Consider the following 230,686-nt stretch of genomic DNA (forward strand, 5'->3'; position numbering starts at 1 on the left):
CGTGCTCGACGTGGCCGAGAAGGGCCGTGTCGTCTTCGGCGGCCAGGCCGCGCTCGTCGACGGGGTGCGCCACGTGGCGGGGGAGCCGCGCTGCCTCCAGCTGCACTTCGAGCCCGACGCGAGCGACGCCCTTCGGGCCGCGACCGTCGCGGCCTGGCGCGAGGCGGAGTCGCACCGTTCCTGGGTCGTCACCCGCGCGGAGGCGGTGGCCGCCGGCTGGTTCGGCCCGGTCGACGAGGCGGTGCTGCCCCGCATCGGCGACCTCCTGGTCGCCGCCCGCAAGGGAGTCGTCTACTACGACGGTCGTTCCACCGGCGGTGCCGCGGGGAGCATGATCGGGCAGCACGGGTCGTGGTCGAGCGAGGAGACGCAGGTGCCCCTGCGCCGGTTCGGGGCCTTCGCCCGCTGACTCAGGCGGGGCCCTCGTCGTCCGTCCGGGCGCCGAACACGATCTCGTCCCAGCTCGGCATGGAGGCGCGCCCCCGACCCTTCTTCGGCGGGGTGGTCGTGGCCGAGGTCGGGATCGGGTCGCGGCCGCGGCCGCGGCGGGCTGATCCGATGGACCGGGGCTCGGCCGGAGCGGGGGCCGGAGGGCCGACCGGCTCGGCCTCCTCGCCCTGGGGCGCGGCGGGGGCGGGCGTGCCCTCGGGCAGCCCGAAGTCGGTCAAGGGGACGTCGATCACCCGCATCGACCCCGTGGAGGGGTGCGCCGAGCGCTCGTCGTCGGTGAAGCGGGCGGCCTCGCGCTCGCCCCGACGGCGCCGCAGCGCCTCCAGGAGGTCGGCCGTCTGGGCCTGGGACGACGGGGCGGCGGACGAGGGCTCGCGGTTGGTGGCGGCCAGGGAGGCGGCGGACCGGGGATCGAGGCGGGGGCGCTCGGCGGCCGGGGCCTCGACGACCGTGTCGTCGACGACGTCGGGGCGCTCGGGGGCGATCTCGAAGGCGCCGGTGTCGAAGCGACCGCCGGAGTCGGGCTCACCGTCGGAGGAGTGTCCGACCGCACGGAGGCGCGGGACGAGCGGGCCGGCGTCGGCCGAGTGCCGGGACAGCACGTGTGCGTCGCCCGAGTGGGGCGCCAGGGCGGTCCGCTTCGGGTCGAAGCGCCAGACCGCCTCGCGGGCGACCTCCTGGGTGACGTAGGAGACCCGCACGACCCAGCCGTGCTCCCCGTCCTTGTAGCTGGTCCACTCGCGGTCGGTGGCCTCGGCGGCGTCGAGCCGGGACTCGATGACCGCTCCGAAGGTGCCGGAGCCGGTGGAGGGGGCGACCTCGGTCGCGACCGAGACGGCCACGCGGAGGGCCGTCTCGAGGACGAAGGCGCGCTCGGCGAGCACGGGGCCCTCGAACCGGTGGACGAACTCGACGTCGGCGCCGGTGAGCGCGGCGACCTCGGCCGCCGTCAGGCCCGAACGCACGAGCGACTGGATCTCCCGCGGGGGGGCCTTGCGCGTCGTGGCGGGCGTCTCGCCGCTCGCCGTGCGCAGCTGCGCACGCAGCGAGTGCGTGACGGGGAGGCGGTACTCGACACCGGAGTCGGTGGTGAGGAGCAGTGCTCCGTCCTCGACTCCGTTGACCCTCAGATCCTGCATGTGGCACGCCTTTCGCCGTCGTGTTCCCGCGAGAAGAATCGCACGTCAGAGGCCGTCTGCCGGGAATGCGACGGGCGTGCCGCAGGTTCCACAGGGGCGGCCGAGAGGCCCCCCGCGGCGGGTTTGCTATTCGACAACGAGTGATGCAAACTGTGCCCGCCGAATCGGGCAACGATCAACACGAAGACTGGATGGGCATGGCCACCGACTACGACGCACCTCGCAAGAACGACGACGACTCGGAGTCGATCGAGGGCCTCAAGGAGCGCACCCCTGACAAGACGACCGGCGTCATCGACGACGACGCCGACAACCCCGGCTCGTTCGAGCTGGCCGGGCAGGACCTCTCCGACCTCGACCTCGACGTCGTCGTCCTCCCCCCTCAGGTCGACGAGTTCACCTGCGTGGAGTGCTTCCTCGTGAAGCACCGCTCGCAGCTCGACCACGAGACCAAGCTGGGCGCTATCTGCCGGGAGTGCGCCGCCTGAGCTCCTCCACCCGACGCACGACCTCGTCCGGTCGCCGCGTCGACACCAACCAGTAAGGAGCAGGGTCGGAGTCGTCGGTCAGCGTGATCTTCACGACCGGCCCCACCCATCCCCGGAAGAGGGTCCAGGCTCGCGCGTCGAGCCCGGGCCCTCTCTGCGTCGTGGCGGCGGAGCCGGTGAACCCCGTGACCTCGCCGATCTCGTCGGGGTGCAGCCGAGCCCGGCCGGCGTGGAAGCCGTCGTCGTCCACCCGGACGACCGGCGAGCTGACCACGAGCGCCACGACCGCGGCCGCGTAGAACAGGACGGCCACCACCACGCCCACGACGGGGTCGATGGGCAGGAAGACCAGCAGGGTCGCGGGCACCAGCAGCGCCGAGGCGAGGAAGACGGTGAGCGGCGGCAGCAGCCGTTCGCGGTAGGGGTTCATGGGTCCATTCGACCAGACTTCTGCACTACCCTCGACACGTGACCCAGAGCCTCGACGTCCCCCTCACGGCCCGGAGGTCGCCCGCCGACCCGTCCACGGGCACGGCCGCCGTCGACCACACGCCGCGGTACGCCCACCCGGGCGACGCCGGCGCCGACCTCCTCGCGAGCGAGTCCGTCGTGCTCCTGCCCGGTCGTCGGGCACTGGTCGGCACCGGGGTCTCGATCGCCCTGCCGGAGGGCCACGCGGCCTTCGTCATGCCCCGCAGCGGGCTGGCGGCGAAGCACGGGGTGACGGTCGTCAACAGCCCGGGCACCGTCGACGCGGGCTACCGTGGTGAGATCAAGGTCGCGTTGCTGAACACCGACCTCGAGGCCGAGCACCACGTCGCCGTCGGCGACAAGATCGCCCAGCTCGTCGTCATGCCCGTCGTCCGGGCCGCCTTCCTCCCCGTCGACTCCCTCCCCGAGAGCGTCCGCGGCGAGGGGGGCTTCGGCTCCACGGGCTACGCACACACCACCGGAGGCACCGCATCATGAGGAAGTCGAAGCGCGAAGCGCAGCAGCTGGCCACGACCGAGGTCGAGGTCGAGACCGCAGACGTCGACGACGTCGAGGTCAGCATCGAGTCCCTGGAGGACGCGGAGGTGGAGGTCTTCGACGACTCCAAGTCCGCCCCGGCCGACCGGGCCGACACCGGTCCGCTCGACGAGACCGAGGCCAGCCCGGTCCGCCCGTACGTCGACCTGGGCGGCGTGAAGATCCTGCCCCGCGACGGACTGCACCTCCGCCTCGAGGTCGAGGAGGGCAGCAAGCGCGTCGTCGCCGTCGGGCTCGACTTCGCGAAGTCGACCCTCCAGGTGCAGCCCTTCGCCGCCCCCCGCAGCACCGGGCTCTGGAACGAGATCCGCGAGCAGATCACCGAGCAGATCCAGCGACAGGGCGGCACCACCGCCGAGGTCGACGGCCCGTTCGGCCCCGAGGTGCGGGCGGAGATCCCCGTGATGGGCGGCGACGCCAGCACCACCCGCCGGGCTCGCTTCATCGGCGTCGACGGCCCTCGCTGGTTCCTCCGCGGCGTCATCGCCGGCGAGGCCGCGGTCGACGCGGAGGCCGCGGAGAAGATCGAGGAGCTGTTCCGGAGCGTCGTCGTCGTCCGCGGCACGACGCCGATGGCTCCCCGCGACCTCATCCCGCTCACCATGCCGAAGGCCGGCCCGACCGACGCACCCGGCACGACGCCCTCGCGCGTCTGACGCGACCGGCGCCGTGAGCAGCCCCCACGTCGGCGACGCCGACGAGCCCCGCGCGGCCGACGTCCACGCCGGTGCCGGCGCGGAGTCGTCGCTCGACGACCCTCGCGTCTCCCTCTCGGCGCAGCTCCGCTCCGCGGCCCAGCGCGCGGGCATCGGGCAGGTCGCCCCGGGGGAGGTGCCCACCGCCTCGGCGCTCCTCTCGGCGATCGGCGGCGTGCGCGGCCTCGTCGAGTCGATCGTGCCCGGTCTGGGCTTCGTCGTCGTCTACGCCGTGACGCGTGACGTGCTGCCGTCGGTGCTCATCCCCGTCGTCGTGGCCCTGGCCTTCGTCGTGGCCCGCGCCGTGCAGCGCGGCCCCGTGGCTCAGGCCCTCGCCGGCGTCCTCGGCATCGCGATCTCCGCCGCGATCGCCCTCCTCAGCGGTCGGGCCGAGGGCAACTTCGTGCCCGGTCTCGTCATCAACGCCGTGTCGTTGCTCGCGCTCCTCACGAGCGTCGTGGTCCGGTGGCCTCTCATCGGCGTCGTGGTCGGCCTCCTCACCAACGAGGGCGCCGCGTGGCGCGACGACCGCGCGAAGCGTCGGGTCCTGACCCTCGCGACCGTCCTGTGGGCGGGGCTCTTCGCGGCGCGGCTCGCGGTGCAGCTCCCGCTGTTCTTCGCTGGCGAGATCACGGCCCTCGCGACCCTCAAGCTGATCATGGGCGTGCCCCTCTACGCCGGGCTGCTGTGGGTCACGTGGCTGCTCGTGCGGACGGTCTACCGCGGCCGAGCCGAGGCCGAGGTCGGCGACGCGGCCGCCGAGGGCGATCCGCAGCGCTCCTGACCACTGGTCCGCGACTCCTGGTGGTACCGTTGTCTCGACATCGAGATACATCGACGGCCACGGCCGCTCGCGGTCGATCGACTTAGGCTGGCCTCGCTGGTGCGGCTCCGGGTCGGGCGACCATGATGAGGGCGTAGTCAGCAAGGGAGACGGCACGTGTCTGCAATCAACAGCTTCAGCTCGAAGGACAGCCTGACGGTCGGCGCGACCGAGTACGAGGTCTACCGCATCGACGCGGTCGACGGCTCGGCCAGGCTCCCGTTCAGCCTCAAGGTCCTCCTCGAGAACCTTCTCCGCACGGAGGACGGCGCCAACGTCACGCGCGACCAGATCACGGCGCTGGGGGAGTGGCAGCCCACGGCCGACCCCGACACCGAGATCCAGTTCACGCCCGCGCGCGTCGTCATGCAGGACTTCACGGGCGTGCCGTGCATCGTCGACCTCGCCACCATGCGCGAGGCCGTGTCGGCCCTCGGCGGCGACCCGACGAAGATCAACCCGCTCGCCCCCGCCGAGCTGGTCATCGACCACTCGGTCATCGCCGACCTCTTCGGCAGCGAGAACGCGCTCGAGCGCAACGTCGAGATCGAGTACGAGCGCAACGGCGAGCGGTACCAGTTCCTCCGCTGGGGGCAGACGGCCTTCCAGGACTTCAAGGTGGTGCCGCCCGGGACGGGCATCGTGCACCAGGTCAACATCGAGTACCTGGCCCGGGTCACCTACAGCCGCGACGTCGCGGTCGAGGGCGGCGGCACGGTGCTCCAGGCCTACCCCGACACCCTCGTCGGCACCGACTCGCACACCACGATGGTCAACGGCCTGGGCGTGCTCGGCTGGGGCGTCGGCGGCATCGAGGCCGAGGCGGCCATGCTCGGACAGCCCGTGTCGATGCTCATCCCCAAGGTGGTCGGCTTCAAGCTGCGCGGCTCCATCCCGACCGGTGTGACCGCCACCGACGTCGTCCTGACCATCACGCAGCAGCTGCGGGCCCACGGCGTCGTCGGCAAGTTCGTCGAGTTCTACGGCGAGGGCGTGGCGGAGGTCCCCCTCGCGAACCGGGCCACGATCGGCAACATGAGCCCGGAGTTCGGCTCGACCGCCGCGATCTTCCCCATCGACGACGTGACGCTCGACTACCTCCGCCTCACCGGCCGTTCCGACGAGCAGATCGAGCTCGTCGAGGCGTACTCGAAGCTCCAGGGCCTCTGGCACGACTCCTCGGTCGAGCCGGTCTTCAGCGAGTACCTCGAGCTCGACCTGGCCACGGTCGTGCCCTCGATCGCCGGCCCGAAGCGCCCGCAGGACCGCATCGAGCTCACCGCGGCCAAGACCCAGTTCGAGGTCGACCTGGAGAACTACGCGACGACCGACCACTCGCACGTCGACGCCGCGGTCGAGGGCACCTTCCCGGCCTCCGACCCCATCGGCTTCACCGCGCAGGACGACGACGAGGCGCAGCCCCACCGCATCTCGCACACCTCCCACGCCCCGGCCAAGGTCTCGAAGCCGACGTCGGTCGAGCTGGGCGACGGCTCGACCTTCACGCTCGACCACGGCGCCGTCGCCATCGCGGCGATCACCTCGTGCACGAACACCTCGAACCCGTCGGTGATGCTCGCGGCGGGCCTGCTGGCCCGCAACGCCAGCCAGAAGGGCCTGAAGGCCAAGCCGTGGGTGAAGACCACGCTCGCGCCCGGCTCGAAGGTCGTCACCGACTACTACGAGAAGGCCGGTCTCACGACCTACCTCGAAGACCTCGGCTTCTACACCGTGGGCTACGGCTGCACGACGTGCATCGGCAACTCGGGCCCGCTGCTCGACGAGATCTCGTCGGCCGTGCAGGAGAACGACCTGGCCGTCACGGCCGTCCTGTCGGGCAACCGCAACTTCGAGGGGCGCATCAACCCCGACGTGAAGATGAACTACCTGGCGAGCCCCCCGCTGGTCATCGCCTACGCGCTGGCCGGCTCGATGAACTTCGACTTCGAGTCCGACCCCCTGGGCACGACGCCGGAGGGCGACGACGTGTACCTCCGCGACATCTGGCCCGACGCGGCAGAGGTCCAGTCGACCATCGACTCGTCGATCGACACGGGCATGTTCACCCACGAGTACGCGGGCGTCTTCGACGGCGACGAGCGCTGGAGGTCGCTGCCGACGCCCACCGGGGCCACCTTCGAGTGGGACGCCGAGTCGACGTACGTGCGGAAGCCCCCGTACTTCGAGGGCATGACCCTCGAGACGACGCCGGTCCGCGACATCAGCGGGGCGCGCGTGCTCGCGAAGCTCGGCGACTCGGTCACCACCGACCACATCAGCCCGGCGGGCTCGATCAAGGTGGACAGCCCCGCGGGGCGCTACCTCGACGAGCACGGCGTCGACCGCAAGGACTTCAACTCCTACGGGTCGCGACGCGGCAACCACGAGGTGATGATCCGGGGCACCTTCGCCAACATCCGCCTGCGCAACCAGCTGCTCGACGGCGTCGAGGGCGGCTACACCCGCGACTTCACCCAGCCCGACGCGCCCCAGTCGTTCATCTACGACGCCAGCGCCCGGTACCAGGAGCAGGGCACGCCCCTGGTCATCCTCGGCGGCAAGGAGTACGGCTCCGGGTCCTCCCGCGACTGGGCCGCGAAGGGCACGAGCCTGCTCGGGGTCGCAGCGGTCATCACCGAGAGCTTCGAGCGGATCCACCGCTCGAACCTCATCGGCATGGGCGTCGTCCCGCTGCAGTTCCCCGCGGGCGAGAGCTGGGAGTCGCTCGGGCTCGACGGCACGGAGTCGATCAGCATCTCCGGCCTCGAGCAGCTCAACGAGGGCGTGACGCCGAAGACGGTCCGCGTGGTGGCCGAGCCGACCGAGCACTCGGCGCCGGGCGCGCAGCCCGTCGAGTTCGACGCCGTCGTCCGCATCGACACCCCCGGCGAGGCCGACTACTACCGCAACGGCGGCATCCTGCAGTACGTGCTGCGCAGCCTGGTCTAGCCGCACGAGGAGCCCCCACCCGCGTCCCCGACGCCCGGTGGGGGCTTCCGGCGTTCTCGCCGGGTCGATGCATAAACTGAGCCCGGCTGCCTCCGGGTAGGCGGAAAGGAAGCCGGCATGAGCATTCTCGAGACGATCAGCGGTCCTCGCGACCTCCTCGCGTTGACCGACCAGCAGATGGTCGACCTCGCGGCGGAGATCAGGGCGTTCCTCGTGGCCGAGGTCAGCAAGACCGGGGGCCACCTCGGGCCGAACCTCGGGGTCGTCGAGCTGACGCTCGCCATGCACCGCGTGTTCCGGTCGCCCCACGACGCGTTCGTCTTCGACACGGGCCACCAGTCGTACGTGCACAAGCTCGTGACGGGTCGACAGGACTTCAGCGGCCTTCGCCTCCGGGGCGGCCTCGCCGGCTACCCGCAGCGCAGCGAGTCGGAGCACGACATCGTCGAGAGCTCGCACGCCTCGAGCAGCCTCTCGTGGGCCGACGGCATCTCGCGCGGCTTCGGTCTCACCGGCCAGTCCGACCGTCACGTCGTGGCCGTCGTCGGCGACGGCGCGCTGACCGGCGGCATGACGTGGGAGGCGCTGAACAACATCAGCGACGACAACGACCGGCGCCTCATCATCGTCGTGAACGACAACGGCCGGTCGTACGCCCCCACCATCGGCGGCATGGCGCGCTTCCTCAACACGGTGCGCACGCGCAGCACCTACCGCGAGATGCACATGGGCAGCGAGGCCGTGTTCGACCGGCTCGGCCACCCGGGTCGCGCGTTCTACCGCGGCGTGCGCGGCGGGCTGCACGGGTTCCTCAGCCGCTTCACGAACAACGAGGCGCTCTACTCCAACCTCGACATCAAGTACATCGGGCCCGTCGACGGCCACGACCAGCTCGCGATGGAGGAGGCCCTCCACCAGGCCAAGAACTACGGGGCGCCGGTCATCGTCCACGCCATCACGGAGAAGGGCCGCGGCTACGACCCCGCCCGCGCCGACGTCGCCGACCAGTTCCACGCGGTCGGCCAGATCGACCCCGAGACCGGTGAGCCGCTCGAGACGACGGCCGCGCCCTCGTACACGAGCGTCTTCGCGGACGAGATCGTCGACATCGCCGCGGAGGACGACACCGTCGTCGGCATCACCGCCGCGATGCTGCGGCCGGTCGGGCTGCACAAGATGGCCGAGCGCTTCCCCGAGCGGGTGCTCGACGTCGGCATCGCCGAGCAGCACGCGGTCACCTCGGCCGCGGGGCTGGCCTACGCCGGGCTCCACCCGGTCGTCGCCCTGTACGCCACATTCGTCAACCGCGCCTTCGACCAGGTCCTGATGGACGTCGGCCTCCACCGCGCGGGCGTGACGTTCGTGCTCGACCGGGCGGGCGTGACCGGGCCGGACGGCCCGAGCCACCACGGCATCTGGGACTTGGCGCTGCTCCAGATCGTCCCGCACATCCGGCTCGCCGCGCCCCGTGACGCGACGCGCCTCCGGGAGGAGCTCCGCGAGGCCGTCGCCGTCACCGACGCCCCGACGGTCGTGCGCTTCTCGAAGGGGACGGTCGGCACCGAGCACGAGGCCGAACGGCGCCTCGACGACGGCGTCGACGTCCTCTCGAGCGACGACCGCCGTGATGTGCTGCTCGTCTGCGTCGGGCCGATGGCCTCCGTGGGGCTCGAGGTGGCCGAGCGCCTCGCCGCCCAGGGCATCGGAGCGACCGTGGTCGACCCGCGCTGGGTCGTGCCCGTGGCCCGGTCGATCGTCGACCTCGCTGCCGACCACCGTCTCGTCGTCACGATCGAGGACGGCGTCCGGGTCGGCGGCATCGGCACCCGGGTCCGACAGGACCTCCGTGAGGCGGGCGTCGACACGGCCGTGACCGAGCTGGGGCTCCCCGACGAGTTCCTGGAGCACGGCTCGCGGGCCCAGATCCTCGAGGAGGCGGGCCTCACCCCCCAGCACATCGCGCGGGACGTCGTGGCGCAGGTCCTCGGGAGCAAGATCCCCGTGGCCCGCCCGCTCGACGACGCCGACGAGCGCCGGGTGGACGCCCAGCACGACTGACCACCGCCGGTCCCCGTCCGGCGCCGGGCCGAGGCGCTCGGGGCGGGTCGACGACCGGCGGAGGGCCCGCCACGACCTCCGTCGTGGCGGGCCCTCCCTCGGTCGTGCCCTGCGGCGTCAGGCGTCGACGTGCTCCGGCCCGACGATCATCGGGTCGTGGAAGGTCGCGCCACGCACGCGGCGGGTCGCCCCCACACGGTCGAGGTACGGCGTCACCCCGCCCATCTGGAACGGGTACCCGGCCCCCAGGATCAGGCAGAGGTCGATGTCCTCCGCTGCCGACACGACGCCGTCGTCGAGCATCCGGCCCACCTCGTCGGCGAGGCCGTCCTCGATCCGGCGACGCAGCTCGTCGTCCGTCAGGGCGGTGCCGGGCCCGGCCGCGAGGGCGACCGCCTCCTTGTCGAACCCCTTGCGGCGGCCCTTCGCGTCACGCTCGAAGATCTTCCCGTGCTCGGCGAGGCGGTGCAGGCCGTCGCTGGCGAAGAACCGTTCGGGGAAGGCCGCGTGGTGCGTGTCGAGCACGTGGGCACCGACCGTGAGCCCGACGAGCTCCAGGAGCTCGAACGGGGTCATCGGCAGGCCGAACGGGGCCGTGGCGCGGTCGACGACCTCGAACGGGGTGCCCGTCTCGACCGCGTGCATGGCCTCGCCGAGCAGCTTGGCCAGGATGCGGTTGACCACGAAGCCGGGGGTGTCGGCCGTGATGACCGCGTTCTTGCGGAGCGACGCAGCCGTCACCATCGCGGTGCTGAGGGTGGCGTCGTCGGTGGCGGGCGTCCGCACGACCTCGACCAGCGGCATCACCGCCACCGGGTTGAAGAAGTGGAAGCCGATCAGCCGCTCGGGGTGCCGGAGGCGGGCGCCGATCGCCTCCACGCTGAGCGACGATGTGTTCGTGGCGAGCACGGCGCCCTCCGCGACCACCGCCTCCACCCGCTCGAAGACGTCCTGCTTGACGCCGAGCTCCTCGAAGACGGCCTCGATCACCCAGTCGCAGTCGGCGAAGTCGGAGAGGTCGGTCGTGCCGGTCACGAGCGCGGAGAGCCGGTTCGACTCGTCGCCCGAGATGCGGCCCTTCGTCGCGAGCTCGACGATCTCGCCGCGGATCCGCTCGACGCCGGCGTCCACCCGGGCCTGGTCGAGGTCCGTGATGACGACGGGCACCTGGAGACGGCGGACGAAGAGCAGGGCGAACTGGCTGGCCATCAGGCCCGCGCCGACGACGCCGACCTTGGTCACGGGCTTCGCCAGGTCGCGCGGGGGAGCGCCGGCCGGCTTCTTGGCCCGCTTCTGCACGAGGTCGAACGAGTACATGCTCGCGGCGAACTGGTCACCCGCCACCAGGCCTGCCAGGGCCTCGTCCTCCGCGGCGAAGCCCGTGGCCCGGTCGGTCGACTTCGCGGCCTTCAGCAGGTCCAGGGCAGCGTAGGGGGAGCGGGCCACGGTGCCGATCTTGCCCTCGAGCGACTTCCGGGCGATCGACACGGCGGCGTCCCACTTCACCGCACGCTCGAGACGCCCGGGCACGTGGGGGCGCGCGACCTTCGTCGTGCCCGCCACCACGCCGTCCGCCCACCGGATCGAGTCCTCGAGGAAGGCCGCCGGGCCGAACGCCGCGTCGACGATGCCGAGCTCCAGGGCCTGCGCGGGCTTCAGCGTCCGGTTGTTCTTGAGCGGGTTCTCGATGACCACCCGGAGCGCGGCCTCGATGCCGATGAGGTTCGGCAGCAGCCACGCGCCTCCCCAGCCGGGGACGATGCCGAGGAAGACCTCGGGCAGCGCCAGGGCGGCGGCGGACGTGTCGACGGTGCGGTAGTCGGCGTGCAGGGCGATCTCGAGTCCGCCCCCGAGCGCGAGCCCGTTCACGAAGACGAAGGTCGGCACGCCAGCGTCGTGCAGCTTGCCGAGGGTGGAGTGACCGAGCCGAGCGAGCTCGCGCGCGACCTCGCGGCTGGGGATCTGGCTGACCTTGCTGAGGTCGGCCCCGGCCGCGAGGAAGTAGGGCTTGCCCGTGACCGCGATCGCCGCGACCTCGCCGCGCGACGCGCGCGACCGGAGCTCGTCGAGTCTCTCGCCGACCTCCAGCAGCGTCGCCGGCCCGAGGGTGCTCGGCCGCGTGTGGTCCCGGCCGTTGTCGAGGGTCACGAGCGCGAGGACCCCGCCGGAGGGGAGGGGCACGTCGCGGACGTGGCTGTGGGTCACGACCTCGTCGTGGCTGAGCTCGGTGAGGAGTTCGAGTGGAGTGCTCATGCTCGTGCGGCCTTCCGGTCGAAGTGCGGGTTCTCCCAGATGACGCTGCCGCCCTGGCCGAGGCCGACGCACATCGCGGTCAGGCCGTAGCGGACCTCCGGGTGCTGCTCGAACTGGCGCGCGAGCTGGATCATCAGGCGCACGCCGGACGAGGCGAGCGGGTGGCCGACGGCGATCGCGCCGCCCCACGGGTTGACCCGCGGGTCGTCGTCGTCGACGCCGAAGTGGTCGAGCAGCGACAGGACCTGTACGGCGAAGGCCTCGTTGAGCTCGAAGAGCCCGATGTCGTCGATCGTGAGCCCCGCCTTGCGGAGCGCCTTCTCGGTGGAGGGCACGGGGCCGATGCCCATGATCTCCGGCTCGACGCCGGCGTACGCGAAGCTCACGAGACGCATCTTCGGGGCGAGGCCGTACTCGCGCGCGGCGTCGGCCGAGGCGAGCAGGCTGACCGTCGCGCCGTCGTTCAGCCCCGACGAATTGCCCGCGGTGACCCGCCCGTGGGGGCGGAAGGGCGTCCGCAGGCCGGCCAGCGCCTCCATCGTGGTCTCCGGGCGGGGTGCCTCGTCACGGGTCACGAGCCCCCAGCCCTCGGCCGACGGCACGGCGACCGGGACGAGGTCGGGCTGGATGTGCCCGGCGTCGTAGGCGGCCGCGAGCTTCTGCTGCGACCGCATCGCGAAGCGGTCGGAGCGCTCCTTCGTCAGCTGCGGGAAGCGGTCGTGGATGCGCTCGGCCGTCGACCCCATGTTGAGGGCGTCGCCGCTGACCAGCTTCTCGGTGAGGAACCTCGGGTTGGGGTCGGCGGCGAAGCCCATCGGGTGCCGGCCCATGTGCTCGACCCCGCCGGCGACGGCGACGTCGTAGGCGCCGAAGGCGATGCCGCCCGCGAGGGTCGTGACGCTCGTCATCGCCCCGGCGCACATGCGGTCGATCGCGAAGCCGGGCACCGACCGGGGGAGGCCCGCGAGGAGCGCCGTCGTGCGCCCCAGGGTCAGCCCCTGGTCGCCCTGCTGGGTGGTCGCCGCGACCGCGACGTCGTCGACCCGGTCGAGGGGGAGGGAGGGGTTCCGCTCGAGCAGCCCCTTCATGGCCTTGACCACGAGGTCGTCCGCCCGGGTGCCCCAGTAGACGCCCTTCTCCCCTGCCCTGCCGAACGGGGTGCGGACCCCGTCGACGAAGACGACTTCTGTTCTCTCGGCCACGTTGCCTCCAGTGCTCGGAACTGGTCCGATCCTAGGGAGGCGGCGGGGACGGGCAGAATCCTTCGCGGATTGCTACGAAGGCTCGGCGGGCTGCGTCTCGGGCTCTTGGTGGGCGTCGACAAAGGCGTCGGCGAGGGGCCCAGCGACGGCCTCGACCTGCCAGGCGCGTGCTCCGAGCTCGGTCAGGGCCGCGGCGAGGGCCTCGGGCTCGAAGGGGATCGGCGGCTCCCAGCAGACCCGACGCAGGAGCTCCGGCGTGAGGAGGTTCTCGACCGGCAGGTCGAGGCGCTCCGCGATCGCCGCCACGACGGGGCGGGCGTGCCGGTACCGGGCGTCGGCCATCGGCGACTTGTCGGCCCAGCTGCGGGGCGGGGGGAGCGTGTCGCCGGCCGGGCCACGGTGCGAGGGCAGGTCGGCCGTCGCCTGGCCCCGCTCGACGGCGGCCCACCACCGGTCGAGCTCGCTCCGGCTCGCGCGGCCCACGAACTCGCGGAGGCCGGCCAGGGCGCGTTTGTCGGCCGGCAGCGCCTTCGCGGCGGCGACCAGGGAGGAGTCCGGCACGAGCCGGCCCGCGGCGGTGTCGACCTGCCGGGCGTAGTCGTCGCGCGCCGTCCAGAGTTCGCGGGCGACGGCGAGGCCGCGGGACCCGCGCACGGTGTGCAGCCCGGTGAGGCGACGCCAGGGCTCGGCCTTGGCGGGCTTGACCTCGCGGGCGACCGTGGCCGCGAACTCCTGCCGGGCGATGTCGAGCTTGCCGTCGCGCTCGAGCAGCTCGGCCATCGCGTCGCGGAGGTCGACGAGCAGCTCGACGTCGAGGGCCGCGTAGACCAGCCAGCTCTGGGGGAGGGGCCGGGTGGACCAGTCGGCCGCGGAGTGCTCCTTGGCGAGGTGGACGCCGAGGAGCTGCTCGACGACGGCCCCGAGGCCCACCTTCGGCAGCCCGGCGAGCCGCGCCCCGAGCTCGGTGTCGAAGACGAGGTCGGGGTCGAGGCCGACCTCGCGCAGGCACGCGAGGTCCTGGCTGGCCGCGTGCAGCACCCACTCCTCGTGGCCGATGACGGCCTGGAGCTCGTCGAAGCGGCCGATGGCCGGCGGGTCGAACAGGAAGACGCCCGAGCCGCGGCGGAACACCTGGATGAGGTAGGCGCGCTGCGAGTAGCGGTAGCCGGAGGCGCGCTCGGCGTCGATCGAGATCGGCCCCGTCCCCGCGGCGATCGCCGCGACCGCGGCCAGGTAGCCCTCACGGTCGTCGATGACGTCCACGTGCCCGTGGGCGGAGTCCGCCGTGGCGACGACGGGCGCCACGGTCACGCGGGGTGCGGCGGCGGCCTCGGGCGAGGGCGTCTCGCTCGGGTCGGGGGTGACGGTGTCCATGTCTCGGCGGTCCTGTTCTGGGCTCGGAGGTGTCGCGGTGGGCGACGGGTCAGTCGCGGCCGACGCGGCGCGACGCCAGGAGGGTGACGCCCTCGACGGTCGGCGGCAGGCCCGCGAGGGTGCAGATCAGTTCGCTCCAGGCCTCGAGGTGCGGAGCGAGGTCGGTGCTCGTCGGCGTCCACGAGGCGCGCAGCTCGAGCTGCGCGCCCTCGCCCTGGTCGGCGAGCTCGCCGTAGCCGGTCGAGAGCACCTTCGTGGCGGTGCCGGAGGCGGAGTGGTGGGAGGCCCCGCCGGCGGCGAGGGAGTCGACGAGCCACGACCAGGCGACGTCGGCGACGAAGGGGTCGAGCGCGAGGTCGGCCTCGAGGGGCGCCTGGGCGAAGCACACGACGCGGAAGACGCCGCCCCAGGCCTCCGGGGCCGACTCGTCGTGGAGCAGCACGAAGCGGCCCGTGCCCAGGTCGGGGTCGGCGCGGCCCGAGGCGCCGACGACGTCGCCGGCGAGGGCCAGTGCGTGCGGCGCGAGGCCGCCCGGTGCGGGGATCTCGCTCACGGCGAGGTCGTCACGGGCGACGGCTCGGCGCACGGACTCGACCGCAGCGGCGAACGCGGACGGGGTCGTCGGCGTCGAGGGGGTGTCGGACACCCCAGCAGACTAGGCTCCCAGCTGATCCCGAGGTGGGCGGCACGCCGCGTCCGCCCGCCGCCCCGTCGATCGGAGCTCCCGTGACCCGCCCCTCGACTCCGCCCCCCGACACCGGCGCCCGACGGGCCCGGGGCGTCGGCCTCGCGCTCTCGGCCTCCCTCGTCGCCACGGCCGTCCTGTCGGCGGCGGCGGTCGTCTCCGGGGCCCTGGTCATGGCCGACAAGGTCGTGACCCCGGCCCGACGTCGCGCCGACGGCGTCCGCGTGCTCGGGCACGACCCCGTCGTGCCCTCGGTGACCCTGACGTCCGACGCCGACACCCGTCTGCCCGGGCGCTACAGCTTCTGGTTCGACCACGGCCGGGGCCACGCCCGGGTCGGCGAGGTGCTGAGCGACGACGGCCACCGGGTCGTCCGGGCGGTCGAGGCCGTCGACGCGGGCGACCTCGCGTCGGCCAGGAGGGGCCGGCTCGGGGGCTGGCTCTGGCGCACGCCGGCCGACGCGGGCCTCCCCGTGGTCGACCTCGAGGTCACCACCCCGGTCGGCCCCGCCCCCGCGTGGCTCGTCCCCGCGCCCGGCGGCACCGACGGGCCGTGGGTGATCAGCGTGCACGGCCGCGGCGTCACGAGGGCCGAGACGATCCGGGCGGCCCCGGCTGCCCACCGCGCGGGCTGGACGTCGCTGCTCGTCTCGTACCGCAACGACGGGGAGGCGCCGCCGTCGGCCGACGGCCGCTACGCCCTCGGCGACCAGGAGTGGCGCGACGTCGAGGCCGCCATGGAGCACGCCGTGTCGTCGGGCGCGACCGCCCTCGTGCTGATGGGCTGGTCGATGGGCGGGGCCACCGTGCTGCAGGCCGTGACCCGGGCCGTGCACCGCGACCGCGTCGTGGGCGTGCTCCTCGAGTCGCCCGTCGTCGACTGGCGGACGACGCTGCGCTTCCAGGGGCGGGCCATGCACGTGCCGCGCCTCGTGCAGGAACTCGCGCTGCGCCTCCTGCAGTCGCCCGCGGCGGCGCGGCTCGGCCGCCGTGACGGGCCGATCGACCTCGACCGTCTCGACCTCGTGGCGCGGGCCGACCAGCTCGACGTCCCGGTGCTCCTGCTGCACAGCGACGACGACGGGTTCGTCCCGTCGACCGCGTCGCACGCGCTGGCCGAGGCGCGGCCCGACCTCGTGCAGCTGGAGGTCTTCGCCGTGGCGCGCCACACGAAGATCTGGAACTACGACCCGGAGCGCTTCGAGCGGGTCATCGGCGAGTGGCTGGGCCGTCTGCCACGAGCCAGCGCGCGTACAGCGCGTCGTGGTCGTCCTTCAGCAGCTGGCTGAGCGAGAGGCGCGCGGGGTCGAACCTCTCGCGGCCGAAGACGGGCAGGCCGCTGCCGATCGCGACGGGGGAGGTGCTGAGGCAGAGCTCGTCGACGAGGCCGTCGCGGAGGAACTGCCCGGCCAGCGACGGCCCGCCCTCGCAGACGAGCGAGAGGAGGCGGTGGTCACGCAGCCGTCGGAGCACCGTCGCGGGGTCGAGACGCCCGTCCACGTCGTCGACCACCAGGACGGTCGCCGCCTCGGCGACCGCCGGCCCCAGGCTCGCGGCCACGGCGTCGGTCGCGCCGGCGGGGCACACGACGACGACGCGCTCGGCCTCCGCGGGGTCCATCCGGTGGCCCGACAGGTCGCCGGACGACGTGACGACGACGAGCCGGGAGGTCTTGGGCACCCGGTAGCCCTCGGCGCGGACGCTGGCGGCGCCGACGACCACTCCGTCGGCCACGTCGCGGACGACCGCGAGCACGGCGCGGTCGACGGCGTTGCTGAGCGTGTCGGAGGTGCCGTCCTCACCGGCGGCGTCGCCGCTCACCGCCGCGATGAGGTTGAGGCGCAGCCAGGTCTCGGCCGGGGGAGCGTAGAGGCCCCGGAGGGTCTCGCGCCCCCCGTCGCCGTCGCCCTCCACCGGGACGAGGTCGCCCGCCGACGCGAGGGAGGCCGGGGCGGCGGTGTGCAGGACCCGGAGGCTCACGCTCCCGAGGCCCCCGGAGCGCCGGCGGTGTCGGCCTGCGCCGTCTTCTCGGCGATCTGGCGCTTGGCCCGCCCGAGGAGGGCGGTCATGCCCCGGACCCGCAGCGGGCTGACGGCCTCGACCAGGCCGATCGTCTGCGGGTAGTCGTCCGGCACGTCGCGGAGCACCTGCTGGGCGGTCAGGCCCGTGAGGCCCTGCGCCAGGATCGACGCGAAGCCGCGTGTCGTCGGCGCCTCACGGGGGGCCGTGGCGTGCATCGCGACGACGCCGTCGACGACCTCGACGAAGATGAAGACCGGCGACTGGCACTCCTCGACGCGCTCGAGCAGGTCGGGGTGGCCCTCGTACTCGGCGGGCAGCGCCGGCAGCTCGTTCGAGAACTCGAGCAGCAGCTGGAGCCGGTCACGCACCTCGAGGGCGAGGAACTCGTCGCGGATCTCGGCGAGCGAGGCGGGCAGGTCGCCCGCGCCGGCCGCGGTGTCGGCCACGGCCGTCATCGAGCCGGGACGGCGCCGGGCTCGGTGCCCTGCACGATCGGGACGCGCACGGCGCTGCCCCACTCGGTCCACGAGCCGTCGTAGTTCCGGACGTCCTCGAAGCCCATCAGGTGGTGCAGCACGAACCAGGTGTGGCTCGACCGCTCGCCGATGCGGCAGTAGGCGACGACGGAGTCGCCGTCGGCGAGGCCCGCGCCGTCGCGGTAGATCGCGTCGAGCTCCGCGCGCCCGCGGAAGCGGCCGTCGTCGGCCGCGGCCTTGCCCCACGGCACGTTCTGGGCGCTGGGGATGTGACCGGCGCGCAGGGCGCCCTCCTCCGGGTAGGCGGAGGCGGTGGTGCGCTGGCCCGAGTACTCCTCGGGGGAGCGCACGTCGATGAGGGGCCGGCCGAGGTGGGCGAGCACGTCGTCCTTGTAGGCACGGATCACGGTGTCGTCGCGCTCGACCACGGGGTAGTCGGTCGGCTCCGGGCTCGGGGCCTGGGTGGTGTACTCACGGCCCTCCGCCTCCCACGCGGCGCGGCCGCCGTCGAGCAGGCGCACGTCCTCGTGGCCGAAGAGCGAGAACACCCAGAGGGCGTAGGCCGCCCACCAGTTGTTCTTGTCGCCGTAGACGACGATCGTCGAGTCGCGGGTGACGCCGCTGCGCGACATGAGCGCCGCGAAGGCCTCGCCGTCGACGTAGTCGCGCTGCACGGGGTCGTTGAGGTCGAGGTGCCAGTCGATCTTGACGGCGCCGGCGATGTGCCCGGTCTCGTAGAGCAGCACGTCCTCGTCGGACTCGACGACGACGAGCCCCGGCGTGCCGAGGTGCTCCTGCAGCCAGTCGGTGCTGACGAGGCGCTCGGGGTGCGCGAACTCCTGGAACTTCGGTGCTGCGTCGTGCTCGACGACCATGGGTGCCTCCTGCTGTGTCTCTCCGTCGCGGGGACGGAGCGCCGCCGGCGACGGCGGACGATCTCGGGTGCAGCGCGGCGGGCGCTGCAGTCGGGCGCCGGTGCCCGGTGGCTAGACTCGGGCCCGGGTCACCGTCGAGGCTACGCACACGGCGTGAGCGTCGTCCGGGCGCCCCTCAGACTCTGACACAGATCGCCCCGACGCACACCGCGGCCAGGCCCCCGACGTGCGTCGCCCCCTGGTCCCCTGCCTGCGAGGTCGCCCGATGTCACCAGATCCCCTCACCGCCCGCGTCGCGCTGACCGAGCGCGCCCCCACGATCACGGGCGCCGAGATCGTCGCCGAGCTCGTCCCGCCCCGGCAGTTCGACGGGGCGTCGCTCGAGAACTACGTGCCCGACGCGGCCTTCCCGTCGCAGGCGGAGGCGGTGGAGGCGGTGGCCGGCTTCGGCGGCGCCGCCGAGCGTCCCGCACGACGCGGCCTGTTCCGCCGACGCGCGGACTCTCCCGACGTGCTCCCCGGCCTCTACCTCGACGGCGGCTTCGGCGTCGGCAAGACCCACCTGCTCGCCGCCCTCTTCAACCGGACGACCGGGCGCCGCTACTTCGGGACCTTCATCGAGTACACGGCCCTGGTCGGCGCCGTCGGGTACGCGGGCGCCGCGCGCCAGCTGGAGGGCGCCTCCCTGGTCTGCATCGACGAGTTCGAGCTCGACGACCCGGGCGACACGATGATGATGACGCGGCTGCTCGGCGACCTCGCCGAGGGCGGGACGCGGATCGCCGCGACCTCGAACACCCCGCCGGCGGCTCTCGGCGAGGGCCGGTTCGCGGCGGCGGACTTCCTCCGCGAGATCCAGGGGCTCTCCGACCGCTTCCGCACCCTCCGCATCGACGGTGACGACTACCGCCGTCGGGAGGTCGAGGCGCGGGCCCACACGGTCGACGACCTCGACGCCGCGGTCGCCTCCCTGCCGGGCACGGTCTCGGTGGACGACTTCTCGGCCGCCGTCGCGCACCTCTCGTCGGTGCACCCGAGCCGGTACGTCAAGCTGATCGACGGCCTGGACGGGGTCGCCCTGCGCGACGTGCGCCCGTTCACGAGCCAGACGGACGCGCTCCGCTTCGTGGCCTTCGTCGACCGGCTCTACGACGCACAGGTGCGCGTCGTGGCGTCCGGCGCACCGCTCGACACGGTGTTCAGCGAGGAGATGCTGGCGGGCGGCTACCGGAAGAAGTACCTACGGGCCACCTCGAGGCTCGTGGCGCTCACGTCCGCGCACTGACTGACGTCGGGGGCGCGCGGCGACGTCGCCCCCGGGGCCCCGACCTCGGAGGCCTTCCCGAGGCGGGCGAAACACGTTGTTCACAGTCGCGCGATACGTGTTACATCCCCGAAACACGACGGCACACGACCCGAAACACCTCGTCGAGACACTGAGGGCGGCACCACCCGCATCGTCCCGCACAGCCCGTGGCACCCCCACGGTCGGGGCGGCCGGTGCCTCCCTGGCTTGTCAGAACTCGAGAGGTGACACACACATGGATCAAGGCAACACCGCCTTCATGCTGATCTGCGCGGCACTCGTGCTGCTCATGACGCCCGGCCTGGCGTTCTTCTACGGCGGCCTCGTCAAGGCCAAGAGCGTGATCAGCATGATGATGCTGAGCTTCGGGGCCATGGGCCTGATCGGCGTCCTCTGGGTGCTCTTCGGCTACTCCATCGCGTTCTCGAACGGCCCCCAGGGCCCCGCGGGCACCGACACCTACATCGGGTGGGACGGCGTCTTCGGCTTCGACCCGTCGATGTTCAGCCTCGACTCGCTCTTCCAGGAGAGCGCGGCGCCGGTCGGCGACTACCCGACCATCGCCTTCGCCGCCTTCCAGGCGACGTTCGCGATCATCACCGTCGCCCTCATCTCGGGCGCCATCGCCGACCGCGCCAAGTTCGGCGCGTGGATGATCTTCGCCGGCGTCTGGGCCACGGTCGTCTACTTCCCCGTCGCGAGCTGGGTCTTCAACTTCACCCTCGGCGAGGACGGCTCGGTCGTCGACGGCGGCTGGATCGCCAGCATGGGCGTCATCGACTTCGCCGGCGGCACGGCCGTCCACATCAACGCGGGCGCCGCCGCCCTGGCCCTCGCCCTGGTGCTCGGCAAGCGCGTCGGCTTCGCCAAGGGCGCCGACAAGCCCCACAACCCGCCCTTCGTGCTGCTGGGCGCCGGCCTCCTCTGGTTCGGCTGGTTCGGGTTCAACGCCGGCTCGGAGCTCGCCGCCGACGGCGTCGCCGCCCTCGCCTTCCTCAACACGATCGCCGCCCCCGCGGCCGCCATCCTCGGCTGGCTCGTCGTCGAGAAGGTCAAGGACGGCAAGGCCACCTCGGTCGGAGCAGCCTCGGGTGCCGTCGCCGGCCTCGTCGCGATCACGCCGGCCTGTGCCGCCCTGTCGCCGTTCTGGGCCATCGTGCTCGGCGTCGTCGCCGGCGCCGTCTGCGCCCTGGCGATCGACCTCAAGTTCAAGCTCGGCTTCGACGACTCCCTCGACGTCGTGGGCATCCACCTCGTCGGCGGCCTCCTCGGCACCCTGTACCTCGGCTTCTTCGCCAACGGCTCGGGCCTGATCTTCTCCGGCTCGTTCCGCCAGCTGGGCATCCAGGCGCTCTCGGCCCTCGCCGTCATGGCCTACTCGTTCGTGCTCGCCTTCCTGATCGGCCTGGCCATCGAGAAGACGATCGGCTTCCGCGTCAAGAACGAGGACGAGGTCGCGGGCATCGACCTCGCGCTGCACGGCGAAGAGGGCTACGTGCTCGAGAACTCGCGCGCCTAGCTCGTCATCGCTGCTCCACCAGGACGGCCCCGGTCACCACGACCGGGGCCGTCCTTCTGTCTGTGCGGGGGGAGTCGTCGAGCAAGCGCAGGCGGGCTGCTGCGCCTCGCAGGAACGCTCGGGAGGCGCGCGAGGCCACCCGAGGACGTTCGGTACGACGAGACATGCGGCGGACACGGCTGAGGCGGCTGAGGCGGACGGTGCCCTCGGGGGAGGACGGAACGCTCCTCGGAGGCCGACAGCCCTTGAGAACGACGAGGGCCCCCGGGAACGACGAAAGCCCCCGGCGAACCGGGGGCTTCCTCTGTGTGAGCGATACTGGGATCGAACCAGCGACCTCTTCCGTGTCAGGGAAGCGCGCTACCGCTGCGCCAATCGCTCATGCATGTCGCCGAGGCGACGTATTCAGTTGATCACGACATCATAGACCGGAGTCTTGACGACATGGAGGTGGAGACGGGATTTGAACCCGCGTGAACGGCTTTGCAGGCCGGTGCCTCGCCTCTCGGCCACTCCACCATACGAGCAGCTCCCAGAGGGGGAGCCACCAGTCGGTGGACCACCCTCTGGTGAGCATTACACTCGAGCGGATGACGAGATTCGAACTCGCGACCCTCACCTTGGCAAGGTGATGCGCTACCACTGCGCCACATCCGCATTTCGCTTTGCATTTCTGCGTGCAAAAGAACAATACCCAGACCCGGGGCAGAAAACAAATTGAGGCATGTTCGTGTCTTAGGGGCCCTGATCAGCAGGGTCGGACCCGCCCGCGCCGGGGCCCCGAATGGCGCGGGGCCGCTCCGATGCACTAGCATCGACGAGTCCCACAGGGGCGATTGGCGCAGTTGGTAGCGCGCTTCCTTCACACGGAAGAGGTCATCGGTTCGAGCCCGGTATCGCCCACACAGAACACCCCCCGACAGAACGTCACTCGACAGAGCATGTCGACAGAACCCCGGTCCGCCGGGGTTTTTTTCATGCCCTGGCCCGTGATCACGGCCAAGCGCCCGTCACGGCGTGGACGACTGCGGTGCCAGGAACACGTCGGTCGACTGGTCGGCCCCGTACGTGACCGAGACCGGCACCGCCTCCGCCGCGCTCCGCACGAGCGGGACGGGCACGTACTGCCCCGCCCACCACCAGCGCTGGTGCGACGCCGTCTCGACGCCCATCGTGTAGCGACCGCTCGGCACGATGAACTGAGCCACCTTGCGGGGCGAGCTCGTGGCGTCGAGGGCCTGCGTCATGACGGCCCCGGTCGCCGTGTCGGTGATGGTCACGACGGCGCCGTCGAGGTCCGGCCCCGGGGCGTTCACCGGGTCGGGCTCGTCGACGACGACCTGGAGGTCGTACGTCGTGTGGACGTACCGGGGAGCCGCGGCGACGTGGCTCGCCGACGTCGTGGCGGTCTCGGCCTCGACGTCCTGTCGCCACACGGTGGGCACCGCACCCGGGGCGGCCACGACCGTGGCCGTGTAGAGGTCGGTGGGCATGCCGGAGAAGAAATAGCGCCCCTCGGCGTCGGTGACGGAGGTGAGGGAGGTGCCGGTCCGGTTGCCGTAGACCTCGACCGTGAGCCCGGCCGGCGGCGTGGGCCACGGGCCGACCAGCCGGCCCTCCAGGGTGCCCCCGACGGGGAGCGTCACGTCGACCGCCGTCGGTGCGTCGGCCCGGACTGTGAGGTCGGTCGTCATCACCGGTGTCCGGCGACCGTGACCGGCGGTCGGCGGCGGGGTCACGGAGACCCAGTAGCGCGAGCCCACGGGCACGTCGGCGAAGGTCAGGGCCCCGGTGGAGTCGGTGGTCGCGTCCCGCTCGAAGGGCCAGGCTCCCACGAGGCGGACCGTGGCCCCCGGGAGGCCGAGGGTCGTGCCCGACGACCGCAGCAGCCGGACGGAGACCGAGCCCGTCGCCGTCGCGGCCGGCACCGCGGCGGCCGACGACACGGCGGGCGGAGGCGCGGCCTGGGCCGAGGCCGGAGCGAGAACTCCGAGGCCGACCGCGGCCACGAGCGAGAGCGAGACGACGAACCTGTCCACGGGGACCCCCTGTGCGTGCACCGGCCCGGCACGGTGCCGAGCCCGCCGGGGTCCGGGCCTCCGGTGGCAGGAGCCTAGGCCCGCGACGCCCCCGCCGCACCCGACGTCGGCGGTCAGCGCTCCTTCGCGGCCCGCCGTCGCCGGATCGCCAGCACGGTCCGCACGCCGTAGACCACGGCGATGACCGACCCCACGAGGATGGTCACCCACGAGCCGTCGGGGGAGAGCAGCGCCTCCGCCGCGAAGACGAGGCCGAGGAAGGCGATGCCGGCGGTGATGGCCAACGACGCGGTGGTGGGGGCGGGAGGGGGCGTGTCGCTCATCCCGTGACCGTACCGTCACCCGCTCCGGGGGAGCAGCATCGGAGCATGCCCGCCGCCCCACCGCTGCCGCACCGTCCCGTCACCCAGCACGACTGGCGCGACGTCGTCGGCCTGCACTGGGCGGTCGACCCTGCCCTCGCGGTGCCGCTGGTGCCCCGGGGCACGAGGCCCGACCTGCACGACGGGGCGGCCTGGGCGAGCCTCGTCGCCTATCGGTTCGTCGACAGCACCGTGCCGCCGCTGCCGCGCCTGGGGCGGCTCGGGACCATGACCGAGATCGTCGTCCAGCTCGCGACCGTCGACGACGAGGGCCGTCGGGGCATCGCGTACCGCTCGATCGACACCCAGCACGCGCCCGCCGTGGTCGCGGCTCGGCTGATCGGCCTGCCCTACGTCTGGGCCCGGGCCGGCAGCCGGGTGCGCGACGACGACGTCGCCCACCGCACGCAGCGCCGGGCGGGAGGCGCGGGCTCGGTCGTCCGGGTCGCCCTCGTCCCCGAGACGATCGCCCCGCGCACGGCCGACGCCGACGAGACGACGAGGTTCCTCTCCGACCGCTGGGGGGTCCACACCGCACGCCGCGGAGTCACCGGCTGGTGGCGTCGCGCGCACGAGCCGTGGACCTTCCGCACGGGCACGGTCACGCACCTCGACGACGGGCTCCTGGCCGCGGCGGGCCTGCCCGGCCTCGCCGAGCGCGAGCCCGACCGCGTGACGGTGTCGCCGGGCGTCGTCGTCCGCTACTCACGGGGCTGAGGGCGGCCCGCTCGGACGGCCACCCGGCGTCCACCGTCCCGTCACCGGGGCGCCGCCTCCTCGTCGTCCTCGCTCCCTACGGTGCTCGCGGGCCGGTCAGCACGACCGGCCGCACGACCGGCGGCCGCCCGCGGCCCCGCACCTGGAGGACACCGTGACCCCGACCCGCCCCCTCGCCGCCGCCGCGGCGCTCACCGTCCTCGCCCTCGGCCTCGCCGGCTGCACCGCTGCCGACGCCGCGGGCGACGACGCCGCCTCCGGCACGGCCGCGACCGCCACCAGCGCGGAGGACCTCGGCGGCATGGACGCCCTCGTCGCGGCCGCCGAGGCCGAGGGCGAGCTCAACGTGATCGCCCTGCCCGACACCTGGGCCAACTACGGGAAGATCATCGACGCCTTCGAGGCCGAGTACGACATCACGGTCAACAGCGACAGCCCCGACGTCTCGAGCGCGGAGGAGATCACGGCGGCGAAGAACCTCGCCGGGCAGGACACCGCGCCCGACGTCTTCGACCTCGGCTCGGCCGTGACGCTCGCGAACCTCGACCAGTTCGCGAAGTACAAGGTCGCGACGTGGGACGACATCGCCGACGACCACAAGGACGCGGACGGCGCCTGGGTCTACGACTACACGGGCCTGATGTCCGTCGGCTACGACGCGGACGCCGTGCCCGAGCCGGGGACCCTCGACGACCTGCTGGGCTCCGAGTACAGGGGGAAGGTCGCGATCAACGGCGACCCGACCCAGGCCGGCGCGGCCGCGGCGGCCGTCCAGTGGGCGGCGCTCCAGGACGGCGGCAGCGCCGACGACGTCAGCGCCGGGGTCAGCTGGTTCGGCGAGCTCGCCGACGCGGGCAACTTCCTGCCCACCGACCCGACCCCCGCCACGATCGCCTCGGGCGAGACGCCCGTCGTCTTCGACTGGAGCTACAACAACCTCGCGGCCGCGGCCGACGCGGGAGGGCGCGACTGGAGGACGGCCGTGCTGCCCGGGACGGCGCTCGGCAGCTACTACAACCAGGCCGTCAACGTCGACGCGCCCCACCCCGCCGCCGCGCGCCTGTGGCAGGAGTTCATCATGAGCGACGAGGCCCAGAACCTGTACCTCGCCGCCGGGGCGTACCCCGTGCGCCTGGCTGCGATGACCGAGGCCGGCACCGTCGACCAGGACGCCCTCGACGCCGTCGGCGAGCAGCCGGCCGACACCGTGCAGCTGACGACCGAGCAGACCGAGGCCGCCTCCGCGCTGCTCGCCGGCACCTGGGCGCAGGCGATCGGCTGATCGTGGTCGCGCTCGTCGAGGGGAGGCCCCCCGCGGGCGACCGCGACCGCCTCGACGGCGCCCGGCCCCCTCGGGCCCGGCGCCGTCCGGCGGCGTGGTGGGCCCTGACCCCGTTCGCGGTCTACGTCCTGCTCTTCCTCGCCGTTCCCTGCGTCGTCGCGCTGGGCACCGGCTTCGTCACGGGCGACGGCCGCCCCAGCCTCTCGGCGCTCACCGCCCTCGGCGAGCCCCTCGTGCTCCGCGCCTTCGGGAGCTCCGCGCTCGTGTCGGGGATCACCGCCGTCGTCGGCGCGGTCGTCGGCGCCGTCGTCTGCTGGGGGCTCACCGCCCTCCGCCCGGACGGCCTCGTCCGCAGCCTCGTCGACTCCGCCGCGAGCGTCCTCGCGCAGTTCGGCGGCGTCATGCTGGCCTTCGCCTTCACGGCCACCATCGGCATCCAGGGCGTCGTCACGCAGCTGCTGCTCACCCGGCTGGGCGTCGACGTCTTCGCCGGCGGCGTCTGGTTCTACCAGGTGCCCGGGCTGCTGCTGCCCTACGTCTACTTCCAGGTGCCGCTCATGGTGATCACCTTCATGCCGGCCGTCACGGGGCTCAAGCCCCAGTGGCAGGAGGCGGTGGCCACCCTGGGCGGGACGCGGCGCGAGCACCTGCTCCGCGTCGTCGTGCCCGTGCTCGCACCGGCCTTCGTCGGCAGCGTGCTGCTGCTCTTCGCGAACGCCTTCTCCTCGTACGCGACGGCCGCGGCCCTGATCAGCCAGGGCGCCCAGATCGTGCCCCTGCAGATCCGCGCGGCACTGGTCAGCGAGACGGTGCTGGGCCGCGAGAACGTCGCCGGCGTGCTCGCGCTCGGCATGGTCGTCGTCATGGTCGTGCTCATGACCCTCTACTCGCTGCTCCAGCGCCGCACGGAGCGGTGGCAGCGGTGACCCGCCGACGCGACGGCCACGGCACGGCGCTCCGGAAGGCCGTCCTCGTCGTCGTCGGCGCCGTGTTCGCCGTCCCGATCGCGGCCATGGTCGCGTTCTCCCTCCGCTCGGCGGACGGGACGGGCCACGACCTGGGGCACTGGGCCGCCCTCGCCGCCCCCGAGAACGAGAGGGCGTACCGCTCCCTCGTCGAGGGCGTCACGAACAGCCTGGTCCTCGCCGCGGTGACGGCCGTGCTCGTCCTCGTGCTGCTCGTGCCGACGATGGTCGTCGTGCACCTGCGGTACCCGGCGCTGGTGCGGCCCCTCGAGTTCGTCTGCCTCGTGCCCGTCACGGTGCCGGCGATCGTGCTCGTCGTCGGGCTGGCCCCGGTGTACTCGGTCGTCTCGCGGGTCGCCGGCTCGGGGGCCTGGACCCTCGCGCTGGCCTACGGGGTCACCGTCCTGCCCTACGCGCACCGTGCCGTCCAGGCCGACCTGGCCGCCACCGACCTCCGCACCCTCACCGAGGCGGCCAGGACCCTCGGCTCCGGCGGCGTCGCGACCCTCCTCCGCGTGGTGGTGCCGTCGCTCCGCCGCGGGCTCCTGGCCGCGGCGTTCATCACGGTGGCCGTCGTCCTCGGCGAGTACACGATCGCCAGCCTGCTGAACCGGGTGACGCTGCAGACGTCGCTCGTCCAGGTCTCGCGCAGCGACCCCTTCGCGGCCGTCATCCTCGCCCTGCTCGCCCTCCTGCTCGCGTTCCTGCTGCTCGCCGTCGTCGGACGGGTCGGCTCCGCCGGCGCGGGCCGCCCCGTCCTCCCCGGCCGCGACGTCGCGGCCACCGCCCCTGCTCCCGCCTGGAAGGCCCTCTCGTGACCGCCACCGCCCCCGTCGACCCGACCACCGCCTCCTCGGCCCCGTCACCGACCGGTCGAGGCTCCGCCGCGGCGGGCGCCCGAACGACGTCGACCGCGGGCGCCGCGGTCGCCCTCCGCGGCGTGGTCAAGGAGTACGCGGGCCACGTCGCGCTCCGCGGTGTCGACCTCGACCTCGCGCCGGGGGAGCTCGTCGCGCTCCTCGGCCCCTCGGGCTGCGGCAAGACGACGGCACTGCGCGCCCTCGCGGGGCTCGAGACGGTCACCGAGGGCCGCATCACGGTGGACGGGCGCGACGTCGTCGACGTGCCGACGCACCGCCGGGACGTCGGCATGGTCTTCCAGGCGTACTCGCTCTTCCCGCACCTGACGGTGCAGCAGAACGTCGAGTTCGGGCTCCGCACCCGGCGCGTGGCGCGGGCCGAGCGGGCGACCCGCGCCGCCGAGATGCTCGACCTGGTGGGCCTCCGAGAGCTGGGCGGCCGGTTCTCGCACCAGCTCTCGGGCGGCCAGCAGCAGCGCGTCGCGCTCGCCCGGGCGCTCGTCACGCGGCCCCGCGTGCTGCTGCTCGACGAGCCGCTCAGCGCGCTCGACGCGCAGGTGCGGGTGCAGCTGCGGGAAGAGATCCGTCGCCTGCAGCGCGAGCTCGCCATCGCGACCCTCTTCGTGACGCACGACCAGGAGGAGGCCCTGGCCGTCGCCGACCGGGTCGCCGTGATGCGGGCCGGCGCGATCGAGCAGATCGGCACGCCCGAGCAGCTGTACTCGGCGCCGGCGACGCGGTTCGTCGCGGAGTTCGTCGGGTCGAGCAACCGGCTGCGGGCCGAGGTCGTCGACGGGCGGGTGCGGCTGCCCGGGCAGGAGGTCGCCGCCGTCGGCTCCCCGGACGACGGGGAGGCGTGGGCCTACGTGCGCCCGGAGGACGTGACGTTCGCCGACCGCGGGGTCGCAGGCGTCGTCGAGTCGGTGTCGTTCCTCGGCGCGGTCTGCCGCACGAGGGTCCGGACGTCGCCCGACGACGTCGTCGTGCTCGACCACCGCGCGCACGAGCGGCGCGAGGTCGGCGAGTCCGTCCACGTGGCGTTCACGCCGCGGGCCGTCGCCGTCGTGCCGTTCGGCTGACGGCGCCGGCGGCCCCCGGGGTCAGGAGGAGGACGAGGGCTCGGTCGAGCCCGTGCCCTTCTTCGCCGCGATGGCGTCGCGCTCGCCCCGCAGCGAGCGCACGGTCTCGGGGTCGAGGAAGTCGACGAACGGGTTCGGCTGACCGGTCTTGTCGGCCACGACCAGCGTGTACTCGGCGGCCGCCTGGCGCACGCGCTCGGTGGCGCGCCCCGCCTTCTTCGCCGAGAGCGGCCGGTCTCCCATCACCTCGCCGTGGTGCTCGAGGGCCTTGACCAGGGTCTTGAGGGCTGCATCGATCTTCTTGCTCACGGGGGCATGGTGGCACACCGAGGTGAACGGGCGAGCCCGGGGCGCAGGAGCGGTCGTCCGCGGGGAGGACCACGGTGGTCCTCCGGGCCGATCCGGGGCGGGCGTCGCCGCCCGTAGCGTCGCCGACATGTCCGCCACGCCCTCCTCCGGCCCCCTGCCCGCCGGCTCCCTGGCCCCCGGTCGGCGAGCGCCGTCCCTCGACCGGGCCGTCGAGGCCCTCCGCGACCTCGTCGCCTTCGCGGTGCAGCAGGCCCTCTCCTGCGCGTTCGCGGTCGCCGTGCTCGTCGGCCTCGCCGTCACCTCGGTCGTCGACGTGGGGATCCCGCGGTACGACGCGATGCTCGTCTGGTGCGTCGCCGTGCAGGCGGCCTTCGTCGTCGGGCGGCTCGAGAGCCGCCGCGAACTGCTCGTGATCTGCGCCTTCCACCTCCTGGGCCTCGGCCTCGAGGTGGTCAAGGTGGCCGTCGGCTCGTGGTCCTACCCCGACGAGGGAGTCCTCCGCGTGGCCGACGTGCCGCTCTACAGCGGCTTCATGTACGCAGCCGTCGGGAGCTACGTCTGCCAGGCCTGGCGGCGCCTCGACCTCCGGGTCGACCGCGTCCGGACGGGCCCGGCGCTGGCCCTCGCGGCCGCCTTCTACCTGAACTTCCTCACGAACCACTGGCTGCCCGACGTCCGGTGGCCGCTGATGGCGGTGGCCGTCCTCCTGCTAGGCCGGCACCGGGTCGCCTTCACCGTCCGGGGGAGGGTCCGTCGCATGCCGCTCCTCGTCTCGTTCGCGCTCATCGCCGTCTTCATCTGGCTCGCGGAGAACGCGGCGACCCTCGTCGGGGCCTGGGCCTACGCCTCCCAGGCCGACGGGTGGTCGATCGTGCACCCGTCGAAGATCGGCTCGTGGACGGTGCTCGTCGTCTTCAGCGTGGTGCTCGTCATCTGGCTGCACCAGCGTGCCGACGACGCCGCGGCACGGGCGGCCGCCTCAGGCGACGCCGCCACCGCCGAGGCCGAGGTCGAGGTGCCCCGTCGCGAGGACGGCGTCGAGCACGAGGTGCGCCACCTCGTCCTTCGTCCCGGCCAGGCGGCCGACCTCGTCGCCCCCGGCGCCCAGCACGACGACGTCGGAGTCGTCGGTGCCGAACCCGGTCGACCAGCCGACCGGGTTGAGCACCAGCAGGTCGCAGCCCTTGCGGGCCAGCTTCCGGCGCCCGAGGTCGAGCAGCTCCCCGGGCGACGTGGCCGTCTCGGCGGCGAAGCCGACGACGACCTGGTCGGCCGGCCGTGAGGCGCTGAGGGCCGCGAGCACGTCGGTCGTCCTGACCAGGCGGAGCGTCAGCTCGTCGCCCTGGTCGTCCTTGCGGATCTTCGACGCGGCCACCTCGACGGGGCGGTAGTCGGCGACCGCCGCCGCCATGACGACGACGTCGGCCCCGATCGAGGAGGCGGTGGTCGCGTCGAGCAGCTCGCTCGCGGTGCCCGCCGCCACGACCTCGACGCCGGGGAGGAGCGCCGCCGCCCGGGCGACGTCGTCGTCCAGGTGCGCGGCCACGAGGGTCACGGCCGCTCCGCGGGAGGCAGCGGCCCGGGCCAGGGCGAGCCCCTGTCGACCGCTCGACCGGTTGCCGAGGAACCTCACGGGGTCGAGGGGCTCGCGGGTGCCGCCGGCCGTCACGACGACGCGGCGACCGGCCAGGTCACGGGGGTGCGCCTCCTCGGCCCCGGCGACGGCCGCGAGCGCGGCCTCGACGATCACGTCCGGCTCGCTGAGCCGACCCGGCCCGCTGTCGCCGCCGGTGAGCGGCCCGTCGTCGGGGCCGACCACGACCACGCCCCGCGAGCGCAGCAGCTCGACGTTCGCGACGGTGGCGGCGTTCCGCCACATCTCGGTGTGCATGGCGGGGGCGACGACCAGGGGAGCCGTGCTCGCGAGGATCGTCGTGCCGAGGAGGTCGTCGGCGAGCCCGTGCGCGATCGCCGCGAGGGTGTGGGCCGTCGCCGGCGCGACGACGACGAGGTCCGCCGCCTGGCCGAGCGCGACGTGGCGCACCTGGGCGACGTCGTCGAAGACGGAGGTGTGCACCGGGTTGCGGCTGATGGCCTCGAAGGTGGGCAGGCCCACGAACCGCAGCGCCGCCTCCGTCGGGACGACGTGGACGTCGTGGCCCCGCACGACGAGGCCTCGGACGACGCTGACCGCCTTGTACGCGGCGATCCCGCCCGAGACGCCGACCACGACCGTGAGGCGCCGGGCGCCCTCGACCTCGTCGTCTCGTCGGTGCTGGCCACGGTCGGTCTGTCCGGTCACGGTTCCCCTGACGTCGGGGGCCGTCGGGGAAGCGCCGGCGGCCCGGTAGCGTTGCTGCCTCCACGATGCCCCATCCCGGGGTGGTCGCGCCCCCGACCCGGCCGAGGAGCCTCTCCGTGTGCACAGTCGTCGTCTCCGTCGCCCCGTCCGGCCCCTGGCCCGTGGTGTTCCTCGGCCTCCGCGACGAGGCGGCCGACCGCCCGTGGGATCCTCCGGCCGCCTGGTGGCCCGAGCTCGGCGAGCGGGTGCAGGGCGTCCACGACCGGGAGGCCGGCGGGGCCTGGCTGGCCACGGCGACGGGCCCGGCCCGCGCCTCCGTCGTCCTCAACCGGCACGAGCGGCCGCCGGAGCCGGAGGGCGGGTGGGAGACCCGCGGGGTCCTGCCGCTCCGCGCGGCGGCCGACGGCGACGTGCCCGCCGGCCGCCCGCGCCAGCGTCCCTTCACGCTCCTCACCGCGGACCGGGAGGGGGCGCTGGTGACCTCGTGGGACGGCTCCCTGCTCCGGGCCGAGCGCCTCGCCCCGGGGGTGCACGTCCTCACGCACGGAGCGGTCGACGACCCGTCGGTGCCGCGCGTGGCTCGCTGGGCCCCGCGGTTCCGCACGGCTGAGGCGCCCACGGGGCCGCCGCCCGAGAGCGGGGCGGACGGGCTCGGCGATCTCGACGCCGTCGCCGACGCGGGCTCCTCGTGGGAGCCGTGGCTCGACGTGCTCCGCGAGAGCACGGCGCTCGACGAGCGCGACCCGGAGGCCCTGGTGCGCTCCGACCTGCTCGACGGCCGCTGGCTCGGGTCGTTGTCGCTCTCCCTCGTCGCGGTCGCCGACGACGACGTCCGGCACGTGCACGTGAGGCTCGACGACGAGACGCGGCGTCATCGGGAATCAGCCGGGGCCCCGCGGCGTTAGTGTCGGGAGCCTCGCCCGACCCGGGCGCAGCAGCACCCCGACCAGGAAGTCCGACGTGAAGACCACCGCGCCCCGCACCCGCCTCGCCCGCACCGCCCGCACCGTCGCCCTCACCGGCGTCGTCGCCGCCTCCGTGCTCGGCCTCAGCGCCTGCGCCCCCGCGTCGACCGACGGCGTGGTCAGCGCGCCGACCGGCAGCAGCACCGCCGCGGCGGGGGAGGGCACGACCCTCGCCGACGTGCAGGACGCCGGGAAGCTCGTCGTCGGCACCGAGGGCACCTACAAGCCGTTCACCTTCCACGAGGACGGCTCCGGCGCTCTCACCGGCTACGACGTCGACGTCGTCACCGCGGTCGCGGAGAAGCTCGGCGTCACGCCCGAGTTCCAGGAGACCCAGTGGGACGCGATCTTCGCGGGCCTCGACGCGGGCCGCTTCGACCTCATCGCCAACCAGGTCTCGATCACCGACGAGCGCGAGGCCAAGTACGACTTCTCCGCCCCGTACACGGTGAGCCGCGGCGTCGTCATCGTGCCCGCCGACGACACCTCGATCACGTCGCTCGCCGACCTCGACGGCAAGACCACCGCCCAGTCGCAGTCGAGCAACTGGTACACGACCGCGAAGGACGCCGGCGCCGACGTCGAGGTCGTCGAGGGCTGGGCGCAGTCGATCGCGCTCCTCGAGCAGGGCCGCATCGACGCCACGGTCAACGACGAGCTGACCTTCCTCGACTACCAGCAGACCGACCCGACGGCCGCGGCCGCGGTCAAGGTCGGCGCCACCACCGACGACGTGTCCGAGAGCGCCTTCGTGGTCGCGAAGGGGTCCGACGACCTCGTCGCCGCCATCGACGACGCCCTCGACGAGCTGCGTGCCGACGGCACGCTCGCCTCGATCTCCGAGAAGTACTTCGGCAGCGACGTCAGCGAGTAGCCCGTGCCGTCGTCCGACCTCTTCTGGCGGTCGCTCTGGCCGATCGTGTCGGGCGCCCTCGTGGCCTCGATCCCGCTCGCCCTCGCCTCCATGGCGATCGGGCTCGTGATCGCCCTGGTGGTCGCCCTCATGCGGCTGTCGCCGACGCGCTGGCTGCGCTGGCCGGCCCGCGTCTTCGTCTCGGTGATCCGGGGCACGCCGCTCCTCGTGCAGCTGTTCGTGGTCTTCTACGGGCTGCCGTCGATCGGCGTGCGCCTCGACCCCTGGCCCAGCGCGATCATCGCGTTCTCGCTCAACGTGGGCGGCTACGGCGCCGAGGTGATCCGGGCGGCGATCCAGTCCGTGCCGCGCGGCCAGTGGGAGGCGGCGCACACGATCGGCATGTCGCGCTCGCTCGCGCTGCGCCGGGTCGTGCTGCCGCAGGCGGCGCGCGTCTCCGTGCCCCCGCTCTCGAACACGTTCATCTCGCTCGTGAAGGACACGTCGCTCGCCTCGCTGATCCTCGTCACCGAGCTGTTCCGGCAGGCGCAGCAGATCGCGACGGTCTCGAACGAGTTCATGCTGCTGTACCTCGAGGCCGCGCTGGTCTACTGGGTCATCTGCCTCGCCCTGTCGACCGGCCAGGGCGCCCTCGAGAAGAAGCTGGACCGCCATGTCGCCCGCTGACGCCTCCGCCGCCGGCCCCGCCCGCGCCTCCTCGGCAGGCCCTGCCGTGCTGACGGTGACCGGCCTCACGAAGTCCTTCGGGGGCACGGCCGTCCTGAAGGGCATCGACCTCGCCGTCCGCCGCGGCCGTGTGGTCGCGATCATCGGGCCCTCCGGCTCGGGCAAGACCACCGTGCTGCGGTCGCTCAACAGCCTCGAGGTGCCCGACGGCGGCACCGTCGCCCTCTCGACCGGACAGGTGCTCGACTTCGGGGCCGGGGCGTCGAAGCGAGAGCTGCTCGCCCTGCGCGACCGGTCGTCGATGGTGTTCCAGCACTTCAACCTCTTCCCGCACATGACCGTGCTGCAGAACGTCGTCGAGGGGCCGATCCGCGTCCAGGGGCGGGACCCCGAGGAGGCGCGGAGCGAGGCCCGCGGACTGCTCGCGCGGGTGGGCCTCGGCGGCCGGGAGGACGCCTACCCCGTCGAGCTCTCCGGCGGGCAGCAGCAGCGCGTCGGCATCGTGCGCGCGCTCGCTCTCCGGCCCGAGCTGCTGCTCTTCGACGAGCCGACCTCCGCCCTCGACCCCGAGCTCGTCGGCGACGTGCTCACCGTCGTGAAGGAGCTCGCCGAGGAGGGGTGGACGATGATCGTCGTCACCCACGAGCTCGAGTTCGCCCGGCGGGTGGCCGACGAGGTCGTCTTCATGGACGACGGCGTCGTGGTCGAGCGCGGCACGCCGGCCGACGTCCTCAACCGCCCCCGCGAGGCGCGCACGCAGCAGTTCCTCCGGCGGGTGCTGCGGCCGCTCGACGACTGACGCCGACCCGGCATCATCACGGCGGGCGGCCCCCGGGAACACGGGGCGCCCCCGTGTCGTTGCACGACGGTGCCGTGGTCGACCCTCGGTACGATCGGCGAGAAGGGACACCGTGACCACCACCTCTACGACCGCCGGCCCTCGGGCCGCCGCGACGACCGCCTCCCGCGGGCCGCTCTCCGACGACGAGGCCGCCCGTCTCCGCGCCGACTTCCCGCTCCTCGCGCAGGAGGTGTCGGGGGAGCCGCTGGCGTACCTCGACTCCGGGGCGACCGCGCAGCGGCCCCGTGCCGTGCTCGACGCGGAGCGGGCCTTCCTCGAGACGACCAACTCGGCCGTGCACCGCGGCGCGCACACGCTCGCGGCCCTGGCGACGGAGGCCTTCGAGGAGGCGCGGGAGACCGTGGCCGGCCTGCTCGGCGCCTCCGCGGACGAGGTCGTCTGGACGGCGAACGCCACGGACGCCCTGAACCTCGTGGCCTACGGCATGGCGAACGCGACCCACGGCCGCGGCGGCGAGCCCGCCCGACGGTTCGCCCTGCGGCCCGGCGACGAGATCGTCGTCACCGAGGCGGAGCACCACGCCAACCTCGTGCCGTGGCAGGAGCTAGCGGCCGTGACGGGCGCCGTGCTCCGCGCCGTCGCGGTCGACGACGACGGCGTGTGGACGGCCGCCGACGCCGCGGCCGTGATCGGGCCGCGGACGCGCGTCGTCGCCGTCGCCCACGTCTCGAACGTCACCGGGCTGGTCGCCCCCGTCGACGAGGTCGTCGCGCTCGCGCACGCCGTCGGGGCCCTCGTCGTGCTCGACGCCTGCCAGTCGGTGCCCCACCGCCCCGTCGACGTCCGCGCCCTCGACGTCGACTTCCTCGCCTTCTCGGGCCACAAGATGCTCGGGCCCACCGGCATCGGGGTGCTCTGGGGGAGGGCGGAGCTGCTGGGGGCGCTGCCGCCCTTCCGCACGGGCGGGTCGATGATCACCACCGTCACGCTCGACTCGGCCGAGTACCTGCCCGCCCCCCAGCGCTTTGAGGCCGGCACGCAGCCCGTCTCGCAGGCCGTCGCCCTCGCCGAGGCCGTCCGGTACCTCCAGGCCGTCGGGCTCGACCGCGTGCAGCAGCACGAGGAGGCGCTGGCCGAGTCGCTCGTCACGGGCCTCTCCGCGATCCCCGGCGTCCGGGTCGTGGGGCCGCCCGCGGGCGTCGCCCGCTCGGGCCTCGCCAGCTTCGTCGTGGACGGCGTCCACGCCCACGACGTCGGGCAGTACCTCGACGCCCAGGGCATCGCGGTGCGCGTCGGGCACCACTGCGCGCAGCCGCTGCACCGCCGGCTCGGCGTCACCGCCACCACGAGGGCGAGCACGTACCTGTACACGACCACGGAGGACGTGGCGCGGCTGCTGGTCGGGGTCGCCGGGGTCCGCGCGTACTTCGGCGCGGACGACGCCGTGACGGCCCCGGCCGGGGAGGGCGACCGATGAGCGGCGCCCTCGACTCCCTCTACCAGCAGGTGATCCTCGACCACGCCAAGGCGCGGCACGGCGACGGCGACCTGGCCGGGGCCGGTGCGGAGCACTACGAACGGAACCCCACCTGCGGCGACGAGATCACCGTGCGCGTCGCGCTCGTCCCCGGCACGGACCGCGTCGAGTCGCTGCGCTGGCAGGGCGCCGGCTGCAGCATCTCGATGGCCTCAGCGTCCGTCCTCGCCGACGTCGCGCCGGGCCTGACGCTCGACGAGCTGCGGGTCCGGGTGGGCGCCTTCCGCGACATGATGCGGTCACGGGGGGCCGGCGAACCCGACGACGAGCTGCTCGGCGACGCGGTCGCCTTCCACGGCGTCTCGAAGTTCGTCATGCGCGTCAAGTGCGGCATGCTCGCCTGGGTGGCGGCGGAGGCCTGCGCCGTCGAGCTCGCCGCGTAGCGGGGAGGGGCGTCGGCCGCCGCTAAACTGGCCGCCGTCCCCCGAACGCCAAGGAGCACACGACCGTGTCTGACCAGCCTGCCCCCGACGCCAGCGTCACCCCCGACAGCGTCGCCCCCGCCCGCCCGGAGACGGTCGAGGTCACGCAGACGACGACCGGCCTCGAGCTGTTCACCGACAAGGCCGTCGTGGCGCTCCGCGTGGCGGGAGAACTCCGCGACCTCGCGTCCGAGGTGCACGCCGGCGACGTCGTCGAGCCGGTGCTCGTCGGCTCGCCGGACGGTCTCTCGATCCTCCGGCACTCGGCGGCCCACGTGATGGCGCAGGCGGTGCAGACGATCAACCCGGAGGCCAAGCTCGGCATCGGCCCGCCCGTCACCGACGGCTTCTACTACGACTTCGACGTCGCGGAGCCGTTCACGCCCGACGACCTCAAGGCGATCGAGAAGGGCATGGAGCGGATCATCCGCCAGGGCCAGCGCTTCCGTCGCCGCGTCGTGACCGAGGCGGAGGCCCGGGAGCTCCTGGCCGACGAGCCCTACAAGCTCGAGCTGGTGGGGCTGAAGGGCGGCACCGACGGCGTCGGCGACGACGGCGAGTCCGTCGAGGTCGGGGGAGCCGAGCTCACCGTCTACGACAACGTCGACCCGAAGACCGGCGACGTGGTCTGGTACGACCTCTGCCGCGGTCCTCACCTGCCGAGCACGCGACTCCTCGGCAACGCCACGAAGCTGATGCGCGTGGCCGCCGCCTACTGGCGCGGCTCGGAGAAGAACCCCCAGCTGCAGCGCATCTACGGCACGGCCTGGCCCACGAAGGACGAGCTGCGGGCCTACCAGGCCCGCCTCGAGGAGGCCGCCAAGCGCGACCACCGCAAGCTCGGCGTCGAGCTCGACCTGTTCTCGTTCCCGGACGAGATCGGCTCCGGGCTCGCGATCTTCCACCCGAAGGGCGGCATCATCCGCCGGGAGATGGAGGACTACTCGCGACGGCGCCACGAGGCCGCCGGCTACGACTTCGTCTACACGCCGCACATCACGAAGGCCAGCCTGTTCGAGACCTCCGGCCACCTCGGCTGGTACAAGGACGGCATGTTCCCGGCGATGAAGCTCGACGAGGCGCGCAACGACGAGGGCGAGGTCACGCGTCAGGGCGCCGACTACTACCTCAAGCCCATGAACTGCCCGATGCACATCCTCGCGTACCGGTCGCAGCCGCGCTCCTACCGCGACCTGCCGCTCCGGCTCTTCGAGTTCGGCACGGTCTACCGCAACGAGAAGTCCGGCGTCATCCACGGCCTGACGCGCGTCCGCGGCATGACCCAGGACGACGCCCACATCTTCACGACCCGCGAGAAGATGAAGGAGGAGCTGACCGGCACGCTCGCGTTCGTGCTGTCGCTGCTCCGCGACTACGGCCTCACCGACTTCTACCTCGAGCTCAGCACGAAGGACCCGGAGAAGTACGTCGGCGACGACGACATCTGGGAGACCGCGACGTCGACCCTCCGCGAGGTCGCGGAGGAGTCCGGTCTCGAGCTGGTGCCCGACCCGGGCGGAGCCGCGTTCTACGGCCCGAAGATCTCCGTCCAGGCCCGCGACGCCATCGGCCGCACCTGGCAGATGTCGACGGTGCAGCTCGACTTCAACCTGCCCGAGCGGTTCGAGCTCGAGTACGCGGCCGCCGACGGCACGCGCCAGCGCCCGGTCATGATCCACCGCGCCCTCTTCGGCACCATCGAGCGGTTCTTCGGCGTGCTCACGGAGCACTACGCCGGGGCGTTCCCGGTCTGGCTCTCGCCCGTGCAGGTCGTCGCGATCCCGGTGGCCGACGAGTACGGCGACTACCTCGACGGCGTCGTCGCGCAGCTGAGGGAGAAGGGCGTCCGCGCCCAGGTCGACCACGGCGACGACAGGTTCCCGAAGAAGATCCGCACCCACACGAAGTCCAAGGTGCCGTTCCAGCTGATCGCCGGCGAGGAGGACCGCGCCGCGGGGGCCGTCAGCTTCCGCTACCGCGACGGCTCCCAGGAGAACGGCGTGCCCGTCGCCGACGCCGTCGCGAAGATCCTCGAGGCGATCGAGACGAAGGCCCAGGTCTGACGGTGACGGCGAGCACGCCCGCCGGCTCCGGGGGAGAGGGCCCGTTGCCCGCCCCCGGGGAGTCGGCGGGCGACTTCGCGGGCGTGCCCGACGCCTTCCAGCGGCTCTGGACGCCCCACCGGGCCGTCTACGTCGCCGGCGGGCAGGGCGCGCACGACGACGACTCGTGCCCGTTCTGCCGTGCGCCGTCACGGCCCGACGAGGAGGCGCTGGTCGTCGCCCGGGGCCGTCACGCCTACGTCCTCCTCAACCTGTTCCCCTACAACCCGGGTCACCTGCTGGTCTGCCCGTACCGGCACGTCTCCACGTACGACCTCGCGACGCCGGAGGAGGTCGCCGAGATCGGCGCGCTGACGCAGACGGCCATGCGCGTGCTCACGGAGGTCTCCCACGCCCAGGGCTTCAACCTCGGCATGAACCAGGGCGCCGTCGGCGGGGCGGGCATCGCGGCTCACCTCCACCAGCACGTCGTGCCGCGCTACGCGGGCGACTCGAACTTCTTCCCCATCGTCGCGGGGACGAAGGCGATCACGCAGCTGCTCGGCGACGTCCGCACCGCCGTCGCCGAGGCGTGGCCGCGCGACGAGGCCACTTCGGCACCGGCGGCGTCACCGGGGCCCGCAGCCTGACGAGTGCGCCTAAACTAGGCGCATCATGAGCGACAGCACCCCGACCTCCGTCCCCACCTCCGCCTCCTCGTCGACCGCCGCCGGCACGACCGGCTCCGACCGCGTCAAGCGCGGCCTCGCCGAGATGCTCAAGGGCGGCGTGATCATGGACGTCGTCGACGTCGAGCAGGCGAAGATCGCGGAGGAGGCCGGCGCCGTCGCCGTCATGGCCCTCGAGCGCGTGCCCGCCGACATCCGTTCGCAGGGCGGCGTCGCGCGGATGAGCGACCCCGACATGATCGACGAGATCATCGCCGCCGTCTCCATCCCCGTCATGGCCAAGGCCCGCATCGGCCACTTCGTCGAGGCGCAGGTCCTGCAGACGCTCGGCGTCGACTACATCGACGAGTCCGAGGTCCTGAGCCCGGCCGACTACGTCAACCACATCGACAAGTGGAACTTCACCGTCCCCTTCGTCTGCGGCGCGACGAACCTCGGCGAGGCCCTCCGCCGCATCACCGAGGGCGCGGCCATGATCCGCTCGAAGGGCGAGGCCGGTACCGGCGACGTCTCCGAGGCGACCAAGCACATCCGCACCATCTCGAAGGAGATCGCGCAGCTGAAGGGCCTCGCGAAGGACGAGCTGTACGTCGCCGCGAAGGAGCTCCAGGCTCCGTACGAGCTCGTCGCCGAGATCGCCGCGACGGGCAAGCTGCCCGTCGTCCTCTTCACCGCCGGCGGCGTCGCGACCCCGGCCGACGCCGCGCTCATGATGCAGCTCGGCGCCGACGGCGTCTTCGTCGGCTCCGGCATCTTCAAGTCGGGCAACCCGCGGGAGCGGGCGGCCGCGATCGTCAAGGCGACCACGTTCTTCGACGACCCGCAGGTCGTGGCCGACGCGTCCCGCGGCCTGGGCGAGGCCATGGTCGGCATCAACGTGCCCGACCTGCCGGCGCCCCACCGCCTCGCCGAGCGTGGCTGGTAGCCCCTCGACGGAGGCGCGGGGCCCGCGGGTGGGCGTCCTCGCCCTCCAGGGCGACTTCCGCGAGCACCTCGCGGTGCTCACGGCGCTCGGGGCCGAGGCCGTGCCCGTCCGCCGGCCCGACGAGCTCGCGTCGGTCTCTGGCCTGGTCATCCCGGGCGGCGAGTCCACCGTGATGGACAAGCTCTCCCGGACGTTCGGCATGGCGGAGCCCCTCCGGGCCGCCGTCGACGGCGGCCTGCCGGTCTACGGCACCTGCGCGGGGCTCATCATGCTGGCTGACCACGTCGTGGACGGCACGCCCGGCCAGCGCACCATCGGCGGTCTCGACATCTCCGTGCGTCGCAACGCGTTCGGCGGGCAGACCGACTCCTTCGAGACCGACCTCGACGTGCCCGTGATCGGCGGTCCTCCCGTGCACGCCGTCTTCATCCGCGCACCGGTGGTCGACCGGGTCGGGGCCCTGGCCACCGCGGTGGGCGTGCTCGACGACGGCCGTGTGGTCGCGGTCGAGCAGGGCTCCCTGCTCGGCACGGCGTTCCACCCCGAAGTCACGGCCGACTACCGGTTCCACGCGAGGTTCCTCGACAAGGCCCGGGCCTTCAGCTCGCGCTGACCGCCCTGGCCGACGTCGGCCGGTACACTGGTCCGGATCATCTGCCGTAGGTAAGGAGCACCGTGTCCGGGCATTCCAAGTGGGCCACGACCAAGCACAAGAAGGCCGTCATCGACAGCCGCCGCGCGAAGTCGTTCGCCAAGCTCATCAAGAACATCGAGGTCGCCGCCAAGCAGGGCGGTGCCGACATGTCGGGCAACCCGACCCTGGTCGACGCGGTGCAGAAGGCCAAGAAGACCTCGGTGCCGAACGACAACATCGACCGCGCGGTCAAGCGCGGCGCGGGCCTCAGCGGTGAGGTCGTCGACTACCAGACGATCATGTACGAGGGCTACGGCCCGAACGGCGTCGCCCTGCTGATCGAGTGCCTCACCGACAACAAGAACCGGGCCGCCGCCAACGTCCGGACGGTCATGTCGCGCAACGGCGGCACCATGGCCGACCCCGGCAGCGTCGCGTACAACTTCAGCCGCAAGGGCGTCATCGCGGTCATGAAGACCGACGAGCTGACGGAGGACGACGTCCTCGCCGCCGTCCTCGACGCCGGCGCCGAGGAGGTCACCGACCGCGGTGAGGGCTTCGAGATCGTGACGGAGCCGTCCGACCTCGTCCCCACCCGCACCGCGCTCCAGGACGCCGGGATCGACTACGACTCGGCCGACGTCGAGTTCGTGCCCGGCCTCAAGATCGAGGTCGACCTCGAGACGGCCCGCAAGGTGTTCAAGCTCGTCGACGCGCTCGACGACGACGACGACGTCCAGAACGTCTACGCCAACTTCGACGTGCCCGCCGACGTTCAGGCGGCGCTCGACGACGACGACGAAGACTGAGGAGGCCGTGCCGCTGCGGGTGCTCGGCATCGACCCCGGCCTGACGCGCTGCGGCGTCGGCGTGGTCGAGGTCGACGCCCAGCGGCGCGCCACCCTCGTCGCCGTCACGGTCGTCCGGTCGGGCGTCGACGAGCCCCTCGAGCAACGGCTCATGACGATCGGCCGGGGCATCGAGGCCCTCGTCGACGAGCACCGGCCCGACGCGATGGCGATCGAGCGCGTCTTCGCGCAGGACAACCTCCGCACCGTCATGGGCACCGCCCAGGTCAGCGGGCTCGCGCTGCGCGCCGCCGCCGAGCGGTCGATCCCCGTGGCGCTGCACACCCCCTCCGAGGTCAAGGCCGCCGTCACCGGCTACGGGTCCGCCGACAAGGCCCAGGTCGCCGCGATGGTGGCCCGGCTGCTCGGCCTCGCCGAGCCGCCGCGTCCGGCCGACGCCGCGGACGCGCTGGCCATCGCGATCTGCCACGCCTGGCGTCGTGACGGGCGGACGACCACGGTGCCGACGGCGTCGGTGGTGGCGGGCAGCGCCGGCACGAGCGCCGGGCTGACGCCCGCCCAGCGGGCGTGGCGCGACGCGGAGAAGCGTCAGCGGGCTCCTAGGCTGGGGGCATGATCTCGTCCGTCCGGGGAACCGTGCTGTCCGCCTCCGGGACGACCGTCGTCGTCGAGGTCGGGGGAGTGGGCCTCCGCGTCGGCGTCACGGCCCAGCTCGCCCTGACCCTGCGGCCCGGCGAGACGGCGATGCTCCACACCGCCCTCGTCGTCCGAGAAGACGACCTCTCCCTCTTCGGCTTCGCCGACCGCGAGGAGCTCGAGGTCTTCGACCTGCTCCGCAGCGTGACGGGCGTCGGCCCGAAGAGCGCCCAGGGAGTGCTCGGGCACCTCAGCCCGTCGCAGGTCGCCCACGCCGTCGCCGACGACGACGACGCGGCGTTCCGTCGCGTCTCGGGCATCGGCCCGAAGACGGCGAAGCTCATCGTCCTGTCGCTGGCCGGCAAGCTCGACGTCGCGGCCTCCCCCCCCAGCGTGACCGCCGCCTCCAGCACGGCCGCCGACGTCCTCGTCGCGCTCGTCGGCCTCGGCTGGTCGGAGCGCGAGGCCCAGTCGGCGATCGACTCGGTCGTGGCCGCCCGGGGCGACGACGTCACGGCGGCGGTGCCCCAGCTGCTCCGGGCGGCGCTCGGCCACCTCGGGCCGCAGAAGTCGCTCGGCGCCCGCTCGTGACCGACGCCGACCTGACCCGCCCCACCGTCGAGTCGGAGGCGGAGCTCGCCTTCGAGGGAGCCCTCCGGCCCACCTCCCTCGGCGAGTTCGTCGGCCAGGCGAAGGTGCGAGGGCAGCTGGAGCTGCTCCTCAAGGCCGCCGCGATGCAGGGTCGCTCGCCCGACCACATCCTCCTGGCCGGCCCGCCCGGGCTCGGCAAGACGACCCTGGCGATGATCGTGGCGCACGAGAGCGGCCGCCCCCTCCGCATGTCGTCCGGCCCGGCGATCCAGCACGCGGGCGACCTCGCCGCGGTGCTCTCGGCCCTGGTGCCCGGCGAGGTCCTCTTCATCGACGAGATCCACCGCATGGCGCGCTCCGCGGAGGAGATGCTCTACCTCGCCATGGAGGACTACCGCATCGACATCATGGTCGGCAAGGGCGCGGGCGCCACGAGCATCCCCCTCGAGCTCTCGCCCTTCACCCTGGTCGGAGCGACGACGCGCAGCGGGATGCTCCCGAACCCGCTCCGGGACCGCTTCGGGTTCACGGCCCACCTCGAGTTCTACGACGAGGCCGAGCTCGCGGAGGTGCTCCGACGTGCTGCCTCGCTCCTCGGCATCGCGGTCGACGGCGAGGCCCTGGCAGAGATCGCCGGCCGGTGCCGCGGCACCCCGCGCATCGCCAACCGCCTGCTGCGCCGGGTGCGCGACTACGCCCTCGTCCACGGCCGCGACGCCGACCTCGCGACGGTCAGGGCGGCGCTGGAGCTCTACGACGTCGACGACCTGGGGCTCGACCGCCTCGACCGCGAGGTCGTCAGGACCATCCTGACCCGGTTCGACGGCGGGCCCGTCGGTCTCGGCACCCTCGCGGTCTCCGTGGGCGAGGAGGCCGACACGATCGAGTCGGTCGTCGAGCCCTTCCTCGTCCGGGTGGGACTCCTCGTCCGGACCCCGCGCGGGCGGGTGGCCACCGCGACGGCCTGGCGGCACTTCGGCCTGTCGCGCGGCTCAGGAGCGCTGTTCGGCGATGAACTATGATCTCCGGAGGTCGGTGAGGCCAGGGGCCCCCGCAGCACCGCCGCCGACGACAACCTCCTAGCTCCGAAAGGCAGTTCCTCATGGACGCCACATCGCTCATCATGGTCCTCCTCCTGGTGGTCCTCGTCTTCTTCATGTTCCGCAACAAGAAGAAGCGCGACCGTCAGCAGGCCGAGCTGCAGACCGCGCTCGTGCCCGGGGTCGAGGTCATGCTGACCTTCGGCGTCTACGGCACCATCGTCTCCATCGACGACGAGACCACCACGGCCGAGGTCGAGGTCGCTCCCGGCACCGTCCTGAAGGTGCACCGCCAGACCCTCGGCCGGGTCGTCACGCCCCCGGTCGTCGCCGACGACGACACGGTCGTCGACGAGGCCGACGACGTCGACGGGCGTCCCGCCGGCAAGCCGGTCGACCTGACCAAGCCCGCCTTCGGCGAGCGAGCCGCGGGCGACCGCGTCGACGCCCCCGCCTCGGACGACGAGAACCCCCGCACCGTCTAGACCGCCGTCGCGGGGCCACGACCCGGCCCCGCCCGACCCCCCGGCGCGCGCTCCTCACCAGGGCGCGCGCTCCCATGAGAAAGCAGACTCCTCCGTGGCACGCTCGACGCCGGTCAAGAAGGCCCTTCGTTCCCTGACCTGGTTGTTGGTCATCATCGCGGGGCTGACCGCCCTCAACGGCACCGCCACCCTGCTGAACGGCAAGGCCGACTGGGCCGCCGGAGCCAGCTGGGTGCCCGAGCTCGCGCTCGACCTGCAGGGCGGCACGCAGATCACCCTCGCGGCGCAGCTCGCGAGCGGCGAGTCCGTCTCGAGCCAGCAGCTCGACCAGGCCGTGACGATCATCCGCCAGCGCATCGACTCGGCCGGAGTCTCCGAGTCGGAGATCACCCGCCAGGGCTCGCAGAACATCGTCGTCTCGATCCCCGGTCGGCCCGACAACGCGACGCTGGAGCGCATCGAGGCCTCGGCGCGCCTGACGTTCCGCCCCGTCCTCTACACGGAGGCCGTGAGCACGGCCGCCGTCGGGGGCGACGACGCCGACGGCGCGTCCGCGAGCCCCTCGGCCACGCCCTACACGCCGAACCCCGAGCTCAACTCGACCCCCACGGCCTCGCCGACCAACGCCTCCGACCTGGCCTGGATCACCGAGCAGCTGGCCGACGAGTACACGAACTACCAGTGCGCCGCCGACAACGACCTCGCGACCGCGCCGGACGACGAGCCGCTCGTCACCTGCTCGACCGACGGCACGTCGAAGTTCATCCTCGGCCCCGTCGAGGTCCAGGGCAGCGACATCAGCGACGCCACCAACGGCCTCGCCACCGACTCGCAGGGCAACTCGACGAACACCTGGGCCGTCAACCTCGAGTTCAACGGCCAGGGCTCGCGCGAGTTCAGCGACGTCACCTCCCGCCTCGTCACCCTGCAGGCGCCGCAGAACCAGTTCGCGGTCACGCTCGACAACCAGGTCATCACCGCCCCGTCCGCCAACGCCGCGATCACCGACGGCAAGGCGCAGATCACCGGCTCGTTCACGCAGGACACCTCGAAGACCCTGGCCGACCAGCTCAAGTTCGGCGCCCTGCCGATCAGCTTCACGGTGCAGAGCAACGAGAACATCACGGCGACCCTCGGCCAGACCCAGCTCGTCAGCGGCCTGATCGCCGGCCTGATCGGCCTCATCCTCGTCGTGATCTACTCGCTCGTGCAGTACCGGGCGCTGGCCTTCGTCACGATCCTGTCGCTGGTGATCGCGGCCACCCTGACCTACCTCGTCATCGCGATCCTCTCCTGGCGGGAGGGCTACCGGCTGTCGCTCGCCGGCGTGACGGGGTTGATCGTCGCCATCGGCATCACCGCCGACTCGTTCATCGTGTACTTCGAGCGCATCCGCGACGAGCTCCGTGACGGGCGCATCCTCGAGTCCGCGGTCGAGTCGGGCTGGCGCCGGGCCATCCGCACGATCATCGCGTCGGACACGGTCAACTTCCTCGCCGCCATCACCCTCTTCGTCCTCGCGGTGGGCAACGTGAAGGGCTTCGCGCTCACGCTCGGCATCACGACGGTGATCGACCTCATCGTCGTCGCGCTGTTCACGCACCCGATGCTCCAGCTGATCGCCCGCACGCGGTTCTTCGGCGAGGGCAACCCCCTCAGCGGGCTCGACCCCAAGGCCCTCGGCGCGGTCTACCGCGGCCGGGCACAGTTCCGCACCCCGGCACCCGTCGGGGCTCGCAAGGGCGCCGGCGGCCGCGAGGCCGCCAAGCGCCAGACCATCGCGGAGCGCAAGGCCGCCGAGAAGAACGGCGACCGTGTCGACGACACGACGCGCACTGACGGGAAGGACTCCTGATGGCCAGTTTCTCGAAGTTCGGGAACGACCTCTACACGGGGGCTCGCTCCTACGACATCGTCGGCCGACGCCGTACCTGGTACATCGTCGCCGTCGTCGTCCTCATCCTCTCGGCCACGGTGCCCTTCCTCCGCGGCGGGTTCCACTTCGGCATCGAGTTCACCGGCGGGTCCGAGTTCCAGGTGGCCCAGCCTGCCTCCCTCGACCAGGACGTCGCGACGGAGACGGTCGAGGCGGCGGCGCCCGGCTCGACACCGCGCGTGACCCAGGTCGGCTCCGACACCATCCGCGTCCAGACCTCGCAGCTCGAGCCCGCGCAGACGAACGACGTCGCCGACGCCCTGGCCGAGGCCTACGACGTGCCCGCCGACCGTGTCACGTCGTCGTTCATCGGCGCCTCGTGGGGCGCCGACATCACGGGCCAGGCCATCAAGGGCCTCGTGATCTTCCTCATCCTCGCCGCGATCGGCATGACGCTCTACTTCCGCACGTGGAAGATGTCGTTGGCCGCCATGGCCGCGCTGCTGCACGACCTCGTCCTGACCGCGGGCATCTACGGCATCGTGGGCTTCGAGGTCACGCCCGCGGCGGTCATCGGCTTCCTCACCATCCTGGGCTACTCGCTCTACGACACGGTGGTCGTCTTCGACAAGATCCGCGAGAACACGACGGAGGACGGCGAGAGCTCGAGGCGGACCTTCGCGCAGTCGGTCAACCTCGCCGTCAACCAGACGCTCGTCCGCTCGATCAACACCTCCGTGGTGGCCCTGCTGCCCGTCGCGGCCATCCTGTTCATCGGGGCGTTCGTCCTCGGGGCCGGGACGCTGCGCGACATCTCCCTCGCCCTCTTCATCGGCATCCTCGTGGGCACCTACTCGACGATCTTCATCGCGTCGCCGCTGTACGCGACGCTGCGGATGCGCGAGCCGGCCCTGGTCGACCGCGACGCGAAGAAGACGGGTGCCGCCGCCCCGGTGGCCACCGACGAGCGTGCCGAGGTCGGCTCGTGACCGCCGCGGCCGGCTCGTCCGACTTCCCCGACGTCACCGCCGCGGAGGCCGTGGCCCTGGTGGCCGACGGCGGCTACCTCCTCGACGTCCGCGAGCGCTCCGAGTGGGACGCCGGCCACGCGCCGCAGGCCGTGCTCGTGCCGCTCTCCGAGCTGGGGGAGCGCCTCGACGAGGTTCCGACCGACCGTGACGTGCTCGTCGTCTGCCACTCGGGCATGCGCTCCATGCGTGCCTCGGCGGCGCTGCGCCGAGCGGGGCGCCGTGCCGTCAACGTCGAGGGCGGCATGCTCGCCTGGCGCGACGCCGACGGCGAACTGACCCGTGACGACGGGGCCGCGGCGTCGGTCGACTGACGCCGAGAGGGTAGCGTTGTCGGAGCGGATCACCGCCACGGCCACCACCCACCCGACGGGGCCGAGCAGGCCCCTGGACGAGAGCGAGGCGCGGTCGTGACCGAGATCACCACGAGGAACGACGCCCCGCCCGAGCTGCCCCAGGGTACGGCGTCGCTCCGCACCCTCCTGCCCCGGCTGTTCTCGCGGAGCCAGCCGGCCGGTGCCGTCGACCGGCTGGTCAAGACCGTCCGCATGCACCACCCGAAGGCCGACCTCGTGGTCATCGAGAGGGCCTACAGCGTCGCCGAGCGCGCCCACCAGGGGCAGCTGCGCAAGAGCGGCGAGCCGTACATCACGCACCCCGTGGCCGTCGCCCAGATCCTGGCCGACCTCGGCATCGGCTCCAAGACCGTCGCCGCCGCCCTCCTGCACGACACTGTGGAGGACACCGACTACACGCTCGACATGCTGCAGCGCGACTTCGGCGACGAGATCGCGATGCTGGTCGACGGCGTCACCAAGCTCGACAAGCTGAAGTACGGCGACAGCGCCCAGGCGGAGACCGTCCGCAAGATGGTGGTCGCGATGTCGAAGGACATCCGCGTGCTCGTGATCAAGCTGGCGGACCGCCTCCACAACGCCCGCACCTGGGGCTTCGTCGAGTCCGAGTCGGCGACGCGGAAGGCGACCGAGACGCTCGAGATCTACGCGCCGCTCGCGCACCGGCTCGGCATCCAGGCCATCAAGTGGGAGCTCGAGGACCTCTCCTTCGCCGTCCTCCACCCGAAGCTCTACGTCGAGATCGACAACCTCGTCAAGCAGCGGACCCCGCAGCGCGAGCAGTTCGTGCAGAACGTCATCGACGCGGTGAAGTCCGACCTCAAGTCGACGAAGATCCGGGGCGACGTCGTCGGCAGGCCGAAGCAGTACTACTCGATCTACCAGAAGATGATCGTGCGCGGCCGCGAGTTCGACGAGATCTACGACCTCGTCGGCATCCGGGTCCTCGTCAACTCCCTGCGGGACTGCTACGCGGTGCTCGGTTCCATCCACGCGCGCTGGAACCCCCTGCCGGGTCGCTTCAAGGACTACATCGCCACGCCGAAGTTCAACCTCTACCAGTCGCTGCACACCACGGTGATCGGGCCGAAGGGCCGACCGGTCGAGATCCAGATCCGTACCCACGAGATGCACCAGCGTGCCGAGTTCGGCGTCGCCGCCCACTGGAAGTACAAGCAGCGGATGAACGGCGGCCGCGACGACTCCAGCACCGGCGCCCGCACCGAGACCGACATGGCGTGGCTCGCGCACATCTCCGACTGGCAGGCCGAGACGGCCGACCCGGGCGAGTTCCTCGACAGCCTTCGCTTCGAGATCGGCGCCAAGGAGGTCTACGTCTTCACGCCGCAGGGGAAGGTCATCGGCCTGCCCTCCGGCGCCACGCCCGTCGACTTCGCGTACGCGGTGCACACCGAGGTGGGCCACCGGACGATGGGCGCCAAGGTCAACGGCCGCCTCGTGCCGCTCGAGAGCGTGCTCAACAGCGGTGACGTCGTCGAGGTGTTCACCTCGAAGAACCCGGACTCGGGCCCCAGCCAGGACTGGCTCAGCTTCGTCAAGAGCCCCCGGGCCCGGAACAAGATCCGGCAGTGGTTCACCAAGGAGCGCCGCGACGAGGCGATCGAGCAGGGCAAGGACGCCATCGCGCGGGCGATGCGGAAGCAGAACCTGCCGCTGCAGAAGCTGATGAACCAGGACTCGATCGCCGAGGTCGCCTCGCAGCTGCGGCACGACGACGTCTCGAGCCTCTACGCCGCCGTGGGCGAGGGCCACATCTCGACGCAGTCGGTCATCGAGAAGGTGCTCGCCGCGGTCCAGCAGCAGAACGAGGTCGACGAGGGCGAGTTCGAGTTCCCGAGCAAGGGCGTCACGCGTCCGCTCCGCAACAGCGACTCGGGCGTGCTCGTGCGCGGGGCCCCCGACATCCTCGTGAAGCTCGCCAAGTGCTGCACGCCGGTGCCGGGCGACCAGATCGTCGGGTTCGTCACGCGGGGCCAGGGCGTCAGCGTGCACCAGGCCAACTGCCACAACGTGCAGGGCCTGATGAAGGAGCCCGAGCGGATGATCGACGTCGAGTGGGCGCCGTCGTCGAAGAGCGTGTTCCTCGTCCAGATCCAGATCGAGGCCCTCGACCGCAGCGGTCTGCTCTCCGACGTCACTCGGGTGCTCTCCGAGCACCACGTGAACATCCTCTCGGCGAGCGTGTCCACGTCGGACGAGCGTCTGGCCCTCAGCCGCTTCGTCTTCGAGATGGGCGACACCACGCACCTCGACCGCGTCCTCAACGCGGTGCGTCGCATCGACGCGGTCTACGACGTCTACCGGGTGAGCGCCGGCTGACGCGGGCGCCCTCGTCGACCCGGTGCCTCAGCCGAGCACCGGGTCGACGAGGGCACACAGGAGCGCCTGTGCCCGGGCCCGGCCCACCGCCGAGGAGTGCCGGCGCGAGAGGGCGAGCACGGAGCGCGGCTCCACGCCGTGGTCTCCGAGCACCCGGAGCGCGAGCTCCTCGGCCTCTCCGTGAGGGTCACTGAGCCGCAGGAGGTCGAGCACCGTCCGCGCCGGCGACGTCACGAGCACGCCGCCCAGGCGCACGACCTCGTCGTCGTCGATCCGCACCTCCGAGACGCGGCTGCCCGACGGGGCACCGCGGCTCCGGGCGGACGACGACACGAGGCACTGGAGGTCCGGGGGAGGCGCGGCGCAGGCCCCCCAGATCCAGGCAGCGGTGCGGCGGGCCGCGATCGTCCTCGACGACGACTCCGACAGCACCGACCGGGCCCGCGCCTCCGCGTCGTCGGGGTCGGCCACGGACGACCACCGGTCACCGACGGCGTAGAGCTCGCCGTCGAGCACGGCAGCCCGCAGCTCCGCCTCGGGGAGGTCCCGAGGGCTGAGGAGGCGGGGGAGCGGTCGGCGCACGGGGCCAGCCTGGCGCACCGGGGCCGGGACGACGGACCGCCCGCGCTCTCCTGTGGAGAGGGCGGGCGGTCGTGGTCGTGCGGGGGCGACGAGTCGCGGGCCGGTCAGGAACCGAGTGCGTCCAGCCAGACGCGACGGGCGTCGAGGGCCTCGCGGGCCTCCTTCACCCGGCGGGCGTCACCCGAGGCCTCGGCCGCCGTCAGCTCGTCCTGGAGCTTCGTGATGGCGTCCTGCAGCTGGCTGGCGAGGCCCTCCGAGCGGGCCTTGCGCTCGGGGTTGTTCTTCTCCCAGAACTGCTCGTCGAGCTCGCGCACGTGCGACTCGACCTTGCGCAGGCGGTCCTCCACCGAGCGGAGCTGCTCGCGGGGCACGCGGCCGATCTCGTCCCAGCGCAGCTGGACGGAGGTGAGCTGCTCCCGGGCGGGAACCCGGTCGGTGACCGTGAGGATCTTCTCGGCCTCGTCGAGCAGGGCGAGCTTGGCCGCGAGGTTGCCCTCGTACTCGACGTCGTCCTGAGCGGCGATCTCGCTCTTCGCGGCGTAGAGGACGTCGCCGGCGCGCTTGAAGCGTGCCCAGAGCGCGTCGTCGTACTTCTTGCCGGCGCGGCCCGCGCGCTTCCAGTCGTCGAGCAGGTGGCGGTACTCGGGGATGCCGTCCGCCCCGCGGGGCGCCAGGGCGTCCGCCGCCTCGACGAGGGCCTGCTTGCGCTGGCGGGCCTCACGGTGGGTGGAGTCGAGGTCGGCGTAGAACGCCTTGCGGTGCTGGTCGATGGTCGACCGGGCCGCGCGGAAGCGCTTCCAGAGGTCGTTGCCCTCGCCCTTCGGGATGCGGGGGCCGTCCTGCTGGTGCTTCTGCCAGCGGGCGAAGATGTCGTCGACGGCCGCGGTGACCTGCTTCCACTGCACCCGCGCGGGGTCCTGCGCGGCGAGCGTCTCGGCCTCGACGACCAGCGACGTGCGGTAGGCGACGGCCTCGGTCAGCGCCTCCTGCGCCTCGGCGCTCTGCTTCTCGGTCATCTCGCCGACGGTCGAGTCGAGGGCCGCCACGCGCGTGCGCAGCGCCTCGATGTCGCCGACGGCGCTCGGCTCGGCGAGCTGCTGGTGCAGGGCCTTCACCGTCTTCGCCACGTCGGAGGCGGAGGCGCCGCGCTTGACCCGCTGCTCGAGCAGGGTGACCTGCCCGTTCAGCTCGGTGTACTTGCGCTCGTAGTAGGCGAGGGCCTCGGCGGGCGTCGCGTCGGGGTACTGCCCCACGGCGCGCTCGCCCTCGCCCTCGCGCACGTACACGGTGCCGTCGTCGTCGACTCGGCCCCAGGGTGCCCGATCGTCAGTAGCCACTGTCATCCCTTGCTGGAGGTGCTCGTCGCGGCGCTCAGGACGAGCCCCCGCGATGGGTGCCCAGCCTATTGCACGAGGAGGCGCGGAGGACTACTCCAGGGACGCGGACGTGATGGTGGTCGGCACGACCGGCGCACCGTCCGTCTCGCTGGTGCCCGGCGTCAGCCCGGCGTCGGTGATGTTCGCGGTCAGCTGGTCGAGACCGCTCGTCACCCGGCCCACGACCGTGTACCCGCCGGTCGAGGCGTCGAGGTAGGTGTCGCCGTAGGTGACGAAGAACTGGGTCGACTGCGAGTCCGGGCTCTCGCCCCTGGCCATCGCGATCGTGCCCGCCGGGTACAGGCCGTCGGACGGGACGTTCTCGAGCGGCCCGAAGGTGAAGCCCGCGTCGCCCGTGCCGTCGCCGTTCGCCGAGCCGCACTGGAGGAACTCGGCGGAGTCGGCGTCGCTCATGCGGTGGCAGCTCGTGCCCGTGTAGAAGCCCTTCCGCACGAGGTCGACGAGCACGGAGGTCGCCTGCGGCGCCGCCGCGCCGTCGAGCTCGACGCCCAGCTGCACGTCGTCGTTGAGGTCGAACTGCCCCGTCCAGGTGCGGCCCTCGGCGATGTCGGCGCTCGGGACGTCGCCGGTGCCGGTCGCCTCGGCCGTCGACGAGGCGCTCGGCGACGGGGTGGACGCCGCCGTGCCGGGGTCGTCCTGGCTCCAGACCACCTGCGTGAGAACGGCGAGGCCGACGACGACCACCACGCCCACGACGGCGAGGACGTCGTCGCGGCGGCGCCGGGCGACCTGGGCGGCGTGCACCTGCTGCCGGGCGGTGTACCGCCGCAGCCTGTCGCGGGACTCCCGGTCGTTCTTCGTCGCAGCCACGCGTGTCCTCCGTGCTCGGTCGTCGCTCGCCCCCGTACGGACGCGCTCGTGTGGTCGGGATCGACTGTATCGGGGCGGACGGCGACGACGGCGACGACGACGGCTCCCGTGTCGGGGGCCCGGTCTAGCATGGGTGCCCATGAGCCCGCTCCCGCAGAGCTCGACCCCACTCGCGGTCCGCATGCGCCCCACCAGCCTCGACGAGGTCGCCGGTCAGCGGCACCTGCTGCGGCCCGGATCGCCCCTCGTCACCCTCGCCTCCGACACCACGGGGGAGCAGGGCGCCGTCTCGGTCATCCTGTGGGGCCCGCCGGGGACGGGCAAGACCACGCTCGCACAGGCCATCGCGCACAGCTCCGGGCGCCAGTTCATCGAGCTGTCCGCCGTCACCGCGGGCGTCAAGGACGTCCGTCAGGTGATGGAGAAGGCCCTGACGAACCGGGACCTCTACGGCACGACGACCGTCCTCTTCCTCGACGAGATCCACCGCTTCACGAAGGCCCAACAAGACGCCCTGCTGCCCGGGGTCGAGAACGGCTGGGTCATCCTCATCGCCGCGACCACCGAGAACCCCTCGTTCTCGGTCATCACGCCCCTGCTGTCGCGGTCGCTCCTGCTCACCCTCGAGCAGCTGAGCGACGACGACCTCGGCGACCTCGTCCGACGCGCCGTGCACGACCCCCGGGGCCTCGACGACCGGGTCGTCCTCGACGACGAGGCGCTGTCGACGATCGTCCGGCTCGCGTCGGGCGACGCCCGGAGGGCGCTGACCGCGCTCGAGGCGTCCGCCCACGCCGCGACCGCGACGACGGCCGAGCTCACCGCCGCGGGCGCCGCGACCGAGGAGGTCGACGCCGACGCCGACTACGACCCCGACGCCGAGTACGGCGACGAGGGCACAGGAGACGACGGCCGACCGGTCATCACCGCCGAGACCGTCGCCCAGTCCGTCGACCGCGCCCTGCTCCGCTACGACCGCAACGGCGACGAGCACTACGACGTCATCAGCGCGTTCATCAAGTCCGTCCGCGGCTCGGACGTCGACGCCGCGCTCCACTACCTCGCCCGGATGATCGAGGCGGGGGAGGACCCTCGCTTCATCTGCCGTCGCATCATCGTCTCCGCCTCGGAGGACATCGGGATGGCCGACCCGAACGCGCTGACGGTGGCCGTCTCCGCGGCGACGGCCGTCCAGATGATCGGCATGCCGGAGGGGCGCATCCCGATGGCCGAGGCCGTCGTGTACCTCGCCACGGCGCCGAAGTCGAACCGCTCCTACAGCGCCCTGGACGCCGCCATCGCCGACGTTCGGGCAGGAGGCGCGGGGCCCGTCCCGAAGCACCTCCGCGACGCGCACTACCCCGGGGCCCGCCGCCTCGGGCACGGCAAGGGCTACAAGTACGCCCACGACTCCGAGTTCGGCGTGGTCGAGCAGCAGTACCTGCCCGACGAGATCGTCGACCGCACGTACTACGACCCCACCTCGAACGGCAACGAGCGCGACGTGGCCGCCCGGCTCGAGAAGCTGCGGCGCATCACCCGAGGCCGCTGACGCCCGACGGCGACTCGCCGCCCCGGTCCTGTCGCGCAGCCGCAGCCGCTCCTGTATGCTCGTGGGGTTGCCTAGAACTCGGGCGTCGATGCGCGGCTGCTGACGACGTCCCCGAGAGAGGTGCGACGACCTGTAGCCGGTCGCCACCGCGGCACTCACCCCTCTTGTTACGCCTGCCGGCGCTCGCGCGCTGGGCCGGCCCTCCATGATCCACGACAAGAACAGGACGACCGTGTCGACCAAGTCACGTACCCGCAGCAAGACCCGTCTCTCGCGTGCCCTCGGCATCGCGCTGACCCCCAAGGCCGCCCGCTACCTCGAGAAGCGTCCCTACGCTCCCGGCGAGCACGGCCGCACCAAGCGCAAGACCGACAGCGACTACGCCGTCCGTCTCCGCGAGAAGCAGCGCCTGCGTGCCCAGTACGGCATCCGCGAGGCCCAGCTCCGCATCGTCTTCAACGAGGCCCGCAAGGCCTCGGGCCTGACCGGTGAGAACCTGGTCGAGCTGCTCGAGACGCGTCTCGACGCCCTGGTCGTCCGTGCCGGCATCGCCCGCACCACCGCCCAGGCCCGTCAGATGATCGTGCACCGCCACATCCTCGTCGACGGCAAGCTCGTCGACCGCCCGTCCTTCCGTCTGAAGGAGGGCCAGATGATCCACGTCAAGCCCAAGAGCGAGAAGATGGAGATCTTCCAGGTCTCCGCCGCCGGCGGCCACGTCGACCTCCTCCCCAAGGTGCCCGCGTACCTCGAGGTCGAGATCGACAAGCTGCAGGCCCGCCTCGTGCGTCGCCCGAAGCGCGCCGAGGTCCCCGTGACCTGCGAGGTCCAGCTGGTCGTCGAGTACTACGCCGCCCGCTAGCACCTGCTCCACAGCGACTCCGGAGGGAGCGCGCCGCTCACGTGGCGCGCTCCCTTCGTCGTCCCCGGCGGCCGGGGGCGCCCGGCGGGGGCCCGCCCGCGGCGGACCCCGTGCCCGAGCGTCCGACCGTACGAAGTAAGCTGACGTGTCGACCCGCGCCGTCCCGGCGCAGACCCGTGAGGAGCACCCGTGAAGAGCCTGATCCTGCTGTCCGTCGGCGTCGCCCTCGGGCTCGGCATCGCTCACCTCGCCGTCCGCACGTCCGGGGGGCAGCGCCTCCTCGACGAGATCGACGGCAGCGTCACGTCGTTCCGCGCCGCGGTCGTCGACGGCTACAAGACCCGTGAGGCCGAGCTGCGCTCGGCGACGGACCCCACGACCGAGGGCTGACCCGGCCGGGGCCCCGCGCCTCCTCGTCCGCCCCCGCACATCACCGCAGCACCCCTGGGAGAACCATGCAGACCGCAGAGATCCGCCGCCGTTGGCTCGAGTACTTCGGTGAGCGAGGCCACACCGTGGTCCCGTCCGCCTCCCTGGTCAGCGACGACCCGTCGCTGCTGTTCACGGTCGCCGGCATGGTGCCGTTCATCCCCTACCTGACCGGCCTCGTGCCGACGCCGTGGCCCCGGGCCACCAGCGTCCAGAAGTGCATCCGCACCAACGACATCGAGGAGGTCGGCAAGACGCCGCGGCACGGCACCTTCTTCCAGATGAACGGCAACTTCTCGTTCGGCGACTACTTCAAGGACCGCGCGATCGAGTACGCGTGGGGGCTGCTCACCTCGAGCGAGGCCGACGGCGGGCTGGCCTTCTCGCCGGACGACCTGTGGGTGACCGTCTACGAGGAGGACGACGAGGCGATCGAGCTCTGGAAGCGCATCGCAGGGCTGCCCGACGAGCGGATCCAGCGCCTCGGGAAGGACACGAACTACTGGCACACCGGCCAGCCCGGCCCCGCCGGCCCGTGCTCCGAGATCTTCTTCGACCGGGGCCCCGCCTACGGCGTCGACGGCGGCCCGGCCACCGACGACGACCGCTACGTCGAGATCTGGAACCTCGTGTTCATGCAGTACCAGATCGAGAACGTGCGCTCCAAGGTCGACTTCGACATCGTGCGCGAGCTGCCGGCGAAGAACATCGACACCGGCATGGGCCTCGAGCGCGTCGCGTTCCTCAAGCAGGGCGTCGACAACATGTACGAGATCGACCAGGTCCGCCCCGTGCTCGACGCCGCCGCGGAGCTGTCCGGCCGCCGCTACGGCGCCGTGCACGACGACGACGTCCGCATGCGGGTCATCGCCGACCACGTGCGGAGCGCGCTCATGCTGCTCTCCGACGGCGTCCGTCCGTCGAACGAGGGTCGCGGCTACATCCTGCGTCGCCTGCTCCGCCGCGCCGTGCGGTCCATGCGCCTGCTGGGCGTGGAGGGGGCCACCTTCCCGGTGCTCTTCGCCGCCTCGCGGGACGCCATGAAGGCGGCCTACCCGGAGGTCGAGACCGACTACGACCGCATCTCGCAGCTCGCCGTCGGCGAGGAGGAGACCTTCCTCCGCACGCTCTCGGCCGGCACCGACATCCTCGACATCGCCGTGGCCGACACGAAGCGCCGCGATGAGGGCTCCGGCTCTCCGCGACTCGCGGGCGACACGGCCTTCCTCCTCCACGACACCTTCGGCTTCCCGATCGACCTGACGCTCGAGATCGCGGAGGAGAACGGCCTCACGGTCGACCGCGAGGCCTTCGACCGCCTCATGAGCGAGCAGCGGGCCCGCGCCAAGGCCGACGCCAAATCGCGGAAGACCGCCCTCGCCGACCTCAGCGTCTACAGCGCGTTCCGTGCCCACGGCGAGACCGTGTTCACGGGCTACGACGTGCTCGACACCGAGTCGACCGTCCTCGGCATCATCGTCGGCGGCGCGTCCGTCGACCGTGCCGTCGCGGGCGACATCGCCGAGGTGATCCTCGCGGAGACCTCGCTCTACGCGGAGTCCGGCGGGCAGGAGGCCGACGCCGGCAGCATCGTGGGCACGGGCTTCGACCTCGAGGTGCTCGACGTCCAGAAGCCGGTCAAGGGCCTCATCAGCCACCGCGTCCAGGTGCGCTCCGGCGAGGTCGGCGTCGGGGACGCCGCGACGAGCGTCGTCGACCCCGTGTGGCGCCGCGGCGCGACGCAGGCGCACTCCGCGACCCACCTCGTGCACGCGGCGCTCCGCGAGGTGCTCGGGCCGGAGGCGCACCAGGCCGGCTCGTACAACAAGGCCGGCTACCTCCGCCTCGACTTCAACTGGAACCAGGCCCTCAGCCCCGCCACGCGGTCCGAGATCGAGGAGATCGCGAACCGGGCCATCCGCGACGACCTCCAGGTCGTCACCCGCGAGATGCCCCTCGACGAGGCCCGGGCGATGGGCGCCATGGCCCTCTTCGGCGAGAAGTACGGCGAGACCGTGCGGATGGTCGACATCGGGGGCCCGTGGTCGCGGGAGCTCTGCGCCGGCACCCACGTGTCGACGAGCTCGCAGGTCGGGCTCGTCAACCTGGTGAGCGAGACCTCCGTGGGCTCGACCAACCGCCGGGTGGAGTCGCTGGTCGGCCTGGACGCGTTCCGCGAGTTCGCGTCGGAGCGCGCGATCGTGGCCCAGCTCACGTCGTCGCTCAAGGCGCCGCGCGAGCAGCTGCCCGAGCGCGTGGGCGACCTGGTGGCGAGCCTCAAGGCCGCCGAGAAGCGGATCGCGGAGTTCGAGTCCGCCCAGCTCGCGACCCGGGTGCCCTCGCTCGCGGCGACGGCCGCCGTCGTCGGCGAGCTCACGGTCGTGGCCGAGGACGTCGGCGCGCTGCGCACCACCGACGAGCTGCGCTCGCTCGTGACCTCCGTGCGTGAGCGTCTCGGCTCCTCGTCCTCGTCCGTCGTCGCCCTGGCGGCCGACGTGCAGGGCAAGCCGGCCGTCATCGTCGCCACGACCGACGGTGCTCGTCGGGCCGGTGTGAAGGCGGGTGCCCTCGCCCGCGCGGCCGCCGGCGTGCTCGGCGGCGGGGGAGGCGGCAAGGACGACCTCGCGCAGGGCGGCGGCTCCGACGTGGCCGCCGTGCCGGCGGCGCTGGCCGGCATCGTCGCGGCCCTCCGGGGCTGAGGGTGCGTCGCGGGGTGCGGCTCGGCGTCGACGTGGGCCGTGCCCGCATCGGCGTCGCCCGCACCGACCCGGACGGCATGATCGCGACCCCGGTCGAGACCGTGCCGAGAGCGGCCGACGGCACCTCCGACGTCGACGCCATCCTCGCCCACGCCGCGGAGGCGTCGGCCTTCGAGATCATCGTGGGCCTGCCGTTGTCGCTGTCGGGCGGTGACACTCCCTCGACCACCGACGCGCGCGACTTCGCCGCCGTCCTCGCCGACCGCAGCGACGTGCCGGTCCGGCTGGTCGACGAGCGGCTCTCGACCGTCAGTGCACAGGGAGCACTGCGGGCCTCCGGGCGCAAGGGCCGTCGACAACGATCCGTCATCGATCAGGTCGCCGCTGTTATCATCGTGCAGCACGCGCTCGACCTCGAGCGGTCGAGCGGTCGCCCGCCCGGTCACCTCGTGGGCGCACCCGGCCCCGACGACGGCGCCGGGGCCCTCCCCGTACCCGACGAAGGACGATGACCGTGGCCGACGATCCCCAGTGGGACGACCTCTTCGCGTCGCCTCCGCAGTCCGACCCGCCCCGCGGCGCCGACGGCAGCCGTGCCTCCGCCCGTGACCGCCGAGCCGGGGTCGCCACCGCCGAGCCGGTCGAGGAGGTGCCGGCCGCCTCACGTCGCGAGCAGCGCGACCGGGAGCGATCGCCCCGGGCCCGTGAGAAGCGCCCTCGCGGCAGCAAGAAGGGCGGCGTCGTGCTGCTCGTGGTCCTGCTGGTCGTCGTCGGCGGCGGCGCTGCGGGCGTCGCCGCGGCCTGGGGCGCCGTGTCGCCCCTGATCGAGAAGCTCCAGGGCGAGCCCGCTCCCGAGGACTTCTCCGGCTCCGGCAACGGCACGGAGGTGCAGTTCGCCGTGACCAGCGGCGAGAACGGCTCCGACATCGCGACGAACCTCAACGACGCCGGCGTCACGAAGAGCTACCAGGCCGCCTACTCGCTCATGCTCGCCGACCCCACCATCACGTTCCAGCCCGGCAGCTACACGCTGCAGCAGGAGATGAGCGCCGCCTCGGCCCTCGCCGCCCTCCAGGACTCCTCGAACCGGGTCACCGACCGTGTCGTCATCCCCGAGGGGACGGCCGCCGTCGACGTGTACACGTTGCTCGCCGACGCCACGGGCATCCCGCTCGACCAGGTCCAGGCCGCGGCCGCCGACCCCGCGTCGTTCGGCCTGCCCGCCGAGGCGACGAGCCTCGAGGGCTGGCTCTTCCCGGCGACCTACGAGCTCGACCCCGGCCTCGACGCGCGGGGCTACCTGCAGCAGATGGTCGACACGATGAAGGAGCGCCTCGCGGCCGCGGGCGTCCAGCCCGCCGACCAGCAGCGCATCGTCGTCTTCGCCTCGCTCATCCAGCGGGAGGCGGGCCTCGCGGCCGACTACCCCAAGGTGGCGCGGGTCTTCCAGAACCGCCTCGACCAGGGCATGCTGCTGCAGTCCGACGCGACCGTGGCCTACGGCACCGGCAACACGCACCGCGTGACGACGACGGACGCGGAGCGCGGCGACGCCGACAACCCCTACAACACGTACCAGCACGAGGGCCTCCCCGTCGGCCCCATCTCCAACCCCGGCGACCTCGCGATCGACGCGGCCGTCGCCCCGGCCGACGGCACCTGGCTCTACTTCGTCACGACGAACCTCGACACCGGCGAGACGGCGTTCTCGACGACGTTCGCCGAGCACGAGGAGGCCGTCGCCGTCTGGCAGGCGTGGATGCGCGAGCACCCCGAGTACCAGTAGGCCCGCCGCCGCCCGTGCCCGCCGCTGTCGTCCCCGACCGGGGCGGCGGCGGCCGACGGACGGCCGCGACTCCGGCCTGTGCGAGGATTGCCGCATGCTTCGTTGGTTGACCGCAGGGGAATCTCACGGCCCCGAGCTCATCGCCGTCCTCGAGGGGCTGCCCGCGGGCGTGCCCGTCTCGATGGACGCCGTCCGCACCGACCTCGCCCGGCGGAAGCTCGGCTACGGCCGTGGTTCACGGATGAAGTTCGAGCAGGACGAGCTGGCGATCTCCGGCGGCGTCCGCCACGGCCTCACCATGGGCAGCCCGGTCGCCCTCCGGATCGGCAACACGGAGTGGCCGAAGTGGGAAGAGGTCATGAGCCCGGAGCCCGTCGAGGTCAGCGACGCCTCCCGCGGGCGCAGCGCCCCCCTCACGCGCCCCCGCCCCGGCCACGCCGACCTCGTGGGCATGCAGAAGTACGGCTTCGACGAGGCCCGCCCCGTCCTGGAGCGTGCGAGCGCCCGTGAGACGGCCGCGCGCGTAGCCCTCGGCGCCGTGGCGCGCTCCTTCCTCGCCGAGCTCGGCGTCGAGCTCGTCAGCCACACGCTCTCCATCGGCCCCGTCCGTGTGCCCGAGGGCGCCGACCTGCCGCGCCCGGGCGACGTCGACCGGCTCGACGACGATCCCCTCCGCTGCTTCGACCCGGCCACCTCGGCCCTGATGGTCGAGGAGGTCGAGTCCGCGAAGAAGGACGGCGACACCCTCGGCGGCGTGGTCGAGGTGCTCGCCTACGGGGTGCCGCCCGGCCTCGGCTCGCACGTGCACTGGGACCGCCGGCTCGACTCCCGCCTCGCAGCCGCCCTCATGGGCATCCAGGCGATCAAGGGCGTCGAGGTCGGCGACGGCTTCGAGACGACTCGTCGTCGCGGCAGCGTGGCGCACGACGAGCTGCACCGCGAGGGCGGCGTCATCTCCCGCGACACCGACCGTGCCGGGGGCACCGAGGGCGGCATGAGCACCGGCACCGTCCTCCGCGTCCGCGCCGGCATGAAGCCGATCGCCACCGTCCCCCACGCCCTCGCGACGATCGACGTCGTGACGGGGGAGGAGAGCAAGGCCCACCACCAGCGCTCCGACGTCTGCGCCGTGCCCGCCGCCGGCGTCGTCGCGGAGTCGATGGTCGCGCTCGTCCTCGCCGACGCGGTGCTCGAGAAGTTCGGCGGCGACTCCCTGGCCGAGACGTCACGCAACGTGCGGGCCTACCTCGAGTCGATCCCCGAGACCCTCCGCACGCAGGCGGCGGCCTCCGGGTCGTGACCGACGCCCCGGAGGGCACGGCGTCGCGGACGGCCGTGGCCGACCCCCGGCCCGTCGTCCTCATCGGCCCGATGGGCGCCGGCAAGAGCAGCATCGGCAAGAAGCTGTCCCGTCGGCTCCGCCTGCCGTTCGTCGACACCGACCGCGTCGTCGTGAGGCGACACGGGCCCGTCGCGGAGATCTTCGCCGAGCACGGAGAGCCCCGGTTCCGCGAGCTCGAGCACGACGTGGTCGCCGAGGCGCTGACGGGTCCCGGCGTGGTCTCGCTCGGCGGGGGAGCGGTGCTCCACCCCGACACGCGCGAGCGGCTCGCCGCGGCGACCGTGGTGCTGCTGACCGTCACGCCCGAGGCGGTGGAGGCGCGGATCGCCGGGTCCGCCCGCCCGCTCCTGCAGACCGGCGGCATGGCCGCCTGGCGCGCGATCGCCGACGAGCGGGCACCCCTGTACCGATCCCTGGCCGACGTCGAGCTCGACACGTCCGACCGGCCCGTCTCGACCGTGGTCGACGACATCGTCGTCTTCCTGGCCGGGCACCCCGACCCCCTGACCGAGAGGCCCGCATGAGCGACACCCGCCCCCACGACGACGACCCGCAGGGCGACACCGCCCGCGACGACGACGGTTCGACGACCATCCGCGTCGGGGGCGACGCCCCCTACGACGTCGTGCTGGGCCGGGGCGTCGCCTCGCGCATCCCGGCGCTGCTCCCGAGCGGCACCGCCAAGGTGCTCATCGTCCACGCGCCCACGCTCGGCCGGAAGGCCGGCGAGCTGCGCGAGAGCCTCGTCGCCGCGGGCTACGAGGCCCTCATCGCCGAGGTCCCCGACGCGGAGGACGCCAAGCGCGTCGAGGTCGCGGCCTTCTGCTGGCAGGTGCTCGGCCAGGCGGACTTCACCCGGACGGACGCCGTCATCGGCCTCGGCGGCGGGGCCGTCACCGACCTCGCGGGCTTCGTGGCCGCGACCTGGCTCCGCGGCGTCGCACTCGTCCAGGTGCCCACGACCGTCCTCGGCATGGTCGACGCGAGCCTGGGAGGCAAGACCGGCATCAACACCGCGGAGGGCAAGAACCTCGTCGGCTCCTTCCACGCGCCGGTCGCGGTCGTGGCCGACCTCGACATGCTCGACACCCTCGGCCGCAACGAGATCCTCGCCGGGTTCGCCGAGGTCGTGAAGGCGGGCTTCATCGCCGAGCCCGAGATCCTCGACGTGATCGAGGCCGACGTCGACCGTGCGGTCGACCCGACGACCCCGGAGTTCCGGCGGGTGCTCGAGCTCGCCATCGGCGTCAAGGCGCGCGTGGTCGCGGCGGACTTCACCGAGCAGGGCCTCCGCGAGATCCTCAACTACGGGCACACCCTCGGCCACGCCGTCGAGCACGCCGAGCGCTACCAGTGGCGGCACGGCGCCGCCGTCTCGGTCGGCATGGTCTTCGCCGCCGAGCTGGCCCGCCTGAGCGGACGGCTCAGCGACGAGGTCGTCGACCGTCACCGCCGCATCCTCGAGTCCCTGACCCTGCCGACGAGCTACCCGCTCGGCCGCTGGAACACCCTGCTCGCGACGATGCAGCGCGACAAGAAGTCCCGGGCGGGCATGCTCCGCTTCATCGTCCTCGACGACGTCGCGAAGCCGACGGTGCTGACCGGCCCCGACGCGAGCCTGCTCTTCATGGCGTACCAGGAGATCGGTTCCTGACGGTCGCTCACGGGTCACTATGATCCGGGGGTGGGTGAATCCCTGATCCGGTCGCTGCGGCTCGCCGTCGAGCAGTCCCCGGACGACGTCCCCCTGAGGGTCCACCTCGGATCGCTCCTGCTCGAGGAGGGCGACGTCGGCGGTGCCGTGGCCGCCCTGGCGGCGGCCCTGGCCCTCGATCCCGATGACGAGCACGCGCGGGCCGGCATGCGACGAGCCCTCGGACCGTCCGGCGACACGGCGGGGGGCGTGCGCGACGACGGGTCCGTCGACGAGGCGACACGGGTCGACGACGGGGCGACGTCGCCCGGCGACCTCGCCGACGTCGCCGACCCGCGGGGCCTCGCCGACCTCGGCGCCGGTGACGACCTCGGCGCCGGTGACGGCCTCGGAGGCCCGGTGCGCGCCGACGACTCGGGCTTCGACTGGGCCACCGCCGAGGACGACCTCCACGCTGCCTCCTTCCGCATCGACCGGCCCGCCGTCCGGCTCTCCGACGTCGGGGGGATGGCCGACGTGAAGGCCGCCGTCGACCAGGCGTTCCTGGTGCCGCTGCGCAACCCCGAGCTGCGCCAGGCGTACGGGGCGACGCTGCGGGGAGGGCTGCTGCTCTACGGCCCGCCCGGCTGCGGCAAGACCCACCTCGCGAGGGCCCTGGCCGGCGAGCTCGACGCCGCGTTCCTGAGCGTGTCCCGCGCCGACCTGCACGACCACGCGAGCGGTCGCGCCGACCTCGCCGTCGCCGACCTCTTCGCCGCCGCGCGACGCGCCGCCCCGTGCGTGCTCTTCCTCGACGAGGTCGACACCCTCCTGCCCCGCCGCTCGTCCGCGGACGGCTGGACGGCGGCGCTCACCACCCAGGTGCTGGTGGAGCTCGACGGCGTCGGCTCCCGGAACGACGGCCTCTTCGTGCTCGCCGCGACGAACCGACCCTGGGAGGTCGACACGGCCGCGCGACGGCCCGGACGCCTCGACCGCACGCTCCTCGTGCTCCCGCCGGACGGGCCCGCCCGGCGGGAGATCGCGCGTCGTCGCCTGGAGGGACGGCCGGTGGGCCACGTCGACCTGGACGGCCTGGCCCGTCGGACGGAGGGTCTCTCCGGCGCGGACGTCGCCTACGTCTGCGACCTGGCCCTCCGTCGTGCGCTCTCCGACAGCGTCGCGGCCGGGACGCCCCGTCCGGTCTCCGACCGGGACCTCCGCCGCGCGGTGTCGTCCGTGACGTCCTCCGTGGGCGAGTGGGCGGCGGCGGCCCGCAGCGTCGTGGCCTACGGCGTCGACGACGGGACGTTCGCCGAGCTGCGGGCCTTCCTCGGCGTGAGGCGCGGCCGGTGAGCACCGACGACCTCGCCGACGCGACGCGCCTCCGGGGGGAGGGCCGGCTGAAGGAGTCCGCGGCCGCGCTCGCCCGGCACCTCAGGTCCTGCCCCGACGACGCGCCCGCGCTCCGGCTCCTCGCGGCGGTGCAGCTCCAGGCGGGCCGCCGGCTCGCCGCGCGCGACACCGCCCGGCGTGCCACGTCCGTCGAGCCCGGGGCGGCGACGGCCTGGACCATCCTGGCCGAGGCGTCGCACCGCCTCGGCGAGGCGGACGACGCGAGGGCCGCGGCAGCCGAGGCCCTGCGTCTCGCGCCGCACGAGTGGCGGGTGCACGCGAGCGCCGCCTACCTGGGCATGGCCGAGCCGTTCCCCACCGACGCGACGAGGGCGCACGCCGCCGAGTGCGTCCGCCTCGCGCCGGAACAGCCCGCCGCCCACCTCGTCGTCGCCGACATGGCCGTCCGCGACCGGCGGTACGCCGCAGCGCGCTCCGCCTTCCGCACGGCGCTGGCCCTGGAGCCCGAGAACGTCGACGCCCGTCGCGGCCTCGACGCCCTCGACCTCGACACGGGGCGCGCCGAGGTCGCGAGCGTCGGGGCCCTGGCGCAGCTGGCGGACGCGCCGACCTCGAGGGACGCGCTCGTCCACCTCCGGTCCCTGGTGCACCAGGTCGTCACCCGCCTGGGAGCGCTGCCCGCCCTGGCCCCCTGGGCGACGGCGCTCCTCGTCGCCGGCGCGGCGGCCGGAGCGGCCGAGGCCGACGGGGGCGTCCTCGTCGGCCTCCTGCTCCTCGTGCCCGTCCTCGCCACGCTCGCCGCGGCCGGGTGGTGGCTCCTCCTCGTGGCCAGGTTCGCCGCCCGGGCGGGCCTGGAGCCCCGGGCGCTCCTCGACCGCCTCCGCTCGGTGAGCCCGGCGCACGTCGTCTGGCTCGGCGTCCAGGCCGGTGTCCTGCTGCTGCTCGTCCTCGGCTGCTCCGTCGTGCTCGTCCTGGGCACGGCGACGGGCGACGGTCCCGTCGGCGGGCCGGCGCTCGTCGTCGGGGGAGTCTGCGGCGCGTCGGCCTTCGCCCTCTCCGTGCTCTCCTGGCTCGGGGGCCCCGTGCTCGGCGCCCTGGTCTCGAGCCCGTCGCGCGGCGGACGCCGCCGACCGCGCTAAACTCCTCCTGGCCTGATCAGGGCCCTCGCGGTCCGCCGCCGTCACCGCCCCCGAGGTCGGCCCGGCGCCTCCGCTCACCTCACGCTCGCAGACACGAAGGACCCCGCACGCATGGCGACCACCAACGACATCAAGAACGGCGCCGTCCTCAACCTGGACGGCCAGCTCTGGAACGTGATCGAGTTCCAGCACGTCAAGCCGGGCAAGGGCGGGGCCTTCGTCCGCACCAAGATGAAGAACGTCATGTCGGGCAAGGTCGTCGACAAGACCTTCAACGCCGGCACCAAGATCGACTTCGCCAACGTCGACCGCCGCGAGTACACGTACCTCTACGCCGAGGCCGACGGCTACGTGTTCATGGACACCAGCGACTACGACCAGATCAACGTCCCCGCCACGATCGTCGGCGACGCGAAGAACTTCATGCTCGAGAACCAGAACGTGCAGATGGCGCTCCACGACGGCACGCCCCTCTATATCGAGCTGCCCGCCAGCGTCGTCCTCGAGGTCACGTACACCGAGCCCGGCCTCCAGGGCGACCGCTCGACCGGCGGCACCAAGGCCGCGACGGTCGAGACCGGCTACGAGATCCAGGTCCCGCTGTTCCTCGAGACCGGCACCAAGGTCAAGGTCGACACGCGCGACGGCAGCTACCTCGGCCGCGTCGCCGACTAGTCGGCGCCGACAGCCTCCGTGAGCGCACGCACCAAGGCGCGCAAGCGCGCCCTCGACGTCCTCTACGTCGCCGACGTCCGACAGATCAGCATCAGCGACGCCCTCGTCGCCGAGACCACCCGGGCCATGGCCCAGCCGGAGCGCAGCTCCAGCTGGGGCTACGCCCGCGACCTCGTCCAGGGCGTCGTCGAGAACGGCTCCGAGATCGACGAGCTGATCGAGACGTACTCGCAGGGCTGGCCCCTGAAGCGCATGCCCATCCTCGACCGGGGCATCCTCCGCATCGCGATCTTCGAGCTGCTGTACGCCGACGACGTGCCCGACCACGTCGCGATCAGCGAGGCGGTCGAGCTCGCCGAGTCGCTGAGCACCGACGACTCGGCCACCTTCGTCAACGGCCTGCTCAGCAGCGTCGCCGCCAGCCGCTAGGCTGGCGGCACCGCGTCGCGGCCCGCGGGCCGGGTCGTGACGCACCACCCCGACGTCCTTTAAATTCCGTCCCGAGAGGCGGGGAAGGAGGTCCGATTGAGCACCCGAACCGTGCTGAGTCAGGCTGACATCACGCGCGCCCTGACGCGCATCTCCCACGAGATCCTCGAGTCGAACCGGGGCCCTGACGGGCTCGTGGTCCTCGGGGTCCCGACGCGCGGCGTCGCCCTCGCCGAGCGCCTCGGCGCGACCCTGTCCTCGATCGCCGGCGTCGCCGTCCCGGTCGGCGCGGTGGACGTCACGATGTACCGCGACGACCTGCGACGGAACCCGACGCGCGCCAGCCACCCCACGAGCCTCCCGACCGGCGGCATCGACGGCGCGGTCGTCGTGCTCGTCGACGACGTGCTCTACTCGGGCCGCACCGTCCGGGCGGCCCTCGACGCGCTCAGCGCGCTCGGGCGACCCCGGGCCGTCCGCCTCGCCGTCCTCGTCGACCGGGGCCACCGCGAGCTGCCGATCCGGGCCGACTTCGTGGGCAAGAACCTGCCGACCTCCTCGTCGGAGCGCATCTACGTGCACCTGTCGGAGGTCGACGGCGACGACGGAGTCGCCATCGAGGGAGGCGCGGGCGACGAGCCCGGCACCGCCTCCGCCGAGCAGACGGGAGGGCCCACCTCGTGAGGCACCTCCTCAGCACGGCCGACCTGAGCCGTGACGACGCCCTCCGGGTGCTCGACGTCGCCGAGGACATGGCCGACGTCGCCACCCGGCAGGTAAAGAAGCTCCCCACGCTCCGCGGCACCACCGTGGTCAACCTCTTCTACGAGGACTCCACCCGCACCCGCATCTCGTTCGAGGCCGCGGCCAAGCGCCTGAGCGCCGACGTGATCAACTTCGCGGCGAAGGGCTCCAGCGTGTCGAAGGGCGAGTCCCTGAAGGACACCGCCCAGACCCTCGCCGCGATGGGAGCCGACGGCATCGTCCTCCGGCACCCCGCCTCCGGCGCCCCCCGCGTGCTGGCCGACAGCGGCTGGGTCGACGCCGGGATCGTCAACGCCGGCGACGGCACCCACGAGCACCCGACGCAGGCGCTGCTCGACGCCTTCACGATGCGCCGTCGGCTGCACGGCGCCGCGAGCCGGGGCCGCGACCTCGACGGGGTGGAGGTGCTCATCGTCGGCGACGTGCTGCACTCCCGCGTGGCCCGGTCGAACGCGTGGCTGCTGCGGACGCTCGGCGCCCACGTCACCGTGGTCGCGCCGCCGACGCTGCTGCCGGTCGACGTCAGCCGCTTCGGGGTCGACGTCCACTACGACCTCGACGAGGCCATCGCGGCCGTGCGGCCCGACGTCGTGATGATGCTGCGCATCCAGCAGGAGCGCATGCACGAGGCCTTCTTCCCCAACGCCCGCGAGTACGCCCGCTCCTGGGGCCTCGGCGCCGCGCGGTTCCGCACGCTGCCGGAGACGACGATCGTCATGCACCCCGGGCCGATGAACCGCGGCCTCGAGATCAGCGACGAGGCGGCCGACTCGCCCCGCTCCACCGTGCGCGACCAGGTGACGAACGGCGTCGCCGTCCGCATGGCCGTGCTCTACCTGACCCTCGCCGGCGACCGGGAAGGGACCCCGTGACCACCACCTCCTACCTGATCCGCTCCGTCGAGGCCCCCGACGGCGCCCGCACCGACGTCCTCGTCCGCGACGGCGTCGTGGCCGAGCTCGGCTCCGGGCTGAGCCACCTCGGCGCCCGGGTCGTCGACGGCGACGGGCTGCTCGTGCTGCCCGGTCTCGTCGACCTGCACACGCACCTCCGCGAGCCCGGCGGCGAGGGCAGCGAGACGGTGCTCACGGGCTCCCGCGCGGCGGCGGCCGGGGGCTACACGGCGGTCAACGCCATGGCCAACTCGTCGCCGGTGGCCGACACCGCCGGGGTCGTCGAGCAGGTCCAGGCCCTCGGCGACCGGGCGGGCTACGTGACCGTCCGGCCGATCGGCGCGGTGTCGCAGGGCCTCGCCGGCACGCACCTCTCCGAGATCGGCGCGATGGCCCGGTCGCGCGCCGCCGTCCGGGTCTTCTCCGACGACGGCCACTGCGTCTCCGACCCGCTGCTGATGCGCCGCGCCCTCGAGTACATCAAGGGCTTCGGGGGAGTGCTCGCGCAGCACGCGCAGGAGCCGCGCCTGACCCAGGGCGCGCAGATGAACGAGGGCGCCCTCTCCGCCGAGCTCGGCCTGGGCGGCTGGCCGGCCGTCGCCGAGGAGGCGATCATCGCGCGCGACGTCCTGCTCGCCGACCACGTCGGGGCCCGCCTGCACGTCTGTCACGTGTCGACGGCCGGCAGCGTCGAGGTGGTCCGCTGGGCGAAGTCCCGGGGCATCGCCGTGACCGCCGAGGTGACGCCGCACCACCTGCTGCTCACCGAGGACCTCGTCTCGACGTACGACTCGCGCTACAAGGTGAACCCGCCGCTGCGGCGGCAGGAGGACGTCGAGGCCCTCCGCGCGGCCCTCGCCGACGGCACCGTCGACATCGTCGCCACCGACCACGCCCCGCACACCTCGGAGGCGAAGTGCTGCGAGTGGGACGCCGCGGCCAACGGCATGGTCGGCCTCGAGTCGGCCCTCTCGGTCGTGCACCGCACCATGGTGGAGACGGGCCTGATCGGCTGGGCCGACGTCGCCCGCGTCATGTCCACGGCCCCGGCCGTGATCGGGCAGGTCGCCGGCCAGGGCCGCCCTCTCGCGGTGGGGGAGCCCGCCGAGCTCACGCTCTACGATCGAGGGGTGACCCGCACCTTCGGCCTCGAGCACCTCGCGGGCAAGAGCACGAACTCGCCGTACCTCGGCGAACGGCTCCCCGGCCGGGTCGAGGCGACCTTCCACCAGGGCTACGCGACCGTCCTCGACGGGGCCGTGGTCGACGCCGACACCGTCGCCCGCTCCGCCGCCGAGGTCTCGGCCCGTGCCGTGCTGGCCGCGGGGGAGGCGACCGCCCGGTGACCTACTGGCTCATCGGCGCCGCCGTCCTCGTGCTCCTCGGCCTCCTGATGGCCGCCATGGTCCGCGCCTGGCGCGCCCGCGGGCGACGACAGTCGGAGGTGCCCGCCCCCGAGCGCGCCCCCCACCACCTCGGGCCCGCGCTCGTCGAGCGCGACGGGTTCTACGTCGCCACCACCCGGGCCGGCGACCCCCTCGACCGCATCGTCGTCCACGGCCTCGGCTTCCGCGGCCGCGCGGTCGTCTCGGTGCACGCCGAGGGCGTCCGGCTGGCGATCGCGGGCGAGCCCGCGGTGCTGATCCGCGCCTCCTCGGTCCGCGCCGTCGAGCGCGCCACCTGGGCGATCGACCGCGTGGTCGAGACCGACGGCCTCGTGGCGGTCACCTGGAGCCTCGGCGACACGGTCGTCGACACCTACCTGCGCTTCGCCGACGACCCCCGACCGGTCGTCGACGCCCTGCGCCCCCTCGTCCCCCCGGCCCCCGCGGCCGGCACCCCCACAGGAGAGAAGACCATTGACTGACGCGTCGAACACCCCCCGGGCCGTCCTCGTGCTCGAAGACGGGTCGCGCCACGTCGGCCGCGCCTACGGCGCCGTCGGGCGCACCCTCGGCGAGACCGTCTTCGCGACCGGCATGACCGGCTACCAGGAGACCCTCACCGACCCGTCGTACGCGGGCCAGATCGTCGTGATGACGGCGCCCCACGTCGGCAACACCGGCGTCAACGACGAAGACCCCGAGTCCCGCCGCATCTGGGTCTCCGGCTACGCCGTCCGCGACGCCAGCCGCGTGGTGTCGAACCACCGCGCCCAGGGCAGCCTCGACGACCAGCTCGTCGCCGACGGCGTCGTGGGCATCCGGGGCATCGACACCCGGGCCGTCACCCGTCGCCTCCGCGACGTCGGCTCGATGCGCGGCGGGATCTTCAGCGGGGCCGACTTCGACCTCGCCGACGACGAGCAGCTCGCCCTGGTGCGCGACTCGGCCGACATGCGCGGCCTGAGCCTGTCGAGCGAGGTCTCGACGGCGGAGCGCTACGTGCTCCCGGCCGAGGGCGAGGCCGTCGGCACGGTCGCCGTGCTCGACCTCGGCGTGAAGACCTCGACCCTGCGTTACCTCGCCCAGCGTGGCTTCGAGGTGCACGTGCTCCCGCAGGACACATCGCCCGAGCAGCTCCGCGAGCTCGCTCCCGACGCCCTGTTCTTCTCGAACGGCCCCGGCGACCCCGCGGCCAGCGACGCCCAGGTCGAGCTGCTCCGCGGAGCGCTGCGCGACGGGGTGCCCTACTTCGGCATCTGCTTCGGCAACCAGCTCTTCGGCCGCGCCCTCGGGTTCGACACCTACAAGCTGCCCTTCGGCCACCGCGGCATCAACCAGCCCGTGCTCGACAAGACCACCGGTCGGGTCGAGATCACCAGCCAGAACCACGGCTTCGCGGTCGACGCCCCGATCGAGGGCGTGCTCGACTCGCCCGCCGGCTTCGGCCGCGTCGAGGTCAGCCACTTCAGCCTGAACGACGAGGTCGTCGAGGGGCTCCGTGCCCTCGACATCCCCGCCTTCTCGGTGCAGTACCACCCCGAGGCCGCCGCCGGCCCGCACGACAGCAACCACCTCTTCGACCGCTTCCGCGAGGCGGTCGTCGCCCGGAAGTCCGGCCAGCCCGTCGACTTCGGCTCCGACCTGGAAAGCAGCAACTGATGCCCAAGCGCGCAGACATCAACTCCGTCCTCGTGATCGGCTCCGGGCCGATCGTCATCGGCCAGGCGGCAGAGTTCGACTACTCGGGCACCCAGGCCTGCCGCGTGCTCCGCGAGGAGGGCGTCCGGGTCATCCTCGTCAACCCGAACCCGGCGACGATCATGACCGACCCCGACTTCGCCGACGCGACGTACATCGAGCCGATCACGTCCGAGGTGCTCGAGGCGATCATCGTCAAGGAGCGCCCCGACGCGATCCTGCCCACCCTCGGCGGGCAGACGGCCCTCAACGCCGCGATCGCCCTCGACGCCGAGGGGATCCTCGCGAAGCACGGCGTCGAGCTGATCGGCGCCAAGGTCGAGGCGATCCAGAAGGGCGAGGACCGCCAGCTCTTCAAGGAGCTCGTGCTCGAGTCCGGTGCCGACGTCGCGAAGTCGTACATCGCGCACACCGTCGACGAGGCGATCGAGTACGCCGAGGACCTCGGCTACCCGCTCGTGATCCGCCCGTCGTTCACGATGGGCGGCCTCGGCTCGGGCTTCGCCTACACGCGCGACGAGCTCGTGCGCATGGTCACCGACGGCCTGCACCAGAGCCCCACCACCGAGGTCCTCCTGGAGGAGAGCATCCTCGGCTGGAAGGAGTACGAGCTCGAGATGATGCGCGACACGGCCGACAACACCGTCGTCGTCTGCTCGATCGAGAACGTCGACCCGGTCGGCGTCCACACCGGCGACTCGATCACCGTCGCCCCGGCGCTGACCCTCACCGACCGCGAGTACCAGAACCTCCGCGACATCTCGATCGACATCATCCGGCGCGTCGGCGTCGACACGGGCGGCTGCAACATCCAGTTCGCGGTCGACCCGACGAACGGCCGCGTCATCGTCATCGAGATGAACCCCCGCGTCTCCCGCTCCAGCGCCCTCGCGTCGAAGGCGACCGGCTTCCCGATCGCCAAGATCGCCGCGAAGCTCGCCCTCGGGTACCGGCTCGACGAGATCCCGAACGACATCACCAAGGTGACCCCCGCCTCCTTCGAGCCCACCCTCGACTACGTCGTCGTCAAGGTGCCGCGCTTCGCCTTCGAGAAGTTCCCGGCCGCCGACACCACGCTGAGCACGACGATGAAGAGCGTCGGCGAGGCCATGGCCATCGGCCGCAACTACGCCCAGGCGCTGCAGAAGGCCCTGCGCTCGCTCGAGAAGCGCGGGTCGAGCTTCCACTGGGAGGGCGAGCCGGGCGACGCGGAGGCGCTCCTCGCGCTGGCGCACACCCCCACCGACGGGCGCATCGTGACCGTGCAGCAGGCCCTGCGTGCCGGCGCGACGGCCGAGCAGGTGTTCGAGTCCACCGCCATCGACCCCTGGTTCATCGACCAGGTGGTGCTGATCAACGAGGTCGCCGACGAGGTCGCCGCGGCCGCGGAGCTGGACGCCGACCTGTTCGCCCACGCGAAGGACCACGGCTTCAGCGACGCCCAGATCGCGCAGCTGCGCGGCCTCGGCGAGCAGGAGGTCCGCGAGCAGCGCTGGGCGCTCGGCGTGCGCCCGGTCTACAAGACCGTCGACACCTGCGCCGGTGAGTTCCCGGCCCTCACGCCGTACCACTACTCGAGCTACGACGTCGAGACCGAGGTCGCCGCGAGCGACCGCCGCAAGGTGGTCATCCTCGGATCGGGCCCGAACCGCATCGGCCAGGGCGTCGAGTTCGACTACTCGTGCGTGCACGCCAGCTTCGCGCTCAGCGACGCGGGCTACGAGACGATCATGGTCAACTGCAACCCCGAGACGGTCTCGACCGACTACGACACGAGCGACCGGCTCTACTTCGAGCCGCTGACCCTCGAGGACGTCCTCGAGGTCGTCCACGCCGAGTCGCAGAGCGGCGAGCTCGTCGGCGTCGTCGTGCAGCTCGGCGGCCAGACGGCGCTCGGCCTGTCGAAGGGCCTCGAGGCGGCCGGGGTGCCCATCCTCGGCACGACCCCCGACGCCATCGACTCCGCCGAGGAGCGCGGCCTGTTCTCGGCCATCCTCGACCGGGCGGGCCTCCTCGCGCCGAAGAACGGCACCGCGACCGACTACGAGAGCGCCGTCGCCGTCGCGGAGGAGATCGGCTACCCCGTGCTCGTCCGCCCCTCGTACGTGCTCGGCGGCCGCGGGATGGAGATCGTCTACGACAGCCCGTCGCTGGCCGACTACTTCGTGCGCGTGCAGGACGCCGCGATCATCGGGCCCGACGCACCGCTGCTCGTCGACCGGTTCCTCGACGACGCGGTGGAGATCGACGTCGACGCGCTCTACGACGGCACCGAGCTCTACGTCGGCGGCGTGATGGAGCACATCGAGGAGGCCGGCATCCACTCCGGCGACTCGAGCTGCACCCTACCCCCGGTCACGCTGGGCAAGGGCGAGATCGACCGCGTCCGCGAGGCGACCCTCGCCATCGCGCAGGGCATCGGGGTCTCCGGCCTGCTGAACGTCCAGTTCGCGATCGCCGCGGGCGTGCTCTACGTCATCGAGGCGAACCCCCGGGCCAGCCGCACGGTGCCCTTCGTCTCGAAGGCCCTCGGCATCCCCCTCGCGAAGGCGGCCTCGCTCGTGATGGTCGGCACGTCGATCCGCGAGCTCGTCGAGAGCGGCCTGCTGCCCGAGCAGGACGGCTCCGACGTGCCGCTCGACTCGCCGATCTCCGTCAAGGAGGCCGTCCTGCCCTTCAAGCGGTTCCGCACGAAGGAGGGGCAGATCGTCGACAGCGTGCTGAGCCCCGAGATGCGGTCCACCGGCGAGGTCATGGGCATCGACCGCGACTTCCCCCGCGCCTTCGCGAAGAGCCAGACCGCCGCCTACGGCGGGCTGCCCACGTCGGGCACGGTGTTCGTGTCGGTGGCCGACCGCGACAAGCGGGCCATCGTGCTGCCCGTGCTGCGCCTGCAGCAGCTCGGCTTCCGGATCCTCGCGACCGAGGGCACCGCGACCGTCCTCGTGCGCAACGGGATCGCGGCCGACACCGTGGCGAAGTTCAGCGCCGGCGGCGAGAGCGTCGTCGACCTGATCAACCGCGACGAGGTCGACATTGTGATCAACACGCCGAGCGGGTCGAGCGCGCGGGCGGACGGCTACGAGATCCGTGCCGCCACCGTCGCGGCCGACAAGGCGCTGTTCACGACGATCGCGCAGCTCGGCGCCGCCGTGGCGTCGATCGAGGCCGTGCACACCGACCTCGAGGTGACCAGCCTGCAGGACTACGGCATCGCCCGGGCCGCTCGCCGATGACCCCGACCGCGTCACCGGCGCCCGCGCCGTTCGGCGAGCGGCTCGCCGACGTCCTCGCGAGCGTCGGCCCGCTCTGCGTGGGCATCGACCCGCACCCGTGGCTGCTCGACGAGTGGTCGCTGCCCGTGAGCGCCGCCGGCGCGCGCGAGATGGGCCTCCGCGTGGTGGAGGCGGCCCGGGGAGGCGCGGGCGTCGTCAAGCCGCAGGTCGCGTTCTACGAGCGGTGGGGCTCCGCGGGCTTCGTCGCCCTCGAGGCGGTGCTCGCGGCGGCCCGCGACGCCGGCCTGCTCGTCGTCGGCGACGCGAAGCGCGGCGACATCGGCAGCACGATGGACGCCTACGCCGAGGCCTGGTTCTCACCCGACTCGCCCCTGCGCGTCGACGCCCTGACGGTGTCGCCCTACCTGGGCTTCGGGGCCGCGGCCGGCACGATCGCCCTGGCCCGCGCCTCCGGTGCCGGGGTCTTCGTGCTCGGCGCCACCTCGAACCCCGAGGCGCAGGCCGTGCAGCGTGCCGGGTCGGCCGGGGCGGACGGGCGCGTCGTCACCGTGGCGGGCGGTATCGTCGACCACGTGCTCGACGACAACCAGACCGCGGGGGAGACCCGCCTCGGCTCGGTCGGACTGGTGCTCGGCGCCACCGTCGACCTCGCCGCCACCGGCATCGACGTCGCCCGGCTGACCACGACCCCCGTGCTGGCCCCGGGCTTCGGCCACCAGGGCGCCCGGTACGACCAGCTGCGCAGCCTCTACGGCCCCGCGGCCGACGCCGTCGTCGTCTCGACGTCGCGGGGCGTGCTGTCGGCCGGCCCCTCGGGCGTGGCCGCCGCCGTGCGCCGCGACCAGGAGGAGGTCCGCTCGTGCCTCGCATGACCCCGCCCCCGGTCGACCGGGCCGCCGCCGCCCGGGCGGCCGTCGCCGCCCGACGTGCCCGCGCCTCCGTCAAGGCCTCGATCGCCGAGCGTCGTCGATCCGCCCTCGACGTGGCGGAGTCGGCCTGGGCCGGCGAGGCCACCGAGCCCGAGGCGACGCTCCGCGTCCGCGAGCTCCTCACGAGCATCCCCGGCATCGGGCCCACTCGCGTCGCGCGCATCATGGCCGATCTCGGCATCGCCGAGTCGAAGCGCGTCGGCGGCCTGGGCGTGCGACAGCGCCGCATCCTCGGCGACTGGCTCGCGCACCGTGAGGCGAAGGGCCGGCAGCGGTCGCGCCTCGTCGTCCTCGCGGGCCCGACCGCCGTGGGCAAGGGGACGGTGTCGTCGTACATCCGCGACAACTACCCCGACGTCCACCTCTCGATCTCCGCGACGACGCGCTCGCCCCGCCCCGGCGAGGTCGACGGGGTGCACTACTACTTCGTCGACGACGCCGAGTTCGACCGCATGATCCGTGAGCGCGAGCTGCTCGAGCACGCCGTCGTCCACAACTCGTACCGCTACGGCACGCCGCGGCCGCCGATCGACGCCGCTCTCCAGGAGGGGCGCAGCGTCCTGCTCGAGATCGACCTGCAGGGGGCGCGCCTCGTGCGGACGGCGATGCCGGAGGCGGTGCTCGTCTTCCTCCTGCCCCCCACGTGGGACGAACTGGTGCGCCGCCTCATCGGGCGGGGCACGGAGGACGCCGCCGAGCAGCAGCGCCGCCTCGAGACCGCCAAGGTCGAGCTGGCCGCCCAGGACGAGTTCGACGTCAAGGTCGTGAACCACGACGTGGCAGAAGCGGCTCGTGAGGTCGTAGACTTGATGACTGCGTCCTGACCAGGCCGCCCCGCGCCTGACCGGCGCCACGATCTCCCGCCCGGCCCCGGCCGCGACGGCACCCCCACATGCAGCACCGCCACACGACACTGAGGAGCACCACATGGCCGACAAGAACCAGGGCATCATCGATCCGCCCATCGACGAGCTGCTCTCGAAGGTCGAGTCGAAGTACGCGCTCGTCATCTTCGCGTCCAAGCGGGCCCGCCAGATCAACGACTACTACGCCGACCTCCACGAGGGCAGCCTGTTCGACAACGTCGGCCCGCTCGTCGACAGCACCATCGACGACAAGCCCCTCTCGGTCGCCATGCACGAGATCAACGAGGACAAGCTCGAGGTCAAGCCGCTCGCGGCGCCCGCCGAGTAGCGCCCCTCCCGCCGACCGCCGTCATCGACGGTGGTCGGTCGTACCATCAGACGAGGCCCCGCAGGAGTCGATCCCGCGGGGCCTCGCCCCGTCCCCGGGCACCCCCGGGGGCCCGTCCCGACACCCGGAGGACCCGTGACCCTGACCGACCAGACCACCAGCAGCCCGACCCCGGCCGCGACCAGCCTGCGGCTGTTCACGTCCGAGTCGGTCACCGAGGGCCACCCCGACAAGATCTGCGACCAGATCTCCGACGGCATCCTCGACGCCCTGCTGGCGGTCGACCCGGCGAGCCGGGTCGCGGTCGAGACGATGGTCACCACCGGCCTCGTGCACGTCGCGGGCGAGGTCACCACGAAGGGCTACGTCGACATCCCCACGATCGTCCGCGACCTCATCGTCGGCATCGGCTACGACTCGAGCGCCGTCAGCTTCGACGGCCGCACCTGCGGCGTGGAGGTCTCGATCGGTGCGCAGTCGCCCGACATCGCCCAGGGCGTCGACACCGCCCTCGAGGCCCGGGCCGGCAGCTCCGACGACGTCCTCGACCGCCAGGGCGCCGGCGACCAGGGCATCATGTTCGGCTACGCGACGAACGAGACGCCCCAGTACATGCCGTTGCCCGTCTGGCTCGCCCACCGCCTCGCCGAGCGCCTCGCGCACGTCCGCAAGTCGGGCGAGCTCGACTACCTGCGCCCCGACGGCAAGACGCAGGTGACGGTCGGCTACGACGGCGTCGTGCCGAAGACGGTCGACACCGTCGTGGTCTCCACGCAGCACTCCCCGCGCGTGTCGATGGAGCAGCTCGAGGCCGACGTCATCGCGCACGTCGTGCGCCCCGTCCTCGACGAGGCGGGCCTCGACTCCCGCGAGACGCGGTTCATCATCAACCCCACGGGCCGCTTCGAGATCGGCGGGCCCCAGGGCGACGCCGGCCTCACGGGCCGCAAGATCATCGTCGACACCTACGGTGGGGCCAGCCGACACGGCGGCGGCGCGTTCTCCGGCAAGGACCCGTCGAAGGTCGACCGCAGCGCGGCCTACGCGATGCGGTGGGTGGCGAAGAACGCCGTGGCCGCCGGCCTCGCCGACCGCATCGAGCTCCAGGTCGCCTACGCCATCGGCCGCGCCGCGCCGGTCGGGCTCTACGTCGAGACCTTCGGCACGGGCCACGTGCCCGACGAGACGATCATCGAGGCCGTGACGGCGGTCTTCGACCTCCGACCGGCGGCCATCATCCGCGACCTCGACCTGCTCCGCCCCATCTACGCCGCCACGTCGACCTACGGTCACTTCGGCCGCGAGCTGCCCGAGTTCACGTGGGAGGCCCTCGACCGGGTCGACGCCCTGCGGGCCGCCGCCGGGCTCTGAGCGGCCCGGCGGGCGTGGCGACGGCAGCGGTGTCCCCGCCGACGGAGGAGCCCGCGTCGGGCCGACCCGTCGACGGGGTCGCGCCCCGGGTGGTGGCGCGGGTCCTGGTCGAGTCGCCCCTGCCCCAGCTCGACCGGCTCTTCGACTACGCCGTCCCCGAGCACCTCCGGGCCGACGTCGCGCCCGGGGTGCGCGTCCGGGTGCCGCTCCGCTCGGCGGGGCGCATCGCCGACGCCTTCGTCGTCGAGCTCGACACCACGAGCGACCACCGGGGCGAGCTCAGCGACCTGGAGGACGTCGTGTCGACCGTCCCCGTGCTCGCCCCGGAGGTCTACCGCCTCGCCCGGGCCGTGGCCGACCGCGCCGGCGGCTCCGCGAGCGACGTGCTGAGGCTCGCCGTCCCGCCCCGGCAGGTGCGCGTCGAGAAGGCCCACCTCGCCGCCCTCGAGGAGGCCGCGGGCACCGAGCCGGTCGCCGACGAGGCCGTCGAGGCGCACGCCGTGACGGGGTACTCCGCCGACTCCCTGGCGGGCCTCGTGCCGGCCAGGGGCCGCGCCGCCGTCGACGCCGTGCCGCTGCTCGACGAGCTCCCCGACGGCACGTGGGTCGGCCGCTGGGCGGTCACGGCCGCCGAGCTGGCGACGGTGGCCCTCGCCGCCGGCGACGACGCCATCGTCGCCGTGCCCGACCACCGCGACGAAGACCAGGTGCTGCGCGCGCTGACGGCCGTGCTCCCGCCCGACCGGGTCGTCCGGCTCGACTCGCGGCAGTCGAACGCCGATCGCTACCGGGCCGTCCTGCGGGCGCGGGGCGCGACTCCGCTCGTCCTGGTCGGCAACCGGTCAGTGCTCCTGGCGCCGTCGGAGCGCCTCGGGCTCATCGTGGTGTTCGACGACGGCGACCCGCTCTTCTCCGAGCCCCTCAGCCCCTACGTGCACGCCCGCGACACGGCGCTGCTGCGGCAGGCCCAGCAGGGCACCGCCCTGGTCTTCCTCGGGCACACGCGCAGCACCGACGTGCAGCGCCTCGTCGAGATCGGCTTCCTCGCCGAGGTGCGCCCCGACCCGCGCTACCAGCCGCACGTCGTCCCGACGTCGCAGCAGGCCGCCCGCGACGGCTTCGCCGCCCAGGCCCGGATCCCCTCCACGGCCTGGACGGAGGCGCGGGCCGCGGTCGAGCACGGGCCCGTGCTGATCCAGGTCGCCCACCCCGGGTACTCGCCACGACTCGCCTGCACGGAGTGCGGCGACACCGCCCGGTGCCTGCGCTGCAACGGGCCCCTCGTGCAGCGGTCGCAGGGCGCCCAGCCCGCGTGCTCCTGGTGCGGGGCCCTGGCGGTCGGCTGGCGCTGCCAGACCTGCGAGGGCACCGTGATGAAGAGCGTGGGCACGGGCGCCTCCCGCACGGCCGACGAGCTGGGCAAGGCCTTCCCCGGTGTCCGCGTGATCGTCTCCGACGGCTCCCGCGAGATCGTCCGCGTCGACGACGAGCCGGCCATCGTCGTCGCGACCCGCGGGGCGGAGCCGATCGCCCCGGGGGGCTACCGCGCCGTCCTCCTCCTCGACGGCGAGCGGATGCTGGCGCGGGAGAGCCTGCGCGTCGCCGAGGACTGCCTCCGCTGGTGGGCCAACGCGACGGCCCTCGCCGCCCGCCGGGCGCCCGTGGTGCTCGTCGGCGTCGGGGGAGCGTTGGCCTCGGCCCTCGCCACGTGGCAGCTCGCCCGCTACGTGTCGGGCGAGCTCGCCGACCGGCGAGAGCTGCGGTTCCCTCCCGCCGTCCGCGTCGCCACGGTCACCGGCACCGTCGAGACCGTCGCCCAGGCGCTCGAGGCGCTGCCGCCCGAGGTCGGCCGGGAGGTGCTCGGCCCGGTCGAGGTGCCCGACGCCGGCGTCCGGGCGATCGTCCGCTTCGACTTCGCCCGGGGCGCCGAGGTGGCCCAGGTGCTGCGCTCCCAGGTGATCCGTGCCGCGACCGGTCGCCGCAAGGCGGTCGCGGGTCGACGCGGTCGTCCGCTCCCTACACTCAGGGTGCGCTTCGACGACGTCGAGCCGTTCACCGACTGACCGGGCCACCGACCGACCGGGCCGCCGTCCGGGCCGGCTCCCCGCCTCCCCGGTGCCCCGTCCGTCGGCAGCCCGTCACCCTCCGCCCACCGCCCACCACCCCCGACCCCCAGGACCCCTCGTGCGCCTCGTCTTCGCCGGCAGCCCCGCTCCCGCAGTCCCGTCCCTCATCGCCCTCGCGGCGGGCGAGCACGACGTCGTCGCCGTGCTCACGCGCGACGACACGCCCCAGGGGCGCCGCCGTGTGCTGACCCCCACCCCGGTCGCCGTCGAGGCCGAGCGGCTCGGCCTGCCGGTGCTCAAGGCGCGCCGCGTCACCGACGAGGTGACCGCGGCGATCACCGCCCTCGACGCCGACCTCGGCGTCATCGTCGCCTTCGGGGCCCTGCTCCGGGAGCCCCTGCTCTCCGCCCCGAGGCTCGGCTGGGTCAACCTGCACTTCTCGCTGCTGCCCCGGTGGCGCGGCGCCGCCCCGGTCCAGCGCGCCCTCATGGCGGGCGACCCCGTCACGGGAGCCGCCGTCTTCCAGCTCGTGCCCGAGCTCGACGCCGGCGAGGTCTTCGGCACGCTCGAGCGCCCCCTCGGCGGCGACGAGACCGCGGGCGAGCTCCTCGCCGAGCTGGCCGCGAGCGGCGCCGACCTGCTCACCGACGTCGTCGACGCCCTCGCCGTCGGGAGCGCGGTCGGCACACCGCAGGTCGGCGAGGTCACGACCGCCCCCAAGCTCACGCTCGACGACGGCGCGCTCGACCTCACGGTGCCCGCGACCGCGGTGCTCGACCGATGGCGCGGCACCACGCCCGAGCCCGGGGCCCACCTGCCGCTCGGCGAGGGCCGCCTCAAAGTGCTGGAGGCGCGGGTCGACGACACGGACGCACCCGCTCCCGCGCCGGGCCGGCTCGAGCTCCGTGGTCGCCGTCTCGTCGTCGGCACCGCGAGCTCGCCGGTGGAGCTCGTCCGCGTGCAGCCTCCCGGGAAGAAGCCGATGCCGGGCGCCGACTGGTGGCGCGGCCTGGCCTCCGACCCGGGGCCCCTGCTCCGCGCCGCGGCCCCCTCCGCCTCAGCCGACTCCCTCTCCGCGTCCGCCCCCGCCGACGCCTCGACCCCCACAGGAGGACCCGCGTGAGCCGCGTCCAGCCCGCCCGCCAGATCGCCCTCGACGTGCTGCGGGCGGTGGAGGAGGACGACGCCTACGCGAACCTCCTCCTGCCGCAGCGGATCGCGTGGGCCCGGCTGCAGCCCGCCGACGCCGGCCTCGCGACCGAGCTCACGTACGGCACGCTCCGGCTCCGGGGGTACTACGACCGCGTGATCGCGCTGGCCGCCCGGCGGCCGGCCGACGCCGTCGACCCGGCGCTCCTCGACGTGCTCCGCCTCGGCGTGCACCAGCTGCTCTCCACCCGGGTCGCCGTGCACGCGGCCGTCGACGAGTCCGTCGAGCTGGCGCGTCAGGTCGGCAGCAGGTCGGGCACCGGCTTCGTCAACGGGGTCCTCCGGGCGGTGTCGCGCAGCACTCCCGAGGAGTGGCGGCAGCGGGTGCTCGACGCCGCCACCAGCGACGACGACCGCCTGTCGGCGGAGTGGTCGCACCCGACCTGGGTGATCCGGGCCTTCCGCCGGGCCCTCGCCGCCGAGGGCCGCGTCGACGAGCTCGCCGCCCTGCTCGCGGCCGACAACGACGCGCCCCGGGTCAGCCTGGTCGCCCTGCCCGGCCTGGCCGAGGTCGACGAGCTCGGCCCGCCGAGCGGGAAGCTGTCGCCGCTGGCGGCCACGAGCGCCGGGGGAGACCCCTCGCAGCACCCGGCCGTCCGCGCCGGGCGCGCCCGCGTGCAGGACGAGGGCTCCCAGATGGCCGCTCTCCTCCTGAGCCGGCACCACCCGGCGGCGGCGGGCGAGCGCTGGCTCGACCTCTGCGCCGGCCCCGGGGGCAAGGCGGCCCTGCTGGGGGCCGAGGCCGCCCGTGCCGGGGCGACGCTCGTCGCCAACGAGCTGGTGCCCGCGCGCGTCGGCCTCGTCCGGCAGGCCCTCGAGGTCGTGCCGGGGGGCGTCGAGGTCCGCGAGGGCGACGCGAGGCGCTTCGGCACGGAGGAGCCCGGCTCGTACGACCGCATCCTGCTCGACGCGCCCTGCACCGGGCTCGGCGCCCTGCGGCGCCGCCCGGAGGCGCGCTGGCGCAAGCAGCCGAGCGACGTGGGCGACCTCACCTCCCTCCAGGCCGAGCTCTTCGCCAGCGCCCTCGACGCCCTGGCCCCCGGCGGGCTCCTGGCGTACGTGACGTGCTCGCCGCACCTCGCCGAGACCCGGGCGATCGTCGAGACGGGCACGGCCCGTCGTGACGACGTCGAGGTCCTCGACGCCACCGCGACCCTCGCCGAGGTGGCCGGTCGGCCCGTCGACCTCGCGAGCGCTCCGTACGTGCAGCTCTGGCCGCACCGCCACGGGACCGACGCGATGTTCACGGCCCTCGTCCGCAAGGCCGGCTGACCGCGGCGAGGTCGGGCCCGGCCGGCGGCGGGGCCCGGCCAGGGGCGGGCCGGTAGGCTCGTCCCGTGCCCGTTCGCATCAGCCCCAGCATCCTCTCGGCCGACTTCGCCAACCTCGAGCGCGACCTCGGCCGCATCGCGACCGCCGACCTCGTCCACGTCGACGTCATGGACGGCCACTTCGTGCCGAACCTCACGATCGGGCTCCCGGTCGTCGAACGGCTCCAGCAGGTCAGCCCGGTGCCGCTCGACGTCCACCTCATGATCGACGACGCCGACCGCTGGGCCCCCCGGTACGCCGAGCTCGGCGCCTTCTCCGTCACCTTCTCCGCGGAGGCGGCGGCCGACCCGGTCACGACCGCCCGCGCGATCCGCAGCTCCGGCGCGAGGGCGAGCATCGCCGTGAAGCCCGGCACGCCCGTCGAGCCCTACCTCGAGACCCTCGACGAGTTCGACATGATCCTCGTGATGACCGTCGAGCCCGGCTTCGGCGGGCAGTCCTTCCAGGCCGACACGATGCCCAAGCTGGCCCGTGCCCGGGAGGCCGTCCGCGCCTCCGGCCTCGACGTCTGGCTCGAGGTCGACGGCGGCATCGACACCGAGACGATCGTGACGGCCGTCGCGGCCGGGGCCGACACGGTCGTCGCCGGCTCGGCCGTCTACGGGGGCGACCCCGCCGAGCGCATCGCGGCACTGCGGGCCGCCGCCGCGACGGTAGCCTTGTCGTCGTGAAGTCCTTCGACCAACTGTTCGCCGAGCTCAGCGACAAGGCCCGTGACCGGCCCGCGGGCTCCGGCACCGTCGCCGAGCTCGACGCCGGCGTCCACCAGATCGGCAAGAAGATCGTCGAGGAGGCCGCCGAGGTGTGGATGGCCGCCGAGTACGAGGGCGACGTCGCCACCGCCGAAGAGATCTCCCAGCTGATCTACCACGTGCAGGTGCTGATGATCGCCAAGGGCCTGACGCCCGACGACGTGTGGCGACATCTCTGAGCTCGTCCCCACCACCCGAGTCGCGCCGCCGGGCACGCCCCCGGCCGACCAGCAGCTCGCCGCCGACCCGCGGCGTCAGATCGGAACGACCCAGACCATGCTCCGCGTAGCAGTGCCCAACAAGGGCTCCCTCAGCGAGACCGCCTCCGCCATGCTCAGCGAGGCCGGCTACACCGGCCGTCGCGACACCCGCACCCTCCACGTAGAAGACCCGCGCAACGGCGTCGAGTTCTTCTACCTCCGCCCGCGTGACATCGCCACCTACGTCGGCTCCGGCGCCCTCGACGTCGGCGTCACCGGCCGTGACCTGCTGCTCGACAGCCACTCGCCGGCCCACGAGGTCGCCGCGCTCGACTTCGGCGGCTCGACCTTCCGCTTCGCCGGCCCTCCCGGCCGCTTCGGCGACGTCCGCGACCTCGAGGGCACCCGCGTCGCCACGAGCTACGCCGGTCTCGTCGGCAGCTTCCTCGAGCAGCACGGCGTCTCCGCGACGCTCGTGAGCCTCGACGGTGCGGTCGAGAGCGCCGTCCAGCTCGGCGTGGCCGACGCCGTCGCCGACGTGGTCTCGACCGGGGGCACCCTCCGCGCCGCCGGGCTCGAGATCTTCGGCCCGGTCATCCTCGAGTCGACGGCGGTGCTGATCGCCAGCGACCCGGCCGTCGAGGGCCTGAGCGTGCTGCACCGCCGCCTCCAGGGCGTGCTCGTGGCCCGCCAGTACGTCCTGATGGACTACGACGTGCCCCTGACCCAGCTCGAGGCGGCGACCGCGGTCGCGCCGGGCATGGAGTCCCCGACGGTCTCCCCGCTGCACGACCGCGACTGGGCGGCCGTCCGGGTGATGGTGCCGCGCGGCGACACGAACCAGGTGATGGACGCCCTGTACGACCTCGGTGCCCGGGCCATCCTGGTCAGCCCGATCCACGCCGCGAGGCTCTGACCATGACGGCCTCCGATCCGTCGCTCGCCGTCCGGGTCATCCCGTGCCTCGACGTCGCCGCGGGCCGCGTCGTCAAGGGCGTGAACTTCCTCGACCTGCGTGACGCAGGAGACCCCGTCGAGCTGGCGCGCACCTACTACGAGCAGGGCGCCGACGAGATCACCTTCCTCGACGTGACCGCCACGGTCGACGAGCGCTCGACGACCTACGACGTCGTCCGGGCGACCGCCGAGCAGGTGTTCATCCCGCTGACCGTCGGCGGGGGGGTCCGCTCCGCCGACGACGTCGCCCGCCTGCAGGCCGCCGGCGCCGACAAGATCGGCGTCAACAGCGCCGCGATCGCGCGCCCCGACCTCGTCGGCGAGATCGCCGACCGCTTCGGCGCCCAGGCCGTCGTCCTCTCGCTCGACGTCAAGCGCTCGTCACGGACGCCGTCCGGCTTCGTGGTCACGACGCACGGCGGGCGGACGGAGACCGACCTCGACGCCGTCGCCTGGGCCCGCGAGGCGGTCGAGCGCGGAGCGGGCGAGCTGCTCGTCAACTCGATCGACGCCGACGGCACGAAGCAGGGCTTCGACCTCGAGCTCATCCGCCTGATGCGCGAGAACAGCCGGGTTCCCGTCGTGGCGTCGGGAGGCGCGGGTGCGGTCGAGCACTTCGCCCCGGCCATCGCGGCCGGTGCGGACGCCGTCCTCGCCGCCTCCGTCTTCCACGCCCGCGAGCTGACCGTCGGCGACGTCAAGCGCGAGCTGGCGGCGTCCGGCGCCGTCGTCCGATGACCCCGGGAGCCCCCATGACCGACCAGCCCACGCCTCCCGAGAGCGGTCGCCACGACCGCGTCGGCACGACGCTCACCCGCGAGACCGTCGAGCCCGTCGTCGCCCGCGCTCGCTTCGACGACGCTGGCCTGCTGCCCGCCATCATCCAGGACGCCGTGTCGCGCGACGTCCTCATGATGGGCTGGATGGACGCGGAGGCGCTCCGCCGGACCCTGACGGAAGGGCGCGTGACCTTCTGGTCGCGCTCCCGACAGGAGTACTGGCGCAAGGGCGACACCTCGGGCCACGCGCAGTTCGTCCGCGCCGCCGCCCTCGACTGCGACGACGACGCCCTGCTCGTCACCGTCGAGCAGGTCGGAGCGGCCTGTCACACCGGCGCACGCTCGTGCTTCGACGTCGACCCCCTCGACCCGGTCACCGCCTCCGCCCCGACCGACGCCGCCGAGCCGTCCGCCGGAGCCGCTGCGTGAGCGGCCGCACCTCGACGACCCGGTCTGCGTTCGACGCCCTGCTGCCCGATCACCGGGTCGTGCCGGTCGTCCGCGACCTCTTCGGCGACGGCGAGACCCCGGTCGGCATCTACCGCAAGCTCGCCGCGGGCCGCCCCGGCACGTTCCTCCTCGAGTCCGCCGGGCAGGGCGGCATCTGGTCGCGCTGGTCGTTCGTGGGGGTCTCCTCGTTCGGGGTCCTCACGACCGAGGCGGGCCGGCCGCGGTGGCTCGACCACGGTCTCTCGGAGGAGCGCGCGCTGGGCGGCGCGACCGGAGCGCCCCTCGAGGTGCTGAGCGCGCTGCACGACCGGTGGGCGACCCCGCGCATCGAGGGTCTCCCGCCCCTCACCGGCGGGCTCGTCGGCTTCGTCGGCTGGGAGGCCGTCCGCGAGCTCGAGCACCTGCCCGACGCCCCGCCCGCGGAGTTCGAGGTGCCCTCGCAGGCCCTCAGCTTCGTCTCGGAGCTCGTGGCGCTCGACCACCGCACCGGGGCGGTGCTCCTCATCGCCACGGTCCTGGCCGACGGCACCGACGACGCCGACACGCTCTGGGCCGACGCCCAGGCCCGGCTCGACCGGCTGCAGGCGGAGCTCGCGGTGCCCACGGAGGCGCACCTCTCCGACGTCGACCTCACCGTCGAGCCGACTCCGGTCCGCCGCTCGACCGACGAGGAGTACGCGGCCGCGATCGAGCGATCGAAGCAGTTCATCCGCGACGGCGACGTCTTCCAGGTCGTGGTCTCGCAGCGCTTCGACCACGAGCTGACCGCCGAGCCGCTCGACGTGTACCGGGTGCTGCGCACCCTGAACCCGAGCCCGTACATGTACCTGGTGAGCCTCGCCGACGCGGCGGGGGAGCCCTACTGGATCGTCGGCTCGTCGCCCGAGGCCCTGGTCAAGGTGGAGGGCCGGCGCGTGTTCACGCACCCGATCGCCGGCTCGGCGCCCCGGGGCGACACGCCCGAGGCCGACCTCGCCTTCGCCGACCGCCTCGAGCACGACGAGAAGGAGCGCGCCGAGCACCTCATGCTCGTCGACCTCGCCCGCAACGACCTGCTCAAGGTCTGCACGCCGGGCACCGTCGAGGTCACCGAGTTCATGCAGGTGGAGAGGTTCAGCCACATCATGCACCTCGTCTCGAGCGTCGAGGGCGACCTGGCCCCCGGCCACGACGCCATCGACGCGTTCCGGGCGACGTTCCCCGCCGGCACGCTCTCCGGTGCACCGAAGCCCCGCGCCCTCGAGATCATCGACGAGCTGGAGCCCGCCCAGCGCGGCGTCTACGGCGGCGTCGTCGGCTACTTCGACTTCGCCGGCTCGGCCGACGTCGCCATCGCCATCCGCACCGTGCTCATCCAGGGCGGCGTCGCCCGAGTCCAGGCCGGGGCCGGGCTGGTGGCCGACAGCGACCCGGTCGCCGAGAACCAGGAGGCGCGCAACAAGGCCGCGGCCCCTCTCCGGGCGGTCGCCGTGGCGAACGCCATGACGAGGATCCGCTGATGCGGGGCGGGCGGCTGAAGCTCGTCTCCATCCTCGCCGGGGTGCTCTTCGCGGGCCTGGCGCTGCTCGCCTGGACCCAGCCGTGGTTCGACCTGGTCGTCCAGTCGCCGCAGGGCGGAGAGCTGCGGCTCACCGCGGCCGGCGACGTCGCCGCCGCTCCGCTCTCGGCCCTGGCCCTGGCCGTGCTCGCCTCCGCCGGTGCCCTGACGATCGCCGGCCGCGTCTTCCGCGTGGTCCTCGGCGCCCTGCAGGTGCTCCTCGGCGCGAGCGTCGCGACCACCGCCTCCGTGGCCCTCGGCGACCCCGTGCGCGCCGCCGGCAGCGCCGTCACCGACGCCACCGGGGTCGAGGGCGACGAGTCGCTGCACCAGCTCGTCTCGAGCGCCGTGGCGACGCCGTGGCCCGCGGTGGCGCTCGTCGCGGGCGTCCTCGTCGCCGTGCTCGGCGCCTCCGTCGTCCTGCTCTCCGGGGCCTGGCCCCGGGCCGGGCGCAAGTACAGCGCGACACGGCTCGTCGCCGCCGACCCCGCCGACGACCCGGCCGCCGCCTGGGACTCGCTGTCCGGGGGAGACGACCCGACGGGCGACCGGGACGGCGACGACGACGACGACGACCAGGTCGACCGCGGAGCCCTGCGGCGTCCTGACCTCCCGGGGCACGACCGGTAGAGTGGGCGCGTCCCGTCTTGATCCAAGGAGCACCGTGAGCACGCAGACGAAGAACGACAGCACCGAGACCGCCGACGACCTCGGCCACGGCAACTCGCCGGCGGCCTGGACGGCCGTCGTGATCATGCTCGTCGCGTTCTCCATCGGCACCGTGGCCTTCTTCTTCGCCATCGAGTGGGTCGTCTGGGCCGCCGCCGGCCTCGTCGTCGTCGGCCTCGTCGTCGGTCTCGTGCTCAAGCGCGCCGGCTACGGCGTGGGCGGCCACCGCTACGTGCCGAAGGCGCACAACTAGGTGCTCGACGACCTCTTCGCGGGCGCCCTGGCCGACGCCGAGGCCCGCCGCGCCACGCTGCCCCTCGAGCGGGTCGAGGCCGCTGCCCTCGCCCGTGCCCCCGCCCTCGACGCCCGAGCCGCCCTCGCGCCCGCCGACCGCGTCAAGGTGATCGCGGAGGTCAAGCGCGCCAGCCCGTCGCGCGGCGACCTGTCGGCCATCGCCGACCCCGCCTCCCTCGCCGCCGCCTACGCCCGCGGAGGGGCCAGCGCCATCAGCGTGCTGACCGAGGGGCGCCGCTTCAAGGGCACCCTCGCCGACCTCGAGGCCGTCCGGGCCGCCGTCGACGTCCCCGTCCTCCGCAAGGACTTCATCGCCGAGCCCTACCAGGTGCTCGAGGCCCGAGCGGCGGGCGCCGACATCGTCCTGCTCATCGTGGCCGGCCTCGAGCAGGCCCGCCTCGTCGAGCTGCACGACCTCGTGCGCCAGCTCGGCATGACGGCCCTCATCGAGACCCACTCGGCCGACGAGGTCGCGCGCGGCCTCGACGCCGGGGCCGAGGTGCTGGGCGTCAACGCCCGCGACCTGGCCACCTTCGAGCTCGACCGCGACCTCTTCGGCCGCCTGTCCGAGCTCGTCCCCGACGGCGTCACCCGCGTCGCCGAGAGCGCCGTGGCGTCCCCGGCCGACGTGGCCCACTACCGCCGGTCCGGTGCCGACGTCGTGCTCGTGGGCGAGGCCCTCGTCACGCACGGCGACCCCGCGGCCGCACTCACCAGCTTCCTGGAGGTCTAGATGGCACTGCGCGACGAGACGGGGCCCTACTTCGGCTCCTTCGGGGGCCGGTTCGTCCCCGAGTCCCTGGTGGCGGCGCTCGACGAGCTCGACGCCGCCTACAAGGCGGCGGCGGTCGACCCCGAGTTCCAGGCGGAGCTCCGGGCCCTGCACGCCACCTACACCGGCCGACCCTCGATCATCACCGAGGTGCCGCGGTTCGCCGAGCACGCGGGCGGTGCCCGCATCATCCTCAAGCGCGAAGACCTGAACCACACGGGCTCGCACAAGATCAACAACGTGCTCGGCCAGGCCCTCCTGGCTCGCAAGCTGGGCAAGACCCGGCTGATCGCCGAGACCGGGGCCGGCCAGCACGGCGTCGCCACGGCGACGGCCGCGGCCCTCTTCGGCATGTCGTGCGTGGTCTACATGGGCCAGGTCGACACCGAGCGCCAGGCCCTGAACGTCGCCCGCATGCGCCTCCTCGGCGCGGAGGTCGTCTCGGTCACCACGGGCTCGCGCACGCTGAAGGACGCCATCAACGACGCGATGCGCGACTGGGTCGCCAGCGTCGACACCACGCACTACGTTCTCGGCACCGTCGCGGGCCCGCACCCCTTCCCGGCGATGGTGCGCGACTTCCACAAGATCATCGGCGAGGAGGCGCGTGAGCAGGTGCTCGCGCTCACCGGCGCCCTGCCCGACGCCGTCACGGCGTGCGTCGGCGGCGGCTCGAACGCCATGGGCATCTTCCACGCGTTCCTCGACGACCCGTCGGTCGAGCTCTGGGGCTACGAAGCCGGCGGCGACGGCGTCGAGACCGGTCGCCACGCCGCCTCCATCACGCTGGGCCGGATCGGCAACCTCCAGGGCACCAAGTCGTACCTCATGCAGGACGAGGACGGCCAGACCCTCGAGAGCCACTCCATCTCCGCCGGGCTCGACTACCCGAGCGTCGGGCCCGAGCACGCCTGGCTCGCCGAGAGCGGCCGGGCGCACTACGAGCCCGTGACCGATGCCGAGGCCATGGCCGCCTTCAAGCTGCTCACGCAGACCGAGGGCATCCTCCCCGCCATCGAGACGGCCCACGCCCTGGCCGGCACGATCAAGCTCGGCCAGCGCCACCCTGACTGGACGATCCTGGTGTCGATGAGCGGCCGCGGCGACAAGGACGTCGCGACCGCCAGCCGGTACTTCGGGGTCCTCGACGAGGAGGCGCAGCAGCTGTGACCGACGTCGCTCCCGCCCCCGAGACGGCCAGCAAGGTCTCCGCCGCCATCCGTGCCCGTCGCGACGCCGGCACCGGCGCCGTCATCGGCTACCTCCCGGTCGGCTTCCCCGACCTGCAGACGAGCATCGACGCCGCCGTCGTCCTCGCCGAGAACGGCGTCGACGTCATCGAGCTCGGCCTGCCGTACTCCGACCCCGTCATGGACGGCCCGGTGATCCAGGCCGCGACGCAGCGTGCCCTCGCCGAGGGCTTCCGCGTGCGCGACGTCTTCACCGCGGTGCGCGAGATCACCGCCCGCACCGCGGCTCCGGTCGTGGTCATGACGTACTGGAACCCCGTCGAGCAGTACGGCGTCCAGCGCTTCGCCGACGACCTCGCCGCCGCCGGCGGGGCCGGGCTCATCACGCCCGACCTCATCCCCGACGAGGCCGGTGCCTGGCTCGACGCGTCCGAGGCCGCGGGGCTCGACCGCGTGTTCCTGGCGGCTCCCTCGTCGAGCGACGCGCGCCTCCGGCAGTCCGTCGAGCGCAGCCGAGGGTTCGTCTACACGGTCTCCACCATGGGAATCACGGGTGCTCGCACCGACGTGGACTCGGCGGCGCACACCCTGGTCGACCGGCTGCGCGCCGCCGGGGTCGAGAACGCCTGCGTGGGGCTCGGCATCTCCACGGCGCAGCAGGTGCGCGAGGTCCTCGAGTACGCCGACGGGGCCATCATCGGCTCCGCCTTCGTCCGGGCCCTCGCCGAGGGCGGCCTCGACCGCCTCGCGACCGTCGCCGCCGACCTCTCCTCCGGCGCCGCCGTCCGTCCCTGACGGACGGCCGCGCTAGAGTCGTTCCGCGTCGGCCTGCCGACGTCCTGTCGTTCCCCCTGAAAGGCGCCCCCGCCCGTGTTCGTTCCCCTGAGCATCCCGAGCCCGTCCGCCGACTGGCAGTACTTCGACCTCACGAACTGGATCAACTCGACCTTCGGCGCCTCCGTGCCCGGGTCGTTGCGCATCCACGCCTACGCCATCTGCATCCTCGTGGGCATCGTCGTCGCGGGTCTCATCACGAACCAGCGCCTGCGCGCCCGCGGGGCCGAGAACGGCGTCGTCATCGACGTCATGCTGTTCTGCGTGCCCCTCGGCATCGTCGGGGGCCGCTTCTTCCACGTCGTCACGCACCCCGCCGACTACTTCGCGGGGCAGCCGCTGTGGCACGTGATCGCGGTGTGGGAGGGCGGGCTCGCCATCTACGGGGCGCTCCTCTTCGGGGCCGTCGGGGTCTGGCTGGGCTGCCGCGTGACGGGGCTGCGGTTCTCGGTCTTCGCCGACTCGCTGGCGCCGGGCCTCCTCGTCGCCCAGGCCTTCGGGCGGCTCGGCAACTGGTTCAACCACGAGCTGTTCGGCACGCCGACCGACCTGCCCTGGGGCCTCGAGATCGAGCAGAGCAACGCCGCGTGGCCCACCGGGCTGCCCGAGGGCACGCTCTTCCACCCCACGTTCCTCTACGAGATCATCTGGATGCTCGCCGGCGTCGCCGTCCTGCTGCTGATCGAGCGTCGCACGCCCCTGCAGTGGGGCCGCGGGCTCGCCTTCTACCTGGTCTGGTACGGCATCGGCCGATCCGTCTTCGAGTCCATCCGCACCGATCCGAGCCTGCTCTTCCTGGGCATCCGCACCAACGTGTGGATGTCGTTCGCCGCGATCGTGCTCGGCGTCGTCATCTGGGCCGTCGCCTCACGCCGTCACACCGGCCGGGTGCCCGGTGCGTACCTCCCCGGGCGGTCGCCGGCCGAGCGTCAGTCTGAGGTAGACTCCTCCGACACGTACACGGAGGACGACGAACCCGAGCTGGTCTCCGCGGGGTCCTCGGCCGACAAGACCGAGACCACGCCACGTTCCTGAGCTCCACGGGGCCGGTGCCGCCACAGGCACCTCCCGCTGACGGCTCACGAGCATCCTCCGCGTCGCACACCGCCTCACGACCGCCACAAGCGGTCCCGGGAAGCCTCTGCTGCGCCGCACGCCAGACGACCACACCTCGTCCGGCCAGCACCGCCGGCGTCTCGCGCTCTCGCGACGACGCCGCCCGCCCGGGCCGACGACGTCCCGACTCGTACAGGATCTCTTCGTGAGGACGGATCACATGGCGCTCACGCCAGCCCACCAGCAGTTCAGCACGGTCCCTGCGGCGCAGGGCCTCTACGACCCGAGCAACGAGAAGGACGCCTGCGGCCTCGCCATGGTCGCCACGCTCCGCGGCACCCCGGGCCACGACATCATCGACGCTGCCCTCGGCGCGCTGCGCAATCTCGAGCACCGCGGCGCCATCGGCTCCGACGCCGGCACGGGCGACGGTGCCGGCATCCTCTGCCAGGTCCCAGACGCGTTCCTCCGCGAGGTCGTCGACTTCGCCCTTCCCTCCGCGGGCGAGTACGCCGTCGGCATCGTCTACCTGCCGCTCGACGACCAGGAGCGCGCGGAGATGAAGACCGGCATCGAGCGCATCGCGGATCTCGAGCAGCTCGACGTCCTCGGCTGGCGTGAGGTGCCCGTGCGCCCCGAGCAGCTCGGCACCCTGGCCCGGAACGCCATGCCCGCGTTCGAGCAGGTCTTCGTCAGCAGCCGCCGTCGCGACGCCGACGGGGCTCCGCTCGCGGGCGTCGCCCTCGACCGCCAGGCGTACCGGCTGCGCAAGCGCGCCGAGTCGAAGCTGTCGGCGTACTTCACCTCGCTCGGCAGCCGCACCATGGTCTACAAGGGCATGGTCACGACGCTGCAGCTCGAGCCGTTCTACCCCGACCTCAGCGACGAGCGCTTCGCGTCGAAGCTCGCCATCGTCCACTCGCGGTACTCGACGAACACGTTCCCGTCCTGGCCGCTCGCCCAGCCCTTCCGCATGATCGCCCACAACGGCGAGATCAACACCGTCCGGGGCAACCGCAACTGGATGCGCGCTCGTCAGTCGCAGCTCGAGTCCGAGCTGATCGGCGACCTCAAGCCGCTCCTCCCGATCGTCAGCCCGGGCGCGAGCGACTCCGCGTCGTTCGACGAGGTGGTCGAGCTGCTCAGCCTCACCGGCCGCTCGCTGCCCCACGCGGTGATGATGATGGTGCCCGAGGCCTGGGAGAACCAGGTCGACATCGACCCCTCCCTCCGCGACTTCTACGAGTACCACTCCATGCTCATGGAGGCGTGGGACGGCCCCGCCGCCATCACGTTCACGGACGGCTCCGTCGTCGGCGCGACGCTCGACCGCAACGGCCTGCGCCCCGGCCGGTACCTCGTGACCGACGACGGACTCGTCGTGCTCGCCAGCGAGATCGGCGTCCTGCCCGAGCTCGACCCCGCGAAGGTCGTCCGCAAGGGCCGCCTGCGCCCCGGCAAGATGTTCCTCGTCGACACCGAGGCCGGTCGTCTGATCGAGGACGACGAGATCAAGGCGGAGCTCGCCGCGTCCGCTCCCTTCGGCGAGTGGCTGGCCGAGGGCCGGATCCACCTCTCCGACCTGCCCGAGCGCGAGCACATCGTGCACACCCCCGCCTCGGTCACCCGGCGCCAGCGCACGTTCGGCTACACCGAGGAGGAGGTCCGCATCCTCCTCACCCCGATGGCGAAGACGGGCGCCGAGCCGCTGGGGGCGATGGGCAGCGACACCCCGATCGCCGTCCTCTCCGAGCGGCCCCGCCTCCTCTTCGACTACTTCACGCAGCAGTTCGCGCAGGTGACGAACCCGCCGCTCGACTCCATCCGCGAGCAGGTCGTCACGTCGCTCGCGCTCGGGCTCGGGCCGGAGAGGAACCTCCTCTCCGCGACGCCCGAGCACGCTCGCCAGGTGATCCTCGACTTCCCGGTCATCGACAACGACGAGCTGGCGAAGATCCAGCACATCGACCCGAGCCCCGGCTCGCGGGTCACGACGACGATCCGGGGGCTGTACCGGGCCGACAAGGGGCCGCGCGCCCTCGAGAAGCGCATCGCCGCGATGTGCAACGAGGTCGACGACGCCATCGAGGCCGGCGCCCAGTTCATCGTGCTGTCCGACCGCGACTCCAACCAGGACTTCGCCCCCGTGCCGTCGCTGCTGATGATCGCCGCCGTCCACCACCACCTCATCCGGACCGAGAACCGCATGAAGGTCGGCCTGATCGTCGAGGCCGGCGACGTCCGCGAGGTGCACCACGTCGCGACCCTGATCGGCTACGGCGCCTCCGCGATCAACCCCTACCTGGCCATGGAGACCTGCGAGAACCTCGTGCGGGCGGGCATGATCACCGGCATCACGCCGGAGGACGCCGTCCACAACCTGATCAAGGCGCTCGGCAAGGGCGTGCTCAAGATCATGTCCAAGATGGGCATCTCCACGGTCTCCAGCTACGCCGCCGCCCAGGCCTTCGAGGCCGTCGGCCTCAGCCAGGAGTTCGTCGACACGTACTTCACCGGCACGTCGACGATGCTCGGCGGGGTCGGCATCGACGTGGTCGCGGCCGAGAACAAGGACCGCCACACGAGCGCCTACCCGACCGACGGCTCGGTCATCGCCCACGAGCGCCTCGCGACCGGCGGCGAGTACCAGTGGCGCCGCGAGGGCCCGCGCCACCTCTTCAACCCCGACACGGTCTTCCGGCTGCAGCACGCGACCCGGACCCGTCGCTACGACATCTTCCGCGAGTACACGAAGCTCGTCGACGACCAGGCCGAGGAGCTCATGACGCTCCGCGGGCTCTTCACCTTCAAGCACGGCGTCCGCACCCCGGTGCCGCTCGACGAGGTCGAGCCGATCGAGTCGATCGTCAAGCGGTTCTCCACCGGGGCGATGAGCTACGGCTCCATCTCGAAGGAGGCGCACGAGACCCTCGCGATCGCCATGAACCGCCTCGGCGGCAAGTCGAACACCGGCGAGGGCGGCGAGGACGTCGAACGACTGCTCGACCCCGAGCGCCGCAGCGCGGTGAAGCAGGTCGCCTCGGGCCGCTTCGGAGTCACGAGCATGTACCTGACGCACGCGACCGACATCCAGCTGAAGATGGCGCAGGGCGCGAAGCCCGGCGAGGGCGGCCAGCTCCCGCCCACGAAGGTCTACCCGTGGGTCGCGCGCACCCGGCACGCGACTCCCGGCGTCGGCCTCATCTCGCCGCCCCCGCACCACGACATCTACTCCATCGAGGACCTGAAGCAGCTGATCTTCGACGTGAAGCGGGCCAACCCGGCCGCTCGCGTGCACGTCAAGCTGGTGAGCCAGTCCGGGATCGGAGCCGTCGCGGCGGGCGTCACGAAGGCCCTGGCCGACGTCGTGCTCGTCTCCGGCCACGACGGCGGGACGGGCGCCAGCCCGCTCAACTCGCTGAAGCACGCGGGCACCCCGTGGGAGATCGGCCTCGCCGAGACCCAGCAGACGCTGATGCTGAACGGCATGCGCGACCGGGTGGTCGTGCAGGTCGACGGCCAGATGAAGACCGGCCGTGACGTGGTCATCGCCGCCCTCCTCGGCGGCGAGGAGTTCGGGTTCGCGACGGCGCCGCTGATCGTCGAGGGCTGCATCATGATGCGCGTGTGCCACCTCGACACCTGCCCGGTCGGCGTCGCCACCCAGAACCCCGAGCTCCGGGCCCGCTTCTCCGGCAAGCCGGAGTTCGTCGTGAACTTCTTCGAGTTCCTGGCGCAGGAGGTCCGCGAGATCCTCGCGTCGCTCGGGTTCCGGAGCCTCGACGAGGCCATCGGCCGCAACGACGTCCTCGACGTCGACCGCGCCGTCGACCACTGGAAGGCGTCGGGCCTCGACCTCGCCCCGGTCCTCGTCGGCCCGGCCTTCGACGACGACGAGCCCCGCCGCAACCTGCGGGGGCAGGAGCACGAGCTGGACCAGCACTTCGACGTGGCCCTCATCGCGAGGAGCGCCGACGTGCTCGAGAACGGCGGACACGTCGAGATCGACCTCCCCATCCGCAACACCGAGCGTGCCGTGGGCACCATGCTCGGCCACGAGGTCACCGTCCGGCACGGCGAGAACGGGCTGCCCGAGGGCAGCATCGAGGTGACGCTGACCGGTTCGGCCGGCCAGTCCCTCGGCGCGTTCCTCCCCTCCGGCATCACCCTCCGCCTCGAGGGCGACAGCAACGACTACGTCGGCAAGGGGCTGTCCGGCGGGTCGATCGTCGTCCGCCCCGACCGCGCGAGCACCTTCGTCGCGGAGGAGAACGTCATCGCCGGCAACGTGATCGGCTACGGCGCCACCCGGGGCAGCATGTTCATCCGCGGCATCGTGGGCGAGCGCTTCCTGGTGCGCAACTCCGGCGCCAGCGCCGTGGTCGAGGGCGTGGGGGACCACGCGCTCGAGTACATGACCGGCGGCCTCGCCGTCATCCTCGGCGACACGGGCCGGAACCTCGGGGCGGGCATGTCGGGGGGCACGGCGTACGTGCACCGGCTCCGCCCGGAGAGGGTCAACACGGAGTCGCTCGCCTCGGGCGAGCTGCAGCTCCACGACCTCGGCAGCGCCGACGTCGAGATCCTCTCCGACCTGCTCGCCCGGCACCTCGCCGAGACGGGCTCCCCGGTCGCGGAGCGCATGCTCGCCGACCTCGAGACGACCGTCTCCGAGTTCGTCAAGGTGCTGCCCCGTGACTACGCCGCCGTCCTCGCCACCCGGCAGACGGCCGTCGACGAGGGTCTCGACCCCGATGGCGACGAGACCTGGAAGAGAATCCTGGAGGTGACCGGTGGCTGATCCGAAGGGGTTCCTCAAGACCCAGAAGCGCGAGCTCCCGAAGCGTCGTCCCGTGTCCGTGCGGCTCATGGACTGGAAAGAGGTCTACGAACAGCAGGAGAGCGGCGAGCTCCGTCGCCAGGCGGGCCGCTGCATGGACTGCGGCGTGCCGTTCTGCCACCAGGGCTGCCCGCTCGGCAACCTGATCCCCGAGTGGAACGACCTCATGTGGCGCGGCGAGGGCCGTCAAGCCGTGGAGCGCCTGCACGCGACCAACAACTTCCCCGAGTTCACCGGTCGGCTCTGCCCGGCGCCCTGCGAGTCGTCGTGCGTGCTCGGCATCAACCAGCCGCCCGTCACGATCAAGCAGGTCGAGGTCAGCATCATCGACCAGGCCTTCCAGTCGGGCTGGGTGACCCCGCACCCGCCGGAGCGCCTCACCGGCAAGACCGTCGCCGTGGTCGGCTCCGGGCCCGCGGGCCTGGCCGCCGCCCAGCAGCTCACCCGTGCCGGGCACACCGTGGCCGTGTACGAGCGGGAGGACCGCATCGGCGGCCTGCTCCGCTACGGCATCCCGGACTTCAAGATGGAGAAGAAGCAGATCGAGCAGCGGCTCGCGCAGATGACCGCCGAGGGCACCCGCTTCCGCGCCGGCGTCGAGATCGGTCGCGACATCACCTGGGACGACCTGCGCGCGCGCTACGACGCCGTCGTGGTCGCCACCGGGGCGACGGTCCCGCGCGACCTGCCGATCCCGGGTCGCGACCTCTCGGGCATCCACTTCGCCATGGAGTACCTGGTCCAGCAGAACAAAGCGGGTGCCGGCGACACGGTCAGCGACCAGATCACGGCCGAGGGCAAGCACGTCGTCGTCCTCGGCGGCGGCGACACGGGCGCCGACTGCATCGGGACGGCTCACCGCCAGGGTGCCCTGTCCGTGACGAACCTCGCGATCGGCCAGCAGCCCCCGGAGGAGCGCCCCGAGGCCCAGCCGTGGCCCATGTTCCCGACCCTGTTCGAGGTGGCCAGCGCCCACGAGGAGGGCGGTGAGCGCATGTACCTCGCGTCCACCGTCGAGTTCCTGCGCAACGAGGTCGGCGAGGTCCGCGCCATCCGCGTCGCCGAGACCGAGTACGTGGACGGTCGTCGCGTGCCCCGTGCGGGCACGGAACGGGAGATCCCGGCCGACCTGGTGCTGCTCGCGCTCGGCTTCACGGGCCCGGAGCGCGACGAGCTCGAGGCGCAGCTGCGGCTGCCCTTCGACGGCCGTGGCGTCCTCGAGCGCGACGCCCGCTACCAGACGACCGAGCCGGGCGTCTTCGTCACGGGCGACGCCGGTCGTGGCCAGTCGCTGATCGTCTGGGCCATCGCCGAGGGCCGGGCCACCGCCTCCGCCGTCGACGCCTACCTGGAGGGCACGACCGTCCTGCCGTTCCCCGTCAAGCCGACGGATCGCTCCATCTCGGTCTGAGTCCGTCCACCAGCGGGAATAGGGTGGTGGCACGGGCCGGATCGTCCCACCACCCTCACCCCACCAGTAAGGAACCCATGAGACGCGCAAAGATCGTCGCCACCCTCGGGCCGGCGACGTCGAGCTACGAGAACATCCGAGCGATCATCGACGCAGGTGTCGACGTCGCGCGGATGAACCTCAGCCACGGCAGCTACGACGTCCACGAGGGCGTGTACGGCAACGTCCGCCAGGCCGCCGACGACGCGGGGCGGCCCGTCGCCGTCCTGGTCGACCTCCAGGGCCCCAAGATCCGCCTCGGCAAGTTCGCCGACGGCCCCCACGACCTCGCCGTCGGCGACGTGTTCAAGATCACCGTGGAGGACGTCCTCGGCACGAAGGAGCTCTGCGGCACGACCTTCAAGGGCCTCCCGCAGGACGTCGCCCCCGGCGACCCGCTCCTCATCGACGACGGCCGCGTCAAGCTGCGCGTCCTCGAGACCGACGGCACGGTCGTGACGACCGAGGTCGTCGTGGCCGGGACCGTGTCGAACAACAAGGGCATCAACCTGCCCGGCGTCGCCGTGAACGTGCCCGCCCTCTCCGAGAAGGACGAGGCCGACCTCCGCTGGGGCCTGCGCCTCGGCGCCGACTACATCGCGCTCTCGTTCGTCCGCGACGCCGACGACGTCACCCGCGTCCACGAGATCATGGCGGAGGAGGAGCGACGCGTCCCCGTCATCGCCAAGATCGAGAAGCCGCAGGCGGTCGACAACCTCGAGGCCATCATCGAGGCCTTCGACGGCATCATGGTCGCCCGTGGCGACCTCGGCGTCGAGCTGCCCCTCGAGGCCGTCCCCATCGTGCAGAAGCACGCGGTCGAGCTGTCGCGGCGCATGGCGAAGCCCGTCATCGTCGCGACGCAGATGCTCGAGTCGATGATCTCCAGCCCGATCCCCACGCGGGCCGAGACCTCCGACGTGGCCAACGCCGTGCTCGACGGCGCCGACGCCGTCATGCTGAGCGGCGAGACGAGCGTGGGGGAGTACCCCGTCATCACGGTCCAGACCATGGCCCGGATCGTCGCCTCGACGGAGGAGCACGGTCTCGAGCGCATCCAGCCGCTCGGCACCCGCCCGCGGACCCAGGGCGGAGCGATCACCCTGGCCGCCGCCGACGTCGCCGAGTTCGTCGAGGCGAAGTTCCTCTGCGTCTTCACCGAGTCGGGCGACTCCGTGCGACGCATGTCGCGACTGCGCCACTCGATCCCGATCCTGGCCTTCTCGCCCAACGAGGCGACGCGTCGCCGCATGGCCCTGAGCTGGGGCGTGCGGTCGTTCCTGGTCGAGAACGTCACGCACACCGACGCGATGTTCGACCAGGTCGACGACATCCTGCTCGGTAACGACCTCTGCGCCGCCGGCGACAAGGTCATCGTGATCGCCGGGTCCCCTCCCGGGATCGCCGGCTCGACGAACGACCTCCGGGTCCACCGCGTGGGCGACGCCCACGGCGAAGCGGCTCCGGCCTACGCGGCCAAGACGCCGCCGCCCGTCGCCTAGACGACAGCACCGCATCGACCGTGAGGCCGGGCCCGACAGGGCCCGGCCTCACGGTCGTCCGGGGCTGGTCGACCTCAGGGAGTCCGCCCCGCCAGCGCCCGCAGCCGACGGGCGTAGTCTCCGCCCATGACCGTCCCCCCTGGCCACCCACGGTGCTTCCGACTCGACGGCAAGCTGTTCGTCGTGCCGACCTGGAGCGACGTCTCGGTCGTCGAGGCCCGGGACTCCCTGTCGAGGTCGCTCTCCGTGCGGGGCCGTCCGTTCCGGGGCTCGCGCCGTCGTGAGCGCTGGGGTCCGTCCGGGGCCGTGATCGGTGCCGGCGCGATCCTCGTGGTCGCGGTGGCGGCGTGGGAGGTGACCTCCCTGGTCGGGCTCGCGGCGACGGGAGCATCGGGAGCTCTCGTCGGGGGAGTCCTCGCCGTCGGCGTCCGACGGCTCTTCGTCGACGCGGGTGCCGGCGCCGCACCGTCGTCAGCGACCACGGGGCAGGTGATGAGCGAGTCGATGGGCTCCGGGCGGGGGCGGGACGCCAGGGTCGCGGCGGTCGAGGTCCCCGACGACGTCGCGGCGGCAGCCCCCGACGACGCGACCGGCGACGAGCTCGCTCGCTGGTCGGCGCTGGTCATGAGGTACCGCGACGCCCGCGAGGCACTGCTCAGCGGGGCACTGCCCGGTTCTGCGGTGGACGACGCCGACACTGATCCCGGCGACGCCACGGCACGCATCCGCCGGGCCGAGGCCGACCTCCGATCGGCCGAGGCGGACTACGCACCGGTCGCGCGCCTCCTCGGGCTCCCTGCCCCCTGAGGCCACGGGCCGCCAGGCCCCGGACGGCCGAGGGCACGCAAGAAGCCCCGATCTGCCGGAGCAGATCGGGGCTTCGTGTCGCTGACGACCAGGTCGTCGGCTGTCGGCGCCTCAGTGGGCGCCGCCGAGTCAGATGACGCGGATGTTCTCGGCCTGGAGGCCCTTGTTGCCCTGAGCGGTCTCGAACTCGACCTTCTGGTTCTCCTCCAGGTTGCGGTAGCCGTCGCCAGCGATCGCGGAGAAGTGCGCGAAGACGTCAGTGGATCCGTCGTCGGGGGTGATGAAGCCGAAGCCCTTTTCGGAGTTGAACCACTTAACGGTACCTGTAGCCATTTTTCTTGTTCCTTCAATCAGAGTTGTCGATCCCGACTTCGGGATCGCTCGTCGCGGTGCCTTTTTGTCCGCTCCCTCTGAGAACGCCGCAGCCAGACCGTGCCCCTCGAGAGGAGCTCGCCCCGGCACGTCGCGAGATACAAATGCGTAACACAACAACCAGTCACTCCAGCGTAGTGCACGAGACCCCCGAGAACACCAACTCGGCCGACAAAGTCGTGGATGTGTCCGTCTCGGACACCCCGCGTCGCTCTCCGGACGGAGAACGAACCCGGGACGGCAGTGCGGGACACGCCCGGACGGGCGGAGAGGGGGCGAGCCCGCCGAGGTCACGAGGACAGCTCGGCGCGGCCTGGTCGCGACGGTGCCGGATGCGGGGGTCGAACCCGCACGCCCTCTCGGACAGAGCATTTTGAGTGCCCCGCGTCTGCCATTCCGCCAATCCGGCTCACGACGACCGGGTCGAGAATACCGTAGGCTCTGCTTCGTGAGTGACCAGGAAGCAACCTCAGCAGCACCCCGTCGCGTCGTCGTGGCCGAAGATGAGTCCCTCATCCGGCTCGACATCGTCGAGATCCTCCGCGACAACGGATTCGAGGTGGTCGGTGAGGCCGGAGACGGCGAGACCGCCGTCGCCCTCGCCACGGAGCTCCGCCCGGACCTCGTCATCATGGACGTCAAGATGCCCAAGCTCGACGGCATCTCGGCGGCGGAGACGCTCAGCAAGAACCACATCGCCCCCGTGGTCCTCCTGACGGCCTTCAGCCAGAAGGAGCTCGTCGAGCGGGCGAGCGAGGCCGGTGCGCTGGCCTACGTCGTCAAGCCCTTCACCCCCAACGACCTGCTGCCCGCGATCGAGATCGCCCTCTCGCGCTACACGCAGATCATCACCCTCGAGGCCGAGGTCGCCGACCTGGTCGAGCGCTTCGAGACCCGCAAGCTCGTCGACCGGGCCAAGGGCCTCCTCAACGAGAAGATGGGCCTCACCGAGCCGGAGGCCTTCCGCTGGATCCAGAAGGCGTCGATGGACCGCCGCCTGACCATGCACGACGTGGCACAGGCCATCATCGAGCAGCTCAGCGCGAAGAAGTAGCTCCTCGCAGCCTCCTTCGTCGAAGGGCCCGCCCCCACGGGGCGGGCCCTTCGACGTGTCGAGGCGTCGAGCTCAGCCGCGGGAGTCGGTCAGGTAGTTCGTGATGCGGACGGTCGAGAGCAGGCGCCCGTCGTCGTCGGTCATGACGACCTGGTGCGTCGTCAGCGTGCGCCCGAGGTGGACCGCCGTGCAGGTGCCGGTCACCCAGCCCGTCGCGGCCGAGCGGCTGTGGCTGGCGTTGAGCTCGATCCCCATCGCGAGGCGCCCCGCGCCGGCGTGCACGTTCGCGGCCACGGAGCCGAGGGTCTCCGCCAGCACGACGTGCGCCCCGCCGTGGAGAATCCCCACCGGCTGCGTGTTGCCGGCGACCGGCATCCGGCCGACGGCCCGCTCCGCGCTCATCTCGAGGATCTCGATCCCCATCTTCTCGGCCAGGGCGCCGACGCCCCGGCGACGGAACAGCTCCACGGCGTCGTCGCTGAGCACCGCCTCGGAGGACACGGTGCGGTCGGCGTCGGAGGCGGGCGCGGCAGGACGGGGGGAGGCGGGGGTCGCGTCGGTCACGGGGCTCCGGTCGGTGGGGGGGGTCGGCCCCGGCGGAGCGCGTGCTCACGGACTCGGAGGCACGGACCCGGAGGCGCGGCTCGGAGGCGCGGCCCGGACGGCCGGGGAGCCTGTCGGACCTGGCCGCTAGGCTGACGGGGTGTCGGACGAAACGAAGCCTACCCTCCTGGTCATCGACGGTCATTCCCTGGCGTTCCGGGCGTTCTACGCCCTGCCCGTCGACAGCTTCGTGAACCGGGAGGGCCAGCACACCAACGCCATCCACGGCTTCATCTCGATGCTGCTGAGCCTGCTCAAGGCGGAGAAGCCCACCCACCTCGCGGTCGCGTTCGACATCTCGCGCTTCTCGTTCCGCACCCGGGAGTACCCCGAGTACAAGGGCACGCGGTCCGAGACCCCGGTCGAGTTCGTGGGCCAGATCCCCCTCCTGCAGGAGGCCCTGCACGCGATGGGCATCACGACCATCACGAAAGAGGACTACGAGGCCGACGACATCCTCGCCACCCTCGCCGTCCGCGGGCGTGGCGACGGCTTCCGCGTCCTCGTGGTCTCCGGCGACCGCGACGCCATCCAGATGGTCAACGACGACGTCACCCTCCTCTACCCGTCGGCACGGGGCGTCAGCGAGCTGACCCGCTACGACCGCGACAAGGTCTTCGAGCGGTACGGCATCGAGCCCCACCAGTACCCCGAGGTCGCCGCCCTCGTCGGCGAGACCAGCGACAACCTCATCGGCGTCGACAAGGTCGGCGAGAAGACCGCCGTCAAGTGGATCACGCAGTACGGCAGCCTCGACGAGGTCATCGCGCACGCCGACGAGATCAAGGGCGTCGTCGGCGGCAAGCTCCGCGAGCAGAAGGAGCGCGCGGTCCGCAACCGCCGTCTCAACCGCCTGGTCACCGACGTCGAGCTGCCCGTCGGCCCGGCCGACCTCGAGCGTCGGCCGGTCGATGACGAGGCGGTCCGCGAGCTGTTCGACAAGCTCCAGTTCCGCACGTTGCTCGAGCGGGTGCTCAAGCTGAGCGAGGGCGACGGCCCCGCCCGTCCCGACGGCTCCGCCGAGGGCACGGTCGTCGAGGCGCCGGCGGGCCTGCCCGTGGTGCGCACCCTCGTCGACGAAGAGCTGGCTCACTGGCTGCGGAAGCACGCCTCCGACCCGTCCTCGCCCGTCGGCCTGGCCGTCGAGTACGGCGCCGACGGCGTGGTCGGCCTGGGCATCTCGTCCCACGACGAGTCCGCGTACGTCCCGTGGGCCACGGGCCGCGGCGACTACGTTGCCCTCGAGGCCTGGCTCGACGACGCGTCGCCGAAGGTCCTGCACGACTCGAAGCGCGCCTACAAGGCCCTCTCGCGGGCCGGCCTCCGCCTCACGGGCATCGTCGGCGACACCCGCGTCGCGGCCTGGCTGCTCCGGCCCGGCCGCACGTCCTTCGCCCTGACCGACCTCGTCTACGAGCAGCTGGGCGAGACGCTCCCCGTCGCCGACCCGAACCAGCTCGTCCCGGCCGACGAGCAGGTCAGCGTCGCGACGGAGGCCTGGTACACGCTCCGCCTCTCCGAGTCCCTGACCGAGGCGCTCGACGAGGGGTCGCGGTCCGTGCTCACCGATCTCGAGCTGCCGCTCGTCCCCGTCCTCGGCGACATGGAGCTGACGGGGGTCGCGGCCGATCGCGACGCGCTCGTCGCCCTCTCGAGCCGCCTCGCCGAGAGCGCCGGCGAGTTCGCCGCGGCGGCCTTCGCGGAGATCGGGCGCGAGGTCAACCTCGGCTCGCCCAAGCAGCTCCAGGAAGTGCTCTTCGAGCAGCTCGAGATGCCCCGCACCCGAGCCACCAAGACGGGCTTCTCGACCGACGCCGCGTCCCTGGCCGACCTGCAGGAGAAGCACCCCCACCCGTTCCTGGGCCTCCTGCTGCAGCACCGCGACGTGACGAAGCTCCGGCAGATCATCGACACCCTCGAGAAGTCCATCGCCGACGACGGCCGCATCCACACGACCTACGACCAGACGGGCACGACGACGGGTCGGATCTCGTCCGTCGACCCGAACCTCCAGAACATCCCGGTCAAGGCCGCCGTCGGCCGGGAGATCCGCTCGACCTTCGTCCACGGGCCGGAGTACGAGACGCTGCTGACCGCCGACTACTCGCAGATCGAGATGCGGATCATGGCGCACCTCTCCGGCGACGAGGGGCTCATCGAGGCCTTCGCGGCGGGGGAGGACCTGCACCGCTTCGTCGGGGCACGGATCTTCCACGTCGAGCCCGCCGACGTCACGCCCCTCATGCGCACGAAGGTCAAGGCGATGTCGTACGGACTCGCCTACGGCCTCAGCGCCTTCGGCCTGTCGAAGCAGCTGCGCATCGAGAGCGGCGAGGCGAAGCAGCTGATGACCGACTACTTCGCGCGCTTCGGCGCGGTCCGCGAGTACCTCCGCAACGTCGTCGAGAAGGCCAGGGAGGACGGCTACACCGAGACGATCTTCGGCCGCCGCCGCCCGTTCGCCGACCTCAAGTCGCCCAACCGGGTGCTCCGCGAGAACGCCGAGCGCGCCGCCCTCAACGCCCCGATCCAGGGCTCGGCGGCCGACATCATGAAGCGCGCGATGCTCGGGGTCCGGGCGGAGCTCGACCAGCGGGAGATGGCGTCGCGCGTCCTGCTCCAGGTCCACGACGAGCTCATCGTCGAGGTGGCCTCCGGCGAGGTCGACGTCGTCCGCGACATCGTGGAGCGCCGGATGAGCGGCGCGGCCGAGCTCCGGGTCCCGCTCGACGTCAGCGTCGGGCTCGGCGAGAGCTGGGACGCCGCCGCGCACTGACGCCTCGTCCTCCGGGGCCTGACCCGCGACTCCTCGCCGTCGTGGCCGGGGGAGTGGCCACGGCCACGGTCCTGGCCCCGGCCCTGGTCCCGTGGGGGACCTGATCTGTACCCCGAACCGGGCACGATCGGACACGACACGCGCGGGGAGCTTGACCTTCGGACCCGAACGGACTTGTATGACTCCGCCGGTCACGACCGGCGTGTCCGCGTGCAACCACCGCCGCGCCTCCTTCACCGCCCCCACGGGCCAGCACGTCCGACAACGGAGTCCCGATCCATGTACGCACCCGAGCGTCACCAGCAGATCCTCGACACGGCGCGTCAGCGCGGCCGCGTCGAGGTCGCCGGCCTCGCCCGGGAGCTCTCCGTGACGCCGGAGACCGTGCGTCGCGACCTCACGGCGCTGGAGCGGCGCGGCGTCCTGCGGCGCGTGCACGGGGGAGCCATCGCCGTCGAGCGGCTCGGCATCGAGCGTCACGTCGCCGACCGCGTGGGCTCGGCGGCGCTCGAGAAGGAGCGCATCGCGCGGGCCGCCCTCGACGAGCTCCCCGACGGGGGCTCCGTCATCGTCGACGCCGGCACCACCACCGTCCGGTTCGCCGAGCTCCTGCCGGACGACCGCGAGCTGACCGTCGTGACGCACTCGCTCGCGGTGGCGAACGCCCTCGTGGGCCGGCCGACTATCACGCTCCACCTCCTCGGCGGGCTCGTCCGGGCGAGGACCCTCGCCGCCGTCGGCGAGTGGACGCTGGCCCAGATCGCCGAAGTCTTCGCCGACGTGGCCTTCATGGGCACGAACGGCATCTCGGCCGAGCGGGGCCTCACGACGCCGGACATCGCGGAGGCGCGGGTCAAGAAGGCCCTGATGGCCGCGTCCCGGCGCACGGTCGTGCTCGCCGACCACTCCAAGTTCGGACGTGAGGACTTCGCCCGGGTCGCCCCCCTCACCGAGGTCGACACCGTCGTGACCGACGGCGCCGTCGACGCGGACCTCGCCGACGACGTCGAGCGCTCCGGCCCCCGCGTGGTGATCGTGTGACGCGCGCCGCGCACGGTCGCCCCGCTCCCTGACTCCCACCCCACCGCACCACCGCACCACCGCACCACCGCACCACCGCACCACCGCACCACCGCACCTGCAGCACCGCACCACCCCACCCGCATCCCCCTTGACACTCCGCAGTGAGCACGAAGGAGAACTGACAACCATGTCTGAATTCACCCCCACGGTCTCCGGGACCGGCGTCCGAGCGCGCGTCCAGCGCTTCGGAGGCTTCCTCGCGGGCATGATCATGCCGAACATCGGCGCGTTCATCGCCTGGGGCCTCATCACCGCCCTCTTCATCCAGACCGGCTGGACCCCGGTGCCGCAGCTCGGCGGCTTCGGCGAGATGTCCGACGGCACGCCGTGGCCCGGCCTCGTCGGCCCCATCATCAAGTACCTGCTGCCGATCCTCATCGCCTACACGGGTGGTCGCATGATCCACGGCCAGCGCGGTGCCGTCATCGGCGCCGTCGGCGTCATGGGCGTCATCGTCGCGACCGACGTGCCGCAGTTCCTGGGCGCCATGATCGTCGGCCCGCTCGCCGCCTGGCTGCTGAAGCAGTTCGACAAGCTCGTCGACGGCCGCATCAAGTCCGGCTTCGAGATGCTGGTCAACAACTTCTCGCTCGGCATCATCGGCGCCGCCGTGGCGGTCGGGGCGTTCTTCGGCCTGGCCCCCGTGACGACCTGGCTGACCGGCGTCTTCGGCTCCGGCGTCGACTTCCTCGTCGAGCGCGGGCTGCTGCCGCTCGCGTCGATCATCATCGAGCCCGCCAAGATCCTCTTCCTCAACAACGCCATCAACCAGGGCGTGCTGACCCCCCTCGGCGGCATCGAGTCGCAGGAGACCGGCAAGTCCATCCTGTTCATGCTCGAGTCGAACCCCGGCCCGGGCCTCGGCATCCTGCTCGCGTTCCTCTTCTTCGGACCGCGCGCCATCCGCCCCTCGGCCCCGGCTGCGATCGTCGTGCACTTCTTCGGCGGCATCCACGAGATCTACTTCCCGTACGTGCTGATGAAGCCCGTGCTGCTCGTCTCCGCCATCCTCGGCGGCGCCACCGGCATCACGGTCTTCTCGATCTTCGGAGTCGGCCTCGTCGGCCCCGCCTCGCCGGGCAGCATCATCGCCTACACGCTCGTCGCCGCCCGAGGGGACATCCTCCCGATCTACCTGGGTATCCTGCTCTCGGCTGCGGTCTCGTTCGTCGTCTCCGCCTTCCTCATGGGCTTCGGCCGCAAGGAGAACCGCGAGGCGGCCGCCGAGGACGCGGCCGCGCAGGAGCAGGCCCTGGCCGACGCACAGGCGGCCACCGCCGCCAACAAGGCCACCAGCAAGGGGACGTCGGCACCGACGTCCAACTGACACCGCGGGGGGCGGCCGTTCGGCCGGCCCCCCGACCCCGATGAAACAAGGAGACTGACATGGCAACCCTCGACGGTTCCTCGATCAAGAAGCTCATCGTCGCGTGCGACGCCGGCATGGGCAGCAGCGTCATGCTCGCCTCGACGCTGAAGAAGCAGCTCAAGAAGAGCGGCGTCACCGTCGAGCACTCGCCCGTCGCCAGCATCCCGGCCGACGCCGACGTCGTCGTGACACAGAACAACCTCGCCGAGCGCGCCCGCGGCGTCGTGCCGAACGTCCCCGTCGTGCCGTTCCAGCTCTTCATGGGCGACCCGAACGTCGCCAAGATCGTCAAGGCGATCCAGGACGGCTCGACGGTCGAGGTCTGAGCGTGACCGACGAGCAGGCCCCGGCCCTGACGACCCTCCTCGCGGAGTCGTCGATCCGCCTCGACGAGACCGCCGCCGACCGTGACGAGGCCATCCGGGCGACCGGCCGGGCCCTCGTCGAGGCCGGAGCGGTCGACGAGAGCTACGTCGACGCGATGTTCCAGCGTGAGCAGAGCGTCTCGACCTACGTCGGCGAGGGCGTGGCCATCCCGCACGGCACCCTCGCGGGGAAGGACAGCGTGAAGGCCGACGCCCTGGTCGTCCTGCGCTTCCCGACCCCGGTCGACTGGGACGGCAACGAGGTCAGCGTCGCGGTGGGGATCGCCGCGAAGGGCAACGGCCACATCGCCATCCTCAGCCAGCTGGCGAGCATCCTCATGGACCCGGACTCCGCCGCCGCCCTCCGCGGGGCGACGACGTCGGCCGAGGTCTATGAGCTCCTCGCCGCGACCGACGACGACGACTGACCCCCGACGCCCCACCCCTGACGGCCCCGGCCGTCCACCCGACCGACGACCCGACCGGCTCGGTCGCGACCAAGGAGAAGAAATGCCCGAACGTACCGTCACCATCGCCTCGAGCGTCGGGCTGCACGCCCGCCCCGCCTCGCTCTTCAGCCAGGCCGCCGGCAAGACCGGCGCCAAGGTCACGCTGACGACCGCGGCCGGCAAGAGCGTCAACGCCGCGAGCATCCTCGGCGTCCTCTCGCTGGGCATCGGCCACGGCGAGCAGGTCACGCTGGCCACCGAGGGCGACAACGCCGACGCCGCCCTCGAGGAGCTCGCCGGGCTGCTCGAGACGGACCTCGACGCGGAGTAGCGCCACCCGCCCCGGAGGGCGCCGACGACCCCGGTCGTCGGCGCCCTCCGTCGTCCCCGGCCTGGCTAGGCTCGGCGCATGACCGTCGAGCCCACGCCCCCCGCCCGCCGCGAGCCCACGCCGGTCGACGCCGTCGCCGAACGCTGGGTCGACACCCTGGTCGACCTCGACCCGACCGTGGCGACCTGGATCGGCCGTGAGGGCCGGACGGGCGAGTACGGCGACTACTCGCCCGAGGGCCAGGAGCGCCACGAGGAGGCGGTCCGCGCGGCCCTCCGCGACCTCGACGCGGCGCCGGCGGTCGACGACGTCGACCTCGTGACGCGCGACGACCTCCGGAGCGAGCTGGTGCTCGACCTCGAGCAGGCCGAGCACCGGCTCGAGCTCCGAGACCTGAACGTGATCGCGTCCCCCGCCCAGGGCATCCGCGAGGTCCTCGACCTCATGCCGACGGACAGCGACGAGGAGTGGTCCGACGTGGCCTCGAGGCTCGCCGGGGTCGACCGGGCCGTCGCCCAGTACGTCGAGACGCTCCGGCTCGGGGTGCGGGAGGGCGTCGTCCCGGCCCGCCGACAGGTCGAGGCCGTGGCGGAGCAGTGCGCGCGGATCGGCGATCCGGGCGGCTTCTTCGCCGAGCTGACGGCGCGACCGGTCCTGGCGGACGGGAGCGGCGCCTCCGACGGGCTCGTCCGCGACCTGCAGCAGGGCGCGCGCTCCGCGGGGGCCGCCTACCTCGGCCTGCGGTCCTTCCTGCTCGACGAGCTGCTGCCCGCGGCGGGCCTCGACGACGCCGTGGGCCGGGACGCCTACGCCCTGCACTCGCGACGTTTCCTCGGCGCGACGATCGACCTCGACGAGACCTACGAGTGGGGGCTCGACGAGCTCGCGCGGACGGCCGCCGAGCAAGAGGCCGTGGCCGGGCAGATCGAGCCGGGCGCCTCGGTGGCCCGGGCGATCGCCGTCCTCGACCAGGACCCCGCCCGGCAGCTGGAGGGCACCGACGCGCTCCAGCAGTGGATGCAGGGCCTCAGCGACCGTGCCGTGGCCGAGCTGGCGGGCACCCACTTCGACGTCCCGGAGCCGCTGCGCCGGCTGGAGTGCCGCATCGCGCCGACGAAGGACGGCGGCATCTACTACACCGGCCCGAGCGACGACTTCTCCCGGCCGGGCCGCATGTGGTGGTCGGTGCCCGAGGGCGTGACCCGGTTCAGCACCTGGCGTGAGACCACGACGGTCTTCCACGAGGGCGTCCCGGGCCACCACCTCCAGATCGGGCAGGCGGTCTGGGCCCGGGGCACCCTCAACACCTGGCGCCGCCAGCTCGCCGGCACCTCCGGCCACGCCGAGGGCTGGGCCCTCTACGCCGAGCGGCTGATGGACGAGCTCGGCCACCTCGCCGACCCGGGCGACCGCCTCGGCATGCTCGACGGGCAGCGGATGCGGGCGGCGCGCGTCGTCATCGACATCGGCGTGCACCTGGGCAAGACCGTCCCCGGCACGACGCAGCGGTGGGACCACGCCCACGCCCTGCGGTTCCTGACCGAGAACGTCTCGCTCGACGACTCGTTCGTGAGGTTCGAGGTCGACCGGTACCTCGGCTGGCCCGGGCAGGCGCCGTCGTACAAGGTCGGGCAGCGCATCTGGGAGGAGCTGCGGGCCGAGAGGACGCGCCGCGCCGGGGGCTCCCTCGACGTCGTCGCCTTCCACCGCGAGGCGCTCCAGCTCGGGGGAGTGGGGCTCGACACGCTCCGACGCGCCCTCCTGCGCTGACGGCCGTCGGCCACCCGGGGGAGGCGCGGCGCGCGGGGCCTCGGTCGTTGCCGCGTGCCCGGGCACGGAGCTATGATGTGGAGGCGCTTCCTGCGCCGATCTGTCCGCCCGCCGTGGTCGACTCCCCCCGACGAGACACTCCTCGGGACGACCGCGGCCCGATCCATGCTTTCACTGGAGCACTAACTACATGACAACCGTAACGACCAAGGCACCCAAGCAGGTCGCCATCAACGACATCGGATCCGCTGATGACTTCCTGGCCGCGGTCGAGAAGACTCTGAAGTTCTTCAACGACGGCGACCTCATCGAGGGCACCGTCGTGAAGATCGACCGCGACGAGGTCCTCCTCGACGTCGGCTACAAGACCGAGGGCGTCATCCCCTCGCGCGAACTCTCGATCAAGCACGACGTCGACCCCACGGAGGTCGTCGAGGTCGGCGACACCGTCGAGGCCCTCGTCCTCCAGAAGGAGGACAAGGAAGGCCGTCTGATCTTGTCCAAGAAGCGCGCTCAGTACGAGCGTGCCTGGGGCGACGTCGAGAAGATCAAGGACGCCGACGGCGTCGTCACCGGAACGGTCATCGAGGTCGTCAAGGGCGGCCTCATCGTCGACATCGGCCTCCGGGGCTTCCTCCCCGCGTCGCTCATCGAGCTGCGCCGCGTCCGCGACCTCACGCCCTACCTGGGCCAGGAGATCGAGGCGAAGATCCTCGAGCTCGACAAGAACCGCAACAACGTGGTCCTGTCGCGCCGTGCGCTCCTCGAGCAGACGCAGTCCGAGAGCCGCACCACCTTCCTCAACAACCTCCACAAGGGGCAGGTCCGCAAGGGCGTCGTCTCCTCGATCGTCAACTTCGGCGCCTTCGTCGACCTGGGCGGCGTGGACGGCCTCGTGCACGTCTCCGAGCTCAGCTGGAAGCACATCGAGCACGCCAGCGAGGTCGTCGAGGTCGGTCAGGAAGTCACCGTCGAGATCCTCGAGGTCGACCTCGACCGTGAGCGCGTGTCGCTCTCGCTCAAGGCGACGCAGGAGGACCCGTGGCAGGTCTTCGCCCGCACGCACGCCATCGGTCAGGTCGCGCCCGGCAAGGTCACGAAGCTCGTGCCGTTCGGTGCGTTCGTCCGCGTGGCAGACGGCATCGAGGGCCTCGTGCACATCTCCGAGCTGTCGGCGAAGCACGTCGAACTGGCCGAGCAGGTCGTCGCCGTCGGCGACGAGGTGTTCGTCAAGGTCATCGACATCGACCTCGACCGCCGTCGCATCTCGCTGAGCCTCAAGCAGGCCAACGAGGGCGTCGACCCCGAGGGCACCGAGTTCGACCCGGCGCTCTACGGCATGCTCACCGAGTACGACGAGCAGGGCAACTACAAGTACCCCGAGGGCTTCGACCCGGAGACCAACGAGTGGCGCGAGGGCTTCGAGACCCAGCGCGAGAAGTGGGAGCAGGACTACGCTGCCGCCCAGGCTCGCTGGGAGGCCCACAAGAAGCAGGTCGCGGCGTCCCTCGCCGAGGAGACCACCTTCGACGTGCCGTCCGGTTCGACGTTCTCGAGCGAGTCGGCCGGCGCCGGCACGCTCGCCGACGACGAGTCGCTCGCCGCTCTGCGCGAGAAGCTGTCGAACAACAACTAGTGACGCCGCACCTCACGGTGCAGCAGACCTGACCACGAGGCGGTCCCCGAGAGGGGGCCGCCTCGCGGCGTTCCCGGGCTCGCCGGTGGCTCACCGGGTAGCCTCGTCGGATGTTCGTCTGTGGGCTGACCGGGGGCATCGCCGCCGGCAAGAGCGTCGTGTCCCGTCGTCTCGCGGAGCGGGGCGCGGCCGTGGTCGACGCCGACCTCCTCGCCCGCGAGGTGGTGGAGCCCGGCACCCCCGGCCTCGCCGCGATCGCGGAGAGGTTCGGCGGCGGCGTCCTGGCCGCGGACGGCAGCCTGGATCGTCCGGCCCTCGGAGCCCTGGTGTTCTCCGACCCGGGGGCCCGCCGCGACCTCGAGGCGATCACCCACCCCGCCGTCCGGGAGCTCTCCCGCCGGCGCATGGCCGAGGCCGTGGCCGGCGACCCGGCCCGGGTCGTGGTCTACGACGTCCCCCTGCTCGTCGAGACCCGGGGAGCGGGCGAGTTCGACGTCGTCGTCGTGGTCCACGCCCCGGCAGAGGAGCGCGTCGCCCGGCTCGTGCAGCTGCGGGGGATGCCCGAGCAGGAGGCGCGGCGCCGGGTGGCGGCACAGGCGGGCGACGACGAGAGGCTCGCGGTCGCCGACATGGTCGTCGACTCCTCGGGCTCCCTGGAGCAGACCCTGCAGCAGGCCGACGCCGTCCTCGACCGGCTCCGTTCGCTGTCAGCGGCGAAGGCAGGGGCCGCCCCCGGGCCGTCTGTCGGTGGCGCCTCGTAGACTCGGAGTCATGGAACCGACCCGAAGTGTCCGCCCGTTCGAGGTCGTCAGCGAGTACGAACCGAGCGGCGACCAGCCGGCGGCCATCGCCGAGCTGGCGGGTCGCATCAACGCCGGTGAGACCGACGTCGTCCTGCTCGGCGCGACCGGCACGGGCAAGTCCGCCACCACCGCGTGGCTGGTCGAGCAGGTGCAGCGGCCGACGCTCGTGCTCGCCCACAACAAGACCCTCGCGGCCCAGCTGGCCAACGAGTTCCGCGAGATGTTCCCGCACAACGCGGTCGAGTACTTCGTCTCGTACTACGACTACTACCAGCCCGAGGCCTACGTCCCGCAGACCGACACCTTCATCGAGAAGGACAGCTCGATCAACGCCGAGGTCGAGCGGCTCCGCCACTCGACGACGAACTCCCTGCTCAGCCGCCGCGACGTCATCGTCGTCAGCACGGTGTCGTGCATCTACGGCCTCGGCACGCCGGAGGGCTACCTCGAGGCGATGATCGCGCTGCAGGTGGGCCAGCGCATCGACCGCGAGACGCTCATCCGCCGCTTCGTCTCGATGCAGTACCAGCGCAACGACATCGACTTCTCTCGGGGCAACTTCCGCGTGCGCGGCGACACCATCGAGATCATCCCGATGTACGAAGAGCTCGCCATCCGCATCGAGATGTTCGGCGACGAGATCGAGGCGCTGTACGCCCTCCACCCGCTGACCGGCGACGTCGTGAAGACCCTCGACGCCGTGTCGGTGTTCCCCGGCTCGCACTACGTGGCGGGCACCGACGTCATGCACCGGGCGATCGGCACCATCAAGGAGGAGCTGGCGGGCCGGCTCGCCGAGCTCGACCAGCAGGGCAAGCTGCTCGAGTCCCAGCGGCTGCGGATGCGGACGACGTTCGACCTCGAGATGATGGAGCAGATCGGCTTCTGCAACGGCATCGAGAACTACTCCGCGCACATCGACGGTCGCGGTCCGGGGGAGGCGCCCCACTGCCTCCTCGACTACTTCCCGGACGACCTGCTGGTGGTCATCGACGAGTCGCACGTCACCGTGCCGCAGATCGGTGCCATGTACGAGGGCGACGCCTCGCGCAAGCGCACGCTGGTCGACCACGGCTTCCGCCTGCCCAGCGCTCTCGACAACCGACCCCTGAAGTTCGAGGAGTTCCTCGACCGGGTCGGCCAGAAGGTCTACCTCTCCGCGACGCCCGGCAAGTACGAGCTCGGCATCACCGACAGCGTCGTCGAGCAGATCATCCGCCCGACCGGCCTCATCGACCCCGAGATCGTCGTCAAGCCGTCCGAGGGCCAGATCGACGACCTCCTCGACGAGATCCGCACCCGGACGGAGCGCGACGAGCGCGTCCTCGTCACCACGCTGACGAAGAAGATGGCGGAGGAGCTCACCGACTTCCTCACCGAGGCCGGGGTTCGCGTGCGCTACCTCCACTCCGACGTCGACACCCTGCGTCGCGTCGAGCTCCTCACCGAGCTGCGGCAGGGCGTCTACGACGTCCTCGTCGGCATCAACCTGCTCCGTGAGGGGCTCGACCTGCCCGAGGTCTCCCTGGTCGCGATCCTCGACGCCGACAAGGAGGGGTTCCTCCGCTCGTCGACCTCGCTGATCCAGACCATCGGCCGTGCAGCCCGCAACGTCTCCGGCCAGGTGCACATGTACGCCGACGTCATGACCGCCTCCATGAAGCAGGCCCTCGAAGAGACCGATCGGCGTCGCGACAAGCAGATCGCGTACAACACCGAGCACGGCATCGACCCGCAGCCGCTCCGCAAGAAGATCGCGGACATCACGGAGGCGCTGGCTCGGGAGGGCGCCGACACGGCGGCCCTCCTCGCCGGGCGCGACGGCAAGAAGCGGTCTCCCACCCCGAACCTCAGGCGCGAGGGCAAGGGCGCGGCGGCGGCCAACGGCATCGAGTCGATCATCGCCGACCTCAACGAGCAGATGCTCCAGGCCGCGGCCGAGCTGAAGTTCGAGCTCGCCGGGCGGCTCCGCGACGAGGTCGCCGACCTCAAGAAGGACCTGCGACAGATGGAGGCGGCGGGCCATGTCCGCTGATCGCCTCCGAGTCGTCGTCACGGGCGCGACCGCGGGGCTGGGCTACTTCGCGGCCGCGCGCCTGGCCGCCCAGGGGCACCGGGTCGTCCTCGCCGCCCGTGACCCGGAACGCGCCGTCCGCGCGGCGGACGCCGTCCGGGAGCGCGTCGCGGGGGCGGACGTCGAGACGGTCGACCTCGACCTCGCCGACCTCTCCTCCGTGCGCTCCGGGGCTGACGCCCTCGCCGCGGGCGGCCCCGTCGACGTCCTGCTCGCCAACGCGGGGGTCGTGGGCCAGCGACGCCGCCAGACCACCGCCGACGGCTTCGAGCTGCAGTTCGGCACGAACCACCTCGGCCACTTCGCCCTCGTCTCGCACCTCATGCCCGCGCTCGGCGCCGCCCGGGCCGGCCGCGTCGTCCACCTCGGCAGCATCAGCCACCGGTGGGTGCGACTCGACCTCGACGACCCGATGATGGTGTCGAGCTACTCGAGCTACGTGGCCTACGCGCGGTCGAAGCTGGCCGTGATGTCGTTCGGCTTCGAGCTCGACCGTCGGCTCCGTGCCGCGGGGTCGACCGTCACGAGCGTCGTGGCACACCCGGGCTTCGCCTGGGAGAGCCTGAGCGACCCCCGCCCGCCCGTCGTCGAGCCCCGCCGGCCGCCGGCCGTCGTCACCTCCATGATGCACACCTTCTCGCAGGGCAAGGAGGTGGGGGCCGAGCCGCTCGTCCACGCCGCCACGGCCCCCGACGTCGTCGGAGGGGAATACTGGGGTCCGGCCGGCTGGTTCCAGCTGACCGGAGCACCGGCCAGGGTCCCCGCGAAGCGGCACGCCCGCGACCCCCAGGCGGCCGAGCGGCTCTGGGCCGTCTCCGCCGGCCTCACCAAGACCCACCCCGCCCTGTGACACAGGGCACGTCCTCCCACGGAGAAGGCCGACCGGCAGTGTCGGTGGTCTCCGTAGAATGGTAAGAGTGTCAATCTCTCCCGTAGATGGTTCCTCCGTGCTCAGCGTGCGCGGCGCCCGAGTCCACAACCTCGACAACGTCGACCTCGAGATCCCGAGAGACAGCCTCGTGGTCTTCACCGGTCTCTCGGGCTCGGGCAAGTCGTCGCTCGCGTTCGACACGATCTTCGCCGAGGGCCAGCGCCGCTACGTCGAGTCCCTGTCGGCGTACGCCCGCCAGTTCCTCGGCCAGGTCGACCGCCCCGACGTCGACTTCATCGAGGGCCTGAGCCCCGCGGTCTCCATCGACCAGAAGTCGACGAACCGCAACCCGAGGTCGACGGTCGGCACGATCACCGAGATCTACGACTACATGCGCCTGCTCTGGGCCCGCATCGGCATCGCGCACTGCGCGGTCTGCGGCGAGAAGATCAGCCGGCAGACCGTCCAGCAGATCGCCGACCAGCTGATGACGCTCGAGACGGGCACGCGCTTCCAGGTCCTGAGCCCCGTCGTGTCGAAGAAGAAGGGCGAGTTCGTCGACCTCTTCGCCGAGCTCGCGGCCGCGGGCTACTCCCGCGCGATCGTCGACGGCGAGCAGGTGCAGCTCTCCGCGCCCCCCGCCCTCAAGAAGCAGGTCAAGCACGACATCTCCGTCGTGGTCGACCGGCTCGTGGCCTCGCCCGAGGGCCTGACACGCCTCACCGACTCGCTCGAGACGGCGCTGCGCCTCACCGACGGCCTCGTCACCGTCGACTTCGTCGACACCGACGCGGGCGCGGCGGGCAAGTACCGCACCTTCTCCGAGAAGCTCTCCTGCCCGAACGGCCACCCCGTGCAGCTGACCGAGGTCGAGCCCCGCACCTTCTCGTTCAACGCTCCCTTCGGAGCCTGCCCCGAGTGCTCGGGCATCGGCACGCGCATGTCCGTCGACACCGACCTCGTGCTGGGCGACCCCGAGCTGAGCCTGGCCGAGGGCGTCATCCTGCCCTGGACCAACTCGGGCAAGGGCCTCTACAACTACTTCCAGAAGCTCCTCGAGGGCCTCGCCATCGACCTCGACTTCAGCCTGCGCACCCCCTGGAAGGACCTGCCGGAGCGCATCCGCGAGGCCGTGCTGCAGGGCAACGACTTCGAGGTGACGGTGAAGTGGAAGAACCGCTTCGGCCGTGAGATGAAGTACTCGACGGGCTTCGAGGGCGTGATGCCCTACATCGAGCGCAAGTACGCCGAGGCGGAGACCGACAGCCAGCGCCAGCGCTACTCCGAGTACCTCCGTGAGATCCCGTGCACCGTCTGCGGCGGCAAGCGCCTCAAGCCCGAGGTGCTGGCGGTCACGGTCGCCGAGCAGAGCATCGCCGACGTCGCCGACCTCAGCCTCGCCGACGCCTTCGCCTTCATGAACGGCCTGACCCTGACGCCGCGCGAGGCGCGGATCGCGGCCCAGGTGCTGCGCGAGATCCGCGTGCGGCTCGAGTTCCTCCTCGAGGTCGGCCTCACGTACCTCTCCCTCGCCCGCTCGGCCGGCTCGCTCTCGGGCGGCGAGGCGCAGCGCATCCGACTCGCGACGCAGATCGGGTCGGGCCTCACCGGCGTGCTCTACGTCCTCGACGAGCCCAGCATCGGCCTCCACCAGCGCGACAACCGGCGGCTCATCGACACGCTCGTGAAGCTGAAGGACCTCGGCAACACGCTCATCGTCGTCGAGCACGACGAAGACACCATCAAGACGGCCGACTGGGTCGTCGACATCGGACCGGGTGCCGGGGTCAACGGCGGCCACGTGGTCCACTCCGGCAGCTACGAGGACCTCCTCGAGAACCGGGAGTCGTACACGGGCGACTACCTCTCCGGCCGCCGTTCCATCGAGACTCCGACGACCCGTCGCCCCGTCGATCCCGACCGGGTCATCACGGTCGTGGGCGCCAAGGCGAACAACCTCAAGAACGTCACGGTCGAGTTCCCCCTCGGCGCGTTCGTCGCGGTCACGGGCGTCAGCGGCTCGGGCAAGTCGACGCTCGTCAACGACATCCTCTACAAGGTCATGGCCAACAAGCTCAACGGCGCCCGCCAGATCCCCGGCAAGCACCTCCGGGTCACGGGCCTCGAGGCCCTCGACAAGGTCGTGCACGTCGACCAGGCGCCCATCGGCCGCACCCCCCGGTCGAACCCGGCCACCTACACGGGCGTCTTCGACCGCATCCGCAACCTGTTCGCCGAGACGGTCGAGGCCAAGACACGGGGCTACCTGCCCGGTCGCTTCAGCTTCAACGTCAAGGGCGGTCGCTGCGAGAACTGCGCCGGCGACGGCACCATCAAGATCGAGATGAACTTCCTGCCCGACGTCTACGTCGCGTGCGAGGTCTGCGGTGGTGCTCGCTACAACCGCGACACCCTCGCCGTGCACTACAAGGGCAAGAACATCTCCGAGGTGCTCGACATGCCGATCAGCGAGGCGGCGGTCTTCTTCGAGCCCATCTCGGCGATCTCCCGCTACATGAAGACCCTGGTCGACGTGGGCCTCGGCTACGTCCGCCTCGGCCAGAGCGCGACGACGCTGAGCGGCGGCGAGGCGCAGCGGGTCAAGCTCGCCACCGAGCTCCAGAAGCGGTCGAACGGCCGCAGCGTCTACGTGCTCGACGAGCCGACGACCGGCCTCCACTTCGAGGACGTCCGCAAGCTCCTCCTCGTGCTGAACGGCCTGGTCGAGAAGGGCAACACCGTCATCACGATCGAGCACAACCTCGACGTGATCAAGTCGGCCGACTGGCTCATCGACATGGGCCCCGAGGGCGGTGCGGGCGGCGGCTCCGTGCTGGCCACCGGCACGCCGGAGCACCTCGCCACGGTGCCCGAGAGCCACACGGGGGTGTTCCTCGCCGAGATCCTCGAGCAGGGCCACGCCGCGCCCGGGCCCGCCGCCTCCAAGCGGCGTCAGGGAGCGGCCGCACGTCGCCGGGAGGCCGTCGAGGCCCGATGAGCAACACCGTCTCCTGGCGCCCCCCGGCGGGCGAGATCCCGACCGACCCCGGGGTCTACCGCTGGCGGGACGAGCGCGGCCGCGTCCTCTACGTGGGCAAGGCGAAGAACCTCCGCGCTCGTCTCAGCAACTACTTCGCGCCGCTGCCCACCCTGCACGAGCGCACCCGGCGCATGGTGCTCACCGCGCGGTCGGTGGAGTGGACGGTCGTCGGCAGCGACATCGAGGCGCTGCAGCTCGAGTACACGTGGATCAAGGAGTTCGACCCGCCGTTCAACGTCAAGTTCCGCGACGACAAGACGTACCCGTTCATGGCCGTGACGCTCGGCGACGAGGCACCGCGGGTCATGGTGACGCGGAACCCGAAGATCAGGGGCGCGAAGTACTTCGGCCCGTACCCCAAGATCTGGGCCGTCCACGACACCATCGACCAGATGATCAAGGTCTTCCCGATCCGCACCTGCTCCGACAGCAGCTACAAGAAGGCGATGCAGACGGGCAAGCCCTGCTTCCCGGGCCAGATCGGGCGCTGTGGCGGGCCGTGCTCGCACCGGGTCTCGATCGAGGAGCACCGGGTCATCGTCGACGAGTTCGTCAGGTTCATGGGCAGCTACGACAAGCGCGTCATCGCCGAGAAGCAGAAGGCGATGAAGACCGCGGCCCTCGAGCAGCGCTACGAGGACGCCGCCCGGTTCCGCGACCAGGTGCAGGCCCTCGAGGCCGTGCTCGACAAGTCCGCCGTCGTGCTCCGCGACTCCGCCGACCTCGACCTGTACGCCCTGGCGGAGGACGAGCTCGCCGCCGCCGTGCAGCTCTTCACCGTCCGCGGCGGCCGCATCCGGGGCTCGCGGGGCTGGGTCGTCGACAAGGAGATCGACATCTCCTCCGGCGACCTCGTCGAGCAGGTCCTCCAGGGCAGCTACCCGGCCGGGGCCGAGGTGCCCCGCGAGATCGTCGTCAGCGCCGTGCCCGACGACGTCGAGGCCCTCGAGGCCGTGCTGGGCGACGTCCGTGGCCGAGGGCGCGTGCAGGTGCGGTCGGCCCAGCGGGGGGAGAAGGCCGCGCTCATGCAGACGGCCATGCTCAACGCCCAGCAGTCGCTGATGCTGTACAAGACGCGACGGAGCGCCGACTTCGCCACGAGGTCGACCGCCCTGGCGGACATCCAGGAGGCGCTGGGCATGACCGAGGCGCCGTTGCGGATGGAGTGCTACGACGTCTCGCACCTCTCGGGCACCAACATCGTCGCGTCGATGGTGGTCTTCGAGGACGGCCTCCCGCGGAAGGACCAGTACCGCCGGTTCAGCATCCCGCAGTCCACCGACGACACCGAGTCGATCTACCAGACGCTGAGCCGCCGACTCGCCCGCCTCGACGACGAGCTCGCCCCGGTGGAGGAGGTCGGCGAGCAGCGGAAGCGCTTCGCCTACCGTCCGAACCTCCTCATCGTCGACGGCGGTCAGCCCCAGGTGGCCGCCGCCCGCCGTGCGCTGGACGACGCCGGCGTCACCGACATCGCCCTCTGCGGCATCGCGAAGCGGCTCGAGGAGATCTGGCTGCCCGACGACGACTTCCCCGTCATCCTGCCCCGCAACTCCGACGCCCTCTTCCTGATCCAGCGCATCCGGGACGAGGCGCACCGCTTCGCCATCACGTTCCAGCGCCAGCGACGGAAGCGCGACGTCGCGACGCAGCTCGCGGAGATCCCCGGCCTCGGACCCGCCCGCGTGGCGGGGCTGCTCAAGCACTTCGGCTCCGTCAAGCGGCTCAAGCAGGCCGACGTGGAGGAGATCTCGTCCATCCGGGGGATCGGCCCCACCCTCGCGGCGGCCGTCGTCGCGCGGCTCGGGTCGACGAGCGACGCCGAGGTCGCCGAGGCGGACGACGCCCGCCCCGAACCGGACCAGCCCGCCGCCGCCGTCTAGGATCACACCCACCCCGTGCCGACACGATCGAAGGTCACCTCCCCATGAGCGACGCGTCAGAACAGCAAGAGGTCCTCATCGTCTCCGGCATGTCCGGGGCCGGTCGCTCGACCGTCGGGAACGCCCTGGAGGACCTCGGCTGGTACGTCGTCGACAACCTGCCCGCCCAGATGCTCCGACCGCTGCTCGACCTCGCCGAGCGGGCGGGGGACTCCCTCCCGAAGATCGCCGCCGTCGTCGACGTCCGGGGCGGGCGTCTCTTCTCCGAGGCTCAGGAGGCGGTGCGCACGCTCCGCGAGAGCATGCCCAGCAAGGTGCGGGTCCTCTTCCTCGACGCGACCGACGCCGTGCTCGTGCGTCGGTTCGAGCAGGTCCGCCGGCCGCACCCGCTCCAGGGCGACGGCACGCTGCTGGACGGGATCCTCGCCGAGCGGGCCCGGATGGAGGAGCTGCGGGAGACGAGCGACGTGATCATCGACACGTCCGAGCTCAACATCCACCAGCTCGCGACGGCCGTGACGGAGCGCTTCGCCGAGTCCGAGCGGCCCGGCGTGCAGGTGACCGTCCTCAGCTTCGGCTTCAAGTACGGTCTGCCCGCCGACGCCGACAGCGTGGGCGACGCGCGGTTCCTGCCCAACCCGTTCTGGGTGCCCGAGCTCCGGTCGCAGAACGGTCTCGACGAGCCGGTCACGAGCTACGTCATGGCGCAGGACGGCGCCCACGAGTTCGTCGACTCCTTCGCGGCTGCCCTCCGCCCGGTGCTCGCCGGCTACCAGCGCGAGAACAAGAGACACGCTACGATCGCCATTGGCTGCACGGGCGGCAAGCACCGATCGGTCACCCTCGTGGGCGAACTGGCCGCGATCCTGCGCGACCTCCCCGGCGTCGCCGTCAGCGTGAAGCACCGCGACCTCGGTCGTGAGTGAGCCGGCGTCCGCACCGACGGGCACCGGCCGTCCGTCCGACCTGACGGCCTCGCCACCAGCCCGACACCCCTCGACGACCGAGCCCCGGAGGCACGCCCCCGTGGCCTCGTCGACCATCGACAGAGACAAGGACCCGCACCTGTGGCACAGACCGCCGACGTCAAAGAAGAGCTCGCCAAGGTCGAGGTGACCCGCACGACCGTGCGCGCCGCCGAGGTGGCGACGATCCTCCGCTTCGCCGGCGGGCTGCACGTCATCTCCGGTCGCATCGCGGTCGAGGCCGAGCTGGACAGCCCCGCCATCGCTCGTCGGGTCCGCAAGGACCTCGCCGAGCTCTACGGCGCCCGCAGCGACGTCTCGATGATCGGGGCCTCCGGTGCCCGGCGCACGGCCCACTACCTCGTCCGCGTCCACGAGGCGGGCGAGACGCTCGCCCGGCAGACCGGCCTGATGGACCAGCGTCGTCGTCCCGTCCGCGGGCTGCCGAACCGGCTGACGACGGGGTCGCGTGACGACCTGGCCGCGATCTGGCGCGGAGCCTTCCTCGCCCAGGGGTCGTTGACCGACCCCGGGCGCTCGGCCTCGCTCGAGGTGGTCTGCCCCGGCAACGAGGCCGCGATGGCCCTCGTCGGCGCGGCAGGTCGTCTCGGCGTCCCCGCGAAGGCCCGCGAGGTCCGGGGCGTGCACCGGGTCCTCGTCCGTGACGGCGAGGCGATCAGCGCCATGCTCGCCGTCATGGGCGCCCACAAGAGCGTGGGGGAGTGGGAGGAGATGCGCCAGCGCCGCGAGGTGCGTGCCACGGCCAACCGCCTGGTCAACTTCGACGACGCCAACCTGCGGCGCTCCGCCGAGGCCGCCGTCGCCGCCTGCGCCCGCGTCGAGCGAGCCATGCAGCTCCTCGGCGACGACATCCCCGAGCACCTCGCCTACGCGGGCCGCCTGCGCCTCGCCCACCGCGACGCCAGCCTCGACGAGCTCGGCCACCACGCCGACCCGCCGATGACGAAGGACGCCGTGGCCGGCCGCATCCGTCGCCTCCTGGCCATGGCCGACAAGAAGGCCTCCGACCTCGGGGTCGCCGGCACGGAGGCCAGCCTGCCCTCCGACCTCGACCTCCGCTAGGGGCACGACGGGGGCGCGTCTCATCACGACGCACACGCACCCCCGGCTGGTACTGTGACAAACGGTCCGGCTCCCCGACCGCACTGGTCTGAGAGCCCTCCGAGGGCCTGGTCGCCCGCCCCCTCCACGCGTCCCCGCGACGCCTGATCAACAGGAGTTCCCTTGACCGTCAAGATCGGCATCAACGGCTTCGGTCGCATCGGCCGCAACTACTTCCGCGCAGCGCTCGCCAAGGGCGCCGACATCGAGATCGTCGCCGTGAACGACCTCACCGACAACGCGGCCCTCGCGCACCTCCTCAAGTTCGACTCGATCACGGGCCGCCTCGACGCCACGGTCGAGCTCGACGGCGACTCGATCGTCGTCGACGGCAAGCCGATCAAGGTCCTCGCCGAGCGCGACCCCGCGAACCTCCCCTGGGGCGAGCTGGGCGTCGACATCGTCATCGAGTCGACCGGCTTCTTCACCAAGGCGGAGGACGCGCGCAAGCACATCACCGCCGGCGCCAAGAAGGTCCTCATCTCCGCGCCCGCCACGGGCGACGACGCGACCATCGTGCTGGGCGTCAACGAGGGCATCTACGACCCCGCCTCGCACCACATCATCTCGAACGCGTCGTGCACCACGAACAGCCTGGCGCCGCTGATGAAGGTGTTCCTCGACAACTTCGGCGTCGAGCGTGGCCTGATGACGACGGTGCACGCGTACACGGCCGACCAGAACCTCCAGGACGGCCCCCACAAGGACCCGCGTCGTGCCCGCGCCGCGGCCGTCAACATCGTCCCGACCTCGACGGGTGCGGCCAAGGCCATCGGCCTCGTCATCCCGCAGCTCGCCGGCAAGCTCGACGGCTACGCGCTGCGTGTCCCGGTGCCGACCGGCTCGATCACCGACGTCACGCTCGAGACCTCGACCCCCGTCACGGTCGAGCAGATCAACGCGGCGTACAAGGCCGCCGCCGAGGGCGAGCTCAAGGGCATCCTGGCCTACTCGGAGGACCCGCTGGTCTCGAGCGACATCACGACCGACCCGCACTCGTCGATCTACGACTCGGGCCTGACCAAGGTCATCGGCAACATGGTCAAGATCACCTCGTGGTACGACAACGAGTGGGGCTACTCCAACCGCCTCGTCGACCTCACCGAGTACGTGGCCGACCGCCTCTAGCCGGTCAGCGCACACCCCCCAGCACGAACCCCCCGGAGGCGGTCAGGCACGAGCCTGACCGCCTCCGTCGCAGAGAAGAGAACGAGAATGACCCTCCGTACCCTCGATCAGCTCGGAGACCTGGGCGGGAGGCGCGTCATCGTCCGCTGCGACCTCAACGTCCCCCTCACCGACGGCGTGATCACCGACGACGGCCGCGTCCGCGCGTCGCTGCAGACGCTGAACCAGCTGCTCGACCAGGGCGCCCGAGTCGTCGTCATCTCGCACCTGGGCCGACCGGACGGTCAGCCGGTCGAGAAGTACAGCCTCCGGCCCGTGGCGCAGCGGCTCAGCGAGCTGCTGGGCAAGAGCGTCGGCTTCGTCGCCCAGACGGTCGGCGACGACGCCACCGCCGCGGTCGAGCAGCTGCAGGACGGTCAGGTGACCGTCCTCGAGAACCTCCGCTTCAGCGCCGCCGAGACGTCCAAGGACGCGGGGGAGCGCCGCGCGTTCGCGGAGCGGCTCGCGCAGCTCGGCGACGTCTTCGTCTCCGACGGCTTCGGCGTCGTGCACCGTGAACAGGCCAGCGTCTACGAGCTCCCGCAGCTGCTGCCGAGCGCCGCGGGCACGCTCATCTCCGCCGAGCTCGAGGTCCTGGAGCGCCTGACCGAGAAGCCGGAACGCCCCTACGCCGTCGTCCTCGGCGGGTCGAAGGTCAGCGACAAGCTCGGCGTGATCGAGCACCTCCTGCCCCGCGTCGACTCGCTCCTCATCGGTGGCGGCATGCTGTTCACCTTCCTGGCCGCCCAGGGGCACCCGGTCGGCAAGAGCCTCCTGGAGGCCGACCAGCTCGACCGCGTCCGCGGCTACGTCGCCGAGGCGCAGGAGCGCGGGGTCCGCCTCGTGCTGCCCACCGACGTCGTCGTCGCCTCGGCCTTCGCCGCCGACGCCGAGCACACCACGGTCGCCGTGGACGGCATCGAGTCGTCCGAGCTCGGCCCGGAGGCCCTCGGGCTCGACATCGGGCCCGACACCGCGGCGGCCTTCGCGGAGATCATCTCCTCGTCGTCGACGGTCTTCTGGAACGGCCCCATGGGCGTGTTCGAGTTCGACGCCTTCGCCACGGGCACCCGCGTCGTCGCGCAGGCGCTGACGGAGGTCAGCGGGCTGGCCGTCGTCGGCGGAGGCGACTCCGCGTCCGCGGTGCGCTCCCTCGGCTTCACGGACGACCAGTTCGGCCACATCTCCACCGGTGGTGGAGCCAGCCTCGAGTTCCTCGAGGGCAAGAAGCTCCCCGGACTGGAGGTCCTCGGATGGTGACCACGCGCACGCCCCTGATCGCCGGCAACTGGAAGATGAACCTCGATCACCTGCAGGCGATCGCGTTCGTCCAGAAGCTCGCCTGGAGCCTCAAGGACGCCAAGCACGACTTCTCGTCGGTCGAGGCGGTCGTCTTCCCGCCCGCGACCGACCTCCGGAGCGTGCAGACGCTGCTCGACGCCGACAAGCTCGAGCTGGGCCTCGGCGCCCAGGACCTCTCGAGCCACGACTCCGGTGCCTACACGGGCGAGATCTCCGGGGCGTCCCTCCGGGCCCTCGACGTGCAGTACGTGCTCGTGGGGCACTCGGAGCGCCGCACCCTCCACTCCGAGGGCGACGACGTCGTCGCGAGCAAGGTCGCCGCGGCCCACCGCCACGGCCTCGTCCCGATGATCTGCGTGGGCGAGACCGCGGCCGACCTGGAGGAGCACGGTCCGAGCGCCGTCCCGGTGGCCCAGCTCCGCGCCTCCCTGGCCCAGGTCCCCGCCGACGCCGAGATCGTCGTCGCGTACGAGCCCGTCTGGGCCATCGGCTCCGGGCAGGCGGCCACGCCCGAGCAGGCGCAGCAGGTCTGCGCCGCGCTGCGCGAGGCGCTCGTCGAGATCGCAGGCCCCGAGCGGGCGGCCACGACTCGCGTCCTCTACGGCGGCTCCGTGAAGTCGAGCAACATCGCGTCGTTCCTGCGGGAGCCCGACGTCGACGGCGCCCTGGTCGGCGGAGCGAGCCTCGACGTCGCGGAGTTCACGAGCATCGTCCGCTTCCGCTCGCACGTCGGCGTCTGACGGAGCGTCGGGTCCGGCAGCTCGCCCGCGCGGGCGAGCCGCCGGACCCGACGCTCCGGTTATACTCGTTTACGGTCTCACCGCATCGAAAGGCGTTCCGTGGAAATTCTCCAGGTCATCCTGCAGGTGTTGCTCGGCATCACGAGTCTCCTGCTGACCCTGCTCATCCTGCTGCACCGCGGTCGCGGCGGCGGTCTCTCCGACATGTTCGGCGGCGGTGTCACGAGCAACCTCGGGGCGTCCGGCGTCGCCGAGCGCAACCTGAACAGGATCACCGTGTTCCTCGGCCTCGTGTGGATCACCTGCATCGTCGTCCTCGGCCTCATCACCAAGTTCTCGGCGGTGAGCTGATGGCCTCCGGCGGCAGCGCGATCCGTGGCTCCCGCGTCGGCGCGGGCCCCATGGGCGAACAGGACCGCGGCTTCCACGCCGAGCGGGTCACCATCTCCTACTGGGACGCCCTCGGCAACGAGGTCGTCCGTCATTTCGCGGCCAACGTGCCCGACGACGAGATCCCTGAGACCGTCGACTCCCCGTCGTCGGGATTGCCCGCCGGTCGCGACAAGGAGAACCCGCCGACCGTGGCCAAGCTCGAGCCCTACAAGACGCACCTCGCCTACGTGAAGGAGCGTCGCACCGAGGAGGAAGCCGCCCAGCTCCTCGAGGAGGCGCTGCAGCAGCTCCGCGTCCGCCGAGGCAAGGCCTGACGCCCCAGCGACACCACGACCAAGCCCCCTGTCCGTTCGGACGGGGGGCTTCGTCGTGCTCTGCGCCTCTGCTCCCCAGCGGCGGGCGGCACGCCCCGACGAGGAGCGGACACGACGACGCCCCGCCCTGCGAGAGGAGGGCGGGGCGTCGTCGTGTTCCGTGTCAGTACGTCGAGGCGATGAGGTTCTCGGGCACCTCGGCCGCGGCGTCGCGGTCGACGAAGAAGACCGTGCGCTTCCGGCCCTTGACCCCGGCGACGGGCACCTGGTCGGCGCCGGCACCGGCGAGGGCGAGCCCCAGCGACGAGGCCTTCTCGGCCCCGGCGAGGATCATCCAGACGCGCTGGGACTCGTTGATGACCGGCAGGCTCAGCGTGAGCCGCACGGGCGGGGGCTTGGGGGAGTCCTCGACGACCAGGACCGTGGGCTCCGTCATCCGCACCTGCGGAGCGTCGGGGAAGAGCGACGCGACGTGGCCGTCCGGGCCGACCCCGAGGAGGGTGATGTCGAAGCGCGGAGCGAGGTCGTCCGCCTGGGCGTGCTCGTGCAGCTCCCGGCGGTACAGCTCCGCTGCGGCCTCCACGTCGGCGGCGTCGCCGACAGCGGCGAACCTGTGCACGTTCTCGGGCAGCAGCCCGATGTGGTCGAGCAGGTCGATGCCGGCCTGGTGGTCGTTGCGGTCGGGATGCCCCGCCTCGACCCAGCGCTCGTCGGCCCACCAGATCGAGACCTTCGACCAGTCGACGCTGTCGCGGGCCGGCGAGGCGTTGATGGCCGCGAGCACGAGGGTGCTCACCGAACCTCCGCTGACCACGACCGATGCGTAGTTCTGCTCCTCGATCACGTCGATGATCTTGGTGATGAAGCGCGCGGCCACGGAGGCGCCCAGCGATTCCTTGTCAGGGTGCACCAGCACCCGGCGTTCGTTCGTCACAGTGTCAGTCTGCCCTAGTTGCTCTCGACGGGGACGTCCAGCAGACGGACCCCGTTCCTCACGACGTTCCCGAAGAGGTCGTCGGCGTCGAGTCTACGGAGTTCCTCGGCGAGGCAGTCACGGAGCGACCGGCGTGGCAGCGAGAGGTCGTGCGTCGGCTGCCCGGGCTGCGTCAGCGTCGCCACGTCGACGACCGAGCGCTCCAGCTCGATGACGCCGGAGGCGCGGACGAGGCGCACGCCGTGGATGCCGCTCGAGCCGGTGGCGCCGATCGTCTCGTCGCCCTCGACGGTCACCTGGAGCTGCAGGCGCAGCCACGCGGCGAGCAGGACGGTCGAGGGGGAGTCGGGAGCGCCGCTCACCTGGACCCCGGTGACGGGCTCGTAGGGCGGCTGGTCCAGCACGGCGGCGAGCTGGGCGCGCCACAGCGTGAGCCGCGTCCAGGCGAAGTCCGTGTCGCCGGGGGCGTAGGAGCCGCCGAGGTCGATGATCGACTGCCGGGGGTCGGGCTGGCTGGCCGCGTCGGTGATGCGCCGCTGCGCGATGCGCCCCAGCGCCGACTCCGACACGACGTCCGGGTGCTCACGGGGCCACCACACCACGACGGGCGCGTCGGGCAGCAGGAGGCCCGTCACGAGGCCCTCCTCGTCGCTCGCGGTGTCGCCGTAGGCGCGCAGGAGGATGACCTCGCTGGCGCCGGCGTCCCCGCCCACGCGGATCTGCGCGTCGAGGCGCGCGTCGTCGGTCGTCTCCTCGCGGGACGTGGAGATGACGATGACGCGCATCGGGTGCTCGCGGGAGGCCTCGTTGGCCGCCTCGATGGCCTCTTCCTCCTCGCCGAGGTGGGTCGAGATGATGAGGGTCAACACACGGCCGAGAGCGACGGCACCGCCCTCCTCGCGGATCTTGACCAGCTTCTTCTGGACGCGGCTGATGGTGCTGTCGGGCAGGTCGACGATCACGGACGCCTCCAGGTTCGGCCGTCACGGGCCATCAGGTCATCGGCGGACTGGGGGCCCCAGGTGCCGGGGCGGTACTGCTCGGGCTGGCCCTGGGTCGCCCAGAACTCCTCGATCGGGTCGAGGATGCGCCAGGACAGCTCGACCTCCTCGTGACGGGGGAAGAGCGGCGGGTCGCCGAGCAGCACGTCGAGGATGAGGCGCTCGTACGCTTCGGGGCTCGCCTCGGTGAACGCGTGGCCGTAGCCGAAGTCCATGGTGACGTCGCGCACCTGGGTGCCGATGCCGGGCACCTTCGAGCCGAAGCGGAGTGTCACTCCCTCGTCGGGCTGGACGCGGATGACGAGGGCGTTCTGGCCGAGCGAGGTCTGCGTGCCGAAGATGTTCTCGGGGACCTGCTTGAAGACGACGGCGATCTCGGTGACGCGACGGCCGAGGCGCTTCCCGGCCCGGAGGTAGAACGGCACGCCGGCCCACCGCCGGGTCGCGATCTCGAGCTTGACCGCCGCGAACGTCTCGGTGACGCTCTCGGGGTTCATGCCCTCCTCGTCGAGGAACCCGAGGACCTTCTCACCGCCCTGCCACCCGCCCGAGTACTGGCCCCGGGCCGTGCCCGCGGCGATGTCCTCCGGGATGCGGACGGCCGAGAGGACCTTCTCCTTCTCGGCACGGAGGTGCGAGGCCTCGAACGTGACGGGCTCCTCCATCGCGGTGAGCGCGAGGAGCTGCAGGAGGTGGTTCTGGATGACGTCGCGCGCGGCGCCGATGCCGTCGTAGTAGCCGGCCCGACCGCCGACGCCGATGTCCTCGGCCATGGTGATCTGCACGTGGTCGACGTAGTTGGAGTTCCAGAGGGGCTCGTACATCTGGTTGGCGAAGCGCAGGGTGAGGAGGTTCTGCACCGTCTCCTTGCCCAGGTAGTGGTCGATCCGGAAGACCGAGTCGGGCTCGAAGACGCTCTCGACGACGGCGTTCAGCTCGCGGGCGGTCTTGAGGTCGCTGCCGAACGGCTTCTCGATGACGACACGGCGCCAGGCGCCGTCCTTCTCCTCTGCCAGGCCGGAGTTGCGCAGCTGCTCCGTGACCATCGGGAAGGCCTTGGGCGGGATCGACAGGTAGAACGCGTGGTTGCCCATCGTGCCCCGCTCACGGTCGAGCTCCTCGATGGTGTCCTTGAGCCGCGTGAAGGCCTCGGCGTCGTCGAAGACGCCCTGGACGAACCGGAACCCCTCCTTGAGCTGACGCCAGACGTCCTCGTCGAAGGGAGTGCGCGCGTACTGCTTGACGGCCTCGTAGACGACCTGCTCGAAGTCCTGGCCCTCCCATTCGCGACGGGCGAAGCCGACCAGCGCGAAGCCCGGGGGCAGGAGGCCCCGGTTGGCGAGGTCGTAGACGGCGGGCATCAGCTTCTTGCGGGAGAGGTCTCCCGTGACCCCGAAGATGATGAGTCCGCTGGGGCCCGCGATGCGAGCCAGACGGCGGTCGGAGGGCAACCTCAGCGGGTTGGACTCCGGCGTGATCTCCACCGGTGACATCTGTCTCTCGTTCCTTGGTGATCGTGGTGTGCGTGCCGCTGACGGGGGGCGGGCGCAGGAGCGCCCGCCCCCCGTCAGCGGAGAGCGCCCCGCAGCGCGGGGAGCAGGGCCGACGGGTCGTCGACCGTGAGGGTGAGCACCGGCCGCCCGTGGGCGGCCAGCACCTCGGCGTCCCCCGCCGCCTGCGCGTGGAGGAGCTCGCCGAAGGTGAAGGGCGCGCCGGGCACGGCGAGGTCCTCGTCGGTGCCCTGGACGATCTGGAGGAAGACCCCCGTCGCCGGACCGCCCTTGTGGTACTGGCCCGTCGAGTGGAGGAAGCGGGGCCCCCAGCCGAAGGTCGTCGGCCGCTCGGCGCGCTCGGCGGTCCACTCGCGGAGCGCGAGCAGGTCAGCGTGCGCGTGGCGGTCGACGTAGGCCTGGATCGCGACGTAGCCGTCCGCCGGCAGCTCCGCGAGCAGGGCGGCGACGGCGGACTCGAGCGAGCCCCCGACGACGAGCCCCGACGACGCACGCACGGCCACGCCCCCCGTGAGGAACGCGGGGGGCACGGTCCCGGGCCGTGCGGTGAGCAGCTCCCGGGTGGCCTCCTTCGCCGACTCGACGTCGGGCTGGTCGAAGGGGTCGATGCCCAGGAGACGACCCGCGACGGCGACGGCGTACTGCCAGAGCAGGAAGTGGCCGCCCAGCGACGCGGAGACCTCGACCTCGCCCTCGGCCACGTCGAAGGTCTCCAGCTCGTCCGCCACGAGGCGGATGATCTGGACGTCGGCGAGATCGCCCCGGACCTCGCGACCACCAGGGCCGACGACGACGGGGAGGAGGCCGCGACCACGCTTGCCCGTCGACTCGGCGAGGAGCTGCTCGGCCCAGTCGGCGAGCCCGACGATGTGCGTCCCGTCGGAGACCAGCGCGATCTTGTCGCGGAGGGGAGAGGTGCCGGCGAGCACCGCGCCGAGCACGAGGCCCGGGTTGGTCTCGTCGTCCTGCGCCAGCTCGACCGAGACCGCGCCGGCCTCGGACAGCAGCGACCGGACGTCGGCGCCGGCGAGACCGGCCGGGACGAGGCCGAAGGCCGTGAGGGCGGAGAAGCGACCGCCCACCGTGGGGTCGGCCAGGAACACGCGGTGCCCGGCCTCGCGAGCCCGGGCCTCCAGGGGAGACCCCGGGTCGGTGACGACGACGATGCGCTCCGTCGCGTCGAGGCCTGCCGCGTCGAACGCGGCGGTCCAGGCACGGAGGTGCGCGTCGGTCTCCACCGTCGAGCCGGACTTCGACGACACCACGAGGACGGTGCGATCGAGACGATCGCCCAGGGCCCGTCGTACCTGCCCCGGTTCCGTGGCGTCGACCACCGTGAGCTCGACGCCCGCGGTCCGGGCGATCACCTCGGGAGCAAGGGAGGAGCCACCCATGCCCGAGAGGACGACATGGTCGAGACCACGAGCGCGGAGCTCCTCACGGAGCGACTCGATCTCGGCCAGGAGCGGCGTCGAGACGGCGACGGCCTCGGTCCAGCCGAGGCGCCGCGCCGCCTCGGGCTCCGCCTCGGGCCCCCACAGGGTGGGGACCTGAGCCGTGATGCCCGAGGCGACGAGGTCGCCGACCAGCTGCGGGACGACCCGCTCGACCGCGGCCGCGGCGTCGCCGCGGACAGCGATCGAGATGGTCACTCGGCGGAGCCGGCCGTCGGGACGGCTGCCTCGAGGGCAGCGCTGACGGTGTCGAGCAGCTCGTTCCAGGAGACGATGAACTTCTCGACGCCCTCCTTCTCGAGCAGCTCGGTGACCTCGTCGTACGAGACGCCCTGGGCCGCGATCGCGTCCATGACCTCGTTCGCCGAGGCGTACGACGACGAGATCGTGTCGCCACGGATCTCGCCGTGGTCGAACGTCGCCTCGAGCGTCTTCTCCGGCATGGTGTTGACGACGTCCTGCGCGACGAGCTCGACGACGTAGGTGGTGTCGAGGACGGCCGGGTCCTTGACGCCGGTCGACGCCCAGAGCGGACGCTGCTTGTTGGCGCCGGCGGCGAGCAGGCCCGCGGCACGCTCGGTCGCGAAGGCCTGGGTGTACACCTCGTAGGCCAGCTGGGCGTTGGCGACGCCCGCCTTGCCCTTGAGGGCCGTGGCCTCGTCGGTGCCGACGGCGTCGAGGCGCTTGTCGATCTCGGTGTCGACGCGCGACACGAAGAAGGACGCCACCGAGTGGATCTCGCTGATGTCGATGCCGGCGGCCTTGGCCTGCTCGAGACCGGTGAGGTAGGCGTTGATGACCGCGCGGTAGCGCTCGAGGCTGAAGATCAGCGTGACGTTGACGCTGATGCCCTGCGCGATGACGGCGGTGATGGCCTCGAGGCCCTCGACGGTCGCCGGGATCTTGATGAGCGCGTTGGGGCGACCGACCTTGGCGGCGAGCTTGATCGCCTGGTCGACGGTGCCCTTCGCGTCGTGGGCCAAGCCCGGCTCGACCTCGATCGACACGCGGCCGTCGAAGCCGTTCGTCGTGTCGTAGATCTCGCGGAAGATGTCGCTCGCGCGGGTGACGTCGTCCGTCGTGATCTCGAAGACGGCGTCGGTCACGCTCACGCCGGTCTTGGCGAGGAGGGCGACCTGGTCGTCGTACGCCTCGCCCTTGGCGAGGGCCGAGGCGAAGATCGTCGGGTTGGTCGTGACGCCCACGACGTTGCGCTCGGCGATGAGCTTCTGCAGCCCGCCCGAGTTGATGCGCTCGCGCGAGAGGTCGTCGAGCCAGATGCTGACGCCGGCGGCGGAGAGCTGTGCGGTGTTCGAATCAGTCATGTCGTTCTTCTCTTTTCTGCCGGCGCTCAGAGAGCGGCCAGCGAGTCCTTGGCGGCGGCGACGGCGGCTTCGGTGGTGATGCCGAACTCGCGGTAGAGCGTCTTGTAGTCGGCCGAGGCACCGAAGTGCTCGATCGACACGCTGCGACCGGCGTCACCGACGATGCCGCGCCACGGCATGGCCACACCGGCCTCGATCGAGACGCGGGCCTTGACGGCCGCGGGGAGCACGGCCTCCTTGTACGCCGCGTCCTGCTCGTCGAACCACTCGAGGCTCGGGGCCGAGACGACGCGGGCGTTCACGCCCTCGCCGCGGAGGACCTCACGGGCCTCGACGGCGATCTGGACCTCGGAGCCCGTCGCGATGAGGATCACGTCGGGCGTGCCGCCCGGGGCCTCGGCGAGCACGTAGGCGCCCTTGGCGACGTTGGCGGCGGAGGCGAAGGTCTCGCCCTCCGCGTCGCCGGTGCCGCGCTCGAAGACCGGCAGGTTCTGACGGCTCAGCGCCAGGCCCGCGGGGCCGTTGTGGCGGTCCAGGATGGTCTTCCAGGCCCAGGCGGTCTCGTTGGCGTCGGCGGGGCGGACCACGTCGAAGTCGGGGATCGCACGGAGGGCGGCGAGCTGCTCGATCGGCTGGTGGGTCGGGCCGTCCTCGCCGAGGGCCACGGAGTCGTGGGTCCAGACGTAGGTGACCGGCGACTTCATCAGCGCGGCGAGACGCACGGCGGGGCGCATGTAGTCGCTGAAGATGAGGAAGGTGCCGCCGAACACGCGCGTGTTGCCGTGCAGGGCGATGCCGTTCATGATCGAGCCCATGGCGTGCTCGCGGATGCCGAAGTGCAGGACGCGGCCGTAGGGGTTGCCCTGCCACTCGTGGGTCGACCACTCGGTGGGCACGAACGAGCCGCCGCCCGCGATGGTCGTGAGGTTGGACTCGGCCAGGTCGGCCGAGCCGCCCCAGAACTCGGGGACGACGCCGGCGATGGCGTTGATCACCTTGCCGGAGGCGGCACGGGTCGACACCTCCTTGTCGGCGGGGAAGACCGGGAGGGCCTCGTCGAGCCCCTCGGGCAGCTCGCCCGTGAGGACGCGGTCGAGGAGGACCTTCTTCTCGGGGTTGGCCGCAGCCCACGCGTCGAAGGAGGTGCGCCACTCGGCGTGCTGCGCCTGGCCGCGCTCGACGGCGCCGCGGGTGTGCTCGAGCACGGCGGGGTCGACGTCGAAGGTCTTCTCCGGGTCGAAGCCCAGGACCTCCTTGAGGCCCGCGAGCTCCTCGGCGCCGAGCGCCGAGCCGTGGATCTTGCCGGAGTTCTGCTTCTTCGGCGAGGGCCAGCCGATGATGGTCTTGAGGACGATCAGCGAGGGCTTGCTCGTCTCGGCCTTGGCGGCCTCGATCGCCTCGAAGAGGGCGGCGACGTCCTCGACGTACTCGCCCGTCTTCTTCCAGTCGACGACCTGGACCTGCCAGTCGTACGCCTCGTAGCGCTTCTGGACGTCCTCCGTGAAGGCGATGTTGGTGTCGTCCTCGATGGAGATCTGGTTGCTGTCGTAGATCACGACGAGGTTGCCGAGCTGCTGGTGGCCGGCCAGCGAGGAGGCCTCGCTGGTGACGCCCTCCTGCAGGTCGCCGTCGCCGGCGATGACGTAGACGAAGTGGTCGAACGGCGAGGTGCCGACGGCGGCCTCGGGGTCGAAGAGGCCGCGCTCGAAGCGGGCGGCGTACGCCATGCCCACGGCGGAGGCGAGGCCCTGGCCCAGGGGACCGGTCGTGATCTCGACGCCGTCGGTGTGGCCGTACTCGGGGTGGCCGGGGGTCTTGCTGCCCCAGGTGCGGAGCGCCTTGAGGTCGTCGAGCTCGAGGCCGTAGCCGCCCAGGTAGAACTGCACGTACTGGGTCAGCGAGCTGTGGCCCACCGAGAGCACGAAGCGGTCGCGGCCGATCCACTCGCTGTCGCTCGGGTCACGACGCATGACCTTCTGGAAGAGGAGGTACGCGGCGGGCGCGAGGCTCATCGCCGTGCCGGGGTGGCCGTTGCCGACCTTCTCCACGGCGTCGGCCGCGAGCACGCGGACGGTGTCGACGGCCTTGTTGTCGATGGATTCCCATTGCAGATCTGCCACTGGAAGTTGACCCTTCTTGTTGCGAACTGCGCGGGGTCGATGCGGACCCGCGCGGACATGCGCCTGCCGAGACGTCGTCGGCTGCGGCCGCACGTTCACAACGATGTGGAGATCAGGACAGGGAGGTGTTCGTTCCGGTGTCGGGAATCCAGCGCGGAGCAGACGTGCAACTGGCAAGCACCTGCCAGTATAGGGACGTACCGAGCTCGCGTGCCCGCAGGTGACGCCCGGTGCCGTGTCAACGCGGACGTTCATCGCCTAGACTCTCCGGGCACCCCGTTCGTCTCGTTAGAGGACTCATGACCGCAGCCATCGACACCCGCCCCGACACCGCACCCCGGGGCTTCCGTCGCAAGGCTCGGGCGTACGTGGCCCTCACCAAGCCCCGCGTGATGGAGCTGCTGCTCGTCACGACGGCCCCGACGATGTTCCTGGCCCAGGGCGGCGTCCCGAACCTCTGGCTCGTGCTCGCGACCCTCGTCGGCGGGGCGCTCAGCGCGGGTTCGGCCTCCGCGTTCAACTGCTACATCGACCGCGACATCGACCGCATCATGAAGCGGACACAGGGCCGCCCCCTCGTCACGGGCGAGGTGACCGACCGCGAGGCGCTGGTCTTCTCGTACGTGGTGGGCGTCGCCTCCATCGTCTGGCTGGCCCTCACGGTCAACCTGCTGTCGGCGGCCCTCTCGCTCGGCGCGATCCTCTTCTACGTCGTCGTCTACACGCTCTGGCTGAAGCGCCGCACCCCGCAGAACATCGTCTGGGGCGGCATCGCGGGCTGCATGCCCGTCCTGATCGGCTGGGCGGCCGTGACGAACGACCTCAGCTGGCCGCCCGTCATCCTCTTCATGGTGATCTTCCTCTGGACGCCCCCGCACTACTGGCCGCTCTCGATGAAGTACCGCGACGACTACGCGGCCGCCGACGTCCCGATGCTCGCCGTCGTCCGCGGTCGTTCACTGGTCGGCCTCCAGGTCATCCTCTACGCCTGGGCCACGGTCGCCTGCTCCCTCCTGCTCGTCCCCGTCGCCGGCATGGGCGCGCTCTACACCGTCATCGCCGCGGCGAGCGGCGCCTGGTTCATCTGGGAGTCCCACCGCCTCTACAGCCGCGCCATCCAGCAGGTCGCCGAGGTCCGCCCGATGCGCGTCTTCCACAGCTCCATCACGTACCTGACGCTGCTCTTCCTGGCCGTGGGCGTCGACCCGCTGCTGCCCTTCTAGGCCCGTGCCCGCCTCCGGCTGGTCCACGCGTCCGGCGCGCCCCGGCGACGTCGGCGCCCTGGCCGACCTCAAGCTCCACGCCCTGCGCGTCGACCTCGAGCGGGCCGGCGTCTGGCGTCCGTCGTACAACCGTGCCCGGTTCGTCCGCGAGTTCGTCCCGTCCGAGACCACCGTGGTCGTCGACGACGACGGCGGCGTCGTCGGCTGCCTCGCCGTCCACCCCGAGGGCGGGACGACCTGGCTGCGCCACTTCTACCTGCGCGAGGAGGCGCGGGGCCGGGGCATCGGCACCCGGCTCGTCACCGATGCCGTCGCCTCGGCCACCACGCCGACGGTGACCCTCGACGTGCTGACCGGGAGCCGCGTCGAGTCGCTCTACCGGCGGCTGGGCTTCGAGCCGGTCTCGGACGACGGGATCGACACGATCATGCGGCTCGACCTGCCCCGCTGACGACGACGGCGCCCCGCCCCGAGACCGGGACAGGGCGCCGAGGAGGCGGTGCGAGCGTCAGACGCGGAGCTCGGCCTCACGGACGGGAGCCTCGACCTCGTCGGGCTGCTGGTCGTTCCTCAGGGAGAGCAGCACGGCCGTCATCGCGGAGACGAGGAGCGCGGCCAGCACCATGTGGCTGCCGACGAGCACGGGCGGCAGCCCCGTCCGGGCCTGGAGCAGCCCGACGGCGATCTGCACGAGCTCCACGGCGAGCAGCAGGAGCGGGAATCGACGGGGGAGTCCCGACCGCAGGGTCCAGGCGACGAGCGCGACGGTCAGCAGGAGGGTCGCGTACGCGGGCCAGCTGTGCACGTGCTCCATCACCTCGGGTGCGAGGCCGTTGCGGGGCGTCGCCGCGTCGCCGGCGTGCGGCCCGGCGCCGGTCGTGAGGATGCCGACCACGACGGTGACGGCCACGACGACGGCCGCCGCCCGCGCCAGGAGGGCGTAGCCCCGGGGAGTCGCGGCCCGGGTGCCGCGAGGACCGTGCAGCACGCGGTACACCAGCACCGTCGTCAGGGCGACCAGCACGACGGAGACCACGAAGTGGGCCCCGACGATGTAGGGGTTGAGGCCCGTCAGGACGGTGATGCCGCCGAGGACCGCCTGGAACGGGATGCTCAGCCCCTGGACGAGGGTGATGCGGAAGAGCTCCGGGCGCACCGTGCGGATGCGCAGCACGGCGAGGAAGGCGAGGATGACGACGAGCGTGAGCACGAAGGTGAGCAGCCGGTTGCCGAACTCGATGACGCCGTGGATGCCCATCTCGGGCGTCGACACGAAGGAGTCGTCGGTGCATCGGGGCCACGTCGGGCAGCCGAGGCCTGACCCGGTCAGCCGTACCGCGCCTCCGGTGCCGATCAGCAGCACCTGGCAGACGAGCGACGCCCAGGCGATGAAGCGCACGCGCGAGTCGACCGTCGTGGGCAGCCACGCCCAGGCTCTCGACAGAACGCCCGGGGTGGTCTGGTCTGCCTTGCTCACAGTCTCCTGCCTTTCGTCGATTTCAGGACTCCGCCCTGTAGAATCGACGGGTTCAGGAACACAACCCGGCACGGCGTCGACGGAGACGCCGCGAGACAGCTGAGGCGGACGAGCACCACGGGGTCGAGAGGCTCCGGGTGCGGGTCACAGTCTAGGCAACGCACCCTGGCACTCCGCTCGCGGAGGGCCCGCCGGCCACCCGCGACGATCACCGCCCCGGGGGGCCGTCGACGGGGCGGCGATCGTCACGCGGACCGGGGTGTTCGACTCGCACCGCGAGGAACGGCCCGTCGTCGCCCGCGGCGAGCACCATGGGAATGGTGGCTCCGCGCACCGCGTTCGGTCCGTCAGAGAAAGAGGTACACATGTCAGACGTGCTGATCGACCGCCCCGAGCTGGACGGCCTGGGACAATACGAGTTCGGCTGGTCCGACTCCGACGCTGCCGGCGCCTCCGCGCGCCGCGGCGTCTCGCCCGAGGTCGTCACCGACATCTCGAACCTCAAGAGCGAGCCCGAGTGGATGCTCAAGAACCGCCTCAAGGGCCTCACGCTCTTCGAGCGCAAGCCGATGCCGACGTGGGGCGCCGACCTCTCGGGCATCGACTTCGACAACATCAAGTACTTCGTCCGGTCGACCGAGAAGCAAGCGACCACCTGGGACGAGCTGCCCGACGACATCAAGAACACCTACGAGAAGCTCGGCATCCCCGAGGCCGAGCGCAACCGCCTCGTCGCCGGCGTCGCCGCCCAGTACGAGTCCGAGGTCGTCTACCACCAGATCCGCGAGGACCTGGAGCAGCAGGGCGTCATCTTCATGGACACCGACACGGCGCTGCGCGAGCACCCCGAGTTCTTCCAGGAGTACTTCGGCTCGGTGATCCCCGCCGGCGACAACAAGTTCGCGGCGCTGAACACGGCGGTCTGGTCGGGCGGCTCGTTCGTCTACGTGCCCAAGAACGTCCACGTCGAGATCCCGCTGCAGGCCTACTTCCGCATCAACACGGAGAACATGGGCCAGTTCGAGCGCACGCTGATCATCGCCGACGAGGGCAGCTACGTGCACTACATCGAGGGCTGCACCGCCCCGATCTACAAGAGCGACTCGCTGCACTCGGCCGTCGTCGAGATCATCGTGAAGAAGAACGCCCGCGTGCGCTACACGACGATCCAGAACTGGTCGAACAACGTGTACAACCTCGTCACCAAGCGCGCCATCGCGCACGAGGGCGCGACGATGGAGTGGATCGACGGCAACATCGGCTCCAAGGTCACGATGAAGTACCCGTCCATCTACCTCGCGGGCGAGCACGCCAAGGGCGAGACCCTGAGCGTCGCCTTCGCCGGCCCCGGCCAGCACCAGGACGCCGGCGCGAAGATGATCCACATGGCGCCCTACACGACGTCGTCCATCGTCTCGAAGTCGATCGCCCGCGGTGGCGGCCGTGCGGGGTACCGCGGCGAGGTCCGGGTCGACGACTCAGCGCACCACAGCGCCAACACGGTGCGCTGCGACGCGCTGCTCGTCGACACCATGTCGCGCTCTGACACGTACCCGGCCATCGACATCCGCGTCGACGACGTGCAGCTGGGCCACGAGGCCACGGTCTCCCGCGTGAGCGAGGAGCAGCTGTTCTACCTCATGTCGCGCGGCATGGCGGAGGACGAGGCCATGGCCATGATCGTCCGTGGCTTCATCGAGCCCATCGCGCGGGAACTCCCGATGGAGTACGCCCTCGAACTCAACAAGCTCATCGAGATGAGCATGGAAGGATCCGTCGGCTAGATGTCCGCCGTAGCACCCACCACAACGAGCACGACCCCCGAGGGCGTGCAGCACGGCGCGAAGGCGCACAGCGACGGAGGCTGGGGCGCCGTCCCGGTCCAGACCCGCTCCGAGCGCTTCCGCAGCACCGACCCGGCCGCGTTCCCCGCGGTCACCGGCCGTGAGGTCGACTGGAAGCTCAGCCCGGTCGAGCGGCTGCGCCCGCTCATCGACGGGCCCCTGGACGGCTCTCCCTACGCGTACCTCGCGCGGGAGACCGCCGGGGCGACGGTCGACTGGGTCGACCGGAGCGACTCCCGCGTCGGTCGGGCCGGCCAGCCCGAGGACAAGGCCTCGGCCTCGGCCTGGGCCGCGACCGAGAAGGTGCTGCTCGTGACCCTGAGCGGCGACGAGCCCTCGACCGTGACGATCGGGCGCTCCGGCCTCGACACGGCCCCGCGGGCCGGCCACACCCTCATCCACGCGACGGCGAACTCGACGTCGCTGGTGGTGCTCCGCAACACCGGTGCCGCGCAGCTCGTCGAGAACGTCGAGATCGTGGTCGACGACGGCGCGCACCTCACCGTCGTGACGCTGCAGGAGTGGGACGACGAGGCGATCCACCTCGCCAGCCACTTCGCGACCATCGGGCGCGACGCCCAGCTCAAGCACTTCGTGGTCTCGCTGGGCGGGTCGGTCGTGCGGGTCAACCCCTCGGCGCACCTGGCCGGGCAGGGCTCCGACGCCGAGCTCTACGGCGTCTACTTCGCGGACGCCGGCCAGCACCTCGAACAGCAGGTCTTCGTCCACCACGACGCACCGAACAGCCGGAGCCGCGTGAACTACAAGGGCGCGCTCCAGGGCGAAGGCGCCCGCACCGTCTGGATCGGCGACGTGCTCATCGCGCGCACGGCGCCCGGGACCGACAGCTACGAGCAGAACCGCAACCTCGTCCTCAGCGAGGGCACGCGGGCCGACTCCATCCCGAACCTCGAGATCGAGACCGGCGACATCGCCGGGGCCGGCCACGCCAGCGCCACGGGCCGTTTCGACGACGAGCACCTCTTCTACCTCCAGTCGCGGGGCATCGACGAGGCCGAGGCACGTCGACTGGTCGTGCTCGGCTTCCTCAGCGAGGTCGTCCAGAAGATCGGCGAGCCCGAGCTGCAGGAGCGCCTCATCGCCGCCCTCGAGGTCGAGCTGACCTCCGGCCCGTCCGTCTCGGAGCCCACGGCGTGAGCACGCGCGTCTGCTCCTCCGACGAGATCACGCCCTCCCAGGCGCTCCGCGTCGTCGTCGACGGCGTGGCCGTCGCCGTCGTGAAGGACAGCGCCGGGGTCATCCACGCCATCGGCGACACCTGCACGCACGGCGACATCTCGCTCTCCGAGGGCTTCGTCGAGGACGACACCCTGGAGTGCTGGGCGCACGGCTCCAAGTTCGAGCTCACCTCGGGCAAGCCGTTGACCCTCCCCGCCTACGAACCCGTCCCGGTCTTCGCCGTCTCCGTCGTCGACGGCGACGTCTTCGTCGACACCACCGCGTCGCCCGCCGGCGTCGCACAGTAAGGAATGAACGCATGAGCACTCTCGAGATCCGCGACCTCAAGGTCAGCATCGACACCGACGCCGGCCCCAAGCCGATCCTGAAGGGCGTCGACCTGACCATCAAGGAGGGCGAGATCCACGCCGTCATGGGCCCCAACGGCTCCGGCAAGTCGACCCTCGCCTACACGATCGCCGGACACCCGCGCTACAACGTCGACGGCGGCTCGATCCGCCTCGACGGCGTCGAGGTGCTCGACATGAGCGTCGACGAGCGCGCCAAGGCGGGGCTCTTCCTGGCGATGCAGTACCCGGTCGAGATCCCCGGGGTCACCGTCTCCAACTTCCTCCGCACGGCGAAGACCGCCCTCGACGGTGAGGCCCCCGCCATCCGTGGCTGGATCAAGGACCTCCGCGAGTCGATGTCGGCGCTGAAGATGGACTCCGCCTTCGCCGAGCGCAACGTCAACGAGGGCTTCTCCGGCGGCGAGAAGAAGCGCCACGAGATCATGCAGCTCGAGCTCCTCAAGCCGAAGTTCGCTGTCCTCGACGAGACCGACTCCGGCCTCGACGTCGACGCGCTCAAGATCGTCTCGGAGGGCGTCAACCGGGCGAAGGCCAACACGGGCCTCGGCCTGCTGCTGATCACGCACTACACGCGCATCCTCCGGTACATCAAGCCCGACTTCGTCCACGTCTTCGTCGACGGCCACGTCGCCGACGAGGGCGGCCCGGAGCTCGCCGACCGCCTCGAGAACGAGGGCTACGACCGGTACGTCTCCGCCGCGGCGGCTGCGGCGGCCGTCGACGCCCCGGTCGGCAGCTGACCGTGGCGGTCGCACTGGCCCCGGAGAAGTTCGACCAGGTCGCGGAGGCCCTCAAGGAGGTCGTCGACCCCGAGCTCGGGGTCAACATCGTCGACCTCGGCCTCATCTACGACCTCGCCATGGACGAGGAGCACGAGAACGCCCTCATCATCAGCATGACGTTGACGTCGGCGGGCTGCCCGCTGACCGACGTCATCGAGGCCGACACCGCGAACGCGCTGGACGGCGTCGTCGACGCTTTCCGGATCAACTGGGTCTGGATGCCGCCGTGGGGCCCCGACCGGATCACGGACGACGGCCGCGACATGATGCGCGCCATCGGCTTCTCGATCTGACGGACCCGGCTGACGCCGGACACGACGACGGGCCCCGGTCTCCTCGACCGGGGCCCGTCGTCGTGCGTCGGGGCAGCTGCGCTCAGCGCTCCAGGCGACGGAGCCCGCGCCACGCCAGGGGCAGCACCGAGGCGGCGATCAGCCACTTCGCGACGCCGCCGACGATGAAGGGGGCGACACCGACGGTCAGCACGGTCGCGAGGGTCACGTCGACCCCGAGGCTGCTGAGGACGACGGCGAGGTACGGCAGGCCGACCACGAAGGGCACGAGGCTGGCGAGGAAGAACGCGACGACCGACAGCAGCCACTTCTTGTCCCAGTCGCGCTGGGAGAGCCAGCCCACGAGCGCCGCCGCCGGGACGAACCCGATGATGAAGCCGAAGCTGGGCTTGAGGACGCTGAGCGGGCCGCCGGTGAACTCGGCGAAGATCGGGAGGCCGACGACACCGAGCACCAGGTAGGTCAGCATCGAGAGGGCCCCGCGACGCGCCCCGAGGGTCGCACCGACGAGCATCACCGCGAGCGTCTGGCCCGTGACGGGGACGGGCCAGAGGGGAACCTGCACCTGGGCGAGGGCACTGGTGAAGGCCGCTCCGCCGAGGACGAGGGCGACGTCGGTGGCCCAGCTCCTCGTCACCAGGCGGTCGGCGAGGACCGGCCGTGAGATCGGTGCAGCAGTGTTCGTCATGCAGTCTCCTAGAATGGGTAGGTTGATCGGCCGAGCGGCTGGTCGGCAGCGCAGTGCTGCGACCCCCTCCACGCGATGTCTCATCCTAAAGGCGGCCCCTGCTCGGGCTGCGTTGTGGACATCCTCCCAATCGATTGGAATCCTGCTGTGCTCTCCGTGCACGACCTCGAGATCCGCGTCGGCGCCCGCCTGCTGATGGCCGACGTGAACTTCCGCGTCGACAAGGGCGACAAGATCGGTCTCGTCGGGCGCAACGGCGCCGGCAAGACCACCATGACCAAGACGCTGGCGGGGGAGACCCAGCCGACCGACGGCAAGATCGAGCGCGGCGGCGAGATCGGCTACCTGCCGCAGGACCCCCGGAGCGGCAACCCGGAGGACCTGGCCCGTACGCGCATCCTCGACGCCCGCGGCCTCGGTCAGCTCCTCCTCGGCATCCAGGAGGCCACCCTCCTCATGGGCGACCCGGACGCCGACGTCGCCGCCCGCGCCATGAAGCGGTACGGCGACCTCGACGACCAGTTCAACGCCCTCGGCGGCTACGCGGCCGAGGCCGAGGCCGCCTCGATCGCGAGCAACCTCAGCCTGCCGGACAGGATCCTCGACCAGCCGCTGTCGACCCTCTCCGGCGGTCAGCGCCGACGCATCGAGCTGGCGCGCATCCTCTTCTCGGCCGCCGACACGATGATCCTCGACGAGCCCACCAACCACCTCGACGCCGACAGCGTCGTCTGGCTTCGCGAGTACCTCAAGACCTACCAGGGCGGCGTCATCGTCATCAGCCACGACATCGAGCTGGTCGAGGAGGTCGTCAACCGCGTCTTCTACCTCGACGCCAACCGCCAGGCGATCGACATCTACAACATGGGCTGGCGGAACTACCAGCGCCAGCGCGCCGCCGACGAGGAGCGCCGCAAGAAGGAGCGCTCGAACGCCGAGAAGCAGGCGTCGGCGCTGCAGAAGCAGGCCGCGCGCTTCGGCGCGAAGGCGTCGAAGGCCGCGGCGGCCCACCAGATGGTCGCCCGTGCCGAGAAGCTGCTCTCGGGCCTCGAGGAGGTGCGCGCCGTCGACCGCGTCGCCAAGCTGCGCTTCCCGACGCCGGTGGCCTGCGGCAAGACGCCCCTGATGGCCTCGAACCTCTCGAAGAGCTACGGCTCGCTGGAGATCTTCACGGCCGTCGACCTCGCCATCGACCGCGGCTCGAAGGTCGTGATCCTCGGGCTGAACGGTGCGGGCAAGACCACGCTGCTGCGCATCCTCGCCGGCGTCGACGAGCCCGACACCGGGCAGCTCGAGCCGGGCCACGGCCTGCGCGTCGGCTACTACGCCCAGGAGCACGAGACGATCGACGTCGCCCGCAGCGTGCTCGAGAACATGGTCTCGTCGTCGCCGAACATCACCGAGATGGAGGCGCGGCGCGTGCTGGGCTCGTTCCTCTTCACCGGCGACGACTCCGCCAAGCCGGCCGGCGTCCTCTCCGGCGGTGAGAAGACCCGCCTCGCCCTGGCGATGATCGTCGTCTCCGGCGCCAACGTGCTGCTCCTCGACGAGCCCACGAACAACCTCGACCCCGCCAGCCGCCTGGAGATCCTCGACGCCCTCGCCAACTACGAGGGCGCGGTCGTCCTGGTCAGCCACGACGAGGGAGCGGTGGAGGCGCTGAACCCGGAGCGCGTGCTGATCATGCCCGAGGGCACGGAAGACCACTGGACGAAGGACTACAGCGACCTCATCAACCTCGCCTGACCGGGGGCGGCCCGCCGCCACCGGTCGGGCCGCCGGCGTCGGCGGTCAGTGCCCGGCGGCGTCGAGCAGTTCGTCCTCCGCGTCGTTGTCGGCGAGCGGCCGGGCAGCGCGCCGGCGGGCACGCTCGGCCTCCCGGACGCGGGCTTCGTCGCCGTCGGCGCCCTCCTCGTCGAGGGCCCTGTTGCGGCGCTCCTGCCGGAAGACGTAGAAGAGGAAGGCGAAGGCGCCGACCGCGAACATGATCCACTGCACGAAGTAGGACAGGTTCAGGCCCGTGTCGATCTCGGGTGCGCTCGCCTTCACGGGAGCCTCGGCCGGCGCCGGCGTCTCGCTCTGCAGCAGGCCGTACGAGGCGCTGTATATCGTGCCGCTCACCCGGGCCTGCACCTCGCTGAGCTGCACGGTGGCGATCTGGTTCGTGCCGGGTACGCCGGTGCGCGACCCGAGGGCGGGCTCGCCCGGCTTGAGGCGGGCGGTCACCGTGACCTCGCCCTCCGGGGGAGCAGGCACCTCGTCGGGGGCGTCCTGGTCGTTGCCCGTGGGCACCCAGCCGCGGTCGACCACGAAGACGTCGCCGCCGGTGACCCGGAACGGCACGAGCACCTCGAAGCCGGGCTGCCCGTTGAGGGGCCGGTTGCGCACGAGCAGGGTCTCGTCGGCGGCGTACGTCCCGGTCATGCTCACCGGCTGCCACTCCAGCGCGGGGTCGTAGGAGTCGAGGGCGGGCACGGCCTCGTCGAGGGGCACGGGGGCCGCGTCGTAGCGCTGCTCGAGCAGCTGGTGGACGACGACCATCTTCTCCTCGTGGCGGCTCCACTGCCAGTGGGCGAGGAAGCCGCAGACCACCGCGAAGACGACGACCACGCCGAGGTAGCCCAGCCACTTGCGGGCGCCGGTGGCGCGCACGTCGCTCACCGCGCCTCCTCGGGGACACGGTCGACCGTGACGCCCGCGGCCGTCACGACGACGGGGAAGTCGCGCGCGCGGAGGAACTCGGCGAGGAAGTCGACGTGCGCGGCGCAGGCCGACCAGACCTTCACCCGGTCGAGCCCGTGGATCTTCGGGTTCCGCCAGTTGACCGCGGAGACGGCGGAGGCGGTGCACCCGGCGCGCGAGCACTGGACGTCACCGGGGCCGTCGAGACCGAGGCCGAGCATCAGCGGAGAACGCCGTCGGCACCCGCCACGGGTGCGTCGTCGTCGGGGTCGTCGTCGACGACGACCGGCCGGACGGGCTCCGGGGCGGGGGCCTCGGCCTCCGGCTGCCACGCCGGGTCGGGGCCGCGGTAGAGCTCGACGCCGCCGGGGCGCTCGACCTCCTGCCCGGACTCGTGGCCCACGTTGGCGAGGACGACGGCGACGTAGGGGATGACCACGGCGCCCAGGACGGGGAGCAGGGTCCACCAGGAGAGCGGGATGACGAAGCAGAGGGCGATGCAGACGATGCGGATCCCGGTGGCCAACAGGTAACGGCGCATGCGGGAGTGGCGGTCGTCGGTCGGCGACGGGGGGAGGGAGGTGATCGGCTGGGAAGTCTTCATGCACTCACGGGCTCAGAGCGCCACGGGCGGCGCGTGAGCCGATCTTAAGCCCGACAGCCGACAGTAGGCTGGTCGGCGGCCGCGAACGGCCACGACCTCCGGTCGCCCCCCACGCTGCGCCCGACGCACGACCCCGAGGAGACACCATGACCACGCCCCGCACCGTCCTCGTCACCGGCGGCAACCGCGGCATCGGCCGCGCCATCGCCGAGGAGCTCGTCGCCCGGGGGCACCGCGTCGCGGTGACCGCGCGCAGCGGCCAGGGCCCCGAGGGCACGATGACGGTCGTCGCCGACGTGACCGACTCCGCCTCGGTCGACGCCGCCTTCACGGCCGTCGAGGCCGAGCTCGGCCCGGTGGAGGTCGTCGTGGCCAACGCCGGCATCACGAAGGACGGGCTCCTGATGCGGATGACCGAGGACGACTTCACCTCGGTGGTCGACACCAACCTCGGCGGGGCCTTCCGTGTCGTCAAGCGCGCCTCGAAGGGCATGCTCAAGGCACGCTTCGGCCGCATCGTGCTGGTGTCGAGCGTCGTGGGGCTCTACGGCGGCCCGGGGCAGGTCAACTACGCGTCGTCGAAGGCCGCCCTCGTGGGCTTCGCGCGGTCGTTGACCCGCGAGGTCGGCGCCCGCGGCATCACGGCCAACGTCGTGGCGCCCGGCTTCATCGAGACGGACATGACCGCGGTGCTGCCCGAGGAGCAGCAGGCCGAGTACCGGAAGACGATCCCCGCGCAGCGCTTCGGCACCGCCGGCGAGGTCGCGAAGACCATCGCGTGGCTGTCGAGCGACGACGCCGCCTACATCTCCGGCGCCGTCATCCCCGTCGACGGCGGCCTCGGCATGGGGCACTGAGCCCGACCCGCGCCTGAGACGGCGGGCGCTCGACCCGCCGTGGACCGGGCGTCGCGGCGAGGCCGGTCAGCCGCGGAGCCCCATCAAGGGCAGGAGCTCCGCCAGGTCGCACCGGGCGACGACGAGGTCGGCCTGCTCGCGGACGCGGGGCTTCGCGTTGAAGGCCACGGAGAGCGCGGCGGCCCGCATCATCAGCAGGTCGTTCGCCCCGTCACCGACCGCGACCGTGTGCTCGAGGCCCACCCGCGACTCCTCGGCCCACTCGCGGAGCGCGGCGGCCTTGCCCTCGGCGTCGACGACCGGGCCGCTGACGCGGCCGGTCAGCACGCCTCCGACGACCTCGAGGCGATTCGCCCGCCAGTGGTCGAGGCCGAGGCGCTCGGCGACCGGGTCGAGGACCTCGTGGAACCCTCCCGAGACGACGCCGATCACGCTGCCGTGCGCGTGCAGGCCCGCGATGAGCTCCTCCGCGCCCTCCGTGACGCGGACCTGGGAGACCGCGTCGGCGAAGACGCCCTCCGACAGGCCGGCGAGGGTGGCGACGCGGGCCGTGAGGCTCTCGGCGAAGTCGAGCTCGCCGGCCATCGCCCTCTCGGTGATGTGGGAGACCTCGGCGTGCGACCCCGCGGCGTCGGCCAGGAGCTCGATCACCTCGTTCTCGATGAGCGTGGAGTCGACGTCGAGGACGGTGAGGAAGCGCGGCACGCCCCCACCATAGTGAGGGCGGGCCGCCCGCCGCGGACCAGCAGGTCACACGGCGTAGCGGCCCGCCCCCACGGAACGGCCTCGGGGCCTACTGGTCGACGCGGACGCCCTTGCCGACGACGGTGATGCCGGAGGGCGTCACCGTGAAGCCCCTGGCCCGGTCGGCCTCGGCGTCGACGCCGACGGAGGCGCCGGCGGAGATGACGACGTCCTTGTCGAGGATCGCGCGCTCGATGACGGCGCCCGGCCCGATGTGGGCCCGCTCGAAGACGATCGAGTCGACGACGCGCGAGCCCGAGTCGAGCGTGCACCAGGGGCCGAGCACGCTGCGCTCGACGTGGGCGCCCGAGAGCAGCGACCCCAGGGAGACCACCGAGTCGATGGTCGTGCCGAGGTTGCCGTGCGCGTCCCGGACGAACTTCGCGGGCGGCGAGTTGAGCTGCTGGCTGAAGATCGGCCAGTCGGTGTTGTACAGGTTGAAGATCGGCAGCGCCGAGATCAGGTCGCGGTGCGCGTCGTAGAACGAGTCGATCGTCCCGACGTCGCGCCAGTAGTAGCGGTCGCGCTCGGTGGCCCCGGGGACCTCGTTGCGGTTGAGGTCGTAGACGGCCGCGTCGCCCCGCGAGACGAAGTCGGGCACGATGTCGCCGCCCATGTCGTGGTTCGAGTCGGGCTTCTCGCCGTCGCGGAGCACGGCGTCGATGAGCACGTCGGCGTCGAAGACGTAGTTGCCCATGGACGCGAGGATCTCGTCGGGGGAGTCGGGCAACCCCGTCGCGTCGGTCGGCTTCTCGAGGAACCGGCCGATGCGCGTCGGGTCGTCGCCGTCGACCTCGATGACGCCGAACTGGTCGGCGAGCGAGATCGGCTGGCGGATCGCCGCGACCGTGACGCCGGCGCCCGAGGCGACGTGCGCCTCGATCATCTGCGAGAAGTCCATCCGGTAGACGTGGTCGGCGCCGACCACGACGACGATGTCGGGCTTCTCGTCGCGGAGGAGGTTGAGGCTCTGCAGGATGGCGTCGGCGCTGCCGGCGAACCAGCGCTTGCCGAGCCGCTGCTGCGCCGGCACGGACGCGACGTACGCGCCGAGCAGACCCTCGATCGACCACGTCTGCGAGACGTGGCGGTCGAGGCTGTGCGACTTGTACTGCGTGAGCACGACGATCTGGCGCAGCCCCGAGTTGATCAGGTTGCTGAGCGCGAAGTCGATGAGGCGGTAGTTGCCACCGAACGGGACGGCCGGCTTGGCGCGGTCCGCGGTCAGGGGCATCAGGCGCTTGCCTTCGCCACCAGCGAGCACGATGCCGAAGATCTTCTTTGATGCCATGGGGCCAGGATGGCACGATTCAGCGCCGCGCGACTACGGTGATCAGCGTGCGAGTCGATGTCATCACCAAGGAATACCCGCCCAACGTCTACGGAGGGGCGGGAGTCCACGTCTCGGAGCTCGTGAAGGCGCTCCGGTCGTCGATCGACGTGCAGGTGCGCGCGTTCGGGTCCGTCGACGCCGAGCCCGGCACCACCGGCTACCCCGACCTGGCCGAGCTGGCCGACGCCAACGGCGCCCTGCGCACCCTCGGCACCGACGTGCGCATCGCGCAGGACGTCGGCGGGGCCGACGTCGTCCACAGCCACACCTGGTACGCGAACGCCGCGGGCCAGCTGGCCCAGATGCTGCACGACGTCCCCCACGTGCTCACGGCCCACAGCCTCGAGCCGCTCCGCCCCTGGAAGGCCGAGCAGCTGGGCGGCGGCTACCGTGTGTCGAGCTGGATCGAGCGCCAGGCGTACGAGACCGCCGACGCCGTCATCGCCGTCAGCGAGGGCATGCGCCGCGACATCCTCCGGTCGTACCCGGGCATCGACGAGCAGAAGGTCAGCGTCGTCTACAACGGCATCGACCTCGACGGCTGGCAGCGCGTCGACGACGCCGAGGTGGTGCGTGGGCTGGGCATCGACCCCGACCGCCCCGCGGTGGTCTTCGTCGGCCGCATCACGCGGCAGAAGGGCCTGCCGTACCTGCTGCGCGCCGCGAAGCTGCTGCCGCCTGAGGTGCAACTCGTGCTCTGCGCCGGGGCGCCCGACACCCCGGAGATCATGGCGGAGGTCACCGCCCTCGTCCGGGAGCTCCAGGAGGAGCGCAGCGGCGTCGTCTGGATCGAGCGCGTCCTGCCGCGTCACGAGCTGAGCGCCGTGCTCTCGGCCGCCACGACCTTCGTCTGCCCCTCGGTCTACGAGCCGCTGGGCATCGTCAACCTCGAGGCCATGGCGTGCGGCGTGCCGGTCGTGGGCTCCGACACCGGCGGGATCCCCGAGGTCGTCGCCGACGGCCTCACCGGGCGCATCGTGCCGCTCGAGCAGGTGCAGGACGGCACCGGCACCCCCCTCGACCCCGAGCGCTTCGTCCGCGACCTCGCCGGGGTGCTGACGGAGGTCGTGGGCGACCCCGGCCTCGCCCGCCTGATGGGCCGCGCCGGCCGTATGCGCGCCGAGGCGGAGTTCAGCTGGGGCCGGATCGCCGAGCGCACGCTCGGCGTGTACGAGGGGCTGCGTCGCTAGGCTGATGAGCATGTCGACCGTGTTGCAGCTCACCGATGTGTCCGTGGTCCGTGGAGGCTCTCCCGTCGTCGACGGCGTGAGCTGGACGGTCCAGTCCGACGAGCGGTGGGTCGTCCTGGGGCCCAACGGCGCCGGCAAGACGAGCCTCCTGCAGGTCGCCGCCGCGCAGAGCCACCCGTCGTCCGGCACCGCGGAGGTGCTCGGCTCCGACCTGGGGTCGGTCGACCTCTTCGACCTCCGCCCCCGCATCGGCTTCGCGTCGACCACGGTCGCGCGCCGCATCCCGGCGAAGGAGAAGGTCGTGGACGTCGTGCTGACCGCGGCCTACTCGGTCACCGGCCGCTGGAACGAGGAGTACGAGACCGTCGACGTCCGCCGCGCGCACCGCGTGCTGGAGGAGTGGAACCTCGACCACCTCGCCGACCGCACCTTCGGCGAGCTCAGCGACGGCGAGCAGAAGCGGGTGCAGATCGCGCGCTCGGTCATGACCGACCCCGAGCTGCTCCTGCTCGACGAGCCCGCGGCCAGCCTCGACCTCGGCGCCCGTGAGGAGCTCCTCGGCATGCTCTCCGGCTACGCGTCCTCCGACGACTCGCCCGCCATCGTCATGGTGACCCACCACGTGGAGGAGATCCCGCGTGGCTTCACGCACGCGCTCCTCCTCGACCGCGGCCACGTGGTCGCCGCCGGGCCCCTCGACGAGGTCGTCACGGCCGAGACCCTCGGGGCCGTCTTCGGCCTCGACCTGACGGTCTCGTCGGCGGACGGCCGGTACGCGGCGCGCGCTGCCGGCTGACCCGCGCCTCCTGCGATCCGGGCCGCCCGTCTGGTATCGTTGACAGCTGGTCCGGGGCTTTCGTCGCGCCGGGTCCCCCCGACTCACACCACCACTCATCCGCTAGACCTAGGACTCTCATGAAGACCGACATCCACCCCGAGTACAAGCAGATCGTCTTCCGCGACCTCGCATCGGGCGCCACGTTCCTCACGCGCTCCACGACGACGAGCGACAAGACCATCGAGCTCGACGGTGAGACCTACCCGGTCATCGACGTCGAGATCTCGTCCGAGTCGCACCCGTTCTACACGGGCAAGCAGCGCATCCTCGACTCGGCCGGCCGCGTCGAGAAGTTCAACTCGCGCTACAAGAACTTCGGCAAGTAAGCAGCAGCTCGCAGCCGACAGAGGCGGTCCACTCCGGTGGGCCGCCTCTTCTGCGTCCGTCGACGGGGCGGGGCCACGGAGAGACCTGGGGGAGTCGCGGGTCGGCTGCCCGGGGAAGACCGGCTCAGAGGCCGGGCAGCGACCGGTGCGGCCACTCGCCCGACGCGGTGAAGGACGGGTCCTTCGTGCGGCGCATGTACTCCTGGAAGCTCGCGGCCTGGGTGCCGCACCAGCCGACCTGGAGGTCGTGCAGCTCCGTCGACGGGACGTCGAGACGGTCGGGGAACTTCTGGGCCATGGCCTGGGCCACCCGGCCCGCCGCGATCGCATCGGCGCCCGCGTCGTGGGCATCGTCGAGCACGACGCCGTAGACGCCCGCGGCGGCCTCGAGCGTGCGCTTGCCCTTGCGGTAGGTGTCGACGGCCTTGTCGATGACGAGGGGGTCGACGACGCAGCCGATCTCGCCGACGTCGCCGAGCGGCTCGAGGCCGTGCCGCCGGGCCTCACGGTCGAGCAGGGTCAGGTCGTAGGGGGCGTTGTAGACGACCAGGGGCACGCCGCGGGCGAACACGGCGCGGAGCGCGGCGATGATCTCGGCCACGACCTCGGCCGCCGGTCGCCCCTCGAGCCGGGCACGCTCGGTCGAGATGCCGTGCACCGCGCTCGCCTGCTCGGGGATCTCGATGCCGGGGTCGGCGAGCCACTCGCCGTGGGCGATGCTCGTGCCCTCGGCATCGATGAGCCCCACGTGCGCCGTGACGATGCGCGCCGTCTCGACGTCGATGCCCGTCGTCTCGAGGTCGAAGACGCCGAGCGCCTTCCACCACGACGACGGGACGGGCCCCGGCTCGACGAGCCCGGCCGCCGCGGAGGCGGCCGGGGCGTTCTCGGTGGCGGACGACGCCTGGTCGGTGCTGCTCACGCCCCGAGCCTAGGAGGCGCCACCGACAGCCGGGCGCGTCACCACGGGCACGTCGCCGATGTGCAGCCAGAAGAACGCCTGGGTGCCGAGCGTCAGCGTGACGCGGCCCTCCTCGTCGAACGACGGGAACTGCGCTCCGCCGAAGAGGTCGGTCAGCGTGCGCCCCGCGAACTCCGGCGCCGTCACCGTGACGGAGACGGGGTTGTGAGCGAACGAGAACACGCAGAGCACGTCCTCCGGCAGGTCGCCGACCTGCGAGCCGCTGCCCTCGTAGCTGCGCACGAAGGAGAGCACCGACTCGTGGTCGGACTCGACGACCTGCATGGTGCCGAGGCCGAAGGTGGGGTGGGCCTTCCGCACGTGGATGACGTTCCGCACCCAGTGCAGCAGCGACCGCGACTGCGCGAGCTGCGACTCGACGTTGACGAGGTTGTAGTTGTAGACGAGCGACTGGACCACGGGCAGGAAGAGCTTGCCCGGGTCGGCCGTCGAGAACCCGGCGTTGCGGTCGGGCGTCCACTGCATCGGGGTGCGCGACGAGTCACGGTCGGGCAGCCAGATGTTGTCGCCCATCCCGATCTCGTCGCCGTAGTAGAGGAAGGGGCTGCCGGGCAGGGCGAAGAGCAGGGCGTGGACGAGCTCGAGCTCGGCGCGGCTGTTGTCGAGCAGGGGCGCGAGGCGACGGCGGATGCCGATGTTGGAGCGCATCCGCGGGTCGTAGGCGTACCAGCCGTACATCGCCTGCCGGTACTCCTCGCTGACCATCTCGAGCGTGAGCTCGTCGTGGTTGCGGAGGAAGACAGCCCAGGCCGCCCCCGGCGGCACCTCGGTCGTCTCGGAGAGGATGCGGGTGAGCTCCTGCGCGTGCTGCGCGCGCAGCGAGTAGAAGATGCGGGGCATGACGGGGAAGTCGAAGGCCATGTGGCACTCGGGCTCCTCCTCCGTGCCGAAGAACGCGGCGGTCTCGGCGGGCCACTGGTTGGCCTCGGCGATGAGCACGCGCCCCGGGAACTCGTCGTCGACCATGCGACGCAGCCGCTTGATGAAGTCGTGGGTGGCCGGCTCGCCCTCGCCGTTGCCCTCCTCGGTCTCGAAGAGGTACGGGATGGCGTCGAGGCGCAGGCCGTCGACGCCGAGCGAGAGCCAGTGGCGGACGACGTCGAAGACGGCCTCCTGCACGGCGGGGTTCTCGAAGTTCAGGTCGGGCTGGTGCGAGAAGAAGCGGTGGAAGAAGAACTGGCGCCGCACCGGGTCGAAGGTCCAGTTGGACTCCTCCGTGTCGACGAAGATGACGCGGATGTTCTTGTACTCCTCGTCGGTGTCGCGCCAGACGTAGAAGTCGCCGTACGGGCCGTCCGGGTCCTCGCGCGACTGCTGGAACCACTCGTGGGCGTCCGAGGTGTGGTTGAGCACCATGTCGATCACGATGCGCATGTTGCGCTCGTGGGCCTTCGTCACGAGGTCGCGGAACTCGTCGAGCGTGCCGAACTCGGGCAGGATCGCCTTGTAGTCCTGGATGTCGTAGCCGCCGTCACGGAGCGGCGACTGGAAGAACGGCGGCAGCCAGAGCGCGTCCACCCCCAGCCACTGCAGGTAGTCGAGGCGCGAGAGCAGCCCCTGGAGGTCGCCGGCGCCGTCGCCGTTGCTGTCGACGAACGACCTCACCATGACCTCGTAGAACACCGCACGGCGGTGCCACTGGGGGTCGAGGGTCAGTCCGGGCTGCTGGATCGGGGCAGTGAAGCTCACCCGGCCAACTCTAGGACGCACGGGGCCCCGGCGCGCACCCTCTCCCGCGCGTCGGCACCCGCGCCTCCGTAGACTCGGCGGGTGATCGTCCGAGAGCCCCGCGTCGTCTCGCCCTACCGGGCCCTGCTCGCCGCCGTCCCCGTCCGCGAGGACGTCGTCCGCGTGGCCGGCAGCGAGACGCACGTCTGGACGTACGAGCCCCCGGGCGGCGAGGAGGCGCGGGTCACCGTCGTCGCCGTCCACGGCTTCCGCGGAGACCACCACGGCCTCGAGCCGGTCGTGGCGCACCTCACGGGCGTGCGGGTCGTCATGCCCGACCTGCCCGGCTTCGGCGAGTCGACGCCGCTCGACGGCGAGCACAGCGTCGCCGCCTACGCGGCGTGGCTGACGGAGCTCGTGGCGGCGCTCGGGCTGGGGCCGGACGTCGTCGTGCTGGGGCACTCGTTCGGCTCGATCGTGGCGTCGGCCGCCGTGGCCGGCGGGCTCCGCGCCTCCCGTCTCGTCCTGGTCAACCCGATCGCGGCGCCCGCGCTCTCCGGGCCCCGAGGGGTCCTGACGCAGCTGGCCGTCGCGTACTACAAGGCCGGCGCGGCCCTGCCCGAGGCCGCGGGCCAGGCGGTGCTGCGGAACGCCGGGGTCGTCCGCATCACGAGCCTGGCGATGGTCAAGACCCACGACCGTGAGCTGCGCCGCTGGATCCACGACCAGCACGACTCGTACTTCTCGCGCTTCGCCGACCGCCGCGTCGTGCTCGACGCCTTCCGCGCCTCCGTCTCGAGCGACGTCAGCACGTACGCCGCCGACGTCGCGGTGCCGACCCTCCTCGTCGCCGCCGACCGCGACGACATCACGGCCCTGCCGGCGCAGCACGTGCTCCAGGGGCTCTTCCCCGACGCGCGGCTCGTCGTGATCGAGGGCGTGGGGCACCTGATCCACTACGAGAAGCCCCGTGAGGCGGCTGCCGCGATCGAGGAGTTCCTCGCGTGAGGCTCGTCGTCGACTGCCGGTACGTGCGGGTGGGGCGCCACGACGGCATCAGCCGCTTCACCGCGGGCGTCGTCGGCGCCCTGGCGGAGCGGCACCCGCTGACCATGCTCGTCAGCGACCCGCGGCAGCTCGAGTCGCTGCCCGACCAGCCGCACCTCCTGGTCAGCGACCCGACGAGCGTGCGGGAGCCCTTCGTGGCCCGCCAGGTGGACCGGCTGCGGCCCGACGTGGTCTGGTCGCCGATGCAGACGATGGGCTCGTGGGGCCGTCGCTACCGCCTCGTGCTCACGCTGCACGACCTCATCTACTACACGAACCGGACGCCGCCGCCGGAGTTCGCCCTGCCGATCCGCCTGCTCTGGCGGCTGTACCACCTCGCGTGGTGGCCGCAGCGGCTGCTGCTCGACCGGGCCGACGCGGTCGTGACCGTCAGCGAGACGACGTCGGCGGAGATCGCCAGGCACCGCCTCACGCGCCGCCCCGTCACGGTCGTGACGAACGCCGCCGACCCGGTCGACGACGCTCCGGAGCGGAGCCGCCCGGCGGGCCGCGAGCTCGTCTACATGGGCTCGTTCATGCCCTACAAGGACGTCGCGACGCTGGTGCGCGCCCTGCCCCTGCTCGACGGGGCGCGGCTCCACCTCATGAGCCGGGTCTCCGACCGCGAGCGAGCCGCGCTCAGCGCGCTCGCCCCCGCCGGCTCGCTCGTCTTCCACGACGGGGCGAGCGACGAGGAGTACCGGGAGGTGCTGCTCTCGGCCACGGCGGTCGTCACGGCGTCCCGGGCCGAGGGCTTCGGCATCCCCCTCGTCGAGGGCATGGCCCTCGGCACGCCCGCGGTGGTGAGCGACATCCCGATCTTCCGCGAGATCGGCGGCGACGCGGCGCTCTTCTTCGACGTGGGGTCGCCCTCCTCCGTGGCGGCGGCCGTCCGGCGCCTCGAGGGCGAGTGGGAGGCACGGTCGGCGGCGTCGCGCCGCCAGGCCGCCCGGTTCAGCTGGCGCCGCTCGGCCGACGTGCTGCTCGACCTGCTCGAGCGCGTGGCCGGGCCGTCGGGCCGCTGAGCTCCGTCGCACGACGGATGTCGCGCGGCCGTGGCCGCTCGTAGCATCGGTGCATGACCGCGACCCCGACCGACCTCGGAGCCCGCACCGAGCAGCTCTTCCGCCTCCTCGCCGACGACGACACTGCCGCCGTCCGGTCGTTCATGACGCCCGGCACGGCCCGGGCCCTGACCCCCGCCCGGCTCGACGGCGTGTGGAAGCAGGTCGTGGCCACGAGCGGCCCGCTCCGTGGGCTCCGCGACACGACGGCCACGACGCGTGACGGCCGGAACGCCCTCGCCCGCCTGCTGGGGTCGCTGTCGACCGGCACGGTCGTGCAGACGACGCTCGTCCACGATGCGGGGGAGTGGACGGGCCGCGCCGCCTTCGACGGTCAGGGCCGCGTCACGGGCCTGCTGATCGTCGAGCCGGGCAGCACCGACCTGCCCTTCTGACGGCGACGCCCCGGGGGCCGGGGGCCGCGTGTCGGGCATCGGCGTCGGGGGCCGCTCGTCGGGCGTCGGGCGTCGGCGGTCAGGCCTCGTCGGTCGGTCGCTCGAGCGCGTTCTGGTACTCGAACGCGTAGCGCCCCGCCCGCTCCGACTCGTCCTCGACCGGGTCGTCGAACGTCTGCAGCTCGAGGCCGCCGTCCACGAGCTCGAACGAGTGGATCGACCCGTTGCGGATGGGCACGCCGAGGTTCGCCGGGTCGTCGCCCGAGACGTGGTTGACGACCGCCCTGATGACCGCGCCGTGCGTCGCGACGACCACCGCGCCTCCCCGGCCCCGCCCCGCGGCCTCGCCGAGGGCGGGGAGCACACGCGCGAGCAGCTCACGACGGCTCTCCCTCCCGGGCACGCGCGTGCCGGCGGGGAACCTCTCCTCGACCTCGGAGCCGGTCAGCCCCTCGGCCTCGCCGTAGCGTCGCTCCGCGAGGCCCGCGAGGTGCTCGGGGGCGGCCAGCCCGAGACGCCCGGCGATGATCGCCCCGGTCTCGGCGGCGCGGCTCAGGGGGCTCGCGACGACGACCGAGACGGTGCGGCGCGAGAGCAGGTCGCCCGCCTCGGCGGCCTGGCGGCGGCCGAGGTCGTTGAGGGGGATGTCGGTGGCGCCCTGGATGCGCCGGGCGCGGTTCCAGTCCGTCTCGCCGTGGCGGACGAGGTAGAGCAGCGTCATGGTGGCCTCCGGATCGGCGCCCGCGTCAGGAGAGGCGTCGCGCCAGGGCCGTCAGAGTCTCCGACGTGCCCGCGTCGATCTTAACCGTGGCCCGGGGGTCGCCCTTCGTGACCCCGCGGTTCACCACGACGACCGGCATCTTGCGGCGGGTCGCCTGGTCGAGCAGCCGGATGCCCGAGTTGACGACGAGGGACGACCCGGCGATGAGGAGCGCGTCGGCGCCGACGACGAGCGAGCGCGCCTCGGCGAAGCGCTCGACCGGCACGAACTCGCCGAAGAAGACGACGTCGGGCTTGAGCATCCCCCCGCACACGGTGCACTCCGGCACGACGAAGGCGTCGATGTCGGCGACCTCGACGTCGCCGTCGGGCGCCAGGCGGACGCTCTCCGGCTCGTCGAGCCAGGGGTTCGCCGCCGAGAGGCGCGCGGCGACCACGTCACGGGCGAACGACTGGCCGCAGGTGAGGCAGACGACCCGGTCGACGGTGCCGTGCAGGTCGACCACGCGACGGGAGCCCGCGCGCTCGTGCAGGGCGTCGACGTTCTGCGTCACGACGCCGTTCGTGACGCCGGCCGCCTCGAGCTGCGCGAGGGCGCGGTGGCCCTCGTTCGGCGTCGCCGCGCGGAACGACCGCCAGCCGAGGTGGCTGCCGGCCCAGTAGCGCTTGCGGTAGCGCTCGCCCGAGAGGAACTGCTGGAAGGTCATCGGGTTGCGCACCGGGGCGCCCTCGCCCCGGTAGTCGGGGATGCCGGAGTCGGTGCTCACGCCGGCGCCCGTGAGCACGGCGACCGTGCGCCCCGCGAGGAGGGCGACCGCCTCGTCGAGGGCGGCCGCGTCGAGTGACGGGGGCGTGGCGTTCGACACGGGCGGTGCTCCTTCGGGTGCGTGACGTTAGCCTAGACGTCGTCTCTGCCCCTCCCGTCCTCGTCGGTCGACCGACCGGGCGCCGCCCCCTGGAGCGCCGTGCGCATCACCCGCATCACCGACCTCGACCACGACGCCCTCGCCGACTACGCGAGGCTCACCGACGTCGCGCTCCGCCGCGTCACCGAGCCCGAGGGCGGCCTCTACATCGCCGAGTCGTCGAAGGTGATCGAGCGCGCGCTGCGCGCCGGGCACGTGCCGCGGTCGGTGCTGATGACCGAGCGCTGGCTCGCCGACATCGAGCCGCTCGTCGCCGACCACGACGGCGAGATCTTCGTGGGCGACGCGGCGCTGCTCGAGACCCTGACCGGCTACCACCTGCACCGGGGCGCGCTGGCGGCCATGCACCGGCCTGAGCTGCCGTCGGTCGAGTCGGTCATCGAGGGCGCCCGTCGGGTGGTCGTGCTCGAGGACATCGTCGACCACACGAACGTGGGCGCGATCTTCCGGGCCGTCGCCGGGCTCGGGGCGGACGCCGTCCTCGTCACGCCGCGCTGCGCCGACCCGCTCTACCGCCGGAGCGTCCGAGTGAGCATGGGGACGGTGCTGCAGGTGCCCTGGACGCGCCTGCCCGACTGGCCCGCGGGCGCGGACGTGCTCCGCGCCTCCGGCTTCGAGGTCGCGGCCCTGGCCCTCTCCGACGACGCCGTCGCGCTCGACGACTACGCCGCGGCGCCGCCGGAGCGGGTGGCGCTCGTGCTCGGCACGGAGGGCGACGGGCTCAGCCCGGCCGCCCTGCGCGCCGCCGACCGCGTGGTCACCATCCCCATGCTGCACGGGGTCGACAGTCTCAACGTCGCCGCCGCCAGCGCGGTGGCGCTCTGGGCCCTGCGCGTGCCGGCCCCCGCCTCCGCCGCCGGGGCGGACGCCGCGTGAGCCGCGGCGCCCGACCGGCGCGACGCCGCCGACACGGCGTCCGGGCCGTGGTCGCGGGCGCCCTCGTGGTCGTGCTGGCCGCTCTCGTCTACGTGCCCGTCGTCCTGCTCGCCCCCCTGGCCCCCGCGACGGCCGCGGCGGCGGAGTGGACGGCGCCCGCCCAGCCGGGGGCCCAGCTCGCGTTCCCGGGCTACGGCGCGACCGCCGTGCAGGCCGTCGGCTGGGACGAGAGCCTGACGACGAGCGGATCGACCACGCCGCTGCCGATCGCGAGCATCAGCAAGGTCGTCACCGCCCTGGTCGTGCTCGACGCCCGGCCGCTCGACGGGGGAGACGGGCCGACCCTGACCCTGGACGCCGACGACGTGGCCCTGTACGAGGCCTACCGCTCGCAGGACGGCAAGGTGGCGCCGATGGCCCTCGGCCAGCAGCTGACCGAGAAGCAGGTGCTGCAGGTGTCGCTGATCGAGTCGGCCAACAACTACGCCGACGCGCTCGCCCGGTGGGCGTTCGGCGACACGGCCGGCTTCGTCGCGGCCGCGACCGCCTGGCTGGCCGACAACGGCCTCTCCTCCACCACCCTCGTCGAGCCCACCGGCATGTCGCCGTCGAACACGAGCACGGCGACCGACCTCGTGCGGCTCGGCGAGATCGCGCTGGCCGACCCGGACGTCGCGGCGATGGTGGCGACCCCGACGACGACCGTGCCGGGCATCGGCGTCATCGAGAACTCGAACGAGCTGCTCGGGCTGGACGGGGTCGTCGGCATCAAGACCGGCACCCTCGACGAGGCCGGTGCCTGCCTCCTCTTCGCCGCGGACTACACGATCGCGGGGGAGCCGGTCACGGTCGTCGGGGTCATGCTCGGCGGCGTCGACCACGACTCGCTCGACGCCGACGTGCAGAGGCTGCTCACGAGCGTCTCCGGGGCCTTCCAGACCGTCACGGCGACGACGGCCGGCGACGTCTGGGCGTCGTACGAGCTGCCGTGGGGAGCGGGCACCGAGGCCGTCGCGGCGTCGGACGCCAGCCGGCTCGTCTGGGGCGACGTCACGGTGACGGCCTCGATCGAGACCGAGTCGGTGACGACGGGGGCGGTGGGCGACCGAGTGGGCCGGGTGCGCTTCGAGATCGGCGACGAGGAGGTCGACGTGCCGCTGGTGCTCGACCGCGCCCTCGCCGAGCCGGACGCGTGGTGGCGGCTGACCCACCCCGACGAGGTGCTGGCGTCGAGCTAGGGCTCGTCGCGGTACAGCACCGACGCGGCCTCGGGCCGCTTGGGCTGCACGCCGTCGCCGGACGACTGGTGGCGGATGCGCCGGACGACCCACGGCACGAGGTACTCCCGTGCCCAGCGGCGGTCCTCCGTCCGCGCCTGCCGCCACGGCCGGGGCGGCAGCGGCTCGGTGCGCCAGGGCTCGAGGTCGTTCTCGACGGCGAGGGCCTGCAGCACCGCGCGGGCGATGGTGTGGTGCCCGAGCGGGCTGAAGTGGAGACGGTCGGGCGCCCACATGCGGGGGTCGCCGAGCTCACGGAGGGCCCACATGTCCGCCACGACCGCGTCGTGCCGGAGGGCGATGGCGTGCACGTGCTCGTTGTAGATCGCGACCTTGCCCCGCAGGCGTCCGAGCACGGGCGTGAGCCCGATGTCAGGGCCCGTGAAGACGACGACCGTGGCGCCCTGCGACCCCAGCGTCTCGACGAGGCCCTCGAACCCCGCGGCGACGGCGTCCGGGTCGGTGCCGGGGCGGATGATGTCGTTGCCCCCCGCCGACACCGAGATCAGGTCGGGCCGGAGGGCGAGGGCGGCCTCGGCCTGCTCGTCGATGATCTGCCGCAGCAGGCGCCCGCGCACCGCGAGGTTGGCGTAGGCGAAGTCCTCGGTCGACGCCCCGAGCACCTCGGCGACGCGGTCGGCCCAGCCCCGGTGGCCACCCGGCGAGCGTTCCTCCGGGTCGCCGATGCCCTCCGTGAACGAGTCGCCGATCGCCACGTAGCGCGACCAGGGGTGCTGCTGTGTCATGGCCTCCACGTTACCGCTCGCACCGCGGCGGGCCGAGGGGCTGCCGCGCGGGGCCGGGCGTGGCTAGCCTCGACCCCGTGACCCCCACCAGCCCGCCGCCCCCGACCGCCCCGAGCCCCGCGGAGACGAGCCCGGAGGAGATGCTGCCGGACGACCTCCTCGAGCGCTTCCGGGCCCGCGCCGCCGGTCACGACCGCGAGGGCACGTTCCCCCACGACGACCTCGCCGAGCTGCGCGAGCGCGGGTACCTCCGGGTGTTCGTGCCCCCGGAGCGAGGAGGCGCGGGCTGGGGACTCGAACGCGTCGCCGCCGCGCAGTCCCGCCTCGCCGCCGCGGCCCCGGCGACCGCGCTGGCGGTGGGCATGCACCTCGTCTGGACGGGCTGCGCCGCCGTGCTCGCGGCCCGCGGCGACCGCTCGCTCGATCTCGTGATCGACGACGCGGCCCGGGGCGAGGTCTTCGCATTCGGCGTCAGCGAGCCGGGCAACGACGCCGTGCTCTTCGACTCGCTCACCCGGGCCGAGCCGACGGGCGACGGCGGCTGGCGCTTCACCGGCGTGAAGTCGTCCACCTCGCTCTCTCCCGTCTGGACGCGCCTCGGCGTGTTCGGCCGCGACGACACGGACCCCGAGGCCCCCCTGCTCGTGCACGGCTTCGTCCGGCGCGACCAGCCCGGCCACTCGTCGCTGGAGGACTGGGACACGATCGGCATGCGGGCGACGCAGAGCCACAGCACCCGGCTCGAGGGCGTCGAGGTGCCCGCCGAGCGGGTGGTGCGCGTGCTGCCCGTCGGGCCGAGCGGCGACCCCCTGGTCTTCGCGATCTTCGCCGTCTTCGAGACCCTCGTCGCCGCCGTGTACCGCGGCGTCGCCCGCCGGGCCGTCCAGCTCGCGGTCGAGAGCGCGACCGCCGGGCGCTCGCACCGGGCCGGCGGCGCTCCGCGCGCCCACGACCCGCTGGTCCGCTGGCGCGTGGCCGAGGCGGCCGTGCTGCTCCAGGGCATCGAGCCCCAGGTCGACGCGGTGGCCCGCGACGTCGACGGGCTCGTCGACCACGGGGCCGCCTGGTCGGCGATCGTCGTCGGCCTCAAGACCCGCGTCACCGAGACCGCCCGGGCCGTCGTGGACCAGGCGGTCGCGGTCGCGGGCGGGGCGTCGTTCCGCTCGTCGAGCGAGCTGGGGCGGCTGCAGCGCGACGTGCTGGCCGGGCGGTTCCACCCGTCGAGCACGGACTCGGCCCACGCGACGGTCGCGACCTGGCTCCTCGGCCCCGACCGCTGACGACGCGCCCGCGGGGGCGGGCGGTCGTCGCCGACCGTCGACCGCGGGGGAGGCGCCCGCCGCCCGACGCTGTCGGTGGTGCGTGTGAAGATGCTCGGGTGAGCAAACAGGACGGCAGCGGGCGGCTCGTCACCACCGTCCCCACCGACGACGTGTCGGCCCCCATCCTGCACGTCGACATGGACGCCTTCTTCGCCTCCGTCGAGCTGCTCGACCGGCCGGAGCTCCGGGGCCTGCCGGTCGTGATCGGCCAGAGGTCCGACCGCTCGGTCGTCACGGCCGCCACCTACGAGGCCCGCAAGTTCGGGGTCAACTCGGCGATGCCCATGGCGATCGCGCTGCGCCGGTGCCCCCAGGCCGTCGTGCTCGAGCCGCACTTCGAGAAGTACCGGTACTGGTCGCGACGGGTGATGTCGATGTTCGACGACGTCACGCCGCGGGTCGAGCGGCTGGGCATCGACGAGGCCTTCCTCGACGTCTCCGGTGCCGTCCGGCTGATGGGGTCGCCGTTCGCCATCGGCACCGAGCTCCGGCGCCGCGTGCACGCCGAGACGGGGCTGCACTGCAGCGTCGGCGCCGCCTCCACCAAGTTCGTCGCCAAGCTCGCCTCCAGCGTGGCGAAGCCCGACGGCATCCTCGTGGTGCCGCACGACCAGACCGTCGCCTTCCTGCACCCCCGGCCGATCAGCGCCCTCTGGGGCGTCGGCGGCAAGACGGAGGAGGTGCTCGGCAACCTCGGGCTCCGCACCGTCGGCGACGTCGCCACCGCGTCCCTCGACACGCTCGTCCGCGCCGTCGGGCCCGCCGCCGGCGCCAAGCTCCAGGACCTCGCCTGGGGCCGTGACCCGCGGGTGGTCACCACCGGCACGGAGGAGAAGAGCGTCGGGCACGAGGTGACGTTCTCCACCGACGTCGTCGACCCCGAGGTGATCCGCCGCGAGCTGCTCCGGCTCAGCGACCGGGTCGGGTCGCGCCTCCGCGACGCCGGGCTGAGCGGCCGCACCGTGGTGCTCAAGCTCCGCACGTCCGACTTCACGACCATCACCCGGTCGCGCACGCTGGCCGACCCGACCGACCTCGGTCGCCGCATCTACGACGAGGTGCGCTCGGTCTACGAGGCCACGGGCAAGCAGCACGAGCGCATCCGCCTGGTCGGCGTCCGCGTCGAGCAGCTCGGCGCCGGGGGAGGTGGCGGATCGCTCGCCCTGTGGGACGACGACGCAGGCTGGCGCGAGGCCGAGTCGACGATGGACGCCCTCCGGGCCAAGTTCGGCTCGACGATGCTCACCCCGGCCTCCCTGCTCGGCGCGCGGCGACGCGACGGGCTCTCCGGGCCCGACACGGGTGCCGACGCGCGGGCCCCGCGACGCGGCACCCCGTCCGGCGACGGCCGCGACGCGCCCGGCGCCGCGGCCCGCGGGTCCCGTCGGCCCGCCGCCCGGCCCGACCACCCCGGCCACGGCGAGTAAGATCGGGTGGAGTGAGCACAGCTAGCGCAACCGACCCGGCCGGGGGTGACGACACCGGCCAGCACGACGAGCTCGACCTGGGCGAGGTCGGCGCGACCGCCGGCAACTCGGCCGCCGAGCACCTCTCGCCGGCCTTCCCCGAGCGGGCTGCCTGGGGCACGGCCAGCAAGCTCCGTGCCTGGCAGGCCGAGGCCCTCGAGCAGTACTTCGCCACGTCGCCCCGTGACTTCCTCGCCGCGGCCACGCCCGGCGCCGGCAAGACGACCTTCGCCCTGCGGCTCGCCACCGAGCTGCTCTCGCGTGGCGAGATCGACCGGGTCGTCGTCGTCGCGCCCACCGAGCACCTCAAGCGGCAGTGGGCCGACGCGGCCGACCGGGTGAACCTCCGCCTCGACCCGATGTTCAAGAACGCCGACGTCACGTTCGGTCGGCACTACCACGGCGTCGCCGTCACCTACGCGCAGGTGGGCATGAACCCCCAGGTGCACGCCGCGATGACGGCGGCGGGCCGCACGCTCGTCATCCTCGACGAGGTCCACCACGGCGGCGACGCACTCAGCTGGGGCGACGGCATCCGCGAGGCCTACGGCCGGGCGACCCGCCGCCTGTCGCTGACGGGGACGCCCTTCCGCTCCGACACCGCCCCCATCCCGTTCGTGACGTACGCCCCCGACGAACACGGCATCCGCACGTCGAAGTCCGACTACGCGTACGGCTACGGCCGTGCCCTGGCCGACGGGGTGGTGCGGCCGGTGCTCTTCATGGCCTACGCGGGCCAGATGCGCTGGCGCACCCGGATGGGCGACGAGATGAGCGCCTCCCTCGGCGAGGCCGTCACGAAGGACATCACGGCGCAGGCCTGGCGCACGGCCCTCTCGCCCCAGGGCGACTGGATCCCGGCCGTCCTGTCGGCCGCCGACAAGCGCCTCACCGAGGTGCGTCGAGGCGTCCCCGACGCGGGCGGCCTCGTGATCGCGACCGACCACACCGCCGCTCGGCAGTACGCCGCGGTGCTGCAGAAGCTCACCGGCGAGCGGCCCACCGTGGTGCTCTCCGACGAGAAGGCGGCCTCCGACCGCATCCAGGCGTTCTCGGACGGCGATGCTCGCTGGATGGTCGCGGTGCGCATGGTGTCCGAGGGCGTCGACGTCCCCCGGCTGGCGGTCGGGGTCTACGCCACCAGCGCCTCCACCCCCCTCTTCTTCGCCCAGGTCGTCGGCCGGTTCGTCCGGGCCCGGCGGCGGGGCGAGACGGCGTCGATCTTCCTGCCCAGCGTGCCCAGCCTCATGGCCCTCGCCGGGCAGCTCGAGCTCGAGCGCGACCACGCGCTCGACCGGCCCGAGACCGCGGACGACGGCATCTTCGCGCCCGAGGACGACATGATGTCGGCCGCGAACCGCGAGGAGAAGGCCTCGAGCCTGCTCGAGCAGCAGCCCTTCGAGGCGCTCGACTCGCAGGCCTCGTTCGACCGCGTGCTCTACGACGGCGGCGAGTTCGGCACCGGCGGCGAGATCGGCAGCCTGGAGGAGCTCGACTTCATCGGGATCCCCGGGCTGCTCGAGCCCGACGAGGTGCGCGCGCTGCTGCGGCAGCGCCAGGCGAAGCAGGCGAAGCGCTCGGCCAAGAACGGCATGCCCACGACGGCTCCGGTCGAGGAGGCCCGGCCGATGTACCAGACGATCAAGGAGCAGCGGCAGGAGCTCAGCCGCCTCGTCTCGATCTGGTCGCGGCACTCCTCCGAGCCGCACGGCCTCATCCACGCCGACCTGCGCCGGATCAGCGGCGGGCCCGCGGTCGCGCAGGCCAGCACGGAGCAGATCCAGAAGCGCATCGACGTGCTGCGCGGGCGGATCGGCAACCGCAAGTAGCCCCACCCGGCCGTGCCCGCCGGGGCGCGCCTAGCGTGGGGCGGGTGCAGACGTTCCTCCCCTGGCCCGATCCCGTCGAGACCGCCAGGAGCCTCGACCAGGCGCGGCTGGGCAAGCAGCGGGTCGAGGCTCTGCAGGTGCTCCGGGCCGTCACCCTGCCCGGCTACGGCTGGCAGAGCCACCCGGCCATCGCCATGTGGCGCGGCCACCTGGCCGCGCTGACGTCGTACTCCCTCGCCGTCACCGACGAGTGGCTCGCCCAGGGCCACGCCGACACCGTCCGGCCGCAGATCGCGGAGTTCGCCCCCGAGGTCGACGGAGTCCCTTTCGCGTCGCTCGAGCTGCCGCCGTGGCTCGGCGACGAGGCCGTGCACCGCAGCCACCGCTCCAAGCTCGTCCAGAAGCAGCCCGACTGGTACCGGTCGCGGTTCCCCGACGTGCCCGACGACCTCGACTACGTCTGGCCCCCCGCCGACCCCGCGGCGCCCCTGCCCTCCGACGAGCCGGCGCTGACGGCCGAGCACCGAGCCTGGGTCGTCAGGCCGCTCACCGCCCGGCAGCACGACGACTGGGTCGACGCCGGGGTCGTGACCCTCGCGGAGTCGTCGCCCCGCGGGAAGGTCGGCGCCGTCTGGCAGGCCCAGGTCGAGCGCTTCACGACCCTGCCCGAGGGCACGGAGCTGCTCGTGCCGGACCGCGCGCAGCGGACGTTCCGACGCGGTCACGTCGTGGGGGAGGTCGTCTCGGCCCTGGACGACGACCGGGCGCCCGTGCTCCTGCGCCGGGTCGCCTTCGACGGCTCCTCGCTCAGCCGGTCCGAGCTGCCCCGACCCGCCCTCGCGCAGGACCCGCGGTCGCTCTTCCCGATCGCGCTCGCCTGACGGGCCGCGTCGGTAGCATCGGAGGATGCTCGACCGCGCCGACGACGACCGCCTGCTCGTCCGTGCCTCGCCGGAGGCGCCTCCCGAGGCCGTCGTCGAGCGGTTCGGCGGAGGCTGGCGCCTGACCCGGTGGTCGGTCGACCCGGGCGGCGACGAGTCGTTGGGGGTCTACACGGCCGCGGAGCTCGCCGAGGCGGCGTGGTGGCGGCACCTCGACCGCGACCGGGGTCAGCGGACCGCCACGCGCTCCGAGGCCGCACGGCGCCTCGGCGACGCCTGACCCACGGGCGCCACGGCCGCGACCTCCGCACCGGCGGCAGCCGCCCCCGTCGCCGCCGCCGCGGGCGCCCCCACCGCGGCCGTGTCGCACGCCCCGACGTCGACGAGCACGTCGACTCCGTCGTCGGTGCAGGTCGCGACCGCCCGCACGCCGCACAGGCGGTCGTCGAGGCACCGGAGCAGAGCGTCACGCCAGGCGGTGTCGGAGGCGCGGACGGCGCGGCTCCCGGTCCGCTCGACGACGAAGACGACCCGCGACGCGCCGAACTCGCGGGCGACGGCCTCGACGGCGTCCGCCCACCGGCCCACTGCCTCGGCGACGGGGCGGAGCGGGATGCCCTCCAGGGGCACGACCACCGGGAGCGGGACGTCGGCGGCGTCGAGGAAGAGGGTCCAGAGCTGGCGCCGGATGGCCACCGGGAAGAAGTGCGAGAGCAGCCGGTGGAGGTCGGGCGTCGTCTCGAGGGGCCGGTGGAGGTCGAGGGCGGGGCTGGCGGTGTCGGTCATGGGCACAGCCTCGCGGGGGAGCACGTCAGCTCCGCCGTTCTCCCCATCTCGACCCCGTGGCCGCGCGCCGCCGGGCCCTGGGGAGGGACGGCGCGGTCCCTCCCCACCGGGGGTCGACGTCAGGGCCTCGTGACGAAGCCCTTCTCGACCATCCAGTCGAAGGCCACGTCGGCGGGCTCCTCGCCCTCCACGTCCACCCGGCGGTTGAGGGTCCGGAGCTCCTCGTCCGTGAGCGACGGCGAGATCGCGTCGAACACGTCGGCGAGCTCCGGGTTCTCCTCCAGCGCCTCCGCCGAGAAGACGGGCGCCACGTTGTAGGCGGGGAAGAAGCCCTGGTCGTCGTCGAGCACCGTGAGGTCGAGCGAGTCGATCCGCCCGTCGGTGGTGAACACCTCGCCGAAGTTGCAGCGACCACGGTCCGTGGCCTCGTAGACGGTGCCCGTGTCGAGGATGCTGACGTTGCTCGTCGGCACGCCGTCCGCGGCGCCGAGCTCGAGTCCGTAGCGCTCGAGCATCGGCGCGAAGCCGTCGGCCCGCGAGTTGAACTCGGCCTCGACGCAGAACGTCCGCTGCTCGACGGGCAGGGCCGCGATGTCGCTCAGCGAGTCGACGTCGCCCAGCTCGGGCACCGCCTCCGAGCGGACCGCCATCGCGTACGTGTTGTTGAGGGGGGCGGGCGGCAGCCAGACGAGGCCGTTCGCGACGTCGGCGTCGCGGACGGCGACGTACTGCTCCTCCTGGTCGGGGATCCCCGCGGCCTCGCCGAGGTAGGTGAGCCACGCCGTGCCGGTGTACTCGTAGGTCATGTCGGCGTCGCCGTCGAGCATCAGCTGGCGCACGGCGACGCTGCCGGGCACGTTCGTCATGTCGGTGACGTCGAACCCGGCCGCCTTCGCGGCGAGGACGGCGATCTTGCCGAGGACGAGCTGCTCGGTGAAGTTCTTCGTCGTGACGGTCAGCGAGGCGTCGTCGGGCAGCCCCTCGATCGCCTCGATCGAGCCCGGCGCGACGGCCGGCACGAAGGCGGTGGCCGGCTGCAGGCCGCAGCCGGCGAGGAGGGCCGTCGAGGAGGCGGCCACGAGGGCCGTGAGGGAGGCGCGGCGCAGTCGGCGGCGCGGGGTCGCGGTGGTCGTCATCAGAGTCCCTTCGGACGGGCGACGTGCTCGACGACGCGGCCGAGCCAGTCGAGCAGGAGCGCCAGGAGCGCGATCAGCAGGGCGCCCGAGACGAGGACCCGGGGCAGGAAGAGGTTGACGCCGGTGGTGATCAGCAGGCCGAGGCCGCCGGCGCCGATGAACGTGGCGAGGGCGGCGGAGCCGACCAGGAGCACGAGCGCCGTGCGGATGCCCGAGAGCATGACCGGGACGGCCAGGGGCAGCTCGACCCGGAACAGCACGGCGAGCGACGACATGCCCATGCCGCGGCCCGCCTCGACCAGACGGCCGTCGACGCTCTGCAGCCCGATCATCGTGTTGCGGAGCACGGGCAGCATCGCGTAGAGGACGAGCGCGACCACGGCGGCCCAGAACGAGAAGCCCAGCCAGAACGCCAGGAGCACGACGAGGCCGATGGCCGGTGCGGCCTGGCCGAAGTTCGCGACGGCCAGGATCGGGCCGGAGACCCGGCGGAACGGCCCGCGGGTCAGCACGACGCCGAGCGGCACGGCGATCACGAGCACGATCACGGCCGAGACGAACGTCAGCGCCAGGTGCTCGCCGGTGTAGCCGAGGAGGTCGGAGGGGTTCAGCGTGGTGCGCTCCGCCGTGGTGAGGTCGGCGGTCGTGAGCCACACGACGAACGCCCCGAGGGCGAGGAGCACGGCGACCGGCTGCACGACGAGGCCGAGCAGCCCCGGGCGGGCGGGGCGCCGTCGTGCCGGCCGGGCCGCCGCGGCGACGGCGGGCTCCGCGGCGGCGCTCACGCGACGTCCCGCGGGGCCGCCGCGTCGGGCTCTGACCCGGCCGAGCCCGTGCCGGTGCCCCCGGCGGCCGGCTCGGGCAGGACGGAGAGCGGCCCGGTGTTCGTGCCGACGGGCGCGTCGGTCGCGGCGATGGCCGCGGCCTTCCTGGCCCGGGTGATGGCGTCCATGACGACCTCGACGGTGATGACGCCGATGAAGGCGTCACGTCGGCCGGTGACGAGGGCCGCCCCCGCGCTCGAGACGAGCATCGTGTCGAGCGCGTCGTTGAGGGTGGCGCCGCTGCCGACCACGGGCAGGTCGGCGTCGGGCGTCGCCGAGACGACGTCGACCCGCCGCAGCTGCCTCAGGGACGGCCAGCTCACGGGTCGGTCGCGCTCGTCGACGACGACGGCGTGCGCGTGCCCGGCGGCCTCGACTCGGGCGACGACCTCGGCACCGGGCTCCCCGGGGCGCGCGACCACCGCCTCCGCCAGGTCCACGTCGCCCACACGGGCGAGGGTCAGCTGCTTGAGCCCCGCGCCGGACCCGATGAAGTTCTCGACGAACTCGTTCGCGGGCTCGGCGAGGATCCGCTCAGGGGTGTCGTACTGGACGATGTGGGCGCCCTCGGAGAAGATCACGATCCAGTCGCCGAGCTTCACGGCCTCGTCGAAGTCGTGCGTGACGATGACGATGGTCTTCTGCAGCTCCTCCTGGATCCGCAGCAGCTCGTCCTGGAGGCGCTGACGCGTGATCGGGTCGACGGCGCCGAAGGGCTCGTCCATGAGCAGCACGGGCGGGTCGGCGGCGAGGGCGCGGGCCACGCCGACGCGCTGCTGCTGGCCGCCGGAGAGCTCCTTCGGGTAGCGGTCGCGGTAGGTGTCGGGGTCGAGCGACACGAGCTCGAGCAGCTCGTCGACGCGCGCGGCCACGCGCTCCCTGCTCCAGCCCAGCATCTTCGGCACGATCGCGATGTTGGCGGCGACCGTCATGTGCGGGAACAGCCCGCCGGCCTGGATCACGTAGCCGATGCGCCGGCGCAGCTCGTCGCCGTCGATGCTCGTCACGTCGTCGTCGCCGAGGACGATGCGGCCCTCGGTCGGCTCGATGAGGCGGTTGATCATCTTGAGCGTCGTCGTCTTGCCGCAGCCCGACGGGCCGACGAGCATGACGATCTTGCCGGCCGGGATCTCGAGCGTGATGCCGTCGACGGCGGGGGCGGACTGCCCCGGGTAGCGCTTCGTGACGGTGTCGAGGAGGATGCTGCGGCCGGAGACGCCGGAGTCGGCGGTCGCGGCGGCGGGGGAGTCAGTTCTGGACACGGATGCCTCTCGGGATGGTCAGGCGGCCGAGGCCGACGAGGAGGAGGTCGAGCACCAGGGCGAGGACGACGACGCCCACCACCCCGGTGACCACGGAGGCGAGCGCGTTCGCGCCGCCGAGCCGGGAGAGCCCGGAGAAGATGAAGCCACCGAGGCCGGGGCCGAGGGCGTACGCCGCCACGGCCGCGATGCCCATCACCATCTGGGCGCTGACGCGCACGCCGGTGAGGATGATCGGCCAGGCGAGGGGCAGCTGCACCTGCACGAGCGTGCGGAACCGGCCCATGCCGATGCCGCGCGCCGACTCGACGATCGCGTCGTCGACCTCGGTGAGGCCCACGACGGCGTTGCGGAGGATCGGCAGCGTCGCGAAGAACGTCACGACGATGACCGTCGGCAGGACGCCGAAGCCGACCGGGGCGATGAGCAGGCCGACGACCGCGAACGAGGGCAGCGTGAGGCCGACCGCCGAGACGCCGTTGGCGAGGCCGCGCAGCCACGGCACGCGGTGCACGAGGGCGGCCACCGTCACGGCGATCACCACGGCGAGCAGGAGGCACTGCACCACGAGCGAGAGGTGCTGCCAGGAGGCGAACCAGATCTGGTCCCACCTGTCGCTCACGTAGTCCCACGCCATGTCGTCTCGCCCCTCGTCACCGGTAGTCGTCCCGTTCACACGAACGCCCGGCTGAGCCGGGCGGACGACTACGACCATAACCACGACGCCCGTCGCTGTCACGGTGACGAGCGACCCCGACGGGGTGCGGACGGCGTCGTCGTTACCGAACGAGCGTCGGAGAAACCCCGGTCAGGAGGGGGTGGGCCGGAGGGGCGGCGACCGGAGTGTAACGATGTGGGGGACAACGCCGGAGGCGCGGTGCAGGACGCCCCGCACCGCGCCTCCCGAGGGCCCCTGCCTCACTCCGCGGCGGCTCGCGACCCCACCTTGTAGCGCGACCCGTGGTGCTCCGCGGGAAGCCGGTCGCCCCGGCCGAAGAGCTTCTGGCGGAGGGTGCCCGGCTCGTACTCGGTCGGGTAGACGCCCCGCGCCTGCAGCACGGGGACGACGTGCTCGACGATGTCCTCGAAGGTGCCCGGCGTGATCGCGTAGGCGAGGTTGAACCCGTCGACGTCGGTCTCGGCGACCCACTCCTGCAGCTGGTCGGCGATCTCCTCGCCCGACCCCACGATGCGCGGCCCGAGCCCGCCGATGCCCGCCGCCTCGGCGATGTCGCGGATCGTCCACTCCTTGCCGGTGTCGCCCTCCTGGGCCTGGAAGTTCGCGAGCGCCGACTGGATGGCGTTGCTCTCGACGTCGCCGACCGGGTCGTCGAGGGAGTAGCTCGACAGGTCGACGCCCATCCAGCCCGACATCAGCGTCAGGGCGCCCTCGTGCGAGGCGTACCGGCGGTACTCCTCGTGCTTCGCCCGCGCGGCCTCCGGCGTCGCGTCCGTGATGATCGTGAGCAGCGTGTAGATGCGCGCCGAGTACCGGTCGCGCCCGGCCGCCTCGAGGGCGTCGCGGAGCTTCGTCACGGTCGCGGCGAGGCGCTCCTTCGTCGGCGCCGCGACGAAGATCGACTCGGCGTTGCCCGCCGCGAAGGCGATGCCCCGGGGCGACGCGCCGGCCTGGTAGATGACCGGCGTGCGCTGCGGGCTCGGCTCGGCGACGTGGATGCCGGGGACCTTGTAGTACGTCCCCTCGTGCCCGATGTCGTGCACCTTGCTCGGGTCGGTGAACACGCCGGTCTCGCGGTCGCGGACGACGGCGTCGTCCTCCCACGAGCCCTCCCAGAGCTTGTAGAGCACCTCGAGGTACTCGTCGGCCTGGTCGTAGCGCGTGTCGTGGTCGAGCTGGTCGTCGGCGCCCATGTTTCGGGCGGCGCTCGGCAGGTAGCCGGTCACGACGTTCCAGCCGACCCGGCCCTCGGTGAGGTGGTCGAGCGTCGACATGCGGCGCGCGAAGGGGTACGGGTGCTCGTAGGCCGTGCCGGCGGTGATGCCGAAGCCCAGGTGCTCCGTCGCGGCGGCCATGGCCGACACGAGGAGGATCGGGTCGCCCACCGGCGTCTGGGTGCCGTTGCGGAGGGCCGCGTCGTGGTTGCCGCCGTAGACGTCGTACGTGCCGAGCACGTCGGCGATGAAGAGCCCGTCGAACCGGCCCCGCTCGAGGAGGCGCGCCAGGGAGGTCCAGTAGCTGAGCTTCGTGTAGTCGGGCGAGCGGTCGTCGGGGTGCCGCCAGAGCCCGGGGGACTGGTGCCCCACGCAGTTCATGTCGAAGGCGTTGAACCGGATGCGTCGAGTCATGGCTCGATGGTGGTCGACGACGGCGGTGGCCGCCTCCCTCGCGACACACGGCGTCACACTCCGGCCGTACCCTGGAGTCGTGCCCCGCCCCACCGACCCCGCCGCCGACCCCGACCCGGCGGAGGCCCCGGGCACCGCCGCCGCCGACCCGACGCCGACGGCCCGCCCGCGGCTCGGGCGCGACGTGGTCGTGCTCGGGGTCATCGCCTTCTTCGTCATGGTCGGCTTCGGCGTGGTCGTGCCGGTGCTGCCCGTCTACGCGCAGAGCTTCGGGGTCGACCACGTGCTCGTCGGCGCCGTGCTCGCGGCCTTCGCGCTGATGCGCCTCGTCGCGAGCCCCTTCGTCGGCCGGCTGCTCGACCTCGCGGGCGAGCGGGTGGTGCTCAGCGCGGGCATCGGGATCGTCGCCCTGTCGAGCGCCCTCGCGGGCCTCGCCACCGACTACCCCCAGCTCCTGCTGATGCGCGGCCTGGGCGGGATCGGCTCCGCGATGTTCACGATCTCCGCCATGACCCTCCTCCTCGCGTCCACCCCGCCGACCCGACGGGCCCGCGCCGTCGGCTTCTACCAGGGCGGCTTCCTGGTCGGCGGCATGGCCGGGCCGGCCATCGGCGGCGTGCTCTCGACGATCTCGCTCACGGCCCCGTTCTTCTTCTACGCGGCGACCCTCGCCGTGGCGGGGCTGATCGGCGTCGTGCTGCTGAAGCCGGTGCCGCGCGGCGCGGCCGCGGAGAAGGCGGAGCCGCCGACCCCGCTCCGCGACGTCCTGGCCGACGTGCGGTTCCGCGCGGCCTGCGTGGCGAACTTCGCCCAGGGCTGGTCGTCGCTCGGGGTCCGGAGCGCGCTGGTGCCCGTGCTCGTCGTCGAGGTGCTGCGCGGGCCGACGGCCTGGACGGGCGTCCTCTTCGCCGTCGCGGCCGTCGCCCAGACCGTCGCCCTCGCGCCGGCCTCGCGCTTCGTCGACACCGTCGGGCGACGACCCGCCGTGATCGGCTCGTTCGCGGTCGCCGCCGTCAGCCTCGCCGCCGTGCCCTTCGCGTCGCACGTCGTCGTGCTCGGGGCCCTGCTCGCCGTCTACGGCGTGGCGACGGCCTTCATGGGCACGGCTCCCGCAGCGCTCGTGGGCGACGCGGCCGGCGCCCGCGGCGGGCGGCCGGTGGCGATCTTCTCGATGTGCTCCGACGTCGGGGCCATCGCCGGGCCGCTGGTGGCGGGGCTGCTCGTCGACGTGGCGTCGTTCCCCGTCGCGTTCGGCGTCGCGGCGCTCCTGCTCGTGGCGGCCTCCCTGGTCGCCGTCCGCATCCCGCGCGAGCCCCGGCCGGCCCTGGCCTGACCGGCACGACGACGGAGGCGCGCCCCGGTCACCCGGGACGCGCCTCCGTCGTCTGCCTCGTCGCCCGCGGGCGACCCCGGCTACTTCGCCGGAGCGGCCTTCGCCGGGCTGGCCTTCGCCGAGCCCGCCCCCGCGTCGTCCGTCTTCGGCGCCACCACGGGCGTCACCTTGAGGAACCCGGCGCGCGGGTCGGCCAGGCCGACCAGCGGCGTCTGGTCGCGACCGCCGACGAAGTTCGTCACCCAGCCGGTGAGGATGCGCCACTTGCGGTTGACGGTCGGCATCGCGTACAGGTGGTAGCCGCGGTGGGCGAGCCACGCCGCGACGTTCTTGACCTTGACGCCCTTGAGGACGCCCGCGCCCTTGCCGATGCCGTAGCTCGCGACCGTGCCGACCGACGCGTGGCGGTACTCGGCCAGCGGAGCGCCCGAGAGCGCCGCGATCACGTTGTCGGCCACCGTCACGGCCTGGCGGACGGCGTTCTGCGCGTTCGGCGGGTAGAACGCCGGCTGCTTCTCGGCCAGGAGGTCGGGCACCTGGGCGACGTCGCCGAGCGCCCAGATGCCGTCGAGCACCTGGCCGTCGTCGGTCTGCACCTGGAGCGTCGCCTTGACGTCGACGTGGCCCTTCGGGCCGAGCGGCAGGCCGAGGTCGGCGACGACGGGGTTCGGCTTCACGCCGGCCGTCCAGACGATCGTGCCGGCGGGGATGGTCTCGCCGTCGCTGAGGACGACGTCGCCGTCGATGCACGAGGGCATCGTGGTGCCGAGGCGGATGTCGATGCCGCGGCCGCGCAGGTGCCCGAGGGTCCACTTCGAGAGCTCGGGGCCGACCTCGGGGGCCACGCGGTCGAGCGCCTCGACGAGGACGAAGCGGAGCTCGTCGCGCGACAGGGTCGGGTACTCGTCGACGGCGGCCTTGGCCGCGTCGTCGAGCTCGGCCATGGCCTCGACGCCGGTGTAGCCGCCGCCGACGAAGACGACGGTGAGCAGCTTGCGGCGGGTCGCGGCGTCCTGGACGGAGGCTGCCTCGGCGATGTTGCCGAGGACGCGGTCACGGACGTACTGGGCCTCCTCCACGCTCTTGAAGCCGACGCCGTTCTCGGCGAGGCCGGGCGTGGGGAAGGTGCGCGTGACGGCGCCGAGGGCGACGACGAGCTGGTCGTAGGGCAGCTCGGAGGCGACCCCGTCGGCGGTCGTGACCGTGATGGTCTTCGAGTTCGCGTCGAGCGCCGTCACGGCGGCCTCGACGACCTTGGTCTTCTTCAGCGCCTTGCGGAGCGGCACGGTGACGTCGCGCGGCGCGATGTGGCCCCCGGCCACCTCGGGCAGGAAGGGCTGGTACGTGTAGTACGGAGACTGGTCGACCAGCGTGATGCTGGCGCTCTGCGGCGGCTGGCGCTTCTGGAGCTCGAGTGCCGTGGTGAGTCCGGCGGCGCCGCCGCCGAGGATGATGATTCGCTGTGTCATGGTTGTGTTCCTCCCTGGGTCGACCGTACTAGAGACACGCGGCGACGACCCGCCCTCCCGGGGGAGTCGCGGGTCGTCGCCCCGGGGACCGTCAGCGGTCGGCCGGGATGTCCGAGTCGGTGTACGAACCGTCGGCCTCGCCGTCGTGCGGCCCGGTGGTCTCGCCGCCGTCGGCGGGGATGTCGCTGTCGACGTAGGAGCCGTCCTGCTCGCTCGTGACGTCGGTGCTCGTCGTCTCGACGTGCTCGGTGTGGACGTGGTCCTCGTGCTGGTGGTCGGACTCGTTGCCGTGGTGCTCGGTGCCCATGCTGGCGCCCTCCGTTCTGTCAGGTCGCGGAGCGTCGTCGCCCGCGTGCGGCTCACACTAGACGCGTGGGGCCGGCGCGGGTCAGAAGCCCTCGTTCTCCCTCGTGACGTACGGCGACTCGAGGGCGTCGAGCTCGTCGTCGGTCAGCCACAGGTCGACCGAGGCGACGGCGTCGTCGAGGTGCTGCATCTTCGTGGCGCCGACGATGGGCGCGGTGACGACCTCCTGCTGGCGGACCCAGGCGAGGGCCACCTGTGCGCGGGAGACGCCCCGCGCCTCCGCCACCGTCGCGACGGCCGCCGCGACCTGCCGGTCGGCGTCCTCGCGCTGGCGGTAGAGGGTGCCGCCGAACTGGTCGGTCTCGGTGCGGGCCGTGGTGTCGTCCCAGTCCCGCGTCAGCTTGCCGCGCGCGAGCGGCGACCAGGGGATCACCCCGACGCCCTGGTCGAGGCAGAGCGGGTGCATCTCGCGCTCCTCCTCGCGCTGGACGAGGCTGTACTGGTCCTGCATCGAGACGAAGCGCGTCCAGCCGCCGAGGTCGGCCGTGTGCTGCGCCTTGGCGAACTGCCACGCCCACATGCTCGAGGCGCCGATGTAGCGGGCCTTGCCCGACTTCACGACGTCGTGCAGCGCCTCCATCGTCTCCTCGATCGGGGTCTCCGGGTCCCAGCGGTGGATCTGGTAGAGGTCGACGTGGTCCGTCCCGAGGCGGCGGAGGCTGTCGTCGATGGCGCTCATGACGTGCCCCCGCGAGAGCCCCGCGCCGTTCGGGCCGGGACGCATGCGGTTGAAGACCTTGGTGGCGATGACGACCTCGTCGCGGCGGGCGAAGTCGGCGAGGGCGCGACCGACGATCTCCTCGCTCGTGCCGTCGGAGTAGACGTCGGCGGTGTCGAAGGTGGTGACGCCCTGCTCGAGGGCGCGCCGGATGAACGGTCGCGACTCCTCCTCGGGGAGGCTCCACGGGTGGGCGCCGCGCTCCGGGACGCCGTAGCTCATGCAGCCGAGGACGACGGCCGAGACCTGCAGCCCGCTCGATCCTAGACGTGTGTACTCCATCGTGTTCCCTCTCTCTGTCCGGTCGACTGCGACAGTAGACCGCACGGGGGGACGGGAGCCGGACGACGAGGAGCGACGGCGCCCGCGACGCACACCGTCGGGAAAGACACGGCCGGCAGAGGCACCGCCGGGAACGACGAAGGGCCCCGCCGGAGCGGGGCCCTTGCCGTGGTGCTGCACTGTCTCAACCAGTGTGTCGATCCGAGGATCGGTGTCCGAGGGGGGACTTGAACCCCCACGCCCTATACGGGCACTAGCACCTCAAGCTAGCGCGTCTGCCATTTCCGCCACCCGGACTGGATGGTGCCTGCCGAAGCCGACCACGAAACACTAGCACGGCTCCGAGGGCCCCGATGACCACGGGCACGAGGGGGGCTCCGGGTAGCGTGGTCGGCATGACGACGACCCCTGAGTCCGAGCCCGGCACGACCGACCGCGAGGTCGAGCTCGACGAGACGGCGACCATCGCGCGCGACCTGATCCGGTTCGACACGTCGAACTACGGGGGCGGTCGGTCGAACGGCGAGGCGGACGCCGCCGAGTACGTGGCCGACGCGCTCCGGGCGCTCGACCTCGAGCCCCTCGTCTTCGAGTCCGAGCCCGGCCGAGTGAGCGTCCTCGCCCGGGTCGAGGGGGCCGACCGCTCCAAGCCGGGGCTCGTCGTGCACGGGCACCTCGACGTCGTGCCCGCCGACCCGGCGAACTGGTCGGTCGACCCGTTCGCGGGCGTCGTCCGCGACGGCATGCTCTGGGGCCGCGGCGCGGTCGACATGAAGAACATGGACGCGATGATCCTGTCGTCGCTCGGCGACATCCTCCGGGCCGGCGAGCGACCCGCCCGCGACCTGGTCGTCGGGTTCCTGGCCGACGAGGAGGCCGGGGGAGTCCTCGGCTCGCACTTCCTGGTGACCGAGCACCCCGAGGTCTTCGAGGGCGCCACGGAGGCGATCAGCGAGGTCGGCGGGTACTCGACCTTCATCGACGGCCGGCGCTCGTACCTGCTGCAGACGGGCGAGAAGGCCCTGATCTGGATCAAGCTCCGCACCCGGGGCACGGCCGGCCACGGGTCGCAGATGATCGTCGCGAACGCCGTGACGCGGCTCGCCGAGGCCGTCGCGGTGCTCGGCCGGCAGCAGTGGCCCATCGCCCTCACCGACACGACCACGGCGCTCCTCTCCGAGGTGGCGCGCATCCTCGACGTGGACCTCGAGCAGACGTCGCCCGACGAGCTCGTGCTGCACACCGGCACGGCGGCCGGCTTCATCCGCGGGTCGCTCCGCACCACCACGAACCCGACGATGCTCACCGCGGGCTACAAGCACAACGTCGTGCCCGACACGGCGGAGGCGCTGGTCGACATCCGCTGCATGCCCGGCCAGGAGGAGGCCGTGCTGGCCGAGGTCCGCGCGCTGATCGGCGACGACGTCGAGATCGAGACGATGCACACCGACATCGGCCTCGAGACCCCCTTCTCGGGCCCCCTCGTCGAGGCGATCACGGGCACGCTCGAGCGGCACGACCCCGGGGCCCCCGTGCTGCCCTACCTGCTCTCCGGCGGCACCGACAACAAGGCCCTGAGCCTGCTCGGCATCGCGGGCTACGGCTTCGCGCCGCTGCGGCTCGACGAGGGGATGGACTTCCCGGCCATGTTCCACGGCGTCGACGAGCGGGTGCCGCTCGACGCACTATCCTTCGGGAGTCGCGTCCTCCGGGACCTGCTGGCGACGTACTAGCACCCCCGCACCAGAAGGGCCCCCGCGTGGAGCATCTCCTCCAGGCACTCCTGCTCGGCCTCGTCCAGGGCCTCACGGAGTTCCTCCCCGTCTCGTCGAGCGCCCACCTGCGGCTCGTCGGCCTGTTCTTCTCCGAGCCGGGCTCGGCCGCCGACTTCGACCCCGGCGCGACGTTCACCGCGATCACGCAGCTGGGCACGGAGCTGGCCGTGGTCATCTACTTCTGGCGTGACATCACGCGCATCCTCACCAAGTGGTTCCAGGGAGTCACGGGCAGGATCCCGAAGGCCGACCCCGACGTGCGCATGGGCTGGCTGGTCATCATCGGCACGGTCCCGATCGTGCTGGTCGGCTACCTCGCCCAGGACTACATCCGCACCGTCTTCCGGTCGCTCTGGATCGTGGCGGTCGTCCTGATCGTCTTCGGCCTGCTGCTCGGGCTCGCCGACCGCCTCGGGCGCAAGGAGCGCTCCTTCGAGCAGATGAGCTACGGCCACGGCATCGCCGTCGGCGTCGCCCAGGTGCTCGCGCTGTTCCCCGGGGTGTCCCGCTCGGGCGCCACGACGACGACGGCGCTGGCCCTCGGCTACTCGCGACCCGCGGCCGCCCGCTTCTCGTTCCTGCTGGCCGTCCCCGCCGTGTTCGGCAGCGGCCTGTTCGAGCTCGTCCAGAGCTTCAGCGACCCCGGCCCGTACTCGCTCGGCGAGACCCTCGCCGCGACCGTCGTCGCGTTCGTGGTCGGGTTCGTGGTGATCGCGTTCTTCATGAACTACATCTCGAAGCGCAGCTTCCTGCCCTTCGTCGCGTACCGCATCGTGCTCGGCGTCGTCCTGCTCGTGCTGCTCGGCACGGGCGTGGTGGCCGCGTGAGGGCCTGGACGCGGCCGACGGTCCCGGCGCTGCCCGGCTCGGCGCCCCTGCCCGTCCTGCACGACACCGCGACGGCCGAGCGACGCACCGCCCGCGTCGTCGACGGCGCGGCCTCCCTCTACGTCTGCGGCATCACGCCCTACGACGCCACCCACCTCGGGCACGCGTCGACGTACCTCGCCTTCGACACCCTCGTGCGCATCTGGCTCGACGCCGGGGTCAGCGTCACCTACGCGCAGAACACGACCGACGTCGACGACCCGCTCCTCGAGCGCGCCGCCGCGACCGGCGTCGACTGGCGTGACCTGGCCGCCTCGCAGACCGACCTGTTCCGCAGCGACATGCAGCACCTGCAGGTGCTCCCGCCCGACCACTACGTGGCCGTCACCGACGTCGTCTCCGACGTGGCGGAGGCCGCGGCGCGCCTCCTCGACCTCGGGCTCGCCTACCGCGTCGAGACGCCCGGCTCGAGCGAGGGCGACGACGTGTACTTCGACGTCCGGGCCGCCGAGCGGTCGACCAGCTGGCACCTCGGCCTCGAGAGCCGCTACGACCTCCAGACCATGAGCCGCTTCTCCGCCGAGCGCGGCGGCGATCCCGACCGCCCCGGCAAGCGGGACCCGCTCGACCCGCTCCTCTGGAGGGCGGCGCGCGAGGGCGAGCCCTCCTGGCCGAGCGTCCTGACCGCCGGCCGTCCCGGCTGGCACATCGAGTGCACCGTCATCGCCCAGGCCCACCTGGCCGGTCCGATCTCCGTCAACGGCGGCGGCAGCGACCTCGTGTTCCCGCACCACGAGCTGAGCGCGGCGCACGGGACGGCGCTGACCGGCGAACCGTACGCCGACCTGTGGGCGCACACGGGGATGGTGGCCTACCAGGGCGAGAAGATGAGCAAGTCGCTCGGCAACCTCGTCAAGGTCAGCGAGCTCGTCGCGGCCGGCCACGACGCCCGGGCGGTGCGGCTGGCGGTCGCGGGCCACCACTACCGCTCCGACTGGGAGTGGTTCGACGCCGACCTCGAGGCCGCCGAGGCCCGGCTCGACCGCTGGGTCCGCTGGGCCTCCGCGGTCGACGACGCGGCGGTCGGCGACGAGCCGACGCCGCTCCTCGCGGCGATCCGACGTGCGCTGGCCGACGACCTCGACACGCCGGCCGCCCTCGCGGCGGTCGACGCCCGGGTCGCCTCGGGCAGCACCGCGACCGCGGTCGACGTCGACGCGGTGCAGGCGCTCCTCGGCGTCGACCTGCGCCGCTGAGCGCGCCCGGGCCGACAGCGTCCCGCGCGCTGACGGAACCTCGCGACACATGACCGTCTGACATACTGACGGGGATGTCCCTCGTCGTGCCGCCTCCCCAGGACCCCGGGAGCGCCGATCGCCCGAGGCGTCGCCTCACGCGTCGCGACGCTCGGGTCGACGCCCTGGTCGCCCTCGGCCTCCTGGCCCTCGGGGCGCTCACCGCGGTGCTCGCCCTCGTCGTCGTGGACGGCGAGTCGACGGCGAGCACGGCCCCCGCCGAGACCTTCGCCTGGCTCGTCGCCCTCTGTGCCCCGGTCGCCCTGCGCCGCCGCCGGCCCCTGGTCGCCATGGTCCTGGTGGCCGCCGTCGTGGTGGGGGCCTCGCTCCGCGGCTACCCGGACGACCTCGCACCGGCCCTCACCCTGTTCCTCGTCATCTCCACCGCCAACGCCTGGGCCGCCTCCCGCCGTCGGGCCCTGGTGACGAGCGTCGTCGTCTCGGCCGCGCTCTTCGGCCTGCTGCTGGTCGGCCTCGCCCGCCGGGCCGGGGAGGCCGAGGGCGTGCCCGTCGGCCCCCTGACCGCCTCCGTCGTCTACTCCGTGGTGTTCACGGCGCTCTTCTTCGCGGGGGCCGTCCTGGTCGGGCGGTCCTCCCGCGTCTCAGCCGCGCGCCTCCACGCCCTCGAGCGGGCGGGCGTCGACCTCCGGGCGGCGCAGGAGGTCGTCGCCGACCAGGCCATCGACGAGGAGCGCTCCCGCATCGCGCGCGAGCTGCACGACGTCGTGGCCCACAACGTCGCCGTGATCGGCATCCAGGCGGGCGCCGCGCGTCGCACCCTCGACCGGCCGGACGTGGCCCGCGGCGCCCTGAGCGCCGTCGAGGCCACGGCCCGCACGACCGTCGAGGAGCTCGAGCGGCTGCTGCGGGTCCTCCGCACCCGCGACGGCAGCTGCGCCGCCCCGGCGGGCCTCGCCGACCTCCCGCAGCTCGTGGAGGACACCCGCCGCCTCGGGCTCGACGTCCGCTGGGGCGTGGAGGGCGACGTCGCCGACGTGCCCGAGAGCACGGGGGTGACGCTCTACCGCGTCGCGCAGGAGGCCCTGACCAACACGCTGAAGCACGCCTCCGCCTCCGTCGCGGTCGTCAGCCTCCGGCGGCACGACCGCACCGTCGAGATCGAGGTCGTCGACGACGGTCGGGGCTCCGGTGACCGCGGGGCGCCCGCCACGGCCTCCTCGACGGGCGTGACGGGCACCGGGCTGGGGCACCGGGGCATGCGCGAACGGGTCGACCTGCACGGCGGCGACCTCGAGGTCGGTCCGCTGCCCCGCGGCGGCTACCGCGTGCGAGCGGTCCTCCCGGTCGCGTCGTGCGCCGTGCCCGACCGCGAGGCCCCGACCACGAGCTCCCTGACCCGACAGCCCGGGGCCGCCCGGTGACCGCCGGGGCGCCCGTCCGGGTCCTCCTGGTCGACGACCAGGAGCTCGTCCGGGCCGGCTTCCGCATCATCCTCGACACCGCCGACGGGCTCGAGGTCGTGGGGGAGGCCCGAGACGGGCTGGAGGCCGTCGACCTCGCCCGCGAGACGCGGCCGGACGTCGTCGTGATGGACATCGAGATGCCGCGCCTCGACGGGCTCGAGGCCACGCGGCGCATCCTCTCCGAGCACGGCGTCGACGGCCCCGCCGTGCTCGTGCTCACCACCTTCGGCCACGGCGACTACCTCTTCCGGGCGCTCCAGGCGGGGGCGAGCGGGTTCCTGCTCAAGACCTCCGGCCCGGAGGAGCTCATCGACGCGGTCGGCGTCGTGCACCGCGGCGACGCGCTGCTGGCCCCGGAGGTGACCCGCGACGTCGTCGCGCGCGCCCTCGCCGGCCCCGAGCGCCGCCCGCCGGCCCCGAGCCCGCGCCTGGCCCTCCTCACCGAGCGCGAGCGCGAGGTGCTCGACCGGCTCTCCGTCGGCGAGTCCAACGCGGAGATCGCCCGGGCGCTCTACCTCGGCGAGGCGACCGTCAAGACGCACGTCTCGAACGTGCTCGGCAAGCTCGAGCTGCGCGACCGGACGGCGGCGGTCGTCTTCGCCTACGAGAACGGCGTGGCCGTCCCCGGCGAGAAGCGCTGACGACGGCGCCTCGCCCCGGCGGCGCTCAGACCCCGGGCGGGAACCGCGGGTCGTCGCGCCCGTCGCCGGCCTTGCCGTCGCGCCGGCGGAGGTACCGCTCGAACTCCTGGGCGATCGCCTCGCCGCTGGCCTCGGGGGAGTCGACGGTGTCGCGGGCCTGCTCGAGCTGCTCGATGTAGCCGGCCATGTCGTCGTCGTCGGCGGCCAGGGCGTCGATGCCCTGCTCCCAGGCGGTGGACTCGGCCTCCAGCTCGCCCCGGGGCACCTGCACGTCGGCGACCTCCTCGAGCTTCTCGATGAGGGCGAGGGTCGCCTTCGGCGAGGGGGAGGCGTGCACGTAGTGGGGCACGGAGGCCCAGATGGCGAGCGTCGGGACGCCCGCCTGCTCGAGGGCGTCGCCGAGCACGGAGAGGATGCCCACCGGCCCCTCGTAGCTGCTGCGCTCGAGCCCGAGCCGCGTGCGCACGTCGTCGTTGTCGCTGCTCACGAAGACCGAGATGGGGCGCGTGTGCGGCACGTCGGCGAGCATCGCGCCGAGGAAGACCACCGACGTCACGTCGTGCACGTCGACCAGGTCGACGATCTCGGCCGCGAAGCTGCGCCAGCTGCGCGACGGCTCCGCCCCGAGCAGCACGAACACCTCGGTGCCCGGCGCGTCGACCCCGGCCGCCGAGAGCGACGTCGAGGAGTCCGGCGTGGCGTGCAGCTGGATGCGCGGCCAGACGAGGGAACGCCCGCCGTCGTCGTCGAGCCCCACCTGGGGCCGGTTGAACTGGTAGTCGATGTACCGCTCGCCGTCGAGCTCGGCCACCGCCTCGAGCGACAGCGACTCGATCACGCTCCTGGCGACGCCGCTCGCGGCCTCGCCGGCGTCGTTCCAGCCCTCGAAAGCGACGACCAGCAGTCGTCCCGTCGCGAAGTCAGACGTGTCAGTCACCGTGTCCTCACCGAGTCGGGGAGGGGCCCTCGACGTCTCGGACCACGATAGACCGAGCACGAGGAGGCGCGGGTCGCCCGCCGGGGGAGCCCCCTCCCGTAGACTCCTCCGTCGTGACCGATCTCCTGCCCGCCGCCGTCCTCTGGGACATGGACGGAACCCTCGTCGACACGGAGCCCTACTGGTTCGAGTCCCAGGTCGCCCTGGTCGGCTCGTTCGGCGGCACCTGGACCAAGGCCGACGGCGACACGCTGATCGGCTCGGGCCTCTGGCACTCGTCGCGCGTGCTGCAGCAGCACGGCGTCGACATGTCCGAGGACGCGATCATCGAGCACTTGACGACCGCCGTGCTCGAGCGCTGCGCCGTGCACGTCCCGTGGCGTCCGGGCGCGAAGGAGCTCCTCGCCGAGCTGCGCGCCGCCGGCGTGCCCACCGCGCTCGTCACGATGTCGATCCGCCGCATGGCCCTGTTCATGGTCGACGCCATCGAGTTCGACGCCTTCGACGCCGTGGTCGCGGGCGACGACGTGGAGCACGCCAAGCCCCACCCGGAGGCGTACCTGCGCGGGGCGGAGCTGCTCGGGGTCGACGTCGCCGACTGCGTCGCCGTCGAGGACAGCGTGCCCGGCCTCGCCTCCGCCGTCGCGGCCGGCGCCGTCGCGCTCGGCGTCGAGTACCACGCGCCCCTCGTCGACGACGCGGGCTACGTCCGCCGCACCACGCTGGTCGGCACGACCCTCGCCGACCTCCGCGAGCTGCACGCTGCGGGGCGCCGCCTGCGCGAGCAGCGCTCGACCGACTCCTGACCTGCGGGGCGCACCCCGCGCCTCCTCGACGCCCCGGCCCGCCGGGCCGCGCACCGACCGAAAGCAGCACCGCATGACCGCCACCCGCCGCCAGTCCGGGCCGTTCCTCGAGGGCGACAAGGTCCAGCTCACCGGCCCGAAGGGCAAGATGAACACGGTCGTGCTCACGCCCGGCGCCGTGTTCCACACGCACCGGGGCATGATCGCCCACGACGACATGGTCGGCCTGCCCGACGGCTCGGTCGTGGCGAGCACCACCGGCGACGAGTACCTCGCCCTCCGTCCGCTGCTGAGCGACTTCGTGATGTCGATGCCCCGGGGCGCGGCGATCGTCTACCCGAAGGACGCCGCCCAGATCGTCGCCTTCGCCGACGTCTTCCCCGGCGCGACCGTCGTCGAGGCCGGCGTGGGCTCCGGCGCCCTCTCGCTCTGGCTGCTCCGCGCGATCGGCCCCGAGGGCCGACTCGCCTCCTTCGAGCGCCGCCAGGAGTTCGCCGACGTCGCGCTCGGCAACGTCACGAGCTTCTTCGGTGCCGAGCCCGAGAACTGGACGGTGACCGTCGGCGACCTCGTCGAGAGCCTGCCCGACGTGATGCCCGACGGGACGGTCGACCGGGTCGTGCTCGACATGCTCGCGCCCTGGGAGTGCGTGGAGGCGACCACCGCGGCCCTGAAGCCCGGCGGCCTGGTGATCTGCTACGTCGCCACCGCCACCCAGCTCTCGCGCGTCGCGGAGGCCCTCCGCGCCTCCGGGTCGTTCACCGAGCCCGACGCCTCGGAGACGCTCGTGCGCGGCTGGCACGTCGAGGGCCTGGCCGTGCGACCCGACCACCGCATGATCGGCCACACCGGGTTCCTCATCACCGCGCGCCGCCTGGCGCCCGGCGCGGTGCTGCCGCAGCTCAAGCGCCGCCCGTCGAAGTCGGACTACTCCGACGCCGACGTCGAGGCCTGGACCCCCGGGGCCCTGGGCGACCGCTCGGCGAGCGACAAGAAGCTCCGCAAGACCGCTCGTCAGGCACGCACCGCCGCCGACGCCGCGATCGGGGCCGCCGAGGCGGTCGCCGCGGCGGGCACGGCGCCCGACGCCGAGGCCGGAGCCTCGACGAGCGAGGCGACCGACCCGCCGCGCGACGCCCAGTAAGCTGTCCGACGCATCCCGCGGCTCCCGGCCGCTCCTCGCGGCCCCGCCGCCCCCGAAGCACCCGCGGCCCGGCCGCACCATGGAAAGAGGCCCCGTGCGCACCATCCCCGCCCTCGTCGTCGCCGTCGGCCTGCTGGCCTCCCTCACCGCGTGCGCCGGCGACTCCGGACCGGGTTCGTCGGGCTGCCCGCCCACGGGCGACGCCGCCTCGGTGGTCACCGCCACCGGCTCGTTCGGGGAGAAGCCCGACGCCGACGTGCCGAGCCCGATCGTCACCACCGAGACGCAGGTGTCGACCCTCATCGAGGGCGACGGCGAGCGTCTCGTCGACGGGTCGCCCGTCATCATCGACTACACGCTGTACGACGGCGCCACCGGGCGCGAGGTGGAGGACAGCGGCTACGACGGCACCGCCGCCAACCCCATCACGGTCGGTGGGCAGGCCCTCGCCCCGCTCGCGGCGGCCCTCGAGTGCTCGACCGTGGGCTCCCGCGTGGTCGTGGCCGTCAAGGCGTCCGAGCTCTCCGCCTCGATCCAGGGCTCGGCGGTCGAGCCGACCGACGACCCCGACGCCGCGTACGTCGCCATCGTCGACGTCAAGCAGGCCTTCCTGCCGAAGGCCGACGGCCGCCCCGTGCCCGGCGAGAGCGGCCTGCCGGCCGTCGTCACCGCCCCGGGCGGCGCCCCCGGCATCTCGGTCCCCGACGCCGACGCCCCGACCGCGCAGGAGACCCACCTCGTCCGCGAGGGCTCCGGTCGCGAGCTCACCGCCGACGACACCGCCGTCGTGCAGTTCACGGCCGTGACCTGGGCCACGCCCTCGACGGTCACGGCCTCGACCTGGAACAACGGCGACACCGCCACGACGGTCGCCCTCGGCGACCCGGCCCTCCCGGCCCCCATCCGCGACGCCCTCGTCGGCCAGAAGGTCGGCTCGCAGGTGATGACGGTCATCCCGGCCGCCGAGGCCGGCGGCGCGGACAGCTTCGTGTACGTCTTCGACGTGCTCGGCTCCCTCTGAGCCCGTCCGCGGCCCTGGAGGCCGGTGCCCCGCACGGCGGGTCGCCGACCTCGGCCGTGGCCTAGGATCGATCGCGTGCCCGCCGCCCGCGCCCCCAGGATCCCCGTCGAAGAGCGGTTGTTCAGCCTCGTGCTGGCCCTGCTCGCGACCGACACCGGGCTGACCAAGTCGGAGGTCCTGTCGACGGTCCAGGGCTACCGCCAGAAGTACTCGACGGCCGGCGACAACGCCGCCCTCGAGCGCCAGTTCGAGCGCGACAAAGACGACATCCGCGAGCTCGGCGTCCCGCTCGAGACCGTCGACGACCCCGCGGCCTCCGGCAACAACCAGCTCCTCCGGTACCGGATCCCGCGCGGCAGCTACGAGCTGCCCCTCGACATCTCGTTCTCGCCGGAGGAGACGGCCCTGTTGACCCTCGCCGCCATGGTGTGGCGCGAGGGCACGCTCTCGGGCGAGTCCCGGAGGGCGCTCCTCAAGCTCCGCTCGCTCGGCGGGACGGCCACCGTGCCCGAGCTCGAGTACGCACCCCGCATCCGCTCCCGCGACGCCGCCTTCGAGCCCCTCCGCACCGCCCTCGACCGCGGGGTCGTCGTCCGCTTCGACTACCTCAAGCCGGGGGAGGCCCGGCCCCGCCGCCGCGAGGTCGCGCCGTTCGCGCTCGTCCAGCACCAGGGGCGCTGGATGGTCCCGGCGATCGAGCCCGACACCGGCTCACGGAAGAACTTCCTCCTCTCGCGCATCGTCGGACCCGTGACCGTCACCGGTCGCTCGTTCCCGCGGCCGGCCGACGCGACCGCCGACTCCGCCCTCGCGGGGCTGGAGGAGCTGCGCCGGTCGAACACCGCGCTCGTGCGCGTGGTCGAGGCGTCGGACGCCGAGACCCGGCTCTCGAAGCGCCGGGGGACGGAGTCCCGGGGCGCCGACGTGCTGGCGGTCCACTACTCCGACGCGTCCATCCTCGCGGAGGAGCTCTCGTCGTTCGGCCCGGAGGTCACCGTCCTCGAGCCCGCGAGCCTCCGCGGACTCGTCGTGTCGCGCCTCCGACGCCTCGTCGCCGACCACGACGACGGAGCGCGGCCCGTCGGGTCCGCGACCGGAGCGGGGGCCCGATCGTGAGCGACCGCCGACCCGCCCTGCAGGCGACCGACAAGCTCGCCTTCCTCCTCGCCCTCGTCCCGTGGCTGATCGACCACGAGCGCGTGAGCGTCGCCGAGGCGGCCGAGCACTTCGCCGTCAGCACGGCGGAGATCCGGCGCGCGGTCGAGCTCATCGCCGTCTCCGGCATCCCGGGCGAGACGTCGCAGTACCAGCACGGCGACCTCTTCGACATCGCGTGGGACGACTTCGAGCAGAACGACGTGATCGTGCTGACGAACCTCGTCGCCATCGACGAGTCGCCTCGGTTCTCGTCCCGTGAGGCCGCGGCGCTCATCGCCGGGCTCCAGTACCTGTCCTCGCTGCCCGACCACGCCGACAGGGCCGCCGTCGCCTCGCTCACCGCGAAGCTGTCCCGAGGCGCGTCGAGCGAGCCGAGCCAGGTGGCCGTCGCCGAGAGCGAGTCGGACGAGGCCCTCGCCGTCGTGGGCCGGGCGGTGGAGGCGGGGGTGCAGCTGGAGTTCGACTACGCCGGCGTCCGCGGTCGCGCCGAGCGTCGACGGGTCGACCCGCTGAGGGTCGAGTCCCTGGACGCCGACTGGTACCTCCGCGCCTGGGACCACGTGCGCGAGGGGCTCCGCACCTTCCGCGTCGACCGGATGTCACGGCCGGCGCTCACCGACGCGCCCATCACGCACCGCGCCTCCGACCTCTCCCTCCCCGACACGCTCTTCGAGGGCTCGCCCGACGACGTGGTCGTCACGATCGAGATCGACGACGCGGCCGCCGCCCTGCTCGACGACTGGTCGCCGACCGACGTCGAGCGAGCGGACGAGGGCCGCACGCGCCTCTCGCTCCGCGTGTCGCACCACGGGACGGTGGCCCGCCTGGTCGCCGGGCTGCCGGGGCGGGCCTGCGTCGTGGCACCGCCGGAGGCGCGGAGGGCCGTCGCGGAGTGGGCACGTCGTGCCGCGGCCGAGTACGACGCCGAGGGAACCGCCGCGGGCTGACCGAGGCCGCCCAGGGACGGCACGGTACACTTGCCACTCATCCGTCCCGCGAGGAGGACCTCATGCTCGGCAACCTCACCGGCTTCCACCTGATCATCATCCTGGCGATCATCCTGCTGCTCTTCGGGGCGCCCAAGCTCCCCGGGCTCGCGAAGAGCATCGCCCAGTCGATGCGCATCTTCAAGAACGAGATCGGCGACGACAAGAAGACGGCCGACGACGACGTCCGCCGCTCGACGGTCGACGACGCACCGCGGTCGACCTCCTCGACGACCACCCGCCCCGTGCACGGCGACGATCTGCCGCCGAAGCTCTAGCGCGTGGCCGCGACCACCAGCACCGGCACGAGCGAGGGCGGCGGTGCTCCCCGTCAGCGGTCCCGCGACGGCCGGATGTCGCTCGGCGCGCACCTCGTCGAGCTCCGCAAGCGGCTGTTCCGGTCCGCCCTCGCGCTGATCCTCGCGAGCGTCGCCGGTTTCGCGCTCTCCTCCTGGGTGCTCGACGTGCTCCGGGGGCCCATCACGCAGATGGCGGTCGCGCGGGGCACCGAGGCGACGCTCAACTACCCGACCATCGCGGGCAGCTTCGACCTGCGCCTGCAGATCGCGGTCACCGTCGGCGTCATCCTGTCGAGCCCTGTCTGGCTCTACCAGGTCTGGGCCTTCATCGTCCCCGCGCTCGTCCGACGCGAGAAGGTCTACGCGGTCAGCTTCATCGGCTCCGCCATCCCGCTCTTCCTCCTGGGCTGCGCCAGCGGCTACTACGTCCTGCCGCACATCGTCGAGGCGCTCACCGGTTTCGTCGCGGCGGAGGACGCGGCGATCATCGACGCGAAGCAGTACTTCGACTTCGTCCTCAAGCTGATCCTCGCGGTGGGCATCGCGTTCGTCCTCCCCGTCTTCCTCGTGCTGCTCAACTTCGTCGGCGTCATCTCCGCCGTGGGCATCATCAAGGGCTGGCGCGTCGCCATCCTGCTCATCGCGCTCTTCACCGCGATCGCGACCCCGGCGGCCGACGTGTTCTCGATGTTCCTGCTCGCGATCCCGATGGTGGTGCTCTACTTCGCCGCGGCCGGGGTCGCCTGGCTGCACGACAGGCAGGTGGCGAAGAAGGTGGCGGCCCTCGACGCCGAACTCGCGGGAGGATAGCCAGATGACCAGCAGCGACCTCAGCCCCGCCGAACGGTTCGCCGCCTCGAAGACCCGGGTGCGGTCGCCGCAGCTGCAGTCGTTCCGCTCCCGTCTCGGCTTCGCGCTCGATCCGTTCCAGGAGGCCGCCTGCGCCTCCGTCGAGGCGGGCAACAGCGTGCTGGTGGCCGCGCCGACGGGGGCCGGCAAGACCCTCGTCGCCGAGTTCGCGATCCACCTCGCCATGCAGCACCCCCGCGACAAGGTCTTCTACACGGCCCCGATGAAGGCGCTGAGCAACCAGAAGTTCCAGGAGCTCGTCGCCGAGTACGGCGCCGGCGAGGTGGGGCTCCTGACCGGTGACACGAACGTCAACTCGCGGGCGCGCATCGTGGTCATGACGACCGAGGTGCTCCGCAACATGCTCTACGCGGGCTCGGAGATGCTCGACGACCTCCGCTACGTCGTCCTCGACGAGGTGCACTACCTCGCCGACCGGTTCCGCGGGGCGGTGTGGGAGGAGGTCATCATCCACCTGCCCCTCGACGTCCGCCTCGTCTCGCTGAGCGCCACCGTGTCGAACGCCGAGGAGTTCGGCGACTGGCTGCAGACCGTCCGCGGCGGCACGGACGTCATCGTCAGCGAGGACCGCCCCGTCCCGCTCGACCAGCACGTGCTCGTCGGGGGCAAGTTCCTCGACCTCTTCGACTCGAGCGGGCAGGCCGCCACCAACCGCGTCAACCCCGAGCTCCTGCGGGCGACCTCCATGTCGCGCCGCGGCGGCGGGCCCGGCGGCCGAGGCCGCGGCACGAGCGACCGCTGGTCGGGGCGCAGCCCCCGGGGCCACGTCGTGCCGCCGACCCCGCACCAGGGCGGTCGCCTCGACCGGTGGCGCATCGTCGAGATGCTCGACGACCAGAACCTCCTGCCCGCCATCTTCTTCGTCTTCAGCCGGGTCGGCTGCGACCAGGCCGTCAAGCAGGTGCTGCGCTCCGGCATCCGGTTGACGACCGCCGAGCAGCGCGACGAGATCCGCGAGATCGTCGAGGCCCGCTGCCGCACCCTCCGCGACGAGGACCTCGCCGTGCTCGGCTACTGGCAGTGGCTCGACGGGCTCGAGCGCGGGGTCGCCGCCCACCACGCGGGCCTGCTGCCCGCGTTCAAGGAGGTCGTCGAGGAGCTCTTCCAGAAGAAGCTCGTCAAGGTCGTCTTCGCGACCGAGACCCTGGCGCTCGGCATCAACATGCCCGCGCGCACGGTCGTGCTCGAGAAGCTCGAGAAGTTCAACGGCGAGGCCCGCGTGCCCATCACGCCGGGGGAGTACACGCAGCTGACCGGCCGGGCCGGCCGCCGCGGCATCGACGTCGAGGGCCACTCGCTGATCCAGTGGCAGCCGGGTCTCGACCCCCAGGCGGTCGCGAGCCTCGCCTCCCGCCGCACGTACCCGATGAACTCGAGCTTCCGCCCCACGTACAACATGGCCGTCAACCTGATCGAGCAGTTCGGCCGGTCGCGCACGCGCGAGATCCTCGAGACCTCGTTCGCGCAGTTCCAGGCCGACCGCGCCGTCGTCGACCTCGCGCGGAAGGTGCGCACGCAGCAGGAGAGCCTCGACGGCTACGCCCGCAGCATGACCTGCCACCTCGGGGACTTCGGCGAGTACACGCTCATCCGCCGTGAGCTCGGCGACCTCGAGAAGCAGGGCGCGGCCCGCGCCGAGGCCCAGTCGCGCGGCGAGCACGACAAGCGCCAGCGGAAGCTCACCGAGCTGCGGAAGCAGCTGCGACAGCACCCCTGCCACGCCTGCCCCGAGCGCGAGCAGCACGCCCGCTGGTCCGAGCGCTGGTTCAAGCTGAAGAAGCAGACCGACCAGCTCTCGGCGCAGATCCGCAGCCGCACGGGCGCGGTCGCCAAGGTCTTCGACCGCGTGACCGACGTGCTGCTCGACCGCGGCTACCTGGTGCCCGCGGCCTCCACGTCCGCCACGCCCACCAGCCGGGGAGGCGCGGGTCGCGACGGGCGCACCGCCGAGGTGGCCGTCGCCCCGGCCGGCCGCACGCTCCGCCGCATCTACGGCGACCGCGACCTGCTCGTCGCCGAGTGCCTCCGCCTCCGGCTCTGGGACCAGCTCGACGTGCCGTCGATGGCCGCCATGGCCGCGACCCTCGTCTACGAGCCGCGACGCGACGAGGGGCAGCTCTCGGAGCGTTTCCTGCCGCGGGGTGCCTACCGCGAGGCCCTCGACGCCACGCAGCTGCTCTGGGCCGAGCTCGACGACCTCGAGCAGGAGCACCGGCTGCCGGGCAGCACGCCGCCGGCTCCGGGCCTCGCCCTCGCCATGCACCGCTGGGCCCGGGGCGCGAGCCTCGACTCGGTGCTGGAGGACGCCGACCTCGCCGCCGGCGACTTCGTGCGCTGGACGAAGCAGACGATCGACCTGCTCGACCAGCTCTCCGTCGTGGCCGAACTCCCGGTGGGCCCCGTGGCCCGTCGCGCGCTCGACGCCGTGCGGCGGGGAATCGTCTCGTACTCGGCCGTCTGAGGCGCGGAGGCGGGGCGGCCCGGCCGACCCGCGCCTCCCAGCGACGGCCACCTAGAATCGCACGGTGCCCACCCGCGTGACCGACCTCCGTCTGCCGCTCTGGCTCGCCCTCGTGGTGGCCGCCGGTTCGGGCGTCGTGCTCGACGCGGGGTTCCCCGACGGCGACGTGTGGCCCCTCGCCTTCGTCGGCATCGGCCTCGTGCTCGTCAGCCTCCGCGGCCGTCGCGCCGGGTCGGCCTTCCTGGTCGGGCTCGTCGCTGGGCTCTCGTTCTACCTCGTCCACATCTCGTGGACGAGCCTCTACCTCGGGGCCCTGCCGTGGGCGGCCCTGTCGACGCTCGAGGCCCTGTTCTTCGCCGGGGGAGCCGTGCTCGTCACGCTCGCGTACCGCTGGGTGCCGCGCATCTGGCCCGGGGCCGTCGGCACGACCGTGCTCCTCCCGGTGGTCGTCGCCGGCCTCTGGACCCTGCGCGAGTTCGTCGCCGGCAACTGGCCCTACGGCGGGTTCGCCTGGGGCCGCGTGGCCCTCAGCCAGTCGCAGAGCCCCTTCGGCCCGCTCGTCGCGTGGGTCGGCATCTCCGGTCTCTCGTTCCTCATGGTGGCGCTCGTGGCGGCGGTCCTCGAGCTGGCGCTCCGGGCCGACGTGCGGGCGTCGACGCGGGTCCTCGCCGGCGCGGTCGCCGTCACGGCCGTCCTCGCCGTCCCCGCGTGGCCGACGACGTCGTCGGGCACGGCCACGATCGCCGGCGTCCAGGGCAACGGGCCCGCGGGCTACTTCGACGAGCGCGAGCCCGGCGACCTGCTCAACTCGCAGGTGCTCGCCATGTCGGGGCTGCCCGCCGGCTCCGACCTCGACCTCATCGTGTGGCCCGAGGGCGGCAGCGACCGCGACCCCACCCGCGACGCCTACGGCCGCTACGTCTTCGACGCCGTCAGCGACGGGTACGACGCCCCGCTCCTCTCCGGCGTCATCACCCAGTCCGACGACGGCGAGGAGGCCTGGAACTCGTCGATCCTCTGGGAGGACGGCGCGGTCGCCGGCCAGTACGACAAGAAGCACCCCGTCCCCTTCGGCGAGTACGTGCCCGACCGCTCCTTCTGGCGGCCCTTCGCCCCCGACCTGATCGACCTCATCGCTCGCGACTACACGCCGGGCACCCGCCCGGAGGCGATGCCGATCGGCGACTTCGTCGCCGGCATCTCGATCTGCTTCGACATCGTCGACGACCAGCTCATCACGAACATGATGCGCGACGGCGCCCAGGTGATCGTCGCCCAGACCAACAACGCCGACTTCGGCGACACCGACGAGAACGCCCAGCAGCTGGCCATCACGCGACTACGGGCCCTCGAGACGGCCCGGCCCGTGGTCAGCGTCTCCACGGTGGCCTCCAGCCGGGTCATCGACGCCGACGGGCAGATCGTGGCCGGCGTCACCGACTTCACCGCCGGCACCATGGTCCACACCGTCGACCTGGGCACCGGCACGACGCCCGCCGTCGTGGCCAGCCGCGCCGTCGAGCTGTTCGTCTCGTTCCTCGGGCTGGCGGCCCTCGTGCTCGCCCGGGTCATGATCGGTGGTCGCCGGTCGCGCCGACGCCGCGCCCTCGAGACCGCGGCCTGGCCCGAGCTGGCCGACCCGCGCCTCCGCCCGGGCCGTCGGCCGCGCTCGCTCGACGAGGAGCTGGACGACCCGAGCCAGTTCGACCTTCCTGCCCGGCGCTGACCACCCGGCACCGACCGCCCCGGGCACCCCCGGGCACGACGACGCCCGGCCACCGTACGGTGACCGGGCGTCAGGGGGGAGCGGCGTCAGGCGCCGATCTTCAGGCACCGATCTTCAGGCACCGATCTTCTCCTGGCCGCGGCGGGCCCGGAGGAACGTCAGGCGCTCCTGCAGCAGCTCCTCGAGCTCGTCGCGTGAGCGGCGCTCGAGCAGCATGTCCCAGTGGGTCCGGGGCACCTTGACGACGCCCTCCTCGATCTCGACGGGCTTGCCGTCGGCCGACAGCAGCCGGCCTTCCTGCCCGCTCTTCGGCGACTGCCAGATCTCGGGCACCTCTGCCTCAGCAGAGAACACCATGTCGAAGGTCTGACCGTCCTCCGTCTGGTAGACGGCTTTCTTCCGGGGGGAGAACTCGACTCCCTCTTCGCTCTGGAGGCTCTGACTACCGAGTCTCATCCCGCGCAAACTGCGATCTGCCATGCGTGTGGTCTCCTCTCGCGGTGCGATCTCCCGTTCTAACGTCAGAGCGTGCCGTGATGTTTCAGGTGAGAGACATTCACAGTCTGTTCACAGAGGATCGGCAGCACCCCGGCCGACCTCGACGAGGGCGAGATCGGCACGGTCGGTGACGATGCCGTGCACGCCGAGGGCGAGCAGGCGCCGCATCACGGCGGGGTCGTTGACCGTCCAGACGTGCGTCTCGACGCCCACGGCCGCCAGGTCGGCGACGCGTGCCGCCGTCACGACGCGCAGCGGCCCCCAGCTCTCCGGCACCTGGACGGCGCCGCAGCCGCGCAGGACTCGCCGGAGCAGGGCGTGCCGCACGACCGTGACCGGGACGAGGGAGGCGGCGATCACGCCGACGACGCCGGGGGAGGACGCCGAGGTGGCCACGCCGGGCAGCGCGTCGACCACCCGACGACGGATCCGCTGGTCGAAGGACGTGAGGAGCACGCGGTCGTGCGCACCGACGCGACGGATCGCGCGCACGGTCGGCTCCACCGCCTCCGCCACCTTGACGTCGATGTTGAAGCGCGTCTCCGGGAACGCGTCGAGCGCCTGCTCGAGCGTCGGCACCTCCTGGTCGTCGGGCAGGCGCACCAGGCTGAGCTCGGCGAGGGTGAGGTCCCGGACGCGCACGGGCCGCCCGGCCACGCGCCGGAGGTCGTCGTCGTGGCAGACCACGGCGATCTCGTCGCGCGAGGCGTGCACGTCGGTCTCGACGTAGCCGGCACCCGCCGCCACGGCCCGGGCGAACGCGAGCATGGTGTTCTCCGGCGCGTCGACCGCGAGGCCCCGGTGCGCGAGCACCCGGGGCCCCGCCGGGCCGAACCAGCCGGAGGCGCCGCCCGGCTCCACTACGGAGCGGCCGGGGCCGCCGGCGGCGTGGTGCCCTCGCCCGGCGTCACCGCATCGGCCGAGCCTGAGCCCGTGCCCGTGCCCGTGCCCGTGCCGGCGGCGTCGGTCGCCGTGCGGGTCGTGCTGCCCGGCGTGGTCGCGGTCGGGAACCCGAGGTCGGGCTCCGCCTCGAGGTCGACGGTCGTCGCGAGGTCGGGGGTGGTCGACATCTCCGAGACCTTCGTGGTCGGCTTCGGCGTCCAGCCGGGGGCGTCCGGGTTCTTCGGCGCGAAGAAGCCCTGGCCGATGCCCGACAGCGCCTCGGTCAGCTCGCTCGGGATGATCCAGAGCTTGTTGGCCGTCCCCTCGGCCAGCTTCGGCAGGGTCTGCAGGTACTGGTAGGCGAGCAGCTTGGGGTCGGGGTCGCCCTGGTGGATCGCGTTGAAGACGGTGTCGATGGCCTCCGCCTCGCCCTGGGCGCGGAGCACCTGGGCCTTCGCCTCGCCCTCGGCGCGGAGGATGGCCGACTGGCGCATGCCCTCGGCCTCGAGGATCTGCGACTGCTTCGTGCCCTCGGCGGTGAGGATCGCGGCCCGACGGCTCCGCTCGGCGCGCATCTGCTGCTCCATGGAGTCCTGGATCGAGGCGGGCGGGTCGATGGCCTTGAGCTCGACCCGGCCGACGCGGATGCCCCACTTGCCGGTCGCCTCGTCGAGGACGATGCGCAGCTGGCCGTTGATGTTGTCGCGGCTCGTCAGGGCCTCCTCGAGGTTCAGCCCGCCGACCACGTTGCGGAGCGTGGTCGTCGTGAGCTGCTCGACCGCCCCGAGGTAGTTGGCGATCTCGTAGGTCGCGGCCCGGGCGTCGGTGACCTGGAAGTAGACGACCGTGTCGATCGAGACGACGAGGTTGTCCTCCGTGATGACCGGCTGCGGCGGGAAGGAGACGACCTGCTCGCGCATGTCGATGAGGGGGCGGACCCGGTCGATGAAGGGCACGAGCAGGTTCAGCCCGGGGAGGAGGGTCTTGTGGTACTTGCCGAGCCTCTCCACCACGCCGGCGCTGGCCTGCGGGATGATGCGGACCGCGCGGAAGAGCACGACCAGGACGAGGATGACGACGATCGCGACGACCACGATCGTCGCGATGGTGCCGGCGCTGACGGAGGAGTCCATGCAGGGTCCCTTCTAGGCGGGGACGACCAGGGCGGTCGACCCCTCGATGGCGGTGACGACGACGGTGCTGCCGGTGTCGAGGACGGCCGGGTTGACGGCCCCGGCGGGCGCCTTCGCCGACCCGGTGGGCAGGAGGCGCGCCGTCCAGGTGTCGCCGTTGGTGAGCTTGACCTGCCCGGCGTCGGGGCCGAGCGCGACGACGACGGTGCCGCGCAGGCCGAGGAGGGCCTCGACGTTGCTCGGCGTCGGGTCGCCGCCCCGGCCGAGGGCCCGGAGCAGGGGAGGCCGGACGGTGAAGAGGAGGAGCACCGCGAGCACGGCGGCCACGACGATCTGCAGCCACCACGGTGCGCCGAAGAGGTCCGCGAGCAGGCCGCCCACGCTGCCGATCGCGAGCATGAGGAAGGTCAGCTCGAGGGTGGTGACCTCGACCACGACGAAGAGAAGGACCAGGGCGATCCAGATGATCCACGCGTACTGGGTGACGACGTCCACGTCGGCCTCCTTCGTTCCCTCGACGCTAGCGCACGTCGCCGACATCCGTCGGGCGGTACGCTCGGACGGGTCGTCCGACGACCCCGAGCCGCCACCCGGCGCCGCGACCGAGCCGGTGCCGCCCCACAGACTGGAGCCCCCGCCGTGTCCAACCCCCTCGCCGCAGAGTCCCTCACCGGCACGCGTGCCCTGGTCACCGGCTCGTCCCGGGGCATCGGGGCCGACACGGTCCGCTACTTCGCCGAGGCCGGCGCCTCCGTCGTCGTGAACTACCGCAACAAGGAGAAGCGCGCCCAGCAGCTCGTCGAGAAGATCGAGGCCGCGGGCGGCACGGCCTTCGCGGTGGGCGCCGACCTCACCGACCCGGAGAGCGTCGACGCGATGTTCGCGACCGTCTCCGAGCGCCTCGGCGGCCTCGACGTGCTCGTCATGAACGCCTCCGGCGGCATGGAGAGCGGCATGGCCGAGGACTACGCCCTGAAGCTCAACCGCGACGCGCAGGTCGCCCTCCTCACCGCGGCGCTGCCCCTGCTGCAGCCGGGCTCGCGGGTCGTCTTCGTGACGAGCCACCAGGCGCACTTCATCCGCACCACCGAGACGATGCCCGAGTACCTGCCCGTGGCGCTGAGCAAGCGCGCGGGGGAGGACGCGCTGCTCGAGATGGTGCCGCAGCTGGAGGCCGCCGGTGTCGAGTTCGTCGTGGTCTCCGGCGACATGATCGAGGGCACCATCACGGCCACGCTGCTCGAGCGCTCGAACCCCGGCGCCATCTCCTCGCGCAAGGAGAGCGCCGGCAAGCTCTACAACGTCGCCGAGTTCGCGGCCGAGGTCGCCTCGGCCGCGGTCGACCCGGTGCCCGCCGACCGCACGCGCCTCGTCGGCGACACCTCCGACTTCGTCCCCGTCGCGTAGGCGGCGCCTCGTGACCGAGCGGATCGTCCGGCCGACGTCGCGCCTCCTCGTCCTCGACGAGGACGACCGGCTGCTGCTGATGATGACGAAGGCGCCCGACACGAGCGGCGCGGCCCGGTGGATCACGCCGGGAGGCGGCGTCGACCCGGGGGAGTCGCACGAGGAGGCGGCGGTCCGGGAGCTGCACGAGGAGACCGGGCAGGTGGTCGCCGAGGTCGGCCCCGTGGTCAGGGTCGACGACTTCGAGGTGCCCTGGGACGCCGCCGACCACACGCACGGGCACGCCGAGTTCTTCGTCGTGAGACTGCCTCACTTCGAGGTCGTCGACGATGACTGGACCGACGACGAACGGGTCGACATCCTCGAGTCACGCTGGTTCAGCCTCGACGAGCTCGAGTCGACGATCGACCCCGTCGAGCCCGTCGACCTCGCCGCCACGGTGGCCGAGGTGCTGCGCACAGGTCGCTGACCGCCGACCGGGCGTCGGCGGCTGTCACCGGTCGTCGAGGCCTCGCCAGCCCCTTCCCGGCCGTGGTGAACATGACCGATAATGCACATTATGTCAGGTCGAATCTGACACGGAGGCGATCAGGCCCTCCCCGGGCCCCCTCAGGGCATCTCGCGAGCCGCCTCCTGAGCGACCACGGCCTCGAGGTCGTCGAGCCCGCGCATCTGCCGCAGCGGGTTCCGCATGCGGGCGTTGTCGCGGAGCGCCGGCTCGGCCCGGTGCAGGAACGCCCAGTAGCCCGCGGTGAACGGGCACGCGTCGTCGCCGACCCGGACGGTCGGCGAGAACCGGCACGAGCCGCAGTGGTCGCTCATCGTGTCGATGTAGCGGCCGCCGGCCGCGTAGGGCTTGGTCGCGACGACTCCGCCGTCGGCGTGCTGCGACATCCCGACGATGTTCGCGGGCATCACCCAGTCGGTGCCGTCGACGAAGACGTCGGTGAACCACTCGGTCAGCTGGTCGGGCCGGTAGCCGCGCTGCAGCGACCAGTTGCCGAGGATCATCAGGCGCTGGATGTGGTGCGTCCAGCCGTGCCGCGAGACGACGTCGAGCGCGTCCGACAGGCACGCCGCCTCGACCCCTGACGAGTCGAGACCGCGCCACCACGCCGGCAGCTCCACCCGGGCGCCCAGGGCGTCGTTCTCGTCGACGTACGACTCCCCCAGGTGCCAGTAGAGGTGCCACACCCAGTCGCGCCAGCCGACCACCTGCCGGACGAAGCCCTCGACGCTGGCGAGCGGCGCGCCTCCCTCGAAGGCCCGCAGCACCCGCTCGACCACGTGGCGCGGGTCGAGCACGCCGAGGTTCATCGGCACGCTCAGCAGCGAGTGCGCCATCGTCCAGTCGCCCGACAGCATGGCGTCCTCGAAGGGGCCGAAGTCGCCGAGCCGCGTCTCGACGAAGTCCTCGAGCGCCGCCTCCGCCTCCTCGGCCGTGACGGCGAACCGGCGACGGTCGTCCTCCCCCACGAACGTCACGAGGCCGGCGTCGCGCCAGGCGTCGAGCTGCTCGCGCACCTCGGCGTCGATCTCGTCCTCGACGGGCCAGACCGGGTCGGGCAGGCCCAGGCCGGCCGCGCCGCGGGGAGGCGCGTGGCGGTTCTCGTCGTCGTAGCTGAACCGGCCGCCCACCGGGGCGGGCCCCTCCATCAGGAAGCCCTCGCGCCTCCGGACGGCCTCGTAGAAGTCCTCCATGAGGAGCCGGCCCGGGCGGGCGGCGACCCAGTCGGCAAAGTCGGCCTCGCTGGTGACGAAGCCGCGGCTCGGCAGCACGACGACCGCCGGGGAGGCGGCGCGCACGACCGCGCGGAGGTGACGGCTGGGCGGGTCCACCACCTCGAGGTCGCCGCGCCCGGCGAGGGCGTCGGCGAGGCGGTCGACCCGGACGTGCTCCGCGCGGTCGCCGAGCTCGGCGACCCGGTGACGGAGCGCCGAGAGCCAGAGGTGCGCCTTGGCCCGGTGCAGCGGGCGGCGGGAGAACTCGTCGAGGGCCTCGACGACGAGCACCTCTCCCCCGTCGTCGAACGCGGGGCCCCACTGCCCGGGCAGCAGCAGCCGTCGTCGGGCGGGGCGGTCCGGGGTCGTCGTCACCCCGCGGACGCTACCCGCCGCCCCGGTGGTTGGGTCGGGTCATGGACGACGAGACCGCCCCCGTGACCCCCGGCTCCCCCGACGCGACGACCCGCGACTCCCCCGCGCCCGTGCCCGACGACGGACCGGACGACGCGCACGTCCGCCCCGCGGGCGTCGACGACGCCACCGTCGAGGCCCTCGGCAAGCTGTCGGAGGCCCTCGAGGCCGTCGAGCACGCCCGGGGCCTGCTCTACGGCTTCCACCGGCTGACCGGCACCGCCGACCTCGCCCTCGGGGAGGCCGTGGACCTCCTCCGCGAGGCGGGGCACGACGAGCACGCCGACCGCCTGGAGCGCGACGTCGTCGGCCGCAACGTGGTCGAGGGCCGCTGGACCTTCCAGCTCGTCGAGGACTACGACGCGGGGTACTGGAGCGCCCTCCGCGCGGGCGAGGCGGCCGTCCGCGACGACCTCGTCGGCGGGCGCCGCCACCTCTTCGAGTCGGAGATGAAGGAGGCGCGGCGCAGCCACGGTCGACGCCACCACGAGTCGCGCCCGGGCTCCGACGGCTGAGCGCCCCGCCGGTCGACCGCCCCGGCCGCCCCGTCGGTCGGGGCCGGGCATGCACGGCTGACGTCCGGGCGGGGGCCTGCGACACTGGCTCCATGAGCCACTCCCCCGTCGACCGGCCGCGCATCGAGGCCGCCGTGCTCGAGATCCTCGCGGCCGTGGGCGACGACCCGGGGCGCCCGGGCCTCCTCGACACGCCAAGGCGCGTGGCGGAGGCGTACGCCGAGTTCTTCTCGGGGACGGGGACGGACGCGACCGAGCTCGTCCGTGCCTCCTCGGTGCCGGCCGAGCCGGGCCAGCTCGGCGAGGTCGTCGTCGTGCGCGACGTGCAGTTCCGCTCGGTCTGCGAGCACCACCTGCTGCCGTTCCTCGGCGTGGCCCACGTCGCGTACGTCCCCGGCGCCTCGATCGTCGGCCTCGGCAGCGTGCCCCGGGTCGTCGACGCGCTCGCCTCGCGGCCGCAGCTGCAGGAGAAGCTCGGCGAGGAGATCGCCGACGCCTTCGACGAGGGGCTCTCCCCCGCGGGCGTGCTCGTCGTGCTCGAGGCGGTCCACGGCTGCGTGACGACGCGGGGGCCGCGCCAGACGCAGAGCTCGACCGTGACGCTGGCGAGCCGCGGCAGCCTCGGCGACGCGGCCGCCCGCACCGAGGCGATGGCGCTGATCGGGGCGCCCCGTGGCTGACCGCGGGCCGGCCCCGGCTGCGCTGGGAACCGTGCCGCTCCGCGTGCCCGTCCGTCGCATCGGGCTGCGCACGTTCGACTTCTCGCGACAGGTCGCCGTGATGGCGATCGTCAACCGCACGCCCGATTCGTTCTTCGACCAGGGGCGCACCTTCGCCCTCGACAGCGCGGTCGCGGCCGCCGTGGCCGCCGCGGGGCAGGGCGCCGACTGGGTCGACGTCGGGGGCGTGCCCTTCAAGCCGGGGCCCGAGCTCTCGGCGGCCGACGAGATAGACCGCGTCCTGCCGGTGGTGGAGGCGCTGGTCGCCGAGTCCGACGTGGTCGTGTCGGTCGACACCTTCCGCCCCGAGGTCGCGGCCGCGGCGATCCATGCCGGGGCGTCGGTGATCAACGACACGACGGCCCTGCACGACCCCCGCCTGGCCGACGTCGTCGCCGACAGCGAGGCGACCCTCGTGGTGACCCACAGCCTCGCCCCGCCGCGCACCGCGTGGCCGCACCCCCGCTACGACGACGTCGCGCGCGAGGTCGTCGACCTCCTGTCACGTCGCGTCGACCTCGCACTGGCCCGCGGGGTGCCTGAGGAGAGGATCGTCGTCGACCCCGGCCACGACCTCAACAAGGCCACCGTGCACACCCTCGAGCTGACCCGGCGCCTCGGCGAGGTCGCGGCCCTCGGCTTCCCCGTGCTGGCCGCCGTCTCGAACAAGGACTTCATCGGCGAGATGCTCGACCGCGAGAAGCCCGACCGCCTGGCCGGCACGCTGGCGGCGGCGACCGCGTGCGTGCTGCTCGGCGCGCGCGTCGTGCGGATGCACGACGTGCCCTCGGCGGTGGACGCCGTCCGCATGGTCGAGGGCATCCTGGGGTGGCGGGCCCCGCTGCTCGCCCGTCACGACGTCTAGGAGCACCGTGCCCGACCAGCCCGCCGCCGACCCGGCCGCCGCCGACCCGGCCGCCCTCCGTCGCCTCCTGCCGCCCGACCCGACCGGCGTCCCGCTCGACGACGACCAGCTGCTGGCGATGATCGACCCCGGCGACCGCGTCGAGCCGCGCCTCCGCGTGAACTTCGTCTCGACGCTCGACGGCTCGTCCACGGCGGACGGCCTCTCCGGGAGCCTCGGCGGGCCCGCCGACAAGCGGTTCTTCGACCTGCTGCGCCGGGTCTCGGACGTCGTCGTCGTCGGGGCCGGCACCGTCCGCGACGAGGGCTACGGCCCGATGCGACTCGACGACGCCTCCGTCTCCTGGCGCCGACGCCGCGCGCTGCCCGACCACCCGGTCTTCGCGCTCGTCTCGGCGACGCTCCGGCTCGACCCGGGCAGCGCCGTCTTCCGCGACGCGCCCGTGCGCCCGGTCGTGCTCACCACCGAGCGGGCGGACCCGGAGGCGCGGAGGGCCCTGGAAGGCGTCGCCGACGTCGTCGCGTGCGGCCGCGACCGCGTCGACCCGCGCCTCCTGCGCGAGGCCCTGGTCGCCCGGGGGCTGCGGCAGCTGCACTGCGAGGGCGGCCCGACCCTCTTCGGCGACCTCGTCGCCGCGGACGAGGTCGACGAGCTGTTCCTGACGCACTCCCCGACCCTGGAGGGCGGCGTCGGCCCGCGCATCGCCCGCTCGACGAGCGGAGACGCGCCGGGGCTGCGCGAGCTCGAGCTGGCGCACGTGCTCGTCGCGGGCGACCTGCTGCTGACCCGCCACGTGCGACGACGGGCGCCCCGGGCCTGAGCCCGCGGCGCCCGCCGTCGTCTTCGTCGTCGCCGTCCCGGCGACGGCGCGTCAGCCCTCGCCGAAGCCGCCCTCGACCAGGGCCACGAGGTCGTCGACGGCCTGGGCCGCGTCGGGGCCGGTGGCCATGATCGCCACCGTCGAGCCCTTGCCGAGCCCGAGGCCCATGATGCGCAGCAGGCTCTTCGCGTCGACGCCGTTCACCGTGACGTCGGCCTGGAAGCGCGAGGCGTGGGTCACGAGGTCGGCGGCCGGCCGGGCGTGCAGCCCTGACTCGTTGACGAGGACGACCGAGCGCTCGACCGCGTCGCGGCCGCGGAGCTCACGCTCGTCCCGGTGCGGGTCGGCGACCCCCGAGGCGGTTCGGGCGGCCGCGGCGACCTCCTGCAGCGTGCCGCCGGTCTCCGCCGAGACCGCGGCGGCGACGGTGCCCTCGACGACGGGCGCGTCTGCCAGCACGACCCGCGCGGCCTCGTCGTCGTCGAGGAAGTCGACGGCGGTCTCGGTGGTGAGGATCGCCGAGCCCAGGTCGCAGAGCACCACGACGCCCTGGCCCGTGTCGGCGGCCGAGAGCGCGGCGGAGATCTTGTCGAAGCTCGTGCCCAGACCACCGTCGTCGGTGCCGCCCGCGGCCACGAGGGTCGTGGTCGGCGCCATCTGACGAGCGAGCTCGACGGTGCCCTCGGCGATCGCCGCGCTGTGCGAGACGACGACGATGCCCACGCCGGCCACGGTCACGCCTCCCCGGCGGTCGTGGCGGCGGCGGGGGTCGCGGCGGCGTCGGCGGCCGCGGCGAGGATGAGCGACGACGACTGCGCACCCGGGTCGCGGTGCCCCACGGCCCGTTCGCCGAGGTAGCTGGCCCGGCCCTTGCGGGCGACGAGGGGCTCGGTCGACGCCGCGCCCTCGGCGGCGGCGTCGGCGGCCGCGCGGAGCACGGCGGCGGGGTCGGCTCCGTCGCCCGCGGCGCGGGCGGCCGCGTCGACGGCCGGCGACCACGCGTCGATCATCGTCTTGTCGCCCACCTCGGCCTTGCCGCGCAGCACGACGCCGTCCCGCGCCGCCGTGAGGAAGGCCAGGACCGCCGCCGGATCGAGCTCGGTCGCGTCGCCGAGGGCCGCGGCCCCCTTGAGGTAGGCGGTGCCGAGCAGCGGGCCGGAGGCTCCCCCGACGGTGGAGATGAGGGTCGTGGCCACCATCTTCAGCAGCTGGCCGGGCGTGGCGTCCTCCGGCTGCTGGCCGAGCTTGGCCCGCACGGCCGAGAAGCCGCGCTCCAGGTTCTCGCCGTGGTCGCCGTCGCCGATCTCGCGGTCCAGCTCGACCAGCGCGGCGCGCTGCTCGCGCACCACGTCGGCCGTCCGTTCGATGAAGGCGCGGGTCCAGGTCGCGTCGAGTGTCATCCGTCTTCTCCTCGTGGGGGTGTGGTGTGGGGGGCTGCGGGGCGGAGCAGGTCGCTCACCGGCCCCACCGGAGCGCGGCCGTCTCGACCGGGGCGTCCCAGAGCTCGGTCAGCTCGTCGTCGAGGCGCGTCACGGTGATCGACATGCCCTGCATCTCGAGCGAGGTGACGTAGTCGCCGACGAGCGTGCGGGCGACCTCGACGCCCCGCTCGGCGAGCAGCTCGGCGGCCCTTCGGAAGGCGACGTAGAGCTCGACGAGCGGCGTGCCGCCCATGCCGTTGACGAACAGCAGGACGCGGTCGCCGGAGGCGGTGCCCAGGTCGTCGAGGACAGCGCCGAGCAGGCGGTCGACGATGCGGTCGACGGGCTCGAGCGGCACGCGCTCGCGACCGGGCTCGCCGTGGATGCCGATGCCGATCTCGATCTCGTCGTCGGCGAGGGTGAAGCTCGGCTCCCCCGCGTGCGGCACGACGCCGGCGGTGAGCGCGACGCCCATCGTGCGGGTCGCGGCGTTCGCCCGGCGGGCGATCTCCGCGACCTGCTCGAGGCCGTCGCCGCGCTCGGCGGCGGCGCCCGCGACCTTCTCGACGACGACCGTGCCCGCGACTCCGCGACGCCCGGCCGTGTAGGTGGAGTCCTTGACCGCGACGTCGTCGTCGACGACGACCGTCGCCACCGTGACGCCCTCCGCCTCGGCGAGGTCGGCCGCGGTCTCGAAGTTGAGGACGTCGCCGGTGTAGTTCTTGACGATGTAGAGCACGCCCGCTCCCCCGTCGACGGCCTGCGTGGCCGCCACGACCGGGTCGGGCGTGGGCGACGTGAACACGGGGCCGGGCACCGCGGCGCTCAGCATGCCCGGGCCGACGAAGCCGGCGTGCAGGGGCTCGTGGCCGCTCCCTCCCCCGCTGACGATCGCGACCTTCCCGCTGACCGGGCCGGAGGCGCGGGTCACGAAGGTCGGGTCGTGCGACACCCGCAGGAGGCCCGGGTGGGCGAGGCCCATGCCGGCCACCGCCTCCTCGACGACGTCCTTCGGATCGTTGATGAGCTTCTTCATCGAAGTTCCTCCCTGGAACGGGCGGCGGTGCGCAGGCTCGCACCGTCCTGGCAAGAAGCTACCCCCCGAGCCGTGCGCACCTGCTCCGTGCACATATGTGCATCTGGGGTGATTCGGCTACCTTCCTGAGGGTTGCCCGGGTCTATGGTGAGGCCACACGCTCACCGCGGTGGTGCACAGTCGCACCCCGCCCGACGACTAAGGAAGGTCGACGTGGACCTGGGACTGATTTTTCTCTCTGAAGTGGTGGGCACGGCCATGCTCATCCTGCTCGGTGGCGGCGTCGTCGCCAACGTGGCCCTCACGAAGTCGAAGGGCTTCAACGGCGGGACGCTGATGGTCAACTTCGGCTGGGGGCTCGCGGTCTTCGCCGCTGTCACGGTGTCGTACTCGTCCGGCGCGGCCCTCAACCCGGCCGTCAGCCTCGCGCAGCTGATCCTCGGCAACATCGACTTCGTCGCGTTCCTCGTGTACCTGGCCGCCCAGATGATCGGAGCCGTCATCGGTGCCGTCCTCGTGTGGCTCGTGTACAAGAACCACTTCGACGAGGAGCCCGACCCCGCGGCCAAGCTCGGCGTCTTCTCCACCGGCCCGGCCATCCGCAACTACGGCTGGAACCTCGTCACCGAGATCATCGCGACGTTCGCCTTCGTGTTCGTGGTCATCGGCTTCACCAACGGCGGCACCCCGGCCGAGCTCGGCGCGATCCCCGTCGCCTTCCTCGTGATCGCGATCGGCGCCTCCCTCGGTGGCCCGACCGGCTACGCCATCAACCCGGCTCGTGACCTCGGCCCGCGCATCGCCCACGCCTTCCTGCCCATCAAGGGCAAGGGCTCGAGCGACTGGTCGTACGCCTGGGTCCCCGTGGTCGGCCCGCTGGTCGGCGGCGCCCTCGCCGCCGTGGTCTCGGGCGCGCTGCTGCCCCTGGCTGCCTGACCCCCCACCGACTCACCGCTGACCGCGGCACGGCCGTGCCCACCCGAGGCGCACCCGCCGTGCCGCGGTCGACACCATCAACGACGAAGGAGAACCACCCGTGAGCGACGACTACATCCTGGCGATCGACCAGGGCACCACCAGCACCCGCGCCATCATCTTCGACCACTCCGGCTCGATCGTGGCGACAGGCCAGAAGGAGCACGAGCAGATCTTCCCGCGCGCCGGGTGGGTCGAGCACGACCCCGCCGAGATCTGGGAGAACGTCCGCGAGGTCATCGGCCAGGCCCTGTCGCGCGCCGACATCACGCGCCACAACATCAAGGCCGTCGGCATCACCAACCAGCGCGAGACCGCCGTCGTGTGGGACAAGACCACCGGCAAGGCCGTCTACAACGCCATCGTCTGGCAGGACACCCGCACCCAGTCCATCGTCGACCGCCTCGCGGCCGACGGCGGCGTCGAGCGCTTCAAGCCGATCGTCGGCCTCCCGCTCGCGACCTACTTCTCCGGCACCAAGGTCGTCTGGATCCTCGAGAACGTCGAGGGCGCCCGTGAGAAGGCCGAGGCCGGCGACCTGCTGTTCGGCACGACCGACACCTGGGTCCTCTGGAACCTCACCGGCGGCACCGACGGCGGCGTGCACGTCACCGACGTCACCAACGCCTCGCGCACCCTGTTCATGGACCTCGAGACGCTCGAGTGGCGCGACGACATCCTCGAGGCCTTCGACGTGCCGCGCTCGATGCTGCCCGAGATCAAGAGCTCGTCGGAGGTCTACGGCACCGTCGAGGCCTCGAGCCTCCTCCGCGAGGTCCCGATCGCGGGCATCCTGGGCGACCAGCAGGCCGCGACCTTCGGCCAGGCGGCGTTCGACCAGGGCGAGTCCAAGAACACCTACGGCACCGGCAACTTCCTCATCTTCAACACGGGCGAGGAGATCGTGCACTCGAAGAACGGGCTGCTGACGACGCTGGGCTACAAGCTCGGCGACGCGGCTCCCCACTACGCGCTCGAGGGCTCCATCGCCGTCACCGGCTCGCTGATCCAGTGGCTGCGCGACAACCTCGGCATCATCGGCTCGGCCCCCGAGGTCGAGGAGCTCGCCAAGACGGTCGACGACAACGGCGGCGTGTACTTCGTGCCGGCGTTCTCGGGCCTGTTCGCCCCGTACTGGCGCTCCGACGCCCGTGGTGCCCTCGTCGGCCTCACGCGCTACGTCAACAAGGGCCACATCGCCCGTGCGGCGCTCGAGGCGACCGCCTTCCAGACCCGGGAGGTGCTCGACGCGGTCAACGCCGACTCGGGCGTCGACCTGACGGAGCTCAAGGTCGACGGCGGCATGACCGGCAACGACGCCCTGATGCAGTTCCAGGCCGACATCCTGAACGTGCCCGTGGTGCGTCCGGTCGTCGCCGAGACCACCGCCCTCGGCGCCGCGTACGCCGCGGGCCTGGCGGTCGGGTTCTGGGACACGCTCGACGACCTGCGCTCGAACTGGCAGGAGGACAAGCGCTGGACGCCCGCCATCGAGGCCGACGAGCGCGACCGCACGCTCCGCCTCTGGAAGAAGGCCGTCACGAAGACCTTCGACTGGGTCGACGAGGACGTCAACTGACGTCGGATCTGACGACACGGCGCTGACGCGCCGGTGACAGGGAGAAGGGCCCGTTCCTCGGAACGGGCCCTTCTCGCACGAGCTCGGGCGTCGACCGAGGAGACCGGCCTGCCCGGGGTCAGGCCCGACGGGTCGCCGCGACCCACTCGTCGAGCTTGGCGGCGGCGACGCCGCCGTCGATCGCCTCCCGGGCCACGGCGAGCTGCTCCCGGAAGCGCACGACGATCGGACGGTCGCGCTCCGACTGGTCGGCCGCGAGCCGGTAGCTGACGAGGCCCGCTGCCGCGTTCAGCAGGACGATGTCGCGGACGGGCCCGGTCTCCCCCGCCAGGACACGTCGGGCGATCGCCGCGTTGTGCTCGGCGTCGCCCCCGACGAGGTCGGCGATGCGGGCCCGCGGGATCCCGAGGTCGAGCGGGTCGAGGTCGTGCTCGGTGACGGAGCCCGTCGAGACCTCCCAGATGTGGCTGTGGCCGGTCGTGGTCAGTTCGTCCAGGCCGTCGTCGCCGCGGAACACGAGGGCGGTCGCGCCCCTCGTCTGGAACACGCCGACGATGAGCGGCACCTTGTCGAGCTGGGCGACCCCGACCGCGCTGGCCTCGGGCCGGGCGGGGTTGACGAGCGGGCCGAGGAAGTTGAAGACGGTCGGCACGCCGATCTCCCGTCGCACCGCCGCGGCGTTGCCGAAGCCGGGGTGGAAGGCCGCCGCGAAGGCGAAGGTCAGCCCCGCGTCGGCGAGCACCTCGGCGACGCGGTCGGCGCTCAGCGTGAGGTCGATGCCGAGCGCGGCCAGCACGTCCGACGAGCCCGACGACGAGCTGGCGGCGCGGTTTCCGTGCTTGATGACGGGGACGCCCGTGGCGGCGACGACGATCGACGCCATCGTCGAGACGTTGACCGTGCCGAAGCGGTCCCCGCCGGTGCCCACGATGTCGACGGCCATGGACGGCACGGGCAGCGGCACGGCGTGCGCGAGCACGGCGTCGCGGAACCCGACGATCTCGTCGACCGTCTCGCCCTTGGCCCGGAGTGCGACGAGGAAGGCCGCCAGCTGGGCCGGCGTCGCCTCGGCCGTCATGACCTGCTCCATCGCCCAGGTGGCCTCGGTGATCGAGAGGTCCCGACGCGCCAGGAGGGCGTCGATGAGGGCAGGCCAGGCGAGCTCGTGGGTCATGGGACCAGGCTAGCGTCGGGCTGCAGCACGCCAAGTAGCTCGGCGTCAACAGAAATTCCCGGCGCGGAGTTTCCTGCGCAAACCCAGGGCGACTTACCAGGCATAATGGACGGCGTGACAAGTACCTCTCTCTCCAGGCCTTCCAGCGCGCCGGTCGTCAACCGCCCGAGCACGGTCGCCGTGGGCACCATCGTGTGGCTCGGCAGCGAGGTCATGTTCTTCGCCGGCCTGTTCGCGATCTACTTCACGCTGCGCAGCACCTCTCCCGGTCTCTGGGCCGCCGAGACGGCCAAGCTCGACGTCCCGTTCGCGCTGACGAACACCATCACCCTGGTGCTCTCGTCGGTCACGTGCCAGTTCGGCGTGTTCGCCGCCGAGCGCATGCAGGCCCGTCGCACCGGCCGGCTCTTCCAGCTCGGCAGCTGGGGCATGGTCGAGTGGTTCTTCCTGACGTACTCCATGGGCGCCGTCTTCATCTGCCTCCAGGTCTTCGAGTACGCCCACCTCATCTCCGAGCACGTGACGCTCAGCTCGAGCGCCTACGGCTCCGCGTTCTACATGACGACCGGGTTCCACGGAGCCCACGTCATCGGCGGGCTCATCGCCTTCCTCCTGACCATCGGTCGCGCGTTCGCGGTCAAGAACTTCGGTCACAAGGAGGCCACGACCGCCATCGTGGTCTCGTACTACTGGCACTTCGTCGACGTGGTGTGGATCGGCCTCTTCATGGTCGTCTACGTCCTCAAATAGGCATCGGAAAGTTCGCACAGCATGTTCACCAGAAGCTCCTCCTCGCGACGCACCGCCAAGACCGGCCGCCGCAGCCCCGTCGCCACGGCGTCGCTCCTCCTCGTGGGCCTGCTCACGACCGGCGGCGCCTACGCCCTGTTCTCCTCCACCGCCACCGCTGAGGAGTCCGCGCCCGCCGCGGCCTCGCAGCAGAGCGTCGACGAGGGGCAGAAGCTCTTCGCGTCCAACTGCGCCACCTGCCACGGGCTGTCGGCCGACGGCACCGGCGACGGTCCCAGCCTGATCGGCGTCGGCGCCGCCTCCGTCGACTTCCAGGTCGGCACGGGCCGCATGCCGATGGCGGCCAACGGCCCCCAGGCCGAGGAGAAGCCCGTCCAGTTCACCGACGAGCAGGTCTCCGACCTCGCGGCCTACGTCGCGTCGCTCGCCCCCGGCCCCGCCATCCCCGACGAGGAGTACCTCGCCGCCGACGGCGACACGACCAACGGCGCCGAGCTCTTCCGCATCAACTGCGCCATGTGCCACAACGTCGCCGGCGCCGGCGGCGCCCTCACCGAGGGCAAGTACGCCCCCTCGCTCAAGGGCGTCAGCGAAGCCCACATCTACGAGGCCATGCTCACCGGCCCGCAGAACATGCCGGTCTTCAACGACCTCAACCTCTCCCCGCAGGACAAGGCTGACGTCATCACGTACCTCAAGTACCTGGAGAAGAACCCGTCGCCCGGTGGGTTCGAGCTCGGCAGCCTCGGCCCGGTGGCCGAGGGCCTCTTCATCTGGATCTTCGGCCTCGGAGCGATCGTCGCCGTGACCATCTGGCTCACGGCCCGCTCCAACTAGCGGCCCTCCTCGTACTTCACTGAAAGGCAGCACCCATGGCACAGCACGACGACGAGGCCCCGGAGACGGGCTCGGCTGTCGAGAAGCACGAGCCCCGTCGGGTCTCGGCCGGCACGGCCGTCCTGACGACGGACGTCTTCGAGAACCCGGGCGAGCCGCCGCACCGCGACCGTGTCACCGACATCGACCCGCGGGCCGAGAAGCGGGCGGAGCGCCAGGTCAGCACCTGGTTCTTCCTCTCGATCGTCGGCAGCATCGCCGCGATCGGCGCCTACGTGGCCTTCCCGATCACGTCGGGCGACTCCGGCTCCGTCCGCCTCAACAACCTCTTCCTCGGCCTCGGCATCGCCCTCGGGCTCCTGTCCGTCGGCATCGGTGCCGTGCACTGGTCGAAGACCCTCATGCCCGCCCGTGAGATCACGGAGATGCGCCACAGCACCCGTGGCACGGACGAGACGCGTGGCAAGGCCGTCGAGGTCTTCGCCCTGGGCAACCAGGAGTCCGGCTTCGGTCGGCGCGCGCTGATCCGCAACAGCCTCATCGGCGCGCTCGTCGCCACCCCGCTCCCCGCGGTCGTGCTCTTCCGCGACCTCGCTCCCGCCGAGGACCCGAACGAGGTCCTCCGTCACACGTTGTGGGAAGAGGGCATGCACCTCACCCGCGACCCGTCCGGTGCTCGCATCAAGGCCTCGGACGTCACCCTGGGCTCGGTCTTCCACGTGATCCCCGAGAGCCTGAACGAATCCGAGCACCTGCTCGAGGAGAAAGCCAAGGCTGCAGTCCTCCTCATGCGTCTCAAGCCCGAGGACCTCAACATCCCCGAGGGACGCGAGGACTGGCAGTACGACGGCATCGTCGCCTACTCCAAGATCTGCACGCACGTGGGGTGCCCCGTGGCCCTCTACGAGCAGCAGACACACCACCTGCTCTGCCCCTGCCACCAGTCGACGTTCGACGTGACCAACAACTGCGAAGTGATCTTCGGACCGGCCAAGCGCCCGCTCCCGCAGCTGCCGATCGCCGTGGACGCTGACGGGTACCTCGTCGCGCAGAGCGACTTCCACGAACCTGTGGGCCCGAGCTTCTGGGAGCGCGCCAAGTGACCACCACCACCCCTGCACCGGGTACCGACACGACGACCCCGTCGTCGCACGGCACCACAGTCTCCGCACCGGCCTTCGCGCCGACGCGGACCAACAAGATCTTCGGCGCCACGGCGAACTACATCGACGAGCGCACGAGCATGTCCGGCCTCGTCCGCGAGGTCGGCCGCAAGATCTTCCCCGACCACTGGTCGTTCATGCTCGGCGAGGTCGCTCTCTACTCGTTCGTCGTGATCCTCCTGTCGGGCACCTTCCTGACGTTCTTCTTCCAGCCGTCCATGGCTGAGGTCAACTACAACGGCTCGTACGTGCCGCTCAAGGGCCTCAACATGTCGGCCGCGATGGCGTCGACGCTCGACATCTCGTTCGACATCCGCGGTGGTCTGCTCTTCCGGCAGATCCACCACTGGGCGGCCCTGCTGTTCGTGGCGTCGATCATGCTGCACATGCTGCGCGTGTACTTCACGGGTGCGTTCCGCAAGCCCCGCGAGATCAACTGGGTCGTCGGCTTCACCCTCTGGGTGCTCGCCATGGCCGAGGGCTTCACGGGCTACTCGCTCCCTGACGACCTGCTCTCCGGCAACGGTGCGCGGATCATCGACGGCATGGTCAAGGGAATCCCCGTCATCGGCGTCTGGATCTCCTACCTCCTCTTCGGCGGAGAGTTCCCCGGCACCGACATGGTCGGCCGCTTCTACTCGCTGCACATCATGCTCCTCCCGGCACTGCTCATCGCGCTGCTCGGCGTCCACCTGCTGTTGCTCATCATCAACAAGCACACGCAGTTCGCGGGCCCCGGCAAGACGAACGAGAACGTCGTGGGCGTGCCCGTCATGCCGGTGTTCGCCGCCAAGGCCGGTGGCTTCTTCTTCATCGTCTTCGGCGTCCTGGTCCTCATCGCGTCGCTCTTCACGATCAACCCGATCTGGAACTACGGACCGTACGACCCCTCCCCCGTCTCCGCCGGCACCCAGCCGGACTGGTACATCGGCTTCGCGGACGGCGCCCTGCGCCTCGTGCCGCCGGGCTGGGAGTTCGTGGCGTTCGGCTACACCGTCTCGATGAACATCCTGGCTCCCATCGCGGTCCTGGTCGTCTTCATCCTGGCCGTGCTGCTCTACCCCTTCCTCGAGGCCTGGGTCACGGGCGACAAGCGTGAGCACCACATCTTGGACCGCCCCCGCAACGCCCCCACGCGCACCGCGATCGGCGCCGCCGGCATCGTCGTGTACGCGAGCCTCTGGGCCGCAGCCAGCTCCGACCTCATGGCGACGCACTTCCACCTCAGCCTCAACTACGTCATCCACACGGTGCAGGCCTGCCTCATCCTCGGCCCGTTCATCGCGTTCATGATCACGAAGCGGATCTGCCTCGCACTCCAGAAGAAGGACCGCGAGATCGCCCTGCACGGCTACGAGTCGGGTCGCATCGTGCGCCTCCCCGGAGGCGAGTACGTCGAGGTCCACGAACAGCTCGACGAGTACGAGCGGTGGAAGCTGCTCAACTTCAACGAGTACGAGCCGCTCATGGTCCGCCCGAACGCCAACGGCCAGATCACGCCGGTACAGCGTCTCCGTGCCTCGGTGTCGTCCTTCTTCTTCGAGGACCGCATCGCGCCCGTGAAGCGCTCGGAGATCGAGTCCTCGCACCACGAGGCCGTCCCCTCCGGAGACGAGCGCCGGTCGATCGACCAGCACTGATCCACCGCACCACCCAGAAGGGCCCGACTGCTCCGGCAGTCGGGCACTTCGTCGTTCGTGATCTGCGGGGCAGCGGTGCCGACACCGTGAGGCGTGCAACGCCATGGGTCTGCTGCAGCCGATGGCGAGCTCCCCGTGGCCCGTGACACGCGGCTCGGGCCCTCTGTGCGTCCTTGCGTCTGTGCGTCCGTGCGTCTGTGCTTCCGTGCCTCCGTGCCTCCGTGCCTCCGTGCCTCCGTGCCTGAGCCTCGATCAGTCGCGCCTAGCTCAGCTCAGTCTCGCCGACGCCTCCTTCAACCTGACCAGGCCTGCTCAGCACGGGCCTGGCCTGACCGGCCCTGCTCGGCTCTGGGCCGAACGGCAGACCGGCCGGCGGATCGTGCCCTCCTCTCGTCACCGCGGCGGGTCCGTGTCCCTCACGGCGGGTCGACGCTGACGCGCCCGCGATGACGGGAACCCACCCCACCCGTGACTCAGCGACGGTCGTGGTCCGCGTGAGCACCGGCCTGGCGGCTCGAGTGGTCCTGCAACGTGGGCCGTCCGGCGTTCATGACCAGGAGAGCAGCTATGAGGCCTACGGACCCGGGCCAGGTCGGGGCCGAGACCGGCCCGGGCCGGCCCGGTGCGATCACCCCGCTCGGCGCAGCGTCGGCGTCGGCGCACGGGGCGGGCCGGGGAGCCTTGTCTTGCCCCGTCGACGGGGCCGGACGACTTGCGTGAGGGTGGCCCTGTGGTGCTTCTCGGCCCCTTCGGCGGGTCCACGACCCTGCCGGCGGGTCAACGGTGACGCGCCCGCGATGACGGGAACCCGCCTCACCCCTGCAACAACGGCACCGCTGGGACCGCTCAGTCCTCGCACGCCCCCAGAAGCACGCCCAACTAGGGGCCCGAGGAGCGGGTCGGGATGGACGTGACGACAGGCAACGGGCCCGCACACGGCGTCAGCGGTCATCCTGAGCGCCCAGGGTGAACGTGCCCCGTGCACCATGGCAACGACGGGGCTCAGGCGGGTAGGCCATGGCGCTCCACCCATGGGCAGGGCCCAGAGCCTGTCCCACGCCCCCGCTGCCGACCCTGAGAGCGTCTGGGCACACGACGACGACGGCGCCCACCCGGAGAGGGTGAGCGCCGTCGATGCGGTCGTGCTGAGGGGCTAGTGGGCGAAGTTGCCGCGGTAGTACTCGTAGACCCATCCGACGAGGGAGACCGCGATGAGGGCTCCACCGATGTAGATGATCCACATGCCGACCGCCAGGGCCAGGAAGACCAGGCCACAGGAGAAGGCCAGCAGGATGGGCCACCACGACCAGGGGCTGAAGTGCCCGAGCTCGGGGTCACCGTCGTCGATGTTGGCGTCGAGACGGTCCTCGGGCAGCTCACCGCCCTGGGCGGCGTGCGAGCGGCCCATGTAGAAGGCGAGGAACACGCCCAGGGCGCCGGCGAGGCCGATGCCCATGGTGCCGGCCCACTCGACCCGGTTGACGTCGATGATGTTCCACACCGTGTACACGGCGCAGAGGGCGAAGAAGAAGATCGCGAGGATCCAGAACAGCGTGGCGTTGGTCTTCATGGGGGTCCTACTTCACCTTGTCGCTGGAAGCGTCGTACGTCGGGGCATCCGGGGCGTCCTTGGCCGGGCCGATGCCGACGGGCAGGCCGGCCTCGGGGTGGTTCAGGTCGAACGCCGGGGACTCCGAGCGGATGCGCGGGATCGACGTGAAGTTGTGGCGCGGCGGCGGGCACGACGTGGCCCACTCGAGCGAGCGCGAGTAGCCCCAGGGGTCGTTCACCTCGACCTTGGGAGCACGACGAGCCGTGATGTACACGTTGTAGAGGAACGGCAGGATCGAGACGCCCAGGAGCATGGAGCCGATCGTCGAGAGCTGGTTCATCCACGTGAAGTGGTCCTCAGGCTGGTACGTCGCGTAACGACGGGGCATGCCCATGACGCCGAGCCAGTGCTGGATGAGGAACGTGGTGTGGAAGCCGACGAACAGCATCCAGAAGTGGATCTTGCCGAGACGCTCGTTGAGCATCTTGCCCGTCCACTTCGGCCACCAGAAGTAGAACCCGGAGAACATCGCGAAGACGACGGTGCCGAACACCACGTAGTGGAAGTGAGCCACGACGAAGTACGTGTCGGACACGTGGAAGTCGAGCGGGGGCGAGGCGAGGATGACACCGGTCAGCCCACCGAAGGTGAACGTGATGAGGAAGCCGATCGCCCAGAGCATCGGGGTCTCGAACGTGACGGAGCCCCGCCACATGGTGCCGATCCAGTTGAAGATCTTCACGCCCGTGGGCACGGCGATGAGCATCGTCATCAGCGAGAAGAACGGGAGCAGGACGGATCCGGTCACGTACATGTGGTGAGCCCACACCGTGACGGAGAGAGCCGCGATCGAGATCGTCGCGTAGACGAGCGTCTTGTAGCCGAAGATCGGCTTGCGGCTGAAGACCGGCAGGACCTCGCTGATGATGCCGAAGAACGGCAGCGCGATGATGTACACCTCGGGGTGGCCGAAGAACCAGAAGAGGTGCTGCCACAGGATGGCGCCGCCGTTGGCCGGGTTGAACACCTGCGCGTCGAAGACGCGGTCGAAGCCGAGCCCGAAGAGGGCAGCTGCCAGGACGGGGAAGGCCATGATCACGAGGATCGAGGTGATCAGCGTGTTCCAGGTGAAGATCGGCATGCGCCACATCGTCATGCCCGGCGCACGCATGGTGACGATGGTGGTGATGAAGTTGACCGAGCCGAGGATGGTGCTGAAGCCGGTCATGCCCAACCCGAAGACCCACAGGTTCCCGCCGAGTCCTGGCGAGAACGTCGTGTCCGAGAGGGGCGCGTACGCGAACCAGCCGAACGACGCGGCACCCTGCGGCGTGAGGAAGCCGGCGACCGCGATGATCGAGCCGAAGAGGTAGAGCCAGAAGGCGAAGCCGTTGAGCCGCGGGAACGCGACGTCGGGGGCGCCGATCTGCAGCGGCATGAGCACGTTGGCGAAGCCCGAGAAGAGCGGCGTCGCGAACATGAGCAACATGATCGTGCCGTGCATCGTGAAGAGCTGGTTGTACTGCTCCTTCGTCGCGACGACCTCGAGGCCCGGGGCGAACAGCTGCGCACGGATGATCAGCGCCATCACGCCGCCGAGGCAGAAGAAGAGGAACGACGCGATCAGGTACATGTACCCGATCGTCTTGTGGTCGGTCGACGTGATCCAGCTCACGACGACGTTGCCCTTGCGGCCGACCTTGGAGGCCCCGAAGTCCTGGCCTGAGGACGTCCCACCGGTGGTGGGACGCGTGGCGGTGGCTGTCATCGAACCGTGCCCTTACTTCTCGTCGGAGCCGGCGGCGACGGGCGCCTCGTTGTTCGGCTCGTTGGTGTTGGTGTTGTACTGGTCGCCCAGCAGGCCGGTGTTGCCCTGCTGCGCGAGGGTCGCGAGGTAGTCGTCGTACTCGGACTGCGACACGACCTTGACGTTGAAGAGCATCAGCGAGTGGTACTCACCGCAGAGCTCCGCGCACTTGCCGGTGAAGGTGCCTTCCTTCTCCGGCGTGAAGTACATGTAGTTCGTCTTGCCGGGGATCGTGTCCTTCTTGTAGAGGAAGTCGACGACCCAGAAGGAGTGGGCCACGTCGCGCGAGTTGAGGTCGATCTCGACCGACTTGCCGACGGGGAGGTAGAGGACGGGCAGCTGGCTCTCGTCGATGTTGCCGTCGCCGAGCTCCTGGGCCTGGATGCCCTGGTAGTAGACGCTGTCCTCGTCGTTCTTCTGGTCGATGTAGTTGAAGTCCCAGGCCCAGCGCTTGGCGTAGACGTCGATCTTCACGTCAGGGCTCGCGGTCGGCGCCTCGATGGCGGCCTGGTCGCGGGCCGTGAAGGCGAAGAAGCCGAGCACGAGGATCAGGGGCACGACCGTGTAGAAGATCTCGATCGGCATGTTGTAGCGCAGCTGCACCGGGAGGCCGGTCTGGCCCTTGCGCCGGCGGTAGGCGATGCACGCCCAGATCACGAGGCCCCAGACGATGAGGCCGACGATGAGCAGCACGATCCACGACGTGACCCAGAGGCCGATGATGCTGTCGACGTGGTTGGTGGTGCCCGCGGTGGTGGGCAGCCACCCCTGGAGCTGGTCGGTCGTGCAGCCTGCCAAGACCAGGGCCATGACGGCGGCCACGGGGATGGCGGCCCAACGAAGACGGCGGTTAGAACGCACTGTTACCTCTCGGATGACACGACAGCAAGGGGGATCTCCCAGTCTAGGACGGGACTTCCCTAGCCTACTCGCAGGTTGCTCCGTCGATCGAACGCAGCACGCCGTTCGTTCGACATCGAGACGGGAGGCCTGCTCACGGACGACGACGGGGACCGCCCCGAGGGGCGATCCCCGGGGATCGTGGTGCTCATCGGCGTCCCCGACCGGACTCGCCGGTGGGGAGGCCCGTGACCTAGTGGAAGCTGTCGCCGCAGGCGCAGCTGCCCTGGGCGTTGGGGTTGTCGATGGTGAAGCCCTGCTTCTGGATGGTGTCCTCGAAGTCGATCGCGGCACCGTCGAGGTAGGGCACGCTCATCTTGTCGACGACGACCTCCACCCCGTCGTAGTCGACGGTGGCGTCGTTCTCGAGGAGGCGCTCGTCGAAGTAGAGCTGGTAGATGAGCCCCGAGCAGCCGCCGGGCTGGACGGCGACCCGGAGGCGCAGGTCGTCCCGCCCCTCCTGCATGAGGAGGCTGCGGACCTTCTCCGCGGCGGTGGACGTCAGCTGCACGCCGTGGGCGGCGGCCTCGGCGGTGCCTGCGGTCTCGACGGGGGCGGTGGTCGCGGTGTCGGTCATGGTGTCTCCGTTCGGGCGGTGGGAGTGTCGGACACTCGTCGTCGACCAGTGTAAGCAGCACTCCCCCGCTTTTGTTCCTCGTGCAGCGGACGGGCAGGGAGCGGGAGCTGGGCTCAGCCCCGCGCGTCGAGGCGTGCGAGCAGGATCGCCTCGCTGAGGACGGCGCGGTGCAGGACGCCGAGGTGCTGCGACTCGTTGGGGCTGTGGGCACGCGTGTCCGGGTCCTCCACGCCGGTGACGAGGATCTGCGCCGCGGGGAACGTCCGCACGAGGTCCGCGATGAACGGGATGGAGCCGCCGATGCCGGTCTGCAGCGGGGCCTCGCCCCAGCCCTCGGTCATCGCGACGGTCGCCTCGGCGATGGCCCAGCCACTGGTGTCGACCAGGAAGGGGTCGCCCTTGTCGACGTCGGTGATCTCGACGTGGGCCCCGAACGGCGCGTGCCCGAGGACGTGGGCCTCCAGCGCCTCGTAGGCCGAGTCCGCCGTCTGGCCGGGGGCGATCCGAGCGCTGACGCGGACGGAGACCTCGGGCAGGAGGGTGTTCGACGCGTTCGCCACCGACGGGGCGTCGATTCCCGTGACGGTGATCGAGGGCTGCGACCAGACGCGGCTGAGGATCGGTCCCCTCCCGACGGCGGCGACGCCGTCGAGGAGCCCGGACTCCTCGCGCAGGGTCGCCTCGGACTGCTCGGGGTGGTCGGCCTCCCGGCTCTCCAGCCCGGCCACCGCGACGCTGCCGACCTCGTCGTGCAGGGTGCCCAGGAGGCGGACCATGGCCAGCATGGCGTCCGGCACCGCGCCTCCCAGCATCCCCGAGTGGGACGCGTGCGCCAGCGTGCGCACGGTGAGGCGGAAGGTCACGTTGCCGCGGAGGCCGACCGTGATGGCCGGGACCGTCGTGCTCCAGTTGTCGGAGTCGGCCACGACGATGACGTCGGCCTCGAGGTCGTCGTGGTGCTGCCGGAGGAAGTCGGCGAACGAGCGGGAGCCGAACTCCTCCTCGCCCTCGATGAAGAGGGCGACGCCGACCCCGAGGTCGTCGCCGAGCACCTCGTGGACGGCCCGGAGCGCGGCGACGTGCGTCATGACCCCGGCCTTGTCGTCGGAGGCGCCCCGGCCGTACAGCCGGTCGCCCTTGAGGGTGGGCTCGAAGGGCGGGGTCTCCCAGTCGGCGTCGTCGCCCTGGGGCTGGACGTCGTGGTGCGCGTACAGCAGGACGGTCGGCGCGCCGTCGCGGGGGGCACGCCGGGCCAGGACGGCCGGCTGCCCCGTCGCGCCCGAGTCGCCGATCGGAGCGCTGCTGACGCGGACCTCGTCGAAGAGGCCGGTGCTCCGCACGAGCTCGGCGACGGCGTCGGCGCTGGCGGCGACGTACGACGGGTCGTAGGCGTCCCACGAGACCGAGGGGATCCGCACGAGGGAGCTCAGGTCGGCGATGGTCCGGGGCAGGCCGCCCTGCACGGCCTCCGCGAGTTCGCTGACAGTGCGGGGGTCGGTCGGGGAGACGGGATGCTGCGAGACGGTCATGCAGGTAATCTTAGGAACTCGACGAGACCCGAGGACACCGTGGCGAAGGCATCAGACAAGACCATCACGACGACGCAGGTCGCCGACCCCGAGCCGACGACGGCGGGCAAGGGCCGCCCCACCCCGTCGCGTCGCGAGCGGGAGCAGGCCAACGTCCGCCCCCTCGTGGCCAAGGGCAAGGAGGCGCAGAAGGCCCAGCGGGCCCGCCTGGCCGAGCAGCGTGACCGGGCCCGGGTCGGCCTCGCCAACGGCGAGGAGAAGTTCCTCCCCGTGCGCGACAAGGGGCCGCAGCGCCGCTTCATCCGCGACTACGTCGACGCCCGGTACAGCGTCGGCGAGGCGATGATCCCGCTCATGGTGCTCGTCATCGTGATGAGCCTGGTCAACGTCACCGCCGTCCAGGCGGCCACCCTGTTCGTCCTCTGGGGCTTCTTCATCGTCGCGATCATCGACTGCCTCGTCGCCGGGCACTTGGTCACGAAGAAGCTCACGGCGAAGTTCGGCGCCGACGCCGTCCAGAAGGGCAACCGCTGGTACGCCGCCATGCGCTGCATGCAGCTGAAGCCCATGCGCCTGCCGAAGCCCCAGGTGAAGCGCCGGGAGTTTCCGGTCCTCTGACACCCGCCCACGCCTCCTCGGAGGTGAGTCCAGCACGACGACGCCCCGCTCCTCCGGAGGAGCGGGGCGTCGTCGTGTCAGCAGGCCGACGGCGGAGGCGGCCTCAGCCGCGGCGCCGGAGCGCCCGGAGGCCCCGGTTGACCTGGCGGGCCCAGAGCGGACCGCGGTACAGGAACGCCGTGTAGCCCTGCACCAGGGTCGCGCCGGCCCGGAGGCGCTCGGCCACGTCGCGGGCCGTGCTGACGCCGCCGACCGAGATGACGCAGACCTCGGCGGGGAGCACCTCGCGGAGCAGGCGGAGGACCTCGAGGGACCGCGTCGCCAGGGGCGCCCCGGAGACTCCCCCGGCGCCCGCGGCCTCGACCACGGACGCCGGCGTCGTGAGCCCCTGGCGGGACAGGGTCGTGTTGGTGGCGATGACGCCGGCGAGCCCGAGCTCGGTGACCAGGCCGCCGATGCGACGGACGCCCTCGTCGTCGAGGTCGGGGGCGATCTTGACGAGGACGGGGGTCCGGCCCGCGGCGTCGCGCACGGCGCTGAGCAGCGGCGAGAGCCGGTCGAGCTCCTGCAGGCCACGGAGCCCGGGCGTGTTCGGCGAGCTCACGTTGACCGCGAGGTAGTCGGCCAGCGGCGCCAGCAGGCGGGTGCTCACGAGGTAGTCGTCGACGGCGTCGTCGACCTCGACCACCCGGCTCTTGCCGATGTTGACGCCGACCACGGGGCGGACGGCGGCACGGCGAGCCCGGGTGAGCTCCTCGGCTGCCTGCTCCGCGCCTCCGTTGTTGAACCCCATGCGGTTGACGACCGCCTCGTCGGGCACGAGCCGGAAGAGACGCGGGCGCTCGTTGCCGGGCTGTGCCTGCGCGGTGATCGTGCCGACCTCCACGTGGCCGAAGCCCAGGGCACCGAGGCCGGCGATGCCCCGCGCGTCCTTGTCGAAGCCGGCCGCCACGCCGAACGGCGACGCGAACCTAAGCCCGAGCGCCTCGACGGCGAGCGAGGGGTGGGGAGCCGTGAACCGCCGCACCACGGGCGCGAGGCCGAGGCGCGGCACGGCACGGATGACGCGGAAGGCGAGGTGGTGGGCGTCCTCCGGGTCCATGCGCGCGAACACCACGTCGAAGAGGACCCGGTACGGCGTCCTCATTCGTCCACCGACCGGGCCGGACGCGGACGCGAGGCGTGCTCGGACCGGAGCTGCGAGATCGACGCCTCGAAGTCGTCGAGGGAGTCGAACGCCTGGTAGACGCTCGCGAACCGGAGGTACGCGACCTCGTCGAGCTCGCGCAGCGGCGGCAAGATGGCGAGGCCGATGTCGTTCGCCTCGATCTGGGACGTGCCGGAGGCCCGTACGGCCTCCTCCACCTTCTGGGCCAGCAGGGCGAGGTCGCCGTCGGTCACCGGTCGCCCCTGACAGGCCTTCCGCACGCCCGAGATGATCTTCTCCCGGCTGAAGGACTCGAGCACGCCGTTGCGCTTGACGACGTTCAGGCTCGCCGTCTCGGTGGTGCTGAACCGTCGGCCGCAGTTCGGGCACTGGCGTCGGCGACGGATCGACGTGCCGTCGTCGCTCGTGCGGGAGTCGACGACGCGGGAATCGGGGTGGCGGCAGAAGGGGCAGAACATGGTGCCCTCAGCGTACTGGCAGCCGGGGCACCCGACGCCGGAGCGACGACCGGGCCGCCCTAGGGCCGGGAGAGGCGAGCCGCGACGGCCTCGCCGTGCGCGGGGAGGAGCTCCGCCCGGGACAGGGCGACGAGCCGGTCGGCGACCACGGCGAGGGCGTGCTGCTCGTAGCGGACGATCTGCTGGGGCCGGAGGAACGTGTAGGCCCCGAGGCCGGACGAGAAGCGGGACTGGCCGCTGGTGGGCAGGACGTGGTTCGAGCCCGCGAGGTAGTCGCCGAGGCTGACGGGCGTGCTCGCCCCGACGAAGACGGCCCCGGCGCTCGTGATGCGCGCCAGGACGGCGTCGTCGTCGGCGGTCTGGATCTCGAGGTGCTCGGGCCCGTACGCGTTGCTGAAGTCGGTCGCCGCCGTGAGGTCGTCGACGAGCACGATGGCCGACTGGCGACCGTCGAGGGCCGTCTGCACCCGGTCGGCGCTGAGGGTGCGCGGGACGAGGCGCTCGAGCTCCGCTCTCACCGCGTCGGCGAGCTCGGCGGAGTCGGTCACGAGGACGGCCGAGGCCACCTCGTCGTGCTCGGCCTGGCTGATGAGGTCGACCGCGACGAGCGTCGCGTCGGCGCTGGCGTCGGCGATCACGAGGATCTCGGTCGCACCGGCGACCGCGTCGATCCCGACCTGGCCGCGGACGTGCTGCTTGGCCGCGGCCACGAAGTTGTTGCCCGGCCCGGTGATGACCTGGACCGGCTCGAGACCGATCTCGGGCACGCCGTACGCGAGCGCGCCGACGGCGCCGGCGCCGCCCACCGCATAGACCTCGTCGATGCCCAGGAGCCCGGCGGCTCCGAGGATGACGGGGTGCACCCCTCCCCCGTGCTCGCGCTGCGCGGGCGAGACGAGGGCGATCGACCGGACGCCGGCGACCTGGGCGGGCACGACGTTCATCACGACGCTGGACGGGTAGACCGCCTTGCCGCCGGGCACGTAGACCCCGGCGCGGTCGACGGGCTGCCAGCGCTGCTCGATGACCGCGCCGTCGGCGGGGCGGGTGACGCTGCCGGCGGGCACCTGGGCCCGGCTGGCCTCGGTCACCCGGACGATGGACTCCTCGAGGGCGGCGCGGACGAGCGGGTCGAGCGCGTCGACCGCGGCGCGGACCACCTCGACGGGCACCCGCAGCTGCTCGGTGCGGACGCCGTCGAAGCGCTGGGCCTGGTCGCGGAGCGCGGCGGCCCCTCGCTCCCGGACGTCGAGCACGAGCTGGGCGGCCGACTCTGCGGCGGCGCTGACGTCGACGTGCGAGCGGGGCACGAGGGCGAGGAGGTCGGCGTGGGTAGGCTTGAGGCCCCGGAGGTCTGTGGTCTGGATCATGGCCCGGCCAGCCTAGTCACCCGCGCAGGGCGGTGGCCCGGCCCGGGCAGACCCGCAGGAGGCGCTCCCCCATGACCGACCAGCCCGTTCCCGAGCCCCCCGTCTCGCACGACCTCGACGCCTTCAAGCAGGCGTTCCGCCGACACGCGGCCGGGGTGGCCATCGTCACCGCCCGTGACGCGGGCGGATCGCCCGTGGGCTTCACCGCGACGTCCCTGGCCTCCCTCGCGGCCGTGCCGCCCCTGGCGACCTTCAACATGGCGCGCACCGCGAGCTCCTGGCCCGCGGTCGCGGAGACCGACCACGTCATCGTCCACCTGCTCGGGCTGCGCAACCGCGACCTGGCGGCGAAGATGGCCGGCCCCGCCGCCGAGCGGTTCGTCGGGGACCACTGGGAGGAGGGCCCGCACGGCCTCCCCCTGCTCCGCGGCGTCACGGCGTGGATGTCGGGGCGTGTCGTCGAGCGCTTCCCCGTGGCCGCCAACGCGGTCGTCGTGGTGCAGGTGGAGCAGGGCGACGTCGGGGTGGACGACGACGCCCTGCTCTACCACGACCGCCGGTACCTCCGGCCGCTGCACCTGGACGAGCAGCAGGGCTAGACGAGGCAGCCGGGGCCGAGGAGGCTCTTCAGCTCGCCGAACAGGTCGGCGGTGACGTCGACCGGCATCGGGATCTCGAACATCCGGGCGAGGTCGCCCTTCACCAGGCGGAGGCGGACCTCCGTCGAGCCGGAGTGCCGCCCGAGGACGGCCGCCAGCTCGGTCACGGTGTCGGTGGTCGCCCGGTGCTCCGGCATCTGCAGCACGAGCGGACCCTGGTTCACCCCGACTCCGAGATCCGGCGTGAACATGCTCGCGGCGTGCATGTTCATGCCGTCGTCACGCACGCTGACGCGCCCCTTGAGCACGATGATCGAGTCCCCGACCAGGGAGGGGCCGAACTCCTGGTAGGTCTTGCCGAGGAACATGGCGGAGATCTCGCCGCCGAAGTCCTCGACGGTGATGATGCCGTACGGGTTGCCGGAGTTGCGGGCGACGCGGTGCTGGACGCTCGTGATGAGGCCCGCGATGGTGACCGTCTCGCCGTCGATCGTGGCCGGGTCGCTCGCGAGCACGTCCGTGACGGTCGTGCTCGCGTGCTTGGCGAGCGGCAGCTCGAGGCCGGCGAGGGGGTGGTCCGACACGTAGAGGCCGAGCATGTCGCGCTCGAAGGCGAGCTTGTCGCGCTTCGTCCACTCCGGTCGCTCGGGCACGTGCTGGACGTCCTGGGGCTCGTCCCACAGGGAGTCGAAGTCGAAGCCGACCTGGCCGTTCGCCTCGGCCCTCTTCTCGCTGACGGCGGCCTCGACCGCGGACTCGTGGATCTCGACGAGGGCCCGACGGGTCGACCCCAGGCTGTCGAAGGCGCCCGCCTTCACCAGCGACTCGACCGTGCGCTTGTTCGCGACGGGCAGCGGGACCTTGCGCAGGAAGTCGTGGAAGGACGAGAAGGCGCCCTCCTTCTGCCGCGCGGCGATGACGTGGTCGACGACGTTGAAGCCGACGTTGCGGACGGCTCCCATGCCGAAGCGGATGTCGTCGCCGACGGCCGCGAAGAAGCCGATCGACTCGTTGACGTCGGGCGGCAGCACCTTGATGCCCATGCGTCGACACTCGTTCAGGTACAGGCCGAGCTTGTCGCGGGAGTCGCCGGTCGAGGTGAGGAGGGCGGCCATGTACTCGGCGGGGTAGTGCGCCTTGAGGTAGGCCGTCCAGTAGGAGACCACGCCGTACGCCGCCGAGTGCGCCTTGTTGAAGGCGTAGTCGGAGAACGGAAGCAGGATGTCCCAGAGCATCTTGACGGCGTCGGGCGAGAAGCCGTTGTCGAACATGCCCTGCTCGAACCCGGCGTACTGCTTGTCGAGCTCCGACTTCTTCTTCTTGCCCATCGCGCGGCGGAGGATGTCCGCCTGGCCGAGCGAGAAGCCGGCGACCTTCTGCGCGATCGCCATCACCTGCTCCTGGTAGATGATCAGGCCGTAGCTCGTCGACAGGATCTCCTTCAGGGGCTCCTCGAGCTCGGGGTGGATCGGCGTGATCTCCTGGGCGCCGTTCTTCCGCAGCGCGTAGTTGGTGTGCGAGTTGGCACCCATGGGCCCCGGGCGGTACAGGGCGATGACCGCCGAGATGTCCTCGAAGTTGTCGGGCTTCATCAGCCGGAGCAAGCCCCGCATGGGGCCGCCGTCGAGCTGGAAGACGCCGAGCGTGTCGCCGCGGCCGAGCAGGTCGTAGGCCGCGCGGTCGTCGAGCTCGAGGTCTTCCAGGACGAGGTCGAAGCCCCGGTTCGTCCTGATGTTGTCGAGGGCGTCGTTGATGATCGTGAGGTTGCGGAGCCCCAGGAAGTCCATCTTGATCAGCCCGAGCGACTCGCAGGCCGGGTAGTCGAACTGCGTGACGATCTGGCCGTCCTGCTCGCGCTTCATGATCGGGATGATGTCGATCAGCGGGTCGCTCGACATGATGACGCCCGCCGCGTGGACGCCCCACTGTCGCTTCAGCCCCTCGAGCCCGAGCGCGGTGTCGAAGACGGTGCGGGCCTCGGGGTCGGTCTCCACGACGGTGCGGATGTCACCCGCCTCCTTGTACCGGTCGTGCTGCTTGTCGAAGATCCCCGTGAGGGGGATGTCTTTGCCCATGACGGCGGGAGGCATCGCCTTCGTGAGCTTCTCGCCCATGCCGAAGGGGAAGCCGAGCACGCGACTGCTGTCTTTCAGGGCCTGCTTCGCCTTGATCGTGCCGTAGGTGACGATCTGCGCGACGCGCTCGTCGCCGTACTTCTCGGTCACGTACTGGATGACCTCGCCCCGGCGACGGTCGTCGAAGTCGACGTCGAAGTCGGGCATCGAGACACGGTCCGGGTTGAGGAAGCGCTCGAAGATGAGGCCGTGACGCAGCGGGTCGAGGTCGGTGATGCGCATGGCGTAGGCGGCCATCGAGCCGGCACCCGACCCGCGGCCGGGGCCGACCCGGATGCCGTTCTCCTTCGACCAGTTGATGAAGTCGGCGACCACGAGGAAGTACCCGGGGAAGCCCATGCCCGTGATGACGCCGATCTCGTACTCGGCCTGCTTGCGCACGTCGTCGGGGATCCCGGCGGGGTACCGGTACACGAGGCCCTTCTCGACCTCCTTGATGAACCAGGTCTCCTCCGTCTCGCCCTCGGGGACGGGGTACCGCGGCATGTAGTTCGCCGAGGTGTTGAACTGGACGTCGCACCGCTCGGCGATGAGCAGGGTGTTGTCGCAGGCCTCCGGGTGGTCGCGGAAGAGGTGTCGCATCTGCTTCGCGGACTTCAGGTAGAACTCGTCGGCGTCGAACTTGAAGCGGTTGGGGTCGTTCAGCGTCGAGCCGGACTGGACGCAGAGCAGCGCGGCGTGGCTGGTCGCGTCGTGCTCGTGCGTGTAGTGGAGGTCGTTCGTGGCGACGAGGGGCAGGCCCAGGTCTTTCGCGAGGCGCAGCAGGTCGCCCATGATCTGCCGTTCGATGCCGAGGCCGTGGTCCATGATCTCGGCGAAGTAGTTCTCGCGACCGAAGATGTCGCGGAAGTCGGCCGCGGCCTTCACCGCCTCGTCGTACTGGCCGAGGCGGAGGCGGGTCTGCACCTCGCCGCTCGGGCAGCCCGTGGTCGCGATGAGGCCCTCGGAGTACTGGGAGAGCAGCTCGCGGTCCATCCGCGGCTTGAAGTAGTAGCCCTCGAGCGACGCCCGGGACGACAGCCGGAAGAGGTTGTGCATGCCGGTCGTGTTCTCGGAGAGCAACGTCATGTGCGTGTACGCGCCGGCGCCGGAGACGTCGTCACGACCGCCGTCGCCCCAGCGCACGCGCGTCTTGTCGCCGCGGTGCGTGCCGGGCGTGATGTAGGCCTCCGTGCCGATGATCGGCTTCACGCCCGCGTCGGTCGCGGTCTTCCAGAAGTCGTACGCGCCGAAGACGTTGCCGTGGTCGGTGACCGCGACGGCCGGCATGCCCTGGGCCGCGGCCTCCGTGATGAGCGGCTTGACCCTCGCGGCCCCGTCGAGCATCGAGTACTCGCTGTGCACGTGCAGATGGACGAATGAGTCTTCGTTCGAGGCCACTCGGCTCCCCGTCTCCTGGTGTTCCTGACTACTGGAGGAACAGCCTAACCGGCACGGAGGACATCGAGCGCGTGCTGCAGGTCGGCCGGGTAGGTCGAGCGGTAGACCACGGGCTCACCGGTGCCGGGGTGCCGGAACCCGAGCTGGACGGCGTGCAGCCACTGCCGGGTGAGGCCGAGCTTGGCCGAGAGGGTCGGGTCGGCCCCGTAGGTGGCGTCGCCGACGCAGGGGTGCCGCTGGGCGGCCATGTGGACGCGGATCTGGTGCGTGCGACCGGTCTCGAGGTGGATCTCGAGGAGCGAGGCGGAGGGGAAGGCCTCGACCGTCTCGTAGTGGGTCACGGACGGCTTGCCGTCGACCACGACCGCGAACTTCCAGTCCGACGACGGGTGACGGCCGATGGGCGCGTCGACGGTGCCGGTCAGGGGGTCGGGGTGCCCCTGGACGACCGCGTTGTAGATCTTCTCCACGGTGCGCTCCCGGAACGCCTGCTTCAGCTCGGCGTAGGCGCGCTCGGTCTTCGCGACGACCATGAGCCCGCTCGTGCCGACGTCGAGGCGGTGGACGATGCCGGCGCGCTCGGCCGCGCCCGAGGTGGCCACGGAGAAGCCCGCCGCGGCGAGCCCGCCGAGCACGGTCGGCCCCGTCCAGCCGACGGAGGGGTGGGCCGCGACGCCCACCGGCTTGTCGACGACGACGATCTCGTCGTCGTCGTGCACGATGCCGAGGCCGGGCACGTCGACCGGGACGACGGACGGCGCCTCCTTCGGGGCCCACGAGACCTCGAGCCACGCGCCGGCCTCGAGGCGGTCGGACTTGCCGACGGTGCGGCCGTCCACCTCCACACCGCCGCTCGAGGCGACCTCGGCGGCGAAGGTCCGGCTGAAGCCGAGGAGCTTCGCGAGGGCGGCGTCGACGCGCTCACCCGCGAGGCCGTCGGGGACGGGCAGGGACCGCTGCTCGCTCATCGGGGCTCCGTCGTCGGGGTGGCCGCGACGTCGGCGTCGCCCGGGGAGGCGGTGGCCTCGCCCTCGACGATGCGGTCGTCGGTCTCGGTCTGGCCCCGACGCGGCGTCCGGCTGCCGTCGAGGCCGACGCCGAGCAGCGTCAGGAGGACGAGGAGGCCCATGCTGGAGACGATGAAGATGTCGGCGACGTTGAAGATCGCCGGCAGCAGCTTCGGGAAGTACAGGAAGTCGACGACGTGCCCCTGCCCGAACGACGGCTCCCGGAAGAGCCGGTCGGTGAGGTTGCCGAGGGTGCCGCCGAGCAGCATCCCGAGCATGATCGCCCAGGCCACCGACCGGATGCGCTTGGCGAAGACGACGATGGCGACCACGACGGCCGAGGCGGCGAGGGAGAACACCCACGTCGTGCCGCTGGCCAGGGAGAACGCCGCACCGGGGTTCTTGACGAAGAGGAGCTGGAAGAACGAGCCGAGCACGTCGACCGCCCTGCCCTCGACCAGGTCTCGCGTGACGAGGTGCTTCGTGCCCTGGTCGAGGGCGTAGGCCACGACAGCGACGAAGGCCAGCGCCGCGATGACGCGGACGCTGACCTTCGCAGCGGGATCTCGAGGTGCCAAGACCCTAGTTGGAGCCGAAGCCCTGCGCGCTGGCGGGCTGGGGCTCGGAGGCTCCCTCGCCGTCGAGCTCGTGCAGCTGGCCCTCGATGTAGCTCTTCAGCTTCTGGCGGTAGTCGCGCTCGAAGGTGCGGAGGTCGTCGATGCGACGCTCCAGGCCCGTGCGCTCGCCGTTCAGCTGCTCGAGCACCTCGCGGCGCTTGTTCTCGGCCTCGGCCACGACCTCGCGCGAGCGGGTCTCGGCGTCGGCGACGACCTCCCGCGAGCGGTTCTCGGCGTCGCCGACGAGCTCGGCGGAGCGCACCTCGGCCTCGGCCA

General features: G+C 72.3%; 215 protein-coding genes, 6 tRNA genes and 1 pseudogene (2 of these 222 cut by a window edge). 150 read left to right on the forward strand and 72 right to left on the reverse strand.

Features of this window, described 5'->3' with window-relative positions; translation table 11 throughout:
* A protein-coding gene (locus JOE43_RS10630) for an alkaline phosphatase family protein (RefSeq protein ID WP_209517640.1) crosses the window boundary here: on the forward strand, positions 1–409 show its end. The gene continues 728 nt to the left of window position 1, outside the view; only the last 409 of its 1,137 coding nucleotides appear in the window; its start codon lies off the left edge, out of view; its stop codon occupies positions 407–409.
* Between the two features lies 1 nt (position 410).
* On the opposite strand, the gene sepH is transcribed toward JOE43_RS10630, so the two are convergent.
* Positions 411–1,589 (reverse strand): septation protein SepH, encoded by a 1,179-nt coding sequence (gene sepH, locus JOE43_RS10635; RefSeq protein ID WP_209517642.1) that lies wholly within the window; start codon positions 1,587–1,589, stop codon positions 411–413.
* A 197-nt stretch (positions 1,590–1,786) separates the two neighbouring features.
* On the opposite strand from sepH, the gene JOE43_RS10640 reads away from it, so the two are divergent.
* Positions 1,787–2,077 carry a DUF4193 domain-containing protein gene (locus tag JOE43_RS10640; RefSeq protein ID WP_056055877.1) on the forward strand — a complete coding sequence of 97 codons (291 nt, stop codon included), beginning with the start codon at positions 1,787–1,789 and terminating at the stop codon, positions 2,075–2,077.
* On the opposite strand, the gene JOE43_RS10645 is transcribed toward JOE43_RS10640, so the two are convergent.
* Positions 2,052–2,507 carry a DUF3093 domain-containing protein gene (locus JOE43_RS10645; protein WP_209517644.1) on the reverse strand — a complete coding sequence of 152 codons (456 nt, stop codon included), beginning with the start codon at positions 2,505–2,507 and terminating at the stop codon, positions 2,052–2,054. The two genes, JOE43_RS10640 and JOE43_RS10645, sit on opposite strands and share 26 nt — an antisense overlap.
* Positions 2,508–2,545: 38 nt before the next feature.
* Between JOE43_RS10645 and dut the strand changes: the two genes are divergently transcribed.
* The 5 genes from dut (at position 2,546) to dxs (ending at position 9,631) form a co-directional block, all read left to right on the forward strand.
* Complete coding sequence (gene dut, locus JOE43_RS10650) at positions 2,546–3,046, forward strand: dUTP diphosphatase (RefSeq protein ID WP_209517647.1); 501 nt, start codon at positions 2,546–2,548, stop codon at positions 3,044–3,046.
* On the forward strand, positions 3,043–3,762 hold the full coding sequence (locus JOE43_RS10655; protein ID WP_209517649.1) for a DUF3710 domain-containing protein: 720 nt from the start codon (positions 3,043–3,045) through the stop codon (positions 3,760–3,762). The genes dut and JOE43_RS10655 overlap by 4 nt, the downstream gene beginning before the upstream one ends.
* A 13-nt stretch (positions 3,763–3,775) precedes the next feature.
* Positions 3,776–4,585, forward strand: coding sequence for a DUF3159 domain-containing protein (locus tag JOE43_RS10660; protein ID WP_209517651.1), 810 nt, complete (start codon positions 3,776–3,778; stop codon positions 4,583–4,585).
* Positions 4,586–4,741: 156 nt separating this feature from the next.
* Entirely contained in the window at positions 4,742–7,573 is a 2,832-nt protein-coding gene (gene acnA / locus JOE43_RS10665; protein WP_209517653.1) for an aconitate hydratase AcnA, read from the forward strand.
* Positions 7,574–7,690: 117 nt separating this feature from the next.
* Positions 7,691–9,631 (forward strand): 1-deoxy-D-xylulose-5-phosphate synthase, encoded by a 1,941-nt coding sequence (gene dxs / locus JOE43_RS10670; RefSeq protein WP_209517655.1) that lies wholly within the window; start codon positions 7,691–7,693, stop codon positions 9,629–9,631.
* A gap of 117 nt (positions 9,632–9,748) precedes the next feature.
* Here dxs and JOE43_RS10675 read toward each other — a convergent pair whose 3' ends face one another.
* From JOE43_RS10675 to JOE43_RS10690, 4 genes are all read right to left on the reverse strand, one after another.
* Positions 9,749–11,884 (reverse strand): 3-hydroxyacyl-CoA dehydrogenase NAD-binding domain-containing protein, encoded by a 2,136-nt coding sequence (locus JOE43_RS10675; RefSeq protein WP_209517657.1) that lies wholly within the window; start codon positions 11,882–11,884, stop codon positions 9,749–9,751.
* Complete coding sequence (locus JOE43_RS10680) at positions 11,881–13,086, reverse strand: thiolase family protein (protein WP_192045670.1); 1,206 nt, start codon at positions 13,084–13,086, stop codon at positions 11,881–11,883. The genes JOE43_RS10675 and JOE43_RS10680 overlap by 4 nt, the downstream gene beginning before the upstream one ends.
* A 72-nt stretch (positions 13,087–13,158) precedes the next feature.
* Positions 13,159–14,460, reverse strand: coding sequence for an HRDC domain-containing protein (locus JOE43_RS10685; RefSeq protein WP_209517659.1), 1,302 nt, complete (start codon positions 14,458–14,460; stop codon positions 13,159–13,161).
* A 49-nt stretch (positions 14,461–14,509) separates the two neighbouring features.
* Positions 14,510–15,106 carry a DUF3000 domain-containing protein gene (locus JOE43_RS10690; RefSeq protein ID WP_209517661.1) on the reverse strand — a complete coding sequence of 199 codons (597 nt, stop codon included), beginning with the start codon at positions 15,104–15,106 and terminating at the stop codon, positions 14,510–14,512.
* Positions 15,107–15,186: 80 nt separating this feature from the next.
* Here JOE43_RS10690 and JOE43_RS10695 point away from each other — a divergent pair, with 80 nt between their 5' ends.
* Positions 15,187–16,434 carry an alpha/beta fold hydrolase gene (locus JOE43_RS10695; RefSeq protein WP_307803327.1) on the forward strand — a complete coding sequence of 416 codons (1,248 nt, stop codon included), beginning with the start codon at positions 15,187–15,189 and terminating at the stop codon, positions 16,432–16,434.
* Here the strand turns inward: JOE43_RS10695 and JOE43_RS10700 are convergent.
* The 3 genes from JOE43_RS10700 to JOE43_RS10710 are packed head-to-tail and all read right to left on the reverse strand — an operon-like array spanning position 16,355 to position 18,518.
* Positions 16,355–17,125, reverse strand: a complete 771-nt coding sequence (locus JOE43_RS10700; protein WP_209517663.1) for a dihydrofolate reductase family protein — start codon at positions 17,123–17,125, stop codon at positions 16,355–16,357. The two genes, JOE43_RS10695 and JOE43_RS10700, sit on opposite strands and share 80 nt — an antisense overlap.
* Positions 17,122–17,613, reverse strand: coding sequence for a SufE family protein (locus tag JOE43_RS10705; RefSeq protein ID WP_255465402.1), 492 nt, complete (start codon positions 17,611–17,613; stop codon positions 17,122–17,124). The genes JOE43_RS10700 and JOE43_RS10705 overlap by 4 nt, the downstream gene beginning before the upstream one ends.
* Positions 17,614–17,618: 5 nt before the next feature.
* Positions 17,619–18,518: a sulfurtransferase gene (locus JOE43_RS10710; RefSeq protein WP_209517665.1), complete on the reverse strand. Its 900-nt coding sequence runs from the start codon at positions 18,516–18,518 to the stop codon at positions 17,619–17,621.
* 265 nt (positions 18,519–18,783) lie between these two features.
* On the opposite strand from JOE43_RS10710, the gene zapE reads away from it, so the two are divergent.
* Positions 18,784–19,803, forward strand: a complete 1,020-nt coding sequence (gene zapE, locus JOE43_RS10715; protein ID WP_209517666.1) for a cell division protein ZapE — start codon at positions 18,784–18,786, stop codon at positions 19,801–19,803.
* Positions 19,804–20,059: 256 nt separating this feature from the next.
* Positions 20,060–21,343 carry an ammonium transporter gene (locus JOE43_RS10720; protein ID WP_056054591.1) on the forward strand — a complete coding sequence of 428 codons (1,284 nt, stop codon included), beginning with the start codon at positions 20,060–20,062 and terminating at the stop codon, positions 21,341–21,343.
* A gap of 309 nt (positions 21,344–21,652) precedes the next feature.
* On the opposite strand, the gene JOE43_RS10725 is transcribed toward JOE43_RS10720, so the two are convergent.
* The 3 genes from JOE43_RS10725 to JOE43_RS10735 form a co-directional block, all read right to left on the reverse strand.
* Positions 21,653–21,724, reverse strand: a tRNA-Val gene (locus JOE43_RS10725).
* Between the two features lie 64 nt (positions 21,725–21,788).
* Positions 21,789–21,862: transfer RNA gene (locus tag JOE43_RS10730), tRNA-Cys, on the reverse strand.
* A gap of 66 nt (positions 21,863–21,928) precedes the next feature.
* Positions 21,929–22,000, reverse strand: a tRNA-Gly gene (locus tag JOE43_RS10735).
* Between the two features lie 173 nt (positions 22,001–22,173).
* Here JOE43_RS10735 and JOE43_RS10740 point away from each other — a divergent pair.
* A tRNA-Val gene (locus tag JOE43_RS10740) sits at positions 22,174–22,246 on the forward strand.
* A gap of 107 nt (positions 22,247–22,353) precedes the next feature.
* Here the strand turns inward: JOE43_RS10740 and JOE43_RS10745 are convergent.
* Together JOE43_RS10745 and JOE43_RS10750 are read right to left on the reverse strand one after the other, a co-directional pair.
* Positions 22,354–23,382, reverse strand: coding sequence for a carboxypeptidase-like regulatory domain-containing protein (locus tag JOE43_RS10745; RefSeq protein ID WP_209517668.1), 1,029 nt, complete (start codon positions 23,380–23,382; stop codon positions 22,354–22,356).
* 113 nt (positions 23,383–23,495) lie between these two features.
* Complete coding sequence (locus tag JOE43_RS10750) at positions 23,496–23,705, reverse strand: hypothetical protein (RefSeq protein WP_209517669.1); 210 nt, start codon at positions 23,703–23,705, stop codon at positions 23,496–23,498.
* A gap of 45 nt (positions 23,706–23,750) precedes the next feature.
* Here JOE43_RS10750 and JOE43_RS10755 point away from each other — a divergent pair, with 45 nt between their 5' ends.
* The 5 genes from JOE43_RS10755 to JOE43_RS10775 all read left to right on the forward strand — a co-directional run bounded on the left by JOE43_RS10755 (position 23,751) and on the right by JOE43_RS10775 (position 28,647).
* Entirely contained in the window at positions 23,751–24,461 is a 711-nt protein-coding gene (locus JOE43_RS10755) for a YqjF family protein (protein ID WP_209517671.1), read from the forward strand.
* A 154-nt stretch (positions 24,462–24,615) separates the two neighbouring features.
* Positions 24,616–25,743 carry an ABC transporter substrate-binding protein gene (locus JOE43_RS10760; protein ID WP_192127696.1) on the forward strand — a complete coding sequence of 376 codons (1,128 nt, stop codon included), beginning with the start codon at positions 24,616–24,618 and terminating at the stop codon, positions 25,741–25,743.
* Between the two features lie 2 nt (positions 25,744–25,745).
* A complete protein-coding gene (locus JOE43_RS10765) occupies positions 25,746–26,669 on the forward strand; it encodes an ABC transporter permease (RefSeq protein ID WP_374073032.1) in 924 nt (307 codons plus the stop codon).
* Entirely contained in the window at positions 26,666–27,526 is an 861-nt protein-coding gene (locus JOE43_RS10770; protein WP_307803328.1) for an ABC transporter permease subunit, read from the forward strand. Before JOE43_RS10765 ends, JOE43_RS10770 begins: the two co-directional genes overlap by 4 nt.
* Positions 27,523–28,647, forward strand: a complete 1,125-nt coding sequence (locus JOE43_RS10775; RefSeq protein WP_209517673.1) for an ABC transporter ATP-binding protein — start codon at positions 27,523–27,525, stop codon at positions 28,645–28,647. Before JOE43_RS10770 ends, JOE43_RS10775 begins: the two co-directional genes overlap by 4 nt.
* 21 nt (positions 28,648–28,668) lie before the next feature.
* Here the strand turns inward: JOE43_RS10775 and JOE43_RS10780 are convergent, their stop codons facing one another.
* The gene (locus JOE43_RS10780; RefSeq protein ID WP_056054607.1) at positions 28,669–28,956 is read right to left on the reverse strand and encodes a hypothetical protein; all 288 of its coding nucleotides are present in this window, start codon (positions 28,954–28,956) and stop codon (positions 28,669–28,671) included.
* A gap of 127 nt (positions 28,957–29,083) precedes the next feature.
* On the opposite strand from JOE43_RS10780, the pseudogene JOE43_RS15685 reads away from it, so the two are divergent.
* A pseudogene (locus tag JOE43_RS15685) lies at positions 29,084–29,863 on the forward strand (DUF817 domain-containing protein); the annotation flags it as partial.
* Positions 29,864–29,935: 72 nt separating this feature from the next.
* Here the strand turns inward: JOE43_RS15685 and coaBC are convergent.
* Positions 29,936–31,186, reverse strand: coding sequence for a bifunctional phosphopantothenoylcysteine decarboxylase/phosphopantothenate--cysteine ligase CoaBC (gene coaBC, locus JOE43_RS10785; RefSeq protein ID WP_307803428.1), 1,251 nt, complete (start codon positions 31,184–31,186; stop codon positions 29,936–29,938).
* A 188-nt stretch (positions 31,187–31,374) separates the two neighbouring features.
* On the opposite strand from coaBC, the gene JOE43_RS10790 reads away from it, so the two are divergent.
* The 19 genes from JOE43_RS10790 to JOE43_RS10880 all read left to right on the forward strand — a co-directional run bounded on the left by JOE43_RS10790 (position 31,375) and on the right by JOE43_RS10880 (position 49,975).
* Positions 31,375–32,163, forward strand: a complete 789-nt coding sequence (locus JOE43_RS10790; RefSeq protein WP_209517677.1) for an NRDE family protein — start codon at positions 31,375–31,377, stop codon at positions 32,161–32,163.
* A gap of 55 nt (positions 32,164–32,218) precedes the next feature.
* A complete protein-coding gene (locus JOE43_RS10795; RefSeq protein ID WP_209517679.1) occupies positions 32,219–33,097 on the forward strand; it encodes an amino acid ABC transporter substrate-binding protein in 879 nt (292 codons plus the stop codon).
* Between the two features lie 3 nt (positions 33,098–33,100).
* Positions 33,101–33,763, forward strand: a complete 663-nt coding sequence (locus JOE43_RS10800) for an amino acid ABC transporter permease (protein ID WP_056054613.1) — start codon at positions 33,101–33,103, stop codon at positions 33,761–33,763.
* Complete coding sequence (locus tag JOE43_RS10805) at positions 33,750–34,562, forward strand: amino acid ABC transporter ATP-binding protein (RefSeq protein ID WP_245187141.1); 813 nt, start codon at positions 33,750–33,752, stop codon at positions 34,560–34,562. Before JOE43_RS10800 ends, JOE43_RS10805 begins: the two co-directional genes overlap by 14 nt.
* Positions 34,563–34,674: 112 nt before the next feature.
* Positions 34,675–36,042, forward strand: coding sequence for an aminotransferase class V-fold PLP-dependent enzyme (locus JOE43_RS10810; protein ID WP_209517681.1), 1,368 nt, complete (start codon positions 34,675–34,677; stop codon positions 36,040–36,042).
* Positions 36,039–36,485: a Fe-S cluster assembly sulfur transfer protein SufU gene (sufU, locus tag JOE43_RS10815; RefSeq protein WP_209517683.1), complete on the forward strand. Its 447-nt coding sequence runs from the start codon at positions 36,039–36,041 to the stop codon at positions 36,483–36,485. Before JOE43_RS10810 ends, sufU begins: the two co-directional genes overlap by 4 nt.
* A gap of 65 nt (positions 36,486–36,550) precedes the next feature.
* Positions 36,551–38,587, forward strand: coding sequence for a threonine--tRNA ligase (thrS, locus tag JOE43_RS10820; protein WP_209517685.1), 2,037 nt, complete (start codon positions 36,551–36,553; stop codon positions 38,585–38,587).
* A 44-nt stretch (positions 38,588–38,631) separates the two neighbouring features.
* Positions 38,632–39,216, forward strand: a complete 585-nt coding sequence (locus JOE43_RS10825) for an HIT domain-containing protein (protein ID WP_209517688.1) — start codon at positions 38,632–38,634, stop codon at positions 39,214–39,216.
* 25 nt (positions 39,217–39,241) lie between these two features.
* Positions 39,242–40,180, forward strand: a complete 939-nt coding sequence (pdxS, locus tag JOE43_RS10830) for a pyridoxal 5'-phosphate synthase lyase subunit PdxS (protein WP_056054631.1) — start codon at positions 39,242–39,244, stop codon at positions 40,178–40,180.
* Positions 40,170–40,793, forward strand: a complete 624-nt coding sequence (pdxT, locus tag JOE43_RS10835) for a pyridoxal 5'-phosphate synthase glutaminase subunit PdxT (RefSeq protein ID WP_209517690.1) — start codon at positions 40,170–40,172, stop codon at positions 40,791–40,793. The genes pdxS and pdxT overlap by 11 nt, the downstream gene beginning before the upstream one ends.
* A gap of 62 nt (positions 40,794–40,855) precedes the next feature.
* Positions 40,856–41,623, forward strand: a complete 768-nt coding sequence (locus JOE43_RS10840; protein ID WP_167259142.1) for a YebC/PmpR family DNA-binding transcriptional regulator — start codon at positions 40,856–40,858, stop codon at positions 41,621–41,623.
* Positions 41,624–41,636: 13 nt separating this feature from the next.
* Positions 41,637–42,239: a crossover junction endodeoxyribonuclease RuvC gene (ruvC, locus tag JOE43_RS10845; protein WP_209519184.1), complete on the forward strand. Its 603-nt coding sequence runs from the start codon at positions 41,637–41,639 to the stop codon at positions 42,237–42,239.
* Complete coding sequence (gene ruvA / locus JOE43_RS10850) at positions 42,236–42,850, forward strand: Holliday junction branch migration protein RuvA (RefSeq protein ID WP_209517693.1); 615 nt, start codon at positions 42,236–42,238, stop codon at positions 42,848–42,850. Before ruvC ends, ruvA begins: the two co-directional genes overlap by 4 nt.
* Positions 42,847–43,872, forward strand: coding sequence for a Holliday junction branch migration DNA helicase RuvB (gene ruvB / locus JOE43_RS10855; RefSeq protein ID WP_209517694.1), 1,026 nt, complete (start codon positions 42,847–42,849; stop codon positions 43,870–43,872). Before ruvA ends, ruvB begins: the two co-directional genes overlap by 4 nt.
* A gap of 80 nt (positions 43,873–43,952) precedes the next feature.
* Entirely contained in the window at positions 43,953–44,375 is a 423-nt protein-coding gene (gene yajC / locus JOE43_RS10860) for a preprotein translocase subunit YajC (RefSeq protein WP_209517696.1), read from the forward strand.
* 94 nt (positions 44,376–44,469) lie between these two features.
* Positions 44,470–46,230, forward strand: coding sequence for a protein translocase subunit SecD (gene secD, locus JOE43_RS10865; RefSeq protein WP_209517698.1), 1,761 nt, complete (start codon positions 44,470–44,472; stop codon positions 46,228–46,230).
* Positions 46,230–47,240: a protein translocase subunit SecF gene (gene secF / locus JOE43_RS10870; protein WP_209517700.1), complete on the forward strand. Its 1,011-nt coding sequence runs from the start codon at positions 46,230–46,232 to the stop codon at positions 47,238–47,240. Before secD ends, secF begins: the two co-directional genes overlap by 1 nt.
* Positions 47,237–47,593: a rhodanese-like domain-containing protein gene (locus JOE43_RS10875; RefSeq protein ID WP_307803330.1), complete on the forward strand. Its 357-nt coding sequence runs from the start codon at positions 47,237–47,239 to the stop codon at positions 47,591–47,593. Before secF ends, JOE43_RS10875 begins: the two co-directional genes overlap by 4 nt.
* A gap of 96 nt (positions 47,594–47,689) precedes the next feature.
* Positions 47,690–49,975, forward strand: a complete 2,286-nt coding sequence (locus JOE43_RS10880; protein ID WP_307803331.1) for a bifunctional (p)ppGpp synthetase/guanosine-3',5'-bis(diphosphate) 3'-pyrophosphohydrolase — start codon at positions 47,690–47,692, stop codon at positions 49,973–49,975.
* A gap of 27 nt (positions 49,976–50,002) precedes the next feature.
* Here the strand turns inward: JOE43_RS10880 and JOE43_RS10885 are convergent, their stop codons facing one another.
* The 3 genes from JOE43_RS10885 to JOE43_RS10895 all read right to left on the reverse strand — a co-directional run bounded on the left by JOE43_RS10885 (position 50,003) and on the right by JOE43_RS10895 (position 52,764).
* Positions 50,003–50,557, reverse strand: a complete 555-nt coding sequence (locus JOE43_RS10885) for a type IV toxin-antitoxin system AbiEi family antitoxin (protein WP_209517702.1) — start codon at positions 50,555–50,557, stop codon at positions 50,003–50,005.
* 104 nt (positions 50,558–50,661) lie between these two features.
* Positions 50,662–51,900, reverse strand: a complete 1,239-nt coding sequence (locus JOE43_RS10890; RefSeq protein ID WP_209517704.1) for a DUF349 domain-containing protein — start codon at positions 51,898–51,900, stop codon at positions 50,662–50,664.
* A gap of 84 nt (positions 51,901–51,984) precedes the next feature.
* On the reverse strand, positions 51,985–52,764 hold the full coding sequence (locus JOE43_RS10895) for a peptidylprolyl isomerase (RefSeq protein WP_209517705.1): 780 nt from the start codon (positions 52,762–52,764) through the stop codon (positions 51,985–51,987).
* A gap of 139 nt (positions 52,765–52,903) precedes the next feature.
* On the opposite strand from JOE43_RS10895, the gene JOE43_RS10900 reads away from it, so the two are divergent.
* From JOE43_RS10900 to JOE43_RS11105, 42 genes are all read left to right on the forward strand, one after another.
* Positions 52,904–54,316 (forward strand): replication-associated recombination protein A, encoded by a 1,413-nt coding sequence (locus tag JOE43_RS10900; protein ID WP_209517707.1) that lies wholly within the window; start codon positions 52,904–52,906, stop codon positions 54,314–54,316.
* Positions 54,317–54,548: 232 nt separating this feature from the next.
* The gene (rpsD, locus tag JOE43_RS10905) at positions 54,549–55,178 is read left to right on the forward strand and encodes a 30S ribosomal protein S4 (RefSeq protein ID WP_082514352.1); all 630 of its coding nucleotides are present in this window, start codon (positions 54,549–54,551) and stop codon (positions 55,176–55,178) included.
* Positions 55,179–55,367: 189 nt separating this feature from the next.
* Positions 55,368–55,568 (forward strand): hypothetical protein, encoded by a 201-nt coding sequence (locus JOE43_RS10910; protein ID WP_209517709.1) that lies wholly within the window; start codon positions 55,368–55,370, stop codon positions 55,566–55,568.
* Between the two features lie 65 nt (positions 55,569–55,633).
* The gene (gene alaS / locus JOE43_RS10915) at positions 55,634–58,306 is read left to right on the forward strand and encodes an alanine--tRNA ligase (protein WP_209517711.1); all 2,673 of its coding nucleotides are present in this window, start codon (positions 55,634–55,636) and stop codon (positions 58,304–58,306) included.
* Between the two features lie 2 nt (positions 58,307–58,308).
* The gene (gene ruvX / locus JOE43_RS10920; protein ID WP_209517713.1) at positions 58,309–58,818 is read left to right on the forward strand and encodes a Holliday junction resolvase RuvX; all 510 of its coding nucleotides are present in this window, start codon (positions 58,309–58,311) and stop codon (positions 58,816–58,818) included.
* 2 nt (positions 58,819–58,820) lie between these two features.
* Positions 58,821–60,092 (forward strand): endolytic transglycosylase MltG, encoded by a 1,272-nt coding sequence (gene mltG / locus JOE43_RS10925; RefSeq protein WP_167259157.1) that lies wholly within the window; start codon positions 58,821–58,823, stop codon positions 60,090–60,092.
* Positions 60,093–60,186: 94 nt separating this feature from the next.
* Complete coding sequence (gene aroC / locus JOE43_RS10930; protein ID WP_209517715.1) at positions 60,187–61,392, forward strand: chorismate synthase; 1,206 nt, start codon at positions 60,187–60,189, stop codon at positions 61,390–61,392.
* A gap of 71 nt (positions 61,393–61,463) precedes the next feature.
* A complete protein-coding gene (locus tag JOE43_RS10935; protein ID WP_209519187.1) occupies positions 61,464–61,958 on the forward strand; it encodes a shikimate kinase in 495 nt (164 codons plus the stop codon).
* Positions 61,955–63,088: a 3-dehydroquinate synthase gene (gene aroB, locus JOE43_RS10940; RefSeq protein WP_209517716.1), complete on the forward strand. Its 1,134-nt coding sequence runs from the start codon at positions 61,955–61,957 to the stop codon at positions 63,086–63,088. Before JOE43_RS10935 ends, aroB begins: the two co-directional genes overlap by 4 nt.
* A gap of 30 nt (positions 63,089–63,118) precedes the next feature.
* Positions 63,119–64,423 (forward strand): 26S protease regulatory subunit, encoded by a 1,305-nt coding sequence (locus tag JOE43_RS16210; protein WP_209517718.1) that lies wholly within the window; start codon positions 63,119–63,121, stop codon positions 64,421–64,423.
* Positions 64,420–65,562, forward strand: a complete 1,143-nt coding sequence (locus JOE43_RS10950) for a hypothetical protein (RefSeq protein WP_209517720.1) — start codon at positions 64,420–64,422, stop codon at positions 65,560–65,562. The genes JOE43_RS16210 and JOE43_RS10950 overlap by 4 nt, the downstream gene beginning before the upstream one ends.
* Positions 65,563–65,673: 111 nt before the next feature.
* A complete protein-coding gene (gene efp, locus JOE43_RS10955; RefSeq protein ID WP_209517722.1) occupies positions 65,674–66,237 on the forward strand; it encodes an elongation factor P in 564 nt (187 codons plus the stop codon).
* An 18-nt stretch (positions 66,238–66,255) separates the two neighbouring features.
* The gene (nusB, locus tag JOE43_RS10960) at positions 66,256–66,666 is read left to right on the forward strand and encodes a transcription antitermination factor NusB (RefSeq protein WP_209517724.1); all 411 of its coding nucleotides are present in this window, start codon (positions 66,256–66,258) and stop codon (positions 66,664–66,666) included.
* A gap of 96 nt (positions 66,667–66,762) precedes the next feature.
* Positions 66,763–67,350, forward strand: coding sequence for a bifunctional pyr operon transcriptional regulator/uracil phosphoribosyltransferase PyrR (pyrR, locus tag JOE43_RS10965; RefSeq protein WP_209517726.1), 588 nt, complete (start codon positions 66,763–66,765; stop codon positions 67,348–67,350).
* Positions 67,347–68,303 (forward strand): aspartate carbamoyltransferase catalytic subunit, encoded by a 957-nt coding sequence (locus JOE43_RS10970; RefSeq protein ID WP_192127662.1) that lies wholly within the window; start codon positions 67,347–67,349, stop codon positions 68,301–68,303. Before pyrR ends, JOE43_RS10970 begins: the two co-directional genes overlap by 4 nt.
* The gene (locus JOE43_RS10975; protein ID WP_209517728.1) at positions 68,300–69,670 is read left to right on the forward strand and encodes a dihydroorotase; all 1,371 of its coding nucleotides are present in this window, start codon (positions 68,300–68,302) and stop codon (positions 69,668–69,670) included. The genes JOE43_RS10970 and JOE43_RS10975 overlap by 4 nt, the downstream gene beginning before the upstream one ends.
* A complete protein-coding gene (locus tag JOE43_RS10980; protein WP_209517730.1) occupies positions 69,667–70,191 on the forward strand; it encodes a hypothetical protein in 525 nt (174 codons plus the stop codon). The genes JOE43_RS10975 and JOE43_RS10980 overlap by 4 nt, the downstream gene beginning before the upstream one ends.
* Positions 70,184–71,368 carry a glutamine-hydrolyzing carbamoyl-phosphate synthase small subunit gene (gene carA, locus JOE43_RS10985; protein ID WP_209517732.1) on the forward strand — a complete coding sequence of 395 codons (1,185 nt, stop codon included), beginning with the start codon at positions 70,184–70,186 and terminating at the stop codon, positions 71,366–71,368. Before JOE43_RS10980 ends, carA begins: the two co-directional genes overlap by 8 nt.
* Positions 71,368–74,643, forward strand: coding sequence for a carbamoyl-phosphate synthase large subunit (gene carB, locus JOE43_RS10990; RefSeq protein ID WP_209517734.1), 3,276 nt, complete (start codon positions 71,368–71,370; stop codon positions 74,641–74,643). Before carA ends, carB begins: the two co-directional genes overlap by 1 nt.
* The gene (pyrF, locus tag JOE43_RS10995; RefSeq protein WP_209517736.1) at positions 74,640–75,515 is read left to right on the forward strand and encodes an orotidine-5'-phosphate decarboxylase; all 876 of its coding nucleotides are present in this window, start codon (positions 74,640–74,642) and stop codon (positions 75,513–75,515) included. Before carB ends, pyrF begins: the two co-directional genes overlap by 4 nt.
* Complete coding sequence (gene gmk, locus JOE43_RS11000; RefSeq protein WP_209517737.1) at positions 75,512–76,396, forward strand: guanylate kinase; 885 nt, start codon at positions 75,512–75,514, stop codon at positions 76,394–76,396. The genes pyrF and gmk overlap by 4 nt, the downstream gene beginning before the upstream one ends.
* Positions 76,397–76,499: 103 nt before the next feature.
* Positions 76,500–76,766 carry a DNA-directed RNA polymerase subunit omega gene (rpoZ, locus tag JOE43_RS11005; RefSeq protein WP_056054714.1) on the forward strand — a complete coding sequence of 89 codons (267 nt, stop codon included), beginning with the start codon at positions 76,500–76,502 and terminating at the stop codon, positions 76,764–76,766.
* A 141-nt stretch (positions 76,767–76,907) separates the two neighbouring features.
* Positions 76,908–78,137 carry a methionine adenosyltransferase gene (gene metK, locus JOE43_RS11010; RefSeq protein WP_374073173.1) on the forward strand — a complete coding sequence of 410 codons (1,230 nt, stop codon included), beginning with the start codon at positions 76,908–76,910 and terminating at the stop codon, positions 78,135–78,137.
* Positions 78,138–78,166: 29 nt separating this feature from the next.
* Positions 78,167–80,200 carry a primosomal protein N' gene (locus JOE43_RS11015; RefSeq protein ID WP_307803333.1) on the forward strand — a complete coding sequence of 678 codons (2,034 nt, stop codon included), beginning with the start codon at positions 78,167–78,169 and terminating at the stop codon, positions 80,198–80,200.
* A gap of 121 nt (positions 80,201–80,321) precedes the next feature.
* Positions 80,322–81,326, forward strand: coding sequence for a methionyl-tRNA formyltransferase (locus JOE43_RS11020; RefSeq protein WP_209517740.1), 1,005 nt, complete (start codon positions 80,322–80,324; stop codon positions 81,324–81,326).
* Positions 81,323–82,684, forward strand: a complete 1,362-nt coding sequence (locus JOE43_RS11025; RefSeq protein ID WP_209517742.1) for an RsmB/NOP family class I SAM-dependent RNA methyltransferase — start codon at positions 81,323–81,325, stop codon at positions 82,682–82,684. The genes JOE43_RS11020 and JOE43_RS11025 overlap by 4 nt, the downstream gene beginning before the upstream one ends.
* A 65-nt stretch (positions 82,685–82,749) precedes the next feature.
* Positions 82,750–83,415 carry a ribulose-phosphate 3-epimerase gene (rpe, locus tag JOE43_RS11030; protein ID WP_209517744.1) on the forward strand — a complete coding sequence of 222 codons (666 nt, stop codon included), beginning with the start codon at positions 82,750–82,752 and terminating at the stop codon, positions 83,413–83,415.
* A complete protein-coding gene (locus tag JOE43_RS11035) occupies positions 83,412–83,675 on the forward strand; it encodes a phosphoribosyl-ATP diphosphatase (protein WP_056054725.1) in 264 nt (87 codons plus the stop codon). The genes rpe and JOE43_RS11035 overlap by 4 nt, the downstream gene beginning before the upstream one ends.
* Before the next feature lie 97 nt (positions 83,676–83,772).
* Positions 83,773–84,612, forward strand: coding sequence for an ATP phosphoribosyltransferase (gene hisG, locus JOE43_RS11040; RefSeq protein WP_056054728.1), 840 nt, complete (start codon positions 83,773–83,775; stop codon positions 84,610–84,612).
* Positions 84,613–84,614: 2 nt separating this feature from the next.
* Positions 84,615–85,391 carry an imidazole glycerol phosphate synthase subunit HisF gene (gene hisF, locus JOE43_RS11045; protein ID WP_209517746.1) on the forward strand — a complete coding sequence of 259 codons (777 nt, stop codon included), beginning with the start codon at positions 84,615–84,617 and terminating at the stop codon, positions 85,389–85,391.
* 14 nt (positions 85,392–85,405) lie between these two features.
* Entirely contained in the window at positions 85,406–85,861 is a 456-nt protein-coding gene (gene hisI, locus JOE43_RS11050) for a phosphoribosyl-AMP cyclohydrolase (protein WP_209517747.1), read from the forward strand.
* The gene (locus JOE43_RS11055; protein ID WP_209517749.1) at positions 85,858–87,381 is read left to right on the forward strand and encodes an anthranilate synthase component I; all 1,524 of its coding nucleotides are present in this window, start codon (positions 85,858–85,860) and stop codon (positions 87,379–87,381) included. The genes hisI and JOE43_RS11055 overlap by 4 nt, the downstream gene beginning before the upstream one ends.
* Positions 87,381–88,049, forward strand: a complete 669-nt coding sequence (locus tag JOE43_RS11060; RefSeq protein WP_209517751.1) for a Trp biosynthesis-associated membrane protein — start codon at positions 87,381–87,383, stop codon at positions 88,047–88,049. Before JOE43_RS11055 ends, JOE43_RS11060 begins: the two co-directional genes overlap by 1 nt.
* A 34-nt stretch (positions 88,050–88,083) precedes the next feature.
* On the forward strand, positions 88,084–88,341 hold the full coding sequence (locus tag JOE43_RS11065; RefSeq protein WP_209517753.1) for a DUF6704 family protein: 258 nt from the start codon (positions 88,084–88,086) through the stop codon (positions 88,339–88,341).
* The gene (gene trpC / locus JOE43_RS11070; RefSeq protein WP_209517755.1) at positions 88,342–89,115 is read left to right on the forward strand and encodes an indole-3-glycerol phosphate synthase TrpC; all 774 of its coding nucleotides are present in this window, start codon (positions 88,342–88,344) and stop codon (positions 89,113–89,115) included.
* Positions 89,116–90,324 (forward strand): tryptophan synthase subunit beta, encoded by a 1,209-nt coding sequence (trpB, locus tag JOE43_RS11075; protein WP_209517758.1) that lies wholly within the window; start codon positions 89,116–89,118, stop codon positions 90,322–90,324.
* Positions 90,321–91,139 carry a tryptophan synthase subunit alpha gene (gene trpA, locus JOE43_RS11080; RefSeq protein WP_209517760.1) on the forward strand — a complete coding sequence of 273 codons (819 nt, stop codon included), beginning with the start codon at positions 90,321–90,323 and terminating at the stop codon, positions 91,137–91,139. The genes trpB and trpA overlap by 4 nt, the downstream gene beginning before the upstream one ends.
* 75 nt (positions 91,140–91,214) lie before the next feature.
* Positions 91,215–92,213, forward strand: coding sequence for a prolipoprotein diacylglyceryl transferase (gene lgt, locus JOE43_RS11085; RefSeq protein ID WP_307803334.1), 999 nt, complete (start codon positions 91,215–91,217; stop codon positions 92,211–92,213).
* A gap of 241 nt (positions 92,214–92,454) precedes the next feature.
* Positions 92,455–97,035 (forward strand): glutamate synthase large subunit, encoded by a 4,581-nt coding sequence (gene gltB / locus JOE43_RS11090; protein WP_209517762.1) that lies wholly within the window; start codon positions 92,455–92,457, stop codon positions 97,033–97,035.
* On the forward strand, positions 97,028–98,485 hold the full coding sequence (locus JOE43_RS11095; protein ID WP_209517765.1) for a glutamate synthase subunit beta: 1,458 nt from the start codon (positions 97,028–97,030) through the stop codon (positions 98,483–98,485). The genes gltB and JOE43_RS11095 overlap by 8 nt, the downstream gene beginning before the upstream one ends.
* Positions 98,486–98,562: 77 nt before the next feature.
* Positions 98,563–100,026, forward strand: a complete 1,464-nt coding sequence (pyk, locus tag JOE43_RS11100; RefSeq protein WP_209517767.1) for a pyruvate kinase — start codon at positions 98,563–98,565, stop codon at positions 100,024–100,026.
* A 126-nt stretch (positions 100,027–100,152) separates the two neighbouring features.
* The gene (locus tag JOE43_RS11105) at positions 100,153–100,833 is read left to right on the forward strand and encodes a hypothetical protein (protein WP_209517768.1); all 681 of its coding nucleotides are present in this window, start codon (positions 100,153–100,155) and stop codon (positions 100,831–100,833) included.
* A 129-nt stretch (positions 100,834–100,962) separates the two neighbouring features.
* On the opposite strand, the gene JOE43_RS11110 is transcribed toward JOE43_RS11105, so the two are convergent.
* Both JOE43_RS11110 and JOE43_RS11115 read right to left on the reverse strand, forming a co-directional pair.
* Positions 100,963–101,166, reverse strand: coding sequence for a cold-shock protein (locus JOE43_RS11110; protein WP_056054766.1), 204 nt, complete (start codon positions 101,164–101,166; stop codon positions 100,963–100,965).
* Between the two features lie 365 nt (positions 101,167–101,531).
* Positions 101,532–101,614: transfer RNA gene (locus JOE43_RS11115), tRNA-Leu, on the reverse strand.
* 39 nt (positions 101,615–101,653) lie between these two features.
* Here JOE43_RS11115 and JOE43_RS11120 point away from each other — a divergent pair.
* On the forward strand, positions 101,654–102,259 hold the full coding sequence (locus tag JOE43_RS11120) for an ANTAR domain-containing response regulator (protein WP_055797432.1): 606 nt from the start codon (positions 101,654–101,656) through the stop codon (positions 102,257–102,259).
* Positions 102,260–102,331: 72 nt separating this feature from the next.
* Here the strand turns inward: JOE43_RS11120 and JOE43_RS11125 are convergent, their stop codons facing one another.
* Positions 102,332–102,682 carry a PaaI family thioesterase gene (locus JOE43_RS11125; protein ID WP_082514462.1) on the reverse strand — a complete coding sequence of 117 codons (351 nt, stop codon included), beginning with the start codon at positions 102,680–102,682 and terminating at the stop codon, positions 102,332–102,334.
* A 280-nt stretch (positions 102,683–102,962) separates the two neighbouring features.
* Between JOE43_RS11125 and polA the strand changes: the two genes are divergently transcribed.
* From polA to JOE43_RS11225, 20 genes are all read left to right on the forward strand, one after another.
* Positions 102,963–105,638 (forward strand): DNA polymerase I, encoded by a 2,676-nt coding sequence (polA, locus tag JOE43_RS11130; protein ID WP_209517770.1) that lies wholly within the window; start codon positions 102,963–102,965, stop codon positions 105,636–105,638.
* Positions 105,639–105,917: 279 nt separating this feature from the next.
* Positions 105,918–106,679 (forward strand): DeoR/GlpR family DNA-binding transcription regulator, encoded by a 762-nt coding sequence (locus JOE43_RS11135; RefSeq protein ID WP_209517771.1) that lies wholly within the window; start codon positions 105,918–105,920, stop codon positions 106,677–106,679.
* Between the two features lie 169 nt (positions 106,680–106,848).
* Positions 106,849–108,048, forward strand: a complete 1,200-nt coding sequence (locus tag JOE43_RS11140) for a PTS mannitol transporter subunit IICB (protein WP_209517773.1) — start codon at positions 106,849–106,851, stop codon at positions 108,046–108,048.
* Positions 108,049–108,107: 59 nt separating this feature from the next.
* Complete coding sequence (locus tag JOE43_RS11145; protein WP_167259182.1) at positions 108,108–108,416, forward strand: PTS lactose transporter subunit IIB; 309 nt, start codon at positions 108,108–108,110, stop codon at positions 108,414–108,416.
* 2 nt (positions 108,417–108,418) lie between these two features.
* Entirely contained in the window at positions 108,419–108,883 is a 465-nt protein-coding gene (locus JOE43_RS11150) for a PTS sugar transporter subunit IIA (protein ID WP_307803335.1), read from the forward strand.
* 82 nt (positions 108,884–108,965) lie between these two features.
* On the forward strand, positions 108,966–109,235 hold the full coding sequence (locus JOE43_RS11155) for an HPr family phosphocarrier protein (RefSeq protein WP_209517775.1): 270 nt from the start codon (positions 108,966–108,968) through the stop codon (positions 109,233–109,235).
* Between the two features lie 78 nt (positions 109,236–109,313).
* Positions 109,314–111,005, forward strand: a complete 1,692-nt coding sequence (locus JOE43_RS11160) for a DUF885 domain-containing protein (protein ID WP_209517777.1) — start codon at positions 109,314–109,316, stop codon at positions 111,003–111,005.
* Between the two features lie 190 nt (positions 111,006–111,195).
* Positions 111,196–112,641, forward strand: a complete 1,446-nt coding sequence (gene rpsA, locus JOE43_RS11165; protein ID WP_056054793.1) for a 30S ribosomal protein S1 — start codon at positions 111,196–111,198, stop codon at positions 112,639–112,641.
* 110 nt (positions 112,642–112,751) lie between these two features.
* A complete protein-coding gene (gene coaE, locus JOE43_RS11170) occupies positions 112,752–113,402 on the forward strand; it encodes a dephospho-CoA kinase (protein ID WP_209517779.1) in 651 nt (216 codons plus the stop codon).
* A 10-nt stretch (positions 113,403–113,412) separates the two neighbouring features.
* Positions 113,413–115,479: an excinuclease ABC subunit UvrB gene (uvrB, locus tag JOE43_RS11175; RefSeq protein WP_209517781.1), complete on the forward strand. Its 2,067-nt coding sequence runs from the start codon at positions 113,413–113,415 to the stop codon at positions 115,477–115,479.
* On the forward strand, positions 115,469–116,368 hold the full coding sequence (locus JOE43_RS11180) for an SDR family NAD(P)-dependent oxidoreductase (RefSeq protein ID WP_209517783.1): 900 nt from the start codon (positions 115,469–115,471) through the stop codon (positions 116,366–116,368). Before uvrB ends, JOE43_RS11180 begins: the two co-directional genes overlap by 11 nt.
* 58 nt (positions 116,369–116,426) lie before the next feature.
* Positions 116,427–119,387: an excinuclease ABC subunit UvrA gene (uvrA, locus tag JOE43_RS11185; protein WP_209517785.1), complete on the forward strand. Its 2,961-nt coding sequence runs from the start codon at positions 116,427–116,429 to the stop codon at positions 119,385–119,387.
* Positions 119,384–121,312 (forward strand): excinuclease ABC subunit UvrC, encoded by a 1,929-nt coding sequence (gene uvrC / locus JOE43_RS11190; RefSeq protein ID WP_209517787.1) that lies wholly within the window; start codon positions 119,384–119,386, stop codon positions 121,310–121,312. The genes uvrA and uvrC overlap by 4 nt, the downstream gene beginning before the upstream one ends.
* A gap of 44 nt (positions 121,313–121,356) precedes the next feature.
* Positions 121,357–122,238, forward strand: coding sequence for an RNase adapter RapZ (rapZ, locus tag JOE43_RS11195; protein ID WP_209517789.1), 882 nt, complete (start codon positions 121,357–121,359; stop codon positions 122,236–122,238).
* A gap of 141 nt (positions 122,239–122,379) precedes the next feature.
* The gene (gene whiA / locus JOE43_RS11200) at positions 122,380–123,360 is read left to right on the forward strand and encodes a DNA-binding protein WhiA (RefSeq protein WP_056054813.1); all 981 of its coding nucleotides are present in this window, start codon (positions 122,380–122,382) and stop codon (positions 123,358–123,360) included.
* 162 nt (positions 123,361–123,522) lie between these two features.
* Positions 123,523–124,527 carry a type I glyceraldehyde-3-phosphate dehydrogenase gene (gene gap / locus JOE43_RS11205; RefSeq protein ID WP_209517791.1) on the forward strand — a complete coding sequence of 335 codons (1,005 nt, stop codon included), beginning with the start codon at positions 123,523–123,525 and terminating at the stop codon, positions 124,525–124,527.
* An 87-nt stretch (positions 124,528–124,614) separates the two neighbouring features.
* Positions 124,615–125,826, forward strand: coding sequence for a phosphoglycerate kinase (gene pgk / locus JOE43_RS11210; RefSeq protein ID WP_209517793.1), 1,212 nt, complete (start codon positions 124,615–124,617; stop codon positions 125,824–125,826).
* Positions 125,820–126,608, forward strand: coding sequence for a triose-phosphate isomerase (gene tpiA / locus JOE43_RS11215; protein WP_209517795.1), 789 nt, complete (start codon positions 125,820–125,822; stop codon positions 126,606–126,608). The genes pgk and tpiA overlap by 7 nt, the downstream gene beginning before the upstream one ends.
* Before the next feature lie 99 nt (positions 126,609–126,707).
* On the forward strand, positions 126,708–126,959 hold the full coding sequence (gene secG, locus JOE43_RS11220) for a preprotein translocase subunit SecG (RefSeq protein WP_056054823.1): 252 nt from the start codon (positions 126,708–126,710) through the stop codon (positions 126,957–126,959).
* On the forward strand, positions 126,959–127,315 hold the full coding sequence (locus JOE43_RS11225) for an RNA polymerase-binding protein RbpA (RefSeq protein ID WP_167259193.1): 357 nt from the start codon (positions 126,959–126,961) through the stop codon (positions 127,313–127,315). The genes secG and JOE43_RS11225 overlap by 1 nt, the downstream gene beginning before the upstream one ends.
* Positions 127,316–127,478: 163 nt before the next feature.
* Here JOE43_RS11225 and pgl read toward each other — a convergent pair whose 3' ends face one another.
* From pgl to tkt, 6 genes are all read right to left on the reverse strand, one after another.
* A complete protein-coding gene (pgl, locus tag JOE43_RS11230; RefSeq protein ID WP_056054829.1) occupies positions 127,479–128,249 on the reverse strand; it encodes a 6-phosphogluconolactonase in 771 nt (256 codons plus the stop codon).
* 14 nt (positions 128,250–128,263) lie between these two features.
* A complete protein-coding gene (locus JOE43_RS11235; RefSeq protein WP_167259194.1) occupies positions 128,264–129,211 on the reverse strand; it encodes a glucose-6-phosphate dehydrogenase assembly protein OpcA in 948 nt (315 codons plus the stop codon).
* Positions 129,208–130,743 carry a glucose-6-phosphate dehydrogenase gene (gene zwf / locus JOE43_RS11240; RefSeq protein WP_167259195.1) on the reverse strand — a complete coding sequence of 512 codons (1,536 nt, stop codon included), beginning with the start codon at positions 130,741–130,743 and terminating at the stop codon, positions 129,208–129,210. The genes JOE43_RS11235 and zwf overlap by 4 nt, the downstream gene beginning before the upstream one ends.
* Positions 130,744–130,817: 74 nt before the next feature.
* Positions 130,818–132,413, reverse strand: a complete 1,596-nt coding sequence (locus JOE43_RS11245; protein ID WP_209517797.1) for a glucose-6-phosphate isomerase — start codon at positions 132,411–132,413, stop codon at positions 130,818–130,820.
* Positions 132,410–133,540, reverse strand: a complete 1,131-nt coding sequence (gene tal, locus JOE43_RS11250) for a transaldolase (RefSeq protein WP_167259197.1) — start codon at positions 133,538–133,540, stop codon at positions 132,410–132,412. The genes JOE43_RS11245 and tal overlap by 4 nt, the downstream gene beginning before the upstream one ends.
* Before the next feature lie 26 nt (positions 133,541–133,566).
* Entirely contained in the window at positions 133,567–135,660 is a 2,094-nt protein-coding gene (tkt, locus tag JOE43_RS11255; protein ID WP_209517799.1) for a transketolase, read from the reverse strand.
* Positions 135,661–135,959: 299 nt separating this feature from the next.
* Here tkt and JOE43_RS11260 point away from each other — a divergent pair, with 299 nt between their 5' ends.
* Positions 135,960–136,883, forward strand: a complete 924-nt coding sequence (locus tag JOE43_RS11260; protein ID WP_209517801.1) for a heme o synthase — start codon at positions 135,960–135,962, stop codon at positions 136,881–136,883.
* Positions 136,884–136,887: 4 nt separating this feature from the next.
* Positions 136,888–137,334 carry an N-acetyltransferase gene (locus JOE43_RS11265; protein ID WP_209517803.1) on the forward strand — a complete coding sequence of 149 codons (447 nt, stop codon included), beginning with the start codon at positions 136,888–136,890 and terminating at the stop codon, positions 137,332–137,334.
* A gap of 57 nt (positions 137,335–137,391) precedes the next feature.
* Here JOE43_RS11265 and JOE43_RS11270 read toward each other — a convergent pair whose 3' ends face one another.
* Positions 137,392–138,360, reverse strand: coding sequence for a heme A synthase (locus JOE43_RS11270; RefSeq protein ID WP_374073042.1), 969 nt, complete (start codon positions 138,358–138,360; stop codon positions 137,392–137,394).
* 365 nt (positions 138,361–138,725) lie between these two features.
* Here JOE43_RS11270 and sufB point away from each other — a divergent pair, with 365 nt between their 5' ends.
* From sufB to JOE43_RS11295, 5 genes are read left to right on the forward strand one after another with little or no spacing between them, the layout of a single operon-like run.
* Positions 138,726–140,144, forward strand: a complete 1,419-nt coding sequence (sufB, locus tag JOE43_RS11275) for a Fe-S cluster assembly protein SufB (RefSeq protein WP_056054850.1) — start codon at positions 138,726–138,728, stop codon at positions 140,142–140,144.
* Positions 140,145–141,362 (forward strand): Fe-S cluster assembly protein SufD, encoded by a 1,218-nt coding sequence (gene sufD, locus JOE43_RS11280; RefSeq protein ID WP_209517805.1) that lies wholly within the window; start codon positions 140,145–140,147, stop codon positions 141,360–141,362.
* Positions 141,359–141,691, forward strand: coding sequence for a non-heme iron oxygenase ferredoxin subunit (locus JOE43_RS11285; protein WP_209517806.1), 333 nt, complete (start codon positions 141,359–141,361; stop codon positions 141,689–141,691). Before sufD ends, JOE43_RS11285 begins: the two co-directional genes overlap by 4 nt.
* An 11-nt stretch (positions 141,692–141,702) precedes the next feature.
* Positions 141,703–142,494 carry a Fe-S cluster assembly ATPase SufC gene (gene sufC, locus JOE43_RS11290; RefSeq protein WP_167259201.1) on the forward strand — a complete coding sequence of 264 codons (792 nt, stop codon included), beginning with the start codon at positions 141,703–141,705 and terminating at the stop codon, positions 142,492–142,494.
* A 2-nt stretch (positions 142,495–142,496) separates the two neighbouring features.
* On the forward strand, positions 142,497–142,829 hold the full coding sequence (locus JOE43_RS11295; protein WP_056054862.1) for a metal-sulfur cluster assembly factor: 333 nt from the start codon (positions 142,497–142,499) through the stop codon (positions 142,827–142,829).
* An 82-nt stretch (positions 142,830–142,911) separates the two neighbouring features.
* Here JOE43_RS11295 and JOE43_RS11300 read toward each other — a convergent pair whose 3' ends face one another.
* Positions 142,912–143,517, reverse strand: a complete 606-nt coding sequence (locus JOE43_RS11300) for a biotin transporter BioY (RefSeq protein ID WP_209517808.1) — start codon at positions 143,515–143,517, stop codon at positions 142,912–142,914.
* A 147-nt stretch (positions 143,518–143,664) separates the two neighbouring features.
* Here JOE43_RS11300 and abc-f point away from each other — a divergent pair, with 147 nt between their 5' ends.
* Positions 143,665–145,263, forward strand: a complete 1,599-nt coding sequence (gene abc-f / locus JOE43_RS11305) for a ribosomal protection-like ABC-F family protein (protein WP_056054864.1) — start codon at positions 143,665–143,667, stop codon at positions 145,261–145,263.
* A gap of 45 nt (positions 145,264–145,308) precedes the next feature.
* Here abc-f and JOE43_RS11310 read toward each other — a convergent pair whose 3' ends face one another.
* The 3 genes from JOE43_RS11310 to JOE43_RS11320 are packed head-to-tail and all read right to left on the reverse strand — an operon-like array spanning position 145,309 to position 146,803.
* A complete protein-coding gene (locus JOE43_RS11310) occupies positions 145,309–146,178 on the reverse strand; it encodes an SURF1 family protein (RefSeq protein ID WP_209517810.1) in 870 nt (289 codons plus the stop codon).
* A complete protein-coding gene (locus tag JOE43_RS11315) occupies positions 146,175–146,420 on the reverse strand; it encodes a hypothetical protein (protein ID WP_209517812.1) in 246 nt (81 codons plus the stop codon). Before JOE43_RS11315 ends, JOE43_RS11310 begins: the two co-directional genes overlap by 4 nt.
* Positions 146,420–146,803 (reverse strand): DUF3099 domain-containing protein, encoded by a 384-nt coding sequence (locus tag JOE43_RS11320; protein ID WP_209517814.1) that lies wholly within the window; start codon positions 146,801–146,803, stop codon positions 146,420–146,422. Before JOE43_RS11320 ends, JOE43_RS11315 begins: the two co-directional genes overlap by 1 nt.
* A gap of 146 nt (positions 146,804–146,949) precedes the next feature.
* Here JOE43_RS11320 and fabG point away from each other — a divergent pair, with 146 nt between their 5' ends.
* Complete coding sequence (gene fabG, locus JOE43_RS11325) at positions 146,950–147,660, forward strand: 3-oxoacyl-ACP reductase FabG (RefSeq protein WP_209517816.1); 711 nt, start codon at positions 146,950–146,952, stop codon at positions 147,658–147,660.
* A 66-nt stretch (positions 147,661–147,726) separates the two neighbouring features.
* Here fabG and serB read toward each other — a convergent pair whose 3' ends face one another.
* Both serB and JOE43_RS11335 read right to left on the reverse strand, forming a co-directional pair.
* Positions 147,727–148,365, reverse strand: coding sequence for a phosphoserine phosphatase SerB (serB, locus tag JOE43_RS11330; protein WP_209517818.1), 639 nt, complete (start codon positions 148,363–148,365; stop codon positions 147,727–147,729).
* A gap of 88 nt (positions 148,366–148,453) precedes the next feature.
* Positions 148,454–149,695: a glucose-1-phosphate adenylyltransferase gene (locus tag JOE43_RS11335; RefSeq protein WP_209517821.1), complete on the reverse strand. Its 1,242-nt coding sequence runs from the start codon at positions 149,693–149,695 to the stop codon at positions 148,454–148,456.
* Positions 149,696–149,742: 47 nt separating this feature from the next.
* Here JOE43_RS11335 and glgA point away from each other — a divergent pair, with 47 nt between their 5' ends.
* From glgA to JOE43_RS11350, 3 genes are all read left to right on the forward strand, one after another.
* Positions 149,743–150,927 (forward strand): glycogen synthase, encoded by a 1,185-nt coding sequence (glgA, locus tag JOE43_RS11340; protein WP_209517823.1) that lies wholly within the window; start codon positions 149,743–149,745, stop codon positions 150,925–150,927.
* Between the two features lie 10 nt (positions 150,928–150,937).
* On the forward strand, positions 150,938–151,723 hold the full coding sequence (locus tag JOE43_RS11345) for an ABC transporter ATP-binding protein (protein ID WP_209517825.1): 786 nt from the start codon (positions 150,938–150,940) through the stop codon (positions 151,721–151,723).
* Between the two features lie 119 nt (positions 151,724–151,842).
* Complete coding sequence (locus JOE43_RS11350) at positions 151,843–152,091, forward strand: type B 50S ribosomal protein L31 (RefSeq protein ID WP_043594989.1); 249 nt, start codon at positions 151,843–151,845, stop codon at positions 152,089–152,091.
* Positions 152,092–152,215: 124 nt separating this feature from the next.
* Here the strand turns inward: JOE43_RS11350 and JOE43_RS11355 are convergent, their stop codons facing one another.
* Together JOE43_RS11355 and treS are read right to left on the reverse strand one after the other, a co-directional pair.
* Entirely contained in the window at positions 152,216–153,013 is a 798-nt protein-coding gene (locus tag JOE43_RS11355) for a 3'-5' exonuclease (RefSeq protein ID WP_209517827.1), read from the reverse strand.
* 9 nt (positions 153,014–153,022) lie between these two features.
* On the reverse strand, positions 153,023–154,762 hold the full coding sequence (gene treS / locus JOE43_RS11360) for a maltose alpha-D-glucosyltransferase (protein ID WP_056054884.1): 1,740 nt from the start codon (positions 154,760–154,762) through the stop codon (positions 153,023–153,025).
* Positions 154,763–154,843: 81 nt separating this feature from the next.
* Between treS and JOE43_RS11365 the strand changes: the two genes are divergently transcribed.
* From JOE43_RS11365 to JOE43_RS11375, 3 genes are read left to right on the forward strand one after another with little or no spacing between them, the layout of a single operon-like run.
* On the forward strand, positions 154,844–155,749 hold the full coding sequence (locus JOE43_RS11365) for an alpha/beta hydrolase (RefSeq protein WP_307803336.1): 906 nt from the start codon (positions 154,844–154,846) through the stop codon (positions 155,747–155,749).
* The gene (locus tag JOE43_RS11370) at positions 155,746–156,813 is read left to right on the forward strand and encodes a glycosyltransferase family 1 protein (RefSeq protein ID WP_209517829.1); all 1,068 of its coding nucleotides are present in this window, start codon (positions 155,746–155,748) and stop codon (positions 156,811–156,813) included. The genes JOE43_RS11365 and JOE43_RS11370 overlap by 4 nt, the downstream gene beginning before the upstream one ends.
* A gap of 53 nt (positions 156,814–156,866) precedes the next feature.
* The gene (locus JOE43_RS11375) at positions 156,867–157,247 is read left to right on the forward strand and encodes a hypothetical protein (protein ID WP_209517831.1); all 381 of its coding nucleotides are present in this window, start codon (positions 156,867–156,869) and stop codon (positions 157,245–157,247) included.
* 79 nt (positions 157,248–157,326) lie between these two features.
* Here JOE43_RS11375 and JOE43_RS11380 read toward each other — a convergent pair whose 3' ends face one another.
* The gene (locus JOE43_RS11380; protein WP_209517833.1) at positions 157,327–157,968 is read right to left on the reverse strand and encodes a histidine phosphatase family protein; all 642 of its coding nucleotides are present in this window, start codon (positions 157,966–157,968) and stop codon (positions 157,327–157,329) included.
* Positions 157,969–157,993: 25 nt separating this feature from the next.
* Positions 157,994–158,833: a Sir2 family NAD-dependent protein deacetylase gene (locus JOE43_RS11385; protein WP_209517835.1), complete on the reverse strand. Its 840-nt coding sequence runs from the start codon at positions 158,831–158,833 to the stop codon at positions 157,994–157,996.
* A 99-nt stretch (positions 158,834–158,932) separates the two neighbouring features.
* Here JOE43_RS11385 and JOE43_RS11390 point away from each other — a divergent pair, with 99 nt between their 5' ends.
* On the forward strand, positions 158,933–159,769 hold the full coding sequence (locus JOE43_RS11390; protein WP_209517837.1) for an RNA methyltransferase: 837 nt from the start codon (positions 158,933–158,935) through the stop codon (positions 159,767–159,769).
* The gene (locus tag JOE43_RS11395) at positions 159,766–161,007 is read left to right on the forward strand and encodes a D-alanyl-D-alanine carboxypeptidase family protein (protein WP_209517839.1); all 1,242 of its coding nucleotides are present in this window, start codon (positions 159,766–159,768) and stop codon (positions 161,005–161,007) included. The genes JOE43_RS11390 and JOE43_RS11395 overlap by 4 nt, the downstream gene beginning before the upstream one ends.
* Here JOE43_RS11395 and JOE43_RS11400 read toward each other — a convergent pair.
* Positions 161,004–161,792 carry an SGNH/GDSL hydrolase family protein gene (locus JOE43_RS11400; RefSeq protein WP_209517841.1) on the reverse strand — a complete coding sequence of 263 codons (789 nt, stop codon included), beginning with the start codon at positions 161,790–161,792 and terminating at the stop codon, positions 161,004–161,006. The two genes, JOE43_RS11395 and JOE43_RS11400, sit on opposite strands and share 4 nt — an antisense overlap.
* 140 nt (positions 161,793–161,932) lie before the next feature.
* On the opposite strand from JOE43_RS11400, the gene JOE43_RS11405 reads away from it, so the two are divergent.
* The 5 genes from JOE43_RS11405 (at position 161,933) to JOE43_RS11425 (ending at position 167,570) form a co-directional block, all read left to right on the forward strand.
* Positions 161,933–163,072 (forward strand): acyl-CoA dehydrogenase family protein, encoded by a 1,140-nt coding sequence (locus tag JOE43_RS11405; RefSeq protein ID WP_209519194.1) that lies wholly within the window; start codon positions 161,933–161,935, stop codon positions 163,070–163,072.
* Between the two features lie 98 nt (positions 163,073–163,170).
* Positions 163,171–164,541, forward strand: coding sequence for a DNA polymerase IV (gene dinB, locus JOE43_RS11410; protein ID WP_209517843.1), 1,371 nt, complete (start codon positions 163,171–163,173; stop codon positions 164,539–164,541).
* 77 nt (positions 164,542–164,618) lie between these two features.
* Positions 164,619–166,409, forward strand: coding sequence for a DEAD/DEAH box helicase (locus JOE43_RS11415; protein WP_209519195.1), 1,791 nt, complete (start codon positions 164,619–164,621; stop codon positions 166,407–166,409).
* Positions 166,410–166,453: 44 nt separating this feature from the next.
* Positions 166,454–167,290 (forward strand): MSMEG_6728 family protein, encoded by an 837-nt coding sequence (locus tag JOE43_RS11420; RefSeq protein WP_307803337.1) that lies wholly within the window; start codon positions 166,454–166,456, stop codon positions 167,288–167,290.
* A gap of 25 nt (positions 167,291–167,315) precedes the next feature.
* Positions 167,316–167,570, forward strand: coding sequence for a hypothetical protein (locus JOE43_RS11425; RefSeq protein ID WP_209517846.1), 255 nt, complete (start codon positions 167,316–167,318; stop codon positions 167,568–167,570).
* On the opposite strand, the gene JOE43_RS11430 is transcribed toward JOE43_RS11425, so the two are convergent.
* From JOE43_RS11430 to JOE43_RS11455, 6 genes are all read right to left on the reverse strand, one after another.
* A complete protein-coding gene (locus tag JOE43_RS11430; RefSeq protein WP_209517848.1) occupies positions 167,519–168,076 on the reverse strand; it encodes a hypothetical protein in 558 nt (185 codons plus the stop codon). The genes JOE43_RS11425 and JOE43_RS11430 overlap by 52 nt on opposite strands.
* Positions 168,077–168,195: 119 nt before the next feature.
* On the reverse strand, positions 168,196–169,212 hold the full coding sequence (locus tag JOE43_RS11435) for a glycine betaine ABC transporter substrate-binding protein (RefSeq protein ID WP_209517850.1): 1,017 nt from the start codon (positions 169,210–169,212) through the stop codon (positions 168,196–168,198).
* Positions 169,212–169,925, reverse strand: a complete 714-nt coding sequence (locus tag JOE43_RS11440; protein WP_209519196.1) for an ABC transporter permease — start codon at positions 169,923–169,925, stop codon at positions 169,212–169,214. Before JOE43_RS11440 ends, JOE43_RS11435 begins: the two co-directional genes overlap by 1 nt.
* Before the next feature lie 68 nt (positions 169,926–169,993).
* A complete protein-coding gene (locus JOE43_RS11445; protein ID WP_209517852.1) occupies positions 169,994–171,298 on the reverse strand; it encodes an ABC transporter ATP-binding protein in 1,305 nt (434 codons plus the stop codon).
* Positions 171,285–171,935, reverse strand: a complete 651-nt coding sequence (locus JOE43_RS11450) for an ABC transporter permease (protein ID WP_056054917.1) — start codon at positions 171,933–171,935, stop codon at positions 171,285–171,287. The genes JOE43_RS11445 and JOE43_RS11450 overlap by 14 nt, the downstream gene beginning before the upstream one ends.
* Positions 171,936–172,216: 281 nt before the next feature.
* Complete coding sequence (locus JOE43_RS11455; protein ID WP_056054920.1) at positions 172,217–173,605, reverse strand: LLM class flavin-dependent oxidoreductase; 1,389 nt, start codon at positions 173,603–173,605, stop codon at positions 172,217–172,219.
* A gap of 79 nt (positions 173,606–173,684) precedes the next feature.
* Here JOE43_RS11455 and JOE43_RS11460 point away from each other — a divergent pair, with 79 nt between their 5' ends.
* A complete protein-coding gene (locus JOE43_RS11460; protein ID WP_307803338.1) occupies positions 173,685–174,938 on the forward strand; it encodes an MFS transporter in 1,254 nt (417 codons plus the stop codon).
* Positions 174,939–175,018: 80 nt separating this feature from the next.
* Here JOE43_RS11460 and JOE43_RS11465 read toward each other — a convergent pair whose 3' ends face one another.
* The 4 genes from JOE43_RS11465 to JOE43_RS11480 form a co-directional block, all read right to left on the reverse strand.
* Complete coding sequence (locus tag JOE43_RS11465; RefSeq protein ID WP_209517856.1) at positions 175,019–176,407, reverse strand: NAD(P)/FAD-dependent oxidoreductase; 1,389 nt, start codon at positions 176,405–176,407, stop codon at positions 175,019–175,021.
* A 91-nt stretch (positions 176,408–176,498) separates the two neighbouring features.
* A complete protein-coding gene (locus JOE43_RS11470; RefSeq protein ID WP_056054926.1) occupies positions 176,499–176,714 on the reverse strand; it encodes a hypothetical protein in 216 nt (71 codons plus the stop codon).
* A gap of 81 nt (positions 176,715–176,795) precedes the next feature.
* A complete protein-coding gene (locus tag JOE43_RS11475; protein WP_209517859.1) occupies positions 176,796–177,773 on the reverse strand; it encodes an aldo/keto reductase in 978 nt (325 codons plus the stop codon).
* Positions 177,774–177,985: 212 nt separating this feature from the next.
* A tRNA-Leu gene (locus JOE43_RS11480) sits at positions 177,986–178,070 on the reverse strand.
* 98 nt (positions 178,071–178,168) lie between these two features.
* Here JOE43_RS11480 and JOE43_RS11485 point away from each other — a divergent pair.
* From JOE43_RS11485 to JOE43_RS11505, 5 genes are all read left to right on the forward strand, one after another.
* Positions 178,169–179,506, forward strand: a complete 1,338-nt coding sequence (locus JOE43_RS11485; protein WP_209517861.1) for a M20/M25/M40 family metallo-hydrolase — start codon at positions 178,169–178,171, stop codon at positions 179,504–179,506.
* 26 nt (positions 179,507–179,532) lie between these two features.
* A complete protein-coding gene (locus tag JOE43_RS11490; protein WP_209517863.1) occupies positions 179,533–180,375 on the forward strand; it encodes an undecaprenyl-diphosphate phosphatase in 843 nt (280 codons plus the stop codon).
* Positions 180,372–181,631: a cysteine--1-D-myo-inosityl 2-amino-2-deoxy-alpha-D-glucopyranoside ligase gene (gene mshC / locus JOE43_RS11495; protein ID WP_209517864.1), complete on the forward strand. Its 1,260-nt coding sequence runs from the start codon at positions 180,372–180,374 to the stop codon at positions 181,629–181,631. The genes JOE43_RS11490 and mshC overlap by 4 nt, the downstream gene beginning before the upstream one ends.
* Before the next feature lie 74 nt (positions 181,632–181,705).
* Positions 181,706–183,052, forward strand: a complete 1,347-nt coding sequence (locus JOE43_RS11500; protein ID WP_209517866.1) for a sensor histidine kinase — start codon at positions 181,706–181,708, stop codon at positions 183,050–183,052.
* On the forward strand, positions 183,049–183,735 hold the full coding sequence (locus tag JOE43_RS11505) for a response regulator transcription factor (protein WP_209517868.1): 687 nt from the start codon (positions 183,049–183,051) through the stop codon (positions 183,733–183,735). The genes JOE43_RS11500 and JOE43_RS11505 overlap by 4 nt, the downstream gene beginning before the upstream one ends.
* Positions 183,736–183,760: 25 nt before the next feature.
* Here the strand turns inward: JOE43_RS11505 and JOE43_RS11510 are convergent, their stop codons facing one another.
* Positions 183,761–184,672, reverse strand: coding sequence for a proteasome assembly chaperone family protein (locus JOE43_RS11510; protein ID WP_209517870.1), 912 nt, complete (start codon positions 184,670–184,672; stop codon positions 183,761–183,763).
* 113 nt (positions 184,673–184,785) lie between these two features.
* On the opposite strand from JOE43_RS11510, the gene JOE43_RS11515 reads away from it, so the two are divergent.
* From JOE43_RS11515 to lnt, 9 genes are all read left to right on the forward strand, one after another.
* Positions 184,786–185,478 carry an HAD family phosphatase gene (locus tag JOE43_RS11515; protein ID WP_307803339.1) on the forward strand — a complete coding sequence of 231 codons (693 nt, stop codon included), beginning with the start codon at positions 184,786–184,788 and terminating at the stop codon, positions 185,476–185,478.
* A gap of 73 nt (positions 185,479–185,551) precedes the next feature.
* Positions 185,552–186,622, forward strand: coding sequence for a tRNA (adenine-N1)-methyltransferase (locus tag JOE43_RS11520; protein ID WP_209517872.1), 1,071 nt, complete (start codon positions 185,552–185,554; stop codon positions 186,620–186,622).
* A 94-nt stretch (positions 186,623–186,716) separates the two neighbouring features.
* Positions 186,717–187,643 carry an FKBP-type peptidyl-prolyl cis-trans isomerase gene (locus JOE43_RS11525; protein WP_209517873.1) on the forward strand — a complete coding sequence of 309 codons (927 nt, stop codon included), beginning with the start codon at positions 186,717–186,719 and terminating at the stop codon, positions 187,641–187,643.
* A 75-nt stretch (positions 187,644–187,718) separates the two neighbouring features.
* Entirely contained in the window at positions 187,719–188,759 is a 1,041-nt protein-coding gene (locus tag JOE43_RS11530; protein WP_209517875.1) for a YafY family protein, read from the forward strand.
* Positions 188,756–189,748 (forward strand): YafY family protein, encoded by a 993-nt coding sequence (locus tag JOE43_RS11535; RefSeq protein WP_167259230.1) that lies wholly within the window; start codon positions 188,756–188,758, stop codon positions 189,746–189,748. The genes JOE43_RS11530 and JOE43_RS11535 overlap by 4 nt, the downstream gene beginning before the upstream one ends.
* A 62-nt stretch (positions 189,749–189,810) precedes the next feature.
* The gene (locus JOE43_RS11540) at positions 189,811–190,065 is read left to right on the forward strand and encodes a twin-arginine translocase TatA/TatE family subunit (RefSeq protein WP_209517877.1); all 255 of its coding nucleotides are present in this window, start codon (positions 189,811–189,813) and stop codon (positions 190,063–190,065) included.
* 75 nt (positions 190,066–190,140) lie between these two features.
* Entirely contained in the window at positions 190,141–190,896 is a 756-nt protein-coding gene (gene tatC / locus JOE43_RS11545; RefSeq protein ID WP_056055936.1) for a twin-arginine translocase subunit TatC, read from the forward strand.
* Between the two features lie 4 nt (positions 190,897–190,900).
* Positions 190,901–193,417, forward strand: a complete 2,517-nt coding sequence (locus JOE43_RS11550) for an RNA helicase (protein ID WP_209517879.1) — start codon at positions 190,901–190,903, stop codon at positions 193,415–193,417.
* Between the two features lie 64 nt (positions 193,418–193,481).
* On the forward strand, positions 193,482–195,143 hold the full coding sequence (gene lnt, locus JOE43_RS11555) for an apolipoprotein N-acyltransferase (protein ID WP_307803340.1): 1,662 nt from the start codon (positions 193,482–193,484) through the stop codon (positions 195,141–195,143).
* Positions 195,144–195,257: 114 nt separating this feature from the next.
* Here the strand turns inward: lnt and JOE43_RS11560 are convergent, their stop codons facing one another.
* The 4 genes from JOE43_RS11560 to JOE43_RS11575 form a co-directional block, all read right to left on the reverse strand.
* Complete coding sequence (locus JOE43_RS11560) at positions 195,258–195,623, reverse strand: RNA polymerase-binding protein RbpA (protein WP_056054962.1); 366 nt, start codon at positions 195,621–195,623, stop codon at positions 195,258–195,260.
* Positions 195,624–195,710: 87 nt separating this feature from the next.
* The gene (locus tag JOE43_RS11565) at positions 195,711–196,502 is read right to left on the reverse strand and encodes a glycerophosphodiester phosphodiesterase family protein (protein ID WP_307803341.1); all 792 of its coding nucleotides are present in this window, start codon (positions 196,500–196,502) and stop codon (positions 195,711–195,713) included.
* On the reverse strand, positions 196,502–197,656 hold the full coding sequence (locus JOE43_RS11570) for an SPFH domain-containing protein (RefSeq protein ID WP_209517881.1): 1,155 nt from the start codon (positions 197,654–197,656) through the stop codon (positions 196,502–196,504). Before JOE43_RS11570 ends, JOE43_RS11565 begins: the two co-directional genes overlap by 1 nt.
* 12 nt (positions 197,657–197,668) lie before the next feature.
* A complete protein-coding gene (locus JOE43_RS11575) occupies positions 197,669–198,151 on the reverse strand; it encodes an NfeD family protein (RefSeq protein ID WP_307803342.1) in 483 nt (160 codons plus the stop codon).
* Positions 198,152–198,295: 144 nt separating this feature from the next.
* On the opposite strand from JOE43_RS11575, the gene JOE43_RS11580 reads away from it, so the two are divergent.
* On the forward strand, positions 198,296–199,063 hold the full coding sequence (locus JOE43_RS11580) for an SDR family oxidoreductase (protein WP_209517884.1): 768 nt from the start codon (positions 198,296–198,298) through the stop codon (positions 199,061–199,063).
* 10 nt (positions 199,064–199,073) lie between these two features.
* Positions 199,074–199,532, forward strand: a complete 459-nt coding sequence (locus JOE43_RS11585; RefSeq protein ID WP_307803343.1) for an NUDIX domain-containing protein — start codon at positions 199,074–199,076, stop codon at positions 199,530–199,532.
* Positions 199,533–199,672: 140 nt separating this feature from the next.
* On the opposite strand, the gene JOE43_RS11590 is transcribed toward JOE43_RS11585, so the two are convergent.
* Complete coding sequence (locus JOE43_RS11590; protein WP_307803344.1) at positions 199,673–201,160, reverse strand: cryptochrome/photolyase family protein; 1,488 nt, start codon at positions 201,158–201,160, stop codon at positions 199,673–199,675.
* A gap of 41 nt (positions 201,161–201,201) precedes the next feature.
* Between JOE43_RS11590 and JOE43_RS11595 the strand changes: the two genes are divergently transcribed.
* From JOE43_RS11595 to JOE43_RS11610, 4 genes are all read left to right on the forward strand, one after another.
* A complete protein-coding gene (locus JOE43_RS11595) occupies positions 201,202–201,714 on the forward strand; it encodes a hypothetical protein (protein ID WP_245187144.1) in 513 nt (170 codons plus the stop codon).
* Between the two features lie 92 nt (positions 201,715–201,806).
* Positions 201,807–202,394, forward strand: a complete 588-nt coding sequence (gene folE, locus JOE43_RS11600) for a GTP cyclohydrolase I (protein WP_209517886.1) — start codon at positions 201,807–201,809, stop codon at positions 202,392–202,394.
* Positions 202,387–203,298 (forward strand): dihydropteroate synthase, encoded by a 912-nt coding sequence (folP, locus tag JOE43_RS11605; RefSeq protein WP_307803345.1) that lies wholly within the window; start codon positions 202,387–202,389, stop codon positions 203,296–203,298. The genes folE and folP overlap by 8 nt, the downstream gene beginning before the upstream one ends.
* A 7-nt stretch (positions 203,299–203,305) precedes the next feature.
* Positions 203,306–204,118, forward strand: coding sequence for a pyrimidine reductase family protein (locus tag JOE43_RS11610; RefSeq protein ID WP_307803346.1), 813 nt, complete (start codon positions 203,306–203,308; stop codon positions 204,116–204,118).
* Positions 204,119–204,169: 51 nt separating this feature from the next.
* Here the strand turns inward: JOE43_RS11610 and dhaM are convergent, their stop codons facing one another.
* From dhaM to dhaK, 3 genes are read right to left on the reverse strand one after another with little or no spacing between them, the layout of a single operon-like run.
* Positions 204,170–204,841 (reverse strand): dihydroxyacetone kinase phosphoryl donor subunit DhaM, encoded by a 672-nt coding sequence (gene dhaM / locus JOE43_RS11615; RefSeq protein ID WP_209517888.1) that lies wholly within the window; start codon positions 204,839–204,841, stop codon positions 204,170–204,172.
* Between the two features lie 11 nt (positions 204,842–204,852).
* On the reverse strand, positions 204,853–205,518 hold the full coding sequence (dhaL, locus tag JOE43_RS11620) for a dihydroxyacetone kinase subunit DhaL (RefSeq protein WP_209517890.1): 666 nt from the start codon (positions 205,516–205,518) through the stop codon (positions 204,853–204,855).
* A 55-nt stretch (positions 205,519–205,573) separates the two neighbouring features.
* Positions 205,574–206,575: a dihydroxyacetone kinase subunit DhaK gene (dhaK, locus tag JOE43_RS11625; RefSeq protein WP_209517892.1), complete on the reverse strand. Its 1,002-nt coding sequence runs from the start codon at positions 206,573–206,575 to the stop codon at positions 205,574–205,576.
* Positions 206,576–206,833: 258 nt separating this feature from the next.
* On the opposite strand from dhaK, the gene JOE43_RS11630 reads away from it, so the two are divergent.
* On the forward strand, positions 206,834–207,511 hold the full coding sequence (locus JOE43_RS11630; protein ID WP_056055941.1) for an MIP/aquaporin family protein: 678 nt from the start codon (positions 206,834–206,836) through the stop codon (positions 207,509–207,511).
* 100 nt (positions 207,512–207,611) lie between these two features.
* Positions 207,612–209,129 (forward strand): glycerol kinase GlpK, encoded by a 1,518-nt coding sequence (gene glpK / locus JOE43_RS11635; RefSeq protein WP_209517894.1) that lies wholly within the window; start codon positions 207,612–207,614, stop codon positions 209,127–209,129.
* Positions 209,130–209,247: 118 nt separating this feature from the next.
* Here the strand turns inward: glpK and trpD are convergent, their stop codons facing one another.
* Entirely contained in the window at positions 209,248–210,303 is a 1,056-nt protein-coding gene (gene trpD / locus JOE43_RS11640; protein ID WP_209517896.1) for an anthranilate phosphoribosyltransferase, read from the reverse strand.
* 105 nt (positions 210,304–210,408) lie between these two features.
* On the opposite strand from trpD, the gene JOE43_RS11645 reads away from it, so the two are divergent.
* From JOE43_RS11645 to JOE43_RS11660, 4 genes are read left to right on the forward strand one after another with little or no spacing between them, the layout of a single operon-like run.
* Positions 210,409–211,053, forward strand: coding sequence for a heme-copper oxidase subunit III (locus JOE43_RS11645; protein ID WP_209517898.1), 645 nt, complete (start codon positions 210,409–210,411; stop codon positions 211,051–211,053).
* Between the two features lie 21 nt (positions 211,054–211,074).
* Positions 211,075–211,890, forward strand: coding sequence for a c-type cytochrome (locus JOE43_RS11650; RefSeq protein ID WP_167259243.1), 816 nt, complete (start codon positions 211,075–211,077; stop codon positions 211,888–211,890).
* 35 nt (positions 211,891–211,925) lie between these two features.
* Positions 211,926–212,993 (forward strand): ubiquinol-cytochrome c reductase iron-sulfur subunit, encoded by a 1,068-nt coding sequence (locus JOE43_RS11655; protein WP_056055016.1) that lies wholly within the window; start codon positions 211,926–211,928, stop codon positions 212,991–212,993.
* On the forward strand, positions 212,990–214,693 hold the full coding sequence (locus tag JOE43_RS11660; protein ID WP_056055019.1) for a cytochrome bc complex cytochrome b subunit: 1,704 nt from the start codon (positions 212,990–212,992) through the stop codon (positions 214,691–214,693). The genes JOE43_RS11655 and JOE43_RS11660 overlap by 4 nt, the downstream gene beginning before the upstream one ends.
* Before the next feature lie 1,153 nt (positions 214,694–215,846).
* On the opposite strand, the gene JOE43_RS11665 is transcribed toward JOE43_RS11660, so the two are convergent.
* The 5 genes from JOE43_RS11665 to JOE43_RS11685 form a co-directional block, all read right to left on the reverse strand.
* Positions 215,847–216,263 (reverse strand): cytochrome c oxidase subunit 4, encoded by a 417-nt coding sequence (locus JOE43_RS11665; protein WP_056055023.1) that lies wholly within the window; start codon positions 216,261–216,263, stop codon positions 215,847–215,849.
* A gap of 7 nt (positions 216,264–216,270) precedes the next feature.
* Entirely contained in the window at positions 216,271–218,013 is a 1,743-nt protein-coding gene (gene ctaD / locus JOE43_RS11670) for a cytochrome c oxidase subunit I (RefSeq protein ID WP_209517900.1), read from the reverse strand.
* Between the two features lie 12 nt (positions 218,014–218,025).
* Positions 218,026–218,862, reverse strand: a complete 837-nt coding sequence (coxB, locus tag JOE43_RS11675; protein ID WP_209517902.1) for a cytochrome c oxidase subunit II — start codon at positions 218,860–218,862, stop codon at positions 218,026–218,028.
* A gap of 283 nt (positions 218,863–219,145) precedes the next feature.
* Positions 219,146–219,529 carry an iron-sulfur cluster insertion protein ErpA gene (gene erpA / locus JOE43_RS11680; RefSeq protein WP_209517905.1) on the reverse strand — a complete coding sequence of 128 codons (384 nt, stop codon included), beginning with the start codon at positions 219,527–219,529 and terminating at the stop codon, positions 219,146–219,148.
* Between the two features lie 113 nt (positions 219,530–219,642).
* Complete coding sequence (locus JOE43_RS11685; protein ID WP_209517907.1) at positions 219,643–221,058, reverse strand: dipeptidase; 1,416 nt, start codon at positions 221,056–221,058, stop codon at positions 219,643–219,645.
* 39 nt (positions 221,059–221,097) lie between these two features.
* Between JOE43_RS11685 and JOE43_RS11690 the strand changes: the two genes are divergently transcribed.
* Positions 221,098–221,676, forward strand: coding sequence for a DUF3043 domain-containing protein (locus JOE43_RS11690; protein WP_307803347.1), 579 nt, complete (start codon positions 221,098–221,100; stop codon positions 221,674–221,676).
* Between the two features lie 103 nt (positions 221,677–221,779).
* Here JOE43_RS11690 and JOE43_RS11695 read toward each other — a convergent pair whose 3' ends face one another.
* The 3 genes from JOE43_RS11695 to hisD are packed head-to-tail and all read right to left on the reverse strand — an operon-like array spanning position 221,780 to position 224,672.
* Entirely contained in the window at positions 221,780–222,823 is a 1,044-nt protein-coding gene (locus JOE43_RS11695; protein ID WP_209517911.1) for a quinone-dependent dihydroorotate dehydrogenase, read from the reverse strand.
* Positions 222,820–223,302, reverse strand: coding sequence for a transcriptional regulator NrdR (gene nrdR / locus JOE43_RS11700; RefSeq protein ID WP_056055048.1), 483 nt, complete (start codon positions 223,300–223,302; stop codon positions 222,820–222,822). The genes JOE43_RS11695 and nrdR overlap by 4 nt, the downstream gene beginning before the upstream one ends.
* Before the next feature lie 59 nt (positions 223,303–223,361).
* Entirely contained in the window at positions 223,362–224,672 is a 1,311-nt protein-coding gene (gene hisD / locus JOE43_RS11705; protein WP_209517913.1) for a histidinol dehydrogenase, read from the reverse strand.
* 71 nt (positions 224,673–224,743) lie between these two features.
* Here hisD and JOE43_RS11710 point away from each other — a divergent pair, with 71 nt between their 5' ends.
* Positions 224,744–225,271 (forward strand): flavin reductase family protein, encoded by a 528-nt coding sequence (locus JOE43_RS11710; protein WP_209517916.1) that lies wholly within the window; start codon positions 224,744–224,746, stop codon positions 225,269–225,271.
* Here JOE43_RS11710 and dnaE read toward each other — a convergent pair.
* The 4 genes from dnaE to JOE43_RS11730 all read right to left on the reverse strand — a co-directional run.
* The gene (gene dnaE, locus JOE43_RS11715; RefSeq protein ID WP_209519205.1) at positions 225,268–228,732 is read right to left on the reverse strand and encodes a DNA polymerase III subunit alpha; all 3,465 of its coding nucleotides are present in this window, start codon (positions 228,730–228,732) and stop codon (positions 225,268–225,270) included. The genes JOE43_RS11710 and dnaE overlap by 4 nt on opposite strands.
* Positions 228,733–228,830: 98 nt before the next feature.
* Positions 228,831–229,754, reverse strand: a complete 924-nt coding sequence (locus JOE43_RS11720) for an RluA family pseudouridine synthase (RefSeq protein WP_209517918.1) — start codon at positions 229,752–229,754, stop codon at positions 228,831–228,833.
* Entirely contained in the window at positions 229,751–230,371 is a 621-nt protein-coding gene (gene lspA, locus JOE43_RS11725; protein ID WP_245187145.1) for a signal peptidase II, read from the reverse strand. Before lspA ends, JOE43_RS11720 begins: the two co-directional genes overlap by 4 nt.
* A gap of 4 nt (positions 230,372–230,375) precedes the next feature.
* A protein-coding gene (locus JOE43_RS11730) for a DivIVA domain-containing protein (RefSeq protein ID WP_209517920.1) crosses the window boundary here: on the reverse strand, positions 230,376–230,686 show its 3' end. The gene runs 502 nt beyond the window's last position; 311 of the gene's 813 nt are visible here — the last part of the coding sequence; the start codon falls outside the window, past its right edge; it ends in the stop codon at positions 230,376–230,378.

Source organism: Frigoribacterium sp. PvP121 (genome assembly GCF_017833115.1).
Classification (GTDB): domain Bacteria; phylum Actinomycetota; class Actinomycetes; order Actinomycetales; family Microbacteriaceae; genus Frigoribacterium; species Frigoribacterium endophyticum.

What these genes read in the sequence shown, in the direction of transcription:
- JOE43_RS10900 (WP_209517707.1), top strand. Translation starts at nt 52,904, where the DNA reads ATGAGCCCGCTCCCGCAGAGCTCGACCCCACTCGCGGTCCGCATGCGC.
- aroC (WP_209517715.1), top strand. Translation starts at nt 60,187, where the DNA reads ATGCTTCGTTGGTTGACCGCAGGGGAATCTCACGGCCCCGAGCTCATC.
- JOE43_RS11125 (WP_082514462.1), bottom strand. Translation starts at nt 102,682, where the DNA reads ATGGGGATCGAGATCCTCGAGATGAGCGCGGAGCGGGCCGTCGGCCGG.
- JOE43_RS11350 (WP_043594989.1), top strand. Translation starts at nt 151,843, where the DNA reads ATGAAGACCGACATCCACCCCGAGTACAAGCAGATCGTCTTCCGCGAC.
- pdxS (WP_056054631.1), top strand. Translation starts at nt 39,242, where the DNA reads ATGAGCGACAGCACCCCGACCTCCGTCCCCACCTCCGCCTCCTCGTCG.
- JOE43_RS10640 (WP_056055877.1), top strand. Translation starts at nt 1,787, where the DNA reads ATGGCCACCGACTACGACGCACCTCGCAAGAACGACGACGACTCGGAG.
- JOE43_RS11110 (WP_056054766.1), bottom strand. Translation starts at nt 101,166, where the DNA reads ATGGCTACAGGTACCGTTAAGTGGTTCAACTCCGAAAAGGGCTTCGGC.
- carB (WP_209517734.1), top strand. Translation starts at nt 71,368, where the DNA reads ATGCCCAAGCGCGCAGACATCAACTCCGTCCTCGTGATCGGCTCCGGG.
- JOE43_RS11435 (WP_209517850.1), bottom strand. Translation starts at nt 169,212, where the DNA reads ATGACGACCACCGCGACCCCGCGCCGCCGACTGCGCCGCGCCTCCCTC.
- secF (WP_209517700.1), top strand. Translation starts at nt 46,230, where the DNA reads ATGGCCAGTTTCTCGAAGTTCGGGAACGACCTCTACACGGGGGCTCGC.
- folE (WP_209517886.1), top strand. Translation starts at nt 201,807, where the DNA reads ATGAGCCACTCCCCCGTCGACCGGCCGCGCATCGAGGCCGCCGTGCTC.
- erpA (WP_209517905.1), bottom strand. Translation starts at nt 219,529, where the DNA reads ATGACCGACACCGCGACCACCGCCCCCGTCGAGACCGCAGGCACCGCC.
- JOE43_RS11300 (WP_209517808.1), bottom strand. Translation starts at nt 143,517, where the DNA reads ATGACGAACACTGCTGCACCGATCTCACGGCCGGTCCTCGCCGACCGC.
- nrdR (WP_056055048.1), bottom strand. Translation starts at nt 223,302, where the DNA reads ATGTTCTGCCCCTTCTGCCGCCACCCCGATTCCCGCGTCGTCGACTCC.
- JOE43_RS10935 (WP_209519187.1), top strand. Translation starts at nt 61,464, where the DNA reads ATGGGCGCCGGCAAGAGCAGCATCGGCAAGAAGCTGTCCCGTCGGCTC.
- JOE43_RS11645 (WP_209517898.1), top strand. Translation starts at nt 210,409, where the DNA reads ATGGACGGCGTGACAAGTACCTCTCTCTCCAGGCCTTCCAGCGCGCCG.
- JOE43_RS11470 (WP_056054926.1), bottom strand. Translation starts at nt 176,714, where the DNA reads ATGGGCACCGAGCACCACGGCAACGAGTCCGACCACCAGCACGAGGAC.
- JOE43_RS11425 (WP_209517846.1), top strand. Translation starts at nt 167,316, where the DNA reads ATGCTCGACCGCGCCGACGACGACCGCCTGCTCGTCCGTGCCTCGCCG.
- JOE43_RS11430 (WP_209517848.1), bottom strand. Translation starts at nt 168,076, where the DNA reads ATGACCGACACCGCCAGCCCCGCCCTCGACCTCCACCGGCCCCTCGAG.
- efp (WP_209517722.1), top strand. Translation starts at nt 65,674, where the DNA reads ATGGCGACCACCAACGACATCAAGAACGGCGCCGTCCTCAACCTGGAC.
- pyrF (WP_209517736.1), top strand. Translation starts at nt 74,640, where the DNA reads ATGACCCCGACCGCGTCACCGGCGCCCGCGCCGTTCGGCGAGCGGCTC.
- JOE43_RS11650 (WP_167259243.1), top strand. Translation starts at nt 211,075, where the DNA reads ATGTTCACCAGAAGCTCCTCCTCGCGACGCACCGCCAAGACCGGCCGC.
- dnaE (WP_209519205.1), bottom strand. Translation starts at nt 228,732, where the DNA reads ATGCTCGACGGGGCCGCGAGGGTCAAGCCGCTCATCACGGAGGCCGCG.
- JOE43_RS11450 (WP_056054917.1), bottom strand. Translation starts at nt 171,935, where the DNA reads ATGGCGTGGGACTACGTGAGCGACAGGTGGGACCAGATCTGGTTCGCC.
- ctaD (WP_209517900.1), bottom strand. Translation starts at nt 218,013, where the DNA reads ATGACAGCCACCGCCACGCGTCCCACCACCGGTGGGACGTCCTCAGGC.
- JOE43_RS11320 (WP_209517814.1), bottom strand. Translation starts at nt 146,803, where the DNA reads ATGAAGACTTCCCAGCCGATCACCTCCCTCCCCCCGTCGCCGACCGAC.
- JOE43_RS11145 (WP_167259182.1), top strand. Translation starts at nt 108,108, where the DNA reads ATGGCAACCCTCGACGGTTCCTCGATCAAGAAGCTCATCGTCGCGTGC.
- JOE43_RS11455 (WP_056054920.1), bottom strand. Translation starts at nt 173,605, where the DNA reads ATGACTCGACGCATCCGGTTCAACGCCTTCGACATGAACTGCGTGGGG.
- gltB (WP_209517762.1), top strand. Translation starts at nt 92,455, where the DNA reads ATGGCGCTCACGCCAGCCCACCAGCAGTTCAGCACGGTCCCTGCGGCG.
- JOE43_RS11560 (WP_056054962.1), bottom strand. Translation starts at nt 195,623, where the DNA reads ATGGCAGATCGCAGTTTGCGCGGGATGAGACTCGGTAGTCAGAGCCTC.
- JOE43_RS10805 (WP_245187141.1), top strand. Translation starts at nt 33,750, where the DNA reads ATGTCGCCCGCTGACGCCTCCGCCGCCGGCCCCGCCCGCGCCTCCTCG.
- pyk (WP_209517767.1), top strand. Translation starts at nt 98,563, where the DNA reads ATGAGACGCGCAAAGATCGTCGCCACCCTCGGGCCGGCGACGTCGAGC.
- JOE43_RS10675 (WP_209517657.1), bottom strand. Translation starts at nt 11,884, where the DNA reads ATGAGCACTCCACTCGAACTCCTCACCGAGCTCAGCCACGACGAGGTC.
- JOE43_RS10755 (WP_209517671.1), top strand. Translation starts at nt 23,751, where the DNA reads ATGCCCGCCGCCCCACCGCTGCCGCACCGTCCCGTCACCCAGCACGAC.
- uvrB (WP_209517781.1), top strand. Translation starts at nt 113,413, where the DNA reads ATGGAACCGACCCGAAGTGTCCGCCCGTTCGAGGTCGTCAGCGAGTAC.
- JOE43_RS11140 (WP_209517773.1), top strand. Translation starts at nt 106,849, where the DNA reads ATGTCTGAATTCACCCCCACGGTCTCCGGGACCGGCGTCCGAGCGCGC.
- aroB (WP_209517716.1), top strand. Translation starts at nt 61,955, where the DNA reads ATGAGCGACACCCGCCCCCACGACGACGACCCGCAGGGCGACACCGCC.
- JOE43_RS11105 (WP_209517768.1), top strand. Translation starts at nt 100,153, where the DNA reads ATGACCGTCCCCCCTGGCCACCCACGGTGCTTCCGACTCGACGGCAAG.
- dhaK (WP_209517892.1), bottom strand. Translation starts at nt 206,575, where the DNA reads ATGAAGAAGCTCATCAACGATCCGAAGGACGTCGTCGAGGAGGCGGTG.
- hisG (WP_056054728.1), top strand. Translation starts at nt 83,773, where the DNA reads ATGCTCCGCGTAGCAGTGCCCAACAAGGGCTCCCTCAGCGAGACCGCC.
- JOE43_RS11665 (WP_056055023.1), bottom strand. Translation starts at nt 216,263, where the DNA reads ATGAAGACCAACGCCACGCTGTTCTGGATCCTCGCGATCTTCTTCTTC.
- JOE43_RS10890 (WP_209517704.1), bottom strand. Translation starts at nt 51,900, where the DNA reads ATGACAGTGGCTACTGACGATCGGGCACCCTGGGGCCGAGTCGACGAC.
- JOE43_RS11465 (WP_209517856.1), bottom strand. Translation starts at nt 176,407, where the DNA reads ATGACACAGCGAATCATCATCCTCGGCGGCGGCGCCGCCGGACTCACC.
- pgk (WP_209517793.1), top strand. Translation starts at nt 124,615, where the DNA reads ATGACCCTCCGTACCCTCGATCAGCTCGGAGACCTGGGCGGGAGGCGC.
- tpiA (WP_209517795.1), top strand. Translation starts at nt 125,820, where the DNA reads ATGGTGACCACGCGCACGCCCCTGATCGCCGGCAACTGGAAGATGAAC.
- JOE43_RS11540 (WP_209517877.1), top strand. Translation starts at nt 189,811, where the DNA reads ATGCTCGGCAACCTCACCGGCTTCCACCTGATCATCATCCTGGCGATC.
- JOE43_RS11335 (WP_209517821.1), bottom strand. Translation starts at nt 149,695, where the DNA reads ATGGCATCAAAGAAGATCTTCGGCATCGTGCTCGCTGGTGGCGAAGGC.
- JOE43_RS11485 (WP_209517861.1), top strand. Translation starts at nt 178,169, where the DNA reads ATGACGACGACCCCTGAGTCCGAGCCCGGCACGACCGACCGCGAGGTC.
- JOE43_RS11475 (WP_209517859.1), bottom strand. Translation starts at nt 177,773, where the DNA reads ATGGAGTACACACGTCTAGGATCGAGCGGGCTGCAGGTCTCGGCCGTC.
- JOE43_RS11695 (WP_209517911.1), bottom strand. Translation starts at nt 222,823, where the DNA reads ATGAGGACGCCGTACCGGGTCCTCTTCGACGTGGTGTTCGCGCGCATG.
- JOE43_RS11655 (WP_056055016.1), top strand. Translation starts at nt 211,926, where the DNA reads ATGGCACAGCACGACGACGAGGCCCCGGAGACGGGCTCGGCTGTCGAG.
- JOE43_RS11380 (WP_209517833.1), bottom strand. Translation starts at nt 157,968, where the DNA reads ATGACGCTGCTCTACCTCGTCCGCCACGGCGAGACGGACTGGAACCGC.
- JOE43_RS11710 (WP_209517916.1), top strand. Translation starts at nt 224,744, where the DNA reads ATGACCGACCAGCCCGTTCCCGAGCCCCCCGTCTCGCACGACCTCGAC.
- JOE43_RS11180 (WP_209517783.1), top strand. Translation starts at nt 115,469, where the DNA reads ATGTCCGCTGATCGCCTCCGAGTCGTCGTCACGGGCGCGACCGCGGGG.
- JOE43_RS10750 (WP_209517669.1), bottom strand. Translation starts at nt 23,705, where the DNA reads ATGAGCGACACGCCCCCTCCCGCCCCCACCACCGCGTCGTTGGCCATC.
- tatC (WP_056055936.1), top strand. Translation starts at nt 190,141, where the DNA reads ATGTCGCTCGGCGCGCACCTCGTCGAGCTCCGCAAGCGGCTGTTCCGG.
- trpD (WP_209517896.1), bottom strand. Translation starts at nt 210,303, where the DNA reads ATGACCCACGAGCTCGCCTGGCCTGCCCTCATCGACGCCCTCCTGGCG.
- hisD (WP_209517913.1), bottom strand. Translation starts at nt 224,672, where the DNA reads ATGATCCAGACCACAGACCTCCGGGGCCTCAAGCCTACCCACGCCGAC.
- hisI (WP_209517747.1), top strand. Translation starts at nt 85,406, where the DNA reads ATGACCGACCAGCCCACGCCTCCCGAGAGCGGTCGCCACGACCGCGTC.
- sufB (WP_056054850.1), top strand. Translation starts at nt 138,726, where the DNA reads ATGTCAGACGTGCTGATCGACCGCCCCGAGCTGGACGGCCTGGGACAA.
- JOE43_RS11630 (WP_056055941.1), top strand. Translation starts at nt 206,834, where the DNA reads ATGCTCATCCTGCTCGGTGGCGGCGTCGTCGCCAACGTGGCCCTCACG.
- rapZ (WP_209517789.1), top strand. Translation starts at nt 121,357, where the DNA reads ATGAGCGACGCGTCAGAACAGCAAGAGGTCCTCATCGTCTCCGGCATG.
- JOE43_RS11500 (WP_209517866.1), top strand. Translation starts at nt 181,706, where the DNA reads ATGTCCCTCGTCGTGCCGCCTCCCCAGGACCCCGGGAGCGCCGATCGC.
- dxs (WP_209517655.1), top strand. Translation starts at nt 7,691, where the DNA reads ATGAGCATTCTCGAGACGATCAGCGGTCCTCGCGACCTCCTCGCGTTG.
- sufD (WP_209517805.1), top strand. Translation starts at nt 140,145, where the DNA reads ATGTCCGCCGTAGCACCCACCACAACGAGCACGACCCCCGAGGGCGTG.
- zwf (WP_167259195.1), bottom strand. Translation starts at nt 130,743, where the DNA reads ATGTCACCGGTGGAGATCACGCCGGAGTCCAACCCGCTGAGGTTGCCC.
- JOE43_RS11685 (WP_209517907.1), bottom strand. Translation starts at nt 221,058, where the DNA reads ATGACCGTCTCGCAGCATCCCGTCTCCCCGACCGACCCCCGCACTGTC.
- JOE43_RS11520 (WP_209517872.1), top strand. Translation starts at nt 185,552, where the DNA reads ATGACCGCCACCCGCCGCCAGTCCGGGCCGTTCCTCGAGGGCGACAAG.
- trpB (WP_209517758.1), top strand. Translation starts at nt 89,116, where the DNA reads ATGGCACTGCGCGACGAGACGGGGCCCTACTTCGGCTCCTTCGGGGGC.
- JOE43_RS11225 (WP_167259193.1), top strand. Translation starts at nt 126,959, where the DNA reads ATGGCCTCCGGCGGCAGCGCGATCCGTGGCTCCCGCGTCGGCGCGGGC.
- coaE (WP_209517779.1), top strand. Translation starts at nt 112,752, where the DNA reads ATGTTCGTCTGTGGGCTGACCGGGGGCATCGCCGCCGGCAAGAGCGTC.
- zapE (WP_209517666.1), top strand. Translation starts at nt 18,784, where the DNA reads ATGTCACCAGATCCCCTCACCGCCCGCGTCGCGCTGACCGAGCGCGCC.
- JOE43_RS10710 (WP_209517665.1), bottom strand. Translation starts at nt 18,518, where the DNA reads ATGGTCGTCGAGCACGACGCAGCACCGAAGTTCCAGGAGTTCGCGCAC.
- JOE43_RS11720 (WP_209517918.1), bottom strand. Translation starts at nt 229,754, where the DNA reads ATGAGCGAGCAGCGGTCCCTGCCCGTCCCCGACGGCCTCGCGGGTGAG.
- JOE43_RS10685 (WP_209517659.1), bottom strand. Translation starts at nt 14,460, where the DNA reads ATGGACACCGTCACCCCCGACCCGAGCGAGACGCCCTCGCCCGAGGCC.
- sufC (WP_167259201.1), top strand. Translation starts at nt 141,703, where the DNA reads ATGAGCACTCTCGAGATCCGCGACCTCAAGGTCAGCATCGACACCGAC.
- JOE43_RS10655 (WP_209517649.1), top strand. Translation starts at nt 3,043, where the DNA reads ATGAGGAAGTCGAAGCGCGAAGCGCAGCAGCTGGCCACGACCGAGGTC.
- tal (WP_167259197.1), bottom strand. Translation starts at nt 133,540, where the DNA reads ATGACTGATTCGAACACCGCACAGCTCTCCGCCGCCGGCGTCAGCATC.
- sufU (WP_209517683.1), top strand. Translation starts at nt 36,039, where the DNA reads ATGAGCGGCGCCCTCGACTCCCTCTACCAGCAGGTGATCCTCGACCAC.
- gmk (WP_209517737.1), top strand. Translation starts at nt 75,512, where the DNA reads ATGACCCCGCCCCCGGTCGACCGGGCCGCCGCCGCCCGGGCGGCCGTC.
- uvrC (WP_209517787.1), top strand. Translation starts at nt 119,384, where the DNA reads ATGAGCAACACCGTCTCCTGGCGCCCCCCGGCGGGCGAGATCCCGACC.
- rpoZ (WP_056054714.1), top strand. Translation starts at nt 76,500, where the DNA reads ATGGCCGACAAGAACCAGGGCATCATCGATCCGCCCATCGACGAGCTG.
- rpsA (WP_056054793.1), top strand. Translation starts at nt 111,196, where the DNA reads ATGACAACCGTAACGACCAAGGCACCCAAGCAGGTCGCCATCAACGAC.
- ruvA (WP_209517693.1), top strand. Translation starts at nt 42,236, where the DNA reads ATGATCTCGTCCGTCCGGGGAACCGTGCTGTCCGCCTCCGGGACGACC.
- JOE43_RS11060 (WP_209517751.1), top strand. Translation starts at nt 87,381, where the DNA reads ATGCGGGGCGGGCGGCTGAAGCTCGTCTCCATCCTCGCCGGGGTGCTC.
- uvrA (WP_209517785.1), top strand. Translation starts at nt 116,427, where the DNA reads ATGGTAAGAGTGTCAATCTCTCCCGTAGATGGTTCCTCCGTGCTCAGC.
- JOE43_RS11595 (WP_245187144.1), top strand. Translation starts at nt 201,202, where the DNA reads ATGGACGACGAGACCGCCCCCGTGACCCCCGGCTCCCCCGACGCGACG.
- dhaL (WP_209517890.1), bottom strand. Translation starts at nt 205,518, where the DNA reads ATGACACTCGACGCGACCTGGACCCGCGCCTTCATCGAACGGACGGCC.
- sepH (WP_209517642.1), bottom strand. Translation starts at nt 1,589, where the DNA reads ATGCAGGATCTGAGGGTCAACGGAGTCGAGGACGGAGCACTGCTCCTC.
- alaS (WP_209517711.1), top strand. Translation starts at nt 55,634, where the DNA reads ATGCAGACCGCAGAGATCCGCCGCCGTTGGCTCGAGTACTTCGGTGAG.
- JOE43_RS11550 (WP_209517879.1), top strand. Translation starts at nt 190,901, where the DNA reads ATGACCAGCAGCGACCTCAGCCCCGCCGAACGGTTCGCCGCCTCGAAG.
- coxB (WP_209517902.1), bottom strand. Translation starts at nt 218,862, where the DNA reads ATGGCCCTGGTCTTGGCAGGCTGCACGACCGACCAGCTCCAGGGGTGG.
- JOE43_RS10720 (WP_056054591.1), top strand. Translation starts at nt 20,060, where the DNA reads ATGGATCAAGGCAACACCGCCTTCATGCTGATCTGCGCGGCACTCGTG.
- JOE43_RS11315 (WP_209517812.1), bottom strand. Translation starts at nt 146,420, where the DNA reads ATGCTCGGCCTCGGTCTCGACGGCCCCGGTGACGTCCAGTGCTCGCGC.
- JOE43_RS11135 (WP_209517771.1), top strand. Translation starts at nt 105,918, where the DNA reads ATGTACGCACCCGAGCGTCACCAGCAGATCCTCGACACGGCGCGTCAG.
- JOE43_RS11375 (WP_209517831.1), top strand. Translation starts at nt 156,867, where the DNA reads ATGACCGCGACCCCGACCGACCTCGGAGCCCGCACCGAGCAGCTCTTC.
- JOE43_RS10645 (WP_209517644.1), bottom strand. Translation starts at nt 2,507, where the DNA reads ATGAACCCCTACCGCGAACGGCTGCTGCCGCCGCTCACCGTCTTCCTC.
- JOE43_RS11345 (WP_209517825.1), top strand. Translation starts at nt 150,938, where the DNA reads ATGTCGACCGTGTTGCAGCTCACCGATGTGTCCGTGGTCCGTGGAGGC.
- JOE43_RS11570 (WP_209517881.1), bottom strand. Translation starts at nt 197,656, where the DNA reads ATGGACTCCTCCGTCAGCGCCGGCACCATCGCGACGATCGTGGTCGTC.
- fabG (WP_209517816.1), top strand. Translation starts at nt 146,950, where the DNA reads ATGACCACGCCCCGCACCGTCCTCGTCACCGGCGGCAACCGCGGCATC.
- JOE43_RS11160 (WP_209517777.1), top strand. Translation starts at nt 109,314, where the DNA reads ATGACCGTCGAGCCCACGCCCCCCGCCCGCCGCGAGCCCACGCCGGTC.
- JOE43_RS11400 (WP_209517841.1), bottom strand. Translation starts at nt 161,792, where the DNA reads ATGACACAGCAGCACCCCTGGTCGCGCTACGTGGCGATCGGCGACTCG.
- hisF (WP_209517746.1), top strand. Translation starts at nt 84,615, where the DNA reads ATGACGGCCTCCGATCCGTCGCTCGCCGTCCGGGTCATCCCGTGCCTC.
- yajC (WP_209517696.1), top strand. Translation starts at nt 43,953, where the DNA reads ATGGACGCCACATCGCTCATCATGGTCCTCCTCCTGGTGGTCCTCGTC.
- JOE43_RS11260 (WP_209517801.1), top strand. Translation starts at nt 135,960, where the DNA reads ATGACCGCAGCCATCGACACCCGCCCCGACACCGCACCCCGGGGCTTC.
- JOE43_RS11405 (WP_209519194.1), top strand. Translation starts at nt 161,933, where the DNA reads ATGCTGCCGGACGACCTCCTCGAGCGCTTCCGGGCCCGCGCCGCCGGT.
- JOE43_RS11155 (WP_209517775.1), top strand. Translation starts at nt 108,966, where the DNA reads ATGCCCGAACGTACCGTCACCATCGCCTCGAGCGTCGGGCTGCACGCC.